The sequence below is a fragment of the Marinobacter subterrani genome, from assembly GCF_001045555.1.
Classification (GTDB): domain Bacteria; phylum Pseudomonadota; class Gammaproteobacteria; order Pseudomonadales; family Oleiphilaceae; genus Marinobacter; species Marinobacter subterrani.
Genome location: NZ_LFBU01000001.1, coordinates 456,095 through 686,780 on the forward strand (window position 1 = coordinate 456,095; position 230,686 = coordinate 686,780).

Consider the following 230,686-nt stretch of genomic DNA (forward strand, 5'->3'; position numbering starts at 1 on the left):
AGCCTTTCAACTGATCACCCACCGGCAAGCGCCTGATTCGCTTGCCCGTTGCAGCGTAAATCGCATTGCACAGCGCCGGTGCCACGGGAGGCAGGCCGGGCTCGCCGACACCACCCATGGCGTCCGTGGGGTTGTCGATCAGGTGCACCCTGACAACCCCGGGTGCGTCCGGCATTCGCGGTATCAGGTAGTTGTTGAAGTTATCCTGCTGGGCAACGCCATCCTTGAAGGTCACTTCCGATTTCAGCCCGATACCGATGCCCATCACACAGGCGCCCTCGAGTTGTGACCGGATCCGCTCAGGATTGGCCTGGGGCCCGCAGTCGAACGCGATGTCGGCGCGGTGGATGGTCAGGTCACCCTTGTCGTCGACTTCCACATCGAAAACAATGGCCGTGTAGGACACGAAGCTGTGGTGGAAGGCCAGGCCAAGGCCGCGGCCCTTGCCGGGTTTCTGTCCCCAGCCGGCTTCCTCCGTTGCGCGCTCGATTACCCGGCGCATCCTGGCCACATCGATCGGGTACAGGTCCGGGTTTTCCCCGTAGTTCCAGCCGTCGCCTACGGACAGGTTCTGTATCTGCCGGCCGGGGCCGAGCAGATCCAGCACATAATCCCGGTGGTCCTTGCCGGCCGCTTCCGCCATTTCATGGGCGAAACTCTGGATCGCCCAGGCGTGGGGCAGGTTGTAGACCGAGCGGAACCAGCCAATGCGAACGTAGGCCGGCGCGGGTGGGTTTTCCAGCCGGATGGCGGGAATGTCGAAGGGCATGGTGTTGAAACCCATACCCTGCTCGAATTCCTGTATGTGCTCCGGGTCCGGCGCAAACAGCGAGGCGATACTGGGAGACAGTGTCCGATGGCGCCAACTGGTGGCTTTGCCATCGGCATCCAGGCCGGCATCCAGGTGGTCGACGGAGACCGCATGGAAGTAGGCGTGGTGAATATCGTCTTCCCGTGACCATTGCAGCCGGACCGGACGGCCCTTGACTGCATCGGCGATTATCGCCGCCTCGGTCACGAAATCAGGCTTCGACTTGCGGCCGAAACCACCACCAAGAAGGGTAACGTGCACCGTTACCTTTTCCTTGTCCAGGCCCAGCCGCCCGGCAACGCCTTCCCGGGTGGCCCGGGGATTCTGGACCGGGGCCCAGACTTCCGCCTTCCCATCCTTGACTCGAACCGTGGCCACGGGTGGTTCCATCGGTGCCTGCGCCATGTGGGGCATGTAATAGGTGGCCGATACCCGCTTGGCAGCAGCTTGCAGGGCTGCCTCGACATCGCCGCCGTTCTCCCGGATGACCTTTCCGGGGGATTGCGCCGCCTTTTCCAGCGACTGCCTGTAGGCCTCGGTGGTATAACCGGCGTTGTCTCCGGCCGGGCCATTATCCCACTCAATTTTCAGGGCCTTGCGCCCCTCCATGGCGGCCCAGGTGTTGGAGGCCACGACGGCGACCCCGCCAAGCGGGCTGAATCCGGCAGGCTGACTGGCGCCCTCGATCTGCATCACTTTCTGCACACCGATGACTTTCAACGCGGCGCTGTCGTCCACGCTTTTCACCTTGGCGCCATAAACGGGAGGGCGGGCAATGACCGCATAGAGCGTGTCTTCAAAATCAACGTCGGCACCGTAAATCGCCTTGCCGGTAACAATATCTTCGCCATCGATGGCTTTCGGGTAAGCGGATTTCAGCTCACCGTTGATCAGCCCTGATTCCTTGCCAATGAAACGCAGCTCGCTGTCGGCCTTGAGAACCAGATCATTGCGGCCGGGCACGTCCAGTTCCCTGGCAGCCTTGGCCAGTTCGCCAAACCCGAGCTCCCGGCCGGAGGCCTCGTGAACCACCTTGTGCACACGGGTTTCCACTTCGTGGACGGGAACACCCCACAGGTTGGCGGCGGCCTGTTCAAGCATCATCCTGGCTGCAGCTCCGGCACGGCGCATGGGGTCGTACCAGTGGCGCATGCTGCGGGAGCCATCGGTGTTCTGGTTGCCGTACTTTTCCTGGTTGGCATCGGCCTGCTCGACCTTCACCCGATCCCAGTCCGCACCCAGTTCGTCTGCGCCAACCATGATCAGGCTGGTGCGGATACCCTGGCCCATTTCGGACCGGTTGTTGACGATGGTCACCGTGCCATCCGGTGCGATGTGAATGAAGACGTTGGGGTTGTCGACCCAGCCACCGGGCATGGCGCTGGCGCCGAAGCGGTCTTTCTCACTGGCATCTGCCAGATCCCAGCGGGCGGCCAACACCAGGGCCGACGCACCCGCAAGCCCTTTGAGGAGGCCGCGCCGGCTGACATTGGCGAGTAACAGAGTGTCGTCTGACCGCCTCATGAACTCACCTCCTTGCCTGCTGCCCGCTCTATCGCCGCGAGAATCCGGTTGTAGGTGCCACAACGGCACAGGTTGCCGGCCATTGCATCAACGATTTCCTGGGTTTTCGGCTCCGGTGTCTGCTTGAGCAGTGAGGTGGCGTTCATGATCTGACCGCCCTGGCAATAGCCACACTGGGCCACCCCCAGATCAAGCCAGGCCTGCTGAACCTTGCTGCCGACCGGATCCTCGGCCATGGCTTCAATTGTCTGGATTTCTCCGGCCACCGTGGAAACGGGTGTCACGCAGGAACGGATGGCGGTGCCTGCCATGTGGACAGTACAGGCGCCACACTGGGCAATGCCGCAGCCGAACTTGGTGCCTTTCATTCCCAGCACATCGCGGATAACCCACAGCAGGGGCATGGTGTCGGGAACGTCGAGCTCGTGTTGCTCGCCATTGATCGTAAGGGTAACCATAGCGTCCTCTTGTCGGTCTGTGTTTCGTTGTCCTTCACTGTAGCCCTACGAACGCAAAAGACAAAAAGAGCAATCTGGATGAAAGGTAATGAAAACCTTTGGCTCCACGCCTCGGGCGTGGGCTATAGTGGGCGCCGGAAACACCAGAAGAAGAGGATACGGATGGACGCCATTAATCCCACCCCAGACCAGCTTCAAAAGGTCCTTGCGGATACGCCAAAAAACCAGCCAGTGGTCATGCTGAACCTGCTGCGGTTCCGCGAGCGGGCAAATTACACGGAAGACGCACCGGAGCGGTCTGGCCGCGAGGCCTACACGCTCTACATGGAAGAGGCGGCCGCCTGTGTGAAATCAGTCGGTGCCGAAGTTATCTGGTCCGGCCGGAGTGTTGGTTCCCTGATCGCGCCTCCGGACGAATCCTGGGACCAGGTGCTGCTGGTTCGCTACCCGTCGATCGATGCCTTCATGGCCATGATCGAAAGCCCGGAGTACAAGGGCGTGGTAAAGCACCGCACTGCAGCACTTAAGGATTCACGGCTGGTGGCGAACGTCGAGGGCGAAAACCGGGCGGGTTCGGCCTAGAAACCGGCCTGCTGGATAGCCATGTAGCTGAGGGTGCCCGCGGCAATGGAGAGCAGGGCATTCCGTCGCCACAGGTGTATAGCCACCACCAGCAAACCGGGCAGCAGGGCATCGAAACCCGCCCAGGCCCCGGTCCAGTCTGCCGAGCGCTGCAAAAACACTGTGGCCAGCAGTGCCATCACGGCAGCTGGCAGGTACCGCCCGAGATGGCGAACCAGTGGATGATCTGTGTGGCGCTCAAAGAACAGGAACGGAATTACCCGCGTGGCAAAGGTGGCAACCGCCGCTACCGCAACGAACGCGGCAAGATAACCCGATTCACCCATGCCTTCCTTCCTCCTGTAATCCCTGACTGCGCACTTTCCGGTACTCGATAAGCAATACGCCGGTTACCAGGGCAATGGCGCCAATCAATTGATGCGCCGGTGGCAGTAGCAGCATTGCAATGCCGGCTGCACCGGCTCCCAGCCAGATCGGAAATCCCTCGCCAAGGGCCCGGAGCTGTTCCAGGGTCAGCACGACAAACAGGGCAACCAGCGCGAATTCAATGCCGGTGCTGTCGAAAGCGACATTGTCGCCGAGCAGGGCCCCCAGGGCGCAGCCGGCCACCCAATAGCATTGATTGAAGCCGGTGATCCTGAAGTCCACTTCCTGCTCATGCCCCCGGTCTGGCCCCCTGGGGCGACTGGTGAGCAGTGAATAGGTTTCATCGGTCAAGCCGAATATCAGGTAAAGCTTGCGCCAGCCGGCCCCGCGAAACTGCCCGAGCAGCGACAGACCGTAGAACAGATGGCGGGCATTGAGCACAAACATCGCCACGAACACTTCCAGCAGCCCCGCGTTCACGGCCAGCAGGCTGACCGCCAGGATCTGGCCGGCTCCGGCATAAATCAGGATTCCCATCAATGGCGCGGCCCACCAGGCATAATCCAGTTGGGTGGCAAACAGCACGCCAAACGCCATGCCCAGCGGAAGATAGCCGAACAGGATTGGGAGGGTGAGGCGGAAAACGGACTGATTCATTAGCATCCAAACGGTCTGAAAGCGGCGATCATAGTGAATTTTCCGGTTTTTTTGAAGTGGTTAACGTTTTTGGTGGGGGTGGGTGATGAGTACTTGGCACACCGGCCGCAATAAAAGTGTCATAAATCCGGCATACCATCCGCGGCATAGCCCGCTGCTGGAGTTGTCATGTTTGCCACGGTAAGAACCCGCATCCTGTTTTTCGCCTTCCTGTCAGTCGTCGCGCTTGCCGGCCTGGCGGCGCTGTCGTGGAGTATCATTCTGAAGGCGGAGGCGGCCTCGGAAACCCTGGTCCGGAATAACCTTAACGAAACCTGGCTTCTGGCGGATCTCGAGCAGGATCACCGGCACCTCCAGGACCTGGCCTACAAGATCAAGGCTCAACTCCTTCTCTGGGATGAAATCGAAACCGAATTCAGCCGTCTGGAAACCGCGTTGCCCGAGCATTGGCAAGGCCTGGCGGCGAACCAAGGCTTGAGCAACTGGGTAGAAGAACATCAGGTGGATTTCGAGCGGGTTAAGGCCCTGCTGGCAAAAATGAAGCAGGGCATTGGTGAAAAAAGTTATTACCGTGTCGGTCAGGTAGTGGATTTCGACCTGTTTCCCGCCATAGAGCCAATGCTTCAGGCGATTGCTGCGCGCCAGAGCCGGAGCCGTCAATCGGTTTCTGCCGGTGCCGATGAGCTGCTGGCATTTCTGTCGGAGCAGCAGGGTTTCCTGATAGCCGGCTCGGTCTCTTTCCTGTTGGTTGTAGTGGCTATGACCTTGTGGTTGAGACAGTCCGTGATCCTTCGCCTTCAGGGTATGGAGCGGGACCTGGTGGCCATGGAGAAAAACGCCGACCTCACCGGCGTGCCCGTTCTCAAAGGACGGGATGAAGTCGCCGGGGTCGCAAAGGCCCTGGGTGGACTGGTTTCCCGTTTCGAGCATTTCATCGGCGATATTCGCTCTGCTGCCGGAGGGTTGGATGAACGCTCCGGAGCATTGGATACTGGTGCGGAATCGCTTCAGGAAGCATCCGAAAAGACCCGGAAGCAGATTCATGACCTCAGCCAGTCGATGGTGGCCATCGCTGACCAGGCGTCTGCCATTGAGCGTGCGACGGAGCAATCCGCCCAAACCGTGAACACGGCGGTGGCTGCAAACCAGGAAGTCCAGCACCGGCTCACCACCAGCGAAGCGGCGGCGGAGCACACGGTAGAGGTAATTTCCCGGGTCTCCGGCTCTATTCATGCCCTGAGCGAGTCGACAGGCAAGATAGAGCAAGTGATCGGCGTGATCGCCGATATCGCGGAGCAGACCAACCTGCTGGCCCTCAACGCGGCGATTGAGGCGGCTCGGGCCGGCGAGCATGGCCGGGGCTTTGCCGTGGTGGCCGACGAAGTCCGGACGCTCTCCCGGCGCACCTCGGATTCCACCCGGGACATTTCCCAGTGGGTACAGGATCTGGTCTCCGGGGTCGGCAGCGTCGATGCCTTGCTGGATGAGATGCGCGACGCCGGTACCAACAATCAGGACCACCTGGGCGCGCTCAAGGCCCATCTGGCAACCCTCAAAGGCCAGTTCGTCAGTCTTGAGAGCCACAGTGCCGAGATCAGTGCTTCCGTGGCACTGCAGCGGGATGAGATTGGCCGGGTTGGCCGCCGTTCAGGCGCACTGGATGAGAGCGCCGATTTCCTGATCCGGAGTGTCGAGCACACCCGGACCATCAGCGAGGCACTGCGGCAGGAATCGGTGTCTATGCGACAACTGATCGCGCGGTTCAGAACGGCTGAACCCACCGCCTGACAGCATTATGGAGGATGGATCCGCTCCGTCGGGCTTCTACCTGGTCATCATTATCCCTACTATGGTGGCTCCACAGGAGGTAGCATGACAGAGAGCAGCGAACAACAGTCCCAGCCAGATCCCAGAGAGGAGAAGTTCACTGTTGACACGGATTTGCTGACGGAAGACCAGCTTCTGGGCCTGGTTGAAGAGTATTGCACCCGATACCACGGGCTGAATGACGCCGAGAACCCCTTCGCGGAACGGAATCTTGTGATGGCTGCAGTTCGCCGGGGCGATCTGGTGGTCTGGTTTGATCCGGTAGAAAATACCGCGGGCCTGGGTGTGCCGGCTTAGGCGTCAGGTCTGTCACGGTATTTGGCTTTGCACCTACCCGGGGCCTGAACTAAACGTTACAATCGCGCTGTTTTCCCGAAAGCCGTGTGCGAGGTGAATTTTGATCAGGGTATTGGTTGTTGATGACCATGAGCTGGTGAGATCCGGTATTACCCGGATGCTGGCCGATAACCCGGACATTGAAGTCATCGGGCAGGCGTCATCCGGAGAAGACGCTATCGATTTCGTGCGCCAGCAGCGCCCGGACATCGTGCTGATGGACATCCGCATGCCCGGCATCGGCGGTCTTGAGGCAACCCGCCGCATTCTCCGGATCGATGATTCCATTCGCGTGATCGTGGTCACTGCCTGCGCGGATGATCCCTATCCGACACGCGTTATGCAAAGCGGTGCGACTGCCTACATTACCAAAGGCGCAGACATCAAAGAGATGGTTCGTGCCATCCGGATGGCGCACACGGGGCAGCGTTATATCAGCCCGGAAATCGCCCAGAAAATGGCGCTGAAGCAGCTCGGTGGTAATGATCGCGACGAAGACGGTGAGCTGTCGCTGTTCGAGCGGCTTTCCGAGCGGGAAATGCAGATCGCCATGATGGTGGTGGATTGCCAGAAGGTGCAGGATATTTCCGACAAGCTGTGCTTGAGCCCGAAGACGGTCAACAGCTACCGCTACCGGATATTCGAGAAGCTGGAAATCTCCAGTGATGTAGAACTGGCCCTGATGGCAGTGCGGCTCGGGTTGCTTGATGCCGACAAGGTCTGACCCTGAAAGCACAACGATCAGGGAGTTTGACAGCAAGAGCTTCCTGAAACAGCTTACCGAACGGCCCGGCGTCTACCGAATGTACGATGACGGTAGCTCGGTTCTGTATGTGGGTAAGGCCCGCAACCTGAAAAAGCGGGTTGGCAGCTACTTCCGCAAGACCGGCCTGGCGCCGAAAACCGAAGCACTGGTCGCGAAAATCGCCTCGATCGAGATAACGATTACCGGCAGTGAAACCGAGGCGCTGCTGCTTGAGCAGAACCTTATCAAATCGTTACGGCCGCCCTATAACATCCTGCTCCGTGACGATAAATCCTATCCCTATATCTACCTGTCGTCCCACAGTGACTACCCCTCGCTGACGTTTCGGCGCGGGCGTACGAAGAAGGGGGGCGGCACCTGGTTCGGGCCGTTTCCCAGCTCCGGTGCGGTCAAGGAAAGCCTTAACATTCTACAAAAGGTTTTCCGCATAAGATCCTGTAGTGAAAGCTATTTTCGAAACAGAACGCGGCCCTGCCTGCAATACCAGATTAACCGGTGCACCGCGCCCTGTGTGGGCTTTATCAGTCCGGAGGAATACCAGCAGGATATCCGCCACGCCAGCATGTTTCTGGAGGGCAAGAACCCTGCGATCATCCATGACCTGATGAACGCCATGGAGGCGGCCTCGAAGAATCTCGAGTTTGAAAAGGCCGCCGCCTACCGGGACCAGATCAACCATCTGCGCCACGTGCAGGAACAGCAATCAGTGGATGGCGAAGGCGGCGACGCGGATGTCATCGCCATTGCCCAGGATGCGGGGGTGGTCTGCATCGTGGTGATCATCGTGCGTGGCGGCCGCGTGCTGGGCACCAAGGACTACTTTCCCCGGTATTCCATTGAACAGACCGAGGGCGAACTGCTCAGCGCCTTCCTCGGGCAGTACTATTTCGGCGGCAATACCCGCCGGGAAATTCCCCGGGATGTCCTGGTGCCGGTTGAAGTAGAAGGCCAGGAGTTGCTTGCCCAGGCCCTGACGGAGTCCGCGAACCGGGAAACGCGGATTCGGGGTAATGTCCGGGGCGAGCGCCGTCGCTGGCTGGAGCTCGCCATGACCAACGCCCGCCAGACCCTGCTTACGCACCTTGCCAGCAAAGAGACGGTATACAGGCGCCTGCTGGCCCTGCGGGATCTGCTAGAGCTTGCGGAGACGCCCTCTCGCATGGAGTGTTTTGATATCAGTCACAGCCATGGGGAAAATACCGTCGCATCCTGCGTGGTTTTCGATGAGAATGGCCCCCTGAAGAGCGATTACCGGCTTTACAACATTGAAGGTGTGACTGCCGGTGATGACTACGCAGCGATGCGCCAGGTACTCTCGCGCCGCTACAAGCGGATGGTGGCCGGGGAGGGCAAACGCCCGGACCTGGTGTTCATTGACGGTGGTAAAGGGCAGTTGAACATTGCCCGGGAAGTGTTTGATGAGCTTGAGATTTCCGATATCCCGCTGATCGGCGTCGCCAAGGGCGTGACTCGCCGGGCAGGGATGGAGCAGCTCATTGATGCCATGACCGGCGATGTGTTCCGGGTGCCGGCGGATTCGCCCGCACTGCACCTGATCCAGCATATCCGGGATGAGTCCCACCGGTTTGCGATCACCGGGCACCGGGCGCGGCGCGATAAAAAGCGCCGGCAGTCTACACTGGAAGGCATAGAAGGCGTCGGGCCGAAGAAGCGCCGCGACCTGATACGTTATTTCGGCGGCATACAGGAAATCCGCAAAGCCGGGGTTGATGAGATGGCCAAGGTGCCGGGCATCAGCAAATCACTGGCAGAAACCATCTACGCAGCATTGCACGACGAGTAAGGACAGCATGAACCTACCCAACATCCTCACACTCTCCCGCATCATCATGATCCCGGTGTTCGTGGTGATCTTCTACCTGCCGGTGGAGTGGAGTTACCTGGTGAGCGCCGCGCTATTCGGGCTTGCCGCCGCCACCGACTGGCTGGACGGGTACCTGGCCCGGAAACTGGACCAGAGCACGCCATTTGGTGCCTTCCTCGATCCCGTCGCCGACAAACTGATGGTGGCCGTGGCCCTGGCCGTTCTGATCGAGGAACATTCGGCGATTCTGCTGACCATCCCGGCTACCGTGATCATTGGCCGGGAAATTGTGATCTCCGCCCTGCGGGAGTGGATGGCGGAAATTGGCAGCCGCTCGAGCGTGGCGGTGTCCTATATCGGCAAGATCAAGACGACGGCGCAGATGGCCGCCATTGTGGGGCTGCTGGCGTTCCCCCCAGGAGTGCTCTGGTCAGATATTGCACTGGTGCTGCTCTACATTGCCGCCATTCTCACCCTGTGGTCCATGGGGCTCTATCTCAGGGCTGCGTGGGATGATCTTTTTCCGGCCGAGACGAAAGGTCGCACGCCGTAACCCAGGCGGTCACCTGGTCTGACAGCCGGTTGCCCGCGACGCCGAATGCCTCAACCACCTGTTCGATGCCGGTGCCGGCGGCCGGCTCCATGATGCTGAAACTGTGATTACACAGGCTGGCCCGGGAACGGTTCCGGATGAGCTGCGCGTGCAACTCGATGATTGCCCGGGGCTCGCTCTCAGGATTTTCGGTGTGAAAGGCGGATAGTTCGCTGATCAGGGTGAGCTCGGCGGGTGCCGCACTGGAATCGGTGATTACGCTGGCAAATCCTGCGCTGTCTCTCAGCCCTTCGACCAGCGCGTCGCGAACCACAACGGTTGCGGTGTCACGCCAGCGAACGTTCTCGTACGCCCGGAATTCCCAGCGGTTGGGTTTTGCCAGTATTCGGGAACTGTTAAAGGGCGCCGAGGCGAAAGGCGTATCAACACGCAAGGCTTCCTCGAAACGCTGGTCTGACCGGCGGGCCGGTTCCGACACCGCAATCTCCATTACCCGAGGCGGCTCGGGGTTCGGAAATACCGTGCAGCCGCCTGTAAGGGCCGTGGTCAGGAGTAGCGCGAACTTTATGATCACCGTTTTCCTCACTGTGGCAGCTCCTTCATGGTGTCGGTTCCGAACAGGATAGCCGAGGGGTCATTCTCGATACGCTGGCTGAACTGGTTGAGGTTCCGCAGCGTCGCCCTGAGCTCCCGCAGTGCTGGCGCCAACTCGCCCATGCCTTGCAGGCCCGCGTCGATCGCGCCCTCGTTGGCCCGGCTCAGGCGGTCGATCCGGGCTATGGTGGTATAGATGACGTCCAGGGCCTTATCCATGGATTCCAGAACCTGGCGCCCATCGGTCTGCAGCAACTCATTGGCGTTGTCAGAGACCCGGGAAACCTTGATGGCCGCTTCCTCGGCCCTGCGCCCGGCGGCATCAAACTGGTCCAACAGGGAGGCCAACTCATCACGGCGGGCGAGCAGGGCATCGGTCGCCTCGCGGGTGTTCTGTAATATGGCGGTGAGGTTCCCGATATTATGGGCAGACATCAGCCGGTTGGCCTTGGTAAGCAGCTCATCAGCTTTGAAAAGAAGCTGCTCGCTGTTGGCCAGAATACTGTTGAACGCCGAGGGCTCTGCCTGAATCACCGGCGGGTTGTCCCGGTCGCCTTCCAGCGTCGGCTGCCCCGGGCTGCCGCCACTGAACTGAATATTCATGCTGCCGGTAATGTTTGCCAGGACCAGCCCCGCCCTGGTGTTCTCGCGGATCGGTATTGTCTGGTCAACGCGCACCAGTACCCGCACATGGGCAGGGTTGTCCGGGTCCAGCTTCATCTGCAGAACATCACCAACCTGTACGCCGCTGTACAGCACGGGGTTACCTTCTGACAGGCCGCTGACCGCATGATCAAAGACAATCTCATAATACGCCCAATCACGATCTGCCGAGGACTTCGACAGCCACAGGGAAAAGATCAGCGCTGCCGCGAAGGCAACAAGGGTAAACAGGCCAATGATCAGGTGATGGGCCCTTGGCTCCATGGTCACTACTCCTGAATCCGTGTGGGCGACTGGTTCCGGAATGCGTAGCTCGCAGCCCTGCCGCGGGGGCCGTTAAAGTAATCCTGGATCCATTCATCGTCCGTGGCGGCGACAGCCTCAAGAGTATCAGCTACAAGCACCCGGCGCTGTGACAGGACTGCAACCCTGTCACAGGTTGAGTAAAGGGTGTCCAGATCATGGGTCACCAGAAAAACGGTGAGCCCCAGGGCATCCCGGAGGGTAACAATCAGTCGGTCGAAGGCGGCAGCGCCGATGGGGTCGAGCCCCGCCGTGGGCTCATCCAGAAACAGGATTTCCGGATCCAGAGCCAGAGCCCGCGCCAGGCTGGCCCGCTTGACCATGCCTCCGGACAGTTCCGCCGGGTATTTGGCGGCGGCCTCCGGCGGCAGCCCGGTCAGAGCCAGCTTCATCCGGGCCAGCTGTTCCGCCTCGGACCTTTTCAGGCCGGCATGTTCGATCAGGGGCACGGCGATATTCTCCTGAAGGTTCAGGGAAGTGAACAGCGCACCACCCTGAAACAGAACACCAAACCGTTGCTCGACCCTGGAACGATCGCGGGCCGAGAGTTGAATGAGATCTTCACCAAACACCCGGATATGGCCGGAAGAGGGCGTGTGGAGCCCGACGATACTTCTCAGAAGTACCGTTTTGCCGGTACCCGAGCCGCCGACCACCCCCAGGATTTCACCCTGGAGCAGATCGAGCTCCAGGTTTTCATGAACCACATGCTCGCCAAACCGGTTGCGCAACTCACGGACTTCGATAACCGGGGCCACGGCCATACCTACCACCCCATTTCCATAAAGAATAGTGCGCCAATGGAATCCAGCAGGATAACCATAAAGATCGACTGCACCACGCTTGAGGTTGTGTGTTCGCCAACCGACTGGGCACTGCCGGCTACCTTGAACCCTTCCAGACAGCCGATAACGGCAATCAGGAAGGCAAAGATCGGCGCCTTGGCCAGACCGACCCAGAAATGCTGCAAGGGAATGCCCTGCTCAACAACCGCCATGAACTGCGTGGTTGAAATATCCAACACCAGGGCACAGACCATGGCACCGCCCGCCATCCCTGAAATCATACCCACAAAGGTCAGAATCGGCAGACTGATCATCATGGCCATCACTCGTGGCAGAACCAGCAGTTCAATAGGATTGAGCCCGAGAGTGCGAATGGCGTCCAGCTCCTCATTAACCTTCATGGCCCCGATATGCGCCGTAAACGCGCTGGCGGTGCGCCCGGCCAGAAGGATGGCCGCAAGCAGAACACCGAACTCCCGCAGGAACGAGAAGGCCACCAGGTTCACGGTATAGATGGTTGCGCCAAAGTTTTCCAGCACTGTGGCTCCGAGAAACGCAACCACGGCACCCACCAGGAAAGTCAGCAGGGCAACGATCGGCAAGGCATTCAGCCCGGTCTCATGAATCGCCGCTACAAACGGTGTCATTCGCCAGCGCCAGGGCCGGGGCAGGTTCCAGGCCAGGGTCGCCAGAGTCTGGCCAATAAAGCCGGTGAGAATCCACAGAAGGCGGCAGATGCTTTCCACCTTCTCGCCCGTTCCCATGACAAAACTGGTAATCAGGGAAGGTGCGGCACGCTCTGGTGCGGGCTGATCTTTCATGGCACGGCAGACGGCTTCAACCAGGGCCGATTTTTCCTGTGACAGGGCATTCCGCCCTGAGACAGCTTCCAGCAAACGCTCCGGGCCGAGCAGGGCGGCGAGCAATGAGGCACCCGCGGTATCGATGCGGTTGAGCCCGGACAAATCGATCCTCAGCCCCTGCAGATCGGTCGCAGCCAACCCGGTTTTTAACGATTTGAGCTGGCGGTAGTGGCTCAACAACCAGTCCCCGGTGATCCGAACGGTGCCAGCATCGCGCGAGATGGACCCCGGAACAGCCGAAGCTGAGAGTGAATGAGTCTGCTTTTCGGCGATGGAGCTGGGCACGTTGCGTTCAATCCATGAGTGATTTAACTGGCCAGCCATCAGCTTAGAGACTCGGATGGCTCCCTGCCAGTCCCCGATGGAGTGATTCGTCCGGAGATTGAGAGATTGGCCAAACTTTGTCCACAAAGTCCGTTAAAACAAAAACTTGATAAAAAAGTATTGACGCCCGAACGGTAATCCGTAGAATACGCAGCCGTTGACGAGGCAATGCTTCGGCAGCAAAGAGCGGGAATAGCTCAGTTGGTAGAGCACAACCTTGCCAAGGTTGGGGTCGCGAGTTCGAATCTCGTTTCCCGCTCCAATTTCAAGTCTCTCAATGCCCACCTGAGAGCACAAAGATCCGATCCCTTCGGTCTTTTCCGGCGCGGTGGCAGAGTGGTTATGCAGCGGACTGCAACTCCGTGTACGCCGGTTCGATTCCGACCCGCGCCTCCATTATTTTCTCGTTTCTCATTCACTTGAAGATTTCAGGCCAAGGCCGGTGTCTCATTGGCGACATCGATTCACCGAAGAATAGATCATTCCCATTCTCAAGCAAGTCGGGCGTCTATACCAAAGAAAACCGCCGCGTTCACCAACGGTTCATCCTCACTGATAAGTTGAGCCTGGTGATGTTCTGCGCATGCCAAGTGAAGTGCATCCAACGTTCTCAAGCTTGTCTTCCTTGTGCCAATCCAGTGGCTGGCCCGTTGATAGTGGGCTGTTTCAATGGGGCACAGGCTGAAGCGGCCATGGCTAACATCATCATGGAAAGCACTTTCGATCCGGTTCGCCTGGGGTTCACTGAGCTCGCCCATCCGAACCCATCGGGCCAGCGCGCTTGCCACCTCAACTTTCGTCAGATGACTGATAAGAACCGGCTGGGTTTGCGACTCAAGCAATGCCTGAACACGATCGCTGGCATGTTCTTGTCTATAGTAGGGGAGAACGGCGCTGGTATCGAAGTACAACATTAATAGCGCTCTTCATCTCTGAGTTCCCGCACCGCATGGGCAGAGCTTTCCCGGACCGGTGGCAGAGATGCCCTGAGTTCCGAACGGTTTGGAAACTGAATCTTTTCGGGCAAGGCTGCGGTCAGGCGTGCGGCAGGTTTACCGTGGCGCAGAATTACAACCTCTTCTCCTGCGGCCACAGCGTCCAAAAGATTTGAGAGCTTTTCCCGAGTTTCTCGAACATTGATCGTCTGCATGATTCTCACCCTATTCGTGTACACAATGAGTGTACTCTTGGTAGAAGTTCCATAGCAATCAGGTCCGTTGGAGATTTTTCGGTTTTATCTAACTCACTTGATCAACCGATAATGATTCCGCATGGCCTGCGTTTCATGGCCACCTTTGTCGTTTTACCCCTGGCTCAGAACTCCTCGCCAACCAGCAATCAAAAAGCGCCAAGAAAGGTCTCGAAATCCCGCTCGACACATTCCGCATAGTGGTTGGCGATGGCCATGACCAGGGTGGCGAATTCGTCCTCCCGGCCTTCCGTCGATTGACTCAGGCTTTCCTCGAAAAGGAACGGCTGGTCCGGGTTGAGGTAACGGCTGGCACGTTTGTGTTCAGTGGCCAGAACCTCACCCCAGGTAGCCGCCATCTTGTAGAAGTGTTTCTCTTTGTCGATTTTATGGGTTTTGAAATCCTTCTTGAACGGCGACCGCTCCCTCACCGAAAAAACCATACCGTCGAGTTCAAGCCAGCCAAGGTGGCTGTCAGGGTGCTCCGCCATGGCCTCAAATGCCGCCAAATGCCGGATGCCCTCATTCTGATAGACCTTTTGATAGCCTTCCCGCTCTGCATCGGTCATGGCATTGAGCAATGAGGGGCCGCGTTGTTGCTTCAGGTCCAGGATTATGTCGTCATCCTGTGATCCTTCTTTGCCTTCGATCAGGATATAGAACCGCTTGTTGGCAAGGGAGCTGGTGCCAGCGTTCATGCGTCGGGCCGCGTCTTTGACCCGATAGACGCAGCTTTCATCATCCTTCATCCGCTCCTGTCGATAAGTCTCGAATGCCTCAAGCAGAGCCTTCCGGTCGGTGGGCGACAAGCGTTTGAGCTTCGGGTTGGTGGCGTCCAGTACCCGCTTGCCATTTTTCTGCAGACGGGTCCACTTATCCAGCATCTGCTTGCGGCCTTTCTTCTTGGCGACCTTTTTCAGGAACTTTTTCAGAGGTTTGCCCGTTGTATCCGCGGTGAAATGAACCTCCTGACCCAGGTCATCCTCGTGATAACGGGTCGCTGTTTCGAGGTAGCCTTTTGCAAGTGCTTCCAGCGCCTTGGTACAAGTGGGGCCATCAAAGATGCCATTGCCGCGGGTGTCGAGCACCAGGCTGACAGCCAGTCGCCACAGGTCGTATTGATAATCAGACACGACGGCGTCATCGAAGTCATCCAGGCCGTAAACCACCTCGCCGTCGTGGTTGCCAAATGCGCCGAAGTTGTAAACATGGGCATCGCCCTGGATCCAGCTCTGATTCCCGGACCACCCACCGAACAAAGCGAATCGCCAGTCGTTGTACATATCCTGCCAGAACAGGTGGCTGGTTCCCCTGAAAAACCGATACGGGGATTCAGACATGGCCTGGAATTTTTTCTTCCGGGCAGCGGTATCAAGCCCCACATTATTGTTGGTGATGGCCTGGATAACCTGTTGAGCTCGGTTGTGGAGCGTAAGCTCTTTGATCATAGGGAACTCATACTGAATGAATTTATCAATTAATTGAAAACGATAGTTTGCGAGCCTAACACGGACCTGCTGTCCGGGCTCAACCAACCCTGCTTTGTTATTAACCTCCAGGCCAGTCGCGGCTTTCGACCCAACCAGTTTTCTATCGTCTGGCGTCACCTCGGCCGGATATGCTTCAATGATCAGTAACTAGTCAAGTCAGCCGGCAAGGCTGGTTTTGATACCTCGGCGCCTGGTCAACAACAATGAGCACAGACGATAAGATGGGCAAACGCCGGCGCTCTGCTCTACGTGGCCGTCAACTGGAACCGGCGGTACTGTCGGAGCTGCGGGACCTGATCGGTGACGAACGTGTCGATTCGTCATTGCGCCACCGCGATCGCCTTATCGAGCACCTGCATGCACTGCAGGACGCAGACGGTTACCTCTCCATGCCCCGCCTTCGGGCCCTTGCGGCTTTCATGAACCTGCCCATGGCCGCCATTTATGAAACGGCCACGTTCTACGCCCATTTCGACGTCATTCACGACGAACAAACCCCACCGCCGGATATAACTCTGCGGGTGTGTGATTCGCTGTCGTGCCAATTGGCGGGGGCGGAAGCGCTGCATCAAGCGCTGTCTGAAGGGGCTGATCCCGAAGCCGTGAGAGTGCTGCGTGCGCCCTGCATGGGGCGCTGCGACACGGCGCCAGTGGTGGAAGTCGGCCATCATCACGTTTGCCATGCCAACGCCGAGAATGTGGGAGCTGCGGTAGAGCAGGGCCAGATTCAACCGGAAGAAATCCAATGGCAAGGCCTGGCGGATTATCGTTCAGCCGGCGGTTATGGACTGCTGGCCGATTGCCATGAAGGCCGGGTGAGCGTCGAATCGCTGGCGAAGGAACTCGAGCATGCGGGCCTGCGCGGCCTGGGCGGCGCGGGATTTCCAACCTTCCGAAAATGGCAGGCCGTGCGGGCGGAGCCGGGCCCACGCTACGCGGTGATCAATGCCGACGAGGGCGAGCCGGGCACCTTCAAAGATCGCTATTACCTGGAACGTGCCCCCCACGTCTTCCTGGAAGGTGCACTGGTTAGCGCCTGGGCGGTTGAGGCGAAGGCCCTCTACATATACTTGCGGGACGAGTATCCCGGCCTGCACCGTGTGCTGAAGGAGGCCATTGCCGAGCTGGAATCAGCCGAAATCGTTGAACAGGGCTTCGTGATCCTGCGCCGGGGCGCGGGTGCCTATATCTGTGGCGAGGAATCCGCCCTGATCGAGTCCCTGGAAGGCAAGCCGGGCAAGCCACGACATCGCCCGCCGTTCGTTGCCCAGAAAGGACTGTTTGGCCAGCCCACCCTGGTTAACAACGTCGAGACCGTTTACTGGATTCCCCGCATCCACGCCCAGGGCGCCGACTGGTTCGCCAGCCAGGGTCGGCATGGTCGCAAGGGGCTTCGCAGCTTTTCGGTGTCCGGTCGGGTCGCGCGGCCGGGTGTGCATGTCGCACCCGCTGGCATCACCCTCAATGAATTGATCGAGGAATACTGCGGCGGCATGGCCGAAGGGCATCGCCTGCTGGCTTATCTGCCCGGCGGGGCATCCGGTGGCATACTGCCGGCCAGCAAAGCTGATATTCCCTTGGATTTCGACACCCTGCAGGAGCACGGCTGCTTCATCGGCTCTGCTGCCGTGATCGTTCTGTCGGATCAGGACGATTTGCAGGCTGCGGCTGCCAACCTGTTGGGCTTCTTCGCGGACGAATCCTGCGGCCAGTGCACGCCCTGCCGTGTGGGCACCGAGAAAATGCTCACTTTGCTGGAGCGGGATACCTGGGATGAGCAGACGCTGCAGCAACTGGCCAAAGTGATGGCGGATGCGTCCATTTGTGGTCTGGGCCAGGCGGCCCCAAATCCGGTGCTGAGCCTGCTGCGCGATTTCCGCAGTGAACTTGCCAGCCAAAAACTGATTGCCAAAGGGTAGGGAGGCCGCCATGAGCGATTCCAGCACAAGTTTTACCCTGACCCTGGACGACGTGGAAGTGCAGGCCTACCCCGGCGAAATTCTGTGGCAGGTGGCCAAGCGCGCCGGCGAGACCATCCCGCACCTTTGCTTCAAAGACGCCCCGGGTTACCGCGCGGATGGCAATTGCCGCGCCTGCATGGTGGAAGTGGAGGGTGAGCGGGTGCTCGCCGCAAGTTGTATCCGCGAGGCAGCGCCCGGCATGGTGGTGCGAAGCGCAGCCTCCGCCCGTGCCCAGGAAGCCAGAAGAGCGGTGCTGGAATTGCTGCTAGCCGATCAACCTGCGCAAGATAGCAGCCCCGATCGTTCAAGCCACTTATGGGAAACGGCGGATCAACTGGCGATTGATGTCGGGGATGTGCGCCAGCGCCTCCCGGCCCGTTCAGAGCGCAACGAGCCAACGGTTCACCATGTTGCGCCACGGTCGGAATCGCTTGCCCACGCCCGGGGCCATGACGCCACTCACTCTGCCATGAACGTGAATCTGGACGCCTGCATCACCTGCGGGTTGTGCGAGCGCGCCTGCCGCGAAGTGCAGGGCAACGACGTCATCGGCCTGGCGCATCGCGGTGCCGCTTCCAAAGTGGTGTTTGATTTCGATGATCCCATGGGTGACAGCACCTGCGTTGCCTGTGGCGAATGCGTGCAGGCATGCCCGACGGGCGCGCTCATGCCCGCCACCCTGATTGATGCCCGGGGCCGCGGAGACTCCGCCACGGCCGACCGAACCGTGGACTCCGTTTGCCCCTACTGTGGCGTGGGCTGCCAACTGACCTATCACGTCAAGGACGGTCCTGCCGATGCCGAAGGAGCAGCAGGCGAGCATCGAGGGCGTATTCTCTTTGTAGAAGGCAAAGATGGCCCCTCAAACCAGGGCCGGCTATGCGTGAAAGGCCGTTTTGGCTTCGATTACCCCTCACATCCGGCGCGGCTCACCCGGCCGCTGATTCGCCGGGAGGGCGTCCCCAAGAGGCTCGACCCGGACTTTGATCCGGCCCATCCGTTAACGCACTTTCGAGAGGCAAGCTGGGATGAGGCACTGGATCTTGCAGCAAGCGGATTAACCCAACTTAAAACCCAACACGGACCGGATGCGCTCGCCGGTTTCGGCAGTGCCAAGTGCTCCAACGAAGAAGCCTGGCTGTTCCAGAAACTGGTGCGCACCGGTTTCGGCTCGAACCACGTTGATCACTGCACGCGGCTTTGCCACGCCAGCTCCGTGGCCGCATTGATGGAGTGCCTGGGCTCTGGTGCAGTAACTGCATCCTTCATGCAGGCGCTTGAGGCGGACGTGGTCATCCTCACCGGCTGCAACCCGGCCGTAAACCACCCGGTGGCCGCCACCTACTTCAAGCAGGCAGCACGCAACGGCACGAAACTGATCATCATCGATCCCCGGGGCCAGGCGCTGGATGCCTATGCCTGGCGGAGCCTTCGTTTCTCGCCGGGTGGCGACGTGTCACTGTTCAACGCCATGCTCAATGTGATTATCAGCGAAGGACTCTTTGACCAGGCCTACATTGACGCCCACACCGAAGGCTTCGAGGCATTGGCGGCCAGCGTTGAGGGCATGACCCCGGAAGTGATGAGCCCGGTCTGCGGCGTGGCGCCCGACACCATTCGTGAAGTGGCCCGAGCCTACGCGGGTGCGGAGCGCGCGATGATTTTCTGGGGCATGGGCATCTCCCAGCACGTGCACGGCACCGACAACGCCCGCTGCCTGATTTCCCTGGCCCTGACTTGCGGCCACACCGGCCGGCCCGGCACTGGTCTGCACCCACTGCGGGGGCAGAACAACGTGCAGGGTGCCTCCGATGCCGGCCTGATCCCCATGGTACTGCCCGACTACCAACCGGTCGGGGATGCCCAGTTGCGCGCCGCCTTCGAAGAGCTCTGGAACACCGAATTGGACCCGAAGCCGGGGCTCACCGTGGTGGAGATTATGGATGCCATCAGGGCGGGCACGATCAAAGGCATGTACATCCTCGGCGAAAACCCCGCGATGTCCGATCCGGATCTGACCCACGCCCGGGCCGCGCTCGCTGCCCTGGAGCACCTGGTGGTACAGGATCTGTTCGTCACAGAGACTGCCCAGTTTGCCGACGTTATCCTGCCTGCCGCCGCCTGGTCGGAAAAGTCAGGCACCGTCACCAACACCAACCGCCAAGTGCAAATGGGCCGTGCTGCACTGTCGCCTCCGGGAGAGGCAAAGCCCGACTGGTGGGTTATCCAGGAAGTTGCCCGGCGCTTCGGGCTGGGTTGGAACTATGCCGGCCCCGAGCAAGTGTTTGAAGAAATGAAGCAGGGCATGCACTCACTGGATCATATCTCCTGGTCTCGCCTGGAGCGCGAGGGGTCCGTCACCTATCCATGCCCTGCAGATGACGCCCCGGGACAGGACGTTGTCTTCTCCGATGCCTTCCCGCGCGCAGGAGGCCGTGCCAGATTCTCACCGGCCAGCCCACTGCCACCGGATGAGCCGGTGGATGATGCCTATCCCATCGTGCTAACAACCGGGCGATTGCTTGAGCACTGGCATACCGGCGCCATGACCCGTCGCAGCCGAGTGCTGGACGAGCGGGAGCCGGAAGCTGCAGCCTATCTGGCACCAGCGGAGCTGGATCGTATGGGCGTAGCACCGGGTAATAACATTCAAATTGCCACCCGGCGCGGCACCATCACCCTGACGGCACGGGCCGATCAGACCATGCCAGAGGGCATGGTGTTCGTACCCTTCGCCTTTGTGGAGGCGGCAGCGAACGTGCTGACTAATCCGGCACTGGATCCCTTCGGGAAGATTCCGGAGTTCAAGTACGCAGCTTGCCGGCTCAGCCCGGCGTAGCCCCTCACTTATTCGATTTCTCAGGAACATAAAGTACCAAGGTGTTTGCACGAGGCAGACCGGAACCGGTAAGCGCCGATGGGGCTATCTGCAACTGAAAAAGGCCGTGTCTGATATCAGCTCGATATCGAAGGAGCAGGGTGCCTGGCTGGGCAGGTCACTGGCAAGGGAACCTATGCCCTGTGTGATGGGGAGGTTCTAAAATGATATTTTTAAGGCCACTCAACTGCCACAAAGGAAGAGCTTCCGGAATCAGTTGATGTTTTAACGCCACGTTCGGTGGTAAATATCTTCAGGAGTGGATTCGGGCCAGGTTTTCATCCGAGTGCGCTTACCTTGATAACCGATTCCACAATTCAGGAGCGATTTGAGTTGATGCCTATATCCCGTGGTGGAATAGATATTCGTGATTGATGTATACAGCCAGAAGGCTAAAGCTTTTTACGACCAGTACCAGTCGCTAACCTTCGAACAGGTTCATCAAGACTGGCTCTCCTTGCTTGGCGATAAATCAGGTCTTGCTCTAGATGTCGGCGCTGGCAGCGGCCGGGATTCCAGCGCTCTTGCCGCGCGGGGTTGGGATGTTGTCGCGGTGGAGCCCGCATCTGGCTTGCGAGAGCTGGGGCAGAACGCCACTCGCAATCAAAGCATTCACTGGCTAGACGATCAATTGCCTGATCTGGGCAAGATCCGGAAGCTGAGCTATCGCTTCGATCTGATTCTTGTTTCCGCTGTCTGGATGCATATCCCGCCATCCGATCGTGAGCGTGCCTTTCGAATTTTGACTGAGCTTCTGGCACCCGGTGGAATGCTGGTGATTACACTTCGTCATGGGCCGGGTGATGGCGAACGGCTTTTTTACGATGTCGGTAGGGAAGAGCTGGAGGGTTTTGCCAAACGCCGGGCACTGATCCCGCTTCCGTTGCCGGCCGGGCGCAATAAGGATGAGCTCCAGAGAGACGAAGTTTCCTGGGAGACTCTGGCTTTTCGTTTGGCGGACGATGGCACAGGCGCATTGCCGACAGTCCGCCACATCATCGTTAATGATAATAAGTCTTCGACTTACAAATTGGGTTTGCTGCGAACTCTCGTCCGGATCGCAGACGGTGCGCCCGGCCTGGCGCTTAAACGCACTGATGACTGGGTCGAGATTCCGCTTGGTGCAGTCGGGCTGTTCTGGATTATGCTTTATCACCCTCTGGTTCTCCGTCACCAGTTGAGACAGGCGCCAGGTAGCCGTGGCTATGGCTTTGCCACGGACGATTTCTTCAAGCTGAATAGTTTCACGCCTCTGGATTTCAGAGTGGGTATGTCGCTGTCGGACGACGTTGCTCCGGTGGTCCTGCGCGCTATCCGGGATGCTTGCTCGACCATTCTCAAGAACCCCGCACATTTCACGACCTGGCCTGGTAGTAACCGTCCGATCTTCGAGGGCTGTTCGGCCAGGATGATCATCAAGAAGGCACCCGTGCGTTTGGACAAAGCAACGCTTTCCCGGTTCGGCACCTTCCGCGTTCCTTCATTTCTCTGGGATGCATTCAGTCGCTATGCGTGCTGGATTGAGCCTGCGATTGTTAATGAATGGATTGATTTGATGGGTAGCTGGGATCTGCGTTACCGCATGGATGACTATCATCGTGGTTTACAGTGGGTGGAAGGTCGGCGCGATACGTCAGCTGTCCGGCAAATGATTAACCAGCAGCTCGAGACTGGTAGGGTCGAGTGCGTATGGACAGCACAGAACCTCAAAGCGAAGCGGTTTGACGTCGACCACTGTTTTCCATGGTCACGATGGAACAACAACGATCTTTGGAATCTGATGCCAGCGACTCATACGGCGAATGCCTCTAAGTCCGAAAAGTTACCCGCAGACTTGCTGCTCAAGCAGGCGCACCCTCGAGTAGTGAACTGGTGGGAGCAAGCCATCGTGGGCACGTCTCGTGAGGAGCAGTTCTTCTCAGAGGCTGAGGCCTCGCTACCATTGCTAGGGCAGGAGCGAACCGTGGAAGGCGTTTTTGAGGGGATGCTTCAGCAGCGATTGAGGCTGAAAACCAATCTTCAGCTGGCAGAGTGGTTGGGCGTGTAAATGAGATGGGCGAAATCGGGCTTTTCGGGCTTTAAGGTAAAAATGAAAGGAAACATTATGCTTAAACGGCAGGCAGCACTCGTTCTCTCCCTTTGCTCAATGTTCTTATCGGCAACCACCATGGCGACAGAAGAAGCGGAATACACAGTACTCCTGAAGGAGGAGAACCTGGAAGTGCGTCTTTACGAGCCGCATATTGTTGCAGAGACGGTCGTCGATACGGAATTTGAAGACGCGGGCAGTGAAGCGTTTGGTCGTTTGTTTAAATACATTTCCGGCAATAACCAAGCCCAGCAGGAAATCGCCATGACTGCGCCCGTTGGTCAGGTGGCTGAGAGCCAGAAAATCGACATGACGGCACCGGTGGGGCAGACGCAGGTCGACGGGAAATGGGCGGTCAGTTTTATGATGCCGGGATCATTTACGATGCAGACCACTCCGAAACCCAGGGACGAGAGGATCACCATACGCCAGGTGCCCGAGCAGACGATGGCGGCCATCGAGTACTCCGGGTTTTGGAGCAAATCGAGCTATCAAAAGAACAAGTCGAAGTTGGAGGAATGGATCAACAAAAAGGGATTCATTATTCAGGGCAAGCCAGTCTGGGCGCGATATAACCCACCGTTCATGCCCTGGTTTTTAAGGCGAAATGAAATTTTGATCCCAATAAACAATTTGCAGTGATAGCGCGTATCAGTCTACTCACCCAGGCATCACGATCATCATAGGAAGTTTAATCATGCAAAACGTGCGCGTCGCCATTGATGCGGTAAATCGCGGTTTAGATTCTTTTTAGGAATGTTCGCGGAAAGGGGCAGAGCCCCGGCGCGAGCTGAGAGCTTCCGCCCGAGCCCGGGGAATAGTTGCCGGGTTACTTCTATTTTTCAGGCGCGGATTCGTACTCTCGAATCATGCCAGAAAGCTGGTCTTTCAGATTCAGGCGCTGTTTCTTGAGATCTTCCAGATGCTCGTCAGAGGTGTTCTCTGCACCACCTTCGAAATGGTGAACTGCATGATCCAGCTCATGGTACTCTTCAAACAATTTCGCGAAATGATTGTTGGTGGTTTTCAGTTGATGAATGGCTTCTTTTGAGTCTGGGAATTCATGAATCAGATCGTGTTTTTCCAGTGACATAAAGACAATCCCTTTGATTGCGGTGTGTGTTTAAATTTGCACCGTCAACGGCAAACAGTACGGCAAGGCGATGACCAGTGACAAGCCGCCAGGCGTAGGCATTTTCGCTCATGATTGGCCTGATTTTTTAACCCAGAAAAATGTGCTGGGCGGTCAGGCCTGGTACTACCAGCAGATTTTCCGGCTGGCAGATGACCAAGAGGCTGATCCGGATCTGGGCATCCTCAAGGCCGTCGGGGCATACGTGAAGGATGAACTGAGCCGGGCCCGGAGGGTGAAGAAGGCCCGCCGTCAGCCAGTGGTATAGATTTTAAAATCCTGGTGAAGTTTCCCCCAATGCTCTTTCAGCCCTCTTTTGTGAGTCTCATCCATCGGCAGTGTATCTAATGCTTCCGGCCATAGCTCCCGTGCTTTGCTGAGCGTGTCGTCCAAATGCGGCTTGATCGCCCGCCATGGAACGCCTGACTTTTCCGCCCACCGCTGAAAGTGCGCCATGGTGACGGCATACCACTCCTTTGTTTTGCCGAGATTGAGCGCGTACTGGGTTTCTCCCTCGATATAAACATTGGTAGTCACAATATCGTAGGCGGGGGACAGTCGCGGTGTGACCTTGTCGGGGTATAGCAAGCTCCAGTTCTTCAGGTGCGCATCGCCATTTGCCAGGATAATATTAACCAACAAACGCCTGGCAAACTGTTGGGCGTCGGCCAGCCCATCGCCAGAAAAATCATAGATGACCTTGCCGATAGCCTCATAGTTCGCGGATGTGTATTTTTCGTGGGGGTACTTCACCAAAATTTGGGCGAAGTCTTCCATGTGAATGCGCTGATTGCCCTCGCGGTCGAAGCGCTTGATGGCGAAGGCTTGCTTCTCATCGGGTAGGTTGATTTGCGGCAGATTATCGAGCTTGTCCAGCTCAACAAGACGGATCTCGGGAATATCAACACCCGCGAGCCCCGCCAGTGACATGGCGGTGTATTCGTTCAGCGGTACAAATTTGTGCTTGGTGGAGGGCGTTTTGATGATCCAGTCACCCAGCACATTGTCTTGCGACAAATTGTAACGCCCATCGCTTTCCTTCATGGAAAATTTCATTTGCACGCCAGCGAGGGAAAACCGGTCTTTTCCTTTGTTACGAAGAGCCTCTGTATCGAATTTGACCGCTTTGACTTTCCCGTGAGTGTTTAGCACGTTGTCGAGTAAATAGGCGGGAACCTCCTGAGGGTCCATGGGGGTGGCTTCGATAGCCCCCGGCAAATCTTTTCCGAGATACGAGAGTATCTGAAATTCATTATCGACATGCACCTTCAGGACTTGCGCTGTGAGTTCACGTAGGGCGCCTTCTGGGAGCAGATTAGACAGCACAGGATGCAGCCGTTGATTTCGTGCCCACGGTTCCGACATTAGCCTGGCTGCATTCGGAAACGTGGGGTGGGTAATTAAACTGAAGGTTGGGCGTGAGGGATTATTTCTGAAGGTATCCGCAATGCTCAATACATTGCGACCATTCTGAAAGCCCGCGAGGTAGCCTACCAGAACGCCATGAATGGTGAGCTGCAATACATTGACTTCATCGTTGGCGTTTGGGCTCACTCGTTTTCTCCCAGCAATCCTTGCCATGGATCATCGGCTAGTGATTCACTTTTTTTCCTGGTGGATTGATCTGGCCCGCCAGGTGTCGTTGAATCTTCCGCGAGTACAGCCAACACGGCGCTCAGCTTTTCCTGCGGAATAAGCAGCAATTCGCTTTTAAGTCCTTTGGCTACCAGCTCAAGAGTACCGAGCCTCGGATTGCCTTTGGATTCCAGCCGCTGATATTGCTGGCGGGACATTCCCACGCGCAGCATCATGTCGTGTTGCTTTAGCGCCAGGGCTTTACGGCGAGTTTTTATCTGTTCGAGTAGTGAATTCATGATGAAGCTTATAGGTTGCTATTAGTCCATATGAAACACATTAGTTGCTATTTAGAGTTTTTGCAATACATATGTTGCTATTCGGCTTGCAGCCCAAACGGGGCCGGCTTTAGCGGATGGTTGCCTACCTCAATAGGATTCTCTGGATCGACCGGGGAATAAACCGGGTGATAAAGTCGGCAGCATAGGTCTGGGGTGTAACCAGATATCGAGGCTTGGGACGTCCTGCTTCTGCAGCCCTGACAATCTTTTTCGCGACGTCCGACGCACTGGCTGTAAAGGGCTTGATTCTGGCGCCTGGCGCGAGCGCTGCTTCCATGGCTTTGTACTTTTCCCGGTGCACGGCGCTTGCCCGGCCAAGCACCGGCTGCAAAGCGGCCAGGGCATGTTCTCTGAACCGGGTCACCACGGGGCCCGGGAGCACCAGCGAGACACTTTCCAGGCTTGTGCTGCCCTGCTCATCAAACCAGAAGCTTTCATGGGCCGTGTTCATCGCGGATTTGGCGGCACAGTAGGCGCCTTTCATTTTCTGGGGCGCGATGGATAGAACGGAGCTAACCGCGATCACCCGCATGGGTATGCCGTGTTGTTCGCAGAGTCTCAGGCAGACGGCAGCCAGTTTGATGGGGCCGAAAACGTGGGTGCTGAACTGCTTTTGCCACATGGATTCGGAGAGATCACGAAGCGCTCCAAATTGCCCGTAACCGGAGTTGTTGACCAGAATAACCCGCTCGGCTGCCGCAATTTCTGCCTCCAGCGTGCCCGCAAGCCCTTCAATCTGCTCAAAGGATTCAAGATCCAGCCCCAGCTCCAGATCTGCGGACTCGACGCCGGTTGGCTGTCGGGACAGGGCGATCACCCTGTAGCCTTTCCGGGCAAAGAGGGCGCAGGCTTCACGGCCAATGCCGGCGCTGGCACCGGTTACAAGGGCGAGTTTGGTCATCGGGTCAACCTCCAATCCTGCATCTTCAACTGAAATTCACCAGCCTGTCGCCCGGACACGAAAAGGCTGACTGAAGCCAGGTGTTCAAGATCCAATGGTTCCGCATCGGTCACTGTCTTGCCGCGCCAGGTTGGTATGAACCCACTGAAGGGAAGACGGATGCGGCTCCACCCTTCCGTATCCGGTGTGAATGCATGCTGGTAAACAATGCTTCGCCGGTTGGTGCTGTTGCGAAGCCCAATCTTGTAGGTTTTTCCGTCGCCTCGGGCAAGAAGCTCGATGCCTGAGTATGGAGCTGCATCGAAAGGCTTCGGCAGGTCAGCTTTCACAGACGAAAAACCGCCGCCGTTGTCCAGCCGCACAGTCCCGTGAAAGATCCCAACGCCACCTTCAGCGCGTTCAACGGTGCCGTCAGACTGCCCGCCCATCACGCGGTCACCGAGGGGCTGCCAGGTTAACTGGCTTGCCTCTGTATGGAACGAGACAAGTAGAGGATGTTGCGTGGAGTTTCCGGAAATATCCTGCTTTTCCATTGAGTTACCTTCGATAATTCAAAATTTATTAAGTTTCGTTTGCCGCCACAACAATTATCCACAACAGGGTCCCCGGCAGACGTTTGTATAACGGGATCAAAGGTTCTAGCATGATTAAAAAGTAGTCAAAAATGAAGTCTAGGGATCCAAGCATTTTGATCGGCGTTTGCTTGCGCTAAGCGCAAAGGTTCTCGATGGCCTGAGTACCGTAAATACTCGAATGGAGGCGACATGCAAGCCAATTCCTCATGGCCGGATGCGCGTCCGGCGCTGAAACAGTTCCGAATCCCCAGCCTTGGCAAGGCGATTTGGCAGCTTATCAATACCCTTGTTCCTTACGCCGGCTTGTGGTACGTGATGATCCTCTCTATCCGGCATGATGTTTCCTATTTGTGGACACTGGCACTCTCGGTGGTGGCAGCCGCGTTTTTGGTCCGCCTTTTCATTCTGTTCCACGATTGTGTCCATGGTTCGTTCCTGCCATCAACGCGTGCCAACACCTGGGTAGGGCGGCTGTTGGGCGTCCTCGTGTTTACGCCCTTCGATGACTGGCGCCTCAGCCATCTTCGTCACCATGTCAGCTACGCCAATCTCGATACCCGGGGCTTTGGCGATATCTGGACGCTCACCCTACGCGAATACAATCAGTCGCCGAGACTTAAGCGTTGGATTTACAGGCTCTACCGTAATCCGGTGGTGCTCCTGGGCTTTGGCGCCATTTTCAATTTCCTGCTCAGCAACAGACTGCCGAGCAAGAAAGTTCAGCGCAAAGAGCGAAAGAGCGTCCTATTCACGAATCTTGCTATCGTTGGTGTATTCCTGATCGCCGCCCAAACGATCGGTTGGCAGACTTATTTATTGATTCAGCTACCTGTGTTGTGGTTGGCGGGTATGGGCGGTATCTGGCTGTTCTACGTTCAGCACCAGTTCGAAGGCGGTTACTGGGCCCGAAAAGGGGAATGGGATGCGTTGCGGGCCGCCATGGAAGGCAGTTCCTTCTATAAATTGCCGACAATTTTGCGCTGGTTTTCGGCGAACATCGGGTATCACCATATCCATCATCTCAATGCCCGGATCCCGAATTATCGTTTGCCCGAGTGTTACAACGAGGTTCCCGCTGTGCGCGCCAGAGAGCCTTTGACCTTGCGGCAGAGCCTGCACAGCTTCCGGCTCAAACTCTGGGACGAAAGCCAGGAAAGGATGGTCGCCTTCCCCTAGCGAAAGTGGAGACCCCAGCCAGGGAGATTAGAGCTATGAAGATACTGATGAGAAAGCCAAATAAGCGGGGATCCGAATTGACCTCCACCGACATGCCAGCTCTGATTCGGTACTCCATGAGGGTCAGGTATGTAGCATTGGGATCCGCGCTGGCGTTTACGAATCTTCCCGCCCTCGCCGAACCCTCATGTCCAGGAATCCATGTAGACATTCAGAATATCGAAAACAGCACCGGGACTGTAGCTTGCGCACTTTTCGAATCGCCAGAGGGCTTCCCTGCGGAGTTTCTGCATTCCGCGACCCATATCATGATGATGAAAATTCGAGATACGAAGGCACGTTGTAGCTTCCTCGATATTTCTCCGGGAACCTATGCGCTGGCCGTCATCCATGATGAGAATATGGATGGCAAGCTCAACACGAACTTTCTGGGGGTTCCCACGGAAGGTTTTGGTTTTTCAAGCGGTGCAGAGGCTGGGATGAGTGCGCCTTCATTCGAGGCCGCCAGATTTTCGTACGATGGGGGAAATCTGGACCTGGCTATTAGATTGAGTTATTGAGGGCCTCTATTGCATTACTCAAGATGGAATTACCGGACGGTTACGCAATATCTCACTGGCGATCCTTGCTCGGCGAGTTCTACTCCGAGGAGAGCGCTAGCCTCGTCTATTAAATACTGAAGGCGCCTAGTGTTTGCTCCAAGAGTGGTGAGGCGGTATGAATGGTATCCAGATTAACGCTTTATGAGTTATTTTGCTTCCCAGCCCTTACGCAACTCCAAGAATAACCGTGGTACGCCCTTGAACGATTACCTTGAGAAAATCCTCCGTGGCCAGCCCATCAACTATGAAGCCTTCCTCAAGAAGCTTCCTGAGCCGTTTCGCCAGCGCCATCGGGAACTGTTTGCCACGGAAAAAGTCCAGGCCAACCGGTGGCTGGTTACCGTTCAGGATGAAACCGCTTTCGCGGAGCTGCAGAATGTTGCAGAGGCTCCCGTCAGCCGGATAGATGCCGCCAAGAAAGGTGACTCCCATCGCCATGGTACCGAGGTCAGTTTTCTTCTGGTTTACCATCGGAGGCTGGAATCCAGTCGGCCGGATGTGGTGGTCATCGAGAGCGATTGTGTGGATATCGGTTTTCAGCGCGCACGTTCCGTGCTGATCGTAGAGAACGAGCGTAACTTCTACCAATACCCAAAGATGCTGCACTTTGCCGGTGAGGCGCTGGGCAAGCGTTTTCATCTTGCGGACTGTGATGTGGTATTAGGCGGTGGCAACCGGGTTACCCGGCGCGCGATTCTCGACTGGTTGCAGGGCTATGAAGAAGTATTCTGCGCATTCGATTATGATGCGGGTGGTCTGCAAATGTTCTCGACGATCGCAGCCTCTCTTGGTGATAAAGCCACGTTTGTCCAGCCGCCCGACTGGCAACCATGGCTGGCGTGGTTCCGCCATATACCGGACACCACCGAGCGGTTCACAAGGGCGATATCGTTGGCAGAGGGGCTTGGTTTTGTGCCCCTGGCAGAGGCCTTCCGGGCCACCGGCAAATTCATGGAGCAGGAGATGATTCTGGATGAGTGACTCCCAGGGGAGCGCAAGCAATTTTACCTTTGGCATCCGCCGTCTGGTGCTGGTGGATTCCGCCGGCTTCTGTTACGTGGAAATTCCGGTGGACAACCATGGCCTGATCCTGGGCCCGGGCAATCTGGGCAAGTCCAGTCTTTTAAACAGCCTGCGCCTGTTCCTGCTGCCGGAAAACAACTTCAAGAACAGCCGCAAGAAATTCGCCTTCCGCAATGCCAGCGCTGGTAGCTTTTACTCCAACGAGGAAAGCTACCAGCATTACTTTCCCAGCCAATTCAGCTTCCTGATCATGGAAGCGGAAAACCCGGCCGGCGTGCATTGCCAGATTTTGTACCGGGACAGCGCCAGTCAGCTCAGCTATGGCCGTGCTTTCGTGCCGGTGGGCTACGACCAGCTGCGGCCCCTGTTCTGGAATGGGGATGATGAAGACGGCATTGGCCAGGCGGTGCCGGAGCTGTCGTTCAGCCGTCTGTCCGAGGCCCTTAAAAAGTTCTCCAAAGACACCCGTCTGGTGAATGATCCGGCGAAACTCAAACAGATGCTGTACAGCAGCGAGCTGATGAACGCCGATGCCGTGCGTTATTCGGTGCTGCCTTTGGGTGAATCCGACGAGCGCCGGGTGCAGTCTCTGCGCACGTTGATCCTGCTGTTGTTTGAAATGAAGGCGGACGATCAGGCCATGTCCAACGCGGTGGCCAGCATCATCGAGGCAGACAAGAAGTTTGCCGACGATGCCTTCGATTTTAATATCGATGAGTTTCTCAACCGGCACGATCAACTGAAGCAACAGCAAATCCAACTGAACCAGATTGAAAAAGAGCGTTCACGGTTCGAGAAGCTGCAAAAGGATTATCAGGCCTACCAAACCCTGCTTCGCAGCCAGCACGAGTTTGCCGCTTTCAGGGATGGCGTCACCCACGCCTTGCAGGACATTGGCGTCAGGCGTAAAGCCGCAGTGGAGGCGTTCAATGAACAGAACGACACTCTGCGCCACGTGCTGCAGGCCCTGAAAAAGCTGGAGCAGGACGCCAGCGGCCTGAAGGGCGAGATCCGTTCCGCAGACCGGCGCATCAAGCAGGCCGAGCAGAACCAGAAAGATGGCGATCTGCTGGTGTCCCAGTACGGGGAGATGACCCTTCAGGAAATCGGGGACATCCAGAAAGAGGAACTTGATAGCAAGAAAGGGCACCTGGCCGCCCTCAAAAGTGCCGCCCAGGCGGAAATCCGGCTGGAGCAGATCCAGAAAAAGAAGCAGGAACTGGAGCGCAAACTGGCATCCCTGAAGGACAGGGAGAGCAAGCAACATTGGCAGTTGCAGAACCAGTTGGATGAAGCCACCGCTGCACCGCTGAGGGCCGTGGACCCCAGATTGGTGATGGCCAGCCCGGGCCAGGATCTGGACGCCGACAGCAAGGCGGCCATCGAAGCGTTCGCCCGGCTGTTTGTGCCCACGGACAAAGGCTTTGACTGGTTCGATGCTGAATACCCGGTCCAACCGGCCCGGCAGACGGATTTTGCAGAGCAGCGCCGGCATTTGGAAGGGGAGGTTCATGGCCTGGAAAAGGAGCGGGCGGAGCTGGCAGACACTGCCAACCAGGAACATGACCGACCACGGTTGATCGAGCGCACGGAAAAAGAGATTCGCGCCATCGAAAAGGATCTGGATACCCTGAGCCGTTACCCGGCCGCGGCCACCACCCTGCGGGACGCTACTGAGGAGAAGCAGGCGGCGGAGGAACAGCTGGCCAAGCTGGAAGAACAGGCCCGGCTGGAGCAGGAAAAGCAGGATGCGGTTCAGCAGAAGGCCGCCAAAGCCAGGGCAGAAAAAGAGCGTATCGAGGAGCGCGAACGGGAACTGGCGGGCCTGAGCCGAAGCGTTGGGACCGTCGAGCATCGCTTCCCGCACCTGAAAGCGGTGGAAGCCGAGCAGCCGCTGGCGATTGAGCAGGTGTCTGTTGCCGCGTTCGACGACCTGCAAACCCAGCTGGACGACCTGGAAGAGCGTCGGCGCAGTATTCTCGATCACCTTCGACAGTTCGTTTATCTGGGCATTCATGACGATGCCGAAGGTGAGCTGCAGAAAGACAGCCCGGCGTCATCCGTTATCCGCGAAACGTTCAAAAGCCTGTCGGATCTGTTTGCCGGCATGGCCGAGCGCTGGAATGTGCTGGAGCAGCAAGTCGGCATCCACAATGAAACCGTCGCGAGCTACCGGCAGGCCCTGAAATCCAACCATGAACACATTGCCCGCTTTGAAGCGCAGCTTAACCGGGAACTCGACGGCGTGCGCATCAACGACCTGGTGGAAATCCGCGTGGATATCCACACCGATCCGAAATTCCGCAATCTGGTGGAAGAAGCCAACAACATCGATCCGTATGGCAATCAGCTGCAGTCAGACGCGTTCTATGACCGTTTACGGGTGTTCGTGGCGGACTTTTTCGGGGAGGGCGGTAGCAAGCGACTGACCATGGACAAGGTGATCACCGGTATTTCCTACCGAACCCGAAAGGAAAACGCCGCAAACCTGGACAAGAAAGGCCAGTCCACGTCCACCACGGCACTGATCAATCTTGAACTGGTGTACCGGCTGCTGAAACGGGTGTTGTATCCCGGCGTGCAGCTGTCGTTCCCCATGGTGCTGGACGAGCTGGCCAGTGTGGACATCAGCCAGATGCCTTCGCTGCTGGAGCGGCTGCGCAAGCAGGGTTTCAACCTGTTCTCCGCCGCCACCCACAGCGCCAGTGCGGAAGTGATCTACCTGATTGGCAGGCACCTGGAAGTGGGGCAGATGCGCACGGCAAAGCCCTACAGCCCGCAGCGCACGCTGGTGTTCTGGGGCGGGGCCGAGGGTTTTACCAACGGCGAATCCCTGAGCCACTGGGCCGACCAGACCCAGAACAGCCTGCTGGAGCCGGCGGATGAGTAAACGCTTCAGCACCCTGGACACCACCCGGCTGCTGTTCGAGCACCCGAAGATTCTGTTCCGGATGATTGAGCGGATGGACCGGAACGAAGCCCGGTATATTCGCGAAAGCGATCTGGTGGCCGAGGTGATGGACTATACCCGCACCCTTGGCAATGCCGACCGGGACCGGGTGCGGTTGGCGCTGAACACCGACAATCTGTTCCGCAGCGGGCTGGTGATCGACATCATCAAGGCCGAAGGCGAGCGGCGCCTGGTGTTCCAGGATGCCCTGATCAACCTGATGCGCGCTTGCAACGCCTCGCTGTACCAGGAACTGACCGATGCCCGCCTGCGTGGCCACCTGGTCACCCTGCGGGATGTTCGCAACCGGCTGGAGACCAGCAGCTTCAGTGAGGCGGATCCCGATTACACCGAACTGCGGGACGACCTGAACGAACGGGTCAGCCAGCTGATTGGCCTGCTGCGGCAGAATGTGCTGCGCATGCAGACCATCAGTGCCCAGCTTGCGGATCTGTCCGGCGACGCCAGCCGGGCGCCGGAGAAATACCTGGAGTTCCGCCAGAACCTGTTCGAGCAGATCGTTACCCTGTACGAGCGCCACATCAAACCGACCCTGGTGTTTCTGAACCCGGACACACGACTGCCCGATGGCAGCAACCTGTTCGAGACCCTGGAAGCCATCGTCCGGCTGCTGGAAACCCACGACGACCAAAACCTGGCGGACCAGTTGTTCCGGTCCTCCATCAGCCTGAATGCCCTGTATAAACCGATTTCAGCGGTGGCCCAGGAGGTGGAGCACTTCCTGCGCAAGACCCGGCAGGGCATGGTCCAGTACAACGCCATGGAGCATTTTTACGGCAAGCTGCAGGAGCTCAAGAGCGAAACCGAGACCCTCAGCCTGAAACGTAAATGGCTGGAGGGCGGGGACTTTGCTCGCAGCACCGGCTTCCTTGTCGGACTGCGGGCCCAGCAGCGTCCTAAACACTACGCCTTCGGGAACTCATCCAGCTACTATCAGTTGCTGTTCAGCGAACTGGCGCTGCGCCTGAACGATCTTCGCCGCAAAGCCGAGGTGCCCGTTCTGCAGCAGGTCGATGGCAGCGGTCGCCATACCCGGATTGATGTCCAGCGTATCAACCAGCTCTATCAATGGCTGGAAACCCTGGAGCTTCGGCCCACTTCCGATCTGGTGCGGGAGCTGCACGGCCGCCTGGACGGCTTTATTCCCGGCTATCGCTTCCCGGACCTGTTGGCAGCTCTGAACCGGCTGGTAAACTCGCCGCCGGCGGGCCTGCAGGTAGTCACCACCAACCGTTTCCGAATTCTGGACCAGTCATCGGACAGCGAGCAATTTGTCTACCGCAAACGCCGTCTGGAAAATCTGGAACCTACTGAAAGCAACGCCCCGGTCAATCAAGAAGAGCAACAGCATGCCTGAATTCTCTGACGCGATGGATACCACCGAATCCGCCGATCATTCACAAACTTCGAGCAGCTTCGAGCAGATCCTGCCGGCACACAGCGCCGCGACTTATCGGGAATTCCAGGCCGGCCGGGTGATTGTGCGTGATGTCTGGGACAGCAACCGCTCAGAGTTGCGAGCCAACCCGCTCTACAACCTGCTGTACAACCATCTGTCCCATTTCCGGACCTTCTACGAACATCTGGGCAGCGAGCTGGTGTTTAACGAAACCGGCGCGTTTTTCTTTCTCAAGGAAAGCAGTGACGACGAGAACGAGGAACACGACGAGAACGCGTTCCGGGTGCAGGTGATACTTCTGTTGATCGGGCGCTATTTTGCCCGCAGCGGTCGCGACTTGGAATACCTTGGGCGCCCGGATGCCGGGCTGAACGAGCAAGACCTGTCGGCATTGGAGAGCGATGAGGAATATCAGGAGATTCTCAGGGCGGCCCGCTTTGAAAAAGGGGTCCCGGAAGCCCTGGACTACCTGGATAAACGCCATCTCCTGTTCCGTGCTGGCGCCGGTCGCTGCTTCCTGAGTTCCGCCGGTCTCTATTTTCTGCAGGAGCTGGTGCGGGAGTATGAGCAGGGATAGTGGCGCACTGCTTTACTGGGCCGTTGTGTCCTTGTCCTCCTTTTCAAGATCCGCCTCCAGGCGCTGAATGCATCGATCAAAGGCCCGGCTGATGCGGGTCTGGTCCTTGATCATAGCCAGCCTTGGCCAGGTGGCCTGTTCCCCCAGGTTAATGAACATCTCCAGATCCTCCGGGCTGGGGTTTGAAAGTACCTTGAGGTAGAGCGAGGGTTTTGCCGGGAAATGGATGTTGATATCCCCGAGGTACTCCTGGCTGGTCATGGCGTTGGCCTGCTCGATAAGCGGCCGGATGATGCCAGGGTGTGGGCTCTGGCGAGTCAGTTTCAGCGCCGTGGCAAGCTGGCCGTGTGCCAGGGACACCGCCGCCCGTTTCGCCCAGGATGTCAGGCCACTTTGATCATGATTGCTGATGAACGGCACCACATGGGGATTGGCCTGGCTCACAATGGTTTTGTTCACGTTGTGAAGACGGGCCATTCTCATGAGTGGCAGGTCGCCATGCACGCTGCCATCTATCCAGCTCTCGGTGGGCATGTAGGGCACGCTGCTGCCGCTGTCGCCATCTGAATCCCGGGCCCGAAGTGTCACTGGCGGAAAAATACCCGGAACCGCACAGGAGGCCATCACCGCCGAGTCCACCAGCACAGCAGGTGAGGACAGCCAGTTAAGCAGCCTTGGCTTTTGCTGGGTTCGGGTGGGGGAGACCGAGATATTCAGCGTACGGCCACTGTGTTCGTAAGCCTCTCTGAAGCTGGCGCTGCCGAGATTGTATCGAATGTGTTTCTGCAGTTGTTGCGGATCCATGGCGTGACCTGCGCGCAGGGCTTCAGTCACACCCAGCCAGCGGAAAGCATTCACGTGGATACGCTCAGGGTATTCAAAGAAGTTGGCCAGTTCCTGATCATCCCGGGTGCAGATAGCGCCCGCCACAATGGCTCCCATGCTGGAACCGGCCATCACGTCCGGTAGCAGGCCCTGGCGCCAGAGTGCCCGGGTTACTCCGATGTGGTAAATGCCGAAAGCCGCGCCGCCACTGAGCATCAGGGCTGGCCGTCCGTAGACTCTCTCGGCATCCCGGAACAGTTTCAGTTTGCGGGCGGTGGTGACGTCCGGAATGGGGTGGTCGCAGATGAACGCCATGGAGATCTCGACCGCATCCAGAAATTCCCCCACCAGACGATTGGTGCCGCTGCGTGCAACTGCATAGAGATCCGGGTTGGACAGTTCGCCAAGGTGGCGGTAGAGGCTTTCCTGCAGCACCCGGATAAGGCGGCGGGTATCGCCATCCTGGCGGCACTGCTCCATCAGACTCATATGCTGGCGCATAAGGCTTTCGTGCAGCATCCCGGTTTCTTCCTGCTCGCGCCAGGCAAGCAAGCCGTCCAGTTCGTCCAGTGCTGCGGCTGCGGCACACCATTGCCCGTAGTCTTCGGCCTGGTCCAGTTGCTGCTGCAATTGTCGGCGGGTTTTCGATGTGTGCTTCATGCCTTTACCTTAACCGATCCAGCCGTGCCTGTGCAGCGGCCGGTTCCATGCCTCGGGGTTATTTGCTATGTTTAATCACATTGATTTGCACCCAGTGCGAATCAGACATGTCTGCGGGAGAGACTGAATCGCACAAGTATGCGGTCAGCGCCGAAGGAGCAACTGCCCCGGAAACTCTCAGGCAAAAGGACCGCTGACATGAATACTTTCCGAAGAGTTGTCGACAATCGCGTCAGTCGGCACACCGAAGGAGCAAGCGGCCGGTTTCGCTGAAACCGCCCGTGAATCTCTCAGGTCCCGTGACGGAAGGGGTGCTTTCTGCCAATTCGAGCAGAGAGGAAACCCTGGGCGCTCACGGAGACTCGAATGAAGCGAATCGCAGTCATTGGCGGTGGTATCACCGGTATTACCACAGCCTACACCCTTGCCAAGCGCGGGCTTGACGTTACGGTTTACGAGAAACACCGTTACGCGGCGATGGAAACCTCCTTCGCCAACGGCGGGCAGCTCTCCGCCTCTAACGCGGAGGTCTGGAACAACTGGCAAACCGTCATGAAGGGCATCAAGTGGATGTCCCGCCGGGATGCGCCACTGTTGGTCAACCCGAAGCCTTCCTGGCACAAGCTGAGCTGGTTCGCCGAGTTCATTGCTGCTATTCCCCAGTACGAGAAAAACACCACGGAAACTGCCCGTCTGGCGATCGCTGCCCGCGATCACCTGTTTGCCTGGGCGCAGGAAGAGGGCATTGATTTCGATCTCAAGAAGCAGGGCATTCTGCACATCTATCGGGATAAAGCCGGCTTTGACCACGCGGCCAAAGTGTCACGCCTACTAGCCGCGGGTGGCCTGGAGCGCCGTTCGGTTACTCCGGAGGAAATGAAATCCATCGAGCCGACCCTGGCCGGCACCTATTACGGTGGCTTTTTCACCGAGAGTGATTCCACCGGCGATATCCACAAATTCACCAACGGCCTGGCCGACGCCATCCAGCGCCTGGGCGTTAAAACCTGCTATGGCCACACGGTGACCGAACTGAGCGCCGATGAGCGTAACGCCTGGGTTACCGTTCACGATGGCACCGAGCAATCCCGGGATACCTTCGATGGCGTGGTGATCTGTGCCGGCGTTGGTAGTCGCGGACTCGCCAAAAAACTGGGTGACCGGGTGAATATCTATCCGGTGAAGGGCTATTCCATCACCGTGGAACTGGACGACGAAGCGTCACAAAAGGCCGCGCCAACAGTCAGCCTGCTGGATGATGCCACCAAGATTGTAACCAGCCGCCTTGGTGATGGTCGTTTCCGGGTTGCCGGTACCGCCGAGTTCAGCGGTTACAACCGCGATATCAAGGATGACCGGATCCGCCCGCTGACCCGCTGGGTGGAGCAATGCTTCCCGGGAGTCTGTACCCGCAAGGTGGTTCCCTGGGCCGGATTGCGGCCGATGTTGCCGAATATGATGCCGAGGGTCGGGCCGGGGCGCCTGCCAACCGTGTTCTACAACACCGGTCACGGGCATCTTGGCTGGACGCTCTCGGCAATTACCGCCGAACTGGTTGCTGAAAGCGTTACCGGGGATAACCGGTAATCTCCCGGATTTTCCGGTACAGAGGTTGAAGCTGGGGGTACATCTTCAGGTAAACCTCGGAGTAGAGCTGCTGGTAAAGCGCCCGGGTTTCTTCGTTGGGATGGAAAACGTCGCCAACCCGGGTCATGTTTGCCACGGCAGAGTCGAAATCCGGATGCAGGCCCAGCCCCACAGCCGCGTCTATGGCGGCACCGAGCCCGGAGGTCTCATAAGTGTGAGGCTTTTCGGCCGGTAATCCGAACACATCGGCGGTTAACTGCATGGCCGCATCACTCTGGGAGCCACCGCCAGCCACTCGCAATTTCGTGATCTTCACGCCGCTTCGCTTTTCGATTTTTTCTTTTCCCTCCCGCAGCGCGTAGGCAAGACCTTCCAGGATTGCGCGGTAAATGTGGGAGCGGGTGTGAACGTCCCCGAACCCGATGATCGAGCCTTTGGCTTCCGGCCCCGGCTGGCGAACACCCGGTGACCAATAGGGTTGCAACATCAGGCCCATCGAGCCCGGCGGAACGGCCTTGACCAGTTCATCGAACAGCGCTTCTGGTTCAATGCCCCGTTGTTCGGCAATTTTCCGCTCGCGCAGGCCGAATTCCCGCTTGAACCAGCTCACCATCCAGAAACCCCGGTAGATCATCACTTCCGTGGAATAGTGGCGGGGCAGCGCCGAGGGGTAGGGCGGCATCAGCCGGATCGGCTCCACGTATCTTTGGCTGGTGGTATTGATGGTGGCGGTGGTGCCATAGCTCAGGCAGCCGATCTCTGGCGTCAGCCCGCCGGAGCCGAGAATTTCGCAGGCTTTATCGGAGGCGGCGGCGATTACCGGCAGGCTTTTGGCAAGGCCCAGGTGCCGGCAGGCTTCGTCGGTCAGATGCCCGAGTGTTTGGCCGGGCGGCACCAACTCCGGAAGCATCGAACGCTTGACCGGCATAGTCTGCCATTTGAAGTCCCTGGCGCCGGCCCAGCGGTGTTTCCTGTAGTCAAAGGGCAGATACCCCACCTGGCTGCCGGTGGAATCCTTGAACTCGCCTGTCAGCCGATAATTAAGATAGCCGGAAAGCAACAGGAAATGCCGGGTTCTGGCCCAGATCTCCGGTTGATTCTGGGCAATCCAGTTGGCCTGGGTTTTCTCGCGAAAGCGGTTAATCGTGTCCTCGAGACGGGCCAGCTTGAACAGCCATCCCCAGGGGCCTTTGACCGGGCCCTCAACCTTTGCATGGCGCTGGTCCAGCCAGATAATGGCTGGCCGCAGGGCTTGACCGTTTTCATCCAGGTTGATGACGGTGCCACGCTGGGTGGTGACCGTGACACCGGCAACCTGGTCCGGGCTTGCGGTGGTGGAGTCCCAGAGCAGTTTGCAGGCTTTACCGAGCTGCGCCCAGAAGTAGTCCGGGTGCTGTTCGGCCCAGCCAGGTTCTGTCGAAAAATAGGGCTCAATTTCCTGCTTGCCCTTGCCCACCAGATTGCCCCGGGCATCGAAAAGCAGGGCCCTGACACTCTGGGTGCCGTTGTCGATCGCCAGGATCAGTGGCTCAGCAGGCATTGACGGCCTCCCCGGGCGTCAGCGAATAGGCGTTCTGGTAAATCCCGAGGTAGCGGGCCTCTTCCTGTTCCCAGTGTTGGTCATCCCAGCCGAGCAGTGACTGGCAGCGCTCGCGGATCTCCGGTAACAGGGCCCTGGCACCCTCAGGCAGCACGAGCCCCAACCGGGTTCTTCGCAATAACAGGTCGTCCAGGTGCATTACGTCTTCTTTCTGGCAGGCCCAGCAGAGTTCTGCCCAGAGCCAATCATTAGCACTGCCTGGTGTGACCGGCTCCATGGGCCCGCATGCAATCAGCCGTTCCAGCTCAGGCCCGTAGAATCCCTGCAGTCTTCGCCAGGTCTGGTGACCTACCGCCATCGGTCTTGTCAGGGCGCTTGTTGGCTTGAACACGGGCTCGGATTCGGCTCGGAGAACCTCCCTGGCATGCTCGCCAAGGCCCTGTATGAGGGCTTCCCGGGCGATCACCCGGAAGGTGGTGAGCTTGCCGCCGGCAACGCTGATCAGGCCCTGATTAACACGCAATTCATGCTCCCGGTTCTCTTTCGACGGTGCCTTGCCTGTGCCGTCGGTAACCACCGGGCGCACGCCTGCCCAGGTGGAGAGTATGTCGCCCCGGCAGATGGGGCTGCCGGGAAACAGTCGTGAGGCGATCTCAAGCAGGTAGGCGGTTTCCGCCTCAGAAATCACCGGCTCTTTGTCCAGGCTGCCTTCGTGATCAAGGTCGGTTGTGCCAAGAACGGTGGTTCCCAGCCACGGAAAGGCGAAAACCGGGCGACGATCCTGCGGATGAAACAGCGAGACCGAACAGGAAACCGGCAGGCGGGACCAGGGCAGCACCAGATGGCTGCCGCGCAGGGGCCGGATTTTCATGGTGTTGGAGGACTCGTCGCCGGATTGCAGCCGATCGGCCCAGGCGCCGGTGGCATTGATCACCAGCGGCGCCGAGATCTCGATGGGCGTGCCGTTTTCCTCCGGCTGAACCCGCAAGCCGGAAACCTGGCCGGCGGTGCGCGTTAACTCCAGGGCCCGGGTGTAGTTCAGGCACAGGGCGCCGTCCCGCCGGGCCTCGGCAATCAGGCGCAGAACCAGCCGTGAGTCGTCGGTTACCGCATCGGTGAAGCCACTGGCACCCGCGAGTTTCTCTCCGGTCAGGCCCGGCACCCAGAGCATGGAATCGCTCGGGGTCAGATAGTGCCTGCTGCGGTTGCGTGCGATGGCATCGTAAACCCGGAGCAGGGCCTGGAACAGCCGGGGCCCCGGAAACTGCCCTTTGAAGTGGGGCATGATAAAACGCAGCGGGTCCACCAGGCCCGGGGCTTCGGCCATCAGCCGCTCCCGCTCGCGCACGGCGTCCCGGGCAAGCCCGTAATGCCCGCTGCCGAGATAGCGCAGGCCACCGTGGACCATTTTGGAGGAACGGCTCGAAGTGCCCCAGGAAAAGTCTTTTTGCTCAATCAGCAGGGTGCGCAGGCCACTGCCGGCAGCTTCCCGGGCCACGCCGGCGCCGGTGATGCCACCACCGACCACCACCACATCAAATTTGTCGCTGCCTGTGCGCAACGCATCAAGCGCTTCCGCCCGGGTCATGCTAGGTCTCCCCTTCAGCCTGTCGCTCATTTCACCAGGGTTTCCGGGTTCAGGATGGCGTCCGGGTCAAAGGTGCTACACAGCGAGCGGATAGCCAGCATGCCCAGTTCCCCTTTTTCCACGGGCAGGAAGGGAGCATGATCCTTGCCAACACCATGTTGATGACTGATGGTGCCCCGGTTGGCGACAATCAGTTCAGAGGTGCTGGTCTTGAGCTTTTGCCAGCGCGCCAGGGTTTCTTCGTAGCGGTTGCCTACCCGGAACACGTAGGTAGTGTAGATGCTGCAGCCCTGGCTGTAGAAGTGCGACAGATGGGTGAACACGTGGGTCTTTTCCTGCCGGTCTGCCAGGCCGTCCCGGAGGTTGGTTTCGATAAGCCCCAACAGGTTATCGACATTGTCCCAGTCGGTTGCGGTTTCCAGCGTATCGACGGCATAGCCCATCTGCCAGAGGGCCTCCCGGAAGTAGGGCATGGTGAACCGCTTTGCCGCCCACTTGTCACCAAGCCGGGTACCGGTATAAACCCCCTTGTGAGCCTTGCAGGTGCGCCGCGCTTCCTGCAGGGCGTTCTGGCATTGCTGCCGGCTTCCGGTAACGCCGAAGGTCATCATGCATTTAGCTTCGCCCGCGCCCCGGAGCGAGAGCAGCCGCTCAAGCATGCCGATCAGCCGGGAATGGCCGGCCAGGGCCAGTTGGGTTTCTGTCTCTACGGCATTACTGAGGCGGAGCATGGACAGCTGGGTGCGATTCTGCACCAGCAACCGGCTGGCGGTGCGGGCACTGTCCCAGTCCGGGAAAAAAACCACGTGGAAGCTCTCATGTTCCGGAAGCCGGGTTAGCCGCGCCTTCACTTCGGTAATCAGGCCCAGCCGGCCTTCGGAGCCGAGCACCATTTCCCGGATATCCGGGCCGGCGCTGGAGGCAGGAAAGGTGGGTAGTGTGAGGGTGCCTTGTAAGGTCTCGACCCGCCCTCCGGCAAACAGTTGCTCGATGCGGCCATATCTCAGGGATTGCTGGCCACTGGACCGGGCCGCCACCCAGCCGCCGATGGTAGACAGCTCGAAGGATTGCGGGAAATGGCCGAGGGTAAAGCCGTGGGCACGAAGCTGGGATTCCACCAGCGGGCCAGGCGTGCCGGCGCCAAAGGTGGCAATCTGGCTGTCCGGGTCCAGGTCCAGCAGGCGATTCATCCTGCCCATGGCCACGGTCAGCACGGGCCGGCCGTTGTCGACGGGATTGATATGCCCTGCAACGCTGGTGCCGCCGCCGTAGGGCACCAGGTTGATATTCTCCTTGGCGGCCCAGGCAAGCAGTTGCCGGACCTCTTCGTTGGACGCCGGGCAGGCGACGCCGTCCGGGAACACCCCGAACTCACCGCTGCGCATCGCCAGCCAGTCGGCGAGGCTTTGGCCCCGGGCATGTCTCACCCGGGTTTCCGGGCGCGTGTCAATCAGGTCATGAAGTTCCGGCCCGGGAGACAGGCGGGTTTCCGGCACCCTCGCACAAACCGACTCCAGGCTTGCGTCAGCCAGCGGGCTGCCGTTGCCGATCCTATCCGCCAGAAATGCCTGGCCCTGTTCCGGCATTGCCAGATTGAATGTCTCATCGCCCCAGCCATTCCAGCGTCGCACTTGGTTGTTCTCCCGGAGTTACCATGAATGTGAGACCAGTCTATACAAGTTGCAGGGCGCCCGGTTGTCGGTTGACGCCAGAGGCACTGTCATTTTCCGCCAAAGGCTCCAGCCACCAGGGTATTTCAGGGGCGCAGCGATTCGGACAGCCGGCTGTTTAGCTCCTGCCATCGGGAGAGCTTGTCGGCCTCACCGATTCGCTCCCGTTCACCACCGGATTTGTTAAGCCAGAGGCCCTCGCCGTTAAAGCTGTAAACCGGTTCAAGATCAATTCGTTGTGAAGCAGGCTTAATCTCGTTTATAAGGTTGTCCAGAATCAACGGGTCGGCGTCCGGCTCTGGATACCAGGCCAGCACCATATGCGCCTGGTTCAGCTCCAGGGCCTTGACGTAGACAATACGCATTTGTGCATCCGGCACACCCATGGACTTGAGGGTCAGATACTTGGCAATGGAGAAATCTTCGCAGTCGCCGCCATTGGTGGTGAGCAATTCCACGGGAGTTGCCCAGTAGTCCTCCTCACCCCAGTGGCGGATGTCGCTGACGAAGTTGGCCCGGTTGAAGAAGGAATTGACCAGTTTGAGCTGGCGGTCGATCGGGGCGTTGTTTGCCAGATCCTGGAGACGCTGCCAGTTTTCCAGCCGCTGCTGCGCCTGGGGGCCAAATTCTTCGCGTACGTATTCCATCAGGCGTGAGCTGAGCTCGAATGCCCCCACGGCAAAGACCAGGAAAAGCACAGGCAACAGGCTGAAACGGCGGCGGGTAGGGTGGGCGGCCGTTTCCATGGCAGATCTTAGTTATTGTTCCGGAGGCGTTCCCTGAGCTGTTCAAGGCGCCGGCGGATTTCCTCACGGCGCTGATCATCGCCTGGGGCGGTGGCCGGCGCGCTCGAGGTCGTGTCGGGAGCTGCGGACGGATCGGGGGTGGCCGACTGTGTTTCTATACCTGCGGTAAATGACATGCCGTCGCTGCTGTCCGGCTCCGGGAAATACAGGTTCTCAAGTTTGCCGGCCCGTTCAATGATGACCCGATGTGGGTGCACCGACCGAAGCGTAGCATTGCCGGGAAGTTCATCGCCCACCAGATAGGCTTCGGTGTTGCTCTTGTCATCCTCGATCAGTGCGCTGCCGGGGAAATCGCCATCGGCGGCCAGGACCCCGCGCAGGAACAACCGCAGGTTGGTTTCGGGCAGGTTCTCGGTATCGGCGACTGATGGCCCGTTCTGCGCGGCAGCAGAGCCAAACAGGTCCAGAGAGGCCAGATTTACCTGTGGTGGCTGGCGGGAAGGCGCAGACCGGGAAGCCAGCGGTTTCATGGCGTCGGCCTTGCCTTGCTGGCTTTCCATTTGCCAGAAGTGATAGCCCTGCCAGGCTGTCAGAGCCACCATAGCTACCCCTGCAACAAGTGCGAGAATCAGGGGCAGCCGGTCGTTGTTTGGGAGCATTGATCATCCTGAATGCGAGTTTGTGAGCCGGAAAAAGCTCACAGGTTATCAGACTGCAACGTTTTATTGGCAGTATAGTGTATAGAGTTATTCAGCGGGTCCATATCCTGTGGTAGCCTTTCTGAATTGATTGAATCGAAAAGGGTTTCATTAACGAGGACGACCTTGACCACAGATACTGAACTTCAGCCTCAGGATGCTCCGCTGGGCCGTCTACCCTTTACCTTTGCCAAGCGCAACGGGGTCATCCTCACTCGTTCAGAGGCTGGCGAGCCGGTCATCCTGGTCCGGCCGGGCGCATCCCATTCGGCGCTGGCCGAAGCCAACCGCATCAGTGGTGGGCGGGCCCGTTTTGCCACGATCGAGCCTGGCCGTTTTGATCAGGCCCTGAACTCGGCCTACCAGAACGATTCGGCAGAAGCCATGCAGATGGTGGAAGGGATCGGCGACGACATGGACCTGGCGTCACTGGCGGATTCCGTTCCGGAAACTGAAGATCTGCTGGAGCAGGAGGACGACGCTCCGATCATTCGGCTGATCAACGCCATCCTGACAGAAGCGGTGAAGACCAGTGCCTCGGACGTGCACATCGAGACCTATGAAAAAAGGCTGGTGGTTCGCTTCCGGGTGGATGGCGTATTGCGCGAAGTGGTGGAACCCAAGCGCGCACTGGCGCCGCTGCTGGTGTCGCGGATCAAGGTCATGGCCAAGCTGGATATTGCCGAGAAACGGGTGCCCCAGGACGGCCGGATTGCCCTGCGGGTGGCCGGGCGCGAAGTGGATATCCGGGTGTCCACCATGCCGTCGTCCAGCGGCGAGCGGGTGGTTCTGCGTCTGCTGGACAAACAGGCCGGCACTATTCGCCTGGAATCACTCGGCATGGCGGGGCGGGACCTGAAGGTACTGCGCAGGTTGATTTACCGGCCCTACGGCATTCTGCTGGTAACCGGCCCGACTGGTTCCGGTAAATCCACCACGCTGTATGCCTCCCTGCAGGAGATCAACGACCGCAGCCGGAACATCCTCACCGTTGAGGATCCTATTGAATACAACCTCCCGGGTATCGGCCAGACCCAGGTCAACACCAAGGTGGACATGACCTTCGCCCGTGGGCTGCGCGCCATTCTCCGGCAGGATCCGGATGTGGTGATGATCGGGGAAGTCCGTGATCTGGAAACCGCGGAAATCGCTGTGCAGGCGAGTCTGACGGGGCACCTGGTACTGTCCACCCTGCACACGAATACAGCGGTTGGTGCCATCACCCGCCTGATGGACATGGGCATCGAACCCTTCCTGATTTCTTCAAGTCTGGTGGGTATTGTCGCCCAGCGACTGGTGCGGGTACTGTGCAAGGAGTGCCGGGAGCCGTATTTGCCCACGGAGGAACACTGCGAGTTCCTGCAACAGGATCCCGCCAACCCACCGACGATTTATCGGGCGGCCGGCTGCTCCCACTGTAACCAGTTGGGCTATCGCGGCCGAATTGGTATCTATGAGGTGGTGGAAATCTCGGAGGAAATCAGTTCACTGATCCACAAACGGGCAGGGGAGCTGGATCTGGAGCGGGTTGCCCGCCAGCATGGCCCGAGCATTCACGCCGATGGTGTCCAGAAAATACTTGATGGTGTGACGACGGTGGAAGAAGTGCTCCGCGTTACTCACCGGGGCCAGTAATTCATGCCCGCATACGAATATAAGGCGCTGGATGCCCGGGGCAAGCAGAAACACGGCGTGCTCGAAGCCGATGCGCCCAGGGCGGTTCGCCAGCAACTCCGGGATAAGGGGCTGACCCCGCTCGCAGTGGAGCCGGCGGTTGAAAAGCAGGCGCGCAATAATCCGTTAAGCAGCCGCGGGTCACTTGCGGCAGCGGACCTGGCCCTGGTGACCCGACAGTTGGCTACGTTGATCCAGTCCGGCATTCCCATTGAACAGGCGCTTTCTGCAGCGTCCCAGCAGTCGTCCAAGCCCCGAATTCGCAGTATGCTGATCGCCATACGGGCCAAGGTCATGGAAGGCTATACGCTGGCCGACAGCCTCAGCGAGTTTCCGAAGGCCTTTCCGCGCTTGTACCGGTCCACGGTGGCGGCGGGTGAGCATGCCGGCCACCTGGATCTGGTGCTCAACCGGCTGGCGGATTACACCGAGAACCGCCAGGAAGCACGCCAGAAAATCCAGCTTGCTGCGATCTACCCCATTATCCTCAGCATTGTTGCCATCTCCATCGTGGTTTTCCTGTTGACCTATGTCGTGCCCGATATCATCGAGGTATTTCTGAGGCAGGGGCAGGAATTGCCAACGCTCACCAGGGCCATGCTGGTGATGTCGGAATTTCTGGCGAATTATGGTGTCTACCTTCTTGTGTTGCTGGTGGGCGCATTGATGGTGTTCCGCTATTTCCTGGCCAAACCTGCTTTCAGGATGCGCTTTCACAAACGATTACTGCATTTACCGCTGTTTTCCGGGATGGTACGAGGGGTGAACACGGCGCGTTATGCCAGTACCCTGAGCATCCTGACCACCAGTGGCGTGCCCCTGGTGGAGGCGATGCGCATTGCCGGTGAGGTTCTTTCAAACGATTTCCTGCGCCAGGAACTCCGGGACGCGGCCCGAAAGGTCAGTGAGGGTGGCTCGCTGCATCGCTCACTGGACCAGACCGGTTATTTCCCGCCCATGATGCTGCACATGATTGCCAGCGGAGAGGCCAGTGGCGAACTGGACAGCATGCTTGAGCGGACCGCGCGGATGCAGGAAAACACCCTGCAAGCGAAGATCGCCGCCATCGTGGGGCTGTTTGAGCCGATGATGCTGCTGGTGATGGGCGTGGTCGTGCTGATTATTGTGATGGCCATCATGCTCCCGATACTGAACATGAGTAGTCTGGTGGGTTAGAACCCGCGCCGGGCTTTCAGGAGACTGGCCCGAACTGAATGGAATCCAAGCCAATGACGAGTGAGATAATGACGAGCATGAAATTGAACACACCGAAGCACAGCCGTGGTTTTACGCTGATCGAAATCATGGTGGTTATGGTTATCCTGGGTCTCCTGGTGGCGATTGTTGCCCCGAATATAATGGGGCGCAGTGATCAGGCCAAGGTGACGGTTGCGGAAACCCAGTTGAGCAATATTGCCAACGCGCTGGATCTCTACCGCCTCGATAACAGTCATTACCCGTCGACTCAGCAGGGCCTGGAAGCACTGGTCTCGAAACCGACGGGCAGCCCGGAGCCGAATAACTGGAACCCTGACGGCTACCTGAAAAGCGTTCCGGAAGACCCCTGGGGCGCACAGTACCAGTATGTGAGCCCCGGAACCGAAGGCCCCTATGATCTCTATTCCTACGGCTCCGACGGACAACCGGGCGGCGAAGGCGACGCTGCGGATATCAGTGTCTGGGATACCCAGGGCTAACCCTTGTGCAGTTCAGCGCCCGGCATACCGGTTTCACCCTGATTGAAATTCTGGTTGTTCTTGTGGTGGTGGGGCTGTTGGCGTCACTCGCCATATTTACCATGGGGGGAAGTTCCCAGCAGCGCGAACTGGAAAATGAAGTTCAGGAACTTTACCTGCTGATGCAAACCGCGTCGGAGCAAGCCGTTCTCAATAATCAGGAACTGGGCCTTCGCCTGGACGAGGATGGCTACCAGTTTGTGGCGTTCCAGGATCAGTCGGGGGACTGGAAAGCCTCGGGAGAGCGCCTGTTTCGCGCCCGTAGCCTGCCGGAATGGCTCACCGTAACCAAGTTCATTGAGAGCGATATACCCAGGCTGGCCTCGTCTGAAGATCGCCTGTTGCCCGATGTGGTGTTCTTTTCCAGTGGCGAAACCACGCCTTTCGAGCTGGAATTCACCATTGGTCGCGGGTCGGATTATCGGCACATACTGGCCTCCGATGGTCTATCGCCCATGGAATGGCGCAAACCGGGCGACGATGGGAGCCAGGAGTGAGGCCGCAGAAGGGCTTTACACTGATCGAGGTGCTGGTCGCGCTGCTTGTTTTCAGCCTGATTGCGGCCGCCGCAGCCCAGGTAGGCAGCCAGTATATCTCCAGTTATGAAAGAATCCGGGATAAAACCCTGGCTAGTTGGCTGGCCGATAACCAGATCAACCAGATTCGTCTGGAGGAGGCGCTTCCCGGAATCTCGGAAAACTCCCGGGATACCGATTATGGCCCCCACCGATGGCAGGTAACAACGGTGGTTGCGGCGACAGCGGAGCCCAGTATGCGACGCGTTGAGGTCACGGTGGCACTTTATCTGGACGATCGTCCGGAGCCGGTGCCGGTTCACACTCTTTCTGCCTTCGTGGGGAAGTGATGGCCCTGGCGCATTCTCAACCGGTTTCCCGATCCGAACGCGGCTTCACCCTGTTGGAAGTGCTGATTGCCGTCACAATTACGGCGGTGATCGGCCTGGGGGTGTGGCAGGTGATAAGCGGCGTGGTGGGCTCCCGTGACCGCGTGAATGAGCTGGCGGAGCAGTTCAGCGGCCTGCAGCGCTCCATGCTGCTGCTCGAACGGGACCTGTTGCAGGTTGTGAACCGGCCCGCCCGGGATATCTATGGCGATTTCAAGCCGGCGCTTTCCAGTCGTGAAGATGCATTCGCGCTACTACTGACCCGCCAGGGCTGGCGCAACCCACTGGGTATCCGGCGCAGCGGCCTGCAGCGTGTTGCCTGGGAATACACCGGCAGCGAACTGCGCCGGCGCTATTGGCCGATGGTGGATCAGGGCCAGGAAGAAAACAGTCGAGACCTGTTGCTGCTTGAGGGCGTTAAACGTTTCGATATCCGGTTTCTTGATGACAATCGCAACTGGCAGCCGGAATGGCCGACCGACGAGGTGTTGGCCGGCCTCACGCCGGGAAGCCGGCCGGACATACCATTGCCACTTGGAATTGAAATCACCCTTGAGCATGAGCGCTTCGGTACGCTGGTCAGAACTTTCGTACTGCCGGACTTCGATCCGGCCGGTGCCCAGGGCGCCATCAATCAGGCCAACCAGATGAACGGAGAGCCAGAGGAAACCCCGGAAGAACCCGCCGGCGCGACCGAAGGCGTTCCGGAGCAGGGGGGCTGACCCGTGGTAGAGAACGGCTCCGGTGTTGCCGGCAATAACCAGCGTGGCGTGGCGTTGATTATGGTACTTCTTGCCATGGCCCTGGTGGTGATGCTTGCGTCAGGAATGACCCAGCAACAGAGCATCCGGGTTTTCAAGGCCGGGCACTATCTGGCCCAGCAACAGGGCCAGAGCATTGCCCTCGGTGCCGAGGCCTTTGCGCGACAGGTTCTGCGCCGGGATTTCGAAGAAGACAAGGAAGACAGCCAGATGGTCGACACCCTGAAAGAATTCTGGGCCGCCAACGCCGCTGTTTTACCGCTGGATGAAAACGGTGTCGCCGAGGTACAGATCGATGGTCTTGGTGGGCGCCTGAATCTGAATGATCTGGTTGACGCCAGCGGCCAGGTTAATACGTTGGCCCGCGACCGTTTTGTTCGGCTGTTTGCCGCCCTGGGAATTACCGCCGTATCGGTCGACTCGCTGATCGACTGGATTGACCCGAACGACCAGACAGTGACGGCCTATGGCGCCGAGGACGGCCAGTACCTGATGGCCGACCCCGGCTACCGTGCCGGGAATCAGCCCTTTACCAGCGTGACCGAACTTCGCCTGATCGAAGGCATGACCGAGGAAATCTATCAGGCCCTGAGGCCCCATGTCGCTGCGCTTCCGGTGTTCGGCGCCGGCATTAACGTGAATACCGCCACGGCGATGGTCATTCGCTCGCTTCATGAAGAACTGACGGATGCCCAGGCTAAGTCTATTCTTGAGAAGCGGGAAGAAGATCCTTTCGAGAATCTTCAGGACTTCCTGGCATTGCCGGAGTTTGCCGGCCTGGGGCTCAATTCCGCCGGCCTGGGTTTGCAGACCCGCTTTTTTGAAGTTGCCTCGAGGATTACCTACGATAACCGGGTCGTGAATATGGTCAGTACCGTTTACCGGAACCCGGAAGGAGAAGTCCGAACGGTTCACAGGGATATCGGGCAGAAAAACCGAATCACCAAAGAACCTTATACCGTTTCAGAAGGATAGCCATGTCGTACCGCCTTTATGTCCGCCCGACACCGCCGTTCGCGGACGCTGATCAGGACCCCCATGCCCAGATGTTCAACTGGGTGCTGCACGATGCCAGTGGCGACATTCAGGCCCATGGTACGGGAGACAGCCGCGTTAACATTGAGCAGACTCTTGGCCAGAACGCCCTGGACAATGTACTGCTGATTGGCCTGATTCCGGGCGAGGAGGCTCTGTTCTGCCTGGCTGACATTCCCGCCAGGCAAACTCGCTTTATCCAGCAGGCATTGCCCTACGCCGTTGAAGAGCAGATTGCCCAGGATATTGATGCGGTTCATCTGGCACTGGGCAGCCATACCGACCAGGGCTTTCGAGTTGCCGCAATTGACCGTGGGCGCATGGCACAGTGGATGACGCTGTTCAGTGGCTGGGATCACGTTCAGCTTGACGCGATTTTTGCCGATGCGTCTCTTTTACCGCACACCGCCGGCGGGTGGTCGATCTGCCTGGATGGCGATACCGCGATGATGGTCAGCAATCGGGGAGAGTGGCTGAGCATGCAATCGGCCAACCTTGGCATGTTCGTGCACACGCTTGCGGCCCCCTCCGCGGAGGAAGTGGTGGTGGAAATCCCTGTCACGCTTTACGGTACCAACGCGGAGTTTTCGCTTCACCAGGCGGGTATTGGTGAGCTGGAGGCGTCTGGTCGCCTTGCGGTTCAACAGGAAATCATCGAACTGATGCCGCTTGAACTGCTGGCCTACGCCCATCACCACCACCTGTGTGAGCCGGTCAATCTTTGCCAGGGACTGTTTTCGGTGATGTCTGGCAAAACCAGCCCGCTGAAACCCTGGAAGCCTCTTATTGCGGTAGCTGCGGTCTGGTTTACCATTCAGGTAACCCTGCAGGCGGGCATGGGGTTCTATTATCAGGACCAGGCCGAAGCGCTGGAAAGCAATGCCATGGCTATCTACCGGGAAGCCTTTCCCACTGACCGCCGGACCCATGCCGGCAATGTCAGGCGGGTGATTGAGGGGCAGCTCAGAGTGGCCGGCACAAGTGGCCCGGAAATGGGCTTTATTACGCTGATGGAGTACACCGGCGAGCAGTACGCGCGCTTGCCAGGCAGCCAGTCGGTTAATTTCAATTCGGTCAATTATAGCCGTTCCCGGGGCGAACTGATTGTGGATGTGCGGGCCGACAGCTACGAACGCCTCAGCGCCCTGCGTAACGGCCTTGCCAGCAAGGGGCTTGAGGCCCAGATCGGCTCGGTAGTGAATGAATCCACTGGCGCCCGCGGTCGCCTGACTGTCTCCGGGGGTTAAGGTCATGCTTTCCAGAATCAAGGATCAGCCGGCGGTGGGCAAACTGATTGCCCAGTACGACCAGTTACCAAGGCGAGACCAGCAGGCCCTGATGGTACTTGCGCTCGCGGTCTTTGTCGGCATTCTTTACTTTGCGGTGTGGCGCCCGTCGGCGGACTTTTATGATCAGTCGTTGAGTGCCCGGAATAATGCCGCCGAGCTGCTGGCCTGGGTGCAGGCCAACGAACAGACCATCAAGCGGCTCGGTAATTCCGGTGGCAGCAGCGGATCGGCGGTCGCAGACAAGCCAGAAGACGGTCGCGCGTTGATGGCGCTGGTTACCCGGTCTGCCGATGAAGCTGGCCTCTCACTGCAGCGTTTTGAGCCGGGCGGTGAGGGTGCCATTCGGGTCTGGCTTGAAAATGTCCCGTTCGCACAGGTTGCAGCGTGGCTTGAGAATCTGAAAACGAACCATGGCGTAACAGTTGATCAGGCGGCCCTGGACAGGGCCAGTGAGCCCGGGTGGGTGTCCGCCCGCCTTACACTGACCATCTGATTCTGAATAACAGATTCCGGGCCGGTGCCCGGAACTGACGCAGGAGAGGAAAGCGATGAGCGAGGGCAGCGACAACAGGAACCAACCCGAGCCGGCCATTGTTCGCCTGGACGACAGCGCGCGCAATGAAGCCAGATCCATACTTTTTCATGCTTACCGGAACGAACCGACCTTCCAGTATCTGTTTGATCACCGCCGTCCGGGGTATGACCAGCGAGTTCGGGCCACGGTCCGGGAGCTGATTGACCTGTATATCGAGCTCAATCAGGACGCCATCGGGGTGATGGTCAACGACACCCTCGTTGCCGTGGCGTTCATCGGTGATCCGGAGCTCCGGATGAACCTGGCAGACCAGTTCAGTTGGCGCATCCGTATGGTGCTGACCACCGGCTTTGCCTCTACGCGCCGCTATCTGGATTACCATGAGAAAATCCGCGACATGCTGCCGCAGCCCCAGGCCCATCAACTGCCTTTGATGGGAGTGAACCCCAAATACCAGAACCGGGGCTACGGCCGGTTGTTGCTGAAAACAGTGGAAAGGCTTTGTGCAGAAAATCCGCAGGGCAGCGGGCTGGTACTGGATACCGGAAACAGCCGATATCTGCCGTTCTACGAATCCGAAGGGTTCCGGAGCCTTGGCAAGATCCGGCTAGGAGATTTCGAGGATCACATATTGTTCCGGGAAGTGGCCCCGGAGACCAAAGCGGCCGCAACAGGCCAAACCTGATTGTAACTCTTAACGGGAGAAGCTGTGTCTGAACAGCGGGATTTTGATCTGATTGTTATCGGAGCGGGCTCCGGTGGGGTTCGACTGGCCCGGATGTCTGCCCAGCGTGGCGCCTCGGTTGCTGTCGTCGAATCGCGGTACCTCGGGGGAACCTGCGTCAACGTGGGGTGTGTGCCCAAAAAGCTGTTTGTCTATGGCGCCCACGTTCACGATGAACTGGAAGACGCCGCCGGTTACGGCTGGAAGGTACCGCTGGATGACGTCAGTTTCGACTGGCCCAAACTGGTCGCCAACAAGAATGCCGAGATTGAACGCCTGAACGGCATTTACGGCCGCCTGCTTGAAAATGCCGGGGTTACCATTATCGACGGAACGGCCTCGCTCGCCGATGCCCATACGGTGGTGGTTGGCGACCAATCCTACACGGCAAAGCACATCACCGTGGCAACCGGAAGCTGGCCGGTCGTTCCGGACGTTCCCGGCAAGGAATGCATTCTCACCTCCAACGAAATGTTCTACCTGCCCCAGTTGCCCAAGCAGGCCGTTGTGTGGGGCGGTGGCTATATTGCTGTTGAGTTTGCCGGCATTCTGGCCGGGCTTGGGGTGGAGACCACGCTGCTGTATCGGGGAGATCTGTTCCTTCGCGGTTTCGACGGTGATATCCGCAGGTTCACGGAACAGGAAATGCGCAAGAAGGGGATCAATCTCCAGTTCGGCGTAACCATCGAATCGGTGGAGGCTGACAATGCCCATTACCGGGTTCAGCTAAGTAACGGCGAGGTGATGGAAACCGGCCTGGTAATGGCGGCAACCGGGCGGCGGGCTCTGGTCGACGGGTTGGGGCTTACCGATCTGGGGGTCCAACTGAGTGCCTCCGGCCATGTGGTCGTCGATGACCATTTCCAGACCGCGGTTCCCTCAATTACCGCACTGGGTGACGTGATTGGTACTCCGCAATTGACTCCGGTGGCGCTGGCGCAGGGCATGGTGCTCAGCAGGCGCCTGTTTGGAGACGGCCAGGGCGACATGGATTATTCGGCGATTCCGACGGCGGTGTTCTGCCAGCCCAACATTGGTACCGTTGGCCTGACCGAAGAGCAGGCCCGGGAGGCAGGGCACCGCCTTCGGATTTACCGGTCCGAGTTCCGCCCGATGAAATACACCCTCAGTGGCCGCGAGGAACGGAGCCTGATGAAACTGGTGGTGGACGACGAAACCGATAAGGTCCTCGGCGCCCATATGGTCGGGCCGGATGCCGGCGAGATAACCCAGGGGCTTGCCGTAGCCATCAAGGCTGGTGCCACCAAGGCCCAGTTTGACGCCACGCTGGGGATTCATCCGACGTCAGCGGAGGAGTTTGTCACCATGAGGGAGCCGGTGGCCTGAACCTGCCTGGCATCTCCACTTGCAGGTTCCCGTAATCTCTATCAGGCGCCCAGGGAAGGGCGCCAACCCTCCTTCAGAGCTGCAGCCAACGGCTCAGGGCTTCGCGCAGGTTTTCCTTCCTGACTGGCTTGGCCAGATAATCGTTCATCCCACAGTCAAGGCAGCTTTTTTCAGTACCTGCGAGCACATCGGCGGTCAGGGCAATGATTGGTGTACCTGACTGGCCGTTACTCTGTTCCCACTCCCGGATGTATCGGGTGGCCTCATAACCATCCATGACCGGCATCTGGCAGTCCATCAGGATTACATCGTAGCCGGCGTGATTGGTCGTTACCTTCTCCAGAGCTTCCTTGCCATTGCTGGCAGAATCGGTAACAAAGCCCAGCCGGTTGAGCATGGCTGTGGCAACTCGCTGGTTCACCGGGTTGTCCTCCACGACCAGAGCATGGCTGACGCCGTTGACCGTTTCCCTCGGCTGGACGCTGACTGAAGCCGCCTGGGTTCGGGAATTGGCGAGCTCGAAGGGCAGCTCAAAACGGAACGACGAGCCTTTTCCGAGGTCGGTCTCAACCTGTATATGACCGCCCATCAGCTCCACCAGGCGCTGCGCCAGCGATAGCCCCATTCCCGTGCCGCCATGCTGCCGGGCATTGCCGCCGTCAAGCTGTTCGAAGGATTTAAAAATGTCGCCCAGCCGCTCAGCCGGAATGCCCGAACCGGAGTCGCTCACAGAGCAGTTCAGAATGAGGCAGTTCTCGTCCAGGGCAACACAGCCGGCCTGGATATTGATAAAGCCGTCTCCGGTAAACTTGATGGCATTATCGATGAGCCCAGCGAGCACCTGTCGAAGGCGCGCCGGATCCCCCGTTACCCGGGGTGTATCGGGCCAGTCGCCATAGAACTTGAGGTTCAGGGCCAGACCCTGCTGTTCCGCCACGTGCCGGTAGGTGGCGGTGCAGTTCGAAATGAGCTGCCTGAGGTCAAACTCCTGGGTTTCCAGCTCCAGTATTCCGCTGTCAATCCGGGAATAGTCGAGAATGTCGCCGATCACCGTCAACAGGTCCTCGGTGGACTGGCGTGCCGTGGTGAGGTAATCGCGCTGGCGGGTGCTGAGCGGCTCTTCCTGGACCAGATCAACCATGCCGAGCACTCCGTTGAGGGGTGTACGCAGCTCATGGCTCATCGTTGCAAGAAACTCGGATTTCGCCTGGCTGGCCATTTCTGCTTTTTCGCGCATGCTTTCAGACGCCGCCAGAGTCTGGTCCCTGGCGGCCTTCAAGTCTGCCAGGTGGGTTGCCAACTGGTTCAGCTGTCTCTCGATGGCGACAACCTCCCGGGAGGTCTGATGGGTATCCAGCGGTCGTTCCTGATAATCGCCGTCGGTCAATTTGCCAATCCTGCCCGCGAGGTCGCGGATAGGAGAGAGAATAGCGCTCAGGAAATGATTGATGATCAGGATAGTGAACAGAAGCAGCGCCAAACCTACCGCCATGGAGGTCCAGATAATGTCCTGGCGTCGGTCAGCCAGCACATCCGTGCTGACACCTACCTGTACTGTACCGACTCGCAGTGCGCCCGAGCCAAAGCCATAATCCGGCTCAAACCACTCCGTGGCGCGTTCTGAACCAATTTCCAGTGGTTGCTGGAGGATTTCTGCTTCATAAACCTGATAACCCTCGGGATCGTCCTGCAGTTTGACTGGCCCATGAGACACGAAGCCGATCTGCTCACCAATAACATCGGACACCCGTATCCAGTCCGCCCTGCTCCGTCTCAGGGAACGGGACAGAATCTGATCCAGCGCGTTTGCGTTGCCCGAGACAACCGCGTATTCAAGAGCCGGCGCAAGGCTGTCTGCAAGCATTTGGCTACTCTCGGACAGATCCCGTCGGGCGTCTTCGAGCCTGGCCGACGTAAAGAACGACATCAGCACAATGAACATGACAACGGCAGGAAGGGCACCGAGTAACAGCAGTTTCCTGGACAGCGGGCGCTGTTGCCTGGGACTGTTATTCATCGGAAGTCTCCCCGTTGGTGTCCAGGTACTGATTGACCGTACGGGCGATCTCCTCCCGATCCGGCAGGGGGATATTCAGGGAGCGCCCGACCTGCTTGTTGATGGCCACTTTATACTGCCGGGGATAGGAGGGAAGCGGGAGTTTCCCCGTCTTCTGGTAGGTTTCGACAAACTCGCTCGCCAACTGGACGATTTCCGAAAAAGGTGCGTAGCTTGAAGCCAGCGATCCTGCCTGCACGTAAGCCTGGGTTGGGCCGATAACAATCTTGTTCCGGCGATAGGCTGTCAGAAGGATGTGTTTGATGGTTCTGGGGTTGTAGATGGCGCTGTCCGGCGCCGCCAGCAGGAAGTCGCCATAGCCCAGTGCCCTTACCAGCGTGGGGATCAGGCTGTCCCTGTCATCCACCAGGAACACCCTCGCTGACATTCCATAGGCCGGAAGCTGGTCAATGAGTGGCTGGTACAGCTCAACGGATTCCGGAGTGGCAAGCAGGGCAATGTCGGTTGCCTGGGGAAGGATGGCCTTCCCCGTCAGCGCCTGCCGAATCAGCGGCACGTCGTAAAAAACTCCGGAAATCTGGCCCGGCGCCCGGATGGCATAGTCGTCCAGGAAGTCGCGTTCGGTCAGCAGGGAAACAATCGGCGCATCAGGGTTTGCCTGTCTGACTCTGGAGAATGCGCTCGATCCGATGGTGATCACCACCGAGTCTGTGACCGCCGCGACCTGGTCAACGCCGATGGCCTCAAGCGAGATCTGTTCATCCAGATGCTCAACAAGCAGATTTTTGATGTGTTGGTCCAACGCGTCATTGCCAGACCCCACGAAGTATACGGTTTGCGGGATGGTTTCCCCCGCCGATAGAGGTTGACTGGCGAGGCCCAGTAATATTAGCGGCAGCAGGATCATAGAGGGCAAGTAGTCTCGAGCGAGCCTGCGTGCCGTCCAAATCAATGATGCAAACCAATATGTGTGCGTTGTCATACCATCCTGGGTTAAGACTTGTCCCTTGAGAAGCTTAAAAGCGGACACCTGCCTCGATGAAAAACTGGTTCTGATCTCTGATGTTGTTGTCAGCGCTGAGATCAGGCTCCTCATCCAGATAGTGCTGCATCGTAAACGCGATCTCCGCGGTGTACCTCGGGAGGAAGATCTGCCTGGCCAACCGCAGATCCAGCCTCTCGAACTGGGAACGGCGAAATTCGTCGGCCCAGTAAAAAGCTGCCGCCCCCTGAAATCCTGCCGACAGGTCCTGTATCAGGGCCAGACTTCCGGAGTGTTGCACCGAGAGCCGACCAAGAAGGTCAACATTATACTGTTTTTCACGGTTGTTGATGTTGCCGGCGTCGTCGTAAATCTGGGGGCCATTGTACCAGCTATCCTGGTCGAGATAGGCGTAGGTTGTACGAAGGGTTGTTCCCGGGTACTCCATCGATGCCTCAATCTCAAAGCCTTGCTGATTCATGTCAACATTGTTGTCAATCGTCCAGTCATCGAACTGTATGACACCACTGATCATGTTGCGCAGTTCATCCCTGAACGCACGGACTTCGAGAGAGAACAACGCAGCGCCCGCGGGAAACAGGCCGAAGTAACTGATTTCTCTAGAGACGATCCGCTCTTCTTCCAGTTCCCTGCCGAGCGTGACCAGTGACGGGTTATCCCACACAGCCGTATTGTTGACCCTGTAGCCTTCCAGATCTGCGTATTGCGCTGGTTCGACGTTCCGGAGGGTAAAACCATAGTCCGGGCTCTGTTCGAAACCGTCAGGGGTACGTACGGCTTCTGAATAGATAAACCGCAGCGAGTGCTTTTCGTTGAGTATGAAGTTGGCCGCGACCCTGGGTGAGAAATAGGTGTGCTGGGTGGTGGTGGTCCGCTCCCAGTTTCCGCCACCATTCAGCGTAAGCCACGCTACGGGCGTGTATTCCAGATTGCCAAATACCCTGGACTGATAGTTCATGCCTCGCCCATTGAAATAAGTCTCTGACCGGTAGGTGTCTTCCCGATAACCGGCGCCGGTCACCAACTTCAGATCCTTGTTGAAGATCAGGGTATCCTGCAGCTCTAATTCCAGCCGGGAGTCCTCCGAATCGGCATTTATATCCGCCGTCATTGGGGTGCCCGTGGCGCCACTCCCGGGAAAACAGATGTCCCGATTCTGTCTCCAGAACAGGAGGGTGCCATTGCGCAGGCATTCTACCGCAGACGCTGGAACACTGATGGGCCAGCGCTGGCGCCGGTCAAAGTTTTCGAAACTAATCTGCAGGTGGTAAAAATGCCGGTCAGATTCCGAAAAATTCAGGCGGGTCTGCAGGTAATAATCCCGCACATCGATATCCGGATTCCCGATCGCCCCCAGTTCGCCGTTCTTGTCGAAATCTTCCTTATTCACGCCATCAACGACACCCCCGCGGATCTCGGCATTGAACGCGGGGCTCAGAGTCAGCCGGGAATCATAAGTGAATACGTTGATATCGTGGCCATCATTGAAGGGGACTTTGGCGTCATCGTCGTCGTACCGGTAATCGAAACCACCGAACTGCCGCTTCTCAAACGCCAGGCGCCAGTCATACTCATTGCCAGCGTCACCAACTGAGGCAAATGTCCGGATGTACTTACGTGACCCCCGAACCGCCCGGAGTTCCGCGCCGGCAGTGTCTGCCGGGTCTCTGGTAATGATGTTGATGGTGCCCAGGAAGGCGTTGATGCCATAGGCGGCGGCGTTCGGGCCGCGGCTGACCTCGATGCGCTCGATCAGCTCGAGCGGTACCGGCATGGTTTGCCAGTCCATGTCCGAGAGCGTTGCGCGGTGCGCCGTGCGCCCGTCTACGAGCACCTGCATTCTGCGCTGTTCGTAGTGAACCGTGCCGTGGTAGGTGGTTACCGGGGTGGCGCTGCCGACCTGTGCGACCACCATGCCAGGAACGAGTCTGAATACCTCGACAAGACTCATGATTCCCAGATCGCGAATCATGTCGCCTTCGATGACGGTTGTGGACCCGGGAACCCGGGTTTTCGGCTGTCGCAGACGGGTTGTCGTCAGTACCTCGGGCAGCGCATCGCTGAAGCCGTAATATCCGCCCTCGGTCTTTCCACCCGCTGCCTGTGCCGGCGATGCGGCAATCGCAAGGCCTGCGGCAAGGCCGAGAATGAAGGGGGACAGAGTAAAAGGCTCTGAAAGCGTGGAGGTGTGGGGGTTCTTGCAGCGTCGGTCGGTCGTAAAGCCCATGGTTGTCGTTCTATAATCTGCCAAGGAAAAGGTTGGTAAAGTTTTTTTATTGTTAGTGCCTATCGTAAGCGACTACAGAAAGTTTGTCTTTCTAAAATGTAATGAATGTCAGGCCTGGGAGTTACAGCGGTATGAATTGTTGGGAAATCCTTGGAATTGAGCCCACCGGCGATCGCCGCAGGATTCAGGATGCGTACGAGCAGCAGCTAAAATTTGCCTCTGCAGACGAGGCCCGGCGCCTCGAACAGGCATTCCGGGACGCGGTGGGTGAAGCACCGGCGCCGGCGCTGACGCGGGAGGAGCCGTTAGCCTCCCTGCAGGCCGAGGATAACGAGCCCCGGGACAACGCAAGCGAACGCCCCCTGGATGGCAACGATGGCCAGGTGGTCCGGGAAGTTGTTATCCAGGTCAAGGCACTGCTGAACGATCCTGTCCGCAGCAAGGACGTGGGTATCTGGAAGGCGATCCTGAATGAACCGCCGGCCGACCAGGCGCCTCTTCGGCAAGAGATCGGCCGGCAGCTTGAACCACAACTGCGCCCGATGGCAGAAAACGGCACATTTCCGGCCCCGGTGGCCCAGTTTCTTGGCGACTGGTTTAACTGGTTCGGCGTTGAGCAGGTTCAGGAGCTGCCGGATGAGCACGGTTATCCGGATTCGGATCGGGATGCGGCAGAAGCTCAGGAGGAGTTGCCACCGCAAATGGTCAATTTCTGGCCAGCGATCATTGGCTGGATTGTGGGCCTGGCCATCCTTGCCACCCTGTTTGGCGGAATGGGCGGCGGCGGTTAGAGCCGCCGCTCAGGTCACTGCTTTTTCTCTGAATTGGCCTGCTCAATTTTCTCCCGGTATTTCTGCGCAAGGATGGCCCCGACAATCACCTGGATCTGGTTGTAACACATGATCGGCAAAACGATCATGCCAAAGCCCGGGTGCCCGGAGAACAGTACCTTCGCCATTGGCAATCCCGAGGCCAGGCTCTTCTTGGAGCCGCAGAAAACCACGGCTGCCTCATCCTCAAGGCTGAAACCAAACCGGCGCACCAGAAGCCTCGCAAACACCATGAACAACAATAACAGGCCCAGACATAGTGCGATGGCGAACAGGATCGCCTGCAGCGGCAGTTTCTGCCAGAGGCCGCTTTCCACCGAGAAAGAAAACGCCGAATAGACAATCAGCCAGATCACACACTTGTCGTAACGCGCCATCAGGCTTTCATTGCGCGCCAGATAACCGCCCAGCCAGGGCCGCATGGCATGGCCAACCGCAAACGGCAGCAGCAGCTGAAGGACGATGTCTTTCAACGCCTCGGCAATTGAAAAATCCCCGCCTCCGGACGTACTCACGACCAGCAGGAGCAGAAATGGCGTCAGCATCATGCCGAACACATTGGATGCGGCGGCGCTGCAGATGGCTGCCGGGACGTTACCCCGGGCCATGGCGGTGTATGCGATAGACGACGACACCGCCGAAGGCAGTACGCCCAGGTAAAGGAAGCCCAGGCCCAGATCCTCCGGCATCCAGGAGGGTATGATCCCGCTGAGTGCGTTGATCGGCAGCACCACGAGGGGAAAGAACACAAACGTCAGCGAGGTAATCAGGATGTGCAGTCGCCAGTGGGTGGCTCCGGCGATGATCTGCTCACGGGACAATGCCGCCCCATGGAAGAAGAAGAGCAGGGCGACCGCGATGGTACCGGCGGTTGCCAGAATATCGCCGGCCTGGCCGGTAGCGGGAACGAATGTCGCCAGTACGATGGCGCCGAGCAGGAGCAGGGTGAAGGTGTCAATCCGGAAGTTCATGGCTCAGGACTCCTGACTCTTGAGCGCCTGAAGGCTGGGTCTGAGCAGCGCCCTGGCGAGGTTTTCCGATTTGTTTTCGTCCTGCCGGCGAACAGCGGCAAGGAGAAGCTCGTGGTCTTCCTGGGACGGCTCGGGCAGGTCGGTATTGGTTTCGGTCTGTTCAATGGTCTGGCTGACGGCATGGGAGAAATAGTCATACAGCTCAACCAGCGCCGGGTTATGGGAGGCGGCCACCAGGGCATGGTGGAAAGCTTCGTCGTGGCGGATGCGGCCTGGCAGATCGTCGCCGGCTCTGGCCCGGGCGTCGAGGGCGCTGGTCATCTTCCGCAGGTCCTGGTCTGTGCGTCTGGCGGCGGCCAGTTTGGCCGCTTCGGTTTCCAGCATGATGCGCACTTCCAACTGGTCCGCCAATTGGGTGCGGGCGATCCTGCGCAGGGTTTCACCAGCGTCACGGGTGGCGCGCACATAGGTACCGTCGCCCTGGCGGGTCTCCAGCATTCCGACATGAACCAGCACCCGAACCGCCTCCCGGACCGTGTTCCGGCTTACGCCGAGGGAGTCGGACAGCTCCGATTCCACCGGCAGACGGTCGCCGACCGACCAGTCGCCGCTTTCAATGGCACTTCTCAAGCTCTCGATAGCGGTTTCGACCAGCGAGCCTTTCCGGATACGTTCCAGCATGTGTTTATCATCCCTCCATATGATGAACCAATCATCCTATGAATTTGGTCATCTTTCAAGCGCTGGAAAATGTGGCCTCAAAGAGCGGTCGTCGAGGGTTGACTGAAGTGATAGTCCGCAGTATCGACCCGACGGGTCGCGAACCGGTAGGTGAAGGAAAATCCCGGCCAGTTAATGGTATTCCGGCCATTGGCATCGAGATACCAGGAACTGCAGCCGGAGTTCCAGACAGTGTCCTTGAGGCGCTGCTGGACGACCCGGCCAAACCGGTCCTGTCGGTCCTGGCGAACGTCCATGGCGGAGCCGGGGTATTTTTCCAGTGTTTCAACGCATCCCAGAACATAGCGGAACTGCGATTCCAGCATGTACAGAATCGAGTTGTGAGCCAGATTGGTATTCGGGCCATAGAGCATGAACAGGTTGGGGAAGCCGCTGACAGTAATGCCTTTGAACGCCGCGGCGCCGTTCTGCCAGGCCTCGTTCAGCGTTTTTCCACTGCGGCCGGTAATCCGGATCGGGGAGAGAAAATCAGAGGCGCGGAAACCGGTTCCGCAAATGATGGCATCGACCGGGTGGTGCTGGCCGCCCCGGGTCACCACGCCGTATTCCTCAATATGGTCAATGGGATCGGTTATCAGATTTACATTGGGCCGGTTAATGGCCGGATACCAGTCGTTGGAAATCAGGATGCGCTTACAGCCGATTTTGTAGTCGGGGATGATGTGTTTCAGCTTCGCCGGATCGGTAACCCATCTACCGGCTTCGCATTTGGCCTGGTTCGCGTAGATCCCAAGCAACCCACTGAACCGGGTGAATGCCAGGGCCCGGCTCTCGTTCTTCCAGTAGATAAGGTAGCGGTACAAGCGGTCCCAGGCCGGAACCTTCCGGAACGCCGCCTGCTCCCAGGCCGTGAAGGGGCGGTCCGGCTTGGGCAGGACCCAGGCGGCAGAGCGTTGGAACAGATCCAGTTGTTTCACTTTCGGGGCAATTTCCGGCACGAACTGGATGGCGCTGGCTCCGGTGCCAATCACCGCCACGTGCTTGCCAGCCAGGTCGTAATCGTGATCCCAGCGGGCGGAATGGAACAGTTTCCCCTGGAATCGATCCAGGCCTTCAAGTTTCGGCCAGGCCGGTTGATTGAGCTGGCCGGTCGCGGTAATCAGCACACTGGCGGTCAGTTGCTCGCCGCTTGTCAGGGTGACTATCCATTGGTTGTTGCGCTCGTCGAAGCTGGCTTCCTTAACCTCTGCATTGCATCGGATGTGCTCGCCGAGCTGGTATTTCTCCAAGCAATGGTCCATGTACCCGAGTATTTCCGGCTGCAGTCCGAACTTCCGGGACCAGTCGTGCCTGGGCTCGAACGAATAGGAGTAGAAGTGCGATTGCACGTCACAGGCTGCGCCGGGATAGGTATTATCGCGCCAGGTGCCGCCCACCCGGTGGGCCTTTTCCAGCATGGTCAGATTGGTAAAGCCCGCCTGTTTCAGTGTGATGGCCATGCCCAGGCCACCGAAACCGGTGCCGATTATCAGAATGGACGGGCGTTTACGGCTGCTGTTCTGGGTCATGATCGGTTGTCCGGCGTTATTTTTGTCTTTCGGATCAGTATACGGGTGTCACCTTGCCGGATGGATGACTTTATTCGCCACAGTTGCTAGCCAGAATGACCAACCGGTGCCCGGGTCAGAAAATTATCTGACGATTGCGACAGCAGTTCGCGCAGGGCCGGAGTCTCGAACTGGCGCCGGATGCTGATCGCGTAGAATTCCTCAAACACGCCGGGCAGGGCGCCGTAATCCGCCAGAGCGCCGGCTTTCAGCTCATCGCGAACAACCACCGGTGGCATGATGGCAAAATGCCCGGTGTCCCGGGTCAGCAGACGCATCATGGCCATGTCATCGACTTCCGCAGCGATGTTCGGGCGCAGCCGGTGGTACTCGCAGAGCTGGTCAAACGCCTGGCGTATGTTGTTGTCTGGCCCCGGAACAATGAGGCTCCGGCCCCGGAGCACTTCGGCGAAATTTCCGTGAGCGACGGTCCCCGGTGGCCCGATGATGCTCACAGGCTGCCTGGCAATCAGACGGGAACGCCAGGGATTCTGCTCATCGCCCTGGACCGACTGGTTGGCCAGGATCAGGTCCAGGCGGTGCGCCGAGAGGCGGCGCAGCAACTCATCGATATGGCTGCTCTGCAGGCTCAGTTCCAGATCTTCGCGGTTGAGCAATGGCTGAATGAAACCTTCCTGGAAATTCCGGGACAGAGTCGCGACCGCGCCAATCCTCAGGATTTCCCGGTTTGGCTGAGCGCCAGACGCAAACAGTGCCGTCAGTTCCTCGCCCTGCCTGAAAATTTCCTCTGCGTAGGAAAATGCCATTCGTCCGGCTTCGGACAGCTTCAGCCGCCGCCCCTCCCGGATAAACAGGTCGTGGCCCAGGCTTTCCTCCAGCTTCCGTATCTGACCGGAAAGGGCGGATTGGGAAATATGCAGCGACTCGGCAGCGCGGGTCAGATGGCCGGTACGGGCCACTTTCCAGAAGTAATAAAGATGATGGTAGTTGAGCTTCATGGTCATTCGTTCTCTAAAAAAGAATGATCCGATCAGTATAAACTATTTTTTAAATGGGACGAATCGCGGCAAAGTACGCGCAAACAGGAGGTTTGAAGATATGAATCCAATCGCTGAGTTTTCGTCACTTCTGGTACTGGCCATCTGGCTGATAGTGCCGGTGGGTCTGTTTGTTCTGGCCGGACTGAGTGGCTGGCTGAAAAATCCCCTTAAACTGAACCACTGCTGGCGCCTCGCCGGATGGATGATGGTGGCCTCCATGGCAGCTTCGCTGATGGTCGCCCTGTTGCTGGTCATCCAGTCCCGCATTGGTGGTGATAGCAACACCCTGGTGTCACTGGGCAGCCGTTTCGGCCTGTATCCCGACGGCATTGCTGTCTGGATGGCCCTGATGGTCGCCTTCATTGGCTGGGTGATTCTTCGGTTTGCGGACAACTATCTCAGCCAGGATCCCGGCCGTGACCGGTTTCTTCCCTGGTTTCTGGTAACGGTGGGTTCCGTCCTGGTGCTGGTGTTCACCAACCACCTGCTGACCCTCGCCGGCGCCTGGATCGGCGTCAGCCTGGCCTTGCACCATCTCCTGACGCTTTACCAGGACCGGCCGCAGGCGCGCATGGCGGCGGTTCAGAAGTTTATTGTCAGCCGTGTGGGCGATGCCCTGGTGATCTCCGGCGTGGTGGCGCTGTATCTCCATTACGGCACCTTCTATCTGCCGGACATGATCCAGAGCGAAGCCGCCCGCGCGGGAGGATCAACCGCACTGACGGTCGCGTCGGTTGTGCTGGCGCTCGCCGCTGCGCTCAAATGTGCCCAGATTCCCTTCCACGGCTGGCTGATCCGGGTAATGGAGGCGCCGACACCGGTTTCGGCGCTACTTCACGCCGGAGTGATCAATCTCGGCGGCTTTCTCTGGCTGCGTCTGTTCCCGGTTTTTGACGGGTTTACAGCGGGCCACATGATTCTGCTGGTGGTCGGTGGCATGACGGCGGTGGTTGCCGTTCTCACCATGATGACCCAGTACTCGGTCAAGCATGCGCTTGCCTGGTCTACCTGCGCCCAGATGGGCTTCATGCTGTTCGAAATCGGCATGGGCGCCTACACCCTGGCACTGCTGCACCTGCTGGCCCACTCGCTCTACAAGGCGCATTCCTTCCTGGCGTCCGGGCGCACCGTGGTGGTTTCGGCTGCAACCGGGTTCCCGGAGCCTCGTGTGGCCAGCCGCCTGGTCTGGGCAGGCTCCACGGGGCTGGTGGCGGCGTTCATCCTGTTTCAGGCACCGGGTATCGTGGAGCACAACCCGGTGTTCGGAGCGCTTCTGGTCCTGGCGGTAGCTGCGGCGGCCATGGGCATTCCGACGGGTGCAACCGGCGCCATGAGGCTCCGGCTTGCGGGCCTGGCGGTGTTGCTGGTTCCGCTGTACTCGCTGCTGCACCTGCTGCTGGGCCCCGCCGTGCCGGCGCATGAGGGGTTTGCGATACCGGCCATTGCTTACGGCCTGGGCCTTGCGATGATCGCGCTGCTGGCCAGCTGTTCACTGCTGATTCTGTTTGGAGCGCGCTCCCGGTTAGCCCAGGCACTCCGTGCCCACTTCCGGCAGGGGCTTTACCTGGAGCTGCCCTTCGACCGCCTGACCCGTTTCCTGGCGGCAGAAGCGCTGAAAGTGCCGAGCATGTTCCGCAGGGTTCCCCATCATCCGTTCCGTCTGGAGGAGAAGTCATGACCAACGTCTGCGTATCGGTGCCCGAGTTGCAGGTAATGAATGAAGGCTGGCGGGAGCCTTTCCGGAAGGCATGTGGCCGGATCGCACCGGCCTGGCCCCTGGACCAGTGGATTGCGGTGAACCCGTTCTGGGGCCTGAGGCAACTTCCGGCCTCGAGAGCCGATCAGATTCTCAAGGAACGGGCCGGTTTCAGCATATTGATGCCAGCAGAATACTACCGCGAGGCCTGGGAGGGCGGGCGGATCCGCAAGGAGGATCTCCAGGCCAGTATTGACGAGCGGGGTGGCGACCGGGTTGGCGAGCAGAGTGACGAGCACGATACAGCCTGGTATCTGGGCTGGCTCAGCCGTGCGCCCACGACACCGGCTCCCCTGCGGGGCTCTATTCTGGATACCTTTCCGGGTGCAACCGGTAACCATGAAATCAGCGGCCTGACTGAAGCCGCGAGTGACCAGGTCTCCCGTGTCTGTGGTGCCTTTTTTGATCAGCGACAGGGCCGGTGGTCTATATCTGATTCCGAGGCAAGCCTGTTCAGCTTCTGGCTGGAGCAGGTTCGTCGGGATCTGGCCCTGGACTTCACCACCGGCCTGGCTGGCTTGCGTACGTTCTTCAAGGCCGTTCCGGACACCATCGACCACGCCATTCTGGAAGCTATCCAGCGGATTCGTGTCTCCGGCGCGGAACTGGAAGGCCTGTGCCACAGCCTTTTGCTCCGGGTGAACGGCTGGGCATCCTGGTGTCGTGGCGTTGACTGGCGAGCCGGCCTTGAGGGCCGGTCCTCCGATCGTTGCGGAGAGATACTGGCGATCATGCTGGTGTGGGAGTCGGCCGGCGTCGCTTTTGCCTCGACCGGCCAGAAAGCCGAGTGGCAAAGAAGCAAGACCCGGGCACGGCGTGCCGGCGGTGCTGAGGAGCAGAAACATCTCTGGGTCTGGCAGCGGGCCCTGGAAATTGGCTATCAGCGCACCCTGTGGCGGGCGATAGCATCGGGATCGGCGGATGCAGTCCGGTCAAGGTCGCATCATGAAAATCCGGAGGTTCAGGCGGTGTTCTGTATCGACGTGCGCTCGGAAGTGATGCGCCGTCACCTCGAGGCGGTTTATCCTGCGGTACAGACGCTGGGTTTCGCCGGCTTTTTTGGCATGCCTATTGACCATCAGCGGCATGGCCCGCTGGCCCCGCTGCGCCGCTTGCCGGGTCTGTTGCCGGCTTCCTACCGGTTGATCGACACAAAGGGCAGTCTGCGCGAGGACCTGGCCGAGAACCGGAAACGGGATCAGAAAGAGATTGCCCGGGAATCCGTCAGAAAAGCGAAATATACCAGCCTCTCCACCTTCACCCTGGTTGAGACCACCGGACTGGCGTGGGCCTGGAAGCTGGTAAAAGATACCCTGAAGCACGGCCGCAAAGCCGGTGATACTGAGAGCCTGGACGGCCGACTGGTTCATGATCACGGCGGCGACCCTCTTTCGGATGCCGAAAAGGTGTCCCTGGTTGCCAACATGCTCAGGGGCATGTCGCTAACCAGCCGCTTCGCGCCACTGCTGGTTCTCGTCGGCCATGGCAGCCATACCGACAATAACCCGAACCAGGCTGGCCTGGATTGTGGCGCCTGCGGCGGGCAGAGTGGCGGCGTCAATGCCCGACTTGCGGCCCGCCTTGTCAACGATCCCCAGGTCAGGGCGGGGCTGGCCGCCGAAGGCATCAGGATTCCGGACTTCACCTGGGCGATCGCGGCAGAGCATTGCACGGCAACAGACAAAGTGACCATTGCTGATCGACACCTGGTGCCGGACTCCCACGTCCAGAAGCTGGCAGACCTGGAAGCCAGGTTTGCAGAAGCCGGGTTACGCGTGCGCAAGGAGCGGGCCACTCCGCTGAAACTGAACGGGCTGAGTGATGACAGTCTCCGGCAGGCCATGGAAACCCGGACCCGGGACTGGTCGGAAGTACGCCCTGAGTGGGGCCTGGCCAACAATGCGGCCATCGTTTTTGCCAAGAGGAGCAAGACCCGGGGCAGTGACCTTGGCGGCCGTGTGTTTCTGCACGACTACGACCCGGCGCTGGACGACGACGGCAACCTTCTGGCAGCACTGCTTGCCGCCCCGATGATTGTTGCCAACTGGATCAATCTCCAGTACTTCGCGTCGGTAACCGTCCCCGGCGTCTATGGCTCAGGCAATAAGCTGCTGCACTCGGTGGTGGGTGGCAATGTCGGGGTTGTGGAGGGGAATGGAACGCAGCTGAGAATCGGGCTGCCTCTTCAGTCAGTGCACGACGGCACCTACTGGCGACACGAACCGCTTCGCCTGACCGTGCTGATTGATGCGCCGGCGGAGCGGATTGAAACGGTTCTGCGCGAGGAGCCAGACGTGGCGGCGCTGGTAGAAAACCAATGGGTTAGTCTGCACCGGATGTCCGAAGGCGGTGTGGAGCACTACGACAACGGAACCTGGACAGCGGTAGGCTGAGGGCAGGGCGGCCGTCCCCGGCCGCCCATTGCCGTTATTCCTGTTCTGCGTTCAGCAGCTCGGGTTTCTTGAGGGCTTTCTGGAACAGATCTTTGTCTTCGGCAATGGCCATGGCACAGCGCTCGGCCAGATCATCGCCAAGACCTTCAACCTTGCGGCTCAGAAAGACCTGGATTTCTTCGGCCAGCTCCAGAACCCTGTCTCGGGCGTCGGCTTCGGCTTTGGAGGTGAACAGCATCGTCTCAGGATTTTTCAGTGCCATATCCAGGCCGTCCCTATCGGAAAAGTAGACTGCTTGTACTGCCATGGTTATTCCTCGCAGTGGGATTACATATTACTGTATAAAAAAACAGTATAACTGAGTGCTGGATCCGGTGCCAACGCAATTCCGTGGTAACTTTGAGTCTCCTGGATTCTTCAAATCGTCATTTTTACAAACGCTCACATCCCTGTGTCATCCGGGAGCGTAAAAGAAATATCCAGATGAAACCTATACCGGGATCAAGATACAAAACGTTTGACTGAAAAGGTGGTTCCACGTTGTCCGACGTACGTTTTCCAAAACGGCGAATAATCATTTCAGCCGTTGTTGCACTGCTCGCTGGCGTGGCAATCAGCCTGGCCCTGGGGCGGCTTTTGTATAGCGAGGAATCCAGAACCGTTACGCTGGAGTTCAAGGCCGACATCGACCAACTTTCCGCGAGTATCGAGCGCGAGGTTCTCTTGAATCTGGAAATCCTGTATGCGCTTAAGGCTGCCGTCGGGACCATGCCAGACATGACTCGTGACCGTTTTGAGACTCTGACCAGGAAGGTATTGGACCGGTCACCTGCGATTCAGGCGTTTGCCTGGGCGCCGATTGTTGAACGTGATCAGCTGCCGGAATTCATTCGGGAACAGAGAATGACCTATCCGGAATTTTCGGTCACAGAGGCCGGGGCGGAGGGTCTGAGTCCTGTGCGTGCGCGGGCGGAATATGTGCCGGTTCAATATATCGAGCCTCTGGCGGATAATCGAGCGGCGCTTGGCTTCGACCTTGCCAGTGAGGCTTCTCGCCGAAAGGCTTTGACCCGGGCTGGTGAATCCGGAGAGATGGTAGCCACGGCAGGCATCCGGCTGGTTCAGGAGCCAGAGGATCAGAACGGGTTTCTTGTCTTCGCGCCGCTATATGAATTCGCGCCGGGCACCAGCGGGACAGTCGCTGATAGCCACCAAACCGGTTTTATCAACGGGGTCTTCCGGGTGGGTGAGTTGGTCAAGCAGGCGGTCGGCAGCGAGCGCAGGACGGACCTCCTTCTGGAAGTCATCGATAGAACGGGTGACGAAGAAACGGTGCTGTACCGGTCTGGTCGTCCCGATGCGCCCGGATGGCGATTTGAGGATCGGTACCGCGCCGGTCAATTCGAGATCGCAGGCAGGCAGTGGTCGGTCGAGGCGGTGCCTTCCGAGGGGTTAATAAAAGAAAGACGCGGGCTTTTACCGATCTTTGTCAGTTCCGCCGGCATCGTTCTTGTGTGTGTTGTCGTCGGTTACTTCCTCGCAGGGGCCAGGAGAAATGCACAGCTGAGCGAAGCAAAGGCGGAGCTGGAGCAGATCTCCCTCACCGATTCGCTTACCGGGTTGGCAAACCGGCGGCACTTTGATGCCGTCCTTAAGCAGGAAGTTCGCCGGGCCAGTCGTGAGAAAACGCCTCTATCACTGCTGATGATCGATATCGACTACTTCAAGGAATACAACGATGAGTATGGTCATCCGGCCGGCGACCAGTGTCTGGTACAAGTAGCAGAGATTCTCGGTGCCATGATTAAACGACCCGCAGATCTGGTGGCACGTTATGGCGGCGAAGAGTTCGCAATCATCCTGCCGGACACCGCCAACCCCACTCCTATTGCCAAAGCCTGCCGAAAAGCCGTTCTGGACCGGGGCATACCACACCCGCGTTCTCCGGTCGCAGACATTGTGACTATCAGTCTTGGTGTGACCACAATTCCTCCCGAAACCGAAGTTGATCCCGGGGAAGTTGTCGACAGGGCAGATAAGCTCCTTTATGAAGCCAAGGCGTCGGGGCGTAACCGGGTCTGTGGAGGCTGAATCAGTATCTCAGCAGGGCCGACCCCCAGGTAAAACCGCCACCGAACGCTTCCAGCAGCAACACCTCGTTGCGCTTGATGCGCCCGTCCCGTACGGCCACATCGAGTGCGAGGGGAATGGAGGCGGCAGAGGTGTTGCCATGCTCATTAACTGTTACCACAACCTGGTCCATCGACATATTCAGTTTTCTGGCGGTGGCGGTAATAATCCGCAGATTGGCCTGGTGGGGCACGAGCCAGTCGATGTCCGACTTCTGCATCTGGTTCGCCTCGAGGGTCTCATCGACAATCTTGCCAAGGGTGTTTACGGCCACCTTGAACACTTCATTGCCCTTCATCTCGACGAACGCACGCCCGGCCTTGACCTGATCGTAGTTGTCGGCAATACCGCATGGCACGTGGAGCAGGTCTTCATACTGACCATCGGCATGAATATGCGTGGAGAGAATGCCGGTTTCCTCATCCGCCTCCAGAATCACCGCGCCGGCACCGTCCCCGAACAGAACACAGGTACCACGGTCTTCCCAGTTAATGATGCGGGAGAAAACCTCAGCCCCGATGACCAGCGCTTTCTTGCTACTACCGGTCTTGATGAACTTCTCCGCTGTGGCGAGGGCGTACACAAAGCCGCTGCAGACCGCCTGAATATCAAAAGCAGGGCAGCCGTGAATGCCCAGACGCGCCTGGAGGATGCACGCCGAGCTCGGGAATATCTTGTCCGGGGTAGAGGTGGCAAAAACGATCAGATCTATGTCTTCAGCCTTGATGCCCGCCGCTTCAATGGCATTTTTCGCGGCCTGTTCAGCGAGATCGACGGTAGTCTGGCCTTCAACAGCAATGTGACGTCTCTCGATTCCCGTGCGCTCGCGAATCCACTGGTCCGTTGTGTCGACCATCTTCTCGAGGTCTTTATTGGTAACGATATTGTCTGGCAGGTAAGAGCCGGTGCCGGTAATTCGTGCAAAGGTCATTCGCGAGTGTCCCGAGGCGTTTCTGGTTGAACGTTCTTCCATGCTATACCCATGCAACGTCGTGCGTAATTAGCGATTTGTCAAAGAACCCCCGAAAGTGGCAGGCTCGTCTATGCTGAAGGTGATCACCTTTGATCGGCACTCTGTATCGTTCTCAACCTAAAAGGAGAGCAACACGATGGGCATTTCCAGCCATGAACTGCACGAAGAATTTCCCCAGTACAGCGACATTATTGATGAGCTCAAAAGCAACGACCCGAAGTTCGATGAGAAATTCCGCGAGTACGCCGAGCTGGATCAGGAAATAGAGGGGCTGGAAAAGCGGGATTCGCCCATTGGTGACGACAAATTGCATCGCATGAAGCAGAAGCGGGCAGAGCTCAAAGACAACCTCTACCAGGCACTGGTTTCAAACGGCAAAGCATCATAGAAATGTTATGAACGTGTAACAGGAATCAAACGAAAATATGCCGGAAGCCCCTGTGAGTAGGGGTTTCCAAGTATTCAGAAAACGCCTTGTCAACACTAAAATAGGATCCTAATTAAACAGGGTCCCGATTTTGGACCACCGAAATTTTGTGTTGATCAAGGAGATTGAAAATGAAAAGGGCAGCTTCCCTGTACAAAGGCTGGCGAATGAAGCGTAACTTCATCCATCTGGTTACCACCATGGACCGCCGGTTGCTTAACGACGTCGGATTCTCACCCGAAATGGTTGAACAGAAACTGAGCACGCCTTTCTGGAAATTCTGATCCGGAAGAACCGACTGGCAATTGGCCAGTAACCCCCTGAACTGGTGAGAAAATCTCCAGTTCAGGGTTTACCTGATGTCACAAAAATGACATACCCCATTGTTCTAAAAGCGTTTTTATCTCGAAAAAATATAAGAAAATTGATCTGAACCTGTATTTTCTCTGAACGGATCAGTTTATAGTCTGGCTACCTCCAGAACCTGAACGGTTCACCCTGTAAGGAGAGCTCGACGATGATCCAGGAATTCCTGCAGAACACCTTACCTTTAGACTCTTCCGTTACCCTCAAGCGTTCCGAGATTGACTCCGCCAGTAATATCGCAGCCGTCCGTAGCGAAGCGTTTGAAATTATATCCAATTCCGGTGAAACCGTGGGCTTCGTGAAGGCCTGGGAAGACGCCCCCAGCTTCCGCGGGTACGTGCATTTCGATTCCGACGGCAACGTTATCGACTGGAAGGTTTTTCAAGACCGGTTACAGAGCTGACGGTCAAACCAGCCAGCCAAAAAAGAAATCGAACAGGGCACTGAAAAAGCCGCCGCCAGAATCGTGAGATCTGTTGGTTGTTGCCTTGTGGGCTGGCTCCGGGTTATCCGTCTGAATGGCTTGTGGAATTTCGGGCTCCTGAGCTATCGGTTGCTCCGGCTGGCGGGCTTCCCCGCCGCTTGGTTCATTAGATACTTTGGCCAGAACCGGGCGCACGTCCGAAGAGCTTTGCGATGGTTTGGTCTCGACAACGGCCAATACAGGCTCAGGCTCGGAGACCGGGGCAGGACTCTCTGCAATCACGGGGTCGGTTTTTGCCGCGAGCACGACTGTCTCCCCGGTGGGCTCAACCTCACCCTGGTTTGAGGTTTCTTTACTAACGCTCGGAATTTCCTTGCTTTCCTTTCTTGAAATAGTCGCTGATTCGATCCGCTTCTCAGGTTTTTCCCGAAGCTCTGGGGTTTCCACGAGCTGCACGGGTTCTTGTCTGGGCTTGAGAGTGGTTTGCGGTTCCGGCTTGGGCTGCGGTTTTACAGTCGCAAGGTCCGGGACGGGTGCCTTTGGCTCAGGAGAGGACAGGCCGAGGACATCGGCCGATTTTTGACGGCTGGCTACGGAATTGCTGGCAATGGTTGAGGCTGGCACCGCATTGACGCCAAGCACTTTCAGCGTTGCTGCATCCAGATTGCCATTTACCTGCAGCCCGTTCGCAGTCTGATAGCCACGAATAGCGGCCCGGAGCTTGCCATCAAGCCAGCCATCGGCACGCCCGATGTCGAATCCGGCGCCATAAAGCGCATTCTCTGCGGCAAAAATGACTCTCTCGGGGGCGGCGGCTTGGGCGGCGCTGGCCATGCAGGTCGCTGCTGCCAGCAAAGTGATGGCGCGGCCACGGAAACCTGAATTCCTGGTACGATGAAAGCGTGTCATGGCGGGGTCCCTCAGGGATGCTCCTTTTCCGGTTACATTGTGTAACGCGAAGCCCCAAAGTATCAGTAATTCCCCCCACAGCCCATGACACAGTTAACAACCGTGCTAATTGGTTACGACTCTCTCAGGTCTTTCTTGTTCACCTAACCAAACGCCTTATGCAGTCGATCGAGACCTTTTTCCAGGGTTTTGTTGTCCGCCGCGAACGACAAGCGCATGTGCCCCGGGGCATTAAACGCGGAACCGGGTACCATAGCGATCCCCAACTCTTCGAGCAGCCAGTCCCCCAGTTGCTGGTCGTCTTCGACGCCATCGAGTGATTCAATCACCCGCTCAAAGTTGGGCAGGCAGTAGAACCCGCCTTGTGCCGGGTGAAAATCGATCTTATCAATTCTGGAAAGTCCCTCAGCGACCAGGTTGGCACGCTCCCGGAACACCTTGACCATGTTGTGAACATCATCCAGGCCGCCATTAAACGCTGCCTCTGCCGCTTTCTGAGCGACGGCGGCGGTATGGGACGTGCTCTGACCCTGGAACTTTTCCATTTCAGTGATGAGATCCACGGGACCCGCGGCGAAGCCGACCCGCCAGCCGGTCATGGCGTAGGCTTTGGAAACCCCGTTGATGAGCACGGTTCGATTTTTGAGAGAGGGGCAGACGTTGAGGATATTGGCATAAGGCTCGTCGGTATAATTAAGATGCTCATAGATATCATCCGAGAGGATGAAGACATCCGGGTATTTGAGCAGTACATTGCCCAATGCCGACAGTTCTTCCCGGGAATAGACCTGCCCGGTTGGATTGTTTGGCGTATTGAGTATGACGATCCGCGTCTGTTCAGTGAGGCACGCCTCGAGTACCTCTGGCTGCAGAATGAACCTGTCTTCGTACCGGGTAGGGGCCTCAACCATTCGTGCCCATGCCATTATGGCAAGAGAGGGATAGGTGCCCCAGTTAGGCGTGGGAATGACAATTTCATCCGTTGGATTGAGCAGGGTCATACAGGCATTGAAAAGCGCCTGTTTGGCACCGCAGGTGTGCAAGATTTCGTCGGAATCGTAATAAAGGTTATTGTCACGCCTGAGTTTTTGCCGGATTGCCTCTTTCAGGCTGGGCAAGCCTCCAATCGGCGTGTAACGGGTAAAGCCATCGTCCAGCGCTTTTTTGGCGGCGTCAATAATTGGCTTGGGGGTATCGAAATCCGGCTCACCAGCATCCAGGCGAAGAATATCCTGACCTTTTTCCATTAACGCCTGTGCTTTGGCGTTGATTCTGAAAATTGACGATCCTGACAGGTCTTCAACTCGACGAGCCACACGCAACCGGTGATCCGCATGGCGGATTGTTTCATCATGCTTTGTGTTCATCGCTGGATTACCGTCCCGTCATCATCAAGAAGTGGATAGCTGCCCTGCTCATCGTGGTCTCGCACTATCATGGTGTCGGTCTCCTTTGGGTCACGGCCCCACCGGAGCCTCTAAAACATCAGAACGTTGTCACAGCTTGGTCTTCATCTGTTTCATCGACTGTTTGATCATTCGAAAGGCCTCCGGGTCTCCCTTGAGGATCGAAGACATGAAGTTCTTTGCCTGTTCAAAGCCAATATGAGGGGGCAGGGGGCCGATTTCCGGATCGACATAGGCATTGATAACCACCGGTCGATCAGCAGCCAATGCCTCATCCCAGACGCGATCGACCTCGTCAGGACTGGTTATGCGAAGGCCTTTCAGCCCGAGAAGTTCGGCGTATTGGTCATAGGCAAAGTCAGGCAAATCCTGAGACGTCTCAAATTTGGGATCGCCCTCCATTGCCCGCTGCTCCCAGGTCACCTGGTTGAGGTCGCGGTTGTTGAGCACCAGCACAATACAGCGCTGGTCGGTCCATTCCCGCCAGTATCTGGCTATGCCGATAACCCCCTGGTTGCCGAGCATTTGCATGGCACCGTCACCGACCATGGCTATTGCAGGGCGGTCCGGATAAGCGAATTTTGCGGCCAGCAGGTAAGGTACGGCATTGCCCATGGAGGCTTGCCCGCCTGAGACAGAACCCATCATTCCCGGGCGTATTTTCAGATAACGTGCATACCAGTTGGTTGCAGAGCCCACGTCACAGGTCAGCATGACGTTCTCCGGTAAACGCTGGTTGAGAGACCAGAAAACGCGCTGGGGGTTGACGGGATTTCCCGATACCATGGCTCGCTCCTCCATGACCTGCCACCAGTCGCGGGTATTTTCGATGATCTTATGCTGCCAGGCTCGGTCCTCCTTCCGTGCCACGCGTTCGGTCAGCGCCGCGACGGTCGCCCGGGCGTCGCCGTGAAGGTTTATCTCTGTTGGATAACGAAGGCCGAGTGCCTCGGCATCCAGATCAATCTGGACTGCCCGGGCCTGTCCTGAAGCCGGCAGGAATTCGGCGTAGGGGAATCGCGTACCGATCATCAGCAGGGTGTCGCAGTCATCCATCATTTCCTGGCTGGGACGGGTGCCCAACAGGCCCATGGTGCCCGTGACAAACTCTTCGTCGTCGGGAATCATGGTCTTGGCAAGAATGGCTTTGGCCAGCCCGCCTCCCAGCTTGTCGGTAAGCGCCAGTACCTCATCAACCGCATGCTTACAGCCGGCACCAGCCAGAACCGCCACTTTTGTTCCCTCGTCAAGGACTCTGGCAGCTGCATCAAGGTCGTCATCGTGTGGCTGGAGTATCGGCGAGCGGTAGCCAACACCAGAGAACACCGCCCCATGGCTGTCGGGCGGCTCTTCCATGGGAAGATCCTGAACGTCGTTGGGAACAATAATGGCCGTGACCGTTCGGTGCGCCATGGCAATTCGCAACGCCTGGTCGATCAGATGCCGTGCCTGGGGCGCATCCGAGATCATATGGACGTAATGGCCCGCCACGTCCTTGAAAAGGGAGACCAGGTCTATTTCCTGCTGATAATCGGTGCCAAGACTCATGCGTGCCTGTTGGCCGACGATTGCCACGGCCGGCATGTGGTCCTTTTTCGCATCGTAAAGCCCGTTAAGGATGTGGACCGCGCCAGGCCCTGATGTAGAAATGCACACGCCCGGTTGCCCGGTGAACTTGGCATGAGCACTGGCCATGAAGGCGCCCAGCTCCTCATGTTGAGGCTGGATCATGCGAATTTTGCCCTTCGCCCGTCTCAGCGCAGCCATAACCCCGTTAATGCCGTCGCCGGAGTATCCGTAAACTCTTTCAATCCCCCAGGCACTGAGGCGTTCAATAATGAAATCACTTACCGTCTGTCCCATATCGGTGTCTCCCTCGCCAGTATCTTTGCAAGTGGATGCCATGGGTTTACAACCGCCGTGACCGGCATGACCATGTTCTGAATGTGTCCTTTGAGTTCGTAAGCTTGCTCAATAGATCCTCCATTGAGGATGGACCACCAAGCCAGAACTCTCAAAAACGCTTTGCTTGCCAATACTTGGTCTGATTCCGAGTTAGCCCGTAAAAACAGAAACCTGGAGCGGCGAATTAAATTTCATTAACGGATCGCAGGCCGGTAGAGAACCGCGGCCAATTGGGGCAGCTCAGGAAGACATGCCCTCTATTCGAGGATTACGAGGGTAGTAGCGCTCGGGCAAACGCTCGATGTGCGGAAAAAACCGGGTGTCTTTGTAGGGCATTTTCATGAAGCCGGAAACCCCAAGCCCGGTGATCTGCTCCACCGCTGACAGAATCTGGTCCAGCAGCCGGCTGAATTCCTGCTCCTGGCCCGGGTCCAGCAGCCGGTAGTGACTGTGGATCTTGAGGTGGCGGGGCAGGGCTTCGAAGATGATCATGCCGGTATGGTGGATGTCATTCAGTGCCTCCAGCGAACGGATGATGGTTTCCGGCAGCACGAGAAACTCTTCCGGGTCCGGACCGTCCTCGAAATAGGAGTGAACCCGGCTCTCATCTTCCACTTCCGGTGCGGCACTTACCTCGTAATGCAGTTTCATGCCTGGCGATACCCGGAACGGCTTGTCCGGGTCAGACCGATCAATGTGCAGGGTGTTGCGGGCGTTGAACAGACAGCTCTTGAAGATGCCCTTGCGGTAGATGGCCTGGGCCAGATAGACCATGTTGTTGACGGCCTGCACGAAGGCCGACTTCAGTGCCGGATCGTGCAGGTTCAGCGAGGTATCAATGTAGACGCCCTCGGTTTCCCAGCGAACCGCCAAACCGCCCTCGACCGGGTAGCGCCCGAGCCGGCTGACCGCGGCGAGGAATGCCTTTTCGGTCTCGCCCATACCCTGCATGAAATTCTTGTAGTAACGATCCAGCTGTACGTCATTGACGTCGTTGAGGGTTTCCGACGCACCTTCCTCCCTCAGGAACGATTTACGGGAACTGTACACGACGGTGTCGATTTCCTGGTCTGAGGCGCGTACCCATACCGGCACCTGGGCGACAACGGGTTGCGCGGGCAGATCAATCATCACCGTCCGTGCCATCCGCGGCATTTCCTCCAGGTAGTAATCACCGGCCTTGCGGCGGGTATCCGGATCGGGTGCCAGCATGCCATCCAGCATCCGGGCAAACTCCATAGGCAGGCCCAGGGACGTGGCCGGGATAGCCCGATGGCCGAACCGGCAGGATTGCGCCGAGGCGAGGGCGTAAAGCGTGCCTGCCGCGCCCTGTTCGTCAAACCGGGGAGAGGACAGACCACCGTTCAATTGCTCCTCACCGATAAAGTAGACGTCGCCCAGCCGGGCATTAGTCTGTTGCAGGTTGTCGGACATCAGCTCCATCACATTGGCCGTGATGAATTGCTGGTTGGCGTCCAGTTGCGCAAATACTGAAGAACCCCAGTCAATGAGCGCGATGTTTTCGGTGGCGGCGTCAAAGACCAGGTTCGAGGGTTTGATGTCACCATGCACAATCGGTCGGCCCGCAGGGCCGTTTTCCCGACGCAGGCTGCGCAGGAGGTCGGCAAGCTGGTCAGCGATACGAATGATCAGCCGGGGTTTCAGGCGCCCCTCCCGCAGGGAGACTTCTTCAAGGTTGAGCCCGGCCGCCCGTTCCATGACCAGGATTGGCTGGTTGTTGGCGCGCTGATAGGAAATCAGCCGGGGCACCCTTGGGTGGCGAACCTGCTCGAGAATGTAGGCTTCATCCTCGAGGCGGTCCTGCAGATGCTGCGGCAGGTTGATACGGGTAAACTTGAAAACATGCTCCGGGCCGGTGTTCTCGGGCCCGGGCAGGCTTCCGGCAAAGACAAAGCCGTAGGCGCCCTTGCCAATCAGTTCAATGTTGCGGTAACCCAGTTGGCGCAGCTGGGCAGCGCAAAGCGCCACCCAGTCCTTGAGCTTCTTGGCATCGTCATGGCTGAGCAGGTAGATCGACTGCTCTTCGGGAATGTAGAACTGCTGCAGTGGAGCTTTCTGCGCCATGATCAACCGTCAGCCCATATGCAACAGCATGGTTTGGGGCGATTCCAGGTAGCCCTTCCAGCGATTGCAGAACCGGGCAATGGTACCACCGTCGATGATGCGATGGTCGCCGGCCCAGCTCACGGTCATGATGGCCCGCTCAACCACCTGGCCGTTGGCGTCAAACCGGGGCAGTTTCTGGGTGCGTCCCAGTGCAACAATGGCCACTTCAGGCGCATTGATAATGGGCGCTGCGTAGGTGCCGCCCAGTGCGCCAATGTTGGAGATGGTAATGGTGCCGCCCTTGAGGTCTTCCTGGCTGACGCGACCGGATCGGGCCGCTTCAGTCAGGCGCGCCACCTCGTCGGCAATGCCCAGCAATGACAGACTTTCAACGCCCTTGATGTTCGGCACCATAAGCCCTGCCTTGCCGTCCACCGCCATACCGATATTGCACTGGGGCAGGTAGCGAATCTCCGTGACGTCATCGTTGAGTTGGCTGTTGAGCACCGGGAATTCCTGAACGGCGAGCGCAATCGCCTTCATGACGAAGGGCATGAGTGTCAGTCTCGAGCCCCTTGCCTCTGCCTCTGATTTCAGTTGCTCCCGCAGTTTGAGCAAATCAGTGACATCGATGTCCTCGCTGTAGATAAAGTGAGGAATGGTGGTGGCCGATTTCACCATGCTTTTTGCCATGGCGGCTTTCATGCCCCGGATAGGCTCGACCCGAACTTCCTGCTCGCGGGCAGGCTGCCGGCGGGCACTGCCAATGGTGACAGATTGCGTATCGTCGGCGGGCGCCTGAGTCTGAGCCGGTTTTGGACCCTCCTCAATATGAGCCAGCACATCGGCTTTCAGCACCCGGCCATCCTTGCCGGAGCCTGGGATGTCACCCAGGTTGAGCTCGTGCTCCCGAACCAGGCGACGAACGGCCGGGCTGGCAGGAACACGCTGTCGGCTGGCCGTAGCCACAGGTGAGGCCGTTGCCGTTGAAAGCTGAGCAGCGGGCTCCGCTTTGGCTTTGGGCTCGTCCGGTTCTTCCCGATCGCGGGGAATGAACGCGAACAGCGGGGCATGAACCCTGGCCATGGCCTGCTGCTGATGGTAGAGCTTGGTAACGCGCCCGGCTTTGGGTGCGGTAATTTCAACCATGGCCTTATCGGTCATGACATCCACTACGGGCTGGTCTTCCTCGATTTCGTCACCTTCGGCGACTCGCCATTCCACCACCTCGCACTCGACAATCCCTTCGCCAATATCCGGCAGGATAAAGTCCTCGGTCGCGTCATCGTCGGACGCCGCCGGGCGTGTGGCCGATTCCGGGCTGGCTTCGCTGGCTGGCTCAGCTTTGGCAGGCTCCGGCGAACCGGCCGCCGGAGCCTGGTCACCACTTTCGCTCTCATCCACCAGCTCAAACAGCGGGGCATGAACCTTGGCGGTATCGCCTTCCTTATAATAAAGGCGGGTCACCCGACCCTTATAGGGCGCTGGAATTTCCACCAGGGCCTTGTCGGTCATCACCTCGGCCACTGGCTGATCTTCCTCGATGACATCGCCTTCGCTGACCAGCCATTTGACCAATTCACATTCCACGATACCTTCGCCGATATCGGGCAGTATAAAATCACTCATGCTTGCTCTCCTGTCCTGATATCAGCCTAGAATTCAACGCTCGCCCTGATGGCCTCATAGACCTTCAGGTGATTGGGCAGGTGCTCTTTTTCCAGCACCAGCGGGAAGGGCGTATCCATCCCGGTAACCCGCGCGATCGGAGACTCCAGGTACAGGAAACAACGCTCCTGAATGGTGGCAGCGATTTCACCGGCGAAGCCGCCGGTCAGGGGGGCTTCGTGGGTAACCACCAGCCGCCCGGTCTTGAACACGGAATTGGCCACGGTTTCCACATCCCAGGGCAAAATGGTCCTCAGGTCGATGACTTCGCAGGAAATGCCGTCTTTCTCGGCCCGTTCCACGGCCTGTTCGATCACTTCCATCTGGGCGCCCCAGCCAAGCACCGTTACGTCGTTGCCCTCCTTGAGGACTTCGGCTTCACCGATTGGCAGCCGGTAGTCTTCGTCAGGCACTTCGCCCACCGAGGCCCGGTAAAGCCGTTTGGGCTCAAAGAACAGGGTGGGGTTGGGGTCATGAATGGCGGCCAGGAGCAGCCCTTTTGCCTGGTGCGGATTGCGTGGCACCACGATCTTCAGCCCCGGGGTATGCGCGAAGTAGGCTTCCGGAGACTGAGAGTGGTACAGGCCACCGGCGATACCGCCGCCGTAGGGGGCACGAATGGTCAGCCCGCCAACGTTGAAAAGGTTGCCTGACCGATAGCGGAACTTGGCGGATTCGTTCACGATCTGATCGAACGCCGGGAAGATGTAGTCGGCAAACTGGATCTCGGCTACCGGCACCGAACCCTGGGCCGCGAGGCCGTTGGCAAACCCGATGATGCCTTGCTCTACCAGAGGCGTGTTAAAGCAACGGGCCTTGCCGTATTTCTGTTGCAGGTTACTGGTGGCACGGAAAACACCGCCAAAAACACCCACGTCCTCACCGAAACAGAGCACCCGCTCGTCTTCCGCCATGGCGGTGTCGAGGGCATTGTTGATCGCCTGGAGCATATTCATCTTGGTCATCTCAGGCCCCTCCCTTGGCGTGTTCGGCACTCTTTGGGTACTCATCCGGGTACCGGCGGATATGCGCTTTCAACTTGTCGAACTGCTCAGCCAGCGCCGGGGGGACCTCGTCGTAGACATCACTCACCAGGGTTTCAAGCGCCGGTGGTGGCCGTTTCTGGGCCCGCTTCATGGTTTCAAGCACTTCCCGGCGCATGTTTTCCTGAAGCTGCTTTTCGTCGTCCTCACTCCACCATTTCTTGCTTTCCAACCAGAGACGCATGCGCAGGATCGGATCTTTCTCGCGCCAGACGGCTTCCTCATCCTTGCTGCGGTAGCCGGACGGATCGTCGGATGAAGAATGGGCAGCCAGGCGATAACTCATGGCTTCAATCAATACCGGGCGGTTGTGTTCCACAGCCAGCTTTCGGGCTTCCTGCGTGGCCTGGTACATCGCAAGAATGTCGTTACCATCCACCCGGATCACATCCATCTTGTAGCCGTAGGCCCGGGGCGCAACGCCGTCGGCGGCAAACTGTTCGGCGGCCGGCGTGGAAATGGCATAACCGTTGTTGCGGCAAAGGAAGATCACCGGTACGCGATGAACCGCAGCCATGTTCAGGGCAGCATGGAAATCGCCTTCCGACGCGGCGCCTTCGCCGAAATAGGTAATGGTGCAGTGGCCTTCGCCTTGCAACTTCTGGCCATAGGCATAACCGGTGGCCTGGGGAATCTGGGTGGCCAGCGGTGACGAGATGGTCATGTAGTTCAGCTTCTTCGAACCATAGTGCACGGGCATCTGGCGGCCCTTGCCGTAATCCAGCTCATTGCCGAACAACTGATTCATGAATTCGTCGATGGTAAAGCCGCGGTAGGCGAGGGCGCCTTGCTCCCGATACTGCGCCATGATCATGTCGCCATCATCCAGTGCCGCCGCGCTACCGATCACGGCGGCTTCTTCGCCGGTGCACTGCATGTAAAAGCTCAAACGGCCCTGTCGCTGGGCGGCAAGCATGCGCTCGTCGAGTATCCGGGTGGTGACCATGGCCCGGTAGATGCGAAGGGCCTTGGCTTTGTCGAGATCAGGAGCCTTGGCGCTCTTGTAGAGCTTGCCGTCCTGTTTCAGAAGCTTGAAGGTGGGAATCCGAAATTCCGCACCGTCGGTAAACACTGGGGAATACACAACTTTGGACTTTGTTGTTGTCATAATCCTCTTCCTGGGGTAATGGCCTGAGGAACAAACACGCCTTGTGGGAGTGTCGTTAATGTCATTGTAGACAACCTGGCAGAATCTGGTGTGATTCGTGCCAGGTTATATTTACCTTAACGTAAACTGCAGTTTAGGGGTAGGGTCTGGCGGCTATCTAGACGTAAAAATCCAACTCCTCCTGGGCTTTCAGCAGGTCCCGCATCTTGATGGGATCGTCGCCAAAGAAGAAAACCAGCCCCCAATGGGTACCGAAGGCAGACCGGTCCGGAACGGTCTCTTCGGTGGGTGCGACCAGCTCGTGTGATTCGAAATACGGATGCTCAGTGGTTTCTGGTGGCATTTCCAGCTTGCTGACCACGCGCCTACGCGGATAAACACCGAAGCAACCCGCGTAACCCTTCGCATCGACCACTTCGCGAGGGAAGAAGCTGTCCACTTCCTCTTGGGTGCTTTTGGGATCGAACACCAGCATTGAAGCCTGGTACGGGTTGAATCCATAGGCTCGTTCGATAAGCTCGAACGCCTTGAACCCCGGTGGACGGTAGGCAACTTCGCCAAAGTACATTTCGCCGTCTGCAGTGACAAAATACTCGGGATGAATCAGGCCGAACTGAATGTCGAACGTCTTGATCAGCAACTCGATCTGTTTGGTAATTGCGTTGCGCCAGCTCTCGAGTTGCTCGGTAGCGGGCACGAATACCGAATACCCCAGGGTCACATACTCAGAGATATTCAGAAACTTGATTTTGCCGTTGTGGATCCAGGCCTCAACGGCAAACTCCCAGCCACTCAAGTGACTTTCCATGAGCAGGGGGTATTCTTCGTCCGGTATGTGGTCGATTTCTTCCAGCGTGCGAATCATGCGGTGGCCGAGGCAGCCAGCCTTGTCGAAAGCCTTCACGTGGATTGGATCGTCCGGGTCACCATCCAGCTTGAGAAGTGTCTGGTTGACGCGTTTCATGAAGCGAACGATGTCTTCTTTCTCGTGCGCCTCCTCGAAAATCCCAACGCGTATCCCGCCAAGCTGGGCCCTGCGCTTCATCAGTGCCTTGTCCCGAAACAGAATGGACTGGCCGTACATGCGAGGGTTGTTGAGCAGCATAGAATTGATCGCGCCTGACCACTCGACGGTTTCCTCAAAGAGCGGGATGGCGACATCAACGCCTTCCGCCTTGAGCTTTTCAGCAATCTCCAGTGAACGGTCATTCAACCGGATAAAATCCCACGGAATGAAAGGTATGTTGTTAGCGGTGCAGAAATCTGAAGCCCAATCCGGAGCCACCACTATATAGCGGCGATCAAACTTTTGTGCGGCCTTGATCGCATTAACACTCCAGCCCAGCAGGGCTATGTAGCCTTTGTTCGGATCTTTTGGAGTCTCAGTACCCTTCACCGAGTCCATGTCCGGATCGCGCCATGCTGCTACCTCTTTGGGTAACTCTTTTTCTGATGTTACTGACATTCCATATTCTCCTTGCCGGTTTGCCGAGAAAACTTGCGCAGATTTTGGCGCGTACGGGACAAACAGGGCCGTTGGTATTGTCGATTGTGGCGAATGGCTAACCCAATCCGGGGTTACTTTCGCCCCAACCTTCAAGTACCAACATAGTTGGTGCAGTTACAAATAGAAACGAAAGCGGCACAATTTCTTGCTTCCGGAGTGCCGCAAGAGCATCTTGGGAACATGGACGATCCAGATTGGCTTACTCAAATAGCAAGGAAAGCAGTGTGACCTCTGCCGGCTCTGATTCAGATATCTCTGATTCAGGTATCAACGTTTGTGTTGCCAATTTTGATGAGGCCCTGGAGCGGCTGGCGCTAGCCCGGGGGATTGACTTCACGACCCCGAACACAGAGGTACTTGAAGCGGCTCTTCGGGTTATGGAAACGTCGTCCGGGCTGGACGCACTGTATGCCCGGGTGCCTGTGATAGAGGCCAGTGGTGTATTTGTAAGCAGTGACTGGGACCATCCTGCCATTCTGAGGCCAGCTCTTGCGGTGAGAACATTACGCCAGGGCACTCCGGCGTTTACAGCGATTGAAGCGCTGAGTGAGCTTCGCCTGCTCGCGGTTGCCATGGGTGATTATCTCCACCCCGAAATTTCGGCGGAACAGGCCAGAAATCTTCTTACCCAGGTAACAGCACTGAACCTGGACTTGCTCTCAGGCCAGATGAGCGAAGCAGACAGGGAACGGCCGCAGGGGCTTGGTCACGTCGTGAGTTCGCTCTACCTGTACCTGCTCAACCGGTTGGGTTATGCAAGCATTCTCGACAGCCTGGTTCACGAAGTGGAGCGCTTGCTGGCGCAGCGCCCGATACAGACTGACAGCATCAAACAGATGGTCAGCCAGATTGCCAAATGCCTGTTTGACCCGGAAATTGAAACGTCGGGCATGGACAGGGCGGCTGCTTTGGTCAGCGCCTTGTTCGGCCCCACGCCCGGCAGTCGTGATGATCCGGGTTTTGCCGTCTATGGCGAGCGTCTGGCCATAATGGACGAATCTGCACTCTCTGAAGAGGCCCAGGCGTTCGCCAGCGCCATGCATGGTACGGGGATGGTGTCCGCTTATCATCCCCTACTTTTACGATACCTTCGAGGGAATCACGATAGCCTCATTGCCCGGGCATTGGGCCTGAGCATCACTGGCAATGATGTCCTTCAAAGCTACCGTCAGATTGTGCTGAAATTAATTGACGAAGTTGTTCATCCGGAAACATGCCAGGCTGTCTATGGCCTTGCCATGTTTCTTGAGCGGGGAGCGTTATTCACACCAGCAGTGGCTGCCGGTTTGTGGCGGCAAATGCAACTGAAAGTCTGCCCGGTGGCGTGTGACAGGCTGAGTGCGGTTTTTGGCGATGCCCAGCCGCCACGAGTGTATCTGCTGGCCGGTGTGCTGAGCCTTTTGGGCCAGCCATTGGGAGTAGGCCAGGGCAATAATCCAACCTGTCAGTCAGTCATTGGCCTTTCCATGTGGTCGTTCAACGACGCCGATTTTCTGCTGCAACTGGTCGCCTGGGCCGCTCGCGACGATGACGTCGTCATGCGATTTGAAGGCCAATACATTAATTCTCAATATCTGGAAGCAGGTCTTGCCAAGCAACCTCCCATCGATGTCGATCCGGTGTCACTGATTCTGGCGCCACATCTTGACCGGATTTATGGCGAAATGGGACGTTTATGCGGGGTACGGGACGACGACCTGCATCGCTGGATCAATCCTGAAATGTACGGCTGGTGGGTAGGGTATGGCTTTCTGAGCGTCATTAGCCGGGCTACAGGGAAAATCTCTGCTTATGAGGCATTTATCCGGCATTTCTATGCCTCTTACCACCCCTATTACAACGGTAATATTCCCGTTGTCCATCCTCAGCCTGCCGGCATCGCTGTCACCGACAGTGGCGGGCGCTTTGTGGGGCGCCATGCCATAACCATTCTCCGGGTAAACCTCGATCAAGAGGGAGAGATACGTGTCTACTTTTTCAACCCCAACAATGACAGTGGCCAGGATTGGGGGCAGGGTATCAACTGTTCAACCGAAGGTAACGGTGAACGCCACGGCGAGGCATCGCTGCCGTTCCCGGAGTTTGCGTCGCGTTTGTGCGTATTTCATTACGACCCAAGAGAGCTCGGGGACCTTGCAGTGATTCCTGAAGCGGACGTGACAAGAACCACAGAGCTGGGCCGAGGCAGTTGGGCTTCGAGTTATGAGTAAGACCGTGCCAAAGGGCAATTCTCCAAAAGGCTGAAAGCGCCTTCGATTCCCGATAATTAGGCCTGGAGCCGGTTTCCACTGAGTGCCGAAAGCGTGGTACCTTCAAGCCCGACGGTGTTTGTTGACCAATATCAGAGTATTAGGGACTGGCGAGTAGACTATATGAACGTAATTATTATTGGCGCGGGAATAATGGGAACCACCTTTGCCACTCTGGCGAAAGAGTTGGCGCCCGAGCTGGATATCACCCTTTTGGAAAGACTCGACGGCGCGGGGGCGGGGAATTCATGGGTATTCAACAACGCCGGCACCGGGCACGAAGCAAACTGTGAACTGAACTATACCCCGGTGGACGAAGAGGTTATTTCCGTTGAAAAAGCCCTGAAAATCCATGCCCAGTTCAATGTCGCCAAGCAGTTCTGGGCCTATCTGATCGAGAAGGGGGCCATAAAAGACCCCAAGTCGTTTATCAACCAGACCAAACACTGCACGATCGTATCCGAAACCGCGATCGACGAACTGCGGTTGCGATTCAGGGAAATGTCCGCCCATCATTTTTTTGAGCAGATGCGTTACTCGGAAGATTTCGATGAAATAAAGCGCTGGATTCCCTACACCATGGAAGAGCGGCCGCGCGATCAGAAAATGGCGGCGACCGTGATTGAGACGGGTACGGACGTCAACTTCGGCGCCCTGACGCAGCAGATGGCCGAGTACGCCGTTAACGACCTGGGCGTGAAAATTGAGTACGGCACCCATGTCAAAAGGGTACACCGCAGCCCCTCTGGAAGCTGGCTTGTGGAAACCGTGCGCCAGGGTGTTGCCACTCGCTATAAGGCGGATGTGCTGTTTGTCGGCGCCGGCGGCGGCGCCTTCCCGATCCTGAAAAAGAGCCATCTGCCGTTTGCCAAGCGGTTTTCCGGCTTTCCTGTGGGCGGGCGCTTCCTGCGGGCCCCGATTAGCGCGGATCAGGCTGATCAATACCGTGCCAAGACCTATGGCAAGGCGAAGGTGGGTGCACCACCCATGTCCGTGCCGCACCTGGATTTGCGGGTAGCTGATGGCCAGTATTACCTGCTGTTTGGCCCGTTCGCCTCCTTCAAGCCGGTTCTTGAGCGGGGCCGTGGCTTCCTGGACTATCTCCGCTCCATGCGCCTGCATGATATTCCCGGCCTGCTGAACGTGGCCATAGAGCATTTTGCCCTGGTTAAATATCTGGTTTCAGAGACCTTCAAGGGTGAAAAGAGCATGTTTGAGGAGTTGGACAGCTTTGCCCCTGGCCTGAGTAAAAAGTTTGACTGGAAGCCGGTCGAGGCCGGCCAACGGGTGCAGATCATAAAAGACGGGGATTTGCAGATGGGCACGGAGGTTCTGGTGTCCAGAGACAAAACCTACGGGACGTTACTGGGGGCATCGCCCGGCGCTTCTGTGTCGCCTGAGGTTATGCTGCGCTGCCTTGAGCAGTTGTTACCGTCCATCTTTGAAAAAGAAGAAGCCCGGAAAAAGAAAGCGAAGATTTTTCCGGAGGACGATCTGGCTGCACTGATTAACCACCCTGACCGGTATCGCGAGATTCGCGACGCCGTTAACGCAAGGTTGGGGATCAACAAGCAGGCGGCCGAGTGACGCCGGCGACTTAAAAAAACCATGGATTCGGCCTGGCATCAGATTGCCGTGTTATCCAGAAAACGGTATCCGACGCCCGGCTCGGTCTGGATATAATGCTGTTCCGTTGGATCGTCTGCCAGCTTCTGCCTGAGTCTCCCAATAAGGATTCTCAGGTAGTGGGTATCTGTGGTGTGAGTCGGACCCCAGATATCCCTTAACAGTTGCGACTGGGTGACGATTTTTCCGGACGCCAGCATCAGGACCTTCAGAACGGCGAATTCTTTCGGGGTCAGCCTGACAGGGTCTCCCTTGACAGTGACCTTGCGCATGGAGAGGTCGATATACAATTCGCCATCATCGAAAACCACCGAAGCCCCAGGGGAGGAGGCTCGTTTACGCTCATAATTGCGTAGCTGTGTTCTGACTCTGGCGAGTAGCTCATCAACTCCGAACGGCTTCGTCACATAGTCGTTGGCACCCAGATCCAGGGCTTTCACTTTTTCCAGTTCCCGGTCGCGCACAGAAAGAATGATGACAGGCGCCGATGACCATTCCCTCAGCCCGGCAAGCACCTCCGAGCCATCCATATCCGGTAACCCCAGATCCAGGATCACAAGGTCCGGCGAATGTCTTGCACACAGTCCCAGCCCAGATTCGCCATTTTCCGCTTCGAGTAGCTCGTATCCTTCGGTTTTAAGACTGATACGCAGGAAATGCCGGATTTGAGGTTCGTCATCGATAATGAGGATGCAGGGCTTTTCCCGATTTTGTGCTGGTGCAGTCATTCACTGGATTCCCGATTGGATTCTTGTTCAGGAGATTCTATCAGGGGCAGGACCATTTCGATGGTGGCACCGGAACCATTCGGGCCAGCCAGTGCCCGAATGCGGCCACCGTGGGCAGCGACCATACCATGACAAATGGCCAGTCCTAACCCGCTACCATGAGGCCCCCGGTCTCCTTCGCCACCCGTGAAGAACATATCGAATACCTGCTCACGCTGGTCCTCAGGAATGCCCGGCCCCTCGTCTGAAATGGCAATAATCAATTCATTTGCCTCCCGATGAGCCTGGATGGTCAATGTTGAACCATCGGGCGCGAACTTGGCGGCGTTTTCCAGCACATTGACCAGCGCCTGCTCAATGAGCGCCGGGTGGACAAAAAGCAGCGGGAGATCCTGTTCTACATTCCGCTCGACCCGAACTTTCGACATCAGGTTTCTGGTGCGCCTGAGCGCGGAAGCGAGAATATCCGTGAAAGCGATCCAGTCCCTTTCGATCTTGAGCGTACCGTGGCCGAGTTTCGTCATATCCAGCAAATTACGGATGTATCTGTCCAACCGTTCGCCTTCGCCGAGCACGGAATCGAAAAGACTTTCACGGTCTTCGTCCGAAAGCTTGTTGAACATCGATTTCAGTGTACTTGCAGAGCCAATCATGGAAGATAGAGGGGTGCGCAGGTCGTGGGAGATGGAGGAAAGCAGGGCGGATCGCAGACGTTCGGTCTCCTCGGCAACCCGCGATGCAGAAAGGTTGGCTGCCAACTGGGTCCTGAACCATGCGAGCCCCAACTGATGCACATAGATACCGACTGCAAGGCCCCGATAATACTCCGCAGACATGTCATCCACCCGAAGCCCCAGAACACCGTACACCTGATTGTCCGCCTCAATCGGCTCAAACCGCCAGGGAAGGCTGTTCAGGGTGTCCGAGAAGGCACCACTGGGCCTGGCATTTCTGAGGGCCCAGTCGATCGCTGAGTACGCCGCCTCATTCAGGGTCTGTGCCGGTCCTCCCCGGGTAATGACTTCGAGGTCGCCATTGTCCGGGCTGTTCTGGGCGATGATAAGAGGCATCCGGAACTGATCGTACATGGCCTCCACCGCCTCATTCTGAACCGAGGTGATATCCGGAGCGGACGCCAATCGCCGGGTAAAGGCCAGTTGGGCATCCGTCTGGTCGTTGGATACGCGAAGCATGTGGATCTGGCCTCGCAGCCGGCCTGCGAGATTGCCGCCGATGACCGCAATAATCAGGAAGAAAACCACCGTCAGGACCTCATCAGTCTCCGTCATATTGAAGGTCAGGCGCGGCTCGGTGAAAAAGAAGTTGTAGGTCAGGAAACTGAGCAGCGCCGTGAACAGCGCTGGGCGTATACCGGTCCTCGCGGCGACCCACAAAACAGCGGTCAGAAAGATCAGGGACAGGTTGCCCAGCGGCAGCAGTTGCACAAGAACCTTGGAAAGGAGCGTCGCGACACCAACACTGGCAACCGCCCAGACATAGTCTGTGAGTTTGCCTCCCCGGGGTGCGGTTTCGATGATTTGCCGCCGCTGTTTCCGTGGAACCGGAATGAAGGTCACTTCAAACGCGTCCGCCTTTTTCAGCAGATGGCGGCTGGTGGACTTTCGGAAGTGCCACCAGCGGTTATGGGAGCGCCCCAGAACCAATGTGGTCACGTTCTGGTCTTTCGCGAAGGCGAGAATCTCCTCGGCGACGTCGTAGCCGCGAAGTGTTTTTACCTCGGCGCCCAGCCTGGTCGCGAGTTCAAATACCCGTTCAAGGCGTTGCCGCTCTGCCGGACCTGCCCGACCGTTGTCGACGGTGACAACAGTCCAGGGTGCTTTGCGTCGTTCAGCCAACCGCCTTCCGGCTCTCACCAGGGTTTCTCCCTGGCCTGAGCCATCCACGGCCACAAGCATTTTCGACCGGATGTGCCAGGGCCCCTCTATGCCCCGGGACTGCATGGTTTCACGCACATCCGAGTCGAGCCGCTCGGCGATGGCCTGAACCGCCATTTCCCGGAGGGCTGACAGGTTCGAGGGCGAGAAGTACCCCTCCATCGCCGCCCGGGCCTGTTCAGGTACGTAGACCTTGCCCTGCTTCAGGCGTTCGAGCAGTTCCGAAGGTGTGAGGTCTACCAGTACAATGTCTCTGGCCCGCTCCAGGATCGAATCGGGTACGGTTTCCCGCATCCGGACGCCGGTGATGCTGGCCACCACATCCGAAAGACTTTCGAGATGCTGGATATTAATGGCAGTCCAGACCGTTATGCCCTGGTCCAGCAGCTCTTCGATGTCCTGATAACGCCGGGGGTGACGGGAACCCGGAATATTCCGGTGAGCCAGCTCATCCAGCAGCAGAACGTCCGGTTTTCGGGTGAGGGCAGCATCCAGATCAAATTCCCGAAACTGTTTGCCGGCATACTCGATTTCCTTTGCCGGAAGCTGCTCAAGGCCCTCACACAGGGCCAGGGTTTCGGCGCGTCCGTGGGTTTCAGCGACGCCAACGACCACATCAACACCCTGGCGCTTCAGCTCATGGGCAGCCTGAAGCATCTGATAGGTTTTGCCGACGCCCGGCGCCGCACCCAGAAAAATTTTCAGCCCGCCGGCCGAATCGCGCTGCTGAGTCTTCAGCAGCGCGTCGGGGTTGGGGCGATTGAGATCGCCATTAGTCAATCGGAAATCTCCTTGCCATCCAGCGCCAGATTGATTTTCAGCACGTTAACCCGGGGCTGGCCGAAAACGCCAAACGTTGGGCCTTCGGTGACCTGTTTGATCAGGTCATGTACTTCGGACACGGGGATGTCCCGTGCGGCCGCCACCCGCTCGGCCTGCAAAAGAGCCGACTCAGGTGAAATGTGCGGATCAATGCCGGAACCAGAAGCCGCCAGCAAATCGACCGGAATCGAGTCGGGCGACACGCCTTCCCTTGACGCAATTGCTTCGGAATCCTCTGCCACGCGGGCTCTGAGATCGGGATTGCTGGGCGCGTAGTTGGAACCGCTCACGGAAAACGGATCATAGCCTGCGGCTGATGGCCTGCCATGAAAGTATTCCGGGGCTGTGAACCGTTGTCCAACCAGTTCTGAGCCCACCACTTTGCCGTCTATCTCGATCAGACTGCCAGTGGCCTGATGGGGGAAAAGTACACCGCCTACGGTCGTGATAACCAGAGGATACAGTCCGCCGCAAATAAGGATGAACACTATGGCAGCCCTCGCAGCGGCCAGCCAGGAGGCCGACCGGGTTGCACTTACAGTATTTGAATCAGCCATCTTTCTATCTCCTTAGATTACCACGGTGAGCATGACATCCAGCGCCTTGATGGCGACGAAGGGGAGCAATAGCCCACCTAATCCGAAAATCAGAAGGTTACGTCGCAGCAGCTGGGTCGCGCTGGCCGGTTTGAACTGAACGCCTTTGAGGGCGAACGGAATCAGGGCCGGTATGATCAGGGCGTTGAAAATCGTCGCTGCCAGCACCGCACTCATCGGGTTCGAGAGGTTCAGAATGTTCAGCGCATCCAGCGCCGGCAGGCTTGTTACGAACAGCGCCGGCAGGATGGCGAAATACTTGGCCACGTCGTTGGCGAGGGAGAAGGTGGTCAGCGAGCCCCGGGTAATCAGAAGCTGCTTGCCGATCTCCACCACCTGCAGCAGTTTGCCCGGGTCGGAATCCAGGTCCACCATGTTGCCGGCTTCCCGCGCCGCCTGGGTGCCGGAATTCATGGCCAGCCCCAGGTCGGCCTGGGCCAGGGCCGGGGCATCGTTGGTGCCGTCACCCATCATCGCCACCATACGGCCTTCCGCCTGTTCCTTGCGGATGATGTCCAGTTTCTGTTCAGGGGTGGCCTCGGCTATGAAGTCGTCAACGCCGGCCTCGGCGGCAATGGCAGCAGCTGTCACCGGGTTGTCACCGGTGATCATCACCGTTTTAACCCCCATTTCCCGCAGTTTGGCGAACCGCTCCTTGATACCGGATTTGATCACATCCGACAGGGCGATAACGCCGAGAACGCGATTGCCTTCAGCCACCACCAGCGGAGTTGCACCGTTCTTGGCAACCCGATCGACCAGGCGGTCGGTTTCCTGCGGATAGTTGCCGCCATTCGCGATGACAAATTTGCGAATAGCATCGGTTGCGCCTTTGCGAAGTATCCGGCCATCGGGCAAATCCACACCGGAAATGCGGGTGTTGGCGGAGAACTCGATAAACTCTGTGCCTTCAGAGGCTTCAACCTTGGATCCCTTGTCCCGGGCCAGGGCGACCACAGATTTACCCTCTGGGGTGGGGTCCGCCAGTGAAGTCAGCAATGCCGCATCCCTCAATGTGCCAGGCGCCACGCCCTGAACGGTTTCAAAGGCGGTGGCCTTGCGATCACCCAGTGTGATGGTCCCGGTTTTGTCCAGCAGCAGGGTGTCGATGGAACCGGCTACCTCAACCGCCTTACCGGATTTGGCAATCACATTCGCCCGCATGGCGCGGTCCATGCCAGCAATACCGATGGCCGGGAGCAGGCCGCCGATGGTGGTGGGAATCAGGCAGACAAGCAGCGCAACCAGTACCGAGAAGGAGGGCGTGGCGCCGACAAATCCGCCAAAGGGCACCAGCGACACCACCACGATCAGGAACACAAGGGTCATGGCCGCCAGCAGAACCGAGAGTGCCAGTTCATTCGGGGTCTTCTGACGTTTTGCGCCTTCTACCAGGGCGATCATGCGATCCAGCAATGAGTTACCGGGATCCACCGTCACCTCAACCACGATCTCATCAGAGAGCACCTTGGTGCCGGCGCTGACGCCACTGTTGTCGGTGCGGGCCTCCCGCAGCACCGGAGCGGATTCACCCGTCACCGCGGATTCGTTGATGGTCGCGGCGCCGGTGACAATTTCACCGTCGGCAGGGATCAGCTCGTTGGGTTTCACCAGCACGCGGTCGCCACGGCGCAGGTCTGTCGCCGCGACTTCCTTATGCTGCTCACCATCCAACTTGCGGGCTTTCAGATCCTTCCTGGTCGCCCGGAGTGCGCCAGCCTGGGCCTTGCCACGAGCCTCAGCCACGGATTCCGCTCCGTTAGCGAACAGCACCGTGAACAGCAGGATCGCGCAGATGGCGAAATCAAGCCCGGCTGGTGCTCCCTGGGCCAGATGGGTTGCGCCCAGCAGGAAGGTAATCAGCGTGCCGACACCGACAACCATCATCACTGGATTGCGGGCCAGGTCTTTTGGCGACAGACGCTTGATTGACTGGCCTATAACGCTGCCCAGATCAAGCGAGTCTGTCATTTTAGGGGTTTTCTTGGACATCATCGTTCTCCAATCAGGACATCAGAGCCAGGGCTTCAGCAATCGGGCCTAGAATCAGCACCGGCATAAAGCTCAGCAGGGTAAACATCACAATCACCGCCAGGGTCATCAGCCCGAAGGTGGGCGTGTCGATGCTCGGGCTACCGCGACCTTCCGGAGCAGACCGTTTGGCCGCAAGCGAGGCGGCAACCGCCAGAGGCGCCAGAATCGGAATGAAACGGCCAAGGGCCAGGTTGACGGCACAGGTAACGTTCCACCAGACAGTGCTGTCGCCCAGGCCTTCAAAGCCGGAACCATTATTGGCAAAGGCCGAGGCGTACTCGTAAATCACCTGGCTGATGCCGTGGAAACCCGGGTTGGAATTTCCGGTCAGAGCGGGGAAAGCCACGGTGATGGCGCTAAAGCCCAGAATAAGCAGCGGCTGAATCAAGAGGGCGATACACACCAGCTTCATTTCCCGGGTTTCCAGGGCCTTGCCCGCAATTTCCGGTGCTCGCCCGATCATCAGGGAGCCGAGGAACGCAGCCAACAGCAGGAACAGCAGGTAACCAATCAGCCCTACGCCAATACCGCCGAAGGTAACGTTGATGAACATGTCGATCATCGGAATCATGCCGCCAATCGGGTTAAAGCTGTCGTGCATGCCGTTTACCGAGCCATTGGAAGTTTGCGTGGTCCAACTTCCCCAGAGCGCGGTTGCGGTTGCGCCAAATCGAACCTCCTTGCCTTCAAGGTTCGGGCCCTCGGCGGCCAGTCCTGAAAAGGCTGCGTTTGGCTGATTCTCAGACCAGATGGCGACAGACGTAAGCGAAACGGACATTACGACCATCACACCCATGACCACCATGGCCAGCCGGCGCCGACCTGTCATGAAGCCGAGGGCAAACACCATCGCGGCAGGAATCAGTACCAGGGACACCGTCTGGACGAAATTGCTGATAGGGGTCGGGTTTTCCAGCGGTACGCTGGAGTTGGGGCCATACCAGCCACCACCGTTGGTGCCGACCTGCTTGATGGCGACCATTGGTGCAACAGGACCGATCGGAATGTTCTGTTCAGCCATTTCAGCGGTCTGATCCAGCGGAATTGCCGTGCGGGCGCCTTCATAGCTGTTGGGAACGCCCTGGGACGCAATAATCAAGGCAACCACAGCAGCGACCGGGAGCATCACCCGGACGACAGAGCGGGTGATATCTTCATAGAAGTTACCGACCGAAACCGGGCCTTCTGAAGAGGCTTGTGATTGTTTATCACCGCGAACAAACAGGGTGCGGACAATCGCCACCAGAGCCGCCATACCTGCTGCCGGCGTCACCACCTGAAGCGTGACGATGCCGAAGGTATGGGCCAGATAGCTCAGTTGTGCCTGGCCAGAATAATGCTGTTGGTTGGTGTTGGTCAGGAAGGAAACCGCGGTATGCAGGGCAAGATCCCAGCTCATGCCACCGATACCATCAGGATTCAGAAAGAGGAAACCCTGGGCCATCAACAGCCCGAATATGATCAGCACCAGTACCAGATGCAGTTTCAGAAAGGCCTTGCCATACCCCTGCCAGCTCATGGGTTGTGAGGGATCAACCCCGAACAGTCGATAAAGCCCGTTCTCTACCGGCAGAAAAACAGCACCCGCGGCTCCTTTCCCACCGTTGAAAACGCCAGCAATGTACTTGCCCAGTGGCCACGCCAGCAGAAGCGTGGCCGCATAGATGATAATGACCTCGTTCACAGCCGTTCCTCCAGATCAATGAACAGGAAACACAGGCCAAAAAGCCCCAGAATGATGCCAATGCCGATCAGTGCCATGGTCAGAACCTCTCGGGCCAGAGCAGGGCGGCGACCAGGTAGGCGCCAACTGCAACAGAAACAATTAAAAGGAAAGTGGACACGCTCATACTCCTTCAGTGAGTGTGTCTCTATGGTGCTGGGGCAGGGCGTAAAAATTCGATGACCAAATACCGTGGAGCCCGTAAAAAATGCGTTAAAATCCGTTCAGCTTCAGCCGACCGGAAACTCGGTATTGGCATATTGAACGTGGGATTTGCGCCGCACGGTAAGGGTATACCCGAGCGTGAGGGGGCCGAGGCGGCCAACCAGCATCACTGCCATGATCACCAGTTGGCCGGCAGTGCCAAGTTCGCTGGTTGTGCCGCGAGACAGACCAACGGTGCCGAACGCGGAAACCACCTCGAAGGCGATATCAAGAAACTCGTCCTCAACCAGAATGCTCAGTGACAGAACACCCACGAAAACCACCGCCATCCCGATGGTTGCTGTCGCGAGGGCCTTGAGTACCGTTTCACTGCTCAGGGAACGCCGGAAAAAGCTGACCTTGAGATGGCCGCGCAGGAAAGACCGGGTGGCCGCAATCAGGATGACAAAGGTTGAAACTTTAATACCACTGGCTGTGGAGTTGGGTGCGCCGCCGATGAACATCAGTAGCAGCATCAGCACGCTGGTTCCGGCGGTTAATGCGCCTATGTCGAGCGTGTTGAAGCCTGCGGTTCTCGGTGTCACGCCCTGGAACCAGGCCGCCAGAAGCTTATCCCCGAAACTGTCCAGCCCGCCCAGGGTTGCCGGGTTGCCGAACTCCAGAATCAGAATGGCTGCGGTGGCGATAAGGTTGAGCAGCAGAGTGGTCAGCAATATCACCTTCACGTACACCGACAACCGGGACCAACAGCGTTTGTCCAGAATTTCCATCACGACGATGTAGCCAAGGCCACCTGTGATGAAAAGGGCAGTTACCGAAAGGGTTATGCCAGGGTGGCCGACATAGGCAGAGAGGCTGTCTGGTGATAACGCAAAGCCCGCATTGTTGAAGGCTGAAATGGTGTAGAACAGTGCCTGGTAAAGGCCTTCGGCCCAGCCAAGTTCGGGCACGAAAAACAGGCTCAGAAGCACAATACCGATGGACTCGGCAGCCAGCGCAAAGAGCGCAATGGAACCCCCGGCTTTTCTGGCGGTGTGTAGCGAGATTTCGTTGAACGCTTCCTGAGCAACCAACTGATGTTGCAGGCGGAGTTTGAAGCCCAGGGCGAGGGCAGTCAGCACAGCAAAGGTCATCAAACCCAGGCCGCCAAGCTGGATCAGCGTCAGAATCACGAGCTGCCCGAACAGGGTGTATTGGCTGCCGGTATCCACAACAACGAGGCCGGTAACGGTGATGGCTGATGTGGCTGTAAAGGCCGCTTCCATCCAGGTGACAGGTTCAACCGTGGCAAAAGGCAACTTCAGCAAGCAGGCGCCCAGCCCGATCAGGACCAGAAACGCCTCAAGCAGGAGCCGGGGAGGATTGATGCGTCGCTCACGGTTTGACCCAGTGTCCGACGTACGATGCGCAATCAGATCAAGAAATTTCGCTTTCATAGGCGGTCGACGAGTTCTCTCAGGTCGTCAAGATGCCCGCCAAGCACCAGCCGATCGCCATGTCGAATTGTCCAGGTATGATCCGGATGGGGGTGCGCTTCCTGTAACCGTTTCAAAACCAGTGCTTCTACCGGTGCGCCATCAATGAGTTCGGCAATGGTTTTATCCACCAGTTCCTCCGTGGTGTAGAAATCCACCACGAAGTAATCATCGTCCAGACTCAGGTAGTCATGCACCATGGGATAGTTCAGCTCCTGCGAAATCCGGACACCCATCTCGTATTCAGGCCCGATCACACGGGTTGCGCCGAGGCGCTCAAGAATCCGGTGGTGCTGGTTGGTCAGTGCCTTGGCCCACACTTTTTTCACTCCAAGCTCGCGAAGCTGCATGGTTGCCAGCATGGTGGCCTCAACGTTCCTGCCAATGGCCACCACAGCTGCGTCGTAGCTTCCGGCATTCAGCTCGATGAGGGAGTTTTCATCGGTGACATCCGCAATAACGGCGTGAGTAATGTCTTCCGCCAGTCTTTCCACTCGCTGTTCATCGGAATCGAGGCCCAGAACGTCATGCCCCAGACGGGTCAGCTCCCGGGCGATCGTCTCGCCAAAAATACCAAGGCCAATGACGATGATTTGCTGTTTTCCAATCATGAGCTTGGACCTCTCCCGGGCCTTATAGAATAACGAAAGGGTATAAGTGTAGCGCTTCCCTGGCCAGGATCTGCCAAAAGTTCGATGGCAGCCCTGTAAAATACCGTGAAATTCCGTCAGATCCTGGCCTGAATCTCGTAATCACCGGTCGCTGGCGCGAAAAAACGGTTGCCGCCTAGTGAATCTTACGCGGCTGCAAAATACAATGGGCGTCTTTGTCCCCGGCGAGGCGGTCGCCAGTGCAAGATAATAAGGGGTGTCCGGTAGCAGCAGAGGCTATTTTGACTATCCTGCACATACTCAATTTTGGGGCCATTTTGGCTCAAACGTTGTCAACGAGGTCTGAGCAGCTCTAATTATGCCACTTATAAACATCCTGCCTGTCGTTCAGATCCTGGGTTTTCTGCTAATTCTCGTGAGTGCCCTGATGACACTGCCGGTTACCCTGTTGATGTTCGAGGGCGGAGTGCCGGACTGGCTGGCATTTGTCAAGTCTGCAGCTATCTGCTTTGGTGTCGGTTTAGCCGGTTTCCTCGCCGCCGGCAAACAGCGCCATGGTCTCAAGCAGCGGGAGATGTTTATCCTCACCGTGTCGGCGTGGGTTATCATTCCCGGGTTTGCAAGCCTCCCATTACTGTTTAGCGACCTCAACCTCAGCGTTACTGATGCATTTTTCGAGAGTATTTCGGGCGTAACAACCACAGGTTCCACGATTCTTACCGGCCTGGACACATTGCCCGCGGACATTCTGCTCTGGCGTTCCATTCTGCAATGGATGGGAGGTATCGGGTTCATTGGCATGGCCGTGGCGATTCTGCCCTTTTTGCGAATCGGTGGTATGCGGCTCTTTGCCACCGAATCGTCTGAATGGACCGAGAAAGCGGTACCACGAACCAACCGTCTGGCCCGGGGGCTGGTGGTCAGCTACCTGCTGTTAACGATCGGTTGTATTGCGGCTTACTGGCTGGCGGGCATGGACCTCTTCAATGCCATCAATCATGCGCTGACAACCGTTTCGACGGGCGGATATTCGACCTCAGACAGCTCAATGGGACAGTTTGATCAGCTTTCAATTTTTGTCGCGTCGAGCATCTTCATGATACTGGGAAGCGTCCCGTTTTTTCTGTTCGTCAGACTGGTAAATGGCCAGGCCCAGCCACTACTGAGGGATCAACAGGTTCATTTTTTTATAAAATTCCTCGTTTTGGTTGCGGCGGTGATCGCGCTCTATCGAGTTCTGAATGATGGGGCGGTTCCTCTGGATGCCTTTGTCCACGCCTTGTTTAATGTTACCTCGGTGGTTACAACCACCGGATACGCCTCCCAGGATTACTCGATGTGGGGCCCTTTTGTGGTGGTGGTGTTCTTTTTCCTGACGTTTGTAGGAGGGTGCTCGGGCTCGACGGCGGGTGGTATGAAAATTTTCCGTTTCCAGTTGTCCATGTTGCTTCTGCGTGAGCAGGTACTCAGGCTTATGCACCCCAACGCGGTGGTAGCACGACATTACAACGGGCGAATCATCAGCGATGAAATCGTCGCCTCCAGTGTCGCCTTCTCCTTTATATTTCTTGCCACACTGGCTGTTGTAGCGTCGATGCTGGCGTTGTTGGGGCTTGATTTGACAACCAGCCTGAGTGGGGCGGCGACAGCGTTGTCAAACGTTGGCCCGGGGCTGGGCGACATAATTGGCCCGGCAGGAACCTTCCAGACGTTGCCGGATGCAGCAAAGTGGGTGTTGATGACAGCCATGTTGCTCGGGCGGCTGGAGCTTCTGAGTGTGTTTGTAATGTTCTCGCCGCAGTTCTGGCGCAGCTGATTCCATTCGGGCGAAGTCGTCTGCTTTTGGACTCAGACCAGATAGATCTCCGCCTCAAATCCATCCCCGCATCCGGTTGCCGGTGAGCGCAGAACCAGTGTCATACCTGCACCCTCAGCAATCGCATCGGCAATTGCCAGGCCCAGGCCTGAGCCTGGCCCATGGGTGGTCGCGCGCACAAACCGGTTTCGCAACAGGGCAAGCTGGTCTGGCGGTATGAGGTTGCCCCCATTGCGCACCCGCAATGCACCGTCTGCGGTCAGGGATACCTCCACTGGCTGGTCCGGGGAGCCATATTTGACAGCGTTTTCGATCAGGTTGCGCGCCAGAATCGCGAAGGCGTCGGGATCCAGGAACGAGTTGGCCTCGCGCCCGGGCAGGGTGAGGTTAATTCGTCCCGGGGCCTCTCCTTCAAAATCGCCTACGACCATTGTCAGGATTGGCACAAGATTGTGCTGATCCTGGGATATCGCACCTCCGCCTTCCGCTTTTGCCAGTTCCAGCAGTTTTCCGGACAGACCCGCGAGACTGCGCAGTGCCTCCTCAATCTCACCAACTCTGGTCCTGAGCGGATCGCTGTGTACCTCGGTTTTCAGCCGCTGCACCTTGGCGAGCGCTGTTGCCAGGGGTGTTCGCAACTCATGGGCACTGTTTGCGGTAAAACTCCGTTCGGTTTCGAGCGCGCGGAGCAATCGTTCCAGCAACCGGTTGACGGCAACAGCGACCGGCTCAAATTCTGCGGGTAACCGGCCACCCTCAACCGGGGAGAGATCCCCGGCACCGCGGGATTCTATCGATTGCTGGAATTCGACCACCCTGCGCAGAGAAAGCCGGACAACCCACCAGACACCCAGCAGGCTGACAGGGATGAGAAAAAGCAAAGGCATCAGCAAGGCCAGGCCCGCCTCCAACGCAGCCTCACGCCGGTGCGCCAGGGGCTCGGCCACTTCGATGTAGATCGTATCGCTGACGGCAGACGCACCGTATATCCGGTGGGTCGACGTGTTGGAAAACCCTTTCCGGGGTAATGTTGCAAAAACGTCCGGGTCGGCATCGTGGGACTGAAGCAGGATCTTCCCCTGCCGGTCTCTGACCACGTAGGTGAGATGTTCGTCATGTTCTTCCAGGGCAGGGGCCGTCTCGTTCCTGGCGCCAATTTCCCGGTTCAGGATGCCCGTCACCGCCAGCGGCAGAACCCGTTGGGCCGTTTCCTGAAGGGCGCTGTCAAAAACCTCATTCATCTCGTGCTGTGCCACCAGGCCTGACGCTGTGACACCAAGCAGCCAGAGCAGGGTGACGCCGAACGTAAGGGCGATGCCAAGGCGTTTCTGTAAGCTGGTTCTATTGCTCATGTGTGTCCAGGCGATAGCCCATGCCCCTGACAGTTATAATGGCGTTGCGCCCGAGTTTTTTTCGCAAACGGCTGACATAGACTTCAATGGTGTTGCTTTCGATTTCCGCACCGAAGGCGTAGAGGCGATCTTCCAGTTGCGATCGTGATAATAGTATCCCGGGTCGCTGGATAAAGCCCTCGAACAACGCCCATTCCCGGGCGGTAAGCTCTATCGACTGGCCATCGCGACTGATGCGGTGATCACCGAGATCCACCTCGAGATTGCCCACATGAATGCGTGGGCTCGGGTTGCCCCGATAACGCCGGGCGACCGCGGCCACACGGGCCGACAGCTCGGATAGATCAAAAGGTTTTACCAGGTAGTCGTCGGCGCCGGCGTTCAGCCCTTCAATCCGGTCAGACACCTGGTCCCTGGCGGTAAGGATGATCACGGGGGTTGTGTTTCCGGCGGTTCTCAGCTTTTTCAGGAAGCCGAGCCCATGGCCGTCGGGCAGCATCAGGTCGAGCAATATCAGATCGTAGGCTGTGGTCTGAACGCTGGTGTCGGCAAAGGCTAGGGTTTGAACCCAGTCCACTGCGTGGCCGTCATCCGTGATCTGATCCCGCACAGCCTCGGCGAGCCCCGCAGTATCTTCAACCAGCAATACCCGCATGCCGCACCTTTTCGTCAGTACAAGTTGGAGCAATCCCGGACAGAGTCTACGGCCGTTACCTGACAACAGCCTGAAGAGAGGGAGCATTATTGTTGCTTGCGCCTTCACTGCGAGTCTACACAAAGCATACCCGTTTCGCCTGCGTTCACTGCGGGGGCCCGGTGGCGTTCAGGCCAGTGTCAGGAAAACCTCATAAAGTCTTCGTTGTGGATTCAACAGGAGACATTTCATGAAGACCAAACCCATGCTTTTAGGCCTCACGGTTTTGTTACTGAGTACTCCGTTGCTGGCTGACGATGATTGTGATGACTCGGTGGCCAACTGGCAGCCCCGGGAAAACCTGCGTTCGAAACTGGAGGGGCAGGGCTGGACGGTATACCGCATCAAGGTGGATGACGGTTGCTATGAGGTGAAGGGCCTCGATCCGGAAGGTCACCGCACAGAGGCTTTGTTTGCTCCGGCCTCCCTCATGCTGATGGAAGTGGAACGGGAAGAGGGCGAGGGCGATGACGATGACGAGGACGAGAGCAACGAAGGCAGCTACGGCAACCAGAACCCGATCGGTACCCAGGGCACCGGCCAGGCGCCGGCTCCCACGAACGGCATCGTCAAGGGTCGTCCCAAAGTTACCGTCGAATGAGCCGACTTCAGGCTTTTACCGGAGAGACTGTATGAAAAAGATCGCTCTTGCCCTGGGCCTGGCTTTGGCATTCGCACTGCCGGCGCTTGCCCAGGCTCGTGAAGTCACCTTTACGACTGAACTGCTCAACTACGGAGGCGATGGCGCCTATCTGGCGCTTTACCTCACGGATGCCTCCGGAAACTACCAGGGAACTCTCTGGGTTGCTGGAAGAAAATCCAAATACTACAGGCACCTGAGTGGCTGGGCCCGCGGCAGCAGGCTCAATCCGGCTGAGTATGATGGCCTGACAGGGGCCAGTATCACCAGCGGGAAAACCCTGAAAATCACCCTCAACCTGGACGATGCCCTGATTGACAGCGGCCATGAGATCCGTATCGACACCGCCGTCGAGGACATGCGTGAGAACCGGGCGGATGTCGCGGTACCACTGACCAGCGAAGGGGCCGGTAAACCGGTTGCCGGGCGTGGTTATGTTCGCTCGTTCCGTTACGACTTCTGACTGACTCGTGGGAGCTAAGGCAATGTTACGAAGATTGCACGGTTTACCGGGGCTGTTTGCGGCGTTGTTCCTGACAACACTTGCCATTACCGGAGCAATTCTGGCGCTGGCCCCGGCAATAGACCGGGCAGCCGCGGTTGTCCCGGCTGCCGGTGAGGTAAACGTGGCGGAACTGGCGGGGCGGGTAGTGGCACATTACCCGGGAACCGAACAGATCGCGCGCAACCCCTCCGGTGGCGTCATCGTGTATTACAGCCATGATGGCCAGCCGGGGGCGGACCTTGTCGATCCGTCGACCGGGGAGGGCATTGCACCCTATGAGCCATCCGCGTTTTTCACCTGGATCAAGGATTTGCATCGCTCATTCCTGCTGGATGATCCGGGCAGGATGCTGGCCGGGGTAATGGCTGCGGTCATGCTGCTTATCTGTATTTCCGGAATCTTCCTGCTGGTGCGCAGAACCGGTGGCTGGCGCGCTCTGTTCAGACCGCTGGCCGGCTCCGGCGGCAAAAGACTGCACGCAGAACTGGCCCGCTTTGCGGTGCTCGGTTTGCTGTTGTCGGCCCTGACCGGAAGCTACCTGTCGGCCCAGCGCTTCGGCCTGCTGCCGGAACCTCCCGCACCCGGGCCGATGTTTCCTGCTGAAGTCTCTGGTGGCCAACCGGCTCCGGTGGCTACCCTGAGTGCACTGGCAAATGTTGACCTCACTGAATTGCGGGAACTGGTTTTTCCCTATCCGGATGACCCACAGGACGTTTATTCGCTGACGACCAGTGGCGGTTCCGGTTTCGTGGACCAGGCGACGGGCGAGCTGTTGAAGTTCCAGCCCCGGCCGGCGGCGAGTGTATTCCAGCAATGGATCATCAGCTTACACACCGGTGAGGGCCTGTGGTGGCTGGGCCTGATTCTTGGTGCAGCGGCGCTGACCGTACCGGTGCTTTCCCTGACAGGAATCACTCTATGGTGGCAGCGGCGCCGGTCATCAGGACAGCTTCCGGACAATGCTGCTGGCTCCGAGGCCGAGGCTATTATCCTGGTGGGTTCCGAAGGTAATACCACCTGGGGATTTGCACGGGCACTCCATACCAGCCTGAACAAAGCAGGTTTCCGGGTGCATTGCAGCGAAATGAACGCCCTTGCGGAGCATTATCCCCATGCGTCCATGCTCTTTGTGCTGACATCAACTTATGGCGACGGTGATGCACCAGCGTCGGCCCGGCAGTTTATGGCCAGGCTCGGTGATTTTCGCCCCGGAGAGCGCCTGAAATATGCCGTACTGGGGTTCGGCGACCGACAGTTTCCGAACTTCTGCCAGTATGCGCGTGAGGTCGATACAGCACTTGCGGGCAAAGGGCTGCGCCGTATGCACCGTGTTGAGCTGATTGACCGGAGTTGTACTACCCGGTTCCGTGAGTGGGGCAACAAGCTCAGCGAGCTTACCGGAACTCCGTTTTCACTGGCCTACGATCCGTTGCCGCCGCCCACGTTAAAGCTGGAGCTTGTGGAGCGGGCCGATTACGGGCTGGCCGTGCAGGCGCCCACCAGCATCCTGCGTTTCAAGGTATCGCAACAGGGCCGCCGGCGGAGGCTTCTTCCGAGAGCCCGCAAAGCGCTGCCGACATTCGAAGCGGGCGATCTGCTTGGCGTAATGCCTCCGCAGGGACAGGACGCGAGGATCTATTCTCTGGCATCCTCGGCCACCGACGGGATTCTGGAAATATGTGTTCGGAAGCAGCAAGGCGGCCTTTGCTCCGGGTACTTGCATGGCCTGAAGCCGGGCGACCAGATTGATGGCTTTATCCGCCACAATCCAGGCTTCCGGCCGGCCACGGGAAACACCCCGGTCATTCTGATCGGCGCCGGTGCCGGGATTGGCCCGTTAACCGGTTTCATCCGGAAAAATACTGAACGCAATCCCATGTACCTCTACTGGGGCGGGCGCAGCTCACAATCCGATTTTCTCTATCAGCCCGAGCTGGGACGCTATCTTGAAGACAATCGGCTGACGGGCCTGAATACGGCGTTCTCCCGATCTGAGGAACGCGCCTATGTCCAGGACAAACTGAGACAGGATGAGATCGCGGTGCGCCAGATGATCAAGGCTGGTGCACAGATACTGGTCTGTGGTGGCCGGAATATGGCTTCGGGAGTAAAGCAGGTGATTGAAGAGATCCTCCAACCCCTGGCAATCGACGTGGAGACGCTCCGGGCCGAGGGGCGATATCTGGAGGATGTTTACTGACCTCAGGCTGGTAAACACTCCCGCCTTCAACTTCGCATTGAGTGAGCGCCAGGGAGGATAGATCCGTTTCGTTTTCCAGGCCCTTTTGCCGCCCTATCAGTGTGCTAACGAACCGACTGAGCAACGCCGTCCGGGTACTGTCGAACATCATCCTGAATTCGATCTGTAATAGCGATTCAGCCTCCTTACATGCAATGACGTTTGTGAGGAAAGCTCTGGTGAGGCGGTTAGTAAAGACATTTTGTCTGACTTACATACCCGATTCGATGGAGAATCCCATGAAAAGATTACATTCATTTGCATTTTATGCATTGGTTACACCAGCCATTGCGCTAGGTTCCGGTGTTGTACTCGCTGCTCAGCCAACGTCTGACTCGGAGGTTTCCCAGGGAGAGCAGGGCTACAAGCAAGATCAGGACGCAACCAAGTCAACGACCGGGAACCTTCAGGCTGACAAGAAAATGAGTGACCAGGCCGGCATGCAAAGCCAGAGTTATGTTGACACGGCCCCGGCTAATGGTATGCATGCGAGCAAACTGATTGGTGCTGAGGTTAAAACCAGCGGTGATGAAAACGTGGGCTCGGTTAGTGATCTGATTATCGACAAGAACGGTCAAGTCGTCGCGATCGTCATTGGCGTCGGCGGATTCCTGGGCATGGGCGAGAAAAGCGTGGCGATTAGCTGGGATAAAGTGATGAAATCCGGCACTGCTGATAAGCAGGAACTGCGGATTGACGAAAGCCGAGACGATCTAATCTCGGCACCAGAGTATAAAACGCAGTAGTGAAACCGGGGGCCTTTAAAGGCCCCCAACTTAACCAATGCCAACAAAGGAAAGAATCACCAAAACGATAACCACTGCACCGACGATATAGATGATATTGTTCATACGCACCTCCTTTGCTTCCAAACCCCGAATTCCGGTTGCGTCCTCATCCTTGCGGCGCCCGATGTAACGTCCTGTTCAGGCTGCTCCTTCGCCTCATCCAAACACAGAGTAGGTTATCGCAGTTATCTTATCTGTTCGCTATCACACAGAGTAAAAAGAGAAAAGGTCGTTTTTCGAACAACATTTTATTACCAATCTACGATCGACACGTCTTTGGGTTATCAGTAATCTTTCCAGGCGACTCGGGTCTTGATTTCGCGGGAATGCCCCCGTTTGTTTGGGCATATGCGAAGGCTTTCTCAGTGCGGTGGTGCACCTGCTCGTTGTCCTTTACCGGAACCCCCACTCGCGTTCAAAAAGCGCGCTCATTGGGTCCGTTCCAATGTCTTGAGTTATCTCTGTTCGGAGACCACAGTGCGAACAGTCACGGGTGCACGCCTTTTTATCCAAGCGTTAACAATGGCCGCGCTTCTGCCATTGCCCCTCCCATCGTCTGCCGACAACGGAGACGACGGTTATCGTCTACTTGAACTGGACGGTTACAAGGTCAAGTGGGGCGAGCAGACACTAGGGGTAGGGGCAAGTATCAGCTACGCCTTTGCCGACGAGACTATGCGGTTCAATGATGCGCGCAACTGTCGTGATTTGGCGCCGATGAGGGTGCTTACCGGGCCGGGTATCCCCTTCGAGAGGCTGGTACAGGAGGCGGAAAAGGCGTTTCGGGTTTGGGAGCGTGCTGCTGATCTCTCATTCCACCGTGTTGCTGATGCCCGGGATGCGGATATCATTCTTGGTGCACAAGGTCAGCCGCGAATGCAGGCTTTCGCCAATGTGTCCTACGGGCCCGATGAGAAAGAGGGGGTACGCGCCATCGACCAGTCCCTCGTGTGCCTGAACCCCGAACACAAGTGGAAAGTCGGGTTCGACGGCGACAACGATGTCTACGATATCCGCTATACGCTGATTCATGAAATCGGTCACGCCATTGGCCTGGATCACCCAGGGCCATCCGGGCAAGTGATGGGGTTTCGCTACACAGAAGCGTTCGCCGAGCTGCAGCCCGGCGATCTGCGGGGCGTCCAGCGGCTCTATGGACCCCGCACCAATGATGATCAATTGGCCACTGCCCCCGCCTCCCACCTCTTTAAGCCAGAGCTTTGACATAGTAGGGTTGGGCTTAACCTCAGAGAAGCTTTAGCTTCATGTCTAGCCAGAATTGAAGAGATCTTTCCCGAAGATGATCTAGACTTAACGGCTAATCACAGGGAGACACCGATGGGCAGCAAGATCAAGGTAAGGTCGCCTCTGGTCATCCTCCACGGGGATGAAATGGCGCAGGTCGCGTTCCAGCATATTCTCGAGAAGTTCGTAGCAACGCGCCTGGAGATCCAGCTGGAGGAAATTGATCTCTCTGCGGAAAACCGCCTGCTGACCAATGGCCAGGTTGTGATTGATGCCATCGATGCGCTACAGCGCCATGGTGTTGGCGTGAAAAACGCGGGTATGACCGTAAACCGGCAGCAATTGGAGGACTTGCTCCAGAAGCACCCGGATGTGGACGGCAACAACCTGCACCCGCTGGCGACCAAGTCTCCGAACGGCGCGATTCGCAAGGGCATCAGCGGCAACATCACTCGGGAAGACATCCAGTTCCGGAACCTCAATATCCGCCGGCCGGATTGGGTGGGGCGCGATATTGACGTCGACACCATGGAGCTTGGCGGCATCAAGGACAGCTTCAACCAGCTGTCCCTGGCAACCGGCGTAGTCAAACTGATGTTCGTGGGTAGCAGTGGGAACCCGGTGGAGTTGCATCGCCGTGAGATCCGCAAAGGCGATCCCTGGTTGCTGGCGACTAATGACATAGAGGATGTTAAAGCCTGGGCCCACCGCTTTTTCCAGCGGGCCATCGCGGAAAAACGGGATGTGTACCTCGGCCTGAAAGATACCGTGATCCCCGGCTACGACGGCGCCATGCGCTCGGTGATCGAGGACATCTATCACAGCGACTACCAGCAGCAGATCGCGGATCTGGGGCTGAATTATTACTACGAGCTGATCGATGCCCAGGCGGCGCGGATTGTTTCCAGCCCGCCGGAGCGGGCGCTCTGGGGTGTTCCTGACAACACCACCGGGCGCAAACTGTTCAAACTGGTGAATCAGCTCAAGGCCTTCGGCATTCCCAGCCGGGGTGCCCACGTGTCCATCTCTCGCATGAGTGCCGGTGGCGGCGACCAGTACGGCAGCTTCAATATGGCCGCCCAGGAGGATGGCATTCTCAAGGTCATCGTCGACGGTGACGAAAAGCATGCCCGCCGGGTCAGAAAAGGCGACCCCATGCTGCTCATGTCCAATGACCGGGAAGCCATCAAGGACTGGGTTCTGCAGGTGTTCCGCGATGCCTCGCGCAAGGACAAAGAGGTGTATTTCGGCCTCAAACGCGAGTACATGGAGTATGACGAAGTCTACAGCGATGTGATCACCGAGGTGCGCAGAGAGCTGGCGAGCGAACACACGCCGCCACCGTCGTTCATGATCATGCGGCCGTCAAGCCAGCTCAAGAAGATGATCACAGATCCACCCAGAAACGCCCTGTATCCCTCCCAGAATCTGGATGGAGACATCTTCTCGGACATATCAGCCGCACTCGGTGGCAGCCTGGCAACCGCCAGTTCGATTATCGAGAGCAAGGACGGCACCATGCTGTTCGAAGCGCCCCACGGTACCGCTCATGATCTCTACCTCAAGTATCTGGAGAGCGATGGCGAGGTAGCGCATTTCAATCCCTCAGCGCTGATCTTCGCACTGGCGAACGCCCTGGAAACCCTGGGCGAACGGGAAGGCAATGAACTCCTGTGCCAATACGCCGTGCAACTCAAGGCGGCACTGACCGACACAGTCGACCGTGGCATTGTCACAGTGGACCTCCAAGGCAAAACCATTGATCCGGATTCGGAGCGAGTCGTAGATATGATTGAATTTCTCGAGGCTGTGCAGAAGGCTCTCGGGTAGGTAATTTGAAATTTCTCCCAAAATTACGGCAACACTCGGCTCGAGGATAGTAAAAGATGATGCGTTCACAGTTTCTCCAGGATTTGATCAAGCAGCTCTCACCAAAACTGGATTCGACGACCTACGTCTACTGCACAGTGCCCAAGGCAAAGTACGGCGAGTTGGAACACCTCAAGCCCCTTGTCAGCATTGCCGAACTGGAAGGCCTGACACTGGTCATTCCCCTAGAGCAGGCCAAAGCCGAAGGCCTCGACTACTACAGAATCTTCCGCCGCATCACGCTCGAAGGCCACTCCAGTCTTGAAGCCCTGGGGCTCACATCCGTGGTAACGAGCCTGCTTGCCGAACGGGGCATTACCACCAACGTTATCGCCGGGTTTTATCACGACCACATGTTTGTACCCAGCGATCGAAGCGATGAGGCCATGAAAGCGCTGAAGGAGCTGGCCAGTAATCCCAGTGGTTAAGAAACGGGCGATATGGCTCAAGAGCTACAACTCTGGTTTCTGGCCCATTTTGTGTGGACGACCACACAAGTGACCCAATTCGTTACACTCAGGAACGAAAAAGTGGTGAGCGTAGATTCGCACTCCGGTAAATGACGTTCAGGCTAAACAGACTCCGCCGTTTCCCTCGCACCCCGAAGCAGTGTTACGTCCGCCTTAGGCGGAGCGCCAAACATGCGGCTGTATTCGCGGCTGAAATGCGACGGACTCTCGTAACCCACCCGATAGCTTGCAGTTGCAGCCTCAAGCCCCTCGATCAGCATTAGCCGCCGGGCCTCATGCAGCCGCAACTTCTTTTGGAATTGCAGCGGTGACATGCGGGTAACCTGTTTGAAACTGTGGTACAGGGTTGACTCGCTCATGTTGGCGGCTTCCGCCAGCTCGCTTATTCGTAAGGGGGCCGCATAATGATCCTTCAGTGCCGAGATGACTGTGGAAATGCGGTGTGCCTGTGAGTCGACAGCGGCAAACTTGCGCATCCGTGACCCCATTTCACCCACAAGTGCACGATAGATGATTTCCCTTCGAGCCAGGGGCGCCAGGATGGGAATGTCACTGGGTGAGTCCAGCAGACGCAAGAGCCGGTAAAGCGCACTCTGCATCTGTTCATCCATCGATGACACGCATAGGCCACACTGAATTTCCGGGCAGGATTCATTCGGGTGCAGCGGCGGTGCTTTGTCCCCCAGCTCCAGCACCAGCTCTGCAACCTCCTGCGGATCCACCTTTAACTTTGCGGCCAGGTAAGGTTGCTCCTCCGAGGCATCAACGATACGCCCCAGTACCGGCAAATGGACCGAACTGGCCAGATAGGTGAGGGGACGGTAGGTGATTTCGCGGTCACCTAACTGAATAGTTTTGGTGCCCTGGATCACAAAGCACAGTGACGGTTCATAGACACTTGAGCCACAACTGGACGGCTCGTCACAACGAACCAATTCCACTCCATCAATGGCAGAGCCCTGAATACCCTGATACGTCGTCCATTGGCGGGCTACCCTGGCGAGCTGTTGCTGCAGGTTGAGTGTGAGATTTCCTGAAATCTCGGGAATGGTGGCTGTCATCGGTGCATCTCCCTTTTGCGGCAGTATAATCCTTGTACACCTGAATCGTATGCATAGTCAGGCATTTCTGCAGGATCAGGCAATGACAACGCAGATATCGGCAATCGAAGAAATGCGTTTCGAAACCGCCCCGCAGAATCAGGCAAGCTTTCCGCAGTAACCCGATACCGTCACTGTCCCCGCTCTCGATATCGTTATGTCGAATCTGACGCAACCCAACCGACTAAACAAGCGATCCAACCGATTACTTGGCAAACGGGAACGCTCACAAGGCTACCCCGAATACTGGAGCGAGAAAAAAACCATGGAAAATCCGGCGGTAAAAAAATACAGCGATTATGGTCCGGTGGCGGGCCTGGCCATTGCATTGACCGTTTTGTTGACTGGCTGTGAGGCACAAAGCGATGAGGCGATGGCCATGCCTCCGCCACCGGAGGTGGATGTGGCCGAAGTCCTTGAGGAACCGGTCACCCTATGGGAATCCTTTACCGGCCGGGTGGAGTCGCCGGCAACCGTCGAGCTGCGCCCCCGCGTCACTGGATACATTACCGAAGTGGCTTTTGAAGAGGGTGAGGTGGTAACGGCTGGAGACCTGCTGTTCCAGATTGACCCCCGACCGTACAAGGCCAGGGAGCAGGCAGCCCGTGCGGAACTGGCGCTGGCCAGTAGTCAGTTGGAACTGGCCCGCAGTGAAGCTGGCAGGGCACAGACATTGCTGGAAAGCCGGGCGATTTCCCGCGAAGAATACGACCAGCGCAATGCCGCACTAATGAGTGCCCGCGCCCAGGTGCAGGCAGCCCAAGCAGCATTGGATACTGCCGAGCTGGATCTTCAGTACACTCGGGTGACCGCGCCGGTCAGCGGCCGTGCCGGCCGTGCACTGGTAACTCGCGGCAACCTCGCGAATGCGAACCGGAGCCTTCTGACTACCGTAGTATCGGTAGACCCGATGCACGTCTATTTCGAAGCAGCTGAGAAATTCTCGGCCAGCAGCCAGGAACTTCTGGAGGATGGTCGTATCCGTAATCTGCGCATATCGCTCGGGGACGAAAGCGGCCGTCAATACCAGGGCAAACTGGACTTCATCGACAACCACGTGAACCCGGGAACCGGAACCCTACAGTACCGTGCAGTGCTCGATAATCCGGGCGGTATGATCAGGCCCGGCCAGTTTGCCCGTGTGGAAATGCCGGTGGCACAACTGGACAGGGCGCTTCTCGTGAAGCGCAATGCCGTGTTGGCGGATCAGGATCGCCGATATGTTTACGTAGTGAATGACAACAATCGAGTTGCGCCCCGGCACGTTGCCACTGGGCGCCCGGTTGGCGATCTGGTGGTGATCCGTGAAGGTCTCAACCGGGGCGATCTGGTTGTGATTAACGGTGTCCAGAAGGTGTTTGGTGCGGGCATGGAGGTCAAGCCACAGCTGGTTGCCATGAAGGAATCCGGCCAGGATGCTCACTCGGTTGCCATGGCTCGGGAGGCAGCACAATGAACATCTCCCGATTTTTTGTGGACCGGCCGATCTTCGCGGCTGTTCTGTCCATTATCATTTTCGCCATCGGGCTTATATCCATTCCTAATTTGCCGGTGAGTGAATACCCGGAAGTGGTGCCGCCGTCTGTGGTCGTGCGTACCGTGTACCCGGGCGCCAACCCCAAGGAAATCGCGGAAACCGTGGCAACGCCGCTGGAAGAATCCATCAGTGGCGTTGAAGACATGATGTATTTCAAGTCCGTTGCCGGCTCCGACGGCGTGCTCCAGATGACGGTAACCTTCCGCCCCGGCACCGACGCCGAAGAAGCCACCGTGCGGGTACAGAACCGCGTGAGTCAGGCGCTGGCCCGACTACCGGAGGAGGTTCGACGCCAGGGCGTGACCACCCAGAAGCAGTCGCCAACCTTTCTTATGGTGGTTCACCTGACATCGCCAAACGGCACCTACGACACACTCTACTTGCGTAACTATGCCCGCCTGCATGTTCGCGACCGCCTGGCCCGTATCCGTGGGGTAGGGGATGCGCAGATTTTCGGTGGGGGAGACTATGCCATGCGGGCCTGGCTGGACCCGGAGCGGATCGCCGCCCGTGGTCTGACCGCCGGCGATGTGGTTCGCGCCATGCGGGAACAGAACGTGCAGGTATCCGCTGGCCAGATCGGTGCCGAGCCGGTGCCGGACGGCGACTTTCTTACCCTGATCAACGCCCGGGGCCGGCTGGAAACCGTCGAAGAGTTTGGCGACATCGTTCTCAAACGTGGCAGCAACGGTGAGATCCTTCGCCTGGAAGACGTAGCCAGACTGGAGATGGGGGCCGGTAACTATACCTTGCGTTCCCAGTTGGACGGCAAGGATGCCGTGGCCATTGGTATCTTCCAGGCGCCGGAAGCCAACGCGCTGGAGATCCGGGATGAAGTGATTGCAACCATGGACGAACTGGCTGCCCGCTTCCCCAACGATGTGAAGTACGAAGCGGTCTACGATACCACCATCTTCGTGAGCGACTCCATCCAGGCGGTCATTGCCACGCTGTTGGAGGCGGTGTTGCTGGTGGTACTGGTGGTCACGCTTTTCCTGCAAACCTGGCGCGCCTCCATTATTCCGTTACTCGCAGTGCCGGTGTCGGTTATCGGCACTTTTGGCGCGCTTTACCTGCTGGGCTACTCCATCAACACCCTGACCCTGTTCGGCCTGGTGCTCGCCATCGGTATTGTGGTGGACGACGCCATTGTGGTGGTGGAAAACGTGGAGCGAAACATTGAGGACGGCCGGACACCCCTGGCGGCGGCTCACCAGGCCATGAAAGAAGTATCAGGCCCCATTATCGCCATTGGTCTGGTGCTGTGCGCCGTGTTTATCCCAATGGCCTTTTTGTCCGGCGTTACCGGCCAGTTCTATCGCCAGTTTGCGGTGACCATCGCCATCTCCACCGTAATTTCCACCATCAACTCTTTAACCCTGTCTCCGGCACTGGCGGCGATGCTGCTCAAATCCCATGAGGCACCCAAAGATCGGTTGCAAAGGGTTATCGATGCCCTGTTTGGCTGGATTTTTCGCCCCTTCAACCGTTTCTTCAACGCAAGCGCGGAGAAGTATCAGGGTGGTGTGTCGCGCTCCCTGCGTCGGCGCGGTGCGGTGTTTGTAGTTTATGCACTGCTGCTGGCAGGCACCGGGCTGATGTTCAAGGTAGTGCCTCCGGGCTTTATCCCGGTTCAGGACAAGCTGTACCTGATGGCTGGGGTTAAATTGCCTGAAGGCGCGTCGCTGGAACGCACCGACCAGTTACTGCAAAAGGTCACCGATATCGCCATGGCAACCGATGGCGTGGCCAATGCGGTCGCCTTCCCAGGCCTGAACGCTCTGCAGTTCACCAATACCTCCAATACCGGTGTGGTGTTCTTCCCGCTGAAACCGTTTGATGAGCGAAACCTCAGTGCAGGGGAGATCAATGCCCAGATCAACCAGAAGATCAGTGCGCTGAAGGAAGGGTTTGCCTTCTCCTTTATGCCACCACCGATCCTGGGGCTGGGTAACGGCTCCGGCTACCAGTTGTTTATCGAAGACCGGGCCAACCTGGGCTACGGCGCCCTGCAGAACGCAGTGAACCAGTTCCAGGGAGCGATCAGCCAGACTCCGGGTATGGGTTACCCCATAAGCAGCTACCAGGCCAACGTGCCACAACTGGATGTGGAAGTAGACCGGCTCAAGGCCAAGGCGCAGGGTGTGCCGCTCACGGAGTTGTTCTATACCCTGCAGACTTATCTGGGGTCCACCTATGTGAACGACTTCAACCGCTTTGGCCGCACCTGGCAGGTCATCGCCCAGGCCGACGCCCCTTATCGCGACAGCGTGGAGGATATCGCCCGCCTGCGTACCCGCAATAACCAGGGGGAGATGGTGCCCATCGGCTCTATGGTGGATATCCGCCAGAGCTTCGGACCCGACCCGGTGTTGCGCTACAACGGTTATCCAGCGGCAGATATCGCCGGCGAGGCAGACCCGCGGATACTGTCCTCGGCCCAGGCAATGGATATCCTGACAGCGCTGGCTGAGGAGACTCTTCCTGTTGGGATGGATTTCGAATGGACGGACCTCAGTTACCAGCAGGCCAACCAGAGCAATGCCGCCCTGGTGGTATTCCCGCTCGCCATCCTGTTGGTTTTCCTGGTGCTGGCCGCGCTCTATGAGAGCTGGACGCTGCCCCTGGCAGTGATCCTGATTGTGCCCATGTGCATGCTCTCGGCGCTGATCGGCGTTTGGTTTGGCGGTGGTGACAACAACATCTTTGTTCAGGTAGGCCTCGTGGTGCTGATTGGGCTTGCCTGTAAGAACGCCATCCTGATCGTGGAGTTCGCCCGGGAGCTGGAACTGCAGGGCCGCGGTGTGGTTGAGGCCGCACTGGAAGCATGCCGGCTGCGGCTGCGTCCCATCATCATGACCTCAATCACCTTTACCGCGGCCGTGGTACCGCTGGTGTTAGCGACCGGGGCGGGTGCCGAAGTCCGTCAAGCCCTGGGTACGGCGGTGTTTGCCGGGATGGTCGGGGTCACACTGTTTGGCTTGTTCCTCACACCGGTGTTCTATGTGGCCCTGCGTAAGCTCTCGGGTAGCCATCGCCTCAAGAGCCATCACACATCGACACTGACCTGTGACGACACACCCAATAGTGATGCACTTCCAGGAGGAAGCCATGCTTAAAGTATTCGCGATAACCGCGGTCCTTTCGCTGCTCACGGGCTGTGCCGTAGGACCGGAATACAAAGCCCCGGCCATACCGGAACCGGAGGCTTATTCCGAAGGCCGGGCGATGGTGGCCGGCGACATAGGCCAGCAGTTTTTCTGGCAGGGGTTCGATGACCCGATGCTCGAGCGTCTGATCGACCAGGCGCTGGAGGCTAACCACACCCTGGAAGCCGCCGTCGCGCGATACCATCGCTCGGCAGCTCTGCTGTACGGTGCCGAAAGAGAGCAGTGGCCGAATGTATCGGTGAATGCTGGTGCTTCCGAACAGTACCTGGCAGATATCGAGCAGTCGCCTCCCGGAGCTGGCCCTGAGCGGGTGCAACGGTTTCAGGCCGGCATTGCCGCGACCTGGGAGCTGGACCTGTTCGGGCGCCTCAAACGCACAATCGAAGCGCAAAGGGCAGAACTGGAAGCCGCCGGCGCAGATCTCCGTGCGGTTCAGGTTGCACTGGCCGGACAACTGGCCAGCAGCTACTTTGAGCTTCGGGGGCTTCAACAGCAGTACCAGGTTGCCCAGCAGAGTGTGGCGTTGCAGCGCCAATCCCTGGATATTGTGACCGCCCGGGTCAGGGCAGGCCGGGGCACTGAATTTGACCAGGTAAGAGCCCGTGCCCAGCTGGAACAGACCCGGGCAGAACTTGCCAACCTGCAGGCCGGCCTGCGGGCAGCCATGCACCGCATTGCCATTCTGACCGGCCAGCCACCGACAGCCCTGGTGGAATCCCTGTCTTCCGCGGGAGCATTACCGGAAACCCTGCCCGTCATTCCAGTGGACAGCCCCGGTGAGGTTCTTCGTCGGCGCCCGGACGTTGCGGCCGCGGAGCGTCGCCTGGCCGCCGCCACCGCCCGAATTGGCGTTGCGACTGCCGATCTGTTTCCCCGCTTCACTCTGAGTGGGCTGATGGGCTCGGTTGCAGCTGACACAAGTGACCTGTTCACCGCCTCTGCCGAGACCAGGCGAGTCGCCCTTGGCATCGACTGGACGTTCCTGAACCAGGGCAGGGTTCGGGCCCGGATTGAAGCCGCAGGGGCAGAAAGCAGGGCAGCTCTCGCTGATTATCAGCAAACTGTTCTGGAAGCTCTCGAGGAAACCGAAACACGGTTGGTGCGGTACCAGCGGGCTCAACAACGTGAACAACGTCTTTCCCTGGCCATGGACAATGCCGAGAGAGCGGTCGAGCTGGCCAGAGAGCGCTACGAAGCGGGCTTGATTGGTTTTTTCGAGGTATTGGACGCAGAACAGGAGTTTACCTCCGTTCGGGATGAAGACGTGCGAAGCCGAACGGCCGTGGTTCTGGCGATGGTTGATGTTTACCGGTCTTTGGCGGGGCAGCCATATGCAGGAGGTGATTCTTTTTTGCCAGGCGAGGGTTTCAGGCGTGAACCAAAGCATGCAATCTATTGACAAGGAGTATTGGTCTCTGCGCTCAACCCAAAGTTCGTGGTTTGGGAGCGCGGCTTGCCACCAGTGTTAAGTGAAGAAACACGACTACTTGTGAAACTTAGAGTGCCAGCCTCAACAATGGAACCAGTCCAAACCACACTACGTAGCCAAGCGAAGCAACCATCAGCCCATCAATGCGGCCAGCCGCGCGATCAGTCCAGATGTGTCGAAACAGGAGCCACGTCAGCAACGCGGCGTGCGGGACGACCAGCCAGGCAATGCCGTTGTAGGCGCCACCGGCCAATCCCCAGACCTGCCATGCCAGAGCAGTTGCGGCGGAGACCAGAACGAAGAAGAGGGCGATACGCAGTGCGTTCCTGAATCCAAGGCGTACCGCCAGGGTACCCTTGGACGCCAAGGCGTCCGCCTGGAGATCCGGGATGCCGGCCAGCGTGATGGAAGGCAATATTCCCAGTAACATCGGTACGCCCAGGAGCCACGGTGTGGGGTCGTTCAAGGCCCCGCCAAGGAACACGTATCCACACAGCAGCACGCCGATACTGTGAGTGACTGCCACATCCGCTTCTCCCAAGCCGCGATAGCTGAGCTTCAGTGGCGGCGCCGTGTAGCCTATGGCCAATATGGTCAGGATGCCAAGCACCGCAATAATGGCAGCCGGAGCGGCTGCCGATAGCGTCAGCAGCCAGATCGTGCTGGCCAACAGGCCCAACAGCGCAACGCCAATCCCGGTCTTGACCTCCCGCAGGCTCAGCGAGCCATCAACAAGTACGCGCGACCCGCCGGTGAAGGTGTTGAAGTAGCGGTTGCGCTGATCCGTGGGCAGATCGACCACTTCATTGACCAACACGGTTGCCACCTCCAGCAGGAAGAGGCAGAGATAGCCGGCCCAGAACACCGACGTTCCGAGCACGGGGCTGCCAGGGGAGGCCGCGAGAGCGCCGATGGCATAGGCCATCCAGGACATTGGATAGAACTGCAGTCGCAGGCTTCGCAGCCAGGCGCCAGTTTTGTGCCGCAGCCGTTCCATCCAGGAGATCCGACCCTGCTGTAGCCGCCGGCCCTGTCGTTCGGCGCGCGCGAGCCAGGCTTCTCGTTGATCCGGATTGGCCTGCTTGACGGAGCCAAACACCAGCGAACGCACCGGGCGTATGCCGCAAAAGCCCAGGGTCGCCCGGGCCAGGGCATTCTTACCGGGTTGCCGGTACAGCAACCGATGCACAAGTGGAGGAGTGTCCATGGTGGTGATCAGTTGTGCGGAGCGATCTTGCAGCAGCCCTTGATAGCCGATTCCGCCTTCGCAGCTTTTGAAGGCAAAGCCTGGTGCCATCAAACGATCCAGGAAGCCCTTGAGCAGGGCGGGAGCGGTGCCCCACCAGGTGGGATAAACGATCACCAGGTGATCCGCCCACAGAAAACACTCCCGCGCCCGGCACAGGTCGTCTTCGAGTGGCTGATCGTTGGGGGAGGGCGTGTGCAGATGAGGATCGAAATCCAGTTCCGAGAGATCGAGCCTGCGCAGTTGCACCCCCGCAGCACGCGCTCCTTGGCAGAAGGCCTCCGCCAACGCTCCGCAAAAGCTTTCGGCTCGGGGATGCCCAAGAATAACCAGCACGTTTATCGGCCGCTCAGTCGGTCCGAGTTCCTCAGTCAGCATGATGTTCGTCCTGAACGCTTTGCTACGGTCTTACATGACTTCGGCCGTCATTGATCGGGATGAGTGCGATGTGCTGAACTGGTTGTGGCTGCTTTTCAAACCTTTTACAGTCGCTCACACCCGCCATGGCTGGTTGAAGTTTAGCCAGTAAACCACCTTCTGCCCAGTTTTCTGGTAGTTGGCGTTACCCTGTAGTTCGTCAACTTGCCCCATTTCTTGCGGTTTTCCATGCCCTTGCCATACTGAAACGGTCGGAATAGGGCACCCAAACGGCCCCATAATTCCTCTCTTAAATTGACAGAATCCCGGAGGGGAAATGTCAAAACTCATCACCAGCGCGCTGTGATTTCCGCGCCCACGCCCAAACAAGCGCTCGCTCGAGTTTCAGGAGCGCCCGCTGGTGTCGTTCCCGATCACCGAGGTGACCATCGATTGGGATCGGCTCATCGACAAACGGCCCCTGTTGCTTGAGACCCTCGACACCATGCCCAGGCACCTGCTCAAGCCCGAGGTGCTGACCCTGCTGGAGGCCGAGACCCACCCCATGCACCGGCTGATCCTGGATCTGATGTGGTGCACCGGCGCGCGGGTCTCCGAGGTCCTGGCCATCACACCAGCGAGTTTCCACGACGACGGCTACGACTTCGGGGTGGTCCTGAAGACGCTCAAGCAAGGCGCCGGGCGGCCCAGCAAACGCAGCCTGCAACGCTCGCCCAAGCGCTTCATCCCGATCCTCGACCGGGACTTCCAGACCCGGATCCAGAGCTACCTGTGGATGGGGAAGTTTCGGAAGGACGAGCGGATCTTTTCGATCACACGCCAGGCGGTCAGCGCCAACATCGATCGGCTGATCGAGCAGGTGGGGGGGGAGCCGCCGTTCAAGATCGGATGCCATACCTTTCGGCACAGCTTTGCCGTGCACCTGCTTCTGCACGGGCGGCCATTGAAGTTTGTGAGCCAACTTCTAGAACACAGAAGTGTCGAATCAACAGAGGTTTATACGAATGTGTTAACGTTTGATGGCGCACATTTTTTGGAAGGCGTGGAGTTTCATTAATGTGAGGCCTACCTATCAGCCGAGCCGGAGTGGTAGAGAGCCCAGGAGACCCCTGGTGGAGTTGTAGGCAATTAAACAAAAAGCAAACATTTGAAGTGGACCCCGAAATTTGGACAGGTGCCTAAGCTCTGATTCATCATCTCCACAAGGAGGAGAATCATGAGCAAGAAACGCAAGCAATACAGCGCATCATTCAAGTCCAAAGTCGCCCTGGCCGCCCTCAAGGGTGACCAGACCACATCTGAAATTGCCGCCCGGTTCCAGATCCATCCGACCATGGTCAGCACTTGGAAACGCGAGCTGCTGGAGAATGCCCCGGACCTCTTCGAAGGCAAAAAAAGGGCCGGTAAACAGTCCAACGAGCCCAGTTCTGACGAGCTGTATCGCGAGATCGGCCGACTGACGGTGGAACGCGATTTTTTGTCGCGCAAGCTCGATCAGTAAGCCGTCAACGCCGGTTGGCGATGATCGAGCATGGTCATCCCCAAGTCAGCATTGTGCGCCAGTGCGAGCTGCTCAAACTGAGCCGCTCGTCGGTGTACTACGTCCCTCGTGAGCAGTGTCAGGAGGATCTGGATCTGATGTACCTGATTGACCAGCAGCATCTGGAAACGCCGTACTATGGCTCTCGTAAGATGCGTGTCCACCTGGAACGCAAAGGCCACCGGATAAACCGCAAGCGGGTTCAGCGCCTGATGCGCACCATGGGCATTCAGGCGGTGTATCCACGCCCCAGAACCAGCATTCCGGGCGACGGGCACAAGGTTTATCCGTACCTGCTCAAAGGGCTGAAAATCGACCGCCCCAACCAGGTGTGGGCAACAGATATCAGCTATATTCCGCTGGCCCGGGGCTTCATGTACCTGGTCGCCATCATCGACTGGTACAGCCGCAAAGTGTTGTCCTGGCGGGTCTCCAATACCATGGACACAGACTTCTGTATTGATGCCCTGGAGGAGGCCTTACAGCGCCATGGAACGCCGGAGATCTTCAACACCGATCAGGGTGTCCAGTTCACCAGTGAGGCCTTCACAAGCGTTCTCAAAGATCATGGCATCCGGATCAGCATGGACGGCAAGGGCTGCTACCATGACAACATCTTCGTGGAACGGCTCTGGCGCAGCGTCAAACACGAGTGTGTCTACCTCACTGCCTTCGAGGATGGCCGACACTTGAAGCAGGCGCTCCACCGGTACTTCCGGCATTACAATCAGACCCGGTACCACCAAACCCTTGATTACCAAACGCCCGATGAGGTGTACTACGGGCAACCCATAGCCTTGGCCGCCTGAGCCGGGAATAAAACCGGATCAGAGCTTAACTGCACCTTCAGGCTGTCCAACTGATGGGGTCCACCTCAATTGGCATCGCCGTCTTTTTACGCTTTTTTGTTGTGCTCCCCCTGTACAGAAAAGAGTTAGCTTTGTGAGTAAAGGTTGGAGTCTAGCCAGACTAGTCCCATAACCCCGCAGACAATCAGTTTAGGTGCTAGTTTAACCAACCTGGCAAGCAACCAATGTGAGTATGGAGATTGATCGAGATGGATGCCCTTTCAAATGAAACTCTCATGGTCGTTTGGGTAGTTGCTAGTACGCTGGCTTTTGTGGCTTTAGCCCTTTTCCTCCGCTCTAAACATCTGAAATCGAAGTGTCAGACCGTTGAAGCCGAGGTAGCGGAACGCTCTGCGGAAGAGTTGATTGAAGCGCTGTACGTTCAGAATGGCGAACTCGAAGAGAAGATCGCTTACGGCCGTCAGATGCTCGGAAAACTCACCGACGCTCACCTGAAAGCTCAAACCAAAGTTGAAAAGATCAAAGCTGGGCTACCCTCGCCGAATTTCAAAGCGGATGACGATGAAGATCTCAAAGCGGCCATCCAACAGATTCGCGATAAACAGTATCGTTTGATAGAAAACAACAAGGCCACCACCTCCTTGTCCGAATGGAGCTGGTTCGGCAGCAAGTCTGATGGGAAAACCCTCATCAAAACCTACAACAAGCTGATGATTGGTGCGTTCAACGCAGAGGTGGACTTGGCTCGCAGCAAAATACGCCGCGGCAGCTACGACACCGCGATCAACAAGCTTGAAAAGAGCGTGACAGCTCTTGAGAAGCTAGCCGAGACGGTAAACGTCCTTATCTCCCCCCAGTACCTTCAGGCAAAAGAAGAAGAGCTTGAGATTCGGGCATGTGCGCGGCGATGGTGGTGTGCCGTCCCTTCTGGTCGGAGCGCCGGTGGCTGGCGATCCGGTTGCCCCGGTAAAAGCATTCGATGGTGTTGTGAGTGATGCGAACCTCCACCTCTTTCTTGATCAGGGTGTAGGGCACCGAGTAGTAATGCCCGTCGATGGCCACGTGGTAGTCGATGTGGACCCGGGCTTTTTTCCACTCCGCGTAGACATACGGCTCTGCGGGCAATGGCTGTAGAACCGGTTTATCCAGCTGCTCGAAGTGGTCGCGCCGGCAGCCGGGCAACTTGCGGAAGGGGCGGGTGTTCAGCCTCTCCAGCAGCTCACGGATGGTGGCGTTGAGTTGCCCCAGAGAGAAGTGCTGGTGATGGCGCAACGCCGCCAGGATCCAGCGCTCGACGATCAACACACCCCCTTCCACCTTGGCCTTGTCGCGGGGCTTGCGGGCACGCGTGGGAACGATGGCGATCCCATAATGGGCAGCCATATCCTGGTAAGTTGGATTGAGGTCCGGTTCGTACCGGTGGGCCTTGGTGACCCCCGATTTCAAATTGTCCGGGACCACTAATTCCGGCACTCCGTTCAGGTACTGGAAGGCCCGGGTGTGAGAGCCGATCCAGTCCGGCAATGTCTGGCTCCAGGTGGCTTCGGCGTAGGTGTAATTGGATGCGCCCATCACCGCGACAAAGACTTGCGCCTCATGGATCTCTCCGGTGGTGCGGTCAATGACGGGCACGGTCTGACCAGCGTAGTCCACGAACAGCTTCTCACCGGCCCGATGGTCCTGGCGCATCACCAGGTCCAGCTTGCCCCGCCAGGTCCGGTAGTGCTCGCAGAACCAGCTGTACTGATAACCGTCCGGGTTGGCTTGCCGGTACTCCTGCCACAGCAGGAACAGGGTGACATTCTTGCCCGTGAGTTCGTCGCGGATGTGTTGCCAGTCGGGTATGCCTCTGGCCTGTGCCGGGAGATCCGGTGGTGGCGGGAACAGCAGCTGCTCCAGATGGGCCTCGTCCAGATCCGCTGGCAACGGCCAGCTCAGACCGGCCTCAACCGTGCGGCGCAGGTATTCGCTCACGGTGGGGCGGCTGACGCCACAGGCCGCCGCAATCTGGCGGTTGCTCAGCCCTCGCTCCCACTTGAGGCGAAGAACTTCTTTGATCTTACGCATGGATAACCTCTTCGCTGGCATCTGGCCCATCTCCGGATGAAAAGGGTCAGAGTACCGTTAAGTTATCCCGCGCCGGACGATTTTGATGGAGCTTCAGGCAGCCTGCCGGGGTGGCAGCTTTGCCGTGGAATCAGTGGCAGCTTTCGCGTGGAATGGGTGGCAGGCTTGGTCTGGAATCAGTGGCAACCTTGGTCTGGAATACGCACCCACATTCCGGCATGCGAAAAACAAGGGTTTTGTTGAGCAACTGACTCTTCGAAACATGGAGCCGTACTACAAAGAACTCGGGATTCGCTGGGACCATGCGCTATTCGATGAGAACTGGAAGGAATTTGAGAACTACGAGATAGCTATAGATGAGTGTGCGATCGGAACCTTGCGATTGAGTCATGATAGTTGCGCCTATTACATTCGTGACCTTCAAATCGCCCCGGATTGGCAAAATAAGGGAGTGGGGTCGCAGGCAATCAGTTTCGCTATTGCTGTCGCCCAGAAAGAAGGCTTTCAATTGCTTCGACTTCGTGTTTTTTGTGCAAACCCAGCGGTGGCTCTATATGAGCGCTTAGGGTTCCGGATTTGCAAAACTGAAGTCGGGATTCACTCTATGGAGCGGGAGCTTTCCTAACCAGTGCAGGCACGGCGACGGCTTTTCCATTGCGGCTTCGCCTCCATTCCAAGGCCGCGCATGCTGCGGGCGTTATACGGCACGAATCCCACGCAACTTGGAGTTCTATGTATGACTGAAGACAGAACGCTACGTACCTCCAGAACTTTGCCTTTCTCCCCAGAAGAAATTTACGGGGCATTTGCGTCGCCTGAATTGCTGGCCGCGTGGTGGGGACCTGAGGGCTTTTCAAATACGTTCGAAATTCATGAGTTCAAGGAAGGGGGACGCTGGAAGTTCGTCATGCATGCCCCAGATGGAACCGACCATCAGAATGAGAGCAAGTTCGAAGCACTTGAACCAAATTCGAAAATAGTCATTCACCATGACTGTCCGCCAAATTTCAGGCTCACAGTTGAGCTCACTGCTGAAGGTCGTGAAACGCACCTAACCTGGCATCAAGTGTTCGAAGATGCTCAAACTGCGCAGGCAGTCAAAGAAAGGGCAGGCCCCGCAAATGAGCAAAATCTTGATCGGCTCACACGCGTTCTCGAGAAGGCTAGAAGTGCCGTATAACCAGGGGCTCAAGCCGACCGGTACTCCGCTGCGCTCCGTCCCGGCGGCTTAGCCCAGCGTTAAATGCCTTGCTCCGGTGCTCTTGGTGTTGTGTTCTGGCGCGGTTTCAGTGGTTGCCGGCAGGCAGAACACAGCCCTCAGTCTGGCACCGGTTTTGGCCGGTAATTTGTTGTTCAGGTCGTGGGGCAATCCGGCGTAATCATCGGGCAGTTTCCACACATACAGTGTCCTGGTTCCTAGCGCCATCGGTCAGGTTGGTGCAAGGTATCGGGAGTAGGCATTCCGCATTGGGTGCCAATACAAAACAACGGGTAACCGGCATTTAACCAGTCGCGTCAGTACGCGGCCTACGGTCGCCGGACGCCCTTGACAGGGCGCCGCTGCGCTCCGCGTTAGGCAAGATCAGAAAAGGTGTTCTTGTGCCCAATGGAGTCCTGATTTTTAAAGGAATGACAGTTGGAGTCTTGCCTGGAGACCTATCCATTTCTGTGGACGATGAAGGTAAGACTAGTGGGAATCTCGTTCTTTCCACAGCATATAATGTTGTTCCCATCTGGCTAAAAATTGCCCATGACAATTTGAAGCAATCCAAGCTGGCCTCCACTGCTATTCCTGAGCACTGGGACGAAGAGTCGGAAAATCAAAAACAGCTGTTAATGCGCGAGCTTGCGCCATCAATGCAGGTCATTGTTGCTTGTGGCATAGCACTGGACGGGCTTTACGATACGTTGCGACCTCATGCCAAATTGAGCGCAGAAGAAATCGAGGCTTGGAAAAAGAAAAAGACCTCTAGGGCAAAGCAGATATCTGAGGTATTTCGTCGAACTCACAAACTAAAAAAGGAAACTTATAATGAATTTTTTGCCTGTATCGATCAGGTCATGAAATTCAGGGATAAGGCGGTTCATCCTTCATTAAAACTAGAGAATTCGTGTTCTCGTCCAGATGTTGATGTGGCCGTTGATTGGAAGTTCTCTGCATATCGCTTTACCAACGCAGAGGTCTGCTTTAACAATACCGTCAACCTTGTTGCGTATTTGTACGAAAATGGTTCTATCTCCACCAAAATTGACAAAAGTTTATCCAATATCATCGAGGCCTTGGAAGAGTTGAAGGTTGTTCAGAGAAATGCCTAACCAGGCGCAGCAGTACGCGGCCGTTGGCCGCCGGACGCCCTTTCCATGGCTCCTTCGGCGCCATTCCAAGGTCGCCGCTGTGCTCATTCGTTAACTGGGAAGGAGCCCATGAATCAGAATCTTGCGGATGAGCTGGTCATGATGAGGACAGAAGACCAGCGGTTGTTGCAGCAACTCTTCGATTCCGGAGAACTGCCATCCGAGTCTTATCATTCCCGTATGAAAGCCCTGCATGAGCAGAATGCTTCTCGCCTGAAAGAGATTATTGGTGCTCACGGCTGGCCCGGCGTTTCGTTAGTTGGGGAAGAGGCGGCCAAAGCTGCATGGCTGGTCGTTCAGCATTCTGTTTCAGATCCTGAGTTCATGGGTGAGTGTGTCTCCCTGCTAGAAGATGCCGTTGCCAGAGAGGATGTAGCGGGCTGGCAGGTGGCATTCCTTCAGGATCGGGTGCGTACGCTATCTGGCAAGCCTCAATACTACGGCACCCAGTTTGATATTGATGAAAACGGTTGGCCAACACCGTTTCCGATTGAGGATTCTGCTACGGTTAATGAACGCCGGGCGCGTCTTGGGCTGAACTCCATCGAGGAGCGCCAGGAACAAATGACTGAGCAGGAGCGGAAACGTCGTGCCAATATCGAACAAACCAATTAATCAAACGCGGCACTCGGACGCCCTTGTCACCGCTTCGCTGCGTCAAGGTCGCCGGTGCACTCTGCGTTATGCCTGGCTGAGTAATTCGCGGCATCGTCTAGAGAATGGGAGTCCTTTCCCATTAGGGTGGTTAGTCTAGGTTGTTCTCAACATTTGGGTCAGGATTCGATACTGGTGTCTTGATCCCGTTTATGACTCGGATGTGGTAATTGGGATAGCGACCGCTCTCAATTTGCTTCACTAACTGGGATCGAGTCATGTCGGCACCGGTGCAATTATCGTGAAATTTTTCATTGCGCCCTGTGGTGGTTTCAACCGTTACCTTGATTCGTTTTCTGGCCATAATCAGTTTCTCAACTGTCCGCGCGCCGGATTGGCTGCTCAAATATTGTACAATAATGGCTGTTTTTATGTACAGTATTTTGCGGCCAAGAGGTTGAAAGGCACAACAAGTAGTTGTAGTTCTTTCCGGCCTGATGGCCTCCACCGGACGCCCCTGACCGGGCGATGCTAAACAAAAGCGTTAGGCACGAGGATGCTAGATGCAAACGAGTAAGATTCTCCCCATTTTCGTGAGCGCTCTTGCGCTCCTCCTGTTGGTAATTCACACCTTCGGCTGGGGTGATCTTCGTGTCGACACAACCAGCATTTTATTGCTGGTATTAATCATTTTGGCCCCCCTAAGTGATCTAATAAAAAAGGTAAAATTTGGTGAGTTCGAAGCTGAAATAGGATCAAGAGAAATCGAAAAAGTGAGTGAAAGCTTGAGCTTCTCGCAGATCGAAAAGCCCAGCATCCCGGGTCAGGTTCATTCAGACATCCCAAAACTCGTTGAATCAGATCCTCAGCTCGGTATGGCAAAGCTCCGAATCGAATTAGAGAAAATGATGAAAGTCATCTATTTCCGGGTCGAACAGCCTGATTTCGATATCGATAGAGTGCCGGTTTCCAAGCTGATGAACGATTTGGCCGAGAAGCGTGTTATTCCAGTTGCATTGCTCTCCAGTATTCGTGACGTCCTTTCACTTGCCAATAGAGCTATTCACGGCGAATCGATCAAGGCTAGTGACGCAGAGAACTTGGCAAACTTGGGTGTGAAAGTTATCGCTGAGCTACGGCGAATATTCAGAGGCCTGCCGGGTGAAGCTGTGGAGAAAAGGCCCATTAGCAAGCAGGACGAGCAGCATTACTCGGGAGCAAAGTACAAAGTGACGACTATAACCCCTTTTCAGGATGAACCTTACCTGAGCACGTACATTTTAGATAAGAAGGGCATGGACGAACTTCTCGAGGGCTACCAGGAATACGATCAGTACGTAGTCGGAGTTGAGCTTTTCGATTCTGGTCGAGGTGCCTAACCAAATGGTCAACGGGACGCCAACTACGCTTTGCTCCGTTGGCGCCCATTACCACTGGCGTTACCCCCAAGTCTGAATGTTCGCTTTGCGACCGTTCCAGGCCTCTCCAACTCCTAAACAAAAGCCGACATTTAGCAACAATTGATGACCACAAAGCGGACCTTTTGCACCGCGGTAAGTCCAACAACTGGTTTTTCGAACGTTTGAAAAGGTACACTCCAGTAAAATCTTAAAGTCCTGCTTCTCGGGCGGTCATATGGCGCGTCATCAGAGTGAAAATCATTACCGTCTATTATTTGAGTTCAGCATGGATGCTGTGCTTTACACGGAAACTGACGGCCAGATTCTGGCAGCAAATCCTGCGGCATGTAATCTGCTCAAATATACCGAGGCTCAGATTTGCCTCTTTGGACGTAGCGGTCTGATCGACGCTTCTGCGTCTCCGGAGCTTCCACGTATGCTGGAAGAGCGGGAAATAAAGGGTAGTACGGAGGGCGAACTCACCTATATTCGGAGTGACGGCAACCGTTTTGTTGGATGGACCAGCTCAGCCGTTATTGTCGATGGATCCGGTCTTCGCAAAACCGTGATCATCGTTCGGGATCTCACGGAGACCAAGAAAAAAGAAGCTGCCCTTTTGCGATCTATTCGCGAACTCAATGATTTATATAACCACGCCCCCTGCGGTTACCACTCGGTCGATGCCGACGGCATGATCGTCAAAATCAATAACACTGAACTTTCATGGTTGGGGTGCAGCCGGGAAGAGGTCATCGGTAAAACCTTCAAAAACTATCTGAGCCCCGCCAGCCAAGATATTTATACCGAAAATTTTGAGCACTATAAAGAGTTAGGCAGCCAGAAAGACCTTGAACTGGAACTGATTCAGAAAAACGGCAGGAAACGTACGGTCTGGTTAAACAGCACAGCTATCTACGATGAACAGTCAGAATTCATCATGAGCCGGTCTACTCTGGTAGATGTAACTGAACGCAAGGAACTGGAACAAGAGCTGATACGCAAAGCGCAGATAGATTATCTGACCGGTCTCAACAATCGGGATAATTTCAATAGCCTCGCAGAAAGAGAGTTCGCCACCTGCCAGCGGCTGAGTATCCCCCTTGGCTTTCTGTTCTTGGACATAGATGACTTCAAAGAAGTCAACGACACCTATGGACATCATGCGGGGGATCGTGCGCTCAGTGCAGTCGGCGAATGCTTTATCAACGCGCTACGAAACATCGACATATTGGGGCGCTGGGGCGGAGAGGAGTTTGTGGCACTTCTTCCCGGAGTGGCCGGGCTAGAGCTTCGGGAGCTCGCAGAACGCCTCCGTATTGAGCTTTCAGAGGTCCGGATCAATATTGATCCGGACGTATCCATTGCTGTCACAGTGTCAATTGGCGCGAGCTATTTAGAAAGTTCAGATTCTTCCATGGACAGCATGGCAAAGAGGGCTGACGTCGCCCTGTATTCAGCCAAGTCTGAGGGCAAAAACTGTGTTGTGCTCAATCCGGATACTCTGGCAAAGGGTACTGCCAAGTTAACTGGTGTAATTTGCTAAACTCTGCCGATGAACACATACAAGCGCCACCGGTTCCCGCTGGAAATCATCAGCTACGCGGTCTGGCTCTTCTATCGGTTTAGCCTGAGTCACCGAGATATGGGTTCTACCCCTTTGCTGCGGATATTCCTAAAAAGAGGCTGCATTTCGCAAAGGGAAAGTGTTGGTCTATCCGACTGAATGTTCGCTTTGCGACCAAGATCACTCACGGACCTCAGCTAAACAAAAGCGGACACTCGTATTGCTCCAGGTGGTCCCGTTTTTCTACCTCTAAAACGGACAAAAATTCGTTCCTTCATGATTTCAAAAACTCGAACGGCAGACCTGACTCGCAATAGCGAACTCGGGGTGCAAACCGGCCTGTAGCTATACTGGGCGTATAATGAAAAACACCAGAAATCGGCCAGTTTCGTGCGGTTTTATTTGCAGGCTGCGCACTCTTTTCCCAGAGGGGTATCTATAGCCCCTGGTTTTAATGACATAAAATTCGAGGGCGTGGTTTTAACTTGCACAAGCCTGCACGCTGCACACTTTTTGCAGGACGGAACGCCGGAAAATCCGTTCTGGAGGTCTGCTATCTCTATGAACTAGATTGGGAATTGGCCTCGTGATCCAGGTTTGGACGGGGGGCAAGATTGCGGTTTAATGCGAATTCAAACTAATAAGCTGTTAAGGCGCACGAACTACATGTTCCAGCTCACACTTGAAGCTCTAAATCGGATCCAGGAAGAGCGTCTCTGTAGGATTGCGAAGCCTGACAATCGGCTCCAGCTAGCAAATGGTCCACCGTCGAAGATGGATGGTCTTTACTGGCTATATACCAGCTACACAAATGCCGAGCTTAGCTCAGCCGTTCCAAGCCAGAAGCGTAATTCAGTGCCCATCAACATAATCGCTGCTCGTCGCAAGAACTTGGGGATGATCTGCAATCGCCAGGTTGATGGCTTTCGTGTTGTTTATAACGGTATAGGTGGTGTTGGTCCAAAGGGGCTGCGTATTCCGGCGAACGTGACCGGTCATTCCGGGGATCGTGACCGATTTTCACACGGCCATCACACTGGAGTGGGTTTTGTACTCTGAGCGGTCACGATGGGTCAACCGATTCCGGTTTTTGTGCTTTCGCTTTTCGCAATGATTCCCCCTTTAGATTGAGTCGGTGAGCGCCGTGCAGAAGCCGATCCAGGATGGCGTCTGCCAGCGTGGCGGAGCCGATGTAATCGTGCCAGTGTTCAGTCGGTAACTGGCTGGCAATGAGGGTCGAGCCCCGGCCATGGCGGTCCTCAATCACTTCCATCAGATCCTGTCGTTGTTGCGCGGTCACCTTTTGCATGCCCCAGTCGTCCAGGATCAGCAGATCGGTTTTAAGCAACTGATTCATTAGTCGGGCATAGCTGCCATCGCCATGGGCGATGCGCAGTTGTTCGAACAGGCGCGGTACCCGCAGGTAACGAACCGAGAGGCCCTGCCGGCAGGCCTGGTTACCCAGGGCACACGCCAGCCAGGTCTTGCCACAACCTGTCGGGCCGGTGATGCACAGGTTCAGGGATTGGCGGATCCAGTCGCAGCTGGCCAGACCCGCCATGCGAGAACGCTCCAGCCCTCGTGGGTGGCGGTAATCGATGTCTTCGATGCAGGCCGGCACACGTAGACGGGCGGCCCTGAGCAGCCGCTCCAGTCGCCGGCTTTCGCGGTGCAGCACTTCACGATCCACCAACAGGGCCAGTCGTTCCTCGAACGCCAGGTCGTGGGTCTCAGGTTGGGATCGTTGTTGTTCCAGCGCATCGCACATGCCCGTCAGTTTGAGTTGGCGCAGGATGTCGAGGGTGTTTTGAGTCAGCATCAGTCTCTCCGGGATCAGTGGTAGTAGTGGGGGCCACGAACGTTGGTGTGAACAGGCAGATCGGTCAGTTCCGGCTCTTCCTCAGCTAGGGGCAGCGGGAGTTGATCCAGCCCCTGCTTTAGGATCGAGGTGATGCTCTGGTAACTGGCCGAGTTGATAGCCAACGCCCGGTCACAAGCCTGCTCAAGGCGGTCACGGCTGTAGCGACGACTGAGGTTCAGCAGACCCAGGCAGGCCCGGTAACCATGTTCCGGATGCGGCCGATCCTTGAGCTGTCCCTGCACCACATCCAACGTGGCGGGGCCGATGTCCTTGGCCCAGTTCAGGAAGCGTCCCGGTGACCAGTTCTGATGGGCCTGATGCGACTTGGGCATGTGTTCGGTCAGGGTCACGAAGCGGCTCTTGCCGTGGCGAGAATGCAAGGCTACCCGTTGTCCCTTGTGCATGACCTCAACGGACGTATCGGTCACCCGAACATCCAGCTTCACACCCACCAGGGCGTGAGGCACGCTGTACAGCCGTTTGTCGATCTCGATGTGGTAGTCAATGCCCGGTCGCGCTTTGCACCACTCGGCATAGACATAGGGTGTTGCGGGCAGAGGTCTCAGAGCTGGGCGATCCAGTGACTCGAACAAGCTCTGGCGGCTCTCGGAGCGCCCCTGGAACGGGCGCTGGTTCAGCGCCGGCAACAACTGGGCAATGGCCGAGTTCAGTTCGGCCAGGGAGAAGAACATCCGGTGCCGTAACCGGGCCAGTATCCAGCGCTCGACCAGCAGTACGGCGGCTTCAGCTTTCGCCTTGTCCTTGGGTTTGTAGGGGCGTGCCGGTAATACGGCAGTCTGGTAGTGGGCGGCCAGTTCGGCGTAGGTCTCGTTGATCTTCGGGGTATATCGATCGGCCTTGGTGACCGCTGCCTTGAGGTTGTCAGGAACCAGCAATTCAGCTACACCGCCGTAGAACGCCAGCATCCGTTGGTGGGAGGCAATCCAGTCCGGCAGGGACTGGCTCCAGGTAGCCTCGGCGAAGGTATAGCTGGACGCTCCAAGCACGGCGACAAAGACCTGAGCCTTACGCATTTCACCGGTGGAACGATCCACCACTGGCACAGTGGGGCCACAGTAATCGATAAAGATCTTCTCACCGGCTCGATGGACCTGGCGCATGCTGCGCCGCTGCCGGCCACGCCAGAGCCGGTAATGGTGGCAGAACTGGCTGTAGCGATAGGCCTTGTCGCTGTGGCGTTCTACGTACTCGGCCCAGAGCAGTTGCAGGGTCACGCCCTTGGTCTTCAGTTCCTGGTGGACCTGGAAGTAATCAGGTTCGGCAAAGCGTGCAGGTGGGGTCTTAGCCGGGAACAGCAGCGCTTCCAGTCGTACCTCATCAACATCCTCTGGCAACGGCCAGGTCACATCATGGGCCTGGGCAAGATTGACGTACTTGCCAACCACACCTTTGGAGAGACCGCAGGCGCGGGCAATGCGCTCATGGCTCAGGCCTGCTTCGTACTTGAGGCGCAAGACCTCGATAATCTGTCGCATGGAAATCCTCGCAACCGGCATCCGCTCTTCCTCGTGATAAAAAGGAAGGGGGTATGCCGGATTAAGTTGAAGAATTCCAGCGCTTTGGCAGTGGTTCCGGGGGAACGTGACCGATGATTCCGGCATCGTGACCGGCGATTCCGGAAAACAACCCGAAATCGGTCACGATAAAACGGAATGAGCGGTCACGATCGCCCGGAACAGGCGGTCACGTTCAAACGGAATGGGTGGTCACGATGGCGCGGAATACGCAGGGGCACGGTGGCCTGAGAGAGCGAATCCTTCAAGAGTTTCGTGGGGGCGAAGGAACCGGTTCCTTGGCAATCTGCGATACGTCGCTAAGTGATCTAACTCAATGGCGCTACTCTTATGTCCTATGGTCCGAAATTGAACATACGGAGACCATTGAGTACCTGCCGCTGGGGGAGCAACTAGAAACTATGTGGCGCCTTCATTTTGGTTGGCCCATCCTGTGTGCAAGGTGAGGCACCGCAATGCGCCCTAACAAGTGACTGTGACCAGAGCTGCTCGAAGTAGGCCCGGATCTTCGGGGGTTTATTCTGGAACAGGGCGTTCTTGTCCGACGCGGACAAAGGCTGGTTCTTGATGCCCTGAACATGCCGGTCATCGAACTCCTCGTCCGTCCACTTCGACCAGAACTTCAGGGGAGTGTGGGTGGTACCGTACCGGCCGTCGTTGCGACTGATAGCGAACAGCAGTTGGGCAAAGGCATAGAGGTAGGGGACTTCATCATTTTTCTGGTTGCGGAGGTGCTGACTGATGCCTTCCTCAACCATGTTCTTGTTGGGATTGCCGGAGGCCGCCTTCTTCGCCTCGATCACCGCCAGGGGAATGCCATTAACGAATGCGACCACATCTGGCCGGCGCGTTTGGGTACCCTGGGTGGACAGAACGTCCATCTCTTCCGTGACATGAAACTCATTGTTGTCCAGGTTTTGCCAGTCGATCAGATGGATCGTGGGCTGGGCCTTCTTGCCGCCGATGAACTCGGTCACGGTAATACCCAGGGTCAGCATGTCGTATACGGATTGGTTGGCCTCCATCAGGCCCTGGGCCATGGATGGTGTCGTAACCTCTCGAATCACTTGATCTACGGCCTGCTCGGACAACGGATACCACTGCCCCTTAAATTCGAACTTCCGCTGACGCAACACCCGCTCCAGCACCGGCTTCATCACCACCTCCCGCTGGCTGCCTCGCAGAGCCATGCACTCTGTCGCCGGCAAAAACGTCCAGCCCAAGTTGATCAGGGTCGCCAGGGCCGGGATGTGGCTGGAATGCTGCTCATTCCCTTGAGGGGTGGTGTTCATACTGGCTCCATATCGACCAAGCTCTCGGGCCAGATACGCTCACAGATCATCCGGTACAGCTCCTGCCGCGCTTCAATGTCTGCTTTTTTGAATGTGTCGTGCGGCTTAAAAGGCAGGTTCAACACCTTTCTCAGTTTGAGAAAATTAGGGTTGTTGTCGTAGGCAAGTGGGCAAAGTGATTTCACCAAGAGGTTTTCTTTGATGTAGTGCGCCTTTTTATTCTCATAAGGCTGATCGCCATACGATTGATTGGTCCCTCGGGGCAAAAGAACAAGACCGCCGAGTCGGTTACGGTAGTTCTGGAACTCGTGTTCTTGCTCAAACTCGTCTTGATGGCGGGCAAACTTATCCGCCCATATGTGCTCAACTTCAAAAGGCTTGCCGCTAACTGGCTCATAGTAGGTCACGAAGCTGCTACTCATGCCTGCCTGTTGCTCACACCATGCGGTCATGCGGGCTAGCAAAAACTTCACAAAACGTCGGTTCTGGCCGTGCCAGCGGAAACTCTCCATGTTGGAAAACGACTCGCTCATGTCCTGTAACTTTTGACCCAGTAATGCTCTCAGACCGGGCAAATCCTGGCCTCGAATGTCTTTTACCAGGCTGTACATGGTGTAGCGGATTGAGCTGGCCGAAAAGTTGCGGAAATTGACTGAACGGCGAACCACGAAAGCCTCAATGTAGGCGGCCACTGTATCAATTTTTTGAACAACGGTTTCATCACTGTCTTGTGGGCTAAGCGCAGCAAGCATCAGTGGAAAGCTCAGTGTTGGGGCAATACCCCACCGAGAGATATAGAACACATGCTCCAACCCAGGAACTAGGTCATACTCTGCGTCCAAAATGCGAATGTAGGTCTTGTAGTAAAAGCGGAATTCATCCTGAACGAACCGCTCAAAAGAGTTACCGTCAGTGGCATCCAGACCAATTTTAGAAAGGTTGTCGCGCACCCAACTGTGAAAACGGGTGCCGATTTTCTCGAAGTCCTCGTTTTTGGAACCGGCCTTACCAGGCCGAATGCTTTCAGCATAACGCGCTCTTAACCACGACTGGAAAAAGCGTTGATCCTCATCCTTGTCATAGGATTTGAGCTCAAGCATGGCCTGTTTCCAGAAATCGTTGGATTTCTTGCGCTTCTCTGTGCTTTCGAATCGCGACAAGATATACCCCTTTAGCATTTCAGAAGGGGTCAGGTTCAGGCCGCGGTCGTTCATCGTCTCGAAGATGGTGTAGGCGTTTTCATCGGAGTAGGCGATGATTTCGACCATAATCACGTTATACCTGAGCCAATCTACAAAGAACGGAAAAGCATCGTTTTTCAGTTCATCGGGGAACGCCCTCTCGATGTCCTGATACCGCTCAGCCATATTGCGAGTCGATTCATCGTCGGTGTCTTCTGGGGCATACTCACCGTTATTGAACAATCTCTCCAGACACGGAATACGCTCCTCAACCGTAATGTTGAAGGACTTGCTGCCGCGTAGCTCCGAGAAAATCATAGGCTCGATCTTCTCATTAAACGGGAGCTCCTTCTGGAGGTTGTTCAGATAAATCAAAAACAGCGTTAACGAGGTTAAACGCTGCTGGCCGTCGATAATGCTGCGTTTGCCGTCTTTGCTGCTGACAACGAAGGGGCCAAGGTAGTAGTTATTATATTGTTCCCCCTGTTCACGCTTGTCCCCAGGGGTGTATTCGCTAAGGAAAGCTGATGTTAAGTCGGTAACCAGAACTTCGATGTGTTTCTCGCCCCAGCTGTACTCCCGCTGAAAATAATCGACGGTATACTTTTGTTCGTTCAGCACATCAAAAAGGTTGCGATGCCGGGCCTCAATTTTGTTTTCTAGCTTGCTCATGCAGCCTCCGTTTCCAGTTTTACCCGACGCCTGCCTGTGAGAAGCTGCTGCATCAGGGCTTTCTTCTCGGTTCTTAACCGCTCAAGTTTGTTTTTCTGGGCCTGTAATTCGCGATCCGCGGTTACAAGTAAATTGGCAATCGCTTTTTGTTCATTGCGAGGTGGTTTGAGGACTTTGAGAGAGAAAAAATCAGAGGGCTTAACGTTCAGCAGTCCGTGCGCCCGGCCGCCTTCGTGAGCAATTTGCATAAGACCCTTGTTGAGCTGTCCTGACTCGAAATACTGCTCATAGAAGTCGCTGTCTGTGGCACGTTCATCTGCGAGCTCGAAGCAGATATAAAGCGTTGTAACCACACCATCCTCGTAGCGATTTAGTCGTTTGATTGCACCCATCGGATAGCCATTTGAGTAACTTTTGTTGTATGCAAACTGACCTCTTTTGAGCAAGAAGTAATTATCAAGCGTTTCGGACGCCACGCTTTTCTTGAAGAATTCTTGCTGACGGATCAAGCCTTGTTGCCCAGAGATTGTTACAACATTCGTACTTTGGCCCTCATTACGAGTCGTTACACGGTGAAATAAGGAACCGAGGGTGACCTCTTCCCAGGTGCCATCAAACCCCGGCAGCCGCTTCTTCCCGGTCAGCAACTGCTGTATCAGCGCTTTTTTTTGCTGCTGGCTATTCTCTAGTAACCGTTCGTTCGCAGTGATGGCCTGATCCCAGGTGGAGAGGATCTGGGCGATCTTTTTTTGTTCGGGGAGGGGGGGTAACTCTAGTTGAATGGTTTTGTAGTCAGCGAGAGTAAGCTTTGGACGTGTTTGACCAGCAGTTCTCTCGTAAACCTGCTTTCGAGCTGAATAGCTATTTAACAACACACACAAGAAACTAGAGTCGACTGACTTAAGATCGGGTCTTAAGCGAATAATATCAGCTGTAATTACTCCATCCGGGAAATGTTCCGGATACACAGCGGCAATCCCAGGAGGCAGCCCCATCTTTGTAATGATGATGTCTCCCGGCTTTGCTGAGTGTGCTTTAAGCTTCTCCGCTTTCTCTTGCGATACGAAAACTCGACTTACCCAGTGGAATTTACTTCTTTTTATATCACGCACGAAAACTACAGGCGTGCCTGATTTTCTGTAATCTGACTGGACAAGATCGCTACCAAATGGCCCGATGACAAAACTGTTACGCTCTGGTCTGGCTATATCGCCAACCTTTTGTATTTTCCAATTTGTCGTGCTCGATGACTGCCGCTCGTCAGGCACCATAACCCAGCTCCTTCAGATAGCCGTCCATCTGCTCGTTCAGTTTCGCAATCTCAGCCTCGATCTCTTTCCGCTCTGCCCGGACTGTCACTAGGTCAATTTCCTCTTCCTCCTCAAATGTATCCACATATCGAGGAATATTGAGATTGAAGTCATTGTCCTGGATCTCCTCCAGAGTGGCCAGATAAGCGTACTTGTCGAGGTTCTCGCGCTGCTTGTAGGTGTCGACCACCTTGGCGATATTCTCATCGGACAACTGGTTCTGATTCTTGCCAGCCCTGAATTCGCGGCTGGCGTCGATAAACAGTACGTTGTTGTCGGTCTTGTCCTTGCGGAACACCAAGACCGCCGCCGGGATGCCGGTGCCGTAGAACAGCTTCTCGGGCAGGCCGATGACGGCATCCAGCAGGTTCTCCTCAATCAGCTTCTGTCGAATCTTGCCTTCGCTGGAGCCCCGGAACAAAACGCCGTGGGGTACGACCACCGCCATGCGGCCGGTCTTCGGCTTCATCGTTTCGATCATGTGCAGGATGAAGGCGTAGTCACCCTTGGTCTTGGGCGGTAAGCCCCGACGGAACCGGCCATAGGGATCGCTCTCGGCACCCTCAACCCCCCACTTCTCCAAGGAGAAGGGTGGATTGGCAACCACGATATCGAAGTGCTTCAGACCGCCGTTCTCATTGAGCAGCTTGGGGTTCCGGATGGTATCGCCCCATTCCAGCTTGTGGTTGTCGATGCCGTGCAGAAACATGTTCATCTTCGCCAGAGCCCAGGTGCTGCCGATGGCCTCCTGACCGAACAGGGCGAAGTTCTTGGAGCCGTCGTTGCCCTTGCGGATTTGGTTGGCGCATTTCAGCAACAGGGAGGCCGAACCGCAGGCCGGGTCACAGATTTCATCGCCTTCCTTAGGATCGACGATCTCAGCCATCAGCTCGGAGACTTCCGGCGGAGTATAGAACTCACCGGCCTTTTTGCCGGAAGTGGCCGCAAAGTTCTTGATTAGGTATTCGTAGGCGTTGCCTATGACATCCAGCTTCCCAATTCGGCTGGGGCGTAGATTGAGCTCTGGCCGGGCGAAGTCTTCCAGCAGATGCCGGAGAATATCCTGTTTGTGCTTCTCATCTCCCAGCTTGTTGGAGTTGAAGCTGATGTCCTGGAATACGTCGGCCAGCTTGACAATGTTGGCCTCTTCGATGGCATGGAGAGCTTTATCGATGCGCTCGCCGTTGCCCGGTTCATGTCGATGCTCATACAGGGAATAGAAGCCAGCACTCTGAGGGAGGACGAAACGCTCGTTCTTCATCAATTCCTGGATCAGTTCCGGGGTGTCGCCATACTGTTTTTTGTAGGTGTCGTAATGGTCCTGCCAGACGTCCGACAGGTATTTCACGAACAGCATTGTGAGCACGTAGTCCTTGTAGATACTGGGGTCTACGGTGCCCCGGAAGGTGTCGCAGGCGTTCCATACCGCTTTGTTGATTTGCTCCTGCTTGATGGCATCGTTACTCATATCGGTTCTCTGTGGTCGTATCAGGACGAAGTAATTGTTGGCCGACAGCATCAACCATGCGTTGCCGGTTTTCGATTAACTGTTGGTAGAGCTGTATCTCACGGGTGGCGGCATCAGCCAGTTTCACCATCCGCTTTTGCCGCTCAATAGATGGCACCACGATGGGGAGGCTGCCCAACTGGGATTTGGTGATACTCGGGGCCACGGAGCCCTGGGAACAAGCGGCAAAGTATCGCTGGGCGTCCACATGGTTCAGCTGCCACGCCAGGAACTCAGGCATCAGGTTGTAGGCATCAGGCTTGAGCCGGATGTGGTAGAAATTTGGGGTGCAGACGGTGTTGTGGGGCAATTCAGCGACCAGGGCGGCGTCATTCCGAGTGCCTTTGGCCATAAAAATGATGTCGCCCGGCCAGAGGTAGTCCGGCCGTTTTCGGCCGGGCAGGGTAACGCGATCCAAGGTTGCGCCCAGCTTGTCTCTCAGCGGTTGACCCAAAACAAGGTGCCGATACTGCACGACGAAGGTGTTTCCACGTTCCTGTAAGGGAAGTTTGCCGCGAAATGGGTACCCGGGCTGGAGTGAGGCTAAATCTTGTAAGAGGAGCGACCCTTTATGCGCGCGTTCCATGCAGTATGCTCAATGATGCATTGATGTGAGCAGCGTAGTTACTGCTGCATCATTTGGCAAGATGCATTTCGCTATACGGTCTTGCCCCAATTTAGAGGTTATTTTTCTTTTGAGCTGGCTCCATTGCGCTCAACGTAGGCCTCCAGAAGGTGTGGGGCAAGCAGCTTCTCTACGGGAACGGGGGAGGTCGACTCAAGGTGCCGAACCAGGTCAATGATTGTCGAGATATTACCATCCAGCTTGCTCTTTAAAGCCCTGATTTCAAGCTGGCTTTCCTCGTAACGCTGTTTATAGCCGGCTCGGGTTCGTCCTTGCTTTGCGCTGTTTTTGTCACGGGCGCTTTTTATGCCGGAACGCTCCATCTGCAGGTTGGCGTAACGATCAATTAGGGGCCGGCGGCTGCTCAATGAACTGAGTTTGCCTTTGATAATGGTCTTCGAAACAAGTCTTTTGTGGAGGGCCGCCGGTGTGATTGGCGCCTCTTCGTAGCCGGACGCCAACATCAGCATCAATTCGTGTTCGATGGCCTGGGTCAGCTTTTCACCTTGCAGCGCCATGGCTTTCCTCCTGAGACTGATTCGAGTCGGGCAGGGCAGCCGCAAAGCGGTCTGCCAGGGTTTCCGGGCGAGATACGTTATGGAGTAATCCCGACGGGAATACCTGCAAGACGAGGTTCTTGTCGCGGGCTTCTCGGGCACGCTCGACGGTAATTTTCATTTGGCTCGTCATCTCACGACTTTCCTGAAGTGCCTCTTCATAAGCGGGGTCGTTTGCTTGGTGCCGTTCAAGCTGCTCCAGATGCGCTGCCATGTTCGTGTAGTTGCGCTCCAGCCCCTCCAGTTCGCCCGGGCGGCCGGTTGCCAGGAGATTGCCACAACCGCCGCCCTGGAGGCATTTGAGCTTCTTGGGGCATCCATGGAGTGCCAGGTTGCGGGTGCAGGCACCGTTCACCACCAGGTGAAAATCCCGGCCGTGGGTTTCAATGAAGGTTTGTGCATGCTCGGGACCTTCCTGGGTTTTAGTAAGGTTGTAGTCGTTTTGTAACTCGCCGATCAAAACGTCGGCATCCAGGGCCGTGGAAACAAAGTTCAGTGTTTGCTCTTCGGTGTCGAAGGCGTGAAACGCCTGGCGTAGGGGGCGCTCGAGATCCTGCGGGGCGGCCTTAGTAATGCCGAGGTCCTGTACCAGTTCGGTGAGCAGGGTGTCGCCGAGTTCAGCCAGGGCAGAGGCAGAACTTGCGGTACCCTCAGGCGCGGCATCGCCATGTTGGTTGGTGCTTGGCAGGGGAGTTTTTCGGTATTCGATCAAACGCTTTTGGGCAGACTGGCGCTCGTTTTCCGTGAGGTGTTGGTAATAGCGGTTCTGAGTGATGTCCATCCTGCCCATGATCATGGCCTGCAGATGCTCGGAAACGCCGGCTAGTGCCAGGAAGGTGTTCAGGTTGTGGCGTGGATGGTGGGACTTCCACTCGATGCGGCCACCGTTTTCCTCTGTGTACTCCCGAACGTCGAAAACACTTTTATTGGCAGCGTTACCACCAATAAACGCATTTAGATCACCGAGCTTCATCGGCTGTACCGCCGATAACACTCGGGCGCCGCGCGCCAAACCCAGAGGGCTGCTGGGGCCGACTATAAGCAGTTCGTCGATTCGCATGGTGACACGGCGCTGGCCGACCAGGAATTCGTAATTTATCGGGTTTGCCGGATCCGGCAGATACGATCGCACCACTTCCTCGACATCGGCAAAACTGTATATGGGCTCTTGAACTGTACCCCGCGCAACTCCGAGTCTAGTCTGAAATCCAATAGGCGAGAACTTTCTGGCTTTAACCCAACTGCGAACGCCATTTTGGAGGCGCTGGTAGAGAGGGCGTTTATCTTTCGTCTCGGTGTATCGAACGTTACTTTCGATGATGTGGTTGATCAGGTCCGACTCGGTAACGGTGGATTCATTCCAGTTCAGGATGTGCTTTCCGCCCGATTCAACGATCCACCGAGCGTGCTGATGAAACGGGTTCGTCAGTTCGAGAATTCGAAGATAAGCCCGCCTGGCAATTGGCGCGGCATTGCTTTCGAACCAGTGAATGCGGTTTTCGGCATGCTTCTCGGCGTAATAGCGGATTCCGTGCTGCTCCATTGGTGAACCGTCTACTGCAATTAATGGCATCCCCGTCTCTTTGCTCTGCAAAGGGCGGGTAACCCAGCAATCTCGTGGGAGGAAAAGCACTTCATCGCCTCGCAGACCGGTGCAGAATAGGAGGTCCACCACCCGGCAACCCAGCTCTTCCCAATAGTGGCGAGGGCTGGTCGTGATCGCGGCAAAGCCTTTCAGAGCGGCGAACGTGATCAGCCTTTGTTCGTCGTCATCTCTGGACCGGTCATCAACCACACCTTCCTTTACCGCTTTCCGTGCGACTTTACCGCGGTTCTTTTTGTTATCCGCTGTGTGTTTGTGCTCGTACTGTGGCGCCGTCAACGTCAGGCCTTCCTGGATCAGCAGCCGCTGGACGGTATTCGCGTTCGTCATGGCATCGAAGACGTTCTTGTAGCCCACAGAGACGAGCGTTTCGTCGATGTACTGGAAGACCGATGTGTCGATGTAGATTGGATTGGTCTGCTGGCGAGTCGCTCTGAGGCCAGCATAAATGCGTTTCAGAGTCAGGTGGGTGAGCAGTAGGCTCTGGGGTGAAGGCTTTCTATCGGCCGGGGCTTTCTCATACTGGTGCACCACAACTGCCTTGATGAAATCGACATAATCCCTGTCGGCGATCACCTGGCTCTCAAATCCCTTCATGCGGGAAATTTCGGTGTGAGCCATTGAGCTTTTTTCCGCTCGAATGGATAGCCAACCGGTGCTTTGATTACCCCAGGTCGTCGCACTCCAGGGTTGCTGAGTTACAGGCTCGATCTCGGCCTCATAATAGTCCCGGCGGGCCTGGATGAAGCGCTGAAGGTTCTCGATAACCTGCTTCACTGGCAGCCCTTCCGATGCTTGCAATGGTTGATCACCACCTGGACTTCGGCGATCACGCCCTCGAGTTGCAGAACGGCAGGATTTCGGTGCGTTTGGCCGGCGGCGTCTGAAATCGCAAGCTGACTCGCAGCCTCGGCCTTTAACGCGTCCCTGACGCCGGCGTGGTCTCCATCCAGGAAGGGATTGAAGTCGCTGCAGCCATAACAACTCCGGACTGGTTCAAAATCGCAGGAGCTGGAACTGCATCCACCAATGCCTGTAAATAAACGGTTATCGACCATGCCCGCGACTTTCCGGCCGCGCCAATCCCATTCCTCGCCGATTTCACCGGTAAGGATCATCCCCATCATTTCCTGGTAGGCCGCGTTTTCACCAAGAGCTTTTTGTTTGATCACCGCCAATTCCGGCGTTGCGGCTATGTAGTGGCGGGCCGCCACGGTGCTGCTGTGGCCAAGTACTCGGGCAATCTGATCGGCCGATGCGCCAGACATCGCCAGGCTATGGCCAACATGGTGCCGGAAATCATAGGCAGTCAGGTGAGGGAGGTGGCGTAGGAAATCCTTGAGCTCGGCGGTTTCTGGCATTGGGCCGACGAAATTGCGGGCGGCCCAGGCTCTTAATCGAGAATTCAGAGCCTTGTCAAAGCTTTTGGCCATCGCAAGGGATCCATCGGGGAACCGCAGCAGCTGGCCGTTTGCCAGATCCGGCCGACATCGATCTATCAAAGCCTGGATGATGGTGCCGGCTTCCGGGCTCAAATCCAGTTCAAATGGAGCCTTGTCGACCCGCTTGGCCTGTTTGGCAGGCGGTATGCTGATGGAGAAATAGCGATTGTGCAGGTTCTTGAAGTCTTCTTCTTTCAATTTGAATAGCTGGGCAGGGCGCATGCCACCCTCTAAACACAAGACAAGCGTGGCTAGCCCTCTGAGCTCACTGGTCGTTCTATCATGGAGAATCGCAAGATCACGACCTACACCCATCTCTATGAAGCGAATGACTGCCGGTTTTAGTTTCAGTTCAAGATCATAATAAGCTTGCCATTCGTCCCTTGGTGTTAATGGTTGAAGCGCCTCAAGGTCAAACAAATCATCGGATGAGAATCCCGGGAGCTCATTTTCGCAACACAGAGCCATCAATCGTTTCCAGGGGAAATAGGCGTCTCGCTCCTTCAGCTTCTTGAGACGCTCGATGCAGTTTTTCGAGTCAAACACACTTAAACCCGTGAACATGACCGAGCAATACTCAAGAAGCCTGAACGCGTATGCAGGTGAGTAGGATCCCAGAAATCGGCCCGCCGCCCAACGGAGCAAATGAGTGATGGCAACCGTGCGATCTGCGAGGAAACGCTCATCACCTGCGGTCTTGGCTGCTTTTTCAGCATAACGCTCAAAGTCAAAAACAAAATTATTCCCAGATGACCGCAAAGCCCATGATTGTTCGGAAGTGTCGAGATACTGAGTATCATTTGGATCAGGCGCGAATAACGGGATGAATCTTCTCATTGGTCGCTGGGAAATAGCCTTAACCAAGTCTTCGGAGAGCAGCTCTCCTGGAACCGTCCAGCCCTCCGATGCACTCTGGGCCGAAGTCGGCTCGCTATTTCGTCCCGGTTTTACTGAAACCCTCATCGGTACTCTGGCTCCATTTGTTTTTCTTGCGACTGGGCGCTCATTCGACGCTGAGCCTTTAAGCGACGAAGATTCGCGGCATTTGCGCTCTTGGAAATGTATCTGGCGGCGTATTTCTGCGGCATCGGACTTGTCTGACTCCATCCTCCGAGCTGCCGCAGCCGGTCTTTTGCTGTCTCGAAATCGCAGCCATCCTGTTCCACCAAAGCCTCGAAAGTATCCGTTGCCCAGGTGAATCGGAACATGTGAGCATGGAGCGCAGTCAACGTGCCGCCTAACTCAACACTGCATAGCCCCGGAAAATGTTGCTGCAGCGTTCGGTAGAGATCATCAAACACGTTCTGGGCTGCACGCATCGACAGAGGACCGTGATTTTTTCGTGTATTGACGAGTAAAAAGGGGTGAGGGGGGCTGGGCATACCTCGCAGATGATCGACGTACAACTCCCAGAGTTTGATGTCCTCGGAGGCAAGCTCTAGTAACCTCTCTGACCACGCATTTTTGAGCCTGGGCGCAACTTTTCGAGGGTCCCCCGCACCGTCGTATGTTGTTATTGCCAGCGCTTGTCCAGATCCGGAGGCATAAGGAACTAGGCTCTTTGTTCGAAGTAGCAACAGTTCTCCGATCCGAAGTCCATAATGAAGCAGTAGCCTAATAATGAGGTGATTTCGCACCTGTAAAACCGACTTTTGCTTATTGTCGACGTGCTTCTGCCAAGGATTCAGCGGATTATCCTGTTTGGAGGTCGACGGCCTAGAGCACAGCGCGATTGCTTTTACTTCTGCTGCGTTCAGACTTCGCTCTCTGACGACTAATTGCCCTTCAGACCCTTTGGAGAAAGGCTGTCCTTGTCGAGTATTGAGTCGTCCACATGCTTCACGTCGAGCCCCATGAAAGCGCACTCGATAACTGTCGAGTGTCATTTTTTGTTCTCTCGATGTGAGCTGGGTATAACGCGATGAAACGTAGCGTCTCGCCAAGAACAGCAAAAACTGCGTCAGACAACTTAGACGGACATCCCGTGTTCTATCAGCGATCTCCGGCCTGTAATCTTCTCGCCAGGGGTCGTCGGTTAACTTTTTCCCGGAATCGATGAAGATAACGAAACCTGGATAATCGACATGAGCTGCGTCCAGAGCTTGGAGTGGAGTTAATAGTGGGAAACCAGGCTGAAAGCTCTCGAACAACTCCTCATCAAACGATCTGTTGTGCTTTTGCTGCCAATAGTTGTACCACTGACAAACTGAGACCATGTGTTGCTGAACGGTATTGATGGCCTTCGACAAGCCCCAGGTCTGAAGATACAAAAGCGGCAACAATGCGGGCAGGCCCGTGCCGGTATCACTTACGACGATCGAAAGCTGACCGTGATAGGAAAATTTCTTGAGATGGAACCGGTCCCTGGCACTCATTTTCACGCTGTCCTTACGTGTCTATGAACCGACTATAAGACTGCGCATAACAAAAGGAGAGGAATTTTGGTGGAATTTGCAAAGAACCGCACAGATATTGAGTTAGAGCGATACGGGGTAAAATCTCATGAACCTTTCGGTACACTGCATGTGCTTTAACATAATATACATTATGCGCAGTTGTGGGTAACTTCTGCCGCTTCCTTTTCGCCGGGTTTGGACGACCACAGAAAGTGCTAAAGAATAGCCACAGAAAGTACTAAATTTTCACAGAAAGTACTAAATTCGTCGCCCACCAAGCTAACTTTATGAATTTGTGAATTTTTTGTTTATTTGGCGAGAGCCCCTCTTTTTTCGCGCTCTTGCGCTCTAGCGCTGATAGATAAGAGGCGGCACACGATCTCTTCCAGGACCTGGTTACAAGGGACGGAAACAAGGTTATGAACGGTTTCGCGTTAACAGAGTATCGCGCGGGCGTTTAGCAAGAATGGAACTTGAGGCTTGTCGTCGCTGCGACAGGTTTTTTTGAACACAATTAGGAACTTTCTCCAGAACTCCTGTTTGCTCCGGCCATCATGTATGACACCTCATCTAGAAAACCTGGGTTTCCGTCCATTTCCTTCCGGACCTCCAAGGCAATCGATATTCTTCTATTTGGATCATTGAGGCTCACCAATGTCTCATCAATTCGTACGTTAGCGCTTTCGACCGCTTTGATGGCAGCCCCCAGCGCTGTCTGAACGTGGTCTAGGACTGCCTCAGCCACTTTTTCTTGGTCTTCGGGGGTTGACGCTGGTCGCGGTTGTTCAGGATCGTAGGCTTGAATCGCCCTGCGTACCAATTCGGACTCGGAGAGATCGTAGCGAACGGCCAGTTCCCGGACTTTGGAAATGTTGTGATGCGACAACGACATGTGTTTACGAATCAGTACCGGCATGGTTCGGTCTTCGCTCAGAGACGATTGTAATACATTCACAAGTATCGACTAAGGCATCAACTATGTCGAAGCCAACAGGTCCTCGCGTGCCGTTTGATTACGCTAACACAGAAAATCCGTTAAAATCACATTATTACGGATTTTATTTTTACCCTCTCCTCGCATCCTAGCGGCTTACCAGGAGCTTATCCGATGAGCAAAACCGGCCAGGCACGCGTGCTCACGCCCGAGCAGTTCGCCCACCTCTTGGGTGAGATCAAAGAGCATCGTTACCCGGAAAAGAATACGGCGCTGGTTCAGATCAGCTTCAAGCTCGGACTTCGAGTTCAGGAGATCGCGCTACTCCAGATCAAAGACGTCGCCGAGCTTGGCCCTGGGAGTTCTGGTTCTGGTCAGCGCTCTTTCAAACTTAAGGAAATCCTTGCGTTGCCTGCGGCTTGGGTAATCCCCCCATTTTTAACGGGGTTCAAAAGTAGACCTCAGGCCATCATGGCCAATTTTTGTTGAGGAGTAATTCCTCCGAGTCCCATATTGGGGCGTTCGTGATTGTAGTGCCAGAGCCAGCGGGTGGCATAATCCTGGACTTCTTCGGTGCTGTCGAACAGATACTGTGCCAGCCAATCGTAACGGACCGTTCGGTTGTAGCGTTCGATATAAGCATTCTGCTGGGGTTTGCCAGGCTGAATAAACGCCAGCTTGATCTCTCGTTTTTCGGCCCAGGCTGACAGCTTGCCGCTGATGTACTCAGGCCCGTTGTCACAACGGATAGAGCGCGGTTTACCCCGCCATTCAATGATCTGCTCCAGTGATCGGATAACCCGTTCTGCCGGAAGCGAGAAGTCCACTTCGATGCCAAGCCCCTCGCGGTTAAAGTCATCGATCACATTCAACAGCCGGTAACTGCGTCCGTCGTTGAGCTGGTCGTGCATGAAGTCCATCGACCAACTGTCGTTGATCATTTCCGGCACAGCCAACGGTTCCGGCTTTTCACGAACCAGACGCTTCTTGGGCTTGATGCGCAGATTCAGTTCCAGCTCCCGGTAAATCCGATAGACCCGTTTGTGGTTCCAGGTAAAGCCTTTCACATTGCGCAGATGCAGGAAGCACAGACCAAAGCCCCAGTTCCGCTGATTGTGGGTCAGCCGCACCAGCCAGTCCGCGATCTCAGCGTTCTCGCTGCTCAGTTTGGGATGATAGCGGTAGCAGGTCTCACTGATGCTGAACATCCAGCAGGCCAGACGAATGCTGACACGCTTTTCATCAACGGCTTTCTGCGCCATCTCACGGCGACGAGACGGCTTCACCACTTTTTTTCGATGGCTTCCTTGAGAATGTCAGCCTTCAGCCGCTCCTCGGCATACATCTTCTTGAGCCGGCGGTTTTCATCCTCCAGCTCTTTCAGGCGGGCCATCATCGATGCATCCATGCCGCCAAACTTGGCGCGCCATTTATAAAAGCTGGCACTGCTCATGCCGTGCTCACGGCAAAGCTCCGGAACCGGTACGCCGTTCTCGGCTTGCTTGAGTATCGACAGGATCTGGCTGTCGGAAAAACGTGACTTCTTCATGCAGAATCTCCCTGCGTGTAGCTTACGGAAAATTCTACTTTTGATCACCGCTGTTTTTCGGGGGGATTACCATAGCTGCCCCCCCCGGCTCATGATCACCTCAACGAAGATCTTAGTCTGCTAAATCTATAATATCCTGGCAATTGGAGATACCTTGGTACCTGACAAGTAAAGTTGGGTTCGGTCGCAAAGCGGACATTGGCCAGGCACGTGTGGGCGGCTATCAACGCTTCAAAACGGATCGGGCGCCATATTCACTTGTTATGCATTGTGGTAGATGTATCGTCCACTCGCTTCAAGAGCAGTTTTGAGTAAGTCAGATGCGTATCTCAGGTTCTCCCTTTGTCCATCCAAATGCTGTATGTCTTTAGCGCCGTGAAATAGATTGTTCCGGAGACGATACGTTATGAGCAGAATCGCGTGAATTCTGTTGACTGCGCTGTCGTCGTTTTTCAGAAGGACATTTTCTACCAAAGTTATGTGGGGCCGGTGTGTCAGGTTAAGTCGATTAAATCGGTTGTTTGTACTTCCATCTACGATGTATCTATCGGACCAAAAAGCTACGAACTCATCCAATCTTTGACCCGGGAAATCATGAGACACTCTCTCGGCGATTGATCGCAGTTCATCAACCACAATCACGTCCTCGCCGTGAGCTTCCGTACCCTCAAATAGCGCCCATATAAGTGTGAAGTCCGCTACAAGCGCCAAAGTTTCCTCTTCAAGGTGCTCCCCACCGCGAACATGTGCGGTAATCCACTCTACTGCACTCAAACTGACACCTCCCTATGCATAACGCGAAAACGAAGCAGCGCGTCTCACGCGTCCGTCTTCCGTGATTTGTTATGTTTAGAATTCCAAGTCTGATCTCGAAATCTGATCTATTCTAGTTTCCACAGCATGAACAAGATTGCTAGATCTGTTAGCCAGATTCCTTATTGATTCCTTCGAAATATCGACCTTATTGCCATCTTTATCGTGGCCCGCGCGATGAACGCAGTGATGCCTAATTTTCACCGCTTCGAATAGCCAAGATATATCGCCAAAGTCGCAACCAAGGACATCTTTAAACATGGGCTTTACTTTGGCGAGATCATGGAAAATCAGGTCTCGTAAATATGTAGCAACAGTTAGCTTAAGGTTTTCATGCTTTTCATATATGTCTTTAAATGTGAACTTCGTTTTTGAGAACACCGGGTCCGTCTCAACAAGCTTCCTGATCAATTCTTCTGAATTCGTGACCTTATGAATAAAGGTCGATGCCAGGTACGATTCTACTGCGGCAACGATGTGACCGTGTAACATGACCAGCAGGCTAAACTGAGTTTCACTACTCGCTTGAACATCAAGAAGCTCTAGGACACTCTGAATTTGAGTATCGAACTTCCCTACTTGAGATTGGGTATATATATACCACTCAAGTTCTTCTTGTTCGTACCATGCCGCCTCTTGCCACTGAAGTTCCTCGCAGCGATCTTCGTAAGCTTGAACAGCCTGCTCCCACGTTTCTGAACCCTCTTCGCCGGCATCATCTCCGTAGTTCTCTTCTATCCATTCATACATGGGCTCCAATTCTTGGTGTCGCATCCATTCTTCTTTAGCTCTTCCCATAGTCGGACCCTTTTTGGATGCTTGAAGCACTTAAGACATAACGCTGAACGAAACGGCGCGTCTCACGCGTCCGCCTTCCGTGACTTGTATGGATAATTTCTACCGTGTTTGGGTAAATTGAGGCCCACCCCCAGTGGCCGCTGGGGGCCTTCATGCGGCAGCTCGATGTTGGCAGGCTCCTCATCCGAGAGACCGGTAACAAGTGCGTAGCGCTGCATGACTCTCAAGCGATAACTCGTACAGTCATCGGGGCCTCGAGCCCGTATAGCAAGGCAGAGTCAGCTTATTATGAACACCACAGAAATCCAAACCTCACTGAATATCGGTGTCGACGTTGGTAAAGCCAACCTTGATATCGCTCTCCATCCTTCCGGACAATTTTATTCAATACCCAATAGCGAAGCCCACATTCATCGGTTCGTGAAAATCCTCAAGAACTACGACATTGAACGAATCGTGGTGGAAGCCACAGGGCGCCATGAGCATGCCCTGGTTCAGGCCTGCAATCAGGCAGGCTTACCGATCATAGTCGTCAATCCCACCAGTGTCAGACGTTACGCTCAGGCCATTGGCGTGCTCGCCAAAACCGATCGTATTGATGCCCAGGTGATTGCCAAATATGCCGCCACACTGAAGCCGGAATTCAGACCCATCCCGGACAAAACCTCCCAGAAGATTAGAGACTTACTAGCCAGGCGGGCACAGCTTCTGGAAATGTCCACCATGGAGAAAAACCGTCTCCAGATCATGCCGAAGCCCCTTCACCGATCCATTAAAAGCTTACTCAAAATGCTCCAGAGTCAGATTGAAACAATCACCCGACAGATCGAGCAGGAAGTGGCCAAAGTGGATCACTGGCGTACCAAAATGGACATCATGACCAGTGTGCCCGGTGTCGGAAAAGTGCTCGCCTACACCTTCCTCAGCGAGCTACCGGAACTCGGTTCTCTGAACCGAAAGGAGATCGCCGCACTGGTCGGTGTCGCACCCATCAATCGAGACAGCGGCAAGCTCAATGGCAAACGGAGGATACGAGGTGGGCGCCCCAGAGTCCGAACCGTGATGTTCATGGCCATGCTCTCATCCATCCAATGCAATCCTGTTTTCAAACGCTTTTACGAACGCTTGAAGGCACAGGGGAAGATTCCAAAAGTGGCCGTCGTTGCCTGCATGCGAAAGATGATTGTGGTACTCAATACGATGGTCAAAAACCAGGAATCGTGGCGTGAAAATATGGCTTAATATATGTGATTGACACCACAGTCACTTGCCTACGGAACAGGATCGGCTACTGGTAGGCCTGCTCGATCGGTACCGGTTTCTGGAGTTTCTCCGGTTTTTCATTCTTTTCGATCGCAAGGTCGGGAAAATCGCAGCCCGGTACCCACAGGCCTTCGGCATCAAGGCCCTACTGGAGCGCATCTCGGCCTTCAAACCCACGGGCGAGCGCAAGGGCGGCGTGCTCTGGCACACCACCGGTTCCGGCAAGTCGTTCACCATGGTTTATTTGTGCCGGGCCCTTCTGCTTAGCGACGCTCTGAAAAACTGCCGGATTATCGTAGTCACCGATCGCGTGGATCTGGAAAAACAGCTCTCCAAGACGTTCCTGACCGGCGGAGCTTTTGGTACTGAGATCTCGGGCAAGAAAAGCGGCGATTCTCTCGCGAAAACCCGCTCCGGAAAGGATCTGGCCAAGCGCATCGGCCAAGGTAACGAACGGATCATTTTTACCATCATCAACAAGTTCGCATCGGCCGCAAAACAGCCAGAGTGCTACAACCCGTCTGAAAACATCATAGTGATCGTCGACGAAGGCCACCGGAGCCAGGGCGGCGAGAACCATCAACGGATGCGCCAGGCCCTGCCCAAAGCCTCGTTCATCGCGTTTACCGGCACGCCATTGCTCAAAGAAGAGAAAAGCGAAACAGCGGAGCGATTCGGCGCCATTATTCACGCCTACACTATGAAGCGCGCGGTCGATGACGGCACCATCACTCCCCTGCTCTATGAGGAGCGAAAGCCGCTGCTGGACGTAAACCAGAAGGCGGTTGATACCTGGTTCGAGAAAGTCACTGCAGCGCTTTCAGACAACCAGAAATCTGACCTGAAGCGCAAATACACCCAGCAGGGCCAGATCTACACCGCCCAGGATCGCATCAAGCTCAACGCATTCGATATCAGTGTGCACTTCAGCGAGAACTTCAAGAAAGCGCACCTGGAGCTGAAAGGCCAACTGGCGACAGACAGCAAACTCAGCGCCATCCGCTACAAACAGCATCTCGACAGCCTGGGCATGGTCACCAGCGCTATCGTGATCTCACCGCCAGATACCCGGGAAGGCCACACCGATGTGGACGAGACCAATCTGCCGCTGGTGCAGGATTGGTGGAAGAAGAACGTGCCTGGAGACCCTCAGAACTACGAGAAGGCCATTATCGAGGATTTTGGTACGGATGGCCCGCCTGACATTCTGATTGTCGTAGATAAGCTCCTAACCGGCTTTGATGAGCCTCGGAATACGGTGCTTTACATCGACAAGCAGCTTAAAGGCCACAACCTCATCCAGGCCATCGCCAGGGTGAACCGTCTGCACCCCCAGAAGCCATTCGGCTACTTGATCGACTACCGTGGCATTCTCAAAGAGCTGGATACCGCCATCCGCGACTATCAGAACTTCGAGGACATGACCCAGGGTGGCTTTGCCATCGAGGATATCGAAGGCCTATACGCCAATGTCGATACCGAATACAAGAAACTTCCTGCGTTGCACGAAAAGCTGTGGAGCTTTTTCACCTACATCGACAACAAGCTAGATCAGGAGCAATACCGGCAAGTCTTCATGCCCAAATATGAATCCGACGCCGAGGGTATGGAGGTTGATGTTCGTCAGGCGCTGCGGGAAGACTTCTACGAAGCGGTGACTGATTTCGGCATGTGTTTGAAGACTGCCCTATCAACCCAGAGCTTTTTTGACGACCGAGCCTTCACAGAGGCGGATATCCGGCGCTACAAGCAGGATCTGAGATGGTTCTCTGAGTTGCGGAAGACGGTTCGGCTGGATGCACAGGAGACCGTAGATTACTCGGCCTATGAAGGGCAAATCCGCGACCTGATCGACCGCTATGTGACCGGTATCGACGTCAAAAAAGGTGATGAGCCGGTGGTCATCGAATCCATCGGCGAGACCAATCCCGATTATTGGTCCGATGACAAAGCCCGGAACGAAACCGACAAAATCAAAACGCGCACCAAAAAGACCATTGAGGAGCGCCTAGGCGACGACCCTTACGCCCAGAAAGTCTTCTCTGCCCTGCTGAAGGAGGCCATCGAGAAAGCGGAGGCCATGTTTGACTATAAAGCCCAGTTCCGTATGTTCAGCGACCTGGAGAAGATGGTCGAAGGGCGGGATGTGCCGGATCTCCCTGTCAGCGCTTTTGATGGGAACAGACACGCCCAGGCTTATTACGGCGCCTTCAAGCTAGTATTGGGCAAGGAGTTCGATGCTCTGGAGGCGGAAAAGGGTGACCAATTGGTCGAGGAGGCGTTCGAGATCGACAAGGTCGTGAATCGTGCTGTAGCCGAAAACTCCCTGAACCCGGCCGGTATCGAACAAGACGTACGCAAGAACCTCCTGCCTCGCCTGTTCTCCCTGGTGGGCCTCGACAAGGCCAAAGCAGTGCTCGATGAAGTGGTGCAAATTCTGCGTAATGGAGTTGCCAAGTGACGACGACTGTTGAGCCAGTCCAACACGAGCAGCCAATCGAGCACCGGGCCCGCTATGGCGACCGGGAGTTTCGCTACCACCTCTGCCACGTGCCAGGTTATCAGCGTCGATCCATACGGGTGCACGTTCATCCGAATGGGACAGTTCAGGTGGATGCCCCGGAGGACTCTCCCCTTTCTGAAATCAAAGCTGCCGTTCAGCGCCGTGCCCGCTGGGTTCTGAAGCATCTGGACGATATCGAGCAGCGCCATCGTGACTTGCTGCCGCGACAATGGGTCAGTGGCGAGAGCGTTCTATATCTCGGGCGCCGTTATGTGCTCAAAACGATCAAGGACACGGAGCAACGCAAAGTGACCTGCAAGCTCATCAGCGGGCAGTTACGGGTGATAGGCCACGATCTCACCCCGGAGCGGATACAAGCGGCTGTTCAACAGTGGTATCGGGAGCGGGCTTCGGATGTGTTCCAACGCAGGCTAAACCTCATGGTAGACGCCCTGCCCTGGCTTAAAACGCCCCCGGAATGGCGAATGGTTGCGATGCAGACTCAATGGGGAAGCTGTGCCGCCAGTGGTGCAATTCTACTGAACCCGCACTTGGTGAAAGCGCCGACCCGGGCGATTGACTACGTATTGCTCCACGAGCTGTGCCACCTGGTGGAGCACAATCACAGCCCCCGGTTTTACAACCTGCTGGACCGGTTTATGCCGGATTGGCGTTCGGTGAAAGAGCGTTTGGATGGCCAGGCGGAAGTGATTCTCCATAAATCAGGAAAATAGCAATTATCGGATTCATCGAAGACGTTTTCGGTCGATCCGCTTTAGTAGCTTCGCTACGGTTCCTCTTACCCATTCTCATCCAGCTGACTGATGTCCTTTTTAGTAGTTCGGCCCTGAAATGCGAATTTCAAAGTATCGTTCGGAGGTGCCGGGGATTCGCAGCTAGCGATAAAAGCTTCGAATGACTCACTGTCGAGTGTGATGGCTTTGGTGTCATCCAGAATCTGCAGGGCTTTTTCCACCGCTGCCCGCTCAATGAAAGCCGTCAAAGTTTTAAAATCCGCTGACTCAGAAGCACGAGCTAGAAGGAGTTCTGTCGAAGCAGTCAACTCCAATGTAAGTTTTACAGTAGGTTTAGCCATTTTCTGTCTCTGCCCTAGGCTCATGGTTCAAGAAGATGCGCAAATCCGATTATAACCTTTTCGGAAATCTGTTACTTTTAACTACATCGGCAAAAGGGGAGAGATTTATGGTCGAGGACTGGAGCCAAGGGGTGCCCCACCCACAGTTTTTCAAACAGCTAGATCACAACCCATAGTGCGCTCATGGGAGAAAATTGGCGATTTGCCATCGGGTGGCCAAACCTCACCGACGTTGCGTCATTCTTCTTGCAGGACAACTTTTTGGTGTCTAGCTATCTTTTAGCTTTAGCATGAATAGAGCTCTGAGTTTGAAAGTGCTGGTTTTAAGATTTAAGGCGAATTTCAAGAATAATTAGGTTCATATTTTGTAGCGGCTAGCGGAGTCTTTATGCCCTCAACAACCTTGCAAGGAAACAGTACACCATGTGGTTGGTTTATAAGGGAAAAGGTTGATTCAAAACAGGTTTCAGGTGGGAACTTCTGTGCAAGGTATATCGTTGAATCTGAAGATGGCCAAATAGCATTCATGAAGGCTATGGATTTAACTAGAGCTCTAAACTCACCTCTTGAACAACTGCAATCTTTAATTTCGGAATATTTATTCGAACAAAGTATTCTTGAATATTGTAAAGAACAAAAAATGAGCAAGGTAGTGGTTCCTCTAAGTGCAGGGGAAATGGTCAACAATCAATTCCAAGCTCCACTAAATCGTGTTTTTTATATTGTATTTGAGAAGGCTGAGGCTGATCTTCGCCAAAAATATCTAGTTTCAAAGCAGGACGAGTGGCTTCCATTTTTTCGGGCTATACATCACATATGTATAGCAGCAGAGCAACTTCATAGAGCAGGGATCGCCCATCAAGATATAAAGCCATCAAATATCCTACATTTCACCGAGAATCAAAGCAAACTCGCCGATTTAGGACGCGTGACGGATATTGAGGGTCGTTCACCTTTCTGTAGCCTAGCCTTCCCTGGTGATCGTCGATATGCGCCGATTGAGGTTCGTTTTAATGTCACTCCAAGGGAGTTCCAAGATAGATATCTTTCTGATATGTGGGCAATCGGAAGCCTAATATATCAGACGCTGATGGGGTCTTCTGTTACCCATATACTTGCAGTTGAGTCTCAAAAGATTTTGCCTAATGTGTTTTCACTTAGATACTCAGAAGCATTACCTGTGCTCTACACATCATTCTCAACAATGATGGGTCGCTTTGAACAAATTTGTAGTGGAAGTTTTGGGGAAAATATTGGGACGAGGATCAGTGATGTGGTCTCAGAAATGTGTCACCCTGATTTTGAAAGACGCGGCGCACCGAATTTTTCTAGTAAAGCTTCTAGGCCAAGTATCAGAAGATATACGGGCAAAATGTCAGGTATTATTCGTCAGTTCATAATTGAGGGACGGAGCTAAGATGTCTAATGAGATAGTTCTCATGGAGAATCGCCAGCTAGTTCCACGCTGGCATACCTCCAGAAAAACAATTGCGCTTCAGTTTCCAGCGGCTCTAAATAATACTGAAAAAAAAATTAAAAAAGTCAATGATCCTTGGCTAGCTGAAGCAAGGCTCACATGGAAAACTGAGCGGTCAATTATTTCAGCTACAGAATTAAATGCCTCTCTTTATCTTAACGAAATGACTGACGACGAAGACTATCATGCAACGGAAAAATATCTACTTGATAATATAAGTAAGTTGTCAGCGGGCTTGGCTGACGCTTTAGAGAAGAAAATAAAATTTGCTGACAATAGCGATTTTTATTCTATAGATATATTCAAAGTAAGATCCATAATCGGCCGCCTCAAGAAAGTACTAAAGAGCTATCCTAGAGACTGGATGACATGGTCTGATATAGGGTTCTATTATGCTCTTCTTGGAGAAGATGAGCGAGCTCAGCACTGCCTTACAATTAGCTCAAATGCATGCCCTTCCCATCCATTTATTCTCCGTTCCCATGCGCGTTTCTTAGTCCATATAGGTGAACCAGAGAGAGCCGTCACTCTTTTCAAAAAGAGTGGGCTAATGAAAGAGAGCCCTTTAATTGCAAGTGGAGCGCTGGCAATTTCTCAGGCGTTTGAATTAAGCGATGTAAAGGTATCCGACTGTAAGCGCGTACTAAAATATTATTCTGGAGATCCGGTATTTTCCTCGGACCTCGCTGCTTCTTTGGGCACAGTTGAGTTTAAAAATGGAAACATTAAGAAGGCAAAAGAATTCTTTAGGTCCTCTTTAGCTTTTCCGTCCGAAAATGCAACTGCGCAATATGGTTGGCTCCACCATAAATATGGATTTACCATCGACAATTCAAATCCAGATAATTATAGATCTATTGAAAGCCAGGTAAACGAACTTTATGTAAATAGTGATTTTTTAGCGTGCCGCAGTAAATTGATGGATCTGCATAGATTTCAGCCATTTACGGAGGCTCCATTAACAGATGCTGGATATATAAGTTTATTAGGCCTAGATGATCCGCAATTCGTAGTAAATCTATCCAGCAATAGAATTTCTCGAGAAACTATGAGTTTTGGTGAGCTGAATAATTTGATTGTTGCAAAGTTGATGCTGAACGATTTTTCTGGAATTGAGGATGACATACTTGTACTCAAGGAAAAATGCCAGAGGGATACGGCATCAGACCAACGAGGCATATTTATGGCAACCGCTGGTATGTTTATGTTTAAGATAAATAATTATGATGAGGGAAGATTTCTATACGAAAGTGCTATCGAACATTTTGGAAATAGAAACTCAATGAAGGCAGTGGCGTTAGCAAAGTATTTCTATGCGCAGAATCTTGAGGGATCTGATCAAAAGGCGTACGAAAAGCTAATGTCATCTGCCGCAAATATCGCGAAAAGACATTCGATGCATGAACTTACCCGAAAGGACTCTCTGTTAAAATATATTTCTCAGTAATTTCACTTTCCGTGAGTCTGAGGAACTTTGTCGATGAGGGGTTTATTCTATTACTATGAATTACTTTAAATCATTCTGGTCGCGGATTCACTTATAGTCTGGACCTTATTAGGATTGGCTCATGAAGAAGACGATAAATTGACGCTATGAACCGGTTTCTTGAATATTATGGCGGAAATCTGGATCGGTGCCTGAATATGACCTTATTAGACAACGCTCTTACGCTAACAACACTGGTACGGTGTTAAAGCACATGTAGCGTACAAAAAGGTTCATGAAATTTTATCAAATACCGTTCCAGGCCAATAACTGTGCGCTTCTCTGAAAATATCGCTAAAATTCGTCTCCTTTTCTTATGCGCGGTCTTATAGTCGGCCCATAGCCACTTAGGCACAATAGGAATTCGGTTAAATAAACAAATAATATCATTAGGAATTTACTAATGCTTTTCACTCACATGCTAGTTAAGAATGAAATAAATCTCCACGTATGGGCTACGGGATTAGTGCTCGTATACGGGACCGCTGCAATAACGGCGCATGTAGGCTTGGGGCCTGGCGGTGAATATTTGGCGCTTGCGGCGGCCGTAGTCGATGTAGTGATTGGGATTGTAGCTGGCACAAAAGAAAAAAGAAGGAACGCTCAATTAGTCAACAATGCCAATATACGCTCTGCTCAGGAGCTAGAGGACTTGGATAAAAGGCTGAAAGCCGAAAATCTAGCAATACGAAATGCCGATATGCGCGACTACGAATACTGGTTCCAAGATGTCATCAAAGAATATGGGCTTAAAAAGCAAGTTGCTTCGGACCGAAATGTACCTGTTGAGCTTTGTGGAGTACCCGTTTTGACCAAGCATGCCGGGATTCTTATATTTGTCGAAGAAGACCGAGTCATTCTGCTAGATCCTGAGAATACGGGCTCATCAGCCGCAATCAAATCGGCATATAGCACCCAAGATACTATTATCGATGCCAGAATGTTGCTTCCTCTCCTGGGGAGGCCGAAATTTAGGTACATTCATGACAAAGTCGCAGAGTATGGCGCTCGTGTAATGAGTGGAAATGATGAAGAAAAGAACGAAATCTGGGTTTTTAACGTAAAAGATATAACAAGTGAAAACCTTGACTACCTTGCGAATATTGAAACCCGCACTGAATATTTTAACGAATCGGAAACACCATCACCTGGACGAATAACAAATGCTCGAGAAGCAATGTCCGCCGGAAATATAGAAAAAATTTACGATTATTTTCCAGCAGTTCTATTGTACATAGAGCGGCAGCCCGATGGTGATTGTGAAATCTTTTCTATTGATTACTGTGGCAATGAAGTATTAAAAAACATTGCGTCCTTACACGCTGGAGAAGATTACGCCTGATCCACCTCAGGTGAGTGCGGAAGAACCAGTATGAGTGCTCGTCCAGAGCCCTTTGGATCGACAGAAAAAGGTGATCAGGTGCAACACGAATATGTCCAAAAAGTTACTAACTCCATTTGCAGGCTCTTGTTCGTTACCCTCCTGGTGCGGCTCGGAAGGCCGGTTGGTTACCAGCTTTATTCAACCCACATCAATGCCACCTTGCACAGTATCAGGCTGCGTTGATGCTCTCACCGGCTTCGCTAGCCGGGCTTGCACCGCATCGGGTTGGTGATATCCAGAAGCTACTCGCGGCTCGGAGTCGGCATGATGAAATCTCCTAGTGGCCTGGATGAATGACCATAAGAGTATACGCACAATTGTGATGTTGAGCTGATCGAAAGTGGCATGTTAGCGGGCTGTGAACATGGAGATCAAAGGTATCTCGAAAAATGGCATTTTCACTAGACACTTGTTCGCCAGGTTCATGAGATCTTGGTTATAAGTGTCTAATGAACCAGTTTCTTGAACAGGAAATGGCGCCGTACCTAGTATGTCGTTGTTTACTGAGGTTTATTCCCGAAAGCGCCATTTGTGAACACAAAACACCGCGCATAAGTTAAATGGGACAGTAGCGTTCGCTAATCCTCTGGACGGCCATAGAAAGTGCTAAACCGCTGAAACCAAGAAGGTTCGATTGAAAATCAGAAATACTCGAACTCAAGATCCTGATAAACGCGCCCCGCATTTTTGCCTGCAAGCTCTTCGAAGGTATCAAGGTATGACCACTGGGACTGGTCGATCTGATAGGCATCGTCCAGTCCACCGCCCCGCTCCAGAATCTCAATCACAGCGTTTCTCAGGAACACCAGATAACCACGCGTTTCTTTGGCAACCACATCAATGGTAGTTGGCGCCCCATGACCGGGAATCACAATGTCCGGGTCCAGCTGTGATGTCATCTTGTCAAAAGACTCGACCCATGCGCCGGTATCCGTATCTTCAAATACGGCCAGTAAACGCTGGTGGAAACCGAGATCGCCGGTTATCAGCAGCTTTTCCTCGGGGACCCAAAGGGCGAGATCGCCCGGCGAATGGCCCGGACCAAAATAGTGCAGCTCAATAGTGACGTCGCCCATGTCCAGGTCGTAACGTTCCTCAAACCCGATATCGGGCACGGCAACGTACGTGCCTTCGGCTTTTTCCTTGTTCCGGCGCTGCATGGAGGCCAGTTTGGCTTCGCCCTGGTGTTCGAATTCCTTAATTGCCTCGTTCTGGGCGATGATCGGAACGCCTTGGTCGCGCCAGTAACTGTTACCCAGCATGGAGTGGCCCTGGGCATTTTCATTGACCACATATTTGACGTCTTTATCGGTGATGCTGCGGATGGAATTGTGGAAGGACTTCGCCAGCAGATAGTTGTCACCACCATTGAACACCACAACCCCTTTCTCCGTGATGATGAAGCTGAGATTGTTGTTATGGCCGTGGTTTTCGTAGGTGCCCGGTGCCGTCGCACCTATGGCCGAGTAAACCCGGTCGGTTACCTTGGTAAGTGCCAGTTGCTCCGGAATGCCATTGCCTGCAGCGACAAGCGCCGGGAGTATCAATAAAGCCAGAAACAGCCCTCGCAAAACCATGGCTATACTCCTTCGTTGATGCATACCTTCCCGAATGGGGGCGCTATTCCGGATTTCTGAAAACCGCCTCGGATAACGCTGCGTCATCAGGCAGCCCAATGATCTTGTGTATCTCTCCATCCTGGTCCTTGTAAAAAACCGACGGCGTTGCGCCGACGGACAGGCTTTCCATCAGGCGGTTATTGCCTTGGACCAGTTCCCGTAGAAACTGCGGTACATTTTCTTCCGACTCCAGCCAGTCTCTCGGGAACTGACTGTCATGGAATTCAAGCTTCTTGACCGGGTCCTTTGCCCCGAGCACGCTGGCCGCCTTGGCCAGGCTCGAGGGTTGAATGATGCCAACCATGATATGCCGCAATTCAATGCCTCGCTCCAGAAAAGGCTGGGCCTTCTCCCGGAACACCACACAGTAGCCGCAGTTGGGGTCTGAAAAGACATAGACAATACGTTTGGCGTCCTTGGGTCCTTCTGCCACCCAGGCCGCATCAGCCAGTTCTTGCCAGGCGCCGCTCAAATCCGGCTTGGGCAGCCAGTTTCTGAGGTGCTCAGCGCTGAGATCCTGGCCAAAACCATCTACCATCTTGCCAATCACGATGTGTTCGCCATCCGGCATCAGGTAAAGAGAAACCGGATGACCGTTCCTTCGGCCGACAAATCCTGTTAATCCTCCTGGCGCCTCGAAGCTGGCTTCCACCTTGAGACCGTCATCAACCAGTACCTGCACAGCATCCGGATACTCCGCCAAAGCGATCGGCGGCAGCAGAAATAAAAGGGAAATGGCTTTAAGAATCGGTCGTAGCATATTGAATCCCGGTTTTTTTGACTAACAGTCAAAAAGATGCCATTTCCAGATCCATTTCCACGGCGGCGACGCCTGCCAGGGCACAGTTTTCATCCGTCTCGCCGGAAGGTGCGCCACTCACGCCGACACCACCAACCGTCTCACCACTTGCCTGGATGGGAACACCTCCAGCCGAGAGCAGAACCTTCTCGAGTTTGCCGACGGAAAACGGGCCGGTAAAACGATCTTCCAGAGATGAAGTGGTGCTGGCAAAGGTCATGGCTGTATAGGCCTTCCGATAGCTGACTTCCAGCGACAGATCCATCGCGAGGACATCCCGCAATACCACCTGGGGATGCCCGCCCCGATCCACCACCGTGACCGAGACCTGGACGCCCTGCTCCCGGCAGGCGTCAATTGCCGTTTTCGCGATGGTCAGTGCGGTGTCCATGGAGAGTCTCCTGATCTCCACCATTACGGGCTGATCACTGTCCTGTGCGCCGGCAATATCGGTGGCAGCAAGGGCTGAGACGAATATCAGGGTTTTTGTAAACTTGGTCTTCATGGCACGCTTCCTTTATGAGGCCAGGCGATCATGGGCGGACAAGTACATAGCCTGCCTCGACTTCGTCCAGGATATGGGCAACCCCCACGTCGACCGGGATGCTTTCAGGATGGAGATCCGGACGGGTGCCGGTGTCTCTCTCGATGGTATTAATGGTGTTCATGCACACGGAGAACCGGACGCCCTGGGCCATCAGGCTGCTGATCCTTTCGCGCCGACTGTTGTCTGCGTACATCAGGCGCACGCCCGGCCCGAATGTGGTTATCTCGATATCAATAATGTCCGGGCCGTAATATTCCAGCAGATTGGCGGCAACACTGAGCACTTTGTCCTGCTTCTTTTCCTCACCATCACTCAGTTGAAGAAGCAGAAATTTCTCGGCAAAAGGCTTGCTCTCGCCAATCGGTTCCGCTTGAAGCGCGCCCGCCGCTACCAGGAGCGCCAGGCCTAGCACTGCTGCCATGGATCTGGAAAAGAGATTCCTGTTCATCACCTATCCTGCGTAGTCTTCAAGCCCCGGATTGCCCGCTACATTCTTGAGAGCCGGTGTGTTGAACTTGTTGATCCTGACTGTCTTCTCTGACCTCAGGTAGTCAGCAACCACATCCCAGATCGGCCGGCCGGGTGCCCTGGAATTCACGGTGGCCCAACCCGCAACCTTGTACATCTTGTTGGCTTCGATTCGCTCGCCATTATCCAGACGCATGTCCGAGATCCGACCGTTCATAGTGCCTGTTGGATCACAGGTATAATCCATGCCACCAACGCGCACCATGTCACCGCCTTGCTGGTAGTAAGGATCCTTGTTGAACAGGTTGTCAGCCACATCCTCCATGATCAGCTTGAGGTCCGCGCCGGACATCTCGCGGACATAGGTTTCCGGGTAGGTTATGGCCGTAGCGTTCATCACGTCATCCATGGTGATGGACTCACCCGGTAGCACCGTTGTCCCCCAGCGGAAGCCCGGAGAAAGAGAGATCTGGGCATCTAGCACCTTTCTCTGGGCGTCACAGATCACCTGGTCCATGGTGCCGTTGAAGTTGCCCCGGCGATAAAGCAGTTCGTCGGCGATAGCGAGTTTTTCTCCGAGCTTGTCCATGTACGGTGCCCGGACTTCCTCAATAAAACGGGTCATGGCCGGATCGGGTTTGATCAGATCCGAAAAGACCGGCAACAGTTTGTATTTGTAGCCCCTGACACCGTTATTGCTAATATCCAGATCCAGCACCGCGACATATTTACCATTGGTGCCAGCGTTACTCACCAGGGTTTTTCCACCTGGGTTTGTCACTTCGGTGGGTTGCGGGACCGCGTCATGGGTGTGGCCACCAAGAATGGCATCAATCCCGGTCACGCGGCTTGCCATTTTCAGGTCCACGTCCATGCCATTATGGGAAAGGACCACCACCACATTGACCTTTTCCTTTTCCCGGATTTCATTGACCAGCGCCTGCATCTCGGATTCCCGGATTCCCATGCGCCAGTCAGGAATGAAGTAGGACGGATTGGCGATCGGTGTATAAGGAAAAGCCTGGCCGATGATCGCAATGCGCTTCCCGCCCAGCTCCCGGATGGTGTACGGCTTGAAGACCCGGCCACTGGCTTCGTCATAGGATTCCGCCCCCATAAACATGGCTTCCTCAGAGAGGAAAACGTTCTGCGCCAGGAACTCTCCCTTGAAGGCCGTGAGGTTTTTGCGAATTTGCTCTTCCGGATAGGTGAATTCCCAGTGTGCCGTCAAGATATCGATGCCAAGACGGTTGCTGGCCTCGACCATATCCTCGCCCTGGGTCCAGAATGCGGTGCCGGATCCCTGCCAGAGATCGCCGCCGTCGAGCAGCAGAGAATTGCCGGCACCGGCCTGCTCCCGGAGTTGATCAATGAGGGTTTTCAGATGGGCGAAACCGCCCAGCTTTCCATATTCCTGGGCCGCTTCCGTGTAATTGAGAAAAGTGAATGCGTGGGAGCGCCGGGTGTCTAACGGAACCCCGAAATGATTCAGAAAGTGCGTTCCGACCAGGTGCGGAACCCTGCCCTTACTGGGGCCAACGCCCAGGTTCACGTTGGGTTCGCGGAAATGAACCGGAGATAGCTGGGCATGAATATCGGTGAGATGAAGCAATCGGGCATTGCCGAATTTCGGTGCGTCGTACAACCCCTCGCCGCCTTTTGCCAAAGCAAGTTTTGGAGCAAGCCCGGCAAGGGCTGCCGCCTGCATGGCCATAAGGAAGTCTCTGCGGGAAATTGTCACTGCACTCTCCTTTCTTGTCGTTATCGGAGCCAACCGGCTTTCCCCGTTCCGTGCGGGGAAAGCCGGTCAGGTTTTCGCGGCAATCGTCAGTTTCCTATGGCAACATTGCGCCAGACCTTCTGTTGCTGTTCACGCTGTGCGACGGACGCTTCGGCGAGATTCAGCGCCTCCCGTGCCATGGATTTGGCCTTCTCATAGTCGCCGTTATCGGCAGCGGATTTTGCTGCCTTCAACCGGTCCGAGGTCACGGTCCACTGGAAAGTTCCAGCGTCGTGATGGGTGCTTTGGGCTTTCGCGTAGAGGTCATTGAAGTCCTCTTTCGGGCCAGCCTGGGCGGACAGCGGTGCGAACAGTGCAAGCGAGATGCCGATTGTCAGTAAAGGCTTGTTCATTGCGATTCTCCCTCTGCATTGCTGACTATGGTCGGGTTGCCGGTCCTACAACAGGCAGGCCATTGCTCATGTAGGTCAGGAAGTATTCGAGATTTCGGTATTCCTCGCTCTGGGCTGGCAGCGGTTCTGCCCGGACATTGTTATTGCAGCCTGCGAACCGGCGATGCAACGTACCCAGCTCGCCCCATTTGGAACGGTGTACCGGAAAGTTTGCCGGTTGACCCAACGCTGGCGACAGAAAGTCCGCCCGAATCCATTTGCCGGGATTCTGGACATGGCAGCTGGCGCAGGAAAAATTCAGCTGTCCCCGTCGGCTGTAGTAGAACTTCTTGCCATCCTGATAAGCAGCCATTGCATCGGGATCATCCGGGACCTTGATATTGATGGGTTTGCCCTTGGAGGTGGATGCCATGTAAGCGGAAATCGATGCTATCGCCCCTTTCTTCCATCTCAGGGGCTCTTCACCATTGGCCTCGCGACAGCGGTTTATGGCGAGCTCAAGAGTAATAACTTCGTTCTTCTCCGTGTCGAAGTACGGATAGTTCTGGCGGATCCCGATGCCGCCGTTTTCGAAACAGCTGGCGTAGGTCTTGCCATTGGCAAACGGCGTCTCGAACATTTCCTTCCCGTCCGCAACCGCAAATTCATAGGGCGGGAAATCCTGCATGGATTCCCACTGGCTGCGGCGGTCTTCGTTCAGCGCGTACTGGCCGTTCACGAACTCCTCGAAAGGCACGTCCGGGAACATCTGCTTGAAGTATTCAACCGCTTCTTTCCGGTCTTCTTCCGGTGTCGAACCCGCCAGTGCCTGGGGCATGGCCAGTGCCGCCCCGAGAGCGACCAGAATGATTTTCGCTTTAAGCATGTCCAATCCTCCTCTTCGGCGATTCAGGATGATCCTGCCCGCCGAAAATCTTCAGGCGATTGTTGCGATGGTTGAATCGCTCTCACCCTCGTTATCGATCCAACTGATGGTGAGCTTGTCACCTTTTTTGGCCCCTTCGAATCGACACTCCAGGAACGGATCCTTGGATACCGCAGGGCCCCACTCGGCAACAAATACATCCTTGCCGTTATGGGAAACGGTCAGAACCTGAATGAAATGGGCTGGAATGACATTGCCCGCCGAATCCTTTACAAACCCTGAATCCATAGGGTGTCGAACCAGGGTCTTCAGCGATGTCACACCGCCACTCTCTACTGCACGAACTCTGATACTGGACGCCATTGTTATTCTCCTGTCCGGTTGGCTGTTAGCCGCCGCAGCCGCCAACGGTAACTTTCACGTTCTGGGTCGCCTTGTAGGCTTTTCCGTCCGAAATCACGACCGCCACCACATCCGTCGTTTCCGCCATCTTCAGGCGGTTCGATACAAATGGCAGTGTGCCTTCCGGAATTTGAAAAGAGGCCGCCAGGGCATTGGGGTTCTTGGCGACCAGCAAGGCAATGCCGGATACGTTCGGAAGCGTGGTCTCAATAGTCACAGGTACTACTGCGCCGTTCTGGGCAATGGTTGGCAGGTCCATGGTGATCTGGTCAGATTCCGTGGCTTCCATCCCGTAGAGTTCGGCAATGGTTTCATCAACCCCGGGCGTCTTGAACGCCTTCTTTGGCCAACTGGACGCATCAGGGACAGTCGCAGCCTCAACGCGCAATGGAACGATACCGGAGCCCAACGCAAAGCCAGCAACGCCTGCGCCCAGCATCCCCTTTAAAAAACCTCTTCGCCTTTGGTCAGTCACGGTAACTTCTCCTCCACATTTAGAGCGTATACAGGTAATCAACAATCCGGTTTATTTCTTGTTCGTTCAGTATCATGTGTCTTCCGAATGGCGGCATCACCGTCGTCGGGTTGAACTGGGTTTCGTCCCAGATACGTTTGAACAGAACCGCCCGGTCCGGATAGCGAGTCGTCATATTCGCCAGTTCCGGCCCGATGTTGCCGGTTAGCTTGCCGTCATCCATCTGGTGGCAGGCCAGGCAATTCCCATCCTTCCGGCTGAAAGCGAGTTCCTTTCCCCGGTCAATGTCAGCCTGGGTTGGTTCGGCGAACACTGGCGCAGTTGCACCCAGTGCGAGTGTGGTCAAGCACACGGAAATTAAGCCTTTTCGCATCACGCAGTCCTCCTCGGCACGCGTTGTGGAGCCTTGTGCTCCTGATCAGCCTTCACTGTGTTATCCCTTCGTCGAGGGGGCCGGTCGTGCTTGGTGTCAGGTTCTTGCCCGCCGCCGAGTCGGATACGGTTGCCTCCTCTTTGCAATCCTTCATGCAGCGCTCGTTGTTCACGTCGGGCCGCGGATCTTCCCAGGTAAAGTTACCTTGGTTGGGCATCACCACCTTTGGCAGCGTTTCCTTGTTGGCGACAAAGTCCCCGTCGACGATGTAGTTGAGATTCAGCACGTAGGCAGTTAATGCATAAACCTGGTCATCGGTCAGGGATTGGGGGGCAAAAAACGGCATCGCCCGATGAATGTAGTCCCAGAGGGTGGAGGCGTAGGGCCAAAAACTTCCTACTGTTTTTTCCGGGCGATCCTCGGTAAGACTGCCCTCCCCGCCCGCAAGCTTGGGATAGCGCCCCATGCCTTCACCAAAGGAGCCGTGACACGACGAACATTGCGTCTCGAAAATGGCCATGCCTTCGTCGACAGTGCCGCTGCCTTCGGGGAGCCCCATGCCATCAGGGCGAACATCGATGTCCCAGGCCGCAATCTGTTTATCGGTTGCGGGTTCACCGTACCCGTAGTGGCCGGCCTGATCGGCAGCAGCGAAGAAAGGAATCGATGCCAGAAAGACACCGCAACAGGTACTGACAATCAGGCGTGGTGATTTATGAAAGCTGAACATTGACCACACTCCCGTCCGCGTTGACTTGCCAGGTCTGGATCGAGTTCTTGTGATAGATCGAGTTGGTACCGCGAGCCTCTATGAGCTGCGCCAGCGTTGGCTGTACGTACCCGGTTTCATCTATCACCCGTGATTGCAGCAACGCAGGATTGCCGTCCCACTTCCACTCAAGGGAGAACCGGGTCAGCGATTTCGACATAACCGGTTCCCGTAGTTGCGCCTGCTGCCAGTTCCGACCGCCATCAATCGACACATCGACCGCTTTCACCTTGCCGCGACCGCTCCACGCCAGCCCTTCAATCTGGTGAATACCCTTGCCAGGCAGTGGCATTTCGGGGCACGGTAATGTGATAACCGACTTGGCTTCCATGACCCACGTGAAGCCATGGGCTGTGCCGTCCGGCATCAGGTCCGTGTACTTGGACGTTTCCTCACGCTGCATCCATGGCTTGTCGCCCACTTCCAGCCGGCGCAGCCACTTCACATGGGTATTACCCTCCCAGCCCGGCACCACCAGGCGAATTGGGTAGCCCTGCTCCCGACGCAGTGCCTCACCGTTCTGGGCATAAGCCACAATGACATCATCAAGGGCCTTCTCGAGAGGAATACTCCGGGTCATGGCGGCACCGTCTGCGCCTTCGGCCAACAACCACTTACCCTCAGGATTGATGCCGACTTCCTGTAGTAGCGTGGAGAGCCGAACGCCGGTCCATTCGGCGCAGCTCACCATTCCGTGCAGGAACTGCAGAGAATTGAGCTGGGCACCACGCCATTCCATGCCACCGTTGGCCGGACACTCGATAAAGTTAATCTGGGAAACGCTGGGGAATCGCTGCAGATCCTCCATGGAGAGAATGATCGGGCGCTCCACAAGGCCATGAATCATCAGGCGGTGTTGCTGAGGGTCGATTTCCGGGCGGCCAGCATGATGACGCTCAAAGAAAAGACCGTTCGGAGTAATGATGCCTTTCAGGTGTTGAAGGGGGGCAAAGCTGATTGATGACACTTTGTCGGCAGTCAGCCAGGGTACGTTCCGGCGAATCACCTCCTTTTCGAATGGGGATGGTACTCCGTAAGGATCGGTAACCACACCCGCCCCGAGAGTTCGGGTCCATGGCGGAATCCCGGGCGGATACGGTGTCGCGGCCAGGGCCTTCGGCGCAATGCCTGCGAGGGCACCTCCTACCATGGCACCGCCGGCCGTGAACAGGCCGCTTCTGAGAAAACGTCTGCGTTCTGATGAGGGTAAGCGTTCTGACTCTTCCAGGGCCACTTTGGATACACCCTGGTTGAGTCGGCGGAGTTTGCCGAGCATATTATTTTTCTCCTCCTTCGATACCCTTTCGGGGCAGTCGGCCGACATTCAGTACAGGACTGACAGACGGTCTTTTTATTTCTGTTATAAGGATATAATTTATTTATAGACCCCTCGCGATCAGGTTACAAGAGGTTTCTGAACCCTGATTCACAGGATCTTATTCGGGAAAGCTGTATTTTGAATACTGATAAATTGATATTAGTCAGGGCCAAAACAGGCACTTATAGGCGTTATAAATGGAAAAGGAGAGGCCGAAATGTGGGCAAAAAAAATTAGAATCAGTATGACATTTGCCGTAGTAGCTGCCGCAATGCTGACCGGGTCCGTAGCTCTGGCGGCCGGATCCTCACCTGGATATGCCCCACTCTCGATTCCTTTTGAGGCAGCGCCAGTGAGCGCGGACGACGTTTACTATTTCCGTGGCCAGTCGGGGGTTCCGGGTAAACAGAACGAAGGTTTCACGGCCAATTCAGGATTTGTAATAACTGGGGACGGTGTAGTGGTGTTCGATGCCTTGGGAACACCGAGCCTCGGTGCCGCAATGATCGATAAAATCCGCGAACTGACGGAATTGCCCATCACCCACGTTGTGATCAGTCATTATCATGCAGACCATGTTTACGGTCTCCAGGCCTTCAGGGAGCTGACCAAAGCGAAGGTCATTGCCCAGGAAGAATCTAGTCTCTATATCAACAGCCCGGATACGACGCAGCGGCTGGAACAGCGTAAGCAAGCGCTCTCACCCTGGGTGGATGACAACACCAGGGTGGTCGCTCCTGATCTCACCTTTAAGGAGGAGATGTCGCTGGAATCCGGTCAACACCGGTTTCGTATCGTGCACGCCGGACCCGCCCATTCTCCGGATGACAGCCTGATGATGGTGGAGCCCGCCGGTGTTCTGTTTTCGGGCGATATAATCCAGAACGAACGGGTTCCGTTCCTTGCCAGCTCCGAGGTAGACACCGCGAACTGGATGAGGGCCATCGAGAAAGTCAGGGAACTGAACCCCCGAATTTTGATCCCCGGTCATGGCAAGGCATCGGAAAATGCCATGGAAGCTCTGAATTTCACCTATGACTATCTGGCGTATGTCCGGGACCGCATGGGCACTGCCGTTGAGGCGTGGATCGAGTTCGAAAATGCCTATGAACAAACGGACTGGTCCCGCTACGAAAACCTGCCGGCATTCGAGGCGTCCAACAAGGCCAACGCCTACCGGGTTTACCTTGAGATGGAAAAAGCAGCCCTGGGTGGAGGTTAGACTAATCTCAGCGGATCAATTTTGCACCGCTCTCTTCTGTCAATTCTTCGAGGCTGCTGCACTCGCATTCCCGTTCTGCGAGAAAGGAGTCTGCGGAATCAACCAGGATATGGTCATCGCGCATAAATCGACGGCCCAACAATACCGGATAGGAAAAACGACCCCGGTCTGCCAGTGAAAACTGGGTTTCATGGATGGTTCCAGCGATACAAAACTCCATGCGCACCACAAATCGCCTCTGGGATGGTGCGCCTTTGCGTTTGATCAGCACGGTCCGCTCAACCGGGCGCTCGAACTTCAGGATCACGTCTTCGTGCTCCAGTGTCCCTTCCGTTGGCTGGTCATCATGGTCGCCCAGGGGAATCTGAAATCTCACCCACTTTTGATCGTCTTTCTCGAACGGCTCGACGTTCACGGCATGCAGCGATGAGGTTCTGGCACCGGTGTCCAGGCGGGATTTGAGCCGGAGCGAGGTGTCTTTCAATACCACCCATTCGACAAAGCCAAGTACGTCTGGAATCCGGTTCTTAACGTTGTCGGTGGATTCTGCCGGGTGGACGAATGTCGAAATAGCCAGCAGTGTTCCAATCAGCAATATCTTTCCTCGAAACCTCATTCAATATCCCCTGCAAACTTCTGTAAATCCGTGAAAAATGAAAGAAATCGTTGTTCCAGCGCATCATGGTTGCTCCGGATCTCGGTGATGATGCCGGCAAAACTGTTCGGGAAACGGATGCGATCAGCAACGCGGTCCAGGGCATAACCGATGCTTTCCAGGTCTTTGTAAGCGCCAAACCAGTCGTGCCAGACCATCCGGCGGGTCACTTTTGCCATGGGCGCCGGCATCAGGTGTTCGTGGTCCTGTAATTCATCGTAGATACGGTGGATAAATTGTTCCCTTTCAAGTTCGCTGAATTTATCCCAGTGTTTGAGCAGGAAATGATCGTAGAGAATATCCAGGGCAACCCCTGCAAACCGCCGACGCTGCCTGGAGAAAACCGTTTTGCTGGCGAGGACATCGGGGTGCTGGTCGGTGAAGCTGTCCACCGCCCGATGGTGGTGAACGCCCTGCCTCACTGCGTTCGGGAGTTCCCCGATATCGACGCCCCGGGTGAAATCACCGAGGATGCTGCCCACCCGGGCTTCCGGTGAATCAGGTGCAAGGAATACGTGGGCCAGGTGGTTCAAACAATTCCCCATTTGGTCTGTTTTGTTCGTTTCGCTTGTGTGTTTCGTAGCGCCAGACTGAACGTGCACCAATAACACGATACTTTCCATCCGGAAGATCCGCATTGGCCCCATTTTTACACCGATTTAATGCGCCGTTAAGTGCTCCGGGCGGCTCCGTTAACGAAGCCAGAGCACGGCGGGGTTCTCGAGGGGAAGGTTCAGGCGCTCATCGCGTACCCGCAAGCGCGGGGTATAGTGGCCGGCCGGCCGAGGAGGCACCGAACACTCATACAGGAAACTGTGCGCCGAGCCACTGAGCGGGTGCTGCATCGCCATGGGAGTTACTGTTCTGGGTCCCTGTTCAGACGCTTCTGCCACCAGTTCCACCGCAATGCGCTGCTCGTCGATACCGTCCAGGTACACTTCCACACTGAAGGTCTGGCGGCCTTCCGACTGGCTGGCATTGAACGCGCTGAAGCGCAGGCGTGGCCAGTGCTTCCGAATCTCCTGGTACTGGGTGAGGATTTCCGCGGCGGTCGCGGGGCTTCGTGCCTTGCCCTGCTCCACCATGGGCAGATAGAACCGGTCCACGTATTCCCGAACCATGCGGTTGGCAGAATAGACGGCTGTTAGTTGGTCCATACTGGCCCGGATTCTCTGCAGCCATCGCCGGGGAACGCCCTGCTGATCAACGTCATAGAAGCCCGGGATGACTTGCTGTTCCAGCAAATCAAACAGTTCCCGGGCGTCGGCAAGATCATCCTCGCTAGAGCTATGCAAATCCTCAAACACCGCACCCGGGTGGATCGCCCAGCCGACGTCGCGGTTCCAGGCTTCCGCCCACCAGCCGTCGTATTGCGACAGGTTCAGGCCGCCATTGACCAGCACTTTCATGCCACTGGTACCGCAGGCTTCCCAGGGGTGCCGGGGGCAGTTCAGCCACACATCCACGCCCTGTATCAACTGGTTGGCGACGCCCAGATCGTAATCTTCAATGAACACGACTTTGCCTTCCACATCCGGGCGCTGGGCAAAGGCCTTCCATCGCCGGATGATGTCTTTACCCCGGCGGTCATAGGGGTGGGCCTTGCCGGCAAGCACAATCTGCAATGGGCGGTCCCGGCTCGCCAGCAGCCTGATCAGCCGCTCCGGGTCTTTCAGCAGCAGGTCTGGCCGCTTGTAGTCGGTAAAGCGTCGGGCAAAGCCGAGCGTAAGTGTTTCATTATCCAGTAACAGCCCGCAGGCGGCGGCACGGTTGCTGGCCGGGTTCTGTTCGCAGTGCTGGCTTGAAAGCCGCCGCCGGAGGTAGCTCACCAGCCGCTTTCGCTGCAGCCGCCTCATCTCCCACAGTTCTTCGTCGGAAATTGCCGTCATCGGGCAAGACACCTGCAACGGCCGCCGCCACCGGTCCTGGCCACAGGCCCGGGTCCAGATGGCATCAGATTCCGGGGAGTCCCAACTGGGCGTATGCACGCCGTTGGTCACATAGTCCGCCGGAATATCGTCTGCCGGCCAGCGGGGGAAAAACGGCTGGAAAATGGTTTGGGTAACTTTCTGGTGGATTCGGCTGACTCCGTTGATCCGGCCGCTCATGTTCAGCGCAAGCAACGCCATGTTCAGGCCCTGGTCACCGGCGTCATTGCCGGCGGAGGGATGCTCGCTGCCAAGATCGATCAGTTGCCCCGCACTCAGGCCCCGGTTTTCCAGCCAGGGCGCGAGGTAAAGCCGGAGGAGTGGGCCGGAAAAGTGATCAAATCCGGCAGCAACCGATGTGTGGGTGGTAAAAAGGTTGGTTGCCCGGGTTGCGGTTCGGGCCGTCTGAAAGTCGCTATTATGGTCTTCCTGCCAACTGAACGCACGCTCAACCAGCGCCAGCGCACAGTGCCCTTCGTTGAGATGGCACAGGCTGGGCCGCCGGCCCAGTTGCCTTAGCAGGCGCCAGCCACCAATTCCCAACACCATTTCCTGCTGGAGGCGCTTCTCCGGGTCACCGGTGTACAGCTCGCTGGTGATGCCCCGGTCGCCGGGCTCATTCCTGGGGTCATTGCTATCGAGCAGCAACAATTCGCAGCGTCCCACCTGGGCCTTCCAGGCTCGCAGGCGAACGTGGCGGCCCGGAAAGGGTACCACCACCCTCACCCACTGGTCGTCGCTGTCCCGGAGCGGTGAAATCGGCAGCATGGTCGGGTCGTTGTAAGGGTAGAACTCCAGTTGCTCGCCATCGGTACTGATGGCCTGGCGGAAATACCCCTGCTGGTACAGCAATCCCACCGCGGTAACGGGCAGCCCAAGATCACTGGCAGCCTTGAGATAATCTCCGGCAAGAACGCCCAGCCCGCCACTGTAGAGTGGCAGGGATTCACTGAGCCCGTACTCCATGCAGAAATACGCAATGCCTTCACCAAGATTGCTTGCGCACTCGTCGGAATACCAGGTGTCGGCATGAACGAATCTGTGGTGGGCAGCGAGCTGTTCCAGGTAACGCTGCTGAAACGAGGGATCCTGCGCCAGATCTTCCAGCCTGTCGCCAGACACACTGTTCAATACCAGCCAGGCGTTACCGGTTGCCTCCCAGGTTTCCTCGTCGAGTGCGCGCCACAGTTCGTCGCTGCCATGGTGCCAGGTCCACCGCAGGTCCAATGCCAGCTCAAACAATCCGTTCAGCGATTCGGGCAAGGACCGCGGAGTACAGGCAGCCAGGGTCAAGAGGTCTCTCCGGTCAGGTCAGTGCAAAGATCAGTGAGCGGTGTAGCCGCCATCAATCACCAATTCGCTGCCGGTCATGAATTTGGACTCTTCCGAGGCCAGATACACGGCACCCCAGGCAATGTCGTCGGGTTCACCCATATGGCCCACCGGGTGCAACGCGGCGGTTGCCTGCTTTGCTGCTTCAAGGTCCTGGCCGGTGGTTTTCAGGTGCCCCTCCACCATGGGTGTCCAGATAAACCCCGGATGGATGGAGTTAACCCGGATGTTCTCGGTGGCATAGACCATCGCATCGGTTTTGGTCATCAGCCGCACTGCGCCCTTGGAGGCGTGGTAAGGCGGTACATCGGGAGCACCAACAAGGCCATAAATGGACGAAAGGTTGATTATGCTGCCCACACGGGCTTTCTTCATGTGCGGAATGGCGTGCTTGGTGCAGAAGAACACACCCTTCACATTGACATTCTGCACCCGGTCCCACTCCTCCTCGGTCAGTTCATGAGTCGGCTTGTTGGGGCCGGAAATGCCGGCATTGTTGACCAGTACGGTCAGGCTGCCGAAGGTGTCGGCAACCTGGTCCAAAACCTGTTTGACCTCCTGTTCCTTGCTCACGTCGCAGTGCCAGTAGCCGGCTTTCAAGCCACGATCGGTCAACTGGCTGGCCAGGGCATTGCCTTCTCTATCCTGGCAGTCGAGGATGGCAACAGCCGCACCCTCCTCCGCCATACGGGTAACCGTGGCGGCTCCAATTCCGACCGAACCACCGGTGACAACGGCCACCTTACCTTTGAGTCGTTCCATGGCGATCATTCCCTGAAGTCTTAGTAGGCTTTCCGGCGAACCGGAAAATAGGCCATCGGCATGTGGTGTTTCTTGAGCCACTGCATCAATGAGGAGATTGTAAAGCCGTCGTTCTCAACCCCTTCGAAATCGACGCCGAGCCCGTTGTCGGATTTCCGGACAACGTGGGCCTTCAGCCTCCGAAACTGTTTTTCCTGTTTGTCAGGAAAGCGGAATTCGAGCTCTACCGTCTGGTTTAACTGGACATCTGTGTAGTCTGTGGCGATAAACAGGCCGCGCTTTGAAGCGTCGCGTATCTGGCCGGTTGCGACGGGCATGCCGCGCTTGTACACCAGTAGACCAAGCTTTCCATGCACCCGTTTACTGAGTCTGTGTTCCATAATTCCTCCCTGCGACTCGTCAAGAACGTCAATTGTTGAAACTGCCTGTGTTTTATAGCGAAGTCTCGATGACGCCTTTTTGATGCTGATCAAAAAACGATCACTCTCACGGCCGGCGTCCATGTTGCCGTACTGATTCAGAGATTCTGTATGACAGGCCTTTGGACAAAAGATTCCAGTCCAGTTGCCACACCCAGTTGTTCACCACCGTGCCGGGGGTATTGAACCTGGCCTCGGTTCCCAGCCCCAGAAAATCCTGCATCGGGACGATAGCCAGCGAACAGGCAGACCGGAAAGCAGCGTCGATCACCGGCCACGGCATGCCATCACCTGATGTGCCAAGGTATTCGTTAACATTTCGCCGGGTATGATCGTCCAGGCTCCGGTACCAGCCGAGCGTGGTGTCGTTGTCGTGGGTGCCCGTGTAGACAAGATCCCGTGCATGATGATTATGTAACAGGTGCGGGTTGTCCGGGCTGCCGTCAAAACCGAATTGCATGACTGTCATCCCGGGCAAATGGAACCGTTTGCGCAGTTCCTCCACATCGACGCTGATAATGCCCAGGTTTTCGGCAACCAGTGGCAGGTCCGGAAACCGGTTGAAACAGGCCTCCAGAAAGCGATCGCCCGGGCCGGCTACCCAATAGCCGTACCTGGGTTCCGGTGTCTGTGCTGGAATTTCCCAGTAGGCCTGGAGGCCTCGGAAGTGATCTATGCGGATCAGGTCAAACAGGTGGCGCTGGCTCTCGAGCCGTTCCAGCCACCATTGATAGCCCTCGCCGGCCATGGCCTCCCAATTGTAGAGCGGGTTGCCCCAGTGCTGGCCATTGGGAGAGAAATAATCCGGCGGCACGCCGGCCACCACGGTCGACTCTCCGCGCTCGTCGAGCTTGAACAGGTGCCGGTTGGCCCAGACATCGGCGCTATCGTGAGCCACGAAAATGGGAATATCACCAAACAATAGAACGCCCCTGGCCCGGGCATATTCCCGAAGGTGATGCCACTGTTGCTGGAACACAAATTGCTCGAACCGGATACGGCCGAGGCGCTCCTGATTCTGGTCCATAAAGTCCCTGAGTGCGCCGCTGTCCCGATCTCTCAAGGATTCGGGCCATTGCAGCCAGCCCGGAACGGCCTGCACTTCCCGGATTGCACAGAACAGGCAGAAATCATCCAGCCAGTAATCGTTGGCTTCCCGGAAGCGCTGGAAGCCAGCCTGGTCGGGGCTGTTGGAACCTTGCCCGTCCTGGTTGAAGAACCGCTTTGCCGCCAGGGCAAACGAATCTTCACGTTGCTTTGTCGCCTCCGTGGCGTTTGTGCCGGGCTCCGCCAACTCTGCTTCGGTCAGCAGGCCTGATACCACAAGCTCGAACAGGTCAATGAACTCTGGATTGCCGGCATGGGCGCTGAGCGACTGGTAGGGCGAAAGATCCCGGTGCGTTGGCCCGATGGGCAGCGTCTGCCAGACACTCAGGCCGCTGTCGGCCAGAAAATCTACAAATTTGCGGGCACTTGCACCAAGTACGCCCCAAGGGCCTGGCAGGCAAGTCGGATGCAAAAGCGCACCGGCGCGACGGGTGCTGAACAGGTCATTGGTGCTGCCAACCGTCATACTGGCTTATCCACTTCATGCCCCGGCCGCATCGCTCCTCCCCGGGCCGGTTCGCCACTGCCCTGGCTCAACTGGTGGAATACCGATGGCGGGGCGGGATATCCGATCATTTCATACAGATTCACCAGATGCCGGCGGTACAGGTGCTCGAAATCGCTGACGATCTGGGCCGGGTTGTAATCACCGAACCACCAGAACCAGTCAGAACCCTCACAGACCGCCAACTGTTTCCTGGCGGATTCTTTTTGTTCGGCACTGAGGTTGCCGTTACCCATGACCCGGTCATAGTGAACTTTTGCCTCGCAGAGCAGATCCCAGGCGCGATTCTTGTCCGGGTCACCAATCCAGGTGGAAAAGGTGCCATAGATCCAGCTTCCGGCCACCAGATGCGGCAAATGCACCGGCGCGGCAACCGGCTGGCTGACCAGGTCGGCGTAGGTGGTCAGTTTCAGCTTCGGATGGTGCGCGAGCACTGTGTAGAGTTCATCCAGAAAGTGAAAACCGTTCTCCGGGTAGTATTCCCAGGCGTTCTCGCCATCCATGATCACGGAAATAACGGGCCGGGAGGCGCCCCTGGCCTGGCCGGCGATGTTCTCCATGTGATGGACCAGGTCCCCTACCGCGTCTTTGGCGTGCCAATCGGCGTAGGTGAACCCGATAAGATCGGACAGGCCATCGTCCCGGAAGAAAACGGATACCGGGGAATCACCAAAGGTGTAGGGCTGATGGTTGCCGGAATCCGGCAGTTCCGGATTGTCTTCCCGCGCCCGGTTCAGGCTGTTGTGAATCACCGAATCCCCGCTGGCCGTCCACTGGAACCCGTGTTCATTGAGTAAAGCCAGTGTGGCCTGGCTAAGGCCGCCCTCGGACGCCCAGCAACCGGCGGGTGCAATGCCAAAAAAACGCTGGAAAACCGCTTTTGCCTCCTGCAGTTGCCAGCTCGCCTGCTCGCTGCCACCGGGGTACACACGGTGGGCGGGCAGGATTATCTCCGGCATGGCCTCACGGGCGGATTCGAGTTCCAGAAGCAAGGGCAGCATGGCGTGGGTATAGGGGCTCACGGAGAGCTCAACCTGGCCTATCTGGGCCAGATGCCGGTATCTCGGCCCGATTCCGGAGAGCACATCGAAAATCACGTTCAGCAGGGCCCGCCGGTCGTCCGTGGAAAAGTTATACGCTTTCTCCTGAAGGCTCTGGATGCAGTTGTTTTCACGGCGTATGGATTCGCCCATCCAGCCCAGGTGATACCACACCAGAAGGTCCGACAGGAATCGGCTGGAGATATACCGCTGCAGCTCGGGCTTCTTGCGGTAGACATCGGCAAGCTCGGCCAGCCGGGCATAGGCCGGGTAGCGTTTGATAATGCGATCGGGGTTGGCCCTCAGGGATTTCTCCATCAGGCCAAGAAATGCCGGCGTGCCGGTCTCCGGCAATTCTTCTGCCACCAGCGCTGCGAGCAGCGGGTCGCCAATGTCCCCGGCGCCGTGGCGCCAGCGCTCAATCTGCACCAGATAGGTTTCAATCTGCTCAAGCAGAATAGGGGCAAAGTTGACCACTGCCCTCGCCTGCGGCTCATGTTCCAGATGCGCCGCCATGTCGCTGTAATCCTTGATGGTGTGCAGATACACCCAGGGAAACAGGAACTGCCCGGTGCGCATGTCCTCGTAGGAGGGCTGGTGCATGTGCCAGCAAATCACCACAGGGGTTTTGATGTCAGAGGCCATGGGGATAATCCTGACCGAGCATCTCGGGCGTGATCAGTACAATCCCTTTGGGGGAAACATGGAACTGTTTGCGGTCTTCCACGGCGTCAAAACCGATGCGTGTCCCTTCCGGAATTCGACATCCACGGTCAATCAGGGCATTACGGATGTGACAGTGGCGGCCAATATCGACATCCGGGTAGATAACCGAATCCGAGATTTCACTGAAAGAATGCACCCTGACCTGCGAAAACAGAAGGGAATGTTTAACCATTGCGCCAGAGACAATACAGCCCCCGGCGACCATGGAATCAACGGCCGCCCCCCGGCGATTGTCATCATCGAAGATGAACTTGGCCGGTGGTAACTGCTCCTGGTAAGTCCAGATAGGCCAGTGCGAATCGTAAAGATTCAGTTCAGGACTGATGCCAATCAACTCAAGATTGGCCTGCCAGAGGGCATCAACCGTACCGACATCCCGCCAGTAGGCAGGTTTGTTGTTGACCGGGTCCCGGAACGGGAAAGCCACAACCCGCAAACGCTGGATCACGGACGGGATAATGTCCTTGCCGAAGTCATGGGAAGAACCACCCTCCATGGTTTGGTCGCGCATGAGCTCATCAAACAGAACCCGGGTGCTGAACACGTAAATGCCCATGGATGCCAGCGCCTTGCCGGGCTGGCCGGGCATGGGCTTGGGCTGCTCCGGCTTCTCCACGAATTCGGTGACGTTCAGCTCGTCATCGACCGACATGACGCCGAACGCCGACGCCTCCTCAATCGGCACCTCAATGCAACCCACCGTGATATCGGCGTCGGCTTCTACATGGGCCGCCAGCATGGTGCCATAGTCCATCTTGTAGATGTGGTCGCCGGCCAGGATCAGCACGTATTCCGGCTTGTGGCTGCGGATGATGTCGAGATTCTGCAGAACGGCATCCGCCGTACCCTCGTACCAGGACGTCTCTATGCGCTGCTGGGCCGGCAACAGCTCGACAAATTCATCCAGTTCACCACGAAGAAACCCCCAGCCCCGCTGAATGTGCCGGATCAGGGAATGGGACTTGTACTGGGTGATAACACCCACCTGCCCGATGCCGGAATTGATGCAGTTTGACAGCGGGAAGTCGATGATCCGGAACTTTCCACCAAAGGGAACTGCCGGTTTGGCCCGCCAGTTGGTAAGACCATGGAGGCGGGAGCCTCTTCCTCCGGCAAGTACCAACGCAAGAGTCTGACGGGTAAGACGACTGACGAATCGCTTGGCCGTTTGCATATCTGCTTCCCTGAAGAGAACCTGTCCCTGTGGCCGGCTGATCAACCGAACGGGTTTGCCACGTTTTTGACGTCTACGACTATATTAGAACACTAGCACGGAATTATGACGTAAACTTGTTTCGGGTCATTTTTTACCCAGGCCTCTTGGCGTCCAATGCAGTGACGCCCAATGGAAGCTACACCTGGTCAGGAATTGCACGGTCTATGGACAGTCCAACGCTCAGCGAGTTCGACCTCCACCTCTTTGCCGAAGGCAGGCATTGGCACATTTATAATGTATTGGGCGCTCACGTCTGCCGAAACCGGAGAGTCGAGGGTGTTCGGTTTGCGGTCTGGGCGCCCCACGCGAAAGCAGTGAGCGTGGTCGGTGAATTCAATCAGTGGAACGCCGGCAGCCACAGCATGGCGCTGCACGAAGGCATGGGCGTGTGGTCGTGCTTCGTGCCGGGCATCGGCACCGGCACCCTCTACAAGTTTTCCATCACCACGGACAAGGGCCGCCAGCTTCTGAAAACCGACCCCTATGGCCAGGCCTTTGAGTTAAGGCCCGCCACCGCCGCCATAGTCACGGAGCGCGGCCACTATGGCTGGAGCGATGGCGACTGGATCGCCCGACGCGGACGCTGGAACTGGCAGAACGCCCCCATTTCCATCTACGAGGTGCACGCCGCGTCCTGGCGCCACCATGGCTCAGGGCGTTGGCTCACCTATCGGGAACTTGCCGAGCAGTTGATTCCCTATGTGCTTGAGCTGGGCTTCACCCATATCGAGTTATTGCCGGTCACCGAGCACCCGCTGGATGAGTCCTGGGGCTACCAGACCACCGGCTACTATGCGCCAACCAGCCGCTTCGGCTCACCGGACGATCTGCGCTTTCTGGTAGACCAGTGTCACCAGCACAACATTGGTGTGATTCTGGACTGGGTTCCGGGGCACTTTCCAACCGATGAACATGCCCTCGCCCGTTTTGATGGCAGTGCCCTGTACGAACATGAAGACCCCCGCAAGGGACAACACCAGGACTGGGGCACCCTGATCTACAACTATGGCCGGCACGAAGTCCGCAATTTCCTGATCGGCAGCGCCCTGTTCTGGCTCGATGCCTTCCACATTGACGGTTTGCGCGTGGATGCCGTCGCCTCGATGCTGTATCTGAATTATTCCCGCAAGGCAGGCGAGTGGTTGCCCAATGTTCATGGCGGCCATGAGAACCTGGAAGCCATCGATTTTCTCAGGGAACTGAACCGCGTGTGCCAGAGCCGTTTCCCGGGAACGCTGGTGTGCGCCGAGGAATCAACCTCCTGGCCCCGGGTTACCCGCCCGCCGGAAATTGGTGGCCTCGGCTTCAACCTCAAGTGGAACATGGGCTGGATGCACGACACCCTGGACTATCTCCGGCAAGACCCCGTGTACCGGCCCTATCACCATGAAAAGCTGACCTTCGGCCTGATCTACGCGTTTACCGAGAATTTTCTGTTACCCCTGTCTCACGATGAAGTGGTGCACGGCAAGGGCAGCCTGATCAACAAGATGGCCGGAGACGAATGGCAGCAGCGGGCCTCGCTCAGATTGCTGCTCACCTACATGTACGGCTATCCCGGTGCCAAGCTGCTGTTCATGGGTGGCGAGTTCGGCCAGCGCCGGGAGTGGAGTGAATCACGGGAACTGGACTGGTCGCTGCTGGCCCTTCCTGAGCATCAGGGTCTCAAGCGCCTGGTACAGGACCTCAACGGCCTCTACCGCCGGGAAGTCTCCCTGCATGGTGCGAGTTTCCGGCCCGAGGGGTTTGAATGGATTGACTGTCACGACTCGTCCCAGTCGGTGATCAGTTTCGTGCGCACCGCCGGGGGCGAAACCTCGGTAATTGTGGTCAATTTCACCCCGGTACCCCGGCACCACTACCGCATCGGCCTGCCTGAAGGCGGCACCTGGCGGGAAATTTTCAACTCGGACTCGGACTATTATGGCGGCAGTAATCTCGGCAATCCCTACCCCATAGCCGCAGACGGGCAGGCCTGGATGAACCGCAACTGGTCGCTGGAACTGACGCTGCCGCCGCTGGGCGCAATCATCCTGAGGCCGGCGCTATGATCCGGGTTCTGTTCGCCACCAGCGAAGTGTATCCGCTGGTGAAAACCGGCGGCCTTGCCGATGTATCCGCCAGCCTTCCGGAAGCCCTTTGCCGGCTGGAATACGATGTCCAGATTCTGCTGCCGGGTTACCCGGATGCGCTGAAGGCCGCCAGAAAAGCCGGCTCCCGGAGAAAGTCCCGGTTCCAGGTCGGGCAATACAGCGTCAGCCTCTGGCAGACACGACTCCCGGGTACGGCGGTGACGCTCTGGCTAGTGGACTGCCCCCCGCTGTTCGACCGGCCCGGAAACCCCTACAAGAACGAGGAAGGTCAGGACTGGTGGGATAACGCCCATCGGTTCGAACTGTTTGCCAGGGTCGGCGCGATGATGGCCACCGGCGAAGCCGGGATCACCTGGCAGCCGGACCTGGTTCACTGCAATGACTGGCAGACCGGCCTTCTTCCGGTCTTCCTGGAACCTTATCAGGATCGGCCGGGCACCGTTTTCACCATCCACAATCTTGCCTATCAGGGCGTTTTCTCCCACGAAACCTTCCGGGCCCTGGGCTTGCCGGATTCGCTCTGGCGACTGGAACAGTTGGAATTCTACGGCCAGCTATCCTTCATCAAGGGCGGGCTGGTGTTCAGTGATCGCATCACGACCGTCAGCCCCGGTTACGCCCGGGAGATCCAGAGCCCGGAATTCGGCTGTGGTCTCGATGGCCTGCTGCGCTACCGCCAGTCGGTGCTCACCGGAATCCTCAACGGCATTGATTCCCGGGTCTGGAACCCCGAAACGGACCCGGAGCTGGCGTTCCATTACGGGCGCGATCACCTGAAGAACAAGGCCCAATGCAAAGCCCGGTTGCAGCAGGAGCTTGGCCTTGAGGTCAACGGCGACCCGTTGCTTGGCTTTATCGGCCGGCTGGTGGAACAGAAAGGCGTGGACTGGCTTATTACCGTGATGCCGGAACTGCTCCAGCGGGGTTGCCAGTTCGTGATCCTGGGCTCTGGCGAGGCCCGCTTTGAGGAGCCGCTGAAATTGCTGGCGCGACAATGGCCCGGGAAAATGTCATTGACTCTTGGTTATAACGAGGGGCTGTCCCACCGCATCACCGCCGGTTGCGACCTGTTCCTGATGCCTTCCCGTTTCGAGCCTTGCGGCCTTAACCAGATGTATAGCCTGCGTTATGGCACCCTGCCGGTGGTGCACGGGGTTGGCGGCCTGTCAGACACGGTGAATGATCCGCTGGAGGTCGGAGTTGACAGGGCCAACGGCTTCCGCTTCGGCGAACCGAATGCACCAGCGCTGCTGGCGGCGATAGACCGGGCGCTCAAGGGGCTCGGCAAGCGCAAACAGTGGCGCCGGTTACAGAGCAACGGCATGGCGATCGACTATTCCTGGAATCAGCGAGCCCGTGACTATGGCGATCTGTACCAGAGCATTCTCAAAGAACGTCACTATCAACTGCAGGATTAGGGCGAGCGCGTACCCGCCTGGGGGCAACCGACATGCATAACGCAACCGAATTCCGACTTGAGGCCCACCCCTTTATTCCCGAGGCTCTGGAGCGTCTTGACGAGCTGGCCCATGATTTGTTTTACAGCTGGGATCACGGGGTTCGCAGCCTGTTTGCCCGGATAGACCTGCGCCTATGGCAGAAAGTCGAGCATAATCCCAAGCTGTTTCTCCGGCGCGTTGCCCAGGATCGGCTCGACGAAGCGGCCGAGGACCGGGCCTTCCTGGCCGAATACCGCCGGGTATTGAGCAGCTACGACACCTATCTGGAAGTAGGCCCGGGCCCGGAGGTCACCGAGCTTCTGGACCCGGAAAACACTCTGGTGGCCTATTTCTGTGCCGAGTTCGGCTTCCACGAGAGCTTTCCGATTTACTCGGGAGGGCTGGGCATTCTGGCGGGAGATCACTGCAAGGCAGCCAGCGACCTGGCCCTGCCTTTCGTCGCGGTTGGCCTGCTTTACCAGCAGGGGTACTTCATCCAGAGTATCGATGCCCTGGGCCAGCAGATCGCCCGGTACAAGTCCCACTCCAGCGATGAGCTACCGATAACCCCGGTGGAGAAAGACGGCGAATTGCTCAAGGTGTCGGTGCCCTTCCCAGGCCGGGCGGTGGTGGCAAGGGTCTGGGAAGCACGGGTCGGGCATATCCGTTTGTATCTGCTGGACAGCCACACCGAGGAAAACAGCCCGGAAGACCAGAACCTCACCCTGCAACTATACGGCGGCGACGAGTCCACCCGTATCAGCCAGGAGATGCTTTTGGGCATTGGCGGCACCCGGGTTCTGGAGGCCTTGGGCCTGACACCAACGGCGTGGCACATCAACGAGGGCCATGCCGCGTTCCAGATTCTGGAGCGCTGCCGGCGCACCATGGCCGCCGGGCTGAGCTTCGAGGCCTCGCTTGAAGCGGTGGCCGGGGCCACCCTGTTTACCACCCACACGCCCGTTGCGGCGGGCCACGACATCTTCCCCCGGGATCTTGTCCAGCATGCCCTTGGCAATTACCTGGAAGAGTCCGGGCTGGACTTCGAAGCGGTGTTTGCCCTCGGTGCCAAAGATGGCGGTGACACCTTCAACATGACCAGCCTCGGTCTGCGGGGCTCGCGCTTTCATAATGGGGTCAGCCGCATTCACGGCGGTGTGGCCTCCCACATGGAAGGCGATATCTGGCCGCAGGTTCCGGCGGAGGAGAATCCGGTCGGTTACATCACCAATGGTGTCCATGTTCCCACCTTCCTTGCGCCGGAATGGTCGAGCCTGTTCGATATTCAGGCCCCTACCTGGAAAAGTGAGCTGAGAAATCCGGATTTCTGGGAATTCATCGACCGGATTCCGGATTATCATTACTGGAGTGTGCACAAGGCGCTCAAGGAGCAGATGGGCGAATACATTGTTCGCCGACTCAGGCGCCAGCACAAACGCAACGGTACCGGGCACTCGGTGACCGACAGGATGACCCGGCAGTTGGTCTCCCCGGAAAAAGACACCCTGGTGATCGGCTTTGCCCGCCGCTTTGCCACCTACAAACGGGCCACGCTGATTTTTTCCGATCTGGAGCGGCTGGAAGGTATTCTTACCAACTCTGACCGGCCGGTGGTGTTGGTTTTTGCCGGCAAAGCCCACCCGAAGGACAGACCCGGCCAGCAGTTGATCAAGGTGATCCATGATCTTTCCATGCATCCAGCCCTGATGGGGCACCTGATTCTGCTTGAGGATTACGACCAGGCCATGGCCCGTCGCCTGCTGAGCGGTGTTGATGTCTGGCTGAATACCCCGGAATACCCCAAGGAAGCCAGCGGAACGTCCGGCGAAAAGGCGGCACTCAACGGCGCATTGAACCTCAGTGTGCTTGATGGCTGGTGGGGAGAGGGCTACGACGGCACCAATGGCTGGGCAATTCCGCCCCGGGATACCGGGCTGGACCCCGAATTCCGCAATGAGGAGGAAGCCCGCGATCTGCTGGACCTGCTGGAGTTCGAGGTGGTTCCGCTGTATTACGAACGGGCCTCCCAGGGCTTCTCGCAAGGCTGGGTGGAGCGCTCCAAGGCCTCCATGAAAACCATAACGCCGCGGTTCAACAGCCAGCGTATGGTGATGGATTACGTCACCCACTATTACCAGCCAGCATCAAGCCAGGGCGCCCGGCTGATGGCGGATGGCGGCGAAATGGCGTCTGTATTGGCAGACTGGAAAGCCCGGGTTCGGGCAGCCTGGCCAGGTGTTCAATTGCAGGTGGTCGGCTGTGTGGAATGCCGCTGCCCCCATGACGGCACCGTAGAGCTTCGGGTCGAGGCGCTGCTCAATGGTCTGAGCGCCGACGATGTGCGGGTGGAGTGCCTGGTTACCCCGGAGTGTACCGGAACCCACAAGAGCCCCGGGCCAGGCAGTTTCTTTCTGGAAAAAGAAAGTGAAACGGATGGCAGAACGGTATTTGCCACCCGGGTCCAACCGCCCTACCCCGGGCTGCAGACCCTCAGGCTACGGATGTATCCGTACCATGAGGCATTAACCCACCCGCTCGAAATGGGTGCCATGCTGTGGGTCTGAGCGCCGGCAGGGCGACCTTCAAAGCACGTGGCGGCGGATAAAGCGGCCAATATCCAGCACCTCTTCAAGGCACACGCTGTGCTCCATGGGGAAGGTCTGGTACGAGGGGTCATAACCCATACTCTTGAGGGTTTCTACGCTGCGCACACCCAGAGATTCCGGCACTACCGGATCAAACGTGCCGTGGTAAACACTGATCGGAATGCCAGCACTGGCTTCCGAGCGCTGAATGGACTCCGCCGTGGCGAAATAGGTCGATAACGCGAGAAGGCCACCCAGGCGTTCCGGGTAGCTGAGGCCCAGCTCATAGGCAACCGCCCCACCCTGGGAGAAGCCGGCGATGATAATCCGGCTGGCGGGAATGCCCTTTTCGATTTCCCGGTCCACCAGTTTGCCGACAGCCCTGGCCGAGGCCATCAACTGCTCGGTATCCACCACCCGGTCGATGTCCATCGCCCTGATGTCGTACCAGGCCGGCATGGTCATCCCGCCATTGATGGTGACCGGCAGATTGGGCGCATGGGGAAAGATAAACCGAACCGCGGCATCGTCCGGCAGGCCAAGTTCCGGCACAACCGGTTCGAAATCATGGCCACTGGCCCCCAGGCCGTGGAGCCAGATAACGGCCGCCCTCGGGTTTTCTCCGGTTTCGAGTTCAATATACTGAAGATCCTGCACTGGGCTACCTCTTGTCATCAAAAAATAGAAGGCCGGTTTACCTGGAACCCTCGGTCTTTTCCGCGTTCGCTTCAAGGGCTGTCACTACCGGATTGGCATACATGTCCAGCAGATAGGGCCGGATAGCCGGGTCACAGGCATCGAGCCGACGCTCCATTTCCGCTTCTGCGGCAGCCATCTCCGCCGGCGACCAGGTTTCGGCGGTTACCACGGCATCGCTGACAGTCTCCTGGGAGGCGTGGGCGTCGGGATGGATGCCCCGCTGCTGGTACGCCACCAGGTTTGACGCATGCAGGTGATAGTTGGCATGCATCTCCCGATCGATCTGCGCCGCCAGATCCTTCGCGTTGCCCGGTGAATCCTGGATAGGAGCGCCAAAGTGCACATGTACGTGGCCCTTGAAGCCGGTCAGGCCCTTCATGATCTGGTCGGTATCCTCGCCTTCCCGCTTGATGTACTCGCCAGTGCGGGCCCGGGTTTCAAGTTCCCGGGCCTTGTCGGCGTCACAGGGGTCATACTCGTAGGCGATTGAAACAGGCACGATGTGCAGCCGGTTCATGGCCTCGGCAAAATTGAGCCCACTTTTTTTGCAGCTCATGTAGAACATCTTGATGATCGCCGGATCGGTGAAATCAAGACCGTCCTTGGCGCGCCCCTCGCGCTGGGCGATCCAGATGCTGTGGTTGGTATCAATGCTGTGATTGATAAAGCCGGACAGCGTTATGTAGGCGTCCCGCATTTCCCGGGGGCTGGTCATGTTCCGCCGAACCACGAAGCTCTTGTTCAGACGCATCATTTCGGCAAATACGCGGTTGGCGAGCAGATTGTCGCCAATGGCGATCCGGGTGGTATGGAACCCGTTCTGGAATAGCAGGTAGTTCACCACCATCGGATCAAACACGATATCGCGGTGGTTGGAGATAAACAGATGGGCGCTCTGCTTGCTGAGGTTTTCCAGACCACTGGTGGTGACCCGGGTAGTGGTATTGTCGACAAGATCGCCGACGTACCCGGAAAGCCCTGCCTGCAGGTCATCAATCCGACTGAAGTTGCCGAAATGACCGAGCAGCCAGCGCCGGACAAAAACCCGCAACATGGCCGGTACCCAGCGGGCCAGTGTCGGCGACTTGAAGCGACCGACCATATCCAGAAATTCCTGATCGTTGACCAGGCGGTGAATAGCAGCGCCGGTTTCTTCGTCCGAATAGGGACGGATGGCATCAAATTCCTGCATGGAAGCCCTGTTATTATCAGTGTCTGTCACGGTCTGGCGTGAGCCGGTGGTTCAAAAACGCGGTATTGTAGCGTTTCTTCCACTCGTTTGCCTCCATCCGGCATCGGCCGGGTTTGCTGGCCAATCGCCAGGGTTAATCTGGTATCATTTGCCACCGCTCCGGACAGGGCATTTCATCCGCATCAAAACGCCGGCTTCTGGCCAATCAAACGGTTAACCTATGCATCTTGATCAGGACTTCGAACAGCTTTCCACCGAACGCCCCACCACGTCCGGCACAAGTCCGGAGCAGGTTCTGCACGAAGTCTTTGGCTACGAAACCTTCCGGCCGTTGCAGGGTGACATTATCCGGGAAGTTTCGGAGGGCCGTGACGCCCTCGTCCTGATGCCCACCGGGGGCGGTAAATCCCTGTGTTACCAGGTGCCGGCCCTTGTAAGGCCGGGAACCGCAATCGTCATTTCTCCGCTGATTGCCCTGATGCAGGATCAGGTGGCTGCGCTCAAAGAACTGGGGGTAAAAGCCGCGTTCCTGAATTCCACCATGGACTTCGAGCAGGCCCGCGCCACCGAGTATGCGCTGATGACCGGCGAGCTGGATCTGCTGTATTGCGCCCCGGAGCGGCTCATCCAGCCACGGACGATCGAGTTGCTGCACAACGCCTCCATCTCTCTGTTTGCCATAGACGAAGCCCATTGCGTTTCCCAGTGGGGCCACGACTTCCGGTCGGATTATTTGCAACTGAGCATGCTGGCCGAGGCATTCCCGGGCATACCGCGAATTGCCCTGACCGCCACCGCCGATGAGCGTACCCGGAAGGAAATCGCAGAGCGGTTGTCACTGACCACCGCCAGACACTTCGTCAGCGGGTTTGATCGCCCGAACATTCAATATCGTATTGCGCCAAAGACTAATGCAAACAGCCAGTTGCTGAGCTTTATTAAAGCGGAACACGAAGGTGACTGCGGTATCGTCTACTGCCTTTCGCGCAACAAGGTGGATGCCACCGCCCGGACTCTGGCCCAGAAGGGGTATACCGCGCTGCCCTACCACGCCGGGCTGTCCTCGGAACAACGGGCGCATCACCAGGAGCGTTTCCTGCGCGAAGACGGAGTGATTATCGTCGCCACGATTGCCTTTGGCATGGGCATCGACAAACCCGACGTGCGCTTTGTTGCCCATCTGGATCTGCCCAAAAGCCTTGAGGCCTATTACCAGGAAACCGGGCGCGCCGGGCGGGACGGCAAACCGTCCACCGCCTGGATGGTGTATGGCCTGGAGGACGTGATCAAGCTGCGCCAGATGCTTGAAGGCTCCCAGGGCAACGACCACTTCAAACGGGTTGAACGGCAGAAGCTGGATGCCATGCTGGGGCTTTGCGAGGTCACCAGTTGCCGGCGCCAGGTGCTGCTGCGGTACTTCGGTGACGAGCTGGATGAACCTTGCGGCAACTGCGATACCTGCCTGACACCCCCGGAAACCTGGGATGGCACCGTCGCCGTCCAGAAGGCCCTTTCCTGCGTGTTCCGCACCGGCCAGCGCTTTGGCGTGACCTACCTGATTGATGTGCTGAGAGGCTCGGAAAACGAACGTATTCTGCAGTCCGGGCACCATCAGGTTTCAACCTATGGCATCGGAACCGAACTCAGCGCCAACGAATGGAAATCGGTGTTCCGGCAACTGGTCGCCAACGGTTACCTCCGCGCGGATCCGGACGGGTACGGCGCCCTGCAACTGACCGAACAGTGCCGGCCATTACTGAAAGGCGAGCAGACGATTGAGCTGCGCAAGGATCCGGTGGTGAAAAAGCAGGCCACCCGCTCCTCGGGCGGCCGCTCAGGCACCCCCGTGAAAGACCAGATTACCGACCAGGCCGGCTGGGAGGCCCTGCGCGCCTGCCGCAAGGCTTTGGCCGACAAGCAGGGTGTGCCTCCCTACGTGATCTTCCACGACACCACCCTGTTCGACATGCTCGAGCGCAAGCCGAGGACCCTGGAGGAACTGGGCGACGTCAGCGGCGTGGGTGCCGCCAAACTGGAGAAGTACGGCGAGATTTTCCTGGCAACCCTTGCAGGACTGGACCAGGCCTGAGGCTCAGTCGTCTGCCTTGAAGCCTTTCTTTCTCACCCGGTAATGTGCGATGGAGGTGGCAACGTGATTACCGTCCTGGTCCGTCAGTTTGCCTTCCAGAGTGAATTTCGCCCGGCCGGTTTCATCGGCATCGGCAAGAATGGCCGCAACTGTCTCGGGCGACAGTGAAAACTCCACCGTCACATCGGAATTGGCCGGCTGCAGGAACTGCAGGGTCATTTCCTTGAGAATCGGCGTATAGGCCGGCCCCAGATCGAACAATGTGAGCACACCACCGGGAATCTCGGCAACCAGAAAATAGGCGCCCGCATAGAGACTGCCAAAGTGATTCTTGTTGCCCTTCAGGCGAATTCTGGCCCGCACATACCCTGGCCGCACTTCCTCCACGCTGAAACCATTCCGGGGCGCAAAGGGTATGGAAAGCCCGATGATCCGGTTAACCGCCGCGTACCCACCGGTTTTCCTGAGCCAGGCCATTGGGCTGCCCAGGGTCGCTTTCGGGTCGGTACTGGCCACCCATTTGCCGGTGGCGCCGATAAGGTTGTCGATAAGCGTCATAAGTGTTTTTCCCTGTTCAAACGACACGGATAATTGCAACGCCTCTCGCTGATCGCAAGAATCTTTTACAATTTTTTTGACGATAGTCCGGTCTATTCCCGGGTTTCTGTCCTACATTGAGGTGTGTCCGTGAGCGTCATCACATCGCCCCGGGCCGGCTTTCCCAGGACTACGAAAGGATTTCCAGTTTGGAACGTCATCTGCCCGCCTTTAACGCCTGCCAGGGATTGCGGCGACAAATCCTCCATGTGGCCACCCTGCTCCTGTGCCTGCTGATAATGCCGGCCTCGGCGGAGCCGGCTCCCGGCGCTGGCCGCAGTTACATTCTCTGGTACCGGAACTACGACAGCCCTGCGATTCATGCGCTGGTCGAGCTGGCCCTGACCAAAACGCCGGAGTACGGCGGGTTTAAACTGGTGCGAAGCGAAGAGCTGAGCCAGGGCCGGGTGCTCCGGGAACTGGCGAAGGGGCAGTCGCGCCTGGTCGATATTGCCAATGTCGCCACGTCGGCAGAACGTGAGGCGTTTCTCAACGCAATTCCTGTTCCGGTTGATGGCGGGCTGTTGGGTTTTCGGGTCTGCGTGGTTCTGCCGGAATCACTTCCGTTGTTCGAAGGTATTCGTAGCCTGGAAGATCTCCAGGATAGCGGCATCCGTATCGGCCAGGGTTCCCACTGGCCGGATACCCCGGTGCTGGAGGCCAATGGTATTCCGGTGGTAACGCATTCCCGTTACGAAATCCTCTATGGAATGCTGCGCAACAAGAGGTTCGAGTGCTTTGCACGCGGTGTCAGTGAGGTGCTTTACGATCTGAAAGTCGTACACGACCCGAACCTGGTGATTGAACCCAACCTGCTGATCGCCTACTCCATGCCGTCGTATCTGTTTGTCGGGCCCAAGGATCAACAAACCGCCCACCGCCTGCAACTGGGGCTTGAACGGTCCATTTCCGATGGCAGCTTCGGCCGGTTTCTCATTGAGTACTATGGCCAGGCGGCTGAAGTCCTGAATCTTGACAGACGTGTTGTCATCGCACTTGATAACCCCTATCTCAGCGAAGATTCACGCTCGGTTGGCCGCCAGGCTCTGAGCAACCTGCGCCGGCGCCTCGACCTCCTGGGGCGCTGAGGCGCTTTCCGCTCCCCCGCTCAGACCCGGAACCGCGATACGTTCCGGTTCAGGGCGTTGCCAATGCTTTCAATCTGGCCACTGTAGACATCATTCTCGCTGGCCGCGGCAGCCGCCTCCTGGCCCTGGTCGGCGATACGGGTGATTGACGAATTCAGCTCCTCGGTCACCGAGGTCTGCTCTTCCGACGCTGTGGCAATCTGCGAGGTCATCTGGCTGATCGAGGTAATCGCCTCGGCAATCCGGTTCAGGGCTTCCATGGCGTCCTGAGCCTTTTCCATGCTGACATTGGAGACCGCCGTAGACGCCTTCATCACCTCCACGGCATCGTTCGCCCCCTTCTGAAGCCGCTCGATCATGTTGTTGATCTCTTCGGTGCTGGACTGGGTGCGCTGGGCCAGATTCCGGACTTCATCCGCCACCACCGCAAACCCACGCCCTGCTTCACCGGCGCGGGCTGCCTCGATGGCGGCATTCAGGGCCAGCAGGTTGGTCTGCGCGGCAATCCCCTGGATCACCTCCAGAACGGTGGTAATGGAGGTTACATCCTTGCCCAGGGTGTCGATGACCTCTGCTGCGGCAGTCACTTCTTTCGACAGCTTCTGAACCGCATCCCGGGAGGCGGCAACAGTCTCCAGTGAGGCACGGCTGTCACTGTCAGCGGTATTGGCGGCATCTGCCGTCTGCTGGGCATTCTGGGCAATTTCGCCGGCAGCCGCCGACATCTCGTTTATCGCCGTTGCCACCATATCGATCTCGGCCTGCTGGTTCTCGACACTGGCACGGCTGGCACTGGCGGTATCCCGCAGGGAGCCGACATTGTCGCCAAGATCGGCGCTGCCCTTCTGGACATCCCGCACCACGGTCTGGATATTCTCGGCAAAACGATTGAAACTGCTCGCCAACTGGCCGAATTCATCTCTGGAGCTGGCGTCCAGCCGCTGGGTCAGGTCAGCATCCCCAGTGCCGATATCCGCCATGGCCGTATTCAACCGGCGAACCGGCGCCAACAAAACCCGGATGCCCAGACGCAGAACCACCAACGAAACAATCAGGGCGATTGCCGCGATCACCAGGCCTGTCATCCGGGCACTCTGTACCGGAGCACTGATTTTGTCGTCATTCACAAAGGTTCCCAGGTACCAGTTTACCCCCCTTGCCTCACTGATCGGGTGAAAGCTGGCATTCCAGGTGACTTCGCCACTCTCATAAACCTGGGCATTGCCGGTCAGGTCCGGCTGGCCGCCAATCAGGTCACTGATGTTTTTGCCGACCAGTTCCTGGCGCGGGTGGAACAGGATCGTCCCCCGCTCGTTGATCAGTGCGGCATAACCGGTATCGGCCAGGGTAACCGTTGACAGCGTTTTGGCAATCGCGCCCAGGCCGATATCAGCGCCGGCCACACCCTGGTATTCACCGCGTTTAACCGGGGCCAGCGTGGAGATGATCATGTCGCCGGTGCTGGCATCCTGATAAGGCTCGGTGAATGAGGCGCTGCCCAGGTTCATGGCTTTTTTATACCAGGGGCGCTGGCGGGGATCGTAGCCTGCCGGCAGAGTGGCGTCCGCCTCGGGTGACTGCATCAGCATGGAGCCGTCTGCCTGCCCCACGTAGACATTCTGGAATCCACCTCCGGTGGCAATGGCCTGCAACACCATCCGGGCCTGTTCATTATTCTCGGCACCCTGCAGCGCCGTTGCCGTGGCTTCAGTCATCAACAGGCGGGTATTGAGCCAGCCGGCAATACTCGACGTACTCTGTTGCACTGCGTCTTCGATGAGAGCGTCCACATAGGTTTCCGTGGTGTTCTCGAGCCGCAGATCACTGGTGAACGTAAATACCCCCATCACCAGAACGAGCAAAATAGCGAACGCCGTCAGGAGCTTCTGTCCGAAAGTCAGTTGCACAGCCGAATCCTCTGCAATTTAGGGTAAGTTGGTGTACCGGAGAGCGCACAAGGTACACCGTGCGGAATTTGATATCCGTTAAGTCTTGTTTCGGCCTGTTATGCGAAGTCTTTAGCAGCTTCTGATAAACTTTCTGATTATTGGCGGGTTCCAGCCCTCCTTCCTCTTTCATCAACGGGAGCCGCACTGCATGGCCCATGAAGAACTGCACCTTAACCTCCGGAATCTGACGCTCGAGGATTACGAGCAGCTCCAGAAACTGATGGACCGGGTCTACGATGACATCGGCGGCGCCTGGCCCAGGGATACCATCAAGGCCCTGGTAGAGCAGTTCCCGGACGGACAGATCTGTATCGAGGAAAGCGGGGAGCTGGTCGCCGTGGCACTGACCGTGCTTGTAAAGTACGAACGGTTCAGTAACCCCCACACCTACGATGACCTGATCCTCCGCAATGAAAAGATCTGGCATAACGCCACCGGGGACTCGTTGTACGGGCTTGATGTGTTCATTCACCCCGATTACCGTGGCTATCGCCTGGGTCGGAGGCTTTACGAGGCCCGCAAAGAGCTTTGCCGCTCCATGAACCTGCGGGCGATTCTTGCCGGTGGCCGTATCCCGAATTATTTCAAATACGCCGAACAGTATTCGCCGGAGGAATACATCCAGCGGGTGGATCGCAAGGAAATCTACGACCCTATCCTGAGCTTCCAGTTGTCCAACGATTTCCAGGTTACCCGGCTGATGCACAAGTATCTGCCGGAAGATGAGAAGTCACTGGGCTACGCCACGTTGCTGGAGTGGCGGAATATTCTTTACACCCCGCCGTCATCCATTCTGAATTTCAAGAAGACGCAGGTGCGCCTCGGTGCCGTTCAGTGGCAGATGCGGGAATTCACCTCCGTGGAGGAAGTGCTGAAGCAGGTTGAGTACTTCGTTGATGCGCTCTCTGACTACAAGAGCGATTTCGCCCTGTTTCCGGAGTTTTTCAATGCCCCGCTGATGGGCCTGACGGACCAGATGGACCAGACCCGGGCTATCCGTTTCCTGGCCGGATTTACTCAGCAGTTCCGGGAAGAAATGTCTGAAATGGCAGTCAGTTACAACATAAACATCATAACGGGCTCCATGCCGCTGCTGGAAAATGACCGGGTGTACAACGTCTCGTACCTGTGCCACCGCGATGGCCGGGTAGACGAGCAGCGCAAGATCCACATCACTCCTCACGAGCGCCGTGACTGGGTCATTGAGGGTGGCAGCGAGTTCAAGGTGTTTGATACCGACGCCGGCCGGGTTGCCATCATGATCTGCTACGACATCGAGTTTCCCGAGCTTGGCCGCATGGCCGCCGCCCAGGACGTGGACATTATTCTGGTGCCGTTCTGGACAGACACCAAGAACGGTTACCTTCGGGTGCGCCACTGTGCCCAGGCCCGGGCCATCGAAAACGAGTGTTATGTTGTCATCACCGGCAGCGTGGGCAACCTGCCGAAAGTCGAGAACCTGGACGTCCAGTACGCCCAGTCCTCGGTCTTCTCACCTTCGGACTTTGCCTTCCCTCACGATGCAGTGATGGCAGAGACTACGCCGAATACCGAGATGATCATGTTCTCCGACATGGATCTTGAAAAGCTGACCCTGGTGCGTAACGAGGGCTCCGTCACCAACCTGAAAGACCGCCGCGTTGATATGTACGAACTGAAAAACAAGTAGCGCGACCCTGACCGCCAGGGCAGTTTGTTGAAAAGCTGCCTTAGCGGTCTGGCGTATGGCACTGATGGCGTTGCAAAAGCAAAACCGAGTGTCTATTGTTTAATCAATATCCAGCCTGCCTCCCCTTGAGGCGGGTTGCTGTGGATACGGAAATCACCAGAGAACCAGAATTCATGAACGAAGCATTGCCGGATCTTGTCGCCCGTTTCCGAGTCAGACACGGCCTTTTCCGAAAGGAGCTTGTGGAAGCGACCCTTTACGAACTGGATGGCTACGGGTGCGTGATGAAAACCGACAAGGTGTTCAACCCGGGCGATACCGTCGTTCTGGAACTGATCATGGACATGCCCTTTGACAAGATTCGCGCCGAAGGTCTGTCGGGGCTCGTGACCGAGCGCCGAAAACATTGCAGTAATTTCTTTTACTCCATCGATTTTGTGGAGCTCAACGCAAACGGAAGCTCTTCTTCCGCGGAGAAACTTCGTAGAATCCGGGAAGTACTTTCCAAAAAGCAGTCGCTTAAATCACGTCGCTCTTCAGGCTCCTCCCCCGGTTTCCGGCAAATGGCCTGATCCTGATTGTTTGTTGAAACCTGTCCGTAAGGAGACATTCCATGGCGAAGAAAGCCAAACAGAACGTTGATAAGATCGTAAAAAAGGTCAACAAGGAGTTTGAGAAAACATCCGCCCAGATCGAAGGCCTTGTGAACGACGCACTGAAGCAGTTCGACAGCCTGCAGAATCAGGTTCAGGAACCGGTGCGCAAGCTCCTTAAAGAAATAGACGAGCTGCGCGATCGCGAGATGAAGCGCTTCCATGAGGAATTTGAGCGCCGGCTGAACGAGTTCCATGAGCTGCAGAGCAGCATTCTTGAACGCCTCGGCGTCGCCTCGAAAGAAGCGGGCGACGAAGTGAAGAAGCTGACGGATGAAGTCAGCAAGGAAGCAAAAACCGCAGCCCGGGATGCCGCGCCCAAAAAGACCACGAAGGCGCCCTCCGGAACAAAAACGGCTGCCAGCAAGCCGTCCGCCAAAACGCCGGCAGCGAAAAAGCCGGCGGCCAGGAAAACGCCCGCCACCAGGAAAGCACCTGCAACCAAGGCAGCCAAGCCCGTGGACAGGAGCGACCTGACCCTGATCAAGGGCATTGGCCCGGCAACCGCCAAGAAGATGAAGGAGGCGGGGATCACCTCCATCGACCAGATCGCCAACCCTTCGGCGGCCGACCAGGAAAAACTCAAGGCTTTCTCCAATATCAAGGGGTACAGCCAACTGGGCGCTGAAGCCAAGAAAGTGAACTGATGCAAACGCCTGACCAGCCTGTTTTACGGGACATAGTCCTGATTGGCGGCGGGCACAGCCACGTCGGGGTACTGAAACGATTTGCCATGAATCCGGTCCCCGGCGTGCGCCTCACGCTCATCTGCCGTGACACCCACACCCCGTATTCCGGCATGTTGCCCGGCTATGTCGCCGGACATTACAGCTACGACGATGTCCATATCGATCTGAGCCGACTGGCCGAATACGCCGGGGCACGTTTCTACCGTGCCGAGGCAACAGGCATCGACCGTGACCGGAAACGGGTGCTCTGTTCCGGCCGCCCCGATGTGCCCTACGACATTCTGTCGATCAATATTGGATCGTCACCGCGCGTCAACGAAGTGCAAGGCGCGTCCGATCATGCGGTTCCCGTAAAGCCGATTACCGGTTTCAACAACCGCTGGCTGGCGCTCCTCTCCCGCATTGAAAACCACCAGGGGCCGCTTACTGTGGCCGTGGTGGGTGCCGGTGCTGGTGGCGTCGAGCTGACCCTGGCCATGCAGTTCCGTCTCAGGAACGAACTGACACAACGGGGCAAGGACCCCGGGCAACTGCAGTTTCACCTGTTCGATGCCGCAGACGACATTCTTCCTACCCATAACCCGAAGGTTCGCAAGGTATTCCTGAAGAAGCTCTCTGAGCGCGGCGTAAAACTCCATCTTGGCGCACCCGTCACGAGAGTTGAGCAAGGGCTTCTTGAAACCGGGGCCGGTGAGATTCTGCACACCGACGAAGTACTATGGGTAACCCGGGCCAGTGGTCCGGAATGGCTGAAGGAAACCGGCCTGGCCCTCGATGATGGCCTGTTTCTGCGGGTACTTGACACCCTGCAGGTCGAGAACGACGACAGCATCTTCGCCGCCGGGGATATTGCCAACGTCATCGATCATCCCCGTGAAAAAGCGGGGGTTTTCGCGGTACGTCAGGGCCCGCCCCTGGCGGGCAATCTCAAGCGCCTGGCAACTGGCAAAGCGCCGCGAAGTTTCTACCCCCAGAAAAAGTGGCTGGCGCTGATCAGCACCGGCGACAAGTACGCGGTGGCGTCCCGTGGCGAAATACAGTTTGACGGTGCCTGGGTGTGGCACTGGAAGGACTGGATCGACCGCCGGTTCATGAAAAAATTCAACGACCTGCCACCGATGCAGGAAACCTCGAAACTGCCGGACACCGCCGCCGCCCTGAATGCGGAGGAAGCATCCCAGGCCATTTCTGCGGTTGCCATGCGCTGTGGCGGATGTGGCGCCAAGGTCGGCAGCACCGTACTTTCCCGGGCCCTGGGCGAACTCAGGCCCATCGAACGGGATGACATCCTCATCGGCCTGCATGCGCCGGACGATGCAGCCGTGCTCCGGGTGCCGCCGGGCAAGGCCGTGGTGCACACCGTGGATTTTTTCCGCGCGTTTATTGACGACCCCTACGTGTTTGGCAAGGTCGCCGCCAATCACAGCCTTGGCGATATCTTTGCCATGGGCGCGGAAGCCCAGAGTGCCACGGCGGTTGCCACTGTGCCCTATGGCATTGAATCGAAGGTTGAAGACGTTGTGTTTCAGATGATGTCTGGCGCTGTGGAAGTTCTGAATGAGGCGGGCTGCGCGCTGGTGGGTGGCCACACCGGGGAAGGCAGGGAGCTGGCACTGGGCTTTGCCGTCAACGGCCTGATCGACCCGGAACAGGTCATGAGCAAGGGAGGACTCAAAGCGGGTGACGTACTGATTCTCACCAAGCCGATTGGTACCGGAACACTGTTCGCGGCCCATGCAAAACTGGCCGCCAGGGGCCGCTGGATTGATTCCGCCCTGGCGTCGATGATCCAGTCCAACAAGGCTGCGGCGGAGTGCCTGAGGAAATTCGGCGCCAGAGCCTGCACGGATGTGACCGGTTTTGGACTGCTTGGCCACCTTGTGGAGATGACCAAGCCGTCCGGGGTGGATGCCGAGCTGAACCTGTCCGCCATTCCGGTATTGCCGGGCGCCGAGGAAACCGCCGCCGCAGGGATTCTGAGTTCGCTGCAGCCGGCGAATATCCGGTTGCGGCGGGGCATTCGCGATCAGGAGCAATGGGTGGATCACCCCCGCTATCCACTGATCTTCGATCCGCAGACAGCTGGTGGCTTGCTGGCCAGCCTAACGGCCGACAAGGCAGAGGCGTGCGTGCAGGCGCTCAAGGCGCTTGGCTATGTTCATACCTCGGTTATTGGCCGGGTGACAGCCCAGGGCGACACTGGCCCCATCGAGCCGATCTCGCTTCGGGATTAGACCCCCATTGCGCAACGCTGCCGGGCAAGCTCCAGCGCCTGCTCAAGGGAGGCCCGCTCTTTTTCCGGTTCAAAACGCCCGGCCAATTGGCTTACCTCGGCCTTCAACCTTGCCAGAAAGTCAGCGCTCTGTTCTGCCCGATAAAGCAGGTCGGCCAGAGCGCGCTCATCCCGCACCGGGAAATAGCCGGGATAACCAGCGCCAAGCAAACCGATATTCCCGGGGATGTCTGAGGCAATGACCGGCAGGCCCGCCCTGCAGGCTTCAGACACGACATTGGCTCCACCCTCCATTATCGAACTGATGACCATCAGTTGGCTCTGGGCCATCAGGTGCCGGGTTTCATGCTTATCGAGTTCGCCCAGCCACCGGAAACGGGGATTCTGCTGCATTTCCTGCTCAGCCATCCTCTGCCATGTTCCGTTGTGGGGTTTGCCGGCGCACAGAATCTGTATCCGGGAGTCATCTGGCAGCAGTCGCGCCGCATACGCCGCTCGTAACGAATCTTTCTCTTCCCGGAGATGGCCGATCACACATACCTGGAAACCTGTGGGCGCACGGGCAGGATCCGGTAAGGAACCGGCCTCAGGTTGGTCAGCGGATTGGAAGAGCGTAACCAGCTTTGCGGCAAACCGCCCGGGTATATCCCTGGCAACCTGCTCATGCAGCCCGATCAGTACGTCCGCCTCGGCCATGGAATACAGCGTCTCATCCGGAAACTCATGCTGGTGGCGGTAGATGTCCGTGCCGGTAAGCGCAACAATCAGAGGCTTGCCCGGCCAGCACTGACGGAACCGGCGAACCGCCCCAACGCTGCGCCAGGCGTGGAGCGCAATAAAGGCATCACAAGGTGCACCGTGGTATTCGGTAACCACAGAGACAGTATGGCCGGCACTTTCCAGCAACAGGGCCCAACGCTCTGCCGTTGCCCGGTTACCCGCTTTGGAGCCCGCTGCCGCAGGCGTGATCATTATTATTTCCATGGCAATCGTTCAAGCCTGCTTAGCTGAGCAACAAGGCCATTGGCCGTGAGCTAATCGGTCGCGCGAATCGTATAGCTGTTCAGAGTTAACGTAAATCAAGGTATCCTGAGAGCCTCCGGGAAACGTCTGTTCTCCCAGTCTCGGTCAGTCTCGGTATCAAATCCAAACACTCCGGTAAAACAAGGAACTCCAATGGCTCTTAATCTTATACGGAAATTGATGATTTCCAGTCTTTTCTGTTTCGCCGCCGGCTCGGCTTCTGCAGAAACCTTTGTGTTTACTGCCATACCCGATCAGGATGAAACCAAGCTGGTGGAGCGCTTCCAGGGTGTCGCCGATTACCTTTCCAACGAGCTGGGTGTTGACGTGCGGTATGTTCCGGTCAAATCCTATGCCGCCGCTGTTTCTGCGTTCCGCAACAATCAGGTTCAGTTGGCGTGGTTTGGCGGTCTTTCCGGCGTCCAGGCACGGCGCCTGGTGCCAGGCTCGGAAGCCATCGCCCAGGGTGTGGAAGACGAAGCGTTCCGGACCTATTTTATCGCCAACACCAGCACCGGCGTTGAGCCTGCGGAGCAACTTTCTGCGCTCGAAGACGAGCTGCGCGGCAAGACCTTCACCTTCGGCTCCAAGGGTTCGACCTCTGGTCGACTGATGCCGGAGTTCTACATTCGCGAGGCCTTTGAAGCAGCACCCGAAGAGTTTTTCTCCCGTGTGGGCTTCAGCGGAAACCACACCCGTACCCTGCGACTTGTTGAAGCCGGCACCTATCAGGTGGGCGCATTGAACTTTCAGGTCTGGGAGACTGAACTGGCCAACGGCAACGTGGATACAGACGCCGTTCAGGTGATCTGGAAAACGCCTACCTACCCTGACTACCAGTGGACCATTCGCGGCGACGTCAACGAGCGTTTCGGTGATGGCTTCAAGCAGCGGGTTACCGAGGCTCTGGTGAACATGGACGATCCTGAGCTGCTGAAAAGCTTCCCACGCTCCGGTTTCATCCCGGCGTCGAACGATGACTACGAGCCTATTCGCCAGACAGCAGAAGAGATCGGAATCCTCGATTGATGTCAGGCTTCGACCTAACGGGCCTGACGGCCTCTTTTGGTGGAGAGCGGGTTATCGGCCCGCTCTCCCTGAGGGTTAAGCAGGGCGAAAAGGTCGCCCTTGTGGGCAAGAGCGGTGCTGGCAAATCCACCCTCATACGCCTGATTCACGAGCGCGTTAATCGCGAGTCCTCCCTGGTGCCTCAGGATCTGGGCCTGGTCAATGCCCTGCCGGTGTTCCATAACGTGTTTATGGGACAGCTTGACAGGCATTCCACCTGGTACAGCACCGTTACGCTAATGCGACCGTTCGCCCGCGACCGTGCCGAGGTACGGGAATTACTGGTGGAGTTGGGCATGTCAGAGAAACTCTGGATGCCAACGGCGTCGCTTTCCGGCGGCCAGCGCCAGCGGGTTGCCATTGCCCGGGCACTGTATCGCAAGGCGCCCCTGCTGCTTGCAGACGAGCCGATCTCTGCCCTGGATGGCCCCACAGCCCAGGTGGTCATGGCGCTACTTAAAGAGCGATTTACCACCAGCGTGATCGCACTGCATGATGTCGAAATGGCCCTGAAATTCTGCAACCGGATTGTCGGAATCCAGGACGGACAGGTTGCCCTGGACGAGACCAGTGACCGCCTGCAGGCATCAGACATCATGTCGCTCTATTAGGGAACCGGCCAGTTCATGCTTTTTTCCCCGACGGTTCGCACCAGCCTGATTTTTATCGCCGTAGCGCTGATTTCGCTGCTGTTTGCCGATATTGCGATAACAACCTCAAACCCCTGGCAGGACCTTGGCAACTTTTTCCTGGGCGTCATCACGCCGGATTTCTTTACCAACGCAGGATTGACCACGGCTCTTCTGAGAACCCTCGCCTTTGCCTTTGTGGGGGTCGCGCTCGGCAGTGTGTGCGGATTCCTGCTCTCGCTGGTTTACCGATTCCTGCCGGTGCGGATTTTCTGTGCCTTTATCCGGGCCATTCATGAGCTTTTCTGGGCGCTGATTTTCCTTCAGTTCTTTGGCTTCCACCCGCTGACAGGCGTTCTGGCGATTGCCATACCCTATTCCGGAATTTTCGCCAAGGTCTATTCCGAGATCCTGGATGAGGTGGACCCGGAACCGGGTCGCCTTCTGCCACCGGGCACGGGCACCATCGCCAGGTTTCTCTACAGCCGGATTCCCGATTGCTGGGCTCAGCTGCGCACATATACCGCCTATCGCCTGGAATGCGGCCTTCGTTCCAGCGCCATACTTGGATTTGTCGGCCTGCCCACGCTTGGCTTTTACCTCGAATCGTCGTTTTCCCAGGGGCTCTATTCCGAGGCCGGGGCGATGCTGATTCTCTTCTATCTGCTCATCGCGACCATGCCACTCTGGGTCAGGCCAAAGCTGCTGCCGCTGTACGTTCTTGGTGCACCTTTCTTCCTGGGTGAAGGACTCCCTATCGTCTGGGGTAACGTCGCACGTTTCTTCACCAAGGATATCGTGCCCGATCCGCTGCGGGACGGCGAAGGGCTGGCGGGATTGCTGCCCTGGCTGAGCGACCTGATGATCAACGAGGCCCTGCCGGGCATCTGGAATACGGTGATACTGACCCAGATTGCCCTTGTCGCAACCGGGATTCTGACACTTCTGGCGTTCCCGCTGATCTCGACTCATTTTGGCGGGCCGGTGCGGCGCACCTCAGGCCATGTGCTTCTGGTGATTGCACGTTCAACACCGGAATACGTCCTGGCCTACATTCTCCTGCAGCTCTGGGGGCCGTCCATGCTGCCGGCGGTGGTCGCTCTGGCGCTCCACAACGGCGGGATTATCGGCCACCTGATTGGCCGTCAGACCAACACCATCCGCCTTCGGCCGGACGCGCCGACCGGCGTTAACCGCTACACCTGGGAGCTGGTTCCAAGGGTTTACCGCTCGTTCCTCGCGTTTCTTTTCTACCGGTGGGAAATCATCATGCGGGAGACGGCCATTCTCGGCATCCTGGGCATCTACACGCTGGGTTTCTACGTCGACAGCGCCATACAGAACATTCGTTTTGATCGTGCCATGATCCTGATCCTCATCACGGCTCTGTTGAACATAGGCATTGATGCCCTTGGCCGCTACATTCGCCGTAAACTCGCGTTGCAGACCATGCCAACCTGCTGAGCCGCAGATTATCGGAACTGCCACTGCGATCCTCGTCACAGTTCCGTCACCTGAGCCAATTCCAAGCGCAGTTATGGCGACGGGTTGGCGGTATTGTCCGGATACATACCGTTACACTTCGATCACTTTTTGCAACATTCAGAGTTCTGGTGATCATGGTTAACGGACTGATTCTTCTCTCTCAGGTGGGGCTTCTGGCGCTGCTGCTTTTCCTGGCTTTCCGGATGTCAGCGCTGGTACGCACAGAGCCCGTTAGTTTCACGTCCCCGCGCTATACCCGCGAGCCCCTCTCCTTTAACCGGGACACTATCGAGGAGCCGTCCCCCAGACCTCTTTCGGATCGCGCCCGGCTCATCAGCCAGTTGCATATCCTTGCCAGCCTGCAGGAGCGGGACTGCAGGGTGAACGCGCTGGCGCTGCCTTCATTGCCGGAGGAGGTCAGGAGCTATGCCGCAGCCTGGCTGTATGGCGCCGGGTGCGCACTGAGTGAAAAACCAACCCGTCACTCCGATGCGCTGGCCTCGGTAGTCGCACAGATTGCCAGCCGCAAGGCCGGCATCCGGCAGCCCCAGGCGCTTCAGACCATCAGCACATTAACGGCAAGCCCGGTTTTGCTGGCGTGCTTCCGGGCGGGGTTGGAAGGTGCGGAATTCTGGCGGCATAGTCACTACGTGCCACCGACGTCGAGCCTCTACGAGGCCATTACCGCCAACGCGTTTATCTAGCGGCCGGCCTGGCTGGAGAATCGAGCACCCAATCCGTGCCCAGGGCAACCGGTTCCGCGTGATCCTGCTCATCGGCCCGGGTACCGGTAATTTCGGGGGGTGTGAAACTACCATCATCGGTATTGGCCATGCTGTCCACATCCACAGACCGCACCACATAGGTGACGCCGCCGGCTAGCACTTTCGCACGGTGGGTCAGCCCAAAGACAAAACGGCAGTAATCGAGTTTCAGCTGGATCAGATCCTGCTCGGCCTTGCGGATTTTTCTCAGCAGCACTTTCTGAACACTATCTCCGTAATCCATCACGTGTTCCCTGACATTGGCGAGTTCACCATTTTACACAATCCCGACCTCTTGTCAGCCGACTGGTCACCGGTTTTCGGGGCTCAGTGACGCTCGGTGTCAAAGACCAGTTTCAGCGGAATATCCGCGATCGGCTCCTGCCCCTGCCGCAGATCGACACGCCAGGTCATGGTGGAGTCCACTGTGCACAAAGGCGCGGTAAAGCGGGCGGAATAGTCATTCCCGGCACGGTTGCCCAGGGGAACCGGGTACTCGCCCATATACATGGACTCGCCCCTCAGAACCGCGAGAAAACGCTCAGGTCGCTCGGGCGTGGTAACGTTCAAACGATATTCAGTGCCTTGTTCACCTTCCCCGGACACTTCCAGAGTTACCTGCCAGTCGCCGGCGCCAGTCGTCCACTGGCAGGGGCCTGCGAGCAGATTGCACTCTTTCACGGCCTGGCCGTTGCCGCTCTGGTTAACCTTATTCCCGGAGCCGTCAGACAGCCTCTGGCCGATGATCACCACAGCAATCAGGCCTGCAATCAATCCCGCAACCGCTATTCCGCGTACCATACCCACACCCCTTGTGAACCAGCCGTGCATTATCGTGGCCTCTGCTACCGAGGCAAAGGTTCCTAAACTGGCGCCAGTCATGAGAAAATACGGCGCCTTAAATTCAATCCATTCTGACCACAGGACACGCCCGTGCAGCCGGATATTTCCGTTAAGCACCTGAGCAAGGTTTATGACGATGGTTTCGAGGCTCTGAAGGACATCAACCTGGACATCATCCGGGGCGAGATCTTCGCCCTGCTCGGCCCCAATGGCGCCGGTAAAACCACGCTGATCAGCATTATCTGCGGCATCGTGAATCTGTCTTCCGGCGAGGTAAAAGCAGCCGGTTACGACATTGTAAAAGACTACCGCAAGGCCCGGGAGACCATCGGCCTGGTGCCCCAGGAGCTCAATACCGATTCTTTCGAAACTGTCTGGAACGCGGTGTCCTTCAGCCGTGGCCTGTTCGGCAAGCCGCCGAAACCGGCGCATATCGAGAAAGTGCTGAAAGACCTGTCCCTCTGGGACAAACGCAACAACCGGATCATGTCCCTCTCGGGTGGCATGAAGCGCCGGGTGATGATCGCCAAAGCGCTCTCCCATGAGCCGCAAATCCTGTTCCTGGACGAACCCACGGCGGGCGTTGACGTGGAATTGCGCCGGGACATGTGGGAAATGGTCCGTAAGCTGCGGGAAAATGGCGTCACCATCATCCTGACTACCCACTACATCGAAGAAGCCGAAGAAATGGCGGACCGCATCGGCGTTATCCGGAATGGCGAAATCATTCTGGTGGAGGATAAAGCCCAACTGATGACCAAACTGGGCAAAAAGGAACTCCGGCTGCAGTTACAGCAGAAGCTGGAACAGATTCCCGGCGAACTCACCCTGGAACCACTCGAATTGTCCGGTGACGGTTACGAACTGATCTACACCTTCGACTCGCAGCAGGAGCAGGCCGGCGTCGCCCGGTTACTTCGCACTCTCGGCGACCTTGGTATCGAGTACCGGGACCTGCAGACCCGGGAAAGTTCCCTCGAAGAGATTTTTGTCGGCCTGGTGCACGAATAAGCCCGCCGGCCCATTGGAGAAAGGCATGAACCTTTACGGTATCCGCGCAATCTACAACTTTGAAATGGCCCGCATGAAGCGCACGGTGATGCAGAGCGTGCTCTCACCGGTGATCTCCACCTGCCTGTATTTCGTCGTGTTCGGCTCGGCCATCGGCTCCCGCATGGGCGACATCGACAACATCGCCTACGGGGCCTACATCATTCCCGGCCTGGTGATGCTCTCCCTGCTGATGCAGAGCATTTCCAACGCCTCCTTCGGCATTTACATGCCGAAGTTCTCCGGCACCATCTACGAAGTGCTGTCCGCGCCGGTGTCCTATGTGGAAGTGGTGCTTGGCTATGTGGGGGCGGCGGCCACCAAGTCCGTCATCCTGGGGCTGATCATCCTCGCGACCGCACGGTTTTTTGTGGACTACCACGTGCTGCACCCCTTCTGGATGTTCTCCTTCCTGGTACTCACGTCCATTACCTTCAGCCTGTTCGGCTTCATTATCGGCATCTGGGCGGACGGATTCGAGAAACTGCAGATTGTCCCAATGATGATTGTGACGCCTCTGGTGTTCCTGGGCGGCACTTTCTATTCCATCGATATGCTGCCGGAGATATGGCAAACCATCAGCCTGTTCAACCCGGTGGTTTACCTGATCAGCGGCTTCCGCTGGGCGTTTTACGGCGTGTCCGACGTCCATATCGCTATCAGCGTGGGTATGACCCTGGTATTCCTGACCGCCTGCATGGTGGGCATCTGGTGGATTTTCAAAACCGGCTACCGGCTACGCTCCTGAGATCGGGGAGCGCCATGCATAAGGCACTGAAGCTCTGGGCAATCCTGGCAGCCGGCTCGGCAATCTATGGCTGCTCCTCCGGCCTGGCCGCGCCCCAGCACGGCCTGCCGGTGGTCAAGGCCTGCTTTGTTTCCGGATCAGGCTCTGTTCCCGTGGAACTGGAAGTGGCCAGCACGCCGGAGCAACGGCGAACAGGATTGATGGGCCGAACCGCGATGGCACCCGATGCCGGTATGCTGTTCGAATACCAGCAGCCCAGAGGCCCAGATTACGGTTTCTGGATGTTCCAGACCCTGATCCCGCTGGATATTGCCTACCTGGATGAAGAAGGGGTGATTGGCAGCACCCGCCGGATGGCACCCTGTACCTCCGCCAGCGGCTCCGGCTGCCCCAGCTATCCCGCCGGGGTTACATTCAGCAAGGCCGTGGAAATGAATGCCGGATTCTTCCGGGAACACAACCTCGGGAAAGGTGATCGGCTCGTTCAGGGCCCGGAGCCTTGCCCGGCCGGTTGAACCGGCAGGCCCTCAGCTGTCTTTCCACTCCGGCTTCCGCTTCTCCAGAAACGCGCAGATGCCTTCCTGAGCATCGTTTGCCATCATGTTGTCGGCCATCACCTCTGAGGTGTATTCATAGGCATCCGCCAGGGGCATTTCCAGCTGCCGATAGAAGGCTTCCTTGCCAATTTTCAGGGTGTGACCGGATTTGTCGGCAATGGTACGGGCCAGCTTGTAGACCATCTCATCCAGGTGCTGTTCGTCTACGATCTGATTGACCAACCCGATGCGCTCGGCTTTCACCGCCCCGATCATCTCACCGGTCAGCAACATTTCCATGGCATGCTTGCGGGACACATTGCGCGAGAGCGCCACCATGGGCGTGGAACAGAACAGCCCGATATTCACCCCGGGGGTGGCGAACCGGGCTGTATCCGCCGCGACTGCAAGATCACAGCTGGCCACCAGCTGGCAGCCTGCCGCCGTGGCGACTCCAGCCACCCGGGCGATCACCGGCCGTGGCAGGTTCACAATCTGCTGCATCACCTTGCTGCACTGGTTAAACAGCTTCAGCTGAAAATCATGGCTATCAAACTGCTCCCGGACTTCCCGCAGATCATGGCCGGCACAGAACACGTTGCCCTTGGCCCCCAGAACCACGACCCGCGTTTCAGAATCCGCGGCGATGCTCTCCAGCTCTTCAGACAGCGCTTCCAGCATGGCCATGGAAAGGCTGTTTTTTTTGTCTGGCTGGTTCAGGGTGAGCGTGGTAATGCCGTTTTCGCTGTACTTCTGAACCAGTGGTTCCGATTGTTCTGTCATGACGACACTCCGGTTTTAATCGAATTGAGTGCAACGGGCGATCCGGAGGGCCTTCCCAAAATACGCTGTCAATACGTCCCTGTACGCTCGGCTCTGCCATCCATGGCTCCGCACGATTTTGGGAAGATCCTCCGGATCGACCTTTCCGTTAACTTAGTCAAAGTATTGCTGACAGTAGCTATACTGTCGAAGCGATTTTTGTAGGATGCTCAGTTTTCTGGCCTGAAGGTTGTTATAGGCACCCGCTGCCCATAGGCTCTTACCAGAAGCCAGAAAATGCAAAGAGGAGCCATTCATGTCCAAACTAACCGTCCTCAAAGCCATCGTTGCTGTCGCTATCATCGGGGGTGGCATCCTGGTGATCATGAAAGACGACCCTACGATCTCCAGCGAGATCGACAATATCGATCCGTTGCCCACGCAGGACCAACCATAAACCAGCCCCCTGAACAGGCGATCCGCATTTGCAGACAACCCGTATCAAAGGACTGACCATCGCAGCACTGGGCGTGCTTTTTATTGTTCCGGATGCCCTGCTGGTGAAAATAACCTCGGTCGACCCGGTGGTCTTCCTGTTCTGGCGCGGCCTGCTGCTTGCCCTCAGTTTCTTTGTGATCAGTTGGGCCAGATACCGCGCGCGGCTAATGCCGGAAATCCGCAAATGCGGCCTTAAAGGCCTGTTCTGTGCCGGTGCCTTTGCCATCAGCACCCTCGGTTTTGTGGTGGGCATGAAAAACACCGCCGCTGGCAATGTGCTGGTGATCCTCAATACCGCCCCGGTAATTGCAGCGCTTATTGCCTGGGTGGTGTGGAAGGAAACCCTGCCCCTGCGAACCTGGATTATCATCCTGGTGTGCGTATCGGGCGCCACCCTCATGGCCGTCAGTGAATTTGGCAAAGGCGACCCGCTAGGCCTGGTCATGGCCGTCGTGGCCGCCACCGCGTTGGCCTCAAACCTGAACATGGCCCGCTCCAGACCGGAAAGCGATATGAGCGTGATGCTCATGTTCGGCGCTCTGGCACTGGCCGTCGTGGCCGCCCTGCTGGGTGGCGCCCAGATACCATCAGGCCGCGATTTCTTCTTCATTGCCCTGTTGTGCCTGGTGTTCCTGCCAACCGCGTGCATATTGATCCAGATAGGCCCACGCTATATTCCGGCGGCAGAGGTCAGCCTGATGCTGCTGCTTGAGACCGTGCTCGGCTCCTTTCTGGTGTGGCTGTTTCTCGGCGAGGTGCCGCCAAAGCTCAGTCTGGTGGGCGGTGTGATCGTCTTCTCGGCGCTTGCGGCGCATGGCTGGACGGAAGTCAGCCGGTACCGAAAGGCGCGTCTGGCAGTTGATTAATCCGGTTCCTGCGCGCGAAGATACGCGCTGACCAAAAACAAGGAACCGAATCATGGCCGCCGTACCGACGCTCACTGACGCCCTGCTCACCCTGGAAAACCGGGTAGCCACCCTCACCCTGAACCGCCACGATCTGCGCAATGCCCTCACAGGCTCAAACCTGATTGAAGACATCGTGACCACGGCAGAATGGGTAAACCAGTGTACAGACGTTTCCGTATTGTTGATCACCGGTGCCGGCTCCGCGTTCAGCGCCGGCGGCAACATCCGTGATATGGCCAACCGCAGCGGTGATTTCGCAGGTGACGTGGCCGAGTGCGCCGACCGCTACCGCAAAGGCATACAACGCATTCCCCTGGCGCTGCAAAACGTGGAAGTTCCCATCATCGCGGCGGTCAACGGGCCCGCCATCGGCGCCGGATTCGACCTGGCCAACATGGCCGATATCCGCATTGCCTCAGAGAACGCGAAGTTTGGCGAAACCTTCCTGAACCTCGGCATCATCCCCGGCGACGGCGGCGCCTGGTTCATGCAGCGGCTGATCGGCTACCAGCGTGCTTTTGAGCTGACACTCACCGGCCGGGTGATTGATGCAGCCGAAGCTAAAGTGTTGGGTATCGTTCTGGAAGTGGTGCCCGCAGGCGAACTGCTCGACGCCGCGAGTGCCATGGCAAGCCGTATCGCCAGCCAGCCACCAAAGGCCACCCGCCTGACCAAACGCCTGATGAAAATGGCTCCGCGAATGGAATTGGAGGATTTTCTGGATGTATGCGCAAACTTCCAGGGCATGTGCCACAACGAGCCGGAGCATCTGGAGGCGGTTAATAAGATGTTGGAGACTATGGCAAAGAAGAAGTGATGGTGCCCGGAGCCGGAATCGAACCGGCACAGCCTTGCGGCCGAGAGATTTTAAGTCTCTTGTGTCTACCAATTTCACCATCCGGGCATTCGGAGGGAGGTTTTGACGGGCAGAATTGTATAAGGCCGCGTAGGGTAACGCAATTCGGATTCTGCTCTCGCCCACAAGCCACTGGGCTGACTCAGGAAGGCTTGATCGCCCTGCCCTTGAAGATGTACCCGGCAATTTTCGGAGCTTTGGGGATATAGAGGTTTTCCAGCTCCTGGATCTCGAAGCCGGCGTTGCGGATAAGATCCGTTATGTTGCGGTTCAGATGGCAGCCGCCAGCGACTTTTTTCCAGCCCGGGGTGATACGATTTTGCCATTTTCGGATGCTGTCGTGCGGGGATTCGCCGTGTTCGATGAACAGGAGGTCGCCGCCGGGTTTCAGTACCCGCTTCATTTGCTCCAGGGCGGTGTGCCAGTCCGGGATGGTGCACAGGGTGAACGTGAGCAGCACCGTGTCGACGGATTCGTTTTCAAGAGGAATTTTCTCGCCCGGCAGGTCCAGCCATTCAACCTTGACAGGTGACCGGGCGAGATTGGGCTGAGCTTTACGGCGCATGCCCTCGGAGGGCTCCAGGCCGTAGACCAGCTCAACATTATCGGCGTTATAGAACGGCAGGTTGATGGCGGAACCCATGCCAACTTCCAGCACCCTGCCTCTTGCCCGGGGCACTACCTGGCTGCGCAATTTCATAACCTGGCCCATGGAGCAGGCACGGTCTATGATATGGGGGAGTATCCGGTTCTCGTAAAAACTCATTGGCTTCACCATACTTGTTCCTGGCCCCCTTAATTGTTTTAAATCAAGGGGTGCGACAATCTGCCCTATCGGCTTTGTGGCCATGTTTAGTAGCATGGTAAATATCTGCCGGTAATAACAACACAACAAATTGAGCTAAGGCAGCGGCTGAACGGGTTCGCTGGGCCCGTTTGTTCTGACGTGTACATTACCGGAGGGTTCCCATGGAACTAGATCCTCTCATCCTGTCGCGAATCCAGTTCGCGTTCGTGGTGTCATTTCACGCCATATTCCCGGTGTTTACCATCGGCCTTGCTTCCTACATCGCGGTCCTCGAAGGCCTGGCCTTCAAAACCGAAAACCCGGTCTGGGTGAAGCTCTCTGCTTTCTGGACCAAGGTTTTTGCCGTGGTCTTCGGGATGGGCGTGGTTTCCGGGATTGTGATGTCGTTCCAGTTCGGCACCAACTGGAGCAACTTCGCCCAGGCGTCCGCCAATTTCCTGGGGCCGATGCTGAGTTATGAGGTGGTCACCGCCTTTTTCCTTGAGGCTGCCTTCCTGGGCGTGCTGTTGTTCGGGCGCGACAAGGTGCCCGCAGGCGTTCACCTGTTCGCGGCAATCATGGTGGCAACCGGCACGTTTATCTCTTCATTCTGGATTCTGGCCGCCAACAGCTGGATGCATACCCCGGCCGGCATTGAGTTTATAGACGGCGTGTTCCATGTAACCTCATGGAGCGAGGCAATCTTCAACCCGTCGTTCCCCTATCGCTTTACCCACATGGTGCTGGCGTCCTTTCTCACCGGCAGCTTTGTGGTCGCAGGTGTAAGCGCCTGGTACCTTCTGAAAGGCCGGGAAGTTGAAGCCAACCGGAAGGCGTTGTCCATGTGCCTTTGGCTGCTGCTGTTTCTGGCACCGACCCAGGCAGTGGTTGGTGACTTCCATGGCCTGAACACCCTGGAGCACCAGCCCATGAAAGTGGCTGCCATGGAAGGTAACTGGGAGACATCCCGCAACGTACCGCTGCTGCTGTTCGCCATTCCCGATCAGGAGAGCCAGACCAACCTCTTCGAGATCGGCATTCCAAGCCTTGCCAGCATGATTCTCACCCATGAATGGGACGGAAAGGTGCCGGGCCTGAAGGAAATACCGGTTGCACAGCAGCCCCCGGTTGGCATTGTGTTCTGGTCGTTCCGGGTGATGGTGGGCCTCGGGCTGTTGATGATCGCCTTCGCCGTAACTGGCCTTATCCTGCGGGCCGGCGGTCGTTACTGGCGCACCCGGTGGTTCCTGCAGGGCATGCGGTTCATGAGTATTGCACCCTTCCTTGCAGTCCTGGCCGGCTGGTTCGTTACGGAGATCGGCCGGGCACCCTGGCTGGTGTACGGCATGATGACCCAGGCCGAAGCGGTGACACCCTCGCTGACGGGGGGCATGGCACTGTTCACCCTGATCGGTTATATCGTGGTGTACGCCCTGGTGTTCTCTGCCGGTGTGTATTACCTGATGCGGGTGCTATATGTCGGCATGGAGGACGAGCACGACGACGATGAGCACGAGGCGGAAAGACCCAAGCGTCCCTTCTCTGCCGCCCATGTGCCTTTTGAGATTGACGAAGACGAGCATCACGGCAAACCGGCCAGCCAGGGAGGTCACTGATTATGGAACTGTTTGATCTGCCCCTTATCTGGGCATTCATTATCGGCTTCGGCATCATCATGTATGTGCTGATGGATGGATTTGATCTGGGCGTTGGCATTCTCTTTCCGTTCGCGCCCAACGAGGAAAGCCGGGATACCATGATGAACTCCGTGGCCCCGGTCTGGGATGGCAACGAGACCTGGCTGGTGCTGGGGGGTGCCGGGCTTCTGGCCGCATTCCCGCTGGTGTACTCCATCCTGCTGCCAGCGCTTTATATCGGCGTATTCCTGTTGCTGGCCGGCCTGATCTTCCGGGGCGTGGCATTCGAGTTCCGGTTCAAGGCCCGGACCTCCCGCTACCTCTGGAACTGGGCGTTCGCCGGGGGCTCGACTGTGGCCTCCTTTGCCCAGGGTGCCGTGGTTGGCGCCTACATCCAGGGTTTTGAGACCGCCAACGGGGTATATGTCGGGGGCGCTCTGGACTGGCTGACGCCGTTCACGGTACTCACGGGCCTGGGCATGCTTTGCGGCTATGCGCTGCTTGGTTCCACCTGGTTGATCCTGAAAACCGAAGGCCGGTTGCAGGACTGGGCTTACCGAATCAGCCTGCCGCTGCTGGCCGCAGTGCTGGTGGTATTCGGCATTATCAGCGTGTGGACCCCGTTTGTAGACGACATGGTGCGGCAGCGCTGGTTCTCCAACCTCTCGGTGATCTGGGTCCTGCCGGTGCTGACCTTGCTCTGCGCCCTCCAGATCTACCGTTCGGTTCGCGACCGAAAGGAAGGCATGCCATTCGTATCCACCATGGGGTTGTTCATTACCACCTATCTCGGCCTGGTGGTCAGCCGCTGGCCCTACGTGGTTCCGCCGGAATACACGCTCTGGGAAGCCGCCTCCGCCTATGAGTCGCAGTTGTTCCTGCTGTTGGGGCTGCTGTTCGTGATTCCCATCGTGCTGGTCTACACCGCCTGGACCTACTGGGTGTTCCGTGGCAAGGTTCGTGCCGGCGAGGGCTACCACTAAAGTGGCTGAGCCCCCGGCAGAGGGTGGCGGAGATTCACGCTCCGCCACCCGTCAGAAGGCTGTCAGGCAGTGGCTTTCGGAACTGGCCCGTGGTAACCGCCTCTGGATTCAGGGCACGGTGGCCGCCGGCATCGTTGCCGGAATTGCCACCATTATCCAGATGGTTTTTCTCGCCCGGATCATCCATCTGGGAATCATTGACGAGGTTCCCATTGCGGAGCTGACGTCCCTGTTTCTCGGACTGATCCTGGCTATCGTTTTCCGTGCTATTGGCCAGGGTTTCCAGACCCGGCTTGCGGCCCGTTGCAGTGAACAGGTTCGCCGGCATGCCCGGCGCCAACTCAATAAACACTGGCGGGCCACCGGGCCCGTGGCGTTGGGCCAGTCCTCAGCCGGCACCCTCGCCCGGGAATGGATTGACCACGTGGAAGCGCTGCACGGTTACTTCGCCCGTTTCCTGCCGCAAATGGCCCTGTCGGTGATCGTGCCGCTGCTGATACTGGTACTGGTCTTCTGGCTGGATTGGTTGGCAGGGATTTTTCTGTTGCTCTCTGCGCCTCTTATTCCGCTGTTCATGGCCCTGGTGGGGATGGGCGCGGAAAAGCTCAACCAGCAGCACTTTGAAATCATCAGCCGGCTCTCCGGGCAATTCCTCGACAAGGTTCGCGGGCTAACAACCCTGCAGTTGTTCGGCCAGACTGCCGGGGCCACCGAGCTTATCCGCCTGCGGTCGGACTCTTACCGGCGCATCACCATGAAAACCCTTCGGGTGGCGTTCCTGTCGTCGGCGGTTCTGGAATTTTTTGCCTCGGTCGCCATTGCGGTGCTGGCCATCTATATCGGGTTCGGCCTGCTGGGTTACATCAGCTACGGCCCCGCCGATCAGTTGACCCTGTTTTCCGGGTTACTGATCCTGCTGCTGGCGCCAGAGTTCTTTCAGCCCCTGCGGACTCTGTCCCAGCATTACCACGACCGCGCCGCAGCAATGGGGGCCGGTGCGGAGATTCTTGCACGCCTGAGTTCACCCGTGCAAAGCCATCGCACTTCCACCTCGGCTCCTGGGGCGATCGGGAGCGACGTGATCGAGCTGAGTTCGGTATCAAAGGCGTTCCGTTCCGATCAGCAGGTTCTGCGGGATCTTTCGCTGGTCATTGGCAAGGGCGAGGTCATCGCGCTCACCGGCCCTTCCGGGGGTGGAAAATCCACCCTGCTGCATCTGCTGGCCGGGTTCCTCGCCCCGGATAACGGAACCATTCAGGTGTTCGGCCAGGTGCCCGGCAGTTTCCGGTTCGGCTGGCTGGGACAGAAAGGCTTTCTGGTACAGGGCACCTGGGCCGATAATCTTCGCCTGACCACGCCGGATGCTTCGGATATTGCCATTGAAACGGCTCTGCGAAATGTCGGCCTCGGGCCACTTCTGGACAGCCGGAAAGAAGGCATCCACAGCGCGGTGTCCGAAGAGGGCCAGGGGCTTTCGGGCGGGCAGGCGCGGCGGCTGAGCCTGGCCCGCACTTTCCTGGCGGATTACGATCTGATTCTGCTGGACGAGCCCACAGCCGGGCTGGATATCGACAGTGAGGTGTTTGTTCTCGAAGCCCTGCACAAACTGGCGGTGGCCGGGAAAACCCTGATCTTCTCCACCCATCACCACGCCCTGCTGACCCTGGCGAACCGGGTTCTTCTGGTGTCCGGCGGGGAGGTGCGCGATGCGTGAACTGAAACCCTGGCTGGCCCTGGTCTTCAGGCGCCCCGGCAGACTGGCTGTCGGTGGCCTTCTGATTCTGGCAACGCTGCTGGCCGGTATCGCCCTGCTCGCGGTGTCGGGCTGGTTTATTACCAAAACGGCGCTGGTGGGGCTGCTGCTTGCCGCCAGCGTGGCCGCCACTATCAACCTGTACGTTCCCGGAGGTGCTATCCGTTTCTTTGCGGTATCCCGGACTCTGTTCCGGTATCTGGAGCGGGTTTACAACCACGACACGGTGCTGCGTTTACTCACTGACATCCGCGTGGCGCTGTTCCAGAGGCTGGCCCTGGCAAGCCGAAGCCGCCGGAGCGAGCTGACGGGAGCCCAGTGGCTTTCAAGACTGACCAACGATGTCGATGCGCTGGACACCCTCTACCTTCGACTGATTGCGCCCACAGCCCTTGCCGCCCTGGTTACCGTGCTGGTCGTGGTGCTGGCCGCCATACTGTTTGATGGGCCGACCGCTCTGTTGACCGGCCTGGTTCTTCTGTTGGCGCTGGTTATTGCCACGCTCGGCACCTATCTGAGAACCCGCCAACTGGCTGCCCGGCAGAGCGATCGCCAGGAAGCCTTACGAACGGCTGTCATCGAACACATTGAAGGCTTTTCGGAACTGACCGCCGCGGGCCGGACCGGTAAACACGCCGCCTGGTTAATGCGCCAGGCCCATCAGGTGACCTCGGAACAGGCCCGGACGGATACCCGCACAGGCTGGCACCTTGCCGGATCCAATCTGCTGGTTAATCTGGCAGCGGTGTTCACGCTCTGGGCGGGGTTTGATCTGTTCCAGGCAGGCGCTGTGTCCGGGCCGGTGCTGGTGCTACTGCCTATTGCCCTGCTCGGGCTTGCGGAGGCCTATGCGATGCTGCCGGATGCCTTCGGCAAACTGGGCGCTACCGCTGCTTCGGCGGCGCGCCTGAACCGGGACTGCCGGGCCGATGAACCGGCCGCTGTTGCAGGCGCTCTGGACCTGCCTGCCGATACCGCCCTCCTGGCGGAGAATCTCACGGTAAAACATCCCGGTTATGCACCATTATTCACGCACTTCGAACTTACCGTTCAGGCCGGCGAACGAGTCGGTATCCTTGGCCATTCTGGCAGCGGCAAGTCATCCCTGGCGGATACCTTTGCCGGGCTGCTCTTGCCCACGCAAGGCCATCTGAGATGCCAGGACCAGGTGTACCTGACCCAGAAAACCGTACTGTTCGAGGATACCCTGCGGGCAAATCTGTTACTCGGCTCCCCGAATGCCAGTGATACCGACCTGTGGCGGGTGCTTGAGATGGTTGAGCTGGCAGAGCGTTTCGCCCCGGAACCGGATCAGCTTGATACCTGGCTGGGAAGCGCAGGCAGCCGGCTTTCTGGTGGCGAGGCCCGGCGGGTGGTGCTGGCGAGGGTGCTGTTGAACCCTGCGCCGCTGGTGATTCTGGACGAGCCGTTTACCGGCCTGGATGCCGAAACCCGGGCCCGGATTTCAAAACGGATGGATCAACTTCTGGCAGGGAAAGCGGTGATCAGCCTGGCCCACGGGGCCGATGCCCTTCCGGGCACCGACCGCGTGATTCACCTGAGCCACTAGCGGGTTTCAACCACCTCAAAGGACAGACCGGCCTTGCCAGTCAAGCGCTCCATCAGCTTGCCATCGAGCAGCGACGCCGGTGTCCAGAAGCCTCCGGGCTGGTCCGCCGGAACATCAAGGGCCAGACACATGCCCGCCTCGCCCAACATCTTGCCGGTGGAACCGTACCCCGGATCCCGGTCACCGGTCACCTTGGTGATGATGGTCTTGCCATCTTCCGTGCGGCCGACAAACCGCAGGTCGTAGAACCCGGATTTCTGGGCGTCGGGGCCGGGGCCTTCGCCCGGTTGAGGCACGAACTTTTCCACCAGCCAGCGGGTCGGCTTGATCGCGGAGGCAGTAAAGAACGCTGCCAGGCCGCCTGTGATCGCGTAAGCCGCGAGGCGGCCCTTGGTGCCGCGCCCCGTCATCATCGCTTCGTCGTAGGTAAACTCCTTGCCGTACCGGGCATTTTGCAGGGCATTAGACCGATGAACCACCCGGGTGTTGATCGCCCCCATGACAAACGGTGCCAGCCAGGTCTTGAAGGTTTTGTCATACTCTGCACCCTTGAGGCTTGGCTGACGGGTGTTGGAGCGGTGCTCCGGCGGGCAGATGGAGAAGGGGTTTGCCAGCTCCTTGCGAAGCTTCGGGTCCGCCGCTGCTTCCTTCGCCACGTTCATCATTGAGGCAACCGTACCGCCGGAAAACTCCCCTTTGGCAACTTTCACCCGCATCCGAACATCCCGGCATGGCGCGCCGAAGATCTTTTCGGCCTCGTTCTGCAGGAACCAGACGCCCATATCCGACGGGATGGAATCAAAACCGCAACAATGCACAATGCGGGCGCCGGATGACCGGGCGTCATCTTCGTAGCGTTCCACCATTTTCCGGATCCACTGCACTTCGCCAGTGAGGTCACAGTAGTCTGTTCCGGTTCGCACACAGGCTGCCACCAACGGCTCGCCGTATAGCGCGTAGGGGCCGACGGTGGAAATAATCACACGGGTCTGTTCGCACATGGCCTGAAGGGCCTTCGCATCCGCGGCATCCGCCAGAATCAGTGGCAGATCTTTCGCGGTATCGCCCAGGCTGGACTTCAGAGTGTTCAGTTTGCTCTCCGAGCGCCCGGCAATCGCCCATTTCACCGACTGCCCCACCCCGTAGGTGTCGAACAGGTAACGGGTGAGAATCTGGCCGACAAAGCTGGTGGCACCAAACACCACAAGATCGAAGGTTGTTTCTGTTGCTTTGCTCATTGCTCTTCCTTAAACAGAGAAAATAGGGAATTCCTGTCAGTGAGTCGTTATCGCCCGGGCGCCCAGCAGGCGCATGAAAACCGCCACACCAAGGCCCCAGAAACCATTCAGAATCAGCCCGCCAACCCAGGTCTGGGCGGATGCATCAAGTCCCTTAAGGGGGAAGACCACCAGCATGGCGACGATGGTCGGGCCCACAGCCCCCACAATGACATCACCAAGCCAGAACTTCATCCCGGCCAGACGTCCGAGAATCAGCCACAGCACCATGCCCCACAAGCCACCGAAAAAGGCCAGGGAAACCACGGCCGGAACACCCAGTGGCGGCACCGGCGAAAGATTGAACGGCGCCATGGGCACCACGCCCCCGAGCCAGAAGAGCGCGAACAGCCCCTGATGAAAAACCAGAGTTGCAAGAAACCCGCTTGCGAAGGCTTTGAACCAGATCATGAATAATCCTCTTCTGACATGAGAAACCGGTTTTAACTCATTGATTCTTAGTCGTACAGTCCGCAAACACAACCAATACTAGCAGGTTTGCGGGCCCGTTCTACTTTCCCGAAAACGCTGGCAAATCTGTCGTCACGGCCAATCGTTTGTCACACTTTATCGGGCACACTGCACGATGTTGCGCGGAACGAATCCCGGAGGTTCGAATTGATCACCTTTCTCACGGTACTGAGCGTTTTGCTTGTCCTGTTCAGCGGTTTTGTTTCCTGGCAGGTTCTGGAACAGCGTAAAGTGATCGCACAAATGATGGAGAACGACGATATCGGCGATTCCCGGCAGGATCCCGAGCTGGTTATTACGCTGCGGGTGCTGGATCCGATTGCCCTGGCAAAACGCGAATCCCGCTCTGCCCGTGTGCTGGCGGACAAGCTCCCGGTGATGGTTCGCAAAATGGTTTACCAGGAAGTGATGAAGGAGCTCGAACAGGAACTCACCGAGCGCGAGATTGATGTGGAAATGCAGATTGAGTACCGATAGGAGCGCATTGCCGTGATCACCCTGTTTTTCGTGTCAGGCCTCCTTTTGCTGGCCTTCTGCACACTCGGTTACAGTTATTGGCAGTTGTTGCTCTGCCGGCGGGAAACCCGAATCCTCAATTCGCACCGCATTGTCGCCAGCAGTGCTATTCAGAAAAGCAGAATGGACCTGCTTGAAGTCCGGAATCGCGCCAGACTGCTTGAGGATTCCGTCTCAAACGGTGCCAGCGCGGTTGAGAAACTGCACAAGGCGATCTCCAACACCACCTTCGGCCTGATCGATCTGTTCTCGAAGGACGACGAGTTCCGGCGATCCGCACGCAAGGCACGGGAAACCCATGATGAGGCCAGCCAGCAGATTTATCGAACGGTGCGCACCACCAACAAGGCGCTGCATATCCTCGCGGACACCCTGATTATCGGCAAAGCGGAGAAGCGCCTCGCTTCCCGAAAACGAGGCGCCAGGCCAGGCAGCAACGATCGTCAGTGAGCTTATGCTGTTACACCTTCTCGAAACGTTGCAGTGTTGCGTTCACGGTCACAGCCAGGGATTCAAGGGCTGCAGCCTTTTCGAGACCTTCCGCGCTGGCCCGGTAAAAATGCGGTGTCATCGCCAGCAGGTCAGCAATCCGGTTGCCATCAGGCAGGAACAGGTCGAAACGAATCTCCTGTGAGCCGACCGACCGAAAGCCATCAGGAACCGCCGCGGCGGCCTCATTCGCCGGCTTCAGTTCAGGATAGATAATTTCGCGAAGTTCCCGAAGGTGGTCCGCACCGGCGTCCACCTGCAGCACCTGCCCTCCGGGCCTCAACACCCGGAGAAATTCGCCGTACACCGGAAAGCCGAACAGGCAAAGCACCAGATCCAGCGACTCCGGCAATACCGGCAGGTTTGCGTTGCTGCCAACCACCCACCGGCTGTGTCTGTTCTGCCTGGACGCCGCGAGAATGGCCCATTTGGAGATATCCACACCAATCATGGCGAGGCTCCTGTCGCCAGCCATGCCTGCCAGGTGCCGGAGGTAATAGCCCTCACCGCAACCGGCGTCCAGTACCGAGGCAGTCCGGCCCCCGGGCAGCGCCTGCATCGACAGATTGCTCACGGCGTCGGCAATTTTCCCGTAGAACCCGGCATTGAGAAACCGCTGGCGGGCCGCCACCATCTCTTTGCTGTCACCGGGGTCCCGGGATCGCTTCTTCTGAACCGGCAGCAGATGCACATAGCCTTGCCGGGCGACATCAAAACTGTGCCCATTTTCGCAACGCCAGGCGTTATCGATGGGGGCCAGAGGGCCACCGTCCAGCGGACAGGCCAGGGCATCAAACGGCATGGTGGTCATGGTTGGTTTATCCGGTTCTGCGGTCAGGGCTTTGTAGCATGGCAGGTAATTCAGTCCGGCCCAACGAAAAAGGCACCCGTGGGTGCCTTTTTTCAAGCCAGACAGAAAGTTACAGAACTTTCTTTAGCTCTTCTTCCAATTGCGGAACCGCTTCAAACAGGTCCGCAACCAGGCCGTAGTCGGCCACCTGGAAGATCGGCGCCTCTTCGTCCTTGTTGATCGCCACGATCACCTTGGAGTCAGACATACCCGCCAGGTGCTGGATAGCACCAGAGATACCGACCGCCACGTACAGCTGCGGGGCAACGATCTTACCGGTCTGACCAACCTGCATGTCGTTCGGCACGAAGCCGGCGTCGACAGCGGCACGGGATGCACCAACGGCAGCACCCAGCAGATCAGCAATCTGCTCCAGCATCTTGAAGTTGTCGCCGTTCTGCATGCCACGTCCACCGGAGATAACAATTCCGGCGGAGGCCAGATCCGGACGATCGGACTGTGCGAGTTCTTCCTTCACGAACGAAGACAGGCCGGCGTCCTTGACCACATCCAGCTGCTCAACAGAGGCAGAACCACCTTCTGCGGCCACGGGATCAAACGCGGTCGGACGAACGGTGATCACCTTGATGCTGTCGCTGGACTTCACAGTCGCGATGGCATTACCCGCATAGATCGGACGAACAAAGGTGTCTTCGGACTCGACGCGCATGATGTCAGACACCTGGGCAACGTCCAGCAGCGCAGCAACGCGCGGCATGAAGTCTTTGCCGGTGGTGCCGGCAGCAGCCAGGATGTGGCTGTAGCCCTTGCCCACTTCGGCAACCAGCTCACCCAGGTTCTCACCCAGGAAGTGACCATAAGCAGCGTTGTCGGCAACCAGTACCTTGTTAACGCCCTCGGCCTTGGCAGCCGCTTCAGCAACGGCCCCGCAGTTTTCACCGGCAACCAGTACGTCGATGTCACCGCCGATGGCCTTGGCAGCCGCTACAACATTCAGGGTAGCCTGTTTCAGGCTGCTGTTGTCATGTTCAGCAATTACAAGGATGCTCATTTAGATCACCTTCGCTTCATTCTTCAGTTTATCGACCAGCTCGGCAACGTCGGCCACTTTCACACCCGCCTGACGGGAAGCTGGTGCTTCAACCTTCAGAGTGGCAAGGCGCGGAGCGATGTCGACACCCAGATCGGCCGGGCTCATGGAGTCCAGCGGCTTCTTCTTGGCCTTCATGATGTTCGGCAGAGACGCGTAACGCGGCTCGTTAAGGCGCAGGTCGGTGGTAACAACCGCCGGCAGGCTCAGTGACAGGGTCATCAGACCACCGTCTACTTCGCGGGTTACATTGACCTTGTCGCCTTCAACAACCACTTCGGAAGCGAAGGTGCCCTGACCCATGCCGGTCAGTGCGGCCAGCATCTGGCCAGTCTGGTTGTTATCGGAATCGATGGACTGTTTGCCAAGGATGACCAGCTTGGGCTCTTCCTTCTCGACAACAGCCTTCAGCAGCTTGGCCGCTTCGAGAGACTGAACCTCCTCGTCGGTTTCGACGTGGATACCACGGTCCGCACCCAGCGCCAGCGCAGTACGGATCTGCTCCTGGCAGGCTTTCGGGCCAATGGATACCACCACGATTTCACTGGCAACACCCTTCTCCTTCAGGCGAACGGCTTCTTCAACCGCGATTTCGCAGAACGGGTTCATTGCCATCTTGACGTTGGCGAGATCAACACCGGTGTTGTCCGGCTTGACGCGCACCTTTACGTTGTAGTCGATTACTCGTTTTACAGCGACCAGAACCTTCATAGATTCCTCGTTCTTCTACGATGGGTTTATGACTTGCAGTCCTCACGCGGAGCCTGCCGAAACTCAGTGCGCACTAATGATGGAGGCAACAGTCAGCAGAATCAATAGCCTCAAACGCCGCGTCAGGACTGACCTTTCAGCCAATTCCCCGGTATTGACCGGGAATGACAATGAGACGATACTAGATTTCGACTCAAAACACACGATGTTTCAGTGTGCCTCTACAATGCCAAAGGAAAGACCAAATTTCAAACAAACGTTTGTTTGATTCTTCAAATACGGTATCCTTTTCGCAAGGTGAGTCGGTTTGATCGGCGGGCGACAGTCGTCTATACGCAGTTTTACCGGTATGATGGCGGCCCGGAAAACCTTCGCCTGCGGGCAACATAATATCCATTAAAGAAGTTTGAGGAGACCAACGTGGAACGCGAATCGATGGAATTTGATGTTCTGATCGTCGGCGGCGGCCCGGCGGGCCTGTCGGCAGCGTGCCGTGTCATGCAGTTGGCACAGGAAGCTGGCGAAGAACTCACCGTATGCGTGGTAGAAAAGGGATCCGAGATCGGTGCTCACATCCTGGCCGGCACGGTATTCGAGCCCACTGCCCTCAACGAGCTCTTCCCGGACTGGAAAGAGAAAGGCGCTCCGCTCAACACGCCCGTTACCCGTGACGACATTTTTCTGCTGAAGAACCAGGAAAACGCCACCAGGATTCCCAATGCGTTTGTGCCCAAGAACATGCACAATCATGGCAACTACATTATCAGCCTGGGCAACCTGTGCCGCTGGCTGGCCGAACAGGCCGAAGAGCTGGGCGTTGAAGTCTATCCCGGATTCGCAGCCGCCGAGACCATTGTTGAAGACGGTCAGGTAAAAGGCATTATTACCGGCGATATGGGCGTTGCCCGTGACGGTTCCGAAAAAGACGGCTACATGCCGGGCATGGAGCTGCGAGCCAAGTACACTCTATTTACCGAGGGCTGCCGTGGACACCTGGGCAAACGCCTGATTAACGACTTCAAACTTGATGAAGGCAAGGATCCCCAGCACTACGGTATCGGTATCAAGGAGCTGTGGGACATCGATCCGGCCAAACACGAGCCAGGACTGGTGGTTCATACCACTGGCTGGCCGCTGACCGAGAGCAGCTCTACCGGTGGTTCCTTCCTCTACCATCTGGAAAACGGCCAGGTGTACGTGGGCCTGATTGCGGATCTGTCCTACAGCAACCCGCACCTGAGCCCGTTTGACGAATTCCAGCGCCTTAAGCTGCATCCGGAAATCAAAAAACACCTGGAAGGCGGCAAGCGAGTGTCCTACGGTGCCCGCGCCATTGCCAAAGGCGGCTATAACGCTCTGCCGAAGATGAGCTTCCCGGGCGGCCTGCTGCTGGGCTGTGATGCCGGCACCCTGAACAGCTCCAAGATCAAGGGCTCCCACACCGCCATGAAGTCCGGCCTGTTGGGAGCCGAAGCGGTCTTCGAAGCATTGAAAGAAGGTAAGAACGGAGAGGAAATCACCAGCTTCCAGAAGAAGTTCGAAGACAGCTGGCTGTTCAAGGAGCTCTACGCCGAGCGCAACTTCGGCCCGGCCATGCACAAGTTCGGCAACGTGGTTGGCGGTGCCATCGCCTTCTTCGAGCAGAACATCCTGCGTGGCAGCCTGCCGTTCACCTTCCACGACACCACTCCGGATTACGCCACCCTGAAGCCGGCCTCCGAGTGCAAGAAGATCGATTACCCGAAGCCGGATAACCAGCTGACGTTCGACAAGCTTTCCTCGGTGTTTATTTCCAATACCAACCACGAGGAAGACCAGCCGGTTCATCTGAAGCTGACCGATCCGGAGATTCCCATCAAGGAGAACCTGCCGAAGTACAACGAGCCTGCGCAGCGCTATTGCCCTGCCGGCGTTTACGAGGTGGTGGATGCCGACGATGGTAGCGGTAAACGCTTCCAGATCAATGCCCAGAACTGTGTTCACTGCAAGACCTGCGACATCAAGGATCCGGCCCAGAACATTACCTGGGTAACGCCGGAAGGCGGCGGTGGCCCGAACTATCCGAACATGTAAGTTCGAATTCCGGTGACAGAAACGGCCCAACGCGGGCCGTTTTTTTGGGTTACCGAATTGCGGATTTTGTTGGGGCTGTCGGATTACGGCTTCGCCTAATCCGACCTACTGGGTTGGCGTGGGCGTTTGAGGTGCACCTTTGTAGGTCGGATTAGGCGCAGCCGTAATCCGACAATTTTTCGAAGGCCCCAAAAAAAACGGCTCCCTCGGGAGCCGTTTTTGATCGCGCTTCAGAACAGCTTAGTGAGCGTGACCGTGCTCCTGCTCTTCGTCAGTCGCCTCGCGGGCCTCTACCACTTCTACGTCGAAGTGCAGAGTCTGTCCGGCGAGCGGGTGGTTGGCATCGATGGTAACGGTCTCGTCGCCAACTTCAACCACGCGAACAACCTGAGGGCCGCCCGGAGTCTGCGCCTGGAACTGCATGCCCGGCTCGATGGTATCGACACCTTCAAATGCAGAGAGCGGGACCGGCTGAACCAGCTCTTCGTTAACTTCGCCGTAGCCTTCAGCGGGCTCTACAGATACTTTGACCTGGTCGCCTGCATTCTTTTCGTTCAGTGCGCTTTCCAGTCCACCGATAATGTTCTGTGCACCTTCCAGATAAGACAGAGGCTCACGACCTTCTACACGGGAGGAGTCAAGCTGCTCTCCCTGATCGTTGGTGAGCGTGTAATGGATGGTGACAACACGAGGTTGGGCCATGTGATCTCCTTGCGTGTCGCAATGACTGTTTAATTGATTTAGGCAATCGAAAGTGATCGTGAACAGCCAGACTGCACAGAGGGACTAACGACCACCGGGCCTCGTTAGAGAGCCAGGCTCATAACAAGTATGAAAACACAGTTTAACAAGTGACATAGTGCGTTTTCTACCGTCAATTCTGGGGGCATGGCATGGGTTTTCAACCGCTCCGGCCGATTTTGTAGAAAATTCCGTGACTAAACACCCCCAGCACGGGATGGCCGCCTTGGTTCCGCTCCACCACATGTTCCGCCAGGTCGTAATAGGCGGCGGTCACCAGCCGGGCTTCAACGCCGTGCCGTACCTTCACAATCGGACGAGGCTCATCTGAGCCCGGGTAGGTTCCCACTTCCAACGGGTGGTCCTGGCCAATCTCCAGAGATTCACCGACGTTGGTGGTCACCGACACCACCTGGCGGTCGCCCTCCCCCGTTACCCGCAGGGAATGGGCCAGCAGGGGGGCATCTTCCACCTGGATGCGCCACTTTTCCACCGGTGTTAACAGGTAGTACTCGCCGTCTTCCTCACGGCGTAGGATGGTCGAAAATAATCGCACGATGGCTTCACGGGCCAGGGGGTCGCCCTTGAAGATCCAGTGCCCGTCACGGCTGATCCGAAGATCCATGTCACCGGACAGTTCAGGGTGCCACTGATCCAGGGGTGGAGGACCGGGGTTCTTCACAGTTTTCTCGACCTGTTTTGCAAGATTTTCCGGATTCATGCTCATTACGGTGGCTCCCGGTCCGGTGAATTACAACCCGCGCATCCATTCCGCTCGCAGCGGGGCCGCGCCAGGGTTGGTGATCGCCAGATTTACCTGGTCCAGCATTTTCTGTTTGTCGCGCCCCAAGGTGCCCTTGAGTACCAGGTAGTTGGAGGCGTGGTCGCTGCGGAAGACGGTTTTGTCCAGTTCCAGATGCTCCAGGAACAGGCGGATTTCCTCGAAGAGCCCCTGCTGGGAAAGCGGGACAAAGTCATCACCAAACCCTTCCCGGAAACGTTCCTCACCCTGAGGAAAGCTTACGACCAGTGTCGACAGAAAATCCGGCTGGGTTTCGTTGCACAACGTGGCGGTATTAATGGCATGTTGGCGGGACAGAGCCTCGCCACCCAGCCCGTTGAGAACCATCACCGAACTGGTCAGCCCCGCTTCCCGGATTGTAAGCAGCGCCGAGCGAGTAGATTCCCAGGTCTCGCCTTTGTTAACCCGGCGCAGGACTTCGTCATCGCCGGATTCCATGCCGATATAGAGAATCTCCAGACCCGCTTCTTTCAGCTCCGCCAACTCGCCCACGCTTTTTTTCGCCAGGTTGCGGGGCAGGCAGTAACTGGAGACTCGCTGTAAGTCCGGGAAGGCCTCGCGCAACTGGCCCAGAATCTCCAGAAGGCGGCGCGTTGGCAGAACCATGGCGTCGCCATCCGCCAGAAAGACCCGACGTACGCTACCCAGGCTTCGGGCGGCCTTCTGAATATCATTCAGCACATCATCTGGTTTGCGGGCCCGGAATTTCTTCTGGGGCTGCGTGTACATCTCACAAAAGGTGCATTTGTTCCAGGAGCAGCCATTAGTCACGGGAAGGATCAGTGATTTGGCTTCACTGGGGGGCCGGAACACCGGCTCAACGTAGTCAATCGGAAAGCTGTACATAGTCTGGCTCGATTCGTCTGAATGCAGTTAGCAGATACTCCGAGTATCAGGGCAGAAACTGTGCTTTCAGGTCCGCGCAGCCAGGGCCGACTACGGGCATGTCCAGCATCACTGCCTGGGAAGTCATGAACGGGATGCCCCGGCGGTGGGCATCCACCAGCAGGGTTGCGAGGCTGCCCACCAGAGGCATGTGGGACACAATCAGCAGCGGCGATTCGTGCTGCTCAATCAGGGCGTCGAGGCATTCTCCGGGGTCATCGTCCGGCGTTATGAACATTTTCTCTTCGACCGGGCAATTCAGAATTTCAGAGACAATCGCCGCGGTTTGCCGGGCCCGCACATAGGGGCTGCTCCAGATCAGTTTCGGGCGCCAGGGCGATTCCGCAATCCGCGCAGCCACTTCCGCGACACCCGAACGGCCGGATTCGGTTAATTCCCGCTCCTGATCCAGGGTATGCCACCCGGCCTCCCCGTGGCGCATGATCAGCAATTGCAAGGGCAACCTCCGCTTTGTGGCCGGCTACTGAGTAATCGTGCGCGGCAGAATAAACTCCACATCGGAATTCTGTACCGACATCATCAGGCTGTTGATAACGGCCTTGATGGAGGCGTTGCCATACAGAATCTCGTAGAGGCCACGAACCAGCGGCATATAAATGCCAATGGCTTCGGCCTTTTCCTTGACCAGTTTGAGGGTATAGATACCTTCAGCGACCTGCCCCAGTTCCGCCACTGCATCGTCCAGGTTCTGGCCCTGCCCCACAGCATAGCCCACCCGGAAATTCCGGCTCTTGGAGGAGGTACAGGTTACAATCAGATCCCCAACGCCTGCCAGCCCCATAAAGGTCATCGGATTGGCGCCGAGACTCACCGCGAACCGGCTCATCTCCGCCAGGCCACGGGTGATCAGCATGGCCTTGGCGTTTTCGCCCATTTCCAGGGCGGAAGCCAGCCCCGCGACAATGGCATAGATGTTCTTGAGGGCACCGGCCAGTTCGACGCCGTATATGTCGACGTTGGCATAAACGCGGAAATACTCGCAGCCCAGCAGATCCTGCACGGCCCGACGCACATCCGGGTCCTTGGCGGCAATAACGGTGGCAGTCAGATCACGATTCACAATTTCGGCCGCGAGATTGGGCCCGCTCAGAACCCCGATACGGCAACGCGAAATTTCCTCCTGGAGAATTTCGCTCATCAGTTTGAAACCGTGTTCTTCAATACCCTTGGTCAAGCTGACAACAATCTGTTCATCGCGGAATTTGTCGGCATTTTCCCTGATAACCGCACGGAAAGCCTTGCTGGGTATGGCAACAAACACAATCTCGGCCTTGCTCACAGCATCGGCAAGATCATTGGTGGGCTGAATATCGCCGGTCAGCTCGATGCCCGGCATATAGCGGCTGTTGATTCGGGTGGTGCGGATTTCCTCAGCCTGGGCGTCGCTGCGCATCCAGAAGTGAACGCGATGGCCGTTCTCGCCAAGCACTTTGGCCATGGCAGTGCCAAAACTGCCGCCACCCAGAACCGTTACGTCATGCACTGGCCCTGCTACCCCGTTCTCCTGAGGCGTGTTTTTTTCAGACATAGCTCTTCCGTTTTTTTGATGTCAGACGGGAAACCGGTATCTCGAGACGAAGCAAACGAGTGGCGTCAACCGGGCTCTTCACACTCCAGAGCGCGCACCAGATTCCTGAATTCTTCCCTGTTTCGACTGTTCAGGCCCATCAGCACCTTGTGGGCATCGAGCACCTTGTCCCGAACCTGCTGTTCACTGGCCCTGAGAACAGGAATTTCTTCAAGTTCTTCAATACGGGAGGCGGGCTCACGGACAATGATAAAGATCTTGTCGAACCCCATGGATGTAATGATGCGGGTAATATCAGGATTGGTGGAAATCAGTGTGGGCAGGAAATGGCTCTGTTTCTGGGCCGCCATGGCAATCTTCGCCAGCAGGCCAAGAGTGGTGCTGTCGATGATCTCGGTTTCGGTGAGGTCAATGACCACGGTCTTGAACTCGGGATCCTGGGTGATGGTCTCAACCAGATTGTCCAGCGTCGAACACAGGTTCAGCCGGATTTCACCAATAAACTTCAGGACATAAATGCCCTGTTTTTCAGCTTGCAGGATCTTGTAACCAGCCATGCTTCACACTGCCACTATTTCGACGAGGTGTTGTCTGATTCGTCCATGGTATCAGTAACCGACACTATAGCGATATCATCCGGCAACTCTGTAATCTCCTCGAGACCAAGAGCATCGCTAAGAGCTGCGATAGTGTGACGACCTCCTGAAACGAGTTCAAGTAGTGTCCTCTCCTTTTCATCAAGACTTTTTTCCCGGATAACCTCAAGTATGCCGTCCGAAAACAGGGTCAGGTGAAAGGGCTTGTCCAACGGCACCTCGTAAACCTCCCATTCGGGCGCCTCAAATAGGCCCACCGGCAGCCCGCTACCCTCCAGGAAGGCGGTCTCACCACCTTCGAAGGACAGAATGGGCATCGGGAAATGCGCCCCCACGGCATACCGCAAACTGCGGTCACTCACCGAGATAATGCCAACAAATACCGTGACGTGTTTGCCTAGGCCGGTATCCAGCAACTCCGAGTTAATCCGCTGGAGGAAGCGTTCAGGGAACAGGATGTCGTCACTGGAGCCCCGGCGAAGGTTGCGCTGAAGCCGGTTGGTGAGGTTTTTCAGCAACACGGTCACGAAGGCCGAACTGGCGCCATGGCCGGATACATCGGCGATGTAGACCAGAACCTTGTCGTCGGAGATGCGGAAGTAGTCAAGAAAATCACCGCTGAGGTACAACGATGGCTTGATCAGGTGGTCGATATGCAGGCCGCTCATCACCTGCTCCCGTTCCGGCAACATCCGCAACTGAACCTTGCGTCCGGCGCGCTGGTCGGCACGCAGCTCGGCAATACCGTCGCGCAGATCCCGGTTGGCCTCTTCCAGTTCGTGGCGGTAGAGCTGGTTCAGCCGGTTGACCCGAACCCGGTCAAACAGCTTGCCGATGACATCATCCAGCGCGCCCTTATCGTCATTACAGGGCTTGAGGACAAAGTCCGCAGCACCGGCCCGCAACATACTGACCACATCCGCGCTGGATTCGCTGGTCGAACAGGCAACAATCGGCGTAAAGGTTTCAGCCTCTTCCAGCCTGCCGGCCAGATCCCGGATCGCTTCCGGGGACAGGTCTGCAAAGATGACATCCGGGATGTTATCGTCAAACAGTGCCCTGGCGGAGGCGAGATCCGGGTAGCCCGTGACGTAAAAACCCCTCGCTTCCAGATAGCGGGCGAGATCGGTTCGGGCTTTCACATCGGCATCAATAATCAGTATGCGCTCGGTGCGCGAAGTCATGGCAAATGCCCTAAACTACCAGCGATAAACGATAAATTGGGTTAATAAAGCCTATTCTGGCACGCCCCTGTGATATAACAAGGCCAGTTTTGTGAAATTGGGAGATTCCTGCTGATGAGACGTGCCGTTAATGACCTTCTTGGGGCCTATGACAAGCTGATCATGGATCCGGTTCACGGCGGCATTCCACTCTACCGGCACGAGATCCAGGTTATCGACCACCCGCTGTTCCAGCGGCTGCGCAACATCTGCCAGAACGACATCCTGAGCCTGGTCTTCCCCGGCGCCACGCACTCGCGCTTCCTGCACAGCATTGGCGTGATGCATGTGGGTACCCGCATGTTCCGTTCGATGATCGACGCCTACCTCCGGGAACGCCAGTTGAGCGAACAGACTGACCTGAGCCTGAGCCAGTTGGACGCCATCGACTACCTCGCGAAAACCATCCGGCTTGGCTGCCTGCTGCATGACAGCGGCCATTCCAGTTTTTCGCACCAGTTTACCCAGGCCCGGCGCATCCGGGAGCTCATGTCGCATCCCGGGCGGTTCCGGGATCTCTGGCGCGGAGTCGACTACACGCTCTATCACCCGGTTGAACCCGACGAACTGGAGCACGAGCATTACTCGGTACGTGTCGCCCACGATGTTCTCTCTGCGGTAGACCTTGAGGGTGCCGGCCTTCATGCCGCAGACGTAATCGGCATCATGGAAACCACCGAGGTGAAGCCAAGCGAAACCTTCTGCCGCCACGCCCGGACCTTCTGGGCCTTCATTGCCGGTGAGGATGCCGCGGCCGGTTCCCCGCTGAGCGACAATATTCCAGGGCTGGTGATGGACCTGCTGTCATCCATCGTGTCCGGCGAGATCGATGCCGACCGGGCCGACTACATGCTGCGGGACGGCTTCCATTCCTCAGTGACCATTGGCGGCTTCAACCTGGACCACCTGCTGAGCAACCTGCGTTTTGGCTGGGATGTCGCCGAACCCTGGCTCGGGCTGGCCATTACCCAGAAGGGCCTGGGTGCACTGGAAGACTTCGTCTACAGCCGCCACCAGATGTACCGCAA

The 230,686-nt window shown here is 57.0% G+C and carries 201 protein-coding genes, 3 tRNA genes, 2 pseudogenes and 1 riboswitch (2 of these 207 cut by a window edge); of the genes and pseudogenes, 96 read left to right on the forward strand and 110 right to left on the reverse strand.

Going from position 1 to position 230,686, the window contains the following annotated elements:
- Together msub_RS02190 and msub_RS02195 are read right to left on the reverse strand one after the other, a co-directional pair.
- On the reverse strand, window positions 1–2,335 hold the 5' portion of the coding sequence (locus msub_RS02190) for a xanthine dehydrogenase family protein molybdopterin-binding subunit (RefSeq protein ID WP_048494509.1). 2 nt of this gene lie to the left of the window's left edge; the window shows 2,335 of its 2,337 coding nt (coding positions 1–2,335); it begins with the start codon at window positions 2,333–2,335; the stop codon is cut by the window's left edge — 1 of its three bases falls inside, at window position 1.
- Window positions 2,332–2,793 carry a (2Fe-2S)-binding protein gene (locus msub_RS02195; protein ID WP_048494510.1) on the reverse strand — a complete coding sequence of 154 codons (462 nt, stop codon included), beginning with the start codon at window positions 2,791–2,793 and terminating at the stop codon, window positions 2,332–2,334. Before msub_RS02195 ends, msub_RS02190 begins: the two co-directional genes overlap by 4 nt.
- A gap of 162 nt (window positions 2,794–2,955) precedes the next feature.
- On the opposite strand from msub_RS02195, the gene msub_RS02200 reads away from it, so the two are divergent.
- A complete protein-coding gene (locus tag msub_RS02200; protein WP_048494511.1) occupies window positions 2,956–3,375 on the forward strand; it encodes a DUF1330 domain-containing protein in 420 nt (139 codons plus the stop codon).
- Here the strand turns inward: msub_RS02200 and msub_RS02205 are convergent.
- Window positions 3,372–3,701 (reverse strand): branched-chain amino acid transporter permease, encoded by a 330-nt coding sequence (locus msub_RS02205; RefSeq protein WP_048494512.1) that lies wholly within the window; start codon window positions 3,699–3,701, stop codon window positions 3,372–3,374. The two genes, msub_RS02200 and msub_RS02205, sit on opposite strands and share 4 nt — an antisense overlap.
- Window positions 3,694–4,398 carry an AzlC family ABC transporter permease gene (locus msub_RS02210; protein ID WP_048496924.1) on the reverse strand — a complete coding sequence of 235 codons (705 nt, stop codon included), beginning with the start codon at window positions 4,396–4,398 and terminating at the stop codon, window positions 3,694–3,696. The genes msub_RS02205 and msub_RS02210 overlap by 8 nt, the downstream gene beginning before the upstream one ends.
- Window positions 4,399–4,566: 168 nt before the next feature.
- Between msub_RS02210 and msub_RS02215 the strand changes: the two genes are divergently transcribed.
- The 5 genes from msub_RS02215 (at window position 4,567) to pgsA (ending at window position 9,705) form a co-directional block, all read left to right on the forward strand.
- On the forward strand, window positions 4,567–6,186 hold the full coding sequence (locus tag msub_RS02215) for a methyl-accepting chemotaxis protein (protein ID WP_048494513.1): 1,620 nt from the start codon (window positions 4,567–4,569) through the stop codon (window positions 6,184–6,186).
- 84 nt (window positions 6,187–6,270) lie between these two features.
- Window positions 6,271–6,522, forward strand: coding sequence for a hypothetical protein (locus msub_RS02220; RefSeq protein ID WP_048494514.1), 252 nt, complete (start codon window positions 6,271–6,273; stop codon window positions 6,520–6,522).
- Between the two features lie 100 nt (window positions 6,523–6,622).
- Entirely contained in the window at window positions 6,623–7,285 is a 663-nt protein-coding gene (uvrY, locus tag msub_RS02225) for a UvrY/SirA/GacA family response regulator transcription factor (protein ID WP_048494515.1), read from the forward strand.
- On the forward strand, window positions 7,269–9,131 hold the full coding sequence (gene uvrC / locus msub_RS02230) for an excinuclease ABC subunit UvrC (protein WP_048494516.1): 1,863 nt from the start codon (window positions 7,269–7,271) through the stop codon (window positions 9,129–9,131). Before uvrY ends, uvrC begins: the two co-directional genes overlap by 17 nt.
- Window positions 9,132–9,138: 7 nt before the next feature.
- Window positions 9,139–9,705 (forward strand): CDP-diacylglycerol--glycerol-3-phosphate 3-phosphatidyltransferase, encoded by a 567-nt coding sequence (pgsA, locus tag msub_RS02235; RefSeq protein WP_048494517.1) that lies wholly within the window; start codon window positions 9,139–9,141, stop codon window positions 9,703–9,705.
- Here the strand turns inward: pgsA and msub_RS02240 are convergent.
- From msub_RS02240 to msub_RS02255, 4 genes are read right to left on the reverse strand one after another with little or no spacing between them, the layout of a single operon-like run.
- A complete protein-coding gene (locus msub_RS02240; protein WP_156182710.1) occupies window positions 9,650–10,279 on the reverse strand; it encodes an ABC-type transport auxiliary lipoprotein family protein in 630 nt (209 codons plus the stop codon). The genes pgsA and msub_RS02240 overlap by 56 nt on opposite strands.
- Before the next feature lie 8 nt (window positions 10,280–10,287).
- On the reverse strand, window positions 10,288–11,226 hold the full coding sequence (locus msub_RS02245; protein ID WP_048494519.1) for an MlaD family protein: 939 nt from the start codon (window positions 11,224–11,226) through the stop codon (window positions 10,288–10,290).
- 5 nt (window positions 11,227–11,231) lie between these two features.
- A complete protein-coding gene (locus msub_RS02250; protein WP_048494520.1) occupies window positions 11,232–12,029 on the reverse strand; it encodes an ABC transporter ATP-binding protein in 798 nt (265 codons plus the stop codon).
- A gap of 2 nt (window positions 12,030–12,031) precedes the next feature.
- Window positions 12,032–13,237 (reverse strand): MlaE family ABC transporter permease, encoded by a 1,206-nt coding sequence (locus msub_RS02255; protein ID WP_197083773.1) that lies wholly within the window; start codon window positions 13,235–13,237, stop codon window positions 12,032–12,034.
- A 186-nt stretch (window positions 13,238–13,423) separates the two neighbouring features.
- Between msub_RS02255 and msub_RS02260 the strand changes: the two genes are divergently transcribed.
- Together msub_RS02260 and msub_RS02265 are read left to right on the forward strand one after the other, a co-directional pair.
- Window positions 13,424–13,499, forward strand: a tRNA-Gly gene (locus msub_RS02260).
- 60 nt (window positions 13,500–13,559) lie between these two features.
- A tRNA-Cys gene (locus msub_RS02265) sits at window positions 13,560–13,633 on the forward strand.
- A 95-nt stretch (window positions 13,634–13,728) separates the two neighbouring features.
- On the opposite strand, the gene msub_RS02270 is transcribed toward msub_RS02265, so the two are convergent.
- The 3 genes from msub_RS02270 to msub_RS02280 all read right to left on the reverse strand — a co-directional run bounded on the left by msub_RS02270 (window position 13,729) and on the right by msub_RS02280 (window position 15,874).
- On the reverse strand, window positions 13,729–14,151 hold the full coding sequence (locus msub_RS02270) for a type II toxin-antitoxin system VapC family toxin (protein WP_048494521.1): 423 nt from the start codon (window positions 14,149–14,151) through the stop codon (window positions 13,729–13,731).
- Window positions 14,151–14,387 carry a type II toxin-antitoxin system Phd/YefM family antitoxin gene (locus tag msub_RS02275; RefSeq protein WP_048494522.1) on the reverse strand — a complete coding sequence of 79 codons (237 nt, stop codon included), beginning with the start codon at window positions 14,385–14,387 and terminating at the stop codon, window positions 14,151–14,153. The genes msub_RS02270 and msub_RS02275 overlap by 1 nt, the downstream gene beginning before the upstream one ends.
- Window positions 14,388–14,575: 188 nt before the next feature.
- On the reverse strand, window positions 14,576–15,874 hold the full coding sequence (locus tag msub_RS02280) for a DUF2252 family protein (RefSeq protein ID WP_048494523.1): 1,299 nt from the start codon (window positions 15,872–15,874) through the stop codon (window positions 14,576–14,578).
- Window positions 15,875–16,119: 245 nt separating this feature from the next.
- On the opposite strand from msub_RS02280, the gene msub_RS02285 reads away from it, so the two are divergent.
- The 4 genes from msub_RS02285 to msub_RS02300 all read left to right on the forward strand — a co-directional run bounded on the left by msub_RS02285 (window position 16,120) and on the right by msub_RS02300 (window position 23,486).
- The gene (locus tag msub_RS02285; protein ID WP_048494524.1) at window positions 16,120–17,835 is read left to right on the forward strand and encodes an NADH-ubiquinone oxidoreductase-F iron-sulfur binding region domain-containing protein; all 1,716 of its coding nucleotides are present in this window, start codon (window positions 16,120–16,122) and stop codon (window positions 17,833–17,835) included.
- A 10-nt stretch (window positions 17,836–17,845) separates the two neighbouring features.
- Entirely contained in the window at window positions 17,846–20,716 is a 2,871-nt protein-coding gene (fdhF, locus tag msub_RS02290; RefSeq protein ID WP_048494525.1) for a formate dehydrogenase subunit alpha, read from the forward strand.
- 406 nt (window positions 20,717–21,122) lie between these two features.
- A complete protein-coding gene (locus msub_RS02295) occupies window positions 21,123–22,802 on the forward strand; it encodes a class I SAM-dependent methyltransferase (RefSeq protein WP_048494526.1) in 1,680 nt (559 codons plus the stop codon).
- Window positions 22,803–23,486 (forward strand): SOUL family heme-binding protein, encoded by a 684-nt coding sequence (locus tag msub_RS02300; protein ID WP_227506609.1) that lies wholly within the window; start codon window positions 22,803–22,805, stop codon window positions 23,484–23,486.
- A gap of 193 nt (window positions 23,487–23,679) precedes the next feature.
- Here the strand turns inward: msub_RS02300 and msub_RS02305 are convergent, their stop codons facing one another.
- Window positions 23,680–23,937: a YdcH family protein gene (locus tag msub_RS02305; RefSeq protein ID WP_048494528.1), complete on the reverse strand. Its 258-nt coding sequence runs from the start codon at window positions 23,935–23,937 to the stop codon at window positions 23,680–23,682.
- Window positions 23,938–24,079: 142 nt separating this feature from the next.
- Here msub_RS02305 and msub_RS02310 point away from each other — a divergent pair, with 142 nt between their 5' ends.
- Entirely contained in the window at window positions 24,080–24,244 is a 165-nt protein-coding gene (locus msub_RS02310) for a hypothetical protein (RefSeq protein ID WP_227506610.1), read from the forward strand.
- Here the strand turns inward: msub_RS02310 and msub_RS02315 are convergent.
- From msub_RS02315 to msub_RS02330, 4 genes are all read right to left on the reverse strand, one after another.
- On the reverse strand, window positions 24,229–25,530 hold the full coding sequence (locus msub_RS02315; protein ID WP_227506611.1) for a type II toxin-antitoxin system HipA family toxin: 1,302 nt from the start codon (window positions 25,528–25,530) through the stop codon (window positions 24,229–24,231). The two genes, msub_RS02310 and msub_RS02315, sit on opposite strands and share 16 nt — an antisense overlap.
- Window positions 25,527–25,850 carry a helix-turn-helix domain-containing protein gene (locus msub_RS02320; RefSeq protein ID WP_048494531.1) on the reverse strand — a complete coding sequence of 108 codons (324 nt, stop codon included), beginning with the start codon at window positions 25,848–25,850 and terminating at the stop codon, window positions 25,527–25,529. The genes msub_RS02315 and msub_RS02320 overlap by 4 nt, the downstream gene beginning before the upstream one ends.
- A gap of 124 nt (window positions 25,851–25,974) precedes the next feature.
- A complete protein-coding gene (locus msub_RS02325) occupies window positions 25,975–26,793 on the reverse strand; it encodes an SDR family NAD(P)-dependent oxidoreductase (RefSeq protein ID WP_048494532.1) in 819 nt (272 codons plus the stop codon).
- Entirely contained in the window at window positions 26,790–27,326 is a 537-nt protein-coding gene (locus tag msub_RS02330; protein ID WP_048494533.1) for a CIA30 family protein, read from the reverse strand. Before msub_RS02330 ends, msub_RS02325 begins: the two co-directional genes overlap by 4 nt.
- A gap of 231 nt (window positions 27,327–27,557) precedes the next feature.
- Here msub_RS02330 and msub_RS02335 point away from each other — a divergent pair, with 231 nt between their 5' ends.
- The 6 genes from msub_RS02335 (at window position 27,558) to msub_RS02360 (ending at window position 35,116) form a co-directional block, all read left to right on the forward strand.
- Window positions 27,558–28,544, forward strand: a complete 987-nt coding sequence (locus msub_RS02335) for a fatty acid desaturase (protein ID WP_048494534.1) — start codon at window positions 27,558–27,560, stop codon at window positions 28,542–28,544.
- 35 nt (window positions 28,545–28,579) lie between these two features.
- Entirely contained in the window at window positions 28,580–29,104 is a 525-nt protein-coding gene (locus msub_RS02340; protein WP_082146382.1) for a DUF2141 domain-containing protein, read from the forward strand.
- 183 nt (window positions 29,105–29,287) lie between these two features.
- Window positions 29,288–30,127, forward strand: a complete 840-nt coding sequence (locus tag msub_RS02345) for a hypothetical protein (RefSeq protein ID WP_197083774.1) — start codon at window positions 29,288–29,290, stop codon at window positions 30,125–30,127.
- On the forward strand, window positions 30,120–33,059 hold the full coding sequence (locus msub_RS02350; RefSeq protein WP_048494535.1) for a coiled-coil domain-containing protein: 2,940 nt from the start codon (window positions 30,120–30,122) through the stop codon (window positions 33,057–33,059). Before msub_RS02345 ends, msub_RS02350 begins: the two co-directional genes overlap by 8 nt.
- Complete coding sequence (locus msub_RS02355; RefSeq protein WP_048494536.1) at window positions 33,052–34,497, forward strand: hypothetical protein; 1,446 nt, start codon at window positions 33,052–33,054, stop codon at window positions 34,495–34,497. The genes msub_RS02350 and msub_RS02355 overlap by 8 nt, the downstream gene beginning before the upstream one ends.
- Window positions 34,490–35,116, forward strand: coding sequence for a condensin complex protein MksE (locus msub_RS02360; protein ID WP_227506612.1), 627 nt, complete (start codon window positions 34,490–34,492; stop codon window positions 35,114–35,116). The genes msub_RS02355 and msub_RS02360 overlap by 8 nt, the downstream gene beginning before the upstream one ends.
- A 12-nt stretch (window positions 35,117–35,128) precedes the next feature.
- Here msub_RS02360 and msub_RS02365 read toward each other — a convergent pair whose 3' ends face one another.
- A complete protein-coding gene (locus msub_RS02365; protein WP_048494537.1) occupies window positions 35,129–36,601 on the reverse strand; it encodes a DUF3336 domain-containing protein in 1,473 nt (490 codons plus the stop codon).
- A gap of 104 nt (window positions 36,602–36,705) precedes the next feature.
- Window positions 36,706–36,804, forward strand: a riboswitch (glycine riboswitch).
- A 163-nt stretch (window positions 36,805–36,967) separates the two neighbouring features.
- Between msub_RS02365 and msub_RS02370 the strand changes: the two genes are divergently transcribed.
- Window positions 36,968–38,188 carry a D-amino acid dehydrogenase gene (locus msub_RS02370; protein ID WP_048494538.1) on the forward strand — a complete coding sequence of 407 codons (1,221 nt, stop codon included), beginning with the start codon at window positions 36,968–36,970 and terminating at the stop codon, window positions 38,186–38,188.
- On the opposite strand, the gene msub_RS02375 is transcribed toward msub_RS02370, so the two are convergent.
- From msub_RS02375 to msub_RS02395, 5 genes are all read right to left on the reverse strand, one after another.
- Window positions 38,169–39,728, reverse strand: coding sequence for an FGGY-family carbohydrate kinase (locus tag msub_RS02375; RefSeq protein ID WP_048494539.1), 1,560 nt, complete (start codon window positions 39,726–39,728; stop codon window positions 38,169–38,171). The two genes, msub_RS02370 and msub_RS02375, sit on opposite strands and share 20 nt — an antisense overlap.
- Window positions 39,718–41,316 carry a glycerol-3-phosphate dehydrogenase/oxidase gene (locus msub_RS02380; protein WP_082146383.1) on the reverse strand — a complete coding sequence of 533 codons (1,599 nt, stop codon included), beginning with the start codon at window positions 41,314–41,316 and terminating at the stop codon, window positions 39,718–39,720. The genes msub_RS02375 and msub_RS02380 overlap by 11 nt, the downstream gene beginning before the upstream one ends.
- A gap of 26 nt (window positions 41,317–41,342) precedes the next feature.
- Window positions 41,343–42,947: an FAD-binding oxidoreductase gene (locus msub_RS02385; protein WP_048494541.1), complete on the reverse strand. Its 1,605-nt coding sequence runs from the start codon at window positions 42,945–42,947 to the stop codon at window positions 41,343–41,345.
- Window positions 42,948–43,072: 125 nt separating this feature from the next.
- The gene (locus msub_RS02390; RefSeq protein WP_048494542.1) at window positions 43,073–43,732 is read right to left on the reverse strand and encodes a transglutaminase-like cysteine peptidase; all 660 of its coding nucleotides are present in this window, start codon (window positions 43,730–43,732) and stop codon (window positions 43,073–43,075) included.
- A gap of 8 nt (window positions 43,733–43,740) precedes the next feature.
- Window positions 43,741–44,391, reverse strand: coding sequence for a type II secretion system protein N (locus tag msub_RS02395; RefSeq protein ID WP_048494543.1), 651 nt, complete (start codon window positions 44,389–44,391; stop codon window positions 43,741–43,743).
- 165 nt (window positions 44,392–44,556) lie between these two features.
- Here msub_RS02395 and gspE point away from each other — a divergent pair, with 165 nt between their 5' ends.
- The 11 genes from gspE (at window position 44,557) to gorA (ending at window position 54,435) form a co-directional block, all read left to right on the forward strand.
- Complete coding sequence (gspE, locus tag msub_RS02400; RefSeq protein ID WP_048494544.1) at window positions 44,557–46,065, forward strand: type II secretion system ATPase GspE; 1,509 nt, start codon at window positions 44,557–44,559, stop codon at window positions 46,063–46,065.
- Window positions 46,066–46,068: 3 nt separating this feature from the next.
- The gene (gspF, locus tag msub_RS02405) at window positions 46,069–47,280 is read left to right on the forward strand and encodes a type II secretion system inner membrane protein GspF (RefSeq protein ID WP_048494545.1); all 1,212 of its coding nucleotides are present in this window, start codon (window positions 46,069–46,071) and stop codon (window positions 47,278–47,280) included.
- A 77-nt stretch (window positions 47,281–47,357) separates the two neighbouring features.
- Window positions 47,358–47,801 (forward strand): type II secretion system major pseudopilin GspG, encoded by a 444-nt coding sequence (gspG, locus tag msub_RS02410; protein WP_227506613.1) that lies wholly within the window; start codon window positions 47,358–47,360, stop codon window positions 47,799–47,801.
- 5 nt (window positions 47,802–47,806) lie between these two features.
- On the forward strand, window positions 47,807–48,337 hold the full coding sequence (gspH, locus tag msub_RS02415; protein ID WP_048494546.1) for a type II secretion system minor pseudopilin GspH: 531 nt from the start codon (window positions 47,807–47,809) through the stop codon (window positions 48,335–48,337).
- Window positions 48,334–48,705: a type II secretion system minor pseudopilin GspI gene (gene gspI / locus msub_RS02420; RefSeq protein ID WP_048494547.1), complete on the forward strand. Its 372-nt coding sequence runs from the start codon at window positions 48,334–48,336 to the stop codon at window positions 48,703–48,705. The genes gspH and gspI overlap by 4 nt, the downstream gene beginning before the upstream one ends.
- A complete protein-coding gene (gspJ, locus tag msub_RS02425; RefSeq protein ID WP_048494548.1) occupies window positions 48,705–49,466 on the forward strand; it encodes a type II secretion system minor pseudopilin GspJ in 762 nt (253 codons plus the stop codon). The genes gspI and gspJ overlap by 1 nt, the downstream gene beginning before the upstream one ends.
- Window positions 49,467–49,469: 3 nt before the next feature.
- A complete protein-coding gene (gene gspK / locus msub_RS02430) occupies window positions 49,470–50,480 on the forward strand; it encodes a type II secretion system minor pseudopilin GspK (protein WP_227506614.1) in 1,011 nt (336 codons plus the stop codon).
- A gap of 2 nt (window positions 50,481–50,482) precedes the next feature.
- The gene (gene gspL / locus msub_RS02435; protein ID WP_048494549.1) at window positions 50,483–51,787 is read left to right on the forward strand and encodes a type II secretion system protein GspL; all 1,305 of its coding nucleotides are present in this window, start codon (window positions 50,483–50,485) and stop codon (window positions 51,785–51,787) included.
- A 4-nt stretch (window positions 51,788–51,791) separates the two neighbouring features.
- Window positions 51,792–52,322, forward strand: coding sequence for a type II secretion system protein GspM (gene gspM, locus msub_RS02440; protein ID WP_048494550.1), 531 nt, complete (start codon window positions 51,792–51,794; stop codon window positions 52,320–52,322).
- 55 nt (window positions 52,323–52,377) lie between these two features.
- Window positions 52,378–53,049, forward strand: a complete 672-nt coding sequence (locus msub_RS02445) for a GNAT family N-acetyltransferase (protein WP_048494551.1) — start codon at window positions 52,378–52,380, stop codon at window positions 53,047–53,049.
- Window positions 53,050–53,073: 24 nt separating this feature from the next.
- On the forward strand, window positions 53,074–54,435 hold the full coding sequence (gorA, locus tag msub_RS02450; protein ID WP_048494552.1) for a glutathione-disulfide reductase: 1,362 nt from the start codon (window positions 53,074–53,076) through the stop codon (window positions 54,433–54,435).
- A 73-nt stretch (window positions 54,436–54,508) separates the two neighbouring features.
- Here gorA and msub_RS02455 read toward each other — a convergent pair whose 3' ends face one another.
- From msub_RS02455 to msub_RS22330, 3 genes are all read right to left on the reverse strand, one after another.
- Window positions 54,509–56,452, reverse strand: a complete 1,944-nt coding sequence (locus msub_RS02455) for a response regulator (RefSeq protein WP_048494553.1) — start codon at window positions 56,450–56,452, stop codon at window positions 54,509–54,511.
- A complete protein-coding gene (locus msub_RS02460) occupies window positions 56,445–57,254 on the reverse strand; it encodes a type 1 periplasmic-binding domain-containing protein (RefSeq protein ID WP_227506615.1) in 810 nt (269 codons plus the stop codon). The genes msub_RS02455 and msub_RS02460 overlap by 8 nt, the downstream gene beginning before the upstream one ends.
- A 214-nt stretch (window positions 57,255–57,468) precedes the next feature.
- On the reverse strand, window positions 57,469–59,682 hold the full coding sequence (locus tag msub_RS22330; RefSeq protein WP_082146384.1) for a TonB-dependent receptor plug domain-containing protein: 2,214 nt from the start codon (window positions 59,680–59,682) through the stop codon (window positions 57,469–57,471).
- A gap of 131 nt (window positions 59,683–59,813) precedes the next feature.
- On the opposite strand from msub_RS22330, the gene msub_RS02470 reads away from it, so the two are divergent.
- Entirely contained in the window at window positions 59,814–60,473 is a 660-nt protein-coding gene (locus msub_RS02470; RefSeq protein WP_048494555.1) for a hypothetical protein, read from the forward strand.
- 14 nt (window positions 60,474–60,487) lie between these two features.
- On the opposite strand, the gene msub_RS02475 is transcribed toward msub_RS02470, so the two are convergent.
- The 4 genes from msub_RS02475 to msub_RS02490 all read right to left on the reverse strand — a co-directional run bounded on the left by msub_RS02475 (window position 60,488) and on the right by msub_RS02490 (window position 64,730).
- On the reverse strand, window positions 60,488–61,483 hold the full coding sequence (locus tag msub_RS02475) for a bile acid:sodium symporter family protein (protein ID WP_048494556.1): 996 nt from the start codon (window positions 61,481–61,483) through the stop codon (window positions 60,488–60,490).
- A gap of 3 nt (window positions 61,484–61,486) precedes the next feature.
- Window positions 61,487–62,164, reverse strand: a complete 678-nt coding sequence (locus msub_RS02480; RefSeq protein ID WP_048494557.1) for a FadR/GntR family transcriptional regulator — start codon at window positions 62,162–62,164, stop codon at window positions 61,487–61,489.
- A gap of 77 nt (window positions 62,165–62,241) precedes the next feature.
- Window positions 62,242–63,732, reverse strand: a complete 1,491-nt coding sequence (locus msub_RS02485; RefSeq protein WP_048494558.1) for a flavin-containing monooxygenase — start codon at window positions 63,730–63,732, stop codon at window positions 62,242–62,244.
- An 86-nt stretch (window positions 63,733–63,818) separates the two neighbouring features.
- Entirely contained in the window at window positions 63,819–64,730 is a 912-nt protein-coding gene (locus tag msub_RS02490; RefSeq protein ID WP_048494559.1) for a LysR family transcriptional regulator, read from the reverse strand.
- Between the two features lie 100 nt (window positions 64,731–64,830).
- On the opposite strand from msub_RS02490, the gene msub_RS02495 reads away from it, so the two are divergent.
- Both msub_RS02495 and msub_RS02500 read left to right on the forward strand, forming a co-directional pair.
- Window positions 64,831–66,450: an NADH-quinone oxidoreductase subunit L gene (locus msub_RS02495; RefSeq protein WP_048494560.1), complete on the forward strand. Its 1,620-nt coding sequence runs from the start codon at window positions 64,831–64,833 to the stop codon at window positions 66,448–66,450.
- The gene (locus msub_RS02500; protein ID WP_053077927.1) at window positions 66,447–68,921 is read left to right on the forward strand and encodes a YbcC family protein; all 2,475 of its coding nucleotides are present in this window, start codon (window positions 66,447–66,449) and stop codon (window positions 68,919–68,921) included. The genes msub_RS02495 and msub_RS02500 overlap by 4 nt, the downstream gene beginning before the upstream one ends.
- Before the next feature lie 34 nt (window positions 68,922–68,955).
- On the opposite strand, the gene msub_RS02505 is transcribed toward msub_RS02500, so the two are convergent.
- Entirely contained in the window at window positions 68,956–69,228 is a 273-nt protein-coding gene (locus msub_RS02505; protein WP_048494561.1) for a YebG family protein, read from the reverse strand.
- Window positions 69,229–69,461: 233 nt separating this feature from the next.
- On the opposite strand from msub_RS02505, the gene msub_RS02510 reads away from it, so the two are divergent.
- Window positions 69,462–71,012 (forward strand): diguanylate cyclase domain-containing protein, encoded by a 1,551-nt coding sequence (locus msub_RS02510; RefSeq protein ID WP_048496933.1) that lies wholly within the window; start codon window positions 69,462–69,464, stop codon window positions 71,010–71,012.
- A 1-nt stretch (window position 71,013) separates the two neighbouring features.
- Here the strand turns inward: msub_RS02510 and msub_RS02515 are convergent, their stop codons facing one another.
- Window positions 71,014–71,982: a beta-ketoacyl-ACP synthase III gene (locus msub_RS02515; RefSeq protein ID WP_048494562.1), complete on the reverse strand. Its 969-nt coding sequence runs from the start codon at window positions 71,980–71,982 to the stop codon at window positions 71,014–71,016.
- A gap of 178 nt (window positions 71,983–72,160) precedes the next feature.
- On the opposite strand from msub_RS02515, the gene msub_RS02520 reads away from it, so the two are divergent.
- From msub_RS02520 to msub_RS02525, 3 genes are all read left to right on the forward strand, one after another.
- Window positions 72,161–72,412, forward strand: coding sequence for a YdcH family protein (locus tag msub_RS02520; protein ID WP_048494563.1), 252 nt, complete (start codon window positions 72,161–72,163; stop codon window positions 72,410–72,412).
- Between the two features lie 170 nt (window positions 72,413–72,582).
- Window positions 72,583–72,735: a DUF1127 domain-containing protein gene (locus msub_RS21735; RefSeq protein WP_197083775.1), complete on the forward strand. Its 153-nt coding sequence runs from the start codon at window positions 72,583–72,585 to the stop codon at window positions 72,733–72,735.
- 233 nt (window positions 72,736–72,968) lie between these two features.
- On the forward strand, window positions 72,969–73,220 hold the full coding sequence (locus tag msub_RS02525) for a hypothetical protein (RefSeq protein WP_048494564.1): 252 nt from the start codon (window positions 72,969–72,971) through the stop codon (window positions 73,218–73,220).
- A gap of 3 nt (window positions 73,221–73,223) precedes the next feature.
- Here the strand turns inward: msub_RS02525 and msub_RS02530 are convergent, their stop codons facing one another.
- The 8 genes from msub_RS02530 to msub_RS02565 all read right to left on the reverse strand — a co-directional run bounded on the left by msub_RS02530 (window position 73,224) and on the right by msub_RS02565 (window position 84,812).
- The gene (locus msub_RS02530) at window positions 73,224–74,150 is read right to left on the reverse strand and encodes a peptidoglycan-binding domain-containing protein (protein WP_048494565.1); all 927 of its coding nucleotides are present in this window, start codon (window positions 74,148–74,150) and stop codon (window positions 73,224–73,226) included.
- A gap of 143 nt (window positions 74,151–74,293) precedes the next feature.
- The gene (locus msub_RS02535; protein WP_048494566.1) at window positions 74,294–75,517 is read right to left on the reverse strand and encodes a pyridoxal phosphate-dependent aminotransferase; all 1,224 of its coding nucleotides are present in this window, start codon (window positions 75,515–75,517) and stop codon (window positions 74,294–74,296) included.
- Window positions 75,518–75,646: 129 nt separating this feature from the next.
- Window positions 75,647–77,419: a thiamine pyrophosphate-requiring protein gene (locus msub_RS02540; RefSeq protein WP_048494567.1), complete on the reverse strand. Its 1,773-nt coding sequence runs from the start codon at window positions 77,417–77,419 to the stop codon at window positions 75,647–75,649.
- Between the two features lie 282 nt (window positions 77,420–77,701).
- On the reverse strand, window positions 77,702–79,546 hold the full coding sequence (locus msub_RS02545) for a protein kinase domain-containing protein (RefSeq protein WP_048494568.1): 1,845 nt from the start codon (window positions 79,544–79,546) through the stop codon (window positions 77,702–77,704).
- Window positions 79,547–79,555: 9 nt separating this feature from the next.
- On the reverse strand, window positions 79,556–81,157 hold the full coding sequence (locus tag msub_RS02550; RefSeq protein ID WP_048494569.1) for a dihydrolipoyllysine-residue acetyltransferase: 1,602 nt from the start codon (window positions 81,155–81,157) through the stop codon (window positions 79,556–79,558).
- A 26-nt stretch (window positions 81,158–81,183) separates the two neighbouring features.
- Complete coding sequence (locus msub_RS02555; RefSeq protein WP_048494570.1) at window positions 81,184–82,161, reverse strand: alpha-ketoacid dehydrogenase subunit beta; 978 nt, start codon at window positions 82,159–82,161, stop codon at window positions 81,184–81,186.
- A 1-nt stretch (window position 82,162) separates the two neighbouring features.
- Window positions 82,163–83,347 carry a thiamine pyrophosphate-dependent dehydrogenase E1 component subunit alpha gene (locus msub_RS02560; protein ID WP_048494571.1) on the reverse strand — a complete coding sequence of 395 codons (1,185 nt, stop codon included), beginning with the start codon at window positions 83,345–83,347 and terminating at the stop codon, window positions 82,163–82,165.
- Window positions 83,348–83,504: 157 nt separating this feature from the next.
- Window positions 83,505–84,812 (reverse strand): carboxylate--amine ligase, encoded by a 1,308-nt coding sequence (locus msub_RS02565; protein ID WP_048494572.1) that lies wholly within the window; start codon window positions 84,810–84,812, stop codon window positions 83,505–83,507.
- Window positions 84,813–85,048: 236 nt separating this feature from the next.
- On the opposite strand from msub_RS02565, the gene msub_RS02570 reads away from it, so the two are divergent.
- Window positions 85,049–87,064, forward strand: coding sequence for a hypothetical protein (locus msub_RS02570; RefSeq protein WP_227506617.1), 2,016 nt, complete (start codon window positions 85,049–85,051; stop codon window positions 87,062–87,064).
- Window positions 87,065–87,226: 162 nt separating this feature from the next.
- Window positions 87,227–88,690, forward strand: a complete 1,464-nt coding sequence (locus msub_RS02575; RefSeq protein WP_048494573.1) for a malate:quinone oxidoreductase — start codon at window positions 87,227–87,229, stop codon at window positions 88,688–88,690.
- Window positions 88,691–88,728: 38 nt separating this feature from the next.
- On the opposite strand, the gene msub_RS02580 is transcribed toward msub_RS02575, so the two are convergent.
- The 8 genes from msub_RS02580 to msub_RS02610 all read right to left on the reverse strand — a co-directional run bounded on the left by msub_RS02580 (window position 88,729) and on the right by msub_RS02610 (window position 98,778).
- Complete coding sequence (locus msub_RS02580; protein ID WP_048494574.1) at window positions 88,729–89,457, reverse strand: response regulator; 729 nt, start codon at window positions 89,455–89,457, stop codon at window positions 88,729–88,731.
- Window positions 89,454–92,132 (reverse strand): sensor histidine kinase, encoded by a 2,679-nt coding sequence (locus msub_RS02585; protein ID WP_048494575.1) that lies wholly within the window; start codon window positions 92,130–92,132, stop codon window positions 89,454–89,456. Before msub_RS02585 ends, msub_RS02580 begins: the two co-directional genes overlap by 4 nt.
- Window positions 92,129–92,731 carry a potassium-transporting ATPase subunit KdpC gene (gene kdpC, locus msub_RS02590; RefSeq protein WP_053077928.1) on the reverse strand — a complete coding sequence of 201 codons (603 nt, stop codon included), beginning with the start codon at window positions 92,729–92,731 and terminating at the stop codon, window positions 92,129–92,131. Before kdpC ends, msub_RS02585 begins: the two co-directional genes overlap by 4 nt.
- Window positions 92,732–92,743: 12 nt before the next feature.
- Window positions 92,744–94,762: a potassium-transporting ATPase subunit KdpB gene (gene kdpB / locus msub_RS02595; protein WP_048496936.1), complete on the reverse strand. Its 2,019-nt coding sequence runs from the start codon at window positions 94,760–94,762 to the stop codon at window positions 92,744–92,746.
- 13 nt (window positions 94,763–94,775) lie between these two features.
- Window positions 94,776–96,488, reverse strand: coding sequence for a potassium-transporting ATPase subunit KdpA (gene kdpA / locus msub_RS02600; protein WP_048494576.1), 1,713 nt, complete (start codon window positions 96,486–96,488; stop codon window positions 94,776–94,778).
- Between the two features lie 79 nt (window positions 96,489–96,567).
- Window positions 96,568–96,654, reverse strand: a complete 87-nt coding sequence (kdpF, locus tag msub_RS22515; RefSeq protein WP_082146385.1) for a K(+)-transporting ATPase subunit F — start codon at window positions 96,652–96,654, stop codon at window positions 96,568–96,570.
- A 103-nt stretch (window positions 96,655–96,757) separates the two neighbouring features.
- Complete coding sequence (locus tag msub_RS02605; RefSeq protein WP_082146386.1) at window positions 96,758–98,128, reverse strand: TrkH family potassium uptake protein; 1,371 nt, start codon at window positions 98,126–98,128, stop codon at window positions 96,758–96,760.
- A complete protein-coding gene (locus msub_RS02610; protein WP_048494577.1) occupies window positions 98,125–98,778 on the reverse strand; it encodes a potassium channel family protein in 654 nt (217 codons plus the stop codon). The genes msub_RS02605 and msub_RS02610 overlap by 4 nt, the downstream gene beginning before the upstream one ends.
- 358 nt (window positions 98,779–99,136) lie before the next feature.
- On the opposite strand from msub_RS02610, the gene msub_RS02615 reads away from it, so the two are divergent.
- Window positions 99,137–100,594 (forward strand): TrkH family potassium uptake protein, encoded by a 1,458-nt coding sequence (locus tag msub_RS02615; RefSeq protein WP_227506619.1) that lies wholly within the window; start codon window positions 99,137–99,139, stop codon window positions 100,592–100,594.
- Window positions 100,595–100,626: 32 nt separating this feature from the next.
- Here the strand turns inward: msub_RS02615 and msub_RS02620 are convergent, their stop codons facing one another.
- Together msub_RS02620 and msub_RS02625 are read right to left on the reverse strand one after the other, a co-directional pair.
- Window positions 100,627–101,946 (reverse strand): sensor histidine kinase, encoded by a 1,320-nt coding sequence (locus msub_RS02620; protein ID WP_048494578.1) that lies wholly within the window; start codon window positions 101,944–101,946, stop codon window positions 100,627–100,629.
- Window positions 101,936–102,601, reverse strand: a complete 666-nt coding sequence (locus msub_RS02625; RefSeq protein WP_048494579.1) for a response regulator — start codon at window positions 102,599–102,601, stop codon at window positions 101,936–101,938. Before msub_RS02625 ends, msub_RS02620 begins: the two co-directional genes overlap by 11 nt.
- Window positions 102,602–102,830: 229 nt before the next feature.
- On the opposite strand from msub_RS02625, the gene msub_RS02630 reads away from it, so the two are divergent.
- The 7 genes from msub_RS02630 to msub_RS02660 all read left to right on the forward strand — a co-directional run bounded on the left by msub_RS02630 (window position 102,831) and on the right by msub_RS02660 (window position 110,354).
- Window positions 102,831–103,241, forward strand: coding sequence for a PepSY domain-containing protein (locus tag msub_RS02630; RefSeq protein WP_048494580.1), 411 nt, complete (start codon window positions 102,831–102,833; stop codon window positions 103,239–103,241).
- A 31-nt stretch (window positions 103,242–103,272) separates the two neighbouring features.
- Window positions 103,273–103,743, forward strand: coding sequence for a DUF2271 domain-containing protein (locus tag msub_RS02635; RefSeq protein WP_048494581.1), 471 nt, complete (start codon window positions 103,273–103,275; stop codon window positions 103,741–103,743).
- A gap of 22 nt (window positions 103,744–103,765) precedes the next feature.
- Window positions 103,766–105,985 carry a PepSY domain-containing protein gene (locus msub_RS02640; protein ID WP_048494582.1) on the forward strand — a complete coding sequence of 740 codons (2,220 nt, stop codon included), beginning with the start codon at window positions 103,766–103,768 and terminating at the stop codon, window positions 105,983–105,985.
- A 278-nt stretch (window positions 105,986–106,263) separates the two neighbouring features.
- Window positions 106,264–106,770 (forward strand): PRC-barrel domain-containing protein, encoded by a 507-nt coding sequence (locus msub_RS02645; RefSeq protein WP_048494583.1) that lies wholly within the window; start codon window positions 106,264–106,266, stop codon window positions 106,768–106,770.
- Window positions 106,771–107,334: 564 nt separating this feature from the next.
- A complete protein-coding gene (locus msub_RS02650) occupies window positions 107,335–108,036 on the forward strand; it encodes a matrixin family metalloprotease (protein ID WP_082146387.1) in 702 nt (233 codons plus the stop codon).
- Window positions 108,037–108,150: 114 nt separating this feature from the next.
- Window positions 108,151–109,887 (forward strand): isocitrate/isopropylmalate family dehydrogenase, encoded by a 1,737-nt coding sequence (locus tag msub_RS02655; RefSeq protein ID WP_048494584.1) that lies wholly within the window; start codon window positions 108,151–108,153, stop codon window positions 109,885–109,887.
- A 56-nt stretch (window positions 109,888–109,943) separates the two neighbouring features.
- Window positions 109,944–110,354 carry an ACT domain-containing protein gene (locus tag msub_RS02660; protein ID WP_048494585.1) on the forward strand — a complete coding sequence of 137 codons (411 nt, stop codon included), beginning with the start codon at window positions 109,944–109,946 and terminating at the stop codon, window positions 110,352–110,354.
- A 143-nt stretch (window positions 110,355–110,497) separates the two neighbouring features.
- On the opposite strand, the gene msub_RS02665 is transcribed toward msub_RS02660, so the two are convergent.
- Window positions 110,498–111,457 (reverse strand): AraC family transcriptional regulator, encoded by a 960-nt coding sequence (locus msub_RS02665; protein WP_048494586.1) that lies wholly within the window; start codon window positions 111,455–111,457, stop codon window positions 110,498–110,500.
- 304 nt (window positions 111,458–111,761) lie between these two features.
- Between msub_RS02665 and msub_RS02670 the strand changes: the two genes are divergently transcribed.
- Genes msub_RS02670 through msub_RS02680 form a run of 3 tightly spaced genes read left to right on the forward strand, consistent with a single transcriptional unit; the run spans window position 111,762 to window position 117,602 of the window.
- Complete coding sequence (locus tag msub_RS02670; protein ID WP_048494587.1) at window positions 111,762–112,952, forward strand: efflux RND transporter periplasmic adaptor subunit; 1,191 nt, start codon at window positions 111,762–111,764, stop codon at window positions 112,950–112,952.
- Window positions 112,949–116,152: an efflux RND transporter permease subunit gene (locus tag msub_RS02675; RefSeq protein ID WP_048494588.1), complete on the forward strand. Its 3,204-nt coding sequence runs from the start codon at window positions 112,949–112,951 to the stop codon at window positions 116,150–116,152. The genes msub_RS02670 and msub_RS02675 overlap by 4 nt, the downstream gene beginning before the upstream one ends.
- The gene (locus msub_RS02680; protein WP_082146388.1) at window positions 116,145–117,602 is read left to right on the forward strand and encodes an efflux transporter outer membrane subunit; all 1,458 of its coding nucleotides are present in this window, start codon (window positions 116,145–116,147) and stop codon (window positions 117,600–117,602) included. Before msub_RS02675 ends, msub_RS02680 begins: the two co-directional genes overlap by 8 nt.
- A 97-nt stretch (window positions 117,603–117,699) precedes the next feature.
- Here the strand turns inward: msub_RS02680 and msub_RS22450 are convergent, their stop codons facing one another.
- Complete coding sequence (locus msub_RS22450) at window positions 117,700–119,256, reverse strand: NAD(P)H-dependent oxidoreductase (RefSeq protein WP_197083776.1); 1,557 nt, start codon at window positions 119,254–119,256, stop codon at window positions 117,700–117,702.
- A 400-nt stretch (window positions 119,257–119,656) separates the two neighbouring features.
- Between msub_RS22450 and msub_RS02690 the strand changes: the two genes are divergently transcribed.
- The 3 genes and pseudogenes from msub_RS02690 to msub_RS22000 all read left to right on the forward strand — a co-directional run bounded on the left by msub_RS02690 (window position 119,657) and on the right by msub_RS22000 (window position 122,600).
- Window positions 119,657–120,313, forward strand: coding sequence for a tyrosine-type recombinase/integrase (locus msub_RS02690; RefSeq protein WP_227506620.1), 657 nt, complete (start codon window positions 119,657–119,659; stop codon window positions 120,311–120,313).
- A 159-nt stretch (window positions 120,314–120,472) separates the two neighbouring features.
- Window positions 120,473–121,581: pseudogene (locus msub_RS02700) on the forward strand (IS3 family transposase); the annotation flags it as partial.
- A gap of 734 nt (window positions 121,582–122,315) precedes the next feature.
- The gene (locus msub_RS22000; protein WP_227506764.1) at window positions 122,316–122,600 is read left to right on the forward strand and encodes a DUF4041 domain-containing protein; all 285 of its coding nucleotides are present in this window, start codon (window positions 122,316–122,318) and stop codon (window positions 122,598–122,600) included.
- Here the strand turns inward: msub_RS22000 and istA (msub_RS02710) are convergent.
- Window positions 122,491–123,693: pseudogene (istA, locus tag msub_RS02710) on the reverse strand (IS21 family transposase); the annotation flags it as partial. The gene msub_RS22000 and the pseudogene istA (msub_RS02710) sit on opposite strands and share 110 nt — an antisense overlap.
- Window positions 123,694–123,757: 64 nt before the next feature.
- Here istA (msub_RS02710) and msub_RS02715 point away from each other — a divergent pair.
- Entirely contained in the window at window positions 123,758–124,297 is a 540-nt protein-coding gene (locus msub_RS02715) for a GNAT family N-acetyltransferase (RefSeq protein ID WP_197083777.1), read from the forward strand.
- A 111-nt stretch (window positions 124,298–124,408) separates the two neighbouring features.
- The gene (locus tag msub_RS20935) at window positions 124,409–124,852 is read left to right on the forward strand and encodes an SRPBCC domain-containing protein (protein ID WP_082146528.1); all 444 of its coding nucleotides are present in this window, start codon (window positions 124,409–124,411) and stop codon (window positions 124,850–124,852) included.
- Window positions 124,853–124,900: 48 nt separating this feature from the next.
- On the opposite strand, the gene msub_RS21465 is transcribed toward msub_RS20935, so the two are convergent.
- Window positions 124,901–125,071 carry a hypothetical protein gene (locus msub_RS21465; protein ID WP_156182713.1) on the reverse strand — a complete coding sequence of 57 codons (171 nt, stop codon included), beginning with the start codon at window positions 125,069–125,071 and terminating at the stop codon, window positions 124,901–124,903.
- 200 nt (window positions 125,072–125,271) lie between these two features.
- Between msub_RS21465 and msub_RS02720 the strand changes: the two genes are divergently transcribed.
- The 5 genes from msub_RS02720 to msub_RS22005 all read left to right on the forward strand — a co-directional run bounded on the left by msub_RS02720 (window position 125,272) and on the right by msub_RS22005 (window position 130,644).
- The gene (locus tag msub_RS02720) at window positions 125,272–125,988 is read left to right on the forward strand and encodes a hypothetical protein (RefSeq protein ID WP_048494592.1); all 717 of its coding nucleotides are present in this window, start codon (window positions 125,272–125,274) and stop codon (window positions 125,986–125,988) included.
- A gap of 108 nt (window positions 125,989–126,096) precedes the next feature.
- Complete coding sequence (locus msub_RS02725; RefSeq protein WP_048494593.1) at window positions 126,097–126,642, forward strand: DUF6624 domain-containing protein; 546 nt, start codon at window positions 126,097–126,099, stop codon at window positions 126,640–126,642.
- Window positions 126,643–127,184: 542 nt separating this feature from the next.
- On the forward strand, window positions 127,185–128,000 hold the full coding sequence (locus tag msub_RS02730; protein ID WP_048494594.1) for a DUF4145 domain-containing protein: 816 nt from the start codon (window positions 127,185–127,187) through the stop codon (window positions 127,998–128,000).
- A gap of 256 nt (window positions 128,001–128,256) precedes the next feature.
- A complete protein-coding gene (locus tag msub_RS02735) occupies window positions 128,257–129,564 on the forward strand; it encodes a sensor domain-containing diguanylate cyclase (protein ID WP_082146390.1) in 1,308 nt (435 codons plus the stop codon).
- A gap of 687 nt (window positions 129,565–130,251) precedes the next feature.
- A complete protein-coding gene (locus msub_RS22005) occupies window positions 130,252–130,644 on the forward strand; it encodes a hypothetical protein (protein WP_156182714.1) in 393 nt (130 codons plus the stop codon).
- A 4-nt stretch (window positions 130,645–130,648) separates the two neighbouring features.
- Here msub_RS22005 and istB read toward each other — a convergent pair whose 3' ends face one another.
- The 12 genes from istB to msub_RS02795 all read right to left on the reverse strand — a co-directional run bounded on the left by istB (window position 130,649) and on the right by msub_RS02795 (window position 146,482).
- Window positions 130,649–131,404, reverse strand: a complete 756-nt coding sequence (gene istB / locus msub_RS02740; RefSeq protein ID WP_036202190.1) for an IS21-like element helper ATPase IstB — start codon at window positions 131,402–131,404, stop codon at window positions 130,649–130,651.
- 14 nt (window positions 131,405–131,418) lie between these two features.
- Window positions 131,419–132,963 (reverse strand): IS21 family transposase, encoded by a 1,545-nt coding sequence (gene istA, locus msub_RS02745; RefSeq protein WP_197083768.1) that lies wholly within the window; start codon window positions 132,961–132,963, stop codon window positions 131,419–131,421.
- 410 nt (window positions 132,964–133,373) lie between these two features.
- Window positions 133,374–134,273 carry a type I restriction endonuclease gene (locus tag msub_RS02750; RefSeq protein WP_048494596.1) on the reverse strand — a complete coding sequence of 300 codons (900 nt, stop codon included), beginning with the start codon at window positions 134,271–134,273 and terminating at the stop codon, window positions 133,374–133,376.
- Entirely contained in the window at window positions 134,270–136,126 is a 1,857-nt protein-coding gene (locus msub_RS02755; RefSeq protein WP_048494597.1) for a GmrSD restriction endonuclease domain-containing protein, read from the reverse strand. The genes msub_RS02750 and msub_RS02755 overlap by 4 nt, the downstream gene beginning before the upstream one ends.
- Window positions 136,123–137,397 carry a restriction endonuclease subunit S gene (locus msub_RS02760; protein WP_048494598.1) on the reverse strand — a complete coding sequence of 425 codons (1,275 nt, stop codon included), beginning with the start codon at window positions 137,395–137,397 and terminating at the stop codon, window positions 136,123–136,125. The genes msub_RS02755 and msub_RS02760 overlap by 4 nt, the downstream gene beginning before the upstream one ends.
- Complete coding sequence (locus msub_RS02765) at window positions 137,387–138,904, reverse strand: type I restriction-modification system subunit M (protein WP_048494599.1); 1,518 nt, start codon at window positions 138,902–138,904, stop codon at window positions 137,387–137,389. Before msub_RS02765 ends, msub_RS02760 begins: the two co-directional genes overlap by 11 nt.
- Window positions 138,897–139,529 carry a restriction endonuclease subunit S gene (locus msub_RS02770; protein WP_156182715.1) on the reverse strand — a complete coding sequence of 211 codons (633 nt, stop codon included), beginning with the start codon at window positions 139,527–139,529 and terminating at the stop codon, window positions 138,897–138,899. Before msub_RS02770 ends, msub_RS02765 begins: the two co-directional genes overlap by 8 nt.
- A gap of 98 nt (window positions 139,530–139,627) precedes the next feature.
- Window positions 139,628–140,086 (reverse strand): hypothetical protein, encoded by a 459-nt coding sequence (locus tag msub_RS02775; RefSeq protein ID WP_048494601.1) that lies wholly within the window; start codon window positions 140,084–140,086, stop codon window positions 139,628–139,630.
- Window positions 140,070–142,505, reverse strand: coding sequence for a hypothetical protein (locus msub_RS02780; RefSeq protein ID WP_048494602.1), 2,436 nt, complete (start codon window positions 142,503–142,505; stop codon window positions 140,070–140,072). Before msub_RS02780 ends, msub_RS02775 begins: the two co-directional genes overlap by 17 nt.
- Window positions 142,502–144,133, reverse strand: coding sequence for a site-specific integrase (locus msub_RS20950; protein WP_197083778.1), 1,632 nt, complete (start codon window positions 144,131–144,133; stop codon window positions 142,502–142,504). Before msub_RS20950 ends, msub_RS02780 begins: the two co-directional genes overlap by 4 nt.
- Complete coding sequence (locus tag msub_RS21740) at window positions 144,130–145,545, reverse strand: site-specific integrase (RefSeq protein WP_048494604.1); 1,416 nt, start codon at window positions 145,543–145,545, stop codon at window positions 144,130–144,132. The genes msub_RS20950 and msub_RS21740 overlap by 4 nt, the downstream gene beginning before the upstream one ends.
- A gap of 535 nt (window positions 145,546–146,080) precedes the next feature.
- On the reverse strand, window positions 146,081–146,482 hold the full coding sequence (locus tag msub_RS02795) for a ribbon-helix-helix domain-containing protein (protein WP_048494605.1): 402 nt from the start codon (window positions 146,480–146,482) through the stop codon (window positions 146,081–146,083).
- 192 nt (window positions 146,483–146,674) lie between these two features.
- Between msub_RS02795 and msub_RS02800 the strand changes: the two genes are divergently transcribed.
- Window positions 146,675–146,989 carry a hypothetical protein gene (locus tag msub_RS02800; RefSeq protein ID WP_048494606.1) on the forward strand — a complete coding sequence of 105 codons (315 nt, stop codon included), beginning with the start codon at window positions 146,675–146,677 and terminating at the stop codon, window positions 146,987–146,989.
- Here msub_RS02800 and msub_RS02805 read toward each other — a convergent pair.
- Window positions 146,962–148,049, reverse strand: a protein-coding gene (locus msub_RS02805; RefSeq protein ID WP_227506621.1) for an IS3 family transposase whose coding sequence is annotated in 2 segments (ribosomal slippage) — window positions 146,962–147,797 and window positions 147,797–148,049 — 1,089 coding nt in all. Because the reading frame shifts where the segments join, the coding sequence is not laid out codon by codon here. The two genes, msub_RS02800 and msub_RS02805, sit on opposite strands and share 28 nt — an antisense overlap.
- Before the next feature lie 849 nt (window positions 148,050–148,898).
- Window positions 148,899–149,660 carry a hypothetical protein gene (locus tag msub_RS02820; protein ID WP_053077929.1) on the reverse strand — a complete coding sequence of 254 codons (762 nt, stop codon included), beginning with the start codon at window positions 149,658–149,660 and terminating at the stop codon, window positions 148,899–148,901.
- A 288-nt stretch (window positions 149,661–149,948) separates the two neighbouring features.
- Here msub_RS02820 and msub_RS02825 point away from each other — a divergent pair, with 288 nt between their 5' ends.
- From msub_RS02825 to msub_RS02835, 3 genes are read left to right on the forward strand one after another with little or no spacing between them, the layout of a single operon-like run.
- Entirely contained in the window at window positions 149,949–150,902 is a 954-nt protein-coding gene (locus msub_RS02825; RefSeq protein WP_048494337.1) for an IS110 family RNA-guided transposase, read from the forward strand.
- A 25-nt stretch (window positions 150,903–150,927) separates the two neighbouring features.
- A complete protein-coding gene (locus msub_RS02830; RefSeq protein WP_053077930.1) occupies window positions 150,928–153,384 on the forward strand; it encodes a type I restriction endonuclease subunit R in 2,457 nt (818 codons plus the stop codon).
- Window positions 153,381–154,160 (forward strand): M48 family metallopeptidase, encoded by a 780-nt coding sequence (locus msub_RS02835; RefSeq protein WP_048494609.1) that lies wholly within the window; start codon window positions 153,381–153,383, stop codon window positions 154,158–154,160. The genes msub_RS02830 and msub_RS02835 overlap by 4 nt, the downstream gene beginning before the upstream one ends.
- 65 nt (window positions 154,161–154,225) lie before the next feature.
- Here the strand turns inward: msub_RS02835 and msub_RS02840 are convergent, their stop codons facing one another.
- The gene (locus msub_RS02840; RefSeq protein WP_048494610.1) at window positions 154,226–154,522 is read right to left on the reverse strand and encodes a type II toxin-antitoxin system TacA family antitoxin; all 297 of its coding nucleotides are present in this window, start codon (window positions 154,520–154,522) and stop codon (window positions 154,226–154,228) included.
- Window positions 154,523–154,910: 388 nt separating this feature from the next.
- On the opposite strand from msub_RS02840, the gene msub_RS20955 reads away from it, so the two are divergent.
- From msub_RS20955 to msub_RS02850, 3 genes are all read left to right on the forward strand, one after another.
- Entirely contained in the window at window positions 154,911–155,939 is a 1,029-nt protein-coding gene (locus tag msub_RS20955) for a protein kinase domain-containing protein (RefSeq protein ID WP_082146393.1), read from the forward strand.
- Between the two features lies 1 nt (window position 155,940).
- Window positions 155,941–157,446, forward strand: coding sequence for a tetratricopeptide repeat protein (locus msub_RS02845; protein ID WP_048494611.1), 1,506 nt, complete (start codon window positions 155,941–155,943; stop codon window positions 157,444–157,446).
- Between the two features lie 442 nt (window positions 157,447–157,888).
- Window positions 157,889–158,827 carry a hypothetical protein gene (locus msub_RS02850; RefSeq protein ID WP_048494612.1) on the forward strand — a complete coding sequence of 313 codons (939 nt, stop codon included), beginning with the start codon at window positions 157,889–157,891 and terminating at the stop codon, window positions 158,825–158,827.
- Between the two features lie 683 nt (window positions 158,828–159,510).
- On the opposite strand, the gene msub_RS02855 is transcribed toward msub_RS02850, so the two are convergent.
- The 12 genes from msub_RS02855 to soxC all read right to left on the reverse strand — a co-directional run bounded on the left by msub_RS02855 (window position 159,511) and on the right by soxC (window position 168,595).
- Complete coding sequence (locus msub_RS02855) at window positions 159,511–160,446, reverse strand: MBL fold metallo-hydrolase (protein ID WP_197083779.1); 936 nt, start codon at window positions 160,444–160,446, stop codon at window positions 159,511–159,513.
- A 43-nt stretch (window positions 160,447–160,489) separates the two neighbouring features.
- Window positions 160,490–161,248 carry a thiol:disulfide interchange protein DsbG gene (gene dsbG, locus msub_RS02860; protein WP_048494613.1) on the reverse strand — a complete coding sequence of 253 codons (759 nt, stop codon included), beginning with the start codon at window positions 161,246–161,248 and terminating at the stop codon, window positions 160,490–160,492.
- Between the two features lie 28 nt (window positions 161,249–161,276).
- Entirely contained in the window at window positions 161,277–161,792 is a 516-nt protein-coding gene (locus msub_RS02865) for a GlcG/HbpS family heme-binding protein (RefSeq protein WP_053077931.1), read from the reverse strand.
- Between the two features lie 28 nt (window positions 161,793–161,820).
- Window positions 161,821–162,282: a DsrE family protein gene (locus tag msub_RS02870; protein WP_048494614.1), complete on the reverse strand. Its 462-nt coding sequence runs from the start codon at window positions 162,280–162,282 to the stop codon at window positions 161,821–161,823.
- A 3-nt stretch (window positions 162,283–162,285) separates the two neighbouring features.
- Entirely contained in the window at window positions 162,286–164,043 is a 1,758-nt protein-coding gene (gene soxB, locus msub_RS02875; protein WP_048494615.1) for a thiosulfohydrolase SoxB, read from the reverse strand.
- Between the two features lie 86 nt (window positions 164,044–164,129).
- On the reverse strand, window positions 164,130–164,435 hold the full coding sequence (locus msub_RS02880) for a hypothetical protein (protein ID WP_048494616.1): 306 nt from the start codon (window positions 164,433–164,435) through the stop codon (window positions 164,130–164,132).
- 25 nt (window positions 164,436–164,460) lie between these two features.
- Window positions 164,461–165,300, reverse strand: coding sequence for a sulfur oxidation c-type cytochrome SoxA (gene soxA, locus msub_RS02885; RefSeq protein WP_048494617.1), 840 nt, complete (start codon window positions 165,298–165,300; stop codon window positions 164,461–164,463).
- 51 nt (window positions 165,301–165,351) lie between these two features.
- A complete protein-coding gene (soxZ, locus tag msub_RS02890) occupies window positions 165,352–165,663 on the reverse strand; it encodes a thiosulfate oxidation carrier complex protein SoxZ (RefSeq protein ID WP_048494618.1) in 312 nt (103 codons plus the stop codon).
- Between the two features lie 25 nt (window positions 165,664–165,688).
- Window positions 165,689–166,177 (reverse strand): thiosulfate oxidation carrier protein SoxY, encoded by a 489-nt coding sequence (soxY, locus tag msub_RS02895; RefSeq protein ID WP_197083780.1) that lies wholly within the window; start codon window positions 166,175–166,177, stop codon window positions 165,689–165,691.
- Window positions 166,178–166,196: 19 nt separating this feature from the next.
- Window positions 166,197–166,550 (reverse strand): sulfur oxidation c-type cytochrome SoxX, encoded by a 354-nt coding sequence (soxX, locus tag msub_RS02900; protein ID WP_048494620.1) that lies wholly within the window; start codon window positions 166,548–166,550, stop codon window positions 166,197–166,199.
- Window positions 166,551–166,602: 52 nt separating this feature from the next.
- Window positions 166,603–167,280 carry a c-type cytochrome gene (locus msub_RS02905; protein ID WP_048494621.1) on the reverse strand — a complete coding sequence of 226 codons (678 nt, stop codon included), beginning with the start codon at window positions 167,278–167,280 and terminating at the stop codon, window positions 166,603–166,605.
- Window positions 167,264–168,595, reverse strand: coding sequence for a sulfite dehydrogenase (soxC, locus tag msub_RS02910; protein WP_048496948.1), 1,332 nt, complete (start codon window positions 168,593–168,595; stop codon window positions 167,264–167,266). Before soxC ends, msub_RS02905 begins: the two co-directional genes overlap by 17 nt.
- A gap of 394 nt (window positions 168,596–168,989) precedes the next feature.
- Here soxC and msub_RS02915 point away from each other — a divergent pair, with 394 nt between their 5' ends.
- Window positions 168,990–169,859 (forward strand): MBL fold metallo-hydrolase, encoded by an 870-nt coding sequence (locus tag msub_RS02915; RefSeq protein WP_197083781.1) that lies wholly within the window; start codon window positions 168,990–168,992, stop codon window positions 169,857–169,859.
- Between the two features lie 7 nt (window positions 169,860–169,866).
- Here the strand turns inward: msub_RS02915 and msub_RS02920 are convergent, their stop codons facing one another.
- From msub_RS02920 to glgC, 8 genes are all read right to left on the reverse strand, one after another.
- Window positions 169,867–170,475, reverse strand: a complete 609-nt coding sequence (locus msub_RS02920) for an ATP-dependent zinc protease family protein (RefSeq protein WP_048494622.1) — start codon at window positions 170,473–170,475, stop codon at window positions 169,867–169,869.
- Complete coding sequence (locus msub_RS02925) at window positions 170,472–171,047, reverse strand: acyl carrier protein phosphodiesterase (protein ID WP_048494623.1); 576 nt, start codon at window positions 171,045–171,047, stop codon at window positions 170,472–170,474. Before msub_RS02925 ends, msub_RS02920 begins: the two co-directional genes overlap by 4 nt.
- A gap of 159 nt (window positions 171,048–171,206) precedes the next feature.
- Window positions 171,207–173,735, reverse strand: a complete 2,529-nt coding sequence (glgP, locus tag msub_RS02930; RefSeq protein ID WP_048494624.1) for an alpha-glucan family phosphorylase — start codon at window positions 173,733–173,735, stop codon at window positions 171,207–171,209.
- A gap of 30 nt (window positions 173,736–173,765) precedes the next feature.
- A complete protein-coding gene (locus tag msub_RS02935) occupies window positions 173,766–174,536 on the reverse strand; it encodes an SDR family NAD(P)-dependent oxidoreductase (protein WP_048496950.1) in 771 nt (256 codons plus the stop codon).
- A gap of 20 nt (window positions 174,537–174,556) precedes the next feature.
- Entirely contained in the window at window positions 174,557–174,916 is a 360-nt protein-coding gene (locus msub_RS02940; protein WP_048496951.1) for a PilZ domain-containing protein, read from the reverse strand.
- Window positions 174,917–175,022: 106 nt separating this feature from the next.
- The gene (malQ, locus tag msub_RS02945) at window positions 175,023–176,528 is read right to left on the reverse strand and encodes a 4-alpha-glucanotransferase (RefSeq protein ID WP_048494625.1); all 1,506 of its coding nucleotides are present in this window, start codon (window positions 176,526–176,528) and stop codon (window positions 175,023–175,025) included.
- Window positions 176,525–178,252, reverse strand: coding sequence for a glycoside hydrolase family 57 protein (locus msub_RS02950; protein ID WP_048494626.1), 1,728 nt, complete (start codon window positions 178,250–178,252; stop codon window positions 176,525–176,527). The genes malQ and msub_RS02950 overlap by 4 nt, the downstream gene beginning before the upstream one ends.
- Complete coding sequence (gene glgC / locus msub_RS02955) at window positions 178,242–179,507, reverse strand: glucose-1-phosphate adenylyltransferase (protein WP_048494627.1); 1,266 nt, start codon at window positions 179,505–179,507, stop codon at window positions 178,242–178,244. Before glgC ends, msub_RS02950 begins: the two co-directional genes overlap by 11 nt.
- Window positions 179,508–179,713: 206 nt before the next feature.
- On the opposite strand from glgC, the gene glgB reads away from it, so the two are divergent.
- From glgB to glgP (msub_RS02970), 3 genes are read left to right on the forward strand one after another with little or no spacing between them, the layout of a single operon-like run.
- Window positions 179,714–181,600, forward strand: a complete 1,887-nt coding sequence (gene glgB, locus msub_RS02960) for a 1,4-alpha-glucan branching protein GlgB (protein ID WP_048494628.1) — start codon at window positions 179,714–179,716, stop codon at window positions 181,598–181,600.
- Window positions 181,597–183,060: a glycogen synthase GlgA gene (gene glgA, locus msub_RS02965; RefSeq protein ID WP_048494629.1), complete on the forward strand. Its 1,464-nt coding sequence runs from the start codon at window positions 181,597–181,599 to the stop codon at window positions 183,058–183,060. The genes glgB and glgA overlap by 4 nt, the downstream gene beginning before the upstream one ends.
- Window positions 183,061–183,092: 32 nt before the next feature.
- The gene (glgP, locus tag msub_RS02970) at window positions 183,093–185,645 is read left to right on the forward strand and encodes an alpha-glucan family phosphorylase (RefSeq protein WP_048494630.1); all 2,553 of its coding nucleotides are present in this window, start codon (window positions 183,093–183,095) and stop codon (window positions 185,643–185,645) included.
- Between the two features lie 18 nt (window positions 185,646–185,663).
- Here the strand turns inward: glgP (msub_RS02970) and msub_RS02975 are convergent, their stop codons facing one another.
- Both msub_RS02975 and msub_RS02980 read right to left on the reverse strand, forming a co-directional pair.
- Window positions 185,664–186,323, reverse strand: a complete 660-nt coding sequence (locus msub_RS02975) for an alpha/beta hydrolase (RefSeq protein WP_048494631.1) — start codon at window positions 186,321–186,323, stop codon at window positions 185,664–185,666.
- 37 nt (window positions 186,324–186,360) lie between these two features.
- Window positions 186,361–187,557: a 1-acyl-sn-glycerol-3-phosphate acyltransferase gene (locus tag msub_RS02980; protein ID WP_048494632.1), complete on the reverse strand. Its 1,197-nt coding sequence runs from the start codon at window positions 187,555–187,557 to the stop codon at window positions 186,361–186,363.
- A 220-nt stretch (window positions 187,558–187,777) separates the two neighbouring features.
- Here msub_RS02980 and recQ point away from each other — a divergent pair, with 220 nt between their 5' ends.
- Window positions 187,778–189,646 (forward strand): DNA helicase RecQ, encoded by a 1,869-nt coding sequence (gene recQ / locus msub_RS02985; RefSeq protein ID WP_048494633.1) that lies wholly within the window; start codon window positions 187,778–187,780, stop codon window positions 189,644–189,646.
- Window positions 189,647–189,649: 3 nt separating this feature from the next.
- On the opposite strand, the gene msub_RS02990 is transcribed toward recQ, so the two are convergent.
- A complete protein-coding gene (locus msub_RS02990) occupies window positions 189,650–190,204 on the reverse strand; it encodes a PaaI family thioesterase (RefSeq protein ID WP_048494634.1) in 555 nt (184 codons plus the stop codon).
- A gap of 188 nt (window positions 190,205–190,392) precedes the next feature.
- Here msub_RS02990 and msub_RS02995 point away from each other — a divergent pair, with 188 nt between their 5' ends.
- The gene (locus msub_RS02995; RefSeq protein ID WP_082146395.1) at window positions 190,393–191,331 is read left to right on the forward strand and encodes an ABC transporter substrate-binding protein; all 939 of its coding nucleotides are present in this window, start codon (window positions 190,393–190,395) and stop codon (window positions 191,329–191,331) included.
- A 20-nt stretch (window positions 191,332–191,351) separates the two neighbouring features.
- Here the strand turns inward: msub_RS02995 and msub_RS03000 are convergent, their stop codons facing one another.
- Window positions 191,352–193,238, reverse strand: a complete 1,887-nt coding sequence (locus tag msub_RS03000) for a methyl-accepting chemotaxis protein (protein ID WP_048494635.1) — start codon at window positions 193,236–193,238, stop codon at window positions 191,352–191,354.
- Window positions 193,239–193,428: 190 nt separating this feature from the next.
- Here msub_RS03000 and msub_RS03005 point away from each other — a divergent pair, with 190 nt between their 5' ends.
- From msub_RS03005 to selD, 4 genes are all read left to right on the forward strand, one after another.
- Window positions 193,429–194,949, forward strand: coding sequence for a bifunctional GNAT family N-acetyltransferase/carbon-nitrogen hydrolase family protein (locus msub_RS03005; RefSeq protein ID WP_048494636.1), 1,521 nt, complete (start codon window positions 193,429–193,431; stop codon window positions 194,947–194,949).
- Window positions 194,950–195,122: 173 nt separating this feature from the next.
- Window positions 195,123–195,521 carry a hypothetical protein gene (locus tag msub_RS03010; protein WP_048496953.1) on the forward strand — a complete coding sequence of 133 codons (399 nt, stop codon included), beginning with the start codon at window positions 195,123–195,125 and terminating at the stop codon, window positions 195,519–195,521.
- Window positions 195,522–195,562: 41 nt separating this feature from the next.
- Window positions 195,563–196,249: a helix-hairpin-helix domain-containing protein gene (locus tag msub_RS22335; RefSeq protein WP_048494637.1), complete on the forward strand. Its 687-nt coding sequence runs from the start codon at window positions 195,563–195,565 to the stop codon at window positions 196,247–196,249.
- The gene (gene selD, locus msub_RS03020; RefSeq protein WP_048494638.1) at window positions 196,249–198,525 is read left to right on the forward strand and encodes a selenide, water dikinase SelD; all 2,277 of its coding nucleotides are present in this window, start codon (window positions 196,249–196,251) and stop codon (window positions 198,523–198,525) included. The genes msub_RS22335 and selD overlap by 1 nt, the downstream gene beginning before the upstream one ends.
- On the opposite strand, the gene senB is transcribed toward selD, so the two are convergent.
- Window positions 198,522–199,496, reverse strand: a complete 975-nt coding sequence (senB, locus tag msub_RS03025; protein WP_264750599.1) for a selenoneine biosynthesis selenosugar synthase SenB — start codon at window positions 199,494–199,496, stop codon at window positions 198,522–198,524. The two genes, selD and senB, sit on opposite strands and share 4 nt — an antisense overlap.
- Before the next feature lie 204 nt (window positions 199,497–199,700).
- Between senB and msub_RS03030 the strand changes: the two genes are divergently transcribed.
- From msub_RS03030 to msub_RS03045, 4 genes are all read left to right on the forward strand, one after another.
- Complete coding sequence (locus tag msub_RS03030; protein ID WP_197083782.1) at window positions 199,701–200,576, forward strand: putative selenate ABC transporter substrate-binding protein; 876 nt, start codon at window positions 199,701–199,703, stop codon at window positions 200,574–200,576.
- The gene (locus msub_RS03035; RefSeq protein WP_048494641.1) at window positions 200,576–201,226 is read left to right on the forward strand and encodes a phosphonate ABC transporter ATP-binding protein; all 651 of its coding nucleotides are present in this window, start codon (window positions 200,576–200,578) and stop codon (window positions 201,224–201,226) included. The genes msub_RS03030 and msub_RS03035 overlap by 1 nt, the downstream gene beginning before the upstream one ends.
- Window positions 201,227–201,241: 15 nt before the next feature.
- Entirely contained in the window at window positions 201,242–202,708 is a 1,467-nt protein-coding gene (locus msub_RS03040; protein WP_048494642.1) for a PhnE/PtxC family ABC transporter permease, read from the forward strand.
- Window positions 202,709–202,863: 155 nt separating this feature from the next.
- Window positions 202,864–203,433 carry a hypothetical protein gene (locus msub_RS03045; protein ID WP_197083860.1) on the forward strand — a complete coding sequence of 190 codons (570 nt, stop codon included), beginning with the start codon at window positions 202,864–202,866 and terminating at the stop codon, window positions 203,431–203,433.
- Here msub_RS03045 and msub_RS03050 read toward each other — a convergent pair.
- Window positions 203,426–203,737: a hypothetical protein gene (locus tag msub_RS03050; protein WP_048494643.1), complete on the reverse strand. Its 312-nt coding sequence runs from the start codon at window positions 203,735–203,737 to the stop codon at window positions 203,426–203,428. The genes msub_RS03045 and msub_RS03050 overlap by 8 nt on opposite strands.
- Window positions 203,738–203,820: 83 nt before the next feature.
- The gene (locus msub_RS03055; protein WP_227506623.1) at window positions 203,821–204,294 is read right to left on the reverse strand and encodes a hypothetical protein; all 474 of its coding nucleotides are present in this window, start codon (window positions 204,292–204,294) and stop codon (window positions 203,821–203,823) included.
- A gap of 132 nt (window positions 204,295–204,426) precedes the next feature.
- On the opposite strand from msub_RS03055, the gene msub_RS03060 reads away from it, so the two are divergent.
- The 3 genes from msub_RS03060 to msub_RS03070 are packed head-to-tail and all read left to right on the forward strand — an operon-like array spanning window position 204,427 to window position 206,649.
- Window positions 204,427–205,347 carry an ABC transporter ATP-binding protein gene (locus tag msub_RS03060; protein ID WP_048494645.1) on the forward strand — a complete coding sequence of 307 codons (921 nt, stop codon included), beginning with the start codon at window positions 204,427–204,429 and terminating at the stop codon, window positions 205,345–205,347.
- Window positions 205,348–205,372: 25 nt separating this feature from the next.
- Entirely contained in the window at window positions 205,373–206,134 is a 762-nt protein-coding gene (locus msub_RS03065) for an ABC transporter permease (protein ID WP_048494646.1), read from the forward strand.
- Window positions 206,135–206,148: 14 nt separating this feature from the next.
- On the forward strand, window positions 206,149–206,649 hold the full coding sequence (locus msub_RS03070; RefSeq protein ID WP_048494647.1) for a DUF192 domain-containing protein: 501 nt from the start codon (window positions 206,149–206,151) through the stop codon (window positions 206,647–206,649).
- A gap of 12 nt (window positions 206,650–206,661) precedes the next feature.
- Here the strand turns inward: msub_RS03070 and msub_RS03075 are convergent, their stop codons facing one another.
- On the reverse strand, window positions 206,662–207,453 hold the full coding sequence (locus msub_RS03075; protein WP_048494648.1) for an enoyl-CoA hydratase: 792 nt from the start codon (window positions 207,451–207,453) through the stop codon (window positions 206,662–206,664).
- 295 nt (window positions 207,454–207,748) lie between these two features.
- On the opposite strand from msub_RS03075, the gene msub_RS21745 reads away from it, so the two are divergent.
- Genes msub_RS21745 through msub_RS03085 form a run of 3 tightly spaced genes read left to right on the forward strand, consistent with a single transcriptional unit; the run spans window position 207,749 to window position 209,655 of the window.
- Entirely contained in the window at window positions 207,749–207,889 is a 141-nt protein-coding gene (locus tag msub_RS21745; RefSeq protein WP_197083783.1) for a hypothetical protein, read from the forward strand.
- Window positions 207,890–207,917: 28 nt separating this feature from the next.
- Window positions 207,918–208,796, forward strand: coding sequence for a DMT family transporter (locus msub_RS03080; protein ID WP_048494649.1), 879 nt, complete (start codon window positions 207,918–207,920; stop codon window positions 208,794–208,796).
- Between the two features lie 52 nt (window positions 208,797–208,848).
- Complete coding sequence (locus msub_RS03085; protein WP_048494650.1) at window positions 208,849–209,655, forward strand: enoyl-CoA hydratase-related protein; 807 nt, start codon at window positions 208,849–208,851, stop codon at window positions 209,653–209,655.
- Here the strand turns inward: msub_RS03085 and msub_RS03090 are convergent.
- A tRNA-Leu gene (locus msub_RS03090) sits at window positions 209,656–209,742 on the reverse strand.
- Window positions 209,743–209,836: 94 nt separating this feature from the next.
- Complete coding sequence (locus msub_RS03095) at window positions 209,837–210,460, reverse strand: class I SAM-dependent methyltransferase (protein ID WP_048496955.1); 624 nt, start codon at window positions 210,458–210,460, stop codon at window positions 209,837–209,839.
- Window positions 210,461–210,663: 203 nt separating this feature from the next.
- On the opposite strand from msub_RS03095, the gene msub_RS03100 reads away from it, so the two are divergent.
- From msub_RS03100 to cydC, 4 genes are read left to right on the forward strand one after another with little or no spacing between them, the layout of a single operon-like run.
- Entirely contained in the window at window positions 210,664–212,097 is a 1,434-nt protein-coding gene (locus tag msub_RS03100) for a cytochrome ubiquinol oxidase subunit I (RefSeq protein WP_048494651.1), read from the forward strand.
- 2 nt (window positions 212,098–212,099) lie between these two features.
- On the forward strand, window positions 212,100–213,101 hold the full coding sequence (gene cydB, locus msub_RS03105; protein ID WP_048494652.1) for a cytochrome d ubiquinol oxidase subunit II: 1,002 nt from the start codon (window positions 212,100–212,102) through the stop codon (window positions 213,099–213,101).
- Window position 213,102: 1 nt separating this feature from the next.
- Complete coding sequence (cydD, locus tag msub_RS03110; protein ID WP_048494653.1) at window positions 213,103–214,815, forward strand: thiol reductant ABC exporter subunit CydD; 1,713 nt, start codon at window positions 213,103–213,105, stop codon at window positions 214,813–214,815.
- Window positions 214,808–216,424, forward strand: coding sequence for a thiol reductant ABC exporter subunit CydC (cydC, locus tag msub_RS03115; RefSeq protein WP_048494654.1), 1,617 nt, complete (start codon window positions 214,808–214,810; stop codon window positions 216,422–216,424). Before cydD ends, cydC begins: the two co-directional genes overlap by 8 nt.
- Here cydC and msub_RS03120 read toward each other — a convergent pair.
- Both msub_RS03120 and msub_RS03125 read right to left on the reverse strand, forming a co-directional pair.
- Window positions 216,421–217,662 (reverse strand): saccharopine dehydrogenase family protein, encoded by a 1,242-nt coding sequence (locus msub_RS03120; protein WP_048494655.1) that lies wholly within the window; start codon window positions 217,660–217,662, stop codon window positions 216,421–216,423. The genes cydC and msub_RS03120 overlap by 4 nt on opposite strands.
- 36 nt (window positions 217,663–217,698) lie before the next feature.
- Entirely contained in the window at window positions 217,699–218,112 is a 414-nt protein-coding gene (locus tag msub_RS03125; RefSeq protein ID WP_048494656.1) for a hypothetical protein, read from the reverse strand.
- A gap of 207 nt (window positions 218,113–218,319) precedes the next feature.
- Here msub_RS03125 and msub_RS03130 point away from each other — a divergent pair, with 207 nt between their 5' ends.
- Entirely contained in the window at window positions 218,320–218,649 is a 330-nt protein-coding gene (locus tag msub_RS03130) for a hypothetical protein (RefSeq protein WP_048494657.1), read from the forward strand.
- Window positions 218,650–218,661: 12 nt separating this feature from the next.
- Window positions 218,662–219,138: a hypothetical protein gene (locus msub_RS03135; RefSeq protein ID WP_082146396.1), complete on the forward strand. Its 477-nt coding sequence runs from the start codon at window positions 218,662–218,664 to the stop codon at window positions 219,136–219,138.
- Window positions 219,139–219,148: 10 nt separating this feature from the next.
- Here the strand turns inward: msub_RS03135 and msub_RS03140 are convergent, their stop codons facing one another.
- The 3 genes from msub_RS03140 to msub_RS03150 form a co-directional block, all read right to left on the reverse strand.
- Window positions 219,149–219,988 (reverse strand): putative RNA methyltransferase, encoded by an 840-nt coding sequence (locus tag msub_RS03140; RefSeq protein ID WP_048496956.1) that lies wholly within the window; start codon window positions 219,986–219,988, stop codon window positions 219,149–219,151.
- Window positions 219,989–220,097: 109 nt separating this feature from the next.
- On the reverse strand, window positions 220,098–221,039 hold the full coding sequence (locus msub_RS03145; RefSeq protein ID WP_048494659.1) for an electron transfer flavoprotein subunit alpha/FixB family protein: 942 nt from the start codon (window positions 221,037–221,039) through the stop codon (window positions 220,098–220,100).
- Window positions 221,040–221,789: an electron transfer flavoprotein subunit beta/FixA family protein gene (locus msub_RS03150; RefSeq protein WP_048494660.1), complete on the reverse strand. Its 750-nt coding sequence runs from the start codon at window positions 221,787–221,789 to the stop codon at window positions 221,040–221,042.
- Between the two features lie 420 nt (window positions 221,790–222,209).
- Between msub_RS03150 and msub_RS03155 the strand changes: the two genes are divergently transcribed.
- A complete protein-coding gene (locus msub_RS03155) occupies window positions 222,210–223,862 on the forward strand; it encodes an electron transfer flavoprotein-ubiquinone oxidoreductase (protein ID WP_048494661.1) in 1,653 nt (550 codons plus the stop codon).
- Window positions 223,863–224,102: 240 nt separating this feature from the next.
- Here msub_RS03155 and msub_RS03160 read toward each other — a convergent pair whose 3' ends face one another.
- The 7 genes from msub_RS03160 to msub_RS03190 all read right to left on the reverse strand — a co-directional run bounded on the left by msub_RS03160 (window position 224,103) and on the right by msub_RS03190 (window position 229,619).
- On the reverse strand, window positions 224,103–224,564 hold the full coding sequence (locus msub_RS03160) for an FKBP-type peptidyl-prolyl cis-trans isomerase (RefSeq protein WP_048494662.1): 462 nt from the start codon (window positions 224,562–224,564) through the stop codon (window positions 224,103–224,105).
- Window positions 224,565–224,763: 199 nt separating this feature from the next.
- The gene (locus msub_RS03165; RefSeq protein ID WP_048494663.1) at window positions 224,764–225,330 is read right to left on the reverse strand and encodes a DUF1285 domain-containing protein; all 567 of its coding nucleotides are present in this window, start codon (window positions 225,328–225,330) and stop codon (window positions 224,764–224,766) included.
- Window positions 225,331–225,354: 24 nt separating this feature from the next.
- Window positions 225,355–226,251 carry a radical SAM protein gene (locus msub_RS03170; RefSeq protein WP_048494664.1) on the reverse strand — a complete coding sequence of 299 codons (897 nt, stop codon included), beginning with the start codon at window positions 226,249–226,251 and terminating at the stop codon, window positions 225,355–225,357.
- 46 nt (window positions 226,252–226,297) lie between these two features.
- The gene (gene sixA / locus msub_RS03175; RefSeq protein WP_048494665.1) at window positions 226,298–226,747 is read right to left on the reverse strand and encodes a phosphohistidine phosphatase SixA; all 450 of its coding nucleotides are present in this window, start codon (window positions 226,745–226,747) and stop codon (window positions 226,298–226,300) included.
- A gap of 24 nt (window positions 226,748–226,771) precedes the next feature.
- The gene (locus msub_RS03180) at window positions 226,772–227,839 is read right to left on the reverse strand and encodes an NAD(P)H-dependent glycerol-3-phosphate dehydrogenase (RefSeq protein WP_048494666.1); all 1,068 of its coding nucleotides are present in this window, start codon (window positions 227,837–227,839) and stop codon (window positions 226,772–226,774) included.
- Between the two features lie 65 nt (window positions 227,840–227,904).
- Window positions 227,905–228,396, reverse strand: coding sequence for an STAS domain-containing protein (locus tag msub_RS03185; RefSeq protein ID WP_048494667.1), 492 nt, complete (start codon window positions 228,394–228,396; stop codon window positions 227,905–227,907).
- A 14-nt stretch (window positions 228,397–228,410) separates the two neighbouring features.
- The gene (locus tag msub_RS03190; RefSeq protein WP_048494668.1) at window positions 228,411–229,619 is read right to left on the reverse strand and encodes a PP2C family protein-serine/threonine phosphatase; all 1,209 of its coding nucleotides are present in this window, start codon (window positions 229,617–229,619) and stop codon (window positions 228,411–228,413) included.
- 114 nt (window positions 229,620–229,733) lie between these two features.
- Here msub_RS03190 and msub_RS03195 point away from each other — a divergent pair, with 114 nt between their 5' ends.
- Window positions 229,734–230,686, forward strand: partial view of an HD domain-containing protein gene (locus msub_RS03195; protein WP_048494669.1) — the 5' portion only. 532 nt of this gene lie beyond the right edge of the window; only the first 953 of its 1,485 coding nucleotides appear in the window; the start codon lies at window positions 229,734–229,736; its stop codon lies off the right edge, out of view.

Bases quoted from the DNA above. Each gene is read 5' to 3' on its own strand.
- msub_RS02195 (WP_048494510.1), bottom strand. From the start codon at position 2,793: ATGGTTACCCTTACGATCAATGGCGAGCAACACGAGCTCGACGTTCCC.
- msub_RS02200 (WP_048494511.1), top strand. From the start codon at position 2,956: ATGGACGCCATTAATCCCACCCCAGACCAGCTTCAAAAGGTCCTTGCG.
- msub_RS02205 (WP_048494512.1), bottom strand. From the start codon at position 3,701: ATGGGTGAATCGGGTTATCTTGCCGCGTTCGTTGCGGTAGCGGCGGTT.
- msub_RS02210 (WP_048496924.1), bottom strand. From the start codon at position 4,398: ATGAATCAGTCCGTTTTCCGCCTCACCCTCCCAATCCTGTTCGGCTAT.
- msub_RS02215 (WP_048494513.1), top strand. From the start codon at position 4,567: ATGTTTGCCACGGTAAGAACCCGCATCCTGTTTTTCGCCTTCCTGTCA.
- msub_RS02220 (WP_048494514.1), top strand. From the start codon at position 6,271: ATGACAGAGAGCAGCGAACAACAGTCCCAGCCAGATCCCAGAGAGGAG.
- uvrC (WP_048494516.1), top strand. From the start codon at position 7,269: ATGCCGACAAGGTCTGACCCTGAAAGCACAACGATCAGGGAGTTTGAC.
- pgsA (WP_048494517.1), top strand. From the start codon at position 9,139: ATGAACCTACCCAACATCCTCACACTCTCCCGCATCATCATGATCCCG.
- msub_RS02245 (WP_048494519.1), bottom strand. From the start codon at position 11,226: ATGGAGCCAAGGGCCCATCACCTGATCATTGGCCTGTTTACCCTTGTT.
- msub_RS02250 (WP_048494520.1), bottom strand. From the start codon at position 12,029: ATGGCCGTGGCCCCGGTTATCGAAGTCCGTGAGTTGCGCAACCGGTTT.
- msub_RS02255 (WP_197083773.1), bottom strand. From the start codon at position 13,237: ATGGCTGGCCAGTTAAATCACTCATGGATTGAACGCAACGTGCCCAGC.
- msub_RS02270 (WP_048494521.1), bottom strand. From the start codon at position 14,151: ATGTTGTACTTCGATACCAGCGCCGTTCTCCCCTACTATAGACAAGAA.
- msub_RS02275 (WP_048494522.1), bottom strand. From the start codon at position 14,387: ATGCAGACGATCAATGTTCGAGAAACTCGGGAAAAGCTCTCAAATCTT.
- msub_RS02280 (WP_048494523.1), bottom strand. From the start codon at position 15,874: ATGATCAAAGAGCTTACGCTCCACAACCGAGCTCAACAGGTTATCCAG.
- msub_RS02285 (WP_048494524.1), top strand. From the start codon at position 16,120: ATGAGCACAGACGATAAGATGGGCAAACGCCGGCGCTCTGCTCTACGT.
- fdhF (WP_048494525.1), top strand. From the start codon at position 17,846: ATGAGCGATTCCAGCACAAGTTTTACCCTGACCCTGGACGACGTGGAA.
- msub_RS02300 (WP_227506609.1), top strand. From the start codon at position 22,803: ATGAGATGGGCGAAATCGGGCTTTTCGGGCTTTAAGGTAAAAATGAAA.
- msub_RS02305 (WP_048494528.1), bottom strand. From the start codon at position 23,937: ATGTCACTGGAAAAACACGATCTGATTCATGAATTCCCAGACTCAAAA.
- msub_RS02320 (WP_048494531.1), bottom strand. From the start codon at position 25,850: ATGAATTCACTACTCGAACAGATAAAAACTCGCCGTAAAGCCCTGGCG.
- msub_RS02325 (WP_048494532.1), bottom strand. From the start codon at position 26,793: ATGACCAAACTCGCCCTTGTAACCGGTGCCAGCGCCGGCATTGGCCGT.
- msub_RS02330 (WP_048494533.1), bottom strand. From the start codon at position 27,326: ATGGAAAAGCAGGATATTTCCGGAAACTCCACGCAACATCCTCTACTT.
- msub_RS02335 (WP_048494534.1), top strand. From the start codon at position 27,558: ATGCAAGCCAATTCCTCATGGCCGGATGCGCGTCCGGCGCTGAAACAG.
- msub_RS02340 (WP_082146382.1), top strand. From the start codon at position 28,580: ATGAAGATACTGATGAGAAAGCCAAATAAGCGGGGATCCGAATTGACC.
- msub_RS02345 (WP_197083774.1), top strand. From the start codon at position 29,288: ATGAGTTATTTTGCTTCCCAGCCCTTACGCAACTCCAAGAATAACCGT.
- msub_RS02350 (WP_048494535.1), top strand. From the start codon at position 30,120: ATGAGTGACTCCCAGGGGAGCGCAAGCAATTTTACCTTTGGCATCCGC.
- msub_RS02355 (WP_048494536.1), top strand. From the start codon at position 33,052: ATGAGTAAACGCTTCAGCACCCTGGACACCACCCGGCTGCTGTTCGAG.
- msub_RS02360 (WP_227506612.1), top strand. From the start codon at position 34,490: ATGCCTGAATTCTCTGACGCGATGGATACCACCGAATCCGCCGATCAT.
- msub_RS02365 (WP_048494537.1), bottom strand. From the start codon at position 36,601: ATGAAGCACACATCGAAAACCCGCCGACAATTGCAGCAGCAACTGGAC.
- msub_RS02370 (WP_048494538.1), top strand. From the start codon at position 36,968: ATGAAGCGAATCGCAGTCATTGGCGGTGGTATCACCGGTATTACCACA.
- msub_RS02375 (WP_048494539.1), bottom strand. From the start codon at position 39,728: ATGCCTGCTGAGCCACTGATCCTGGCGATCGACAACGGCACCCAGAGT.
- msub_RS02380 (WP_082146383.1), bottom strand. From the start codon at position 41,316: ATGACCCGGGCGGAAGCGCTTGATGCGTTGCGCACAGGCAGCGACAAA.
- msub_RS02390 (WP_048494542.1), bottom strand. From the start codon at position 43,732: ATGGAAACGGCCGCCCACCCTACCCGCCGCCGTTTCAGCCTGTTGCCT.
- msub_RS02395 (WP_048494543.1), bottom strand. From the start codon at position 44,391: ATGCTCCCAAACAACGACCGGCTGCCCCTGATTCTCGCACTTGTTGCA.
- gspF (WP_048494545.1), top strand. From the start codon at position 46,069: ATGCCCGCATACGAATATAAGGCGCTGGATGCCCGGGGCAAGCAGAAA.
- gspG (WP_227506613.1), top strand. From the start codon at position 47,358: ATGAAATTGAACACACCGAAGCACAGCCGTGGTTTTACGCTGATCGAA.
- gspJ (WP_048494548.1), top strand. From the start codon at position 48,705: ATGGCCCTGGCGCATTCTCAACCGGTTTCCCGATCCGAACGCGGCTTC.
- gspL (WP_048494549.1), top strand. From the start codon at position 50,483: ATGTCGTACCGCCTTTATGTCCGCCCGACACCGCCGTTCGCGGACGCT.
- gspM (WP_048494550.1), top strand. From the start codon at position 51,792: ATGCTTTCCAGAATCAAGGATCAGCCGGCGGTGGGCAAACTGATTGCC.
- msub_RS02445 (WP_048494551.1), top strand. From the start codon at position 52,378: ATGAGCGAGGGCAGCGACAACAGGAACCAACCCGAGCCGGCCATTGTT.
- msub_RS02455 (WP_048494553.1), bottom strand. From the start codon at position 56,452: ATGAATAACAGTCCCAGGCAACAGCGCCCGCTGTCCAGGAAACTGCTG.
- msub_RS22330 (WP_082146384.1), bottom strand. From the start codon at position 59,682: ATGGGCTTTACGACCGACCGACGCTGCAAGAACCCCCACACCTCCACG.
- msub_RS02470 (WP_048494555.1), top strand. From the start codon at position 59,814: ATGAATTGTTGGGAAATCCTTGGAATTGAGCCCACCGGCGATCGCCGC.
- msub_RS02475 (WP_048494556.1), bottom strand. From the start codon at position 61,483: ATGAACTTCCGGATTGACACCTTCACCCTGCTCCTGCTCGGCGCCATC.
- msub_RS02480 (WP_048494557.1), bottom strand. From the start codon at position 62,164: ATGCTGGAACGTATCCGGAAAGGCTCGCTGGTCGAAACCGCTATCGAG.
- msub_RS02485 (WP_048494558.1), bottom strand. From the start codon at position 63,732: ATGACCCAGAACAGCAGCCGTAAACGCCCGTCCATTCTGATAATCGGC.
- msub_RS02490 (WP_048494559.1), bottom strand. From the start codon at position 64,730: ATGAAGCTCAACTACCATCATCTTTATTACTTCTGGAAAGTGGCCCGT.
- msub_RS02495 (WP_048494560.1), top strand. From the start codon at position 64,831: ATGAATCCAATCGCTGAGTTTTCGTCACTTCTGGTACTGGCCATCTGG.
- msub_RS02500 (WP_053077927.1), top strand. From the start codon at position 66,447: ATGACCAACGTCTGCGTATCGGTGCCCGAGTTGCAGGTAATGAATGAA.
- msub_RS02505 (WP_048494561.1), bottom strand. From the start codon at position 69,228: ATGGCAGTACAAGCAGTCTACTTTTCCGATAGGGACGGCCTGGATATG.
- msub_RS02515 (WP_048494562.1), bottom strand. From the start codon at position 71,982: ATGACCTTTGCACGAATTACCGGCACCGGCTCTTACCTGCCAGACAAT.
- msub_RS02520 (WP_048494563.1), top strand. From the start codon at position 72,161: ATGGGCATTTCCAGCCATGAACTGCACGAAGAATTTCCCCAGTACAGC.
- msub_RS21735 (WP_197083775.1), top strand. From the start codon at position 72,583: ATGAAAAGGGCAGCTTCCCTGTACAAAGGCTGGCGAATGAAGCGTAAC.
- msub_RS02525 (WP_048494564.1), top strand. From the start codon at position 72,969: ATGATCCAGGAATTCCTGCAGAACACCTTACCTTTAGACTCTTCCGTT.
- msub_RS02530 (WP_048494565.1), bottom strand. From the start codon at position 74,150: ATGACACGCTTTCATCGTACCAGGAATTCAGGTTTCCGTGGCCGCGCC.
- msub_RS02535 (WP_048494566.1), bottom strand. From the start codon at position 75,517: ATGAACACAAAGCATGATGAAACAATCCGCCATGCGGATCACCGGTTG.
- msub_RS02540 (WP_048494567.1), bottom strand. From the start codon at position 77,419: ATGGGACAGACGGTAAGTGATTTCATTATTGAACGCCTCAGTGCCTGG.
- msub_RS02545 (WP_048494568.1), bottom strand. From the start codon at position 79,546: ATGGCGCAGAAAGCTCCACTGCAGCAGTTCTACATTCCCGAAGAGCAG.
- msub_RS02550 (WP_048494569.1), bottom strand. From the start codon at position 81,157: ATGAGTGATTTTATACTGCCCGATATCGGCGAAGGTATCGTGGAATGT.
- msub_RS02555 (WP_048494570.1), bottom strand. From the start codon at position 82,161: ATGACCAAGATGAATATGCTCCAGGCGATCAACAATGCCCTCGACACC.
- msub_RS02560 (WP_048494571.1), bottom strand. From the start codon at position 83,347: ATGACAACAACAAAGTCCAAAGTTGTGTATTCCCCAGTGTTTACCGAC.
- msub_RS02565 (WP_048494572.1), bottom strand. From the start codon at position 84,812: ATGTCAGTAACATCAGAAAAAGAGTTACCCAAAGAGGTAGCAGCATGG.
- msub_RS02575 (WP_048494573.1), top strand. From the start codon at position 87,227: ATGAACGTAATTATTATTGGCGCGGGAATAATGGGAACCACCTTTGCC.
- msub_RS02580 (WP_048494574.1), bottom strand. From the start codon at position 89,457: ATGACTGCACCAGCACAAAATCGGGAAAAGCCCTGCATCCTCATTATC.
- kdpC (WP_053077928.1), bottom strand. From the start codon at position 92,731: ATGGCTGATTCAAATACTGTAAGTGCAACCCGGTCGGCCTCCTGGCTG.
- kdpB (WP_048496936.1), bottom strand. From the start codon at position 94,762: ATGTCCAAGAAAACCCCTAAAATGACAGACTCGCTTGATCTGGGCAGC.
- kdpF (WP_082146385.1), bottom strand. From the start codon at position 96,654: ATGAGCGTGTCCACTTTCCTTTTAATTGTTTCTGTTGCAGTTGGCGCC.
- msub_RS02605 (WP_082146386.1), bottom strand. From the start codon at position 98,128: ATGAAAGCGAAATTTCTTGATCTGATTGCGCATCGTACGTCGGACACT.
- msub_RS02610 (WP_048494577.1), bottom strand. From the start codon at position 98,778: ATGATTGGAAAACAGCAAATCATCGTCATTGGCCTTGGTATTTTTGGC.
- msub_RS02615 (WP_227506619.1), top strand. From the start codon at position 99,137: ATGCCACTTATAAACATCCTGCCTGTCGTTCAGATCCTGGGTTTTCTG.
- msub_RS02620 (WP_048494578.1), bottom strand. From the start codon at position 101,946: ATGAGCAATAGAACCAGCTTACAGAAACGCCTTGGCATCGCCCTTACG.
- msub_RS02625 (WP_048494579.1), bottom strand. From the start codon at position 102,601: ATGCGGGTATTGCTGGTTGAAGATACTGCGGGGCTCGCCGAGGCTGTG.
- msub_RS02630 (WP_048494580.1), top strand. From the start codon at position 102,831: ATGAAGACCAAACCCATGCTTTTAGGCCTCACGGTTTTGTTACTGAGT.
- msub_RS02635 (WP_048494581.1), top strand. From the start codon at position 103,273: ATGAAAAAGATCGCTCTTGCCCTGGGCCTGGCTTTGGCATTCGCACTG.
- msub_RS02640 (WP_048494582.1), top strand. From the start codon at position 103,766: ATGTTACGAAGATTGCACGGTTTACCGGGGCTGTTTGCGGCGTTGTTC.
- msub_RS02645 (WP_048494583.1), top strand. From the start codon at position 106,264: ATGAAAAGATTACATTCATTTGCATTTTATGCATTGGTTACACCAGCC.
- msub_RS02650 (WP_082146387.1), top strand. From the start codon at position 107,335: ATGGCCGCGCTTCTGCCATTGCCCCTCCCATCGTCTGCCGACAACGGA.
- msub_RS02655 (WP_048494584.1), top strand. From the start codon at position 108,151: ATGGGCAGCAAGATCAAGGTAAGGTCGCCTCTGGTCATCCTCCACGGG.
- msub_RS02660 (WP_048494585.1), top strand. From the start codon at position 109,944: ATGATGCGTTCACAGTTTCTCCAGGATTTGATCAAGCAGCTCTCACCA.
- msub_RS02665 (WP_048494586.1), bottom strand. From the start codon at position 111,457: ATGACAGCCACCATTCCCGAGATTTCAGGAAATCTCACACTCAACCTG.
- msub_RS02670 (WP_048494587.1), top strand. From the start codon at position 111,762: ATGGAAAATCCGGCGGTAAAAAAATACAGCGATTATGGTCCGGTGGCG.
- msub_RS02675 (WP_048494588.1), top strand. From the start codon at position 112,949: ATGAACATCTCCCGATTTTTTGTGGACCGGCCGATCTTCGCGGCTGTT.
- msub_RS02680 (WP_082146388.1), top strand. From the start codon at position 116,145: ATGCTTAAAGTATTCGCGATAACCGCGGTCCTTTCGCTGCTCACGGGC.
- msub_RS22450 (WP_197083776.1), bottom strand. From the start codon at position 119,256: ATGCTGACTGAGGAACTCGGACCGACTGAGCGGCCGATAAACGTGCTG.
- msub_RS22000 (WP_227506764.1), top strand. From the start codon at position 122,316: ATGATTGGTGCGTTCAACGCAGAGGTGGACTTGGCTCGCAGCAAAATA.
- msub_RS02715 (WP_197083777.1), top strand. From the start codon at position 123,758: ATGGAGCTTCAGGCAGCCTGCCGGGGTGGCAGCTTTGCCGTGGAATCA.
- msub_RS20935 (WP_082146528.1), top strand. From the start codon at position 124,409: ATGACTGAAGACAGAACGCTACGTACCTCCAGAACTTTGCCTTTCTCC.
- msub_RS02725 (WP_048494593.1), top strand. From the start codon at position 126,097: ATGAATCAGAATCTTGCGGATGAGCTGGTCATGATGAGGACAGAAGAC.
- msub_RS02730 (WP_048494594.1), top strand. From the start codon at position 127,185: ATGCAAACGAGTAAGATTCTCCCCATTTTCGTGAGCGCTCTTGCGCTC.
- msub_RS02735 (WP_082146390.1), top strand. From the start codon at position 128,257: ATGGCGCGTCATCAGAGTGAAAATCATTACCGTCTATTATTTGAGTTC.
- msub_RS22005 (WP_156182714.1), top strand. From the start codon at position 130,252: ATGTTCCAGCTCACACTTGAAGCTCTAAATCGGATCCAGGAAGAGCGT.
- istB (WP_036202190.1), bottom strand. From the start codon at position 131,404: ATGCTGACTCAAAACACCCTCGACATCCTGCGCCAACTCAAACTGACG.
- istA (WP_197083768.1), bottom strand. From the start codon at position 132,963: ATGCCGGTTGCGAGGATTTCCATGCGACAGATTATCGAGGTCTTGCGC.
- msub_RS02750 (WP_048494596.1), bottom strand. From the start codon at position 134,273: ATGAACACCACCCCTCAAGGGAATGAGCAGCATTCCAGCCACATCCCG.
- msub_RS02755 (WP_048494597.1), bottom strand. From the start codon at position 136,126: ATGAGCAAGCTAGAAAACAAAATTGAGGCCCGGCATCGCAACCTTTTT.
- msub_RS02760 (WP_048494598.1), bottom strand. From the start codon at position 137,397: ATGGTGCCTGACGAGCGGCAGTCATCGAGCACGACAAATTGGAAAATA.
- msub_RS02765 (WP_048494599.1), bottom strand. From the start codon at position 138,904: ATGAGTAACGATGCCATCAAGCAGGAGCAAATCAACAAAGCGGTATGG.
- msub_RS02770 (WP_156182715.1), bottom strand. From the start codon at position 139,529: ATGGAACGCGCGCATAAAGGGTCGCTCCTCTTACAAGATTTAGCCTCA.
- msub_RS02775 (WP_048494601.1), bottom strand. From the start codon at position 140,086: ATGGCGCTGCAAGGTGAAAAGCTGACCCAGGCCATCGAACACGAATTG.
- msub_RS20950 (WP_197083778.1), bottom strand. From the start codon at position 144,133: ATGAGGGTTTCAGTAAAACCGGGACGAAATAGCGAGCCGACTTCGGCC.
- msub_RS21740 (WP_048494604.1), bottom strand. From the start codon at position 145,545: ATGAGTGCCAGGGACCGGTTCCATCTCAAGAAATTTTCCTATCACGGT.
- msub_RS02795 (WP_048494605.1), bottom strand. From the start codon at position 146,482: ATGCCGGTACTGATTCGTAAACACATGTCGTTGTCGCATCACAACATT.
- msub_RS02800 (WP_048494606.1), top strand. From the start codon at position 146,675: ATGAGCAAAACCGGCCAGGCACGCGTGCTCACGCCCGAGCAGTTCGCC.
- msub_RS02820 (WP_053077929.1), bottom strand. From the start codon at position 149,660: ATGGGAAGAGCTAAAGAAGAATGGATGCGACACCAAGAATTGGAGCCC.
- msub_RS02825 (WP_048494337.1), top strand. From the start codon at position 149,949: ATGAACACCACAGAAATCCAAACCTCACTGAATATCGGTGTCGACGTT.
- msub_RS02840 (WP_048494610.1), bottom strand. From the start codon at position 154,522: ATGGCTAAACCTACTGTAAAACTTACATTGGAGTTGACTGCTTCGACA.
- msub_RS20955 (WP_082146393.1), top strand. From the start codon at position 154,911: ATGCCCTCAACAACCTTGCAAGGAAACAGTACACCATGTGGTTGGTTT.
- msub_RS02845 (WP_048494611.1), top strand. From the start codon at position 155,941: ATGTCTAATGAGATAGTTCTCATGGAGAATCGCCAGCTAGTTCCACGC.
- msub_RS02850 (WP_048494612.1), top strand. From the start codon at position 157,889: ATGCTTTTCACTCACATGCTAGTTAAGAATGAAATAAATCTCCACGTA.
- msub_RS02855 (WP_197083779.1), bottom strand. From the start codon at position 160,446: ATGGTTTTGCGAGGGCTGTTTCTGGCTTTATTGATACTCCCGGCGCTT.
- dsbG (WP_048494613.1), bottom strand. From the start codon at position 161,248: ATGCTACGACCGATTCTTAAAGCCATTTCCCTTTTATTTCTGCTGCCG.
- msub_RS02865 (WP_053077931.1), bottom strand. From the start codon at position 161,792: ATGAAGACCAAGTTTACAAAAACCCTGATATTCGTCTCAGCCCTTGCT.
- msub_RS02870 (WP_048494614.1), bottom strand. From the start codon at position 162,282: ATGAACAGGAATCTCTTTTCCAGATCCATGGCAGCAGTGCTAGGCCTG.
- msub_RS02880 (WP_048494616.1), bottom strand. From the start codon at position 164,435: ATGAACAAGCCTTTACTGACAATCGGCATCTCGCTTGCACTGTTCGCA.
- soxA (WP_048494617.1), bottom strand. From the start codon at position 165,300: ATGCTTAAAGCGAAAATCATTCTGGTCGCTCTCGGGGCGGCACTGGCC.
- soxZ (WP_048494618.1), bottom strand. From the start codon at position 165,663: ATGGCGTCCAGTATCAGAGTTCGTGCAGTAGAGAGTGGCGGTGTGACA.
- soxX (WP_048494620.1), bottom strand. From the start codon at position 166,550: ATGCGAAAAGGCTTAATTTCCGTGTGCTTGACCACACTCGCACTGGGT.
- msub_RS02905 (WP_048494621.1), bottom strand. From the start codon at position 167,280: ATGTTCAGCTTTCATAAATCACCACGCCTGATTGTCAGTACCTGTTGC.
- soxC (WP_048496948.1), bottom strand. From the start codon at position 168,595: ATGCTCGGCAAACTCCGCCGACTCAACCAGGGTGTATCCAAAGTGGCC.
- msub_RS02920 (WP_048494622.1), bottom strand. From the start codon at position 170,475: ATGAGGTTTCGAGGAAAGATATTGCTGATTGGAACACTGCTGGCTATT.
- msub_RS02935 (WP_048496950.1), bottom strand. From the start codon at position 174,536: ATGGAACGACTCAAAGGTAAGGTGGCCGTTGTCACCGGTGGTTCGGTC.
- msub_RS02940 (WP_048496951.1), bottom strand. From the start codon at position 174,916: ATGGAACACAGACTCAGTAAACGGGTGCATGGAAAGCTTGGTCTACTG.
- malQ (WP_048494625.1), bottom strand. From the start codon at position 176,528: ATGACGGTTGGCAGCACCAATGACCTGTTCAGCACCCGTCGCGCCGGT.
- msub_RS02950 (WP_048494626.1), bottom strand. From the start codon at position 178,252: ATGGCCTCTGACATCAAAACCCCTGTGGTGATTTGCTGGCACATGCAC.
- glgC (WP_048494627.1), bottom strand. From the start codon at position 179,507: ATGCAAACGGCCAAGCGATTCGTCAGTCGTCTTACCCGTCAGACTCTT.
- glgB (WP_048494628.1), top strand. From the start codon at position 179,714: ATGGACAGTCCAACGCTCAGCGAGTTCGACCTCCACCTCTTTGCCGAA.
- glgA (WP_048494629.1), top strand. From the start codon at position 181,597: ATGATCCGGGTTCTGTTCGCCACCAGCGAAGTGTATCCGCTGGTGAAA.
- glgP (WP_048494630.1), top strand. From the start codon at position 183,093: ATGCATAACGCAACCGAATTCCGACTTGAGGCCCACCCCTTTATTCCC.
- msub_RS02980 (WP_048494632.1), bottom strand. From the start codon at position 187,557: ATGCAGGAATTTGATGCCATCCGTCCCTATTCGGACGAAGAAACCGGC.
- recQ (WP_048494633.1), top strand. From the start codon at position 187,778: ATGCATCTTGATCAGGACTTCGAACAGCTTTCCACCGAACGCCCCACC.
- msub_RS02990 (WP_048494634.1), bottom strand. From the start codon at position 190,204: ATGACGCTTATCGACAACCTTATCGGCGCCACCGGCAAATGGGTGGCC.
- msub_RS03005 (WP_048494636.1), top strand. From the start codon at position 193,429: ATGGCCCATGAAGAACTGCACCTTAACCTCCGGAATCTGACGCTCGAG.
- msub_RS03010 (WP_048496953.1), top strand. From the start codon at position 195,123: ATGAACGAAGCATTGCCGGATCTTGTCGCCCGTTTCCGAGTCAGACAC.
- msub_RS22335 (WP_048494637.1), top strand. From the start codon at position 195,563: ATGGCGAAGAAAGCCAAACAGAACGTTGATAAGATCGTAAAAAAGGTC.
- selD (WP_048494638.1), top strand. From the start codon at position 196,249: ATGCAAACGCCTGACCAGCCTGTTTTACGGGACATAGTCCTGATTGGC.
- senB (WP_264750599.1), bottom strand. From the start codon at position 199,496: ATGATCACGCCTGCGGCAGCGGGCTCCAAAGCGGGTAACCGGGCAACG.
- msub_RS03030 (WP_197083782.1), top strand. From the start codon at position 199,701: ATGGCTCTTAATCTTATACGGAAATTGATGATTTCCAGTCTTTTCTGT.
- msub_RS03035 (WP_048494641.1), top strand. From the start codon at position 200,576: ATGTCAGGCTTCGACCTAACGGGCCTGACGGCCTCTTTTGGTGGAGAG.
- msub_RS03040 (WP_048494642.1), top strand. From the start codon at position 201,242: ATGCTTTTTTCCCCGACGGTTCGCACCAGCCTGATTTTTATCGCCGTA.
- msub_RS03045 (WP_197083860.1), top strand. From the start codon at position 202,864: ATGGTTAACGGACTGATTCTTCTCTCTCAGGTGGGGCTTCTGGCGCTG.
- msub_RS03050 (WP_048494643.1), bottom strand. From the start codon at position 203,737: ATGGATTACGGAGATAGTGTTCAGAAAGTGCTGCTGAGAAAAATCCGC.
- msub_RS03055 (WP_227506623.1), bottom strand. From the start codon at position 204,294: ATGGTACGCGGAATAGCGGTTGCGGGATTGATTGCAGGCCTGATTGCT.
- msub_RS03065 (WP_048494646.1), top strand. From the start codon at position 205,373: ATGAACCTTTACGGTATCCGCGCAATCTACAACTTTGAAATGGCCCGC.
- msub_RS03070 (WP_048494647.1), top strand. From the start codon at position 206,149: ATGCATAAGGCACTGAAGCTCTGGGCAATCCTGGCAGCCGGCTCGGCA.
- msub_RS03075 (WP_048494648.1), bottom strand. From the start codon at position 207,453: ATGACAGAACAATCGGAACCACTGGTTCAGAAGTACAGCGAAAACGGC.
- msub_RS21745 (WP_197083783.1), top strand. From the start codon at position 207,749: ATGTCCAAACTAACCGTCCTCAAAGCCATCGTTGCTGTCGCTATCATC.
- msub_RS03085 (WP_048494650.1), top strand. From the start codon at position 208,849: ATGGCCGCCGTACCGACGCTCACTGACGCCCTGCTCACCCTGGAAAAC.
- msub_RS03095 (WP_048496955.1), bottom strand. From the start codon at position 210,460: ATGAGTTTTTACGAGAACCGGATACTCCCCCATATCATAGACCGTGCC.
- msub_RS03100 (WP_048494651.1), top strand. From the start codon at position 210,664: ATGGAACTAGATCCTCTCATCCTGTCGCGAATCCAGTTCGCGTTCGTG.
- cydB (WP_048494652.1), top strand. From the start codon at position 212,100: ATGGAACTGTTTGATCTGCCCCTTATCTGGGCATTCATTATCGGCTTC.
- cydC (WP_048494654.1), top strand. From the start codon at position 214,808: ATGCGTGAACTGAAACCCTGGCTGGCCCTGGTCTTCAGGCGCCCCGGC.
- msub_RS03120 (WP_048494655.1), bottom strand. From the start codon at position 217,662: ATGAGCAAAGCAACAGAAACAACCTTCGATCTTGTGGTGTTTGGTGCC.
- msub_RS03125 (WP_048494656.1), bottom strand. From the start codon at position 218,112: ATGATCTGGTTCAAAGCCTTCGCAAGCGGGTTTCTTGCAACTCTGGTT.
- msub_RS03140 (WP_048496956.1), bottom strand. From the start codon at position 219,988: ATGACCACCATGCCGTTTGATGCCCTGGCCTGTCCGCTGGACGGTGGC.
- msub_RS03145 (WP_048494659.1), bottom strand. From the start codon at position 221,039: ATGAGCATCCTTGTAATTGCTGAACATGACAACAGCAGCCTGAAACAG.
- msub_RS03150 (WP_048494660.1), bottom strand. From the start codon at position 221,789: ATGAAGGTTCTGGTCGCTGTAAAACGAGTAATCGACTACAACGTAAAG.
- msub_RS03160 (WP_048494662.1), bottom strand. From the start codon at position 224,564: ATGGCCCAACCTCGTGTTGTCACCATCCATTACACGCTCACCAACGAT.
- msub_RS03165 (WP_048494663.1), bottom strand. From the start codon at position 225,330: ATGAGCATGAATCCGGAAAATCTTGCAAAACAGGTCGAGAAAACTGTG.
- msub_RS03170 (WP_048494664.1), bottom strand. From the start codon at position 226,251: ATGTACAGCTTTCCGATTGACTACGTTGAGCCGGTGTTCCGGCCCCCC.
- msub_RS03180 (WP_048494666.1), bottom strand. From the start codon at position 227,839: ATGTCTGAAAAAAACACGCCTCAGGAGAACGGGGTAGCAGGGCCAGTG.
- msub_RS03185 (WP_048494667.1), bottom strand. From the start codon at position 228,396: ATGGCTGGTTACAAGATCCTGCAAGCTGAAAAACAGGGCATTTATGTC.
- msub_RS03190 (WP_048494668.1), bottom strand. From the start codon at position 229,619: ATGACTTCGCGCACCGAGCGCATACTGATTATTGATGCCGATGTGAAA.